Source organism: Ensifer adhaerens (genome assembly GCF_028993555.1).
In the GTDB taxonomy this organism is placed as follows: Bacteria; Pseudomonadota; Alphaproteobacteria; order Rhizobiales; family Rhizobiaceae; genus Ensifer; species Ensifer adhaerens_I.
Window position 1 is genome coordinate 955,804 of the sequence record NZ_CP118610.1, and the last position, 222,830, is coordinate 1,178,633.

The following is a 222,830-nucleotide window of genomic DNA, read 5'->3' on the forward strand; positions in this document are numbered from 1 at the left end:
GACCGCGGAAAACCAGGCTGACCCGCGGAGCCGTCAAAGTTTGCGCGCCCGTTTGGGCGCGCAAAGCTCTTGGCAAGGTCGCTTGCTCCTGTCGGCCGAAGCCAGGAGCAAGCTGTGACGATCAGTCGTTTGCGGTCACCTTGACGCCGAGCACCGACGGAATGGTGTTCGGTGCGCCCATGGCAGCGCCCATGATCATCGGGAATGGAACCGGCTTTTCCGGTGCCGCGCTGATCGTCAGGCTCTTCGGGCCATCGAGATAGGCGTTGACGGCGGCAGACACCTGGTTCTGCAGTTCCGGTACATTGAGCTGCGCCATCATGATCGGGACCAGGCCCTTCAGCGACTGAGCCATCTGCTCGCCCGAAACGCCCTGCTGCGAACCGGCATAGTCGAGCGCCTTCTTGGTGATCGAGGCGTCGTCGAAGCGGATTTCGGCGCTGTTGAAGGTCAGCTGCTGCATCAGGCCCATCATGGCGAGGCCCATGGCCTGGTTGGCCTCTTCCTTGTTCGGATTGGCCTCGGCGGCCTTCATCGCTTCCTGCATCGATTTGACGAAAGCGAGCGTGTAGCCGGAGATGTCGAGGGCGAAGTTCAGTCGGCCGACATTCTTGAAGTCGAGGGCATATTCTTCAAGTGCGACATTGCCGCTTTCGACCTCCCAGCTGCCTTTCATCGTCAAGGCGCCGTCGATCGTGGTGAGGCCGAGCTTTTCGATCGCCTCCTTGGTCTTGGCGTCCTCAACGGTCGACAGGTCGGCCTTGATGCCGGAAGCTGTCGCGTCGAAGTCGAAGCCGGCGTCGTTTTCCTGGCGTGCCAGGTTCGCTTCGGTGCTTTCGAGCGAGAAGACTTCCTTACCCTTGGCACTGAGCGTGATCGGGCCCGTGCTCGCGCTTTCATAGAGCAGGATGTCGTTGATCGTCTCGCCCTTGGCGTTGGCGGGGATTGTCAGCCCGGAAAGCAGGATGTCCTTGACCGAAATGCTTCCCTCGTCCTGGCTGACATTGACGTCAGGGAACGACACGGTTTCCGCGTAGTAGCCACCACCTTCGGTTTCCTCGACACCTTCGAAGGTCAGGTCACCAATCTTCAGGTTCGTCGGTTCGCCCGGTTGGCTGGCGATCTTCAGCTGCACGCCGGTCACCGTCACCTTGTCGCCGTCGACCTCGGCCTTGTCATAGGTGACGGATGTGCCGTTCGCGTTCGTTGCCGCATCGAGCTTCTTCATCAGGTCCGCGCCGTCGAGTGCGAAGGCCGGGCTGGTAAGCGTAAGGAGCGCGGCGCTCGCCATCATCAGGCGGATCTTGCGCGTGTGCATCATTGTCGAGTTCCTTCGTAAAATCTTTGATTGTGTAGCTGTTTCGAAGATAAGGCGTGGCTGATCTGGTTTGTCTCCGCAGAGGGCGTCAACTGGGAGCGAACGGCAGCGTCGGCAGTATTCTGGCGGCCAGTTCGTGTCTTGCAATCCCCCTCACAAATCGTCCAAATCAACTGCAGCCGAAGCTATTACGAAACAGGGCGAAATTATATTCGCTTGGCCAAACCGCACGCGTTCCTGGTCGGGAATGCTTTCCCGGATGTTACCAAGCGCTCGCCTCCGACGCATAGCCGGCCGACCGTTGCACGAACATTGCGCCGGAGCAAGCGTATCGCTTCAGGCGCCAACTGTTGCCTGGCAAGGGGTTCTCCACAATCGCATCCCCTGAAAACCTTGCTGTTCCGGGTTTGTTGCGCTAGCAAGGACCTATGGGACAAAGCCTTAATCCCCCGTCAGGCGGGGACGACAATATTCAGCCGGTTGACCTCAAGGCGGCGCTGGAAGAGCGTTATCTTGCCTATGCCTTGTCGACCATCATGCACCGCGCGCTTCCGGACGTCCGCGACGGGTTGAAGCCCGTGCATCGCCGTATCGTGCATGCGATGAGCGAAATGGGCCTCAGACCCAACTCGTCGTTCAAGAAATGCGCCCGCATCGTCGGCGACGTCATGGGTAAGTTCCACCCGCATGGCGACGCCTCGATCTATGACGCGCTGGTGCGCCTGTCCCAGGAATTTGCAATCCGCTACCCGCTTGTCGACGGTCAGGGCAACTTCGGCAACATCGATGGCGATAACGCCGCGGCGATGCGATACACCGAAGCGAAGATGACGGACGTCTGTTCGCTCCTTCTCGACGGGATCGACCAGGACGCGGTGGATTTCCGCCCCACCTACAACGAGGAGGACCAGGAGCCGACCGTGCTCCCCGGCGCCTTCCCGAACCTGCTCGCAAATGGCGCGACCGGCATCGCGGTCGGCATGGCTACCTCGATCCCGCCGCACAACGCGCATGAACTGTGCGACGCGGCGCTGCACCTCATCCGCCATCCGCAAGCGACCGTCGAAGATCTGCTTTACGATCCGGCCAATCCGCAGAAGGGCGGCATCGAGGGGCCAGACTTTCCGACCGGCGGCGTGATCGTGGAAAGCCGCGAAAGCATGGCCGAATCCTACCGCACCGGCCGCGGCGGGTTCCGTGTCCGCGCCCGCTGGGCCCAGGAGGATCTCGGCCGTGGCGGCTACCAGATCGTCGTCACCGAGATTCCCTATCAGGTCCAGAAGTCGCGCCTGATCGAAAAGATTGCCGAGCTTCTGGTCGCTCGCAAGCTGCCTCTGCTCGAAGACATTCGCGACGAATCCGCGGAAGACGTTCGCATCGTTCTCGTGCCGAAGAGCCGCTCGGTCGATGCCGGCATCCTGATGGAGTCGCTGTTCAAGCTGACCGAGCTTGAGAGCCGCATCTCGCTCAACATGAACGTGCTATCCATGGGGCGCGTGCCCAGGGTCATGGCGCTCAACGAGGTGCTCTCGGAATGGCTGGCGCATCGCCGCGAGGTGTTGCAGCGCCGATCCCGCCATCGCCTGGCGGCCATCGACCGCCGGCTCGAAATCCTTGGCGGCTACCTCGTCGCCTATCTGAACATCGACGAAGTCATTCGCATCATCCGCGAAGAAGACGAGCCTAAGCCGGTCATGATGGAGCGGTTCTCGCTCACGGACCTGCAGGCCGAGTCGATCCTCAACATGCGCCTGCGCTCCTTGCGCCGGCTCGAAGAATTCGAGATCCGCACCGAATTCGATGCGCTCTCGAAGGAAAAGGCCGAGATCGAAGCGCTGCTCGCCTCCGAGGAGAAGCAGTGGCACACCGTCGCCTGGGAGATCGGCGAGGTCAAAAAGAAGTTTGCCAAGGCAACCGAAATCGGCAAGCGCCGCAGCACCTTCGCGGATGCACCGGAGGCTGACGTCGAAGCGATCCAGCAGGCGATGATCGAGAAGGAACCGATCACCGTCGTCATCTCGGAAAAGGGCTGGATCCGGGCGCTGAAAGGCCACATCTCCGACACGTCGTCGCTCCAGTTCAAGGAGGGGGATGCGCTCAAGGTGGCGTTCCCGGCACAGACGACCGACAAGATCCTGGTGTTCACGACCGGCGGAAAGGTCTACACGCTCGGCGGCGACAAGCTGCCTGGCGGTCGTGGCCATGGCGAGCCGCTGCGCATCATCGTCGACATGGAGAACGACCAGGACGTCCTGACCGCCTTCGTCCACGATCCGGCGCGCAAGCTGATCGTCTCGTCCGCTGCCGGCAACGGTTTCGTGGTCACGGAAAGCGATATCGTTGCCAATACCCGCAAGGGCAAGCAGGTGATGAACGTCTCCATGCCGGACGAAACCAAGCTGGTCGTGCCGGTCAAGGGAGACCACGTTGCCGTCGTTGGCGAGAACCGCAAGATGCTCGTCTTCCCGCTCGTCCAGATCCCCGAGATGGCCAGAGGCAAGGGCGTCCGGTTGCAGCGCTACAAGGATGGCGGCATCTCCGACATTCGCTGCTTCACGATCGCAGAAGGGCTCATCTGGGAAGACAGCGCTGGCCGCGTCTTCACCAAGACGAAGGATGAGCTGATCGAATGGCAAGCAGACCGCGCGTCGGCCGGTCGCGTCGTTCCGAAGGGCTTCCCGCGCAGCGGAAAGTTCAGCGGCTGACCCCAAAATACCCGCCGTGCGGCCAATGAGCCGCATGGCCGGTGTCCCGATCCGGGACAGCGAATTTGCGCATTAAGGTATTGGAAATACAGTCGAACCCGAGCAGCAAGCGGCGCTTGTATGTGTCGACGTATCGTGGATCACTGCCCATCCAACAGGATGGATATGATGCCGAATACCAATGCCCTTGACGATGTTCTCCAGGCGCTCGCCAGCCCGGTCCGCCGGCGGATCTTCGAGATCCTCTTTGCAGGTGAGGCGCGTGTCGCCGATATCGCCTCGGCCGTAGCGGTGCGAGGCGAAGAGTTGGAGAAGCACATAGCACTCCTCGAGGCAGCGGGCCTCATCACGCGCCTGCGGCGTCGCGAAGGCGAATCCCTGAGCGGAAATCCGGCGCCTTTGAACGAGGCGGCCACTTGGATCAACACCAATCGCGAGCTTTGGGCGATGCGGGTGGAGATGCCGGAAACCCGGCTGGCTGCAGCCGCGCCTGGAGCTGTGCCCGAGCGGACGCCGATTCGCGACCGCCGCAGCGAAGCCGAACAGAAGTTGCGCCGTCCCCGGCCAACCGGTCCGCGCCGCGAAAACTAATGTGTTACTCGGCGCAGGCCACGGCGGATCTCAGCGCTCTGTTGCGCATCTGCCAGAGTGAATGACCGATGAGCGCGAGGATCAGGATCGCGCCACCCATCAGGGTCTGCGTCGTCGGTGTTTCGGCAAAGACCAGCCAGACCCAGATCGGCGCCAGGATCGTTTCCAGCAAGTAGAACATGCCCACTTCCGGTGCGGAGAGATAGCGCGGTCCCGTCGCCAGGCAGAAGAAGGCGAGCGGGATCATCACCAGACCGTTGAAGAAGATATAGCCGGGTTCCGCAATTGTGAATCCCGCAGGGGGCAGCATCAACAACGCGACCGCTGCCGGGAAGATCGCCGTGACCAGCGGCACCAGCGCCATGTCGCGCTTGCTTGCGCGGCTGATCGTGATCGCGCTGGCAAGCAGGAAGGCGGACGACGCCGCCATCGCATCGCCGAAGAGGTGGCCGCTTTCCAACCCGTCCTGAACGATCAACCCGACGCCGAACACCATGACCAGCATCGTCACGAGTGTGGCGTTCGATGGTCTTTCCTTCAGGAAGATCCAGGACAAAATGGCAGCGAACATCGAGGTGAAGGCGAGGATGAAGACCACATTCGCCGTCGACGTATTGAAGACGGCGAGCAGGAACGTGCAGGAATTGATCCCGTAGAACAGGCCGACGACGAGCCCGGTCTTGCCCGGCATCAGCGAGATCTTCCGGCCGAACACGCGGTTGATCACGAACCAGGCACCGAGCGCGACCACGAAGGTCGACAGGCTGCGCACAGCCAGCAACGACCAGACATCGCCACCGGCGGAGCGGATGAGCGGGACGTCGAAGGAAAGGGCAAGGCCACCGAGGCCGGTGATGGCAAGGCCGCGCCGGTGCATCGCGGCATCAGAAGATGAACTCAATTTCTAACCCGTTTTCTCAGGAGCGGCTTCCAAGGTGGTGTCTCCGCCTTCATAGCGTTCCCAGCCACGGGCCATAAGGTGTTCTTGCGGTAAAAACTTTGTCTTGTACCCCATCTTCCGCGATCCCTTGACCCAGTAGCCAAGATAGACGTGGGGAAGGCCGCGCTCGCGAGCGCGACGAATGTGGTCGAGAATCATGAACGTGCCGAGCGAGCGATCTTCACGCGCTGGGTCGAAGAAGGAGTAGACCATCGAAAGGCCGTCGCCCATGCGATCGGTGAGGGCTGCGGCAATCAGCGGCCCGCGGGCTTTCTGGCTGATGCCGTCGCCTTCAGCCCTTAGGCGGTACTCAATGATCTTCGTGTGCACGTGCGTATCTTCGACCATCATTGCATAGTCGAGCACCGACATGTCCGACATGCCGCCCTTCTGATGCCGGCGGTCGAGATAGCGGCGGAACAGATTGTACTGTTCGCTGGAAGGCTCAGCCGGATACTCCGCCGAGATCACATCCTGATTGGTGGCAAGGACCCGGCGCATGGAGCGGGTGGGCTTGAACTCGTTGGCGAGAATGCGCACCGAAATGCAGGCCCGACAGGTCTCGCAGGCGGGGCGGTAAGCGATGTTCTGCGAGCGGCGAAAGCCGCCTTGCGTCAGGAGATCGTTGAGTTCCGGCGCACGCTCACCCACCATGTGGGTGAAGACTTTTCGCTCCATCTCGTTCGGCAGATATGGGCAGGCTGCCGGCGCAGTCAGGTAGAATTGCGGAGACGGTGCGGTCTGTGTGTTCATCGAGTGCGGAGGTCACTCTTCGCCTGGTTGTTCATGACAATAGCATGGCGGAAGAATGGAAAACGTCAACTCACTCGTTTGCAGCTTCCGCCTCCGCCGGCCAGTTATTTTAGCGTTGCCAACAATAGACTGCGCTCCCGGTCAGTACATGTCGCGGCGGACCGTGACCGTGCCGATCAGGAGGTCGTGCAGCAGGCGGCTTCGGTCGGTAAAGAGACCGATAAGCAGGATCAGCGGCGTGAGCAGCGCGTTGGCGATCCAGAAGATGACGAGGTGGACGATGGCGGTCAGGAAATCCATCGGACGTCCGTCGGTGCGGGCGATCGCAAGGCCCATCATCCGCATGCCTGGCGAGGCCTGCTCGCGACCGCCGACGGTCAGCCCGAAATAGAGCATCGCCACGATCGCAAAGAGCGCCGGGTAGAGCAAGAAGCCGAGGCCGAGCGTGAGGATGCCGAGGAAAAAGACGACGACCGCCGCCGGGATCCACAGAAGCGCGATGATGGCGTAGTCGAGCAGGAAAGCGAATATGCGTCGGGACAGCACGCCCTGATAGGCGCGCCAATCATTGCTCGGCAGCCTCAGTTCTTCGTTGTGCATGGTCATCCGTTTAAGCCTCGCTTGGTTGCACCAAGGATATGGGATGGTGATGCCTGCAAAACAAGGATCGACGGGCTCACCACTGCGCAGTCAGCCTTGTCAGCCGCGCAAAGGGCGCCTTGGAACCTTGATTGGCAGCATAACCTTGGGCCTAGCGGCCCTTGGCAAGGATGCGAGCCACTTCGACGGCGAAATAGCTGAGAATGCCGTCGCAGCCGGCGCGCTTGAAGGCGAGCAACGTTTCCAGCATCACCTTCTCACCGTCGATCCAGCCGTTGGCGGCGGCCGCTTTGACTTGCGAGTATTCGCCGGAAACCTGATAGGCGAAGACCGGCAGGCCGAAGGCCTCCTTCATGCGCCAGCAGATGTCGAGATAGGGCAGACCCGGCTTTACCATTAGCATGTCGGCGCCTTCCTCGACGTCGAGGGCCGCATCGCGGATCGCTTCGGTGCCGTTGGCCGGGTCGATGTAATAGGTCTTCTTGTCGCCCTTGAGCAGCCCGCCGGTTCCGATCGCCTCGCGATAGGGACCGTAGAAGCCTGACGCGAATTTCGTCGCATAGGACATGATGCCGACATTCTGGTGCCCGGCCGCGTCAAGCGCCTGGCGAATGGCGCCGATGCGGCCGTCCATCATGTCGGAGGGAGCGATGATGTCGGAGCCGGCGTCCGCCTGGGCAACCGCTGCTCTTGCGATCATCTCGACGGTTTCGTCGTTGACGATCTCGCCATTGCGTAGGATGCCGTCATGGCCATGGCTGGTGAAAGGATCGAGCGCGACGTCGGTGATGATGCCGATTTCGGGTACGGCCTTCTTGAAGGCGCGCGTTGCTTCGTTGATCAGGTTGTCGGCGGCCAGGCTGTTGGAACCGGTCTCGTCGCGCAGCGACATCTCGATGTTGGGGAAGGTGGCGATCGCCGGGATGCCGAGGTCGGCCGCTTCCTTGACCGCTTCGACAGCCTTGTCGATGCTCATGCGGTTGACGCCCGGCATGGCGTCGATCGGCTGAACGATGTTACTGCCGGGAACGATGAAGATCGGCCAGATCAGATCGTCGACAGTCAGGCGGTTTTCCTGCACCAGGCGCCGTGTCCAGTCGGCCTTGCGGTTGCGGCGCATGCGGCGGTGGCCGGTGATCCTGTCCACAAGATTTGTCCTGTCGTTCATCGTGCCCACGCCTTTCCGGTCAAAATCGTCGTTGGCCAAGCGCTTTACCATGGGGCGGCTGCCATTGGGAACCGCGGGACGGGCGAACGGGCTGCGGCATTTCTTCTCTTTAAAGGCGTCGGCAGGGGAGGGGGCGTGATCCCGCTGGCGGATGAAGAAGACCCGCCCTATCTTGCCGGCCATGCTTCATGATTCTGCCCATGTGCCGAAACCGTCGCTGACCGAAATTCTCTTCGGCGTCTTCCTGCGTCTGGTCTCTGCCTCGTGCATCTGGTTCGCGCTCAACTACTGGGCCATGCTGATCGGCTTTTCCCATGGCGGCGCCGGTCGTTTTGATCTGTTGTCGCCGGAGTGGCGAGCGGCCGCGACGGCGCTCGCCGTCGTCTATCCCGTTGCGGCGCTCGGCCTCTGGCTACTCGTCTCCTGGGGGCCTGTAGTCTGGGTGGTCGCAGCAGCGATTGAGATCGCCATGTATGAGTTCTACCCGGCCAGTTTCGGCGCCCGTCCGCTGCTGGTCGTGCTGCATGTGGCGGTTGCCGTGACCTTCGTTCTTTTCCGGGCGGCACTCCTCTATCAGCGCTGGCGGCAGGCCAAGCAGGTAAGAGTTGATTCACCCTGAGACAGGCTCGCCAAATGGCAAGCTCTTGTTAAGGCTGCGGTTTAAGTAGAATTTTAGACGTATTCGATAGGGTCTCACTCAAGGCGGGAAGACAAACAGACACCGCCAAACAAAACAGTGAGGCAGTCAAATGAACACCAAGATGAAGCCGCAGGCGGCTCAGCCGAGAGACCCACAGGAAGAAACCATCCGCGGTCTCTACATGGAATCCCTCCACCTCGTCGAGCGTCTGCACCGCCGTCTGCTCGACGTCATCAAGGACGAGTTCGACCGCGAAGGTCGCAGCGACGTCAACGCCGTTCAGGCCCTGTTGCTCTTCAACATCGGCAACTCGGAACTGACGGCCGGTGAACTTCGCTCCCGCGGCTACTACCTCGGCTCGAATGTCTCCTACAACGTCAAGAAGCTCGTCGACCTTGGCCTGATCAACCACCAGCGCTCGCGTGTCGACCGCCGTTCGGTCCGCATCAGCCTGACCGAGGACGGCCAGGAAATCGCCGAAACCGTCGCCAAGCTCTACGAGCGCCACATCGGCTCGATCCAGAAGGTCGGCGGCATCGGTTCGGACGAGTTCACCCAGATGAACAAGCTCCTCCAGCGCCTCGATCGCTTCTGGAACGACTCGATCATGTACCGTCTCTGATCCAGACAAAACCTCCAGTTCAAGGGTCGGGCGCAATCCCTGCGTGTCCGACCTTTGCCGTTTGTCGGCCAATCGTTCTGTTGCTCAAAGGCCGCACCGGTTCGGCGCGCCATTCCAGCCTTCGGACGGTGTTCCAAACGGAAAATATTATAAAATCAAAATGTTATCGCCCGCGGCTCGCCCGCCAACTCGTCCGTTGCAGCGAAAAGCAAAAGGCGTGCCATGTCGCCCTTCAGTCGCTCCGAGACACGAATTGGCCATATTGCTGTGACAGCGACGACGACATGCGGTAGGTGCGGCCACGTGTTTTCTGACGTGTGGATTCGTTTCGCGTTTCGCCTGCCGGATGAGGGTCCTCACTCGCGGTATCGTGAAATCATGTGAGGGCAGGGTGGCTCGTTGGTTGACCTTTGTTAACCACGATCGTGTTAGGGCTCCGGCAACGTGCGTGTCAGCGCATAGGGCGCGTGCCAACGCATTGGGATGGTAGGAATATGTCGAAAAAGAATGGAATTGATGCATTCTCGCGCCGCGCCTTTCTGCGCTCGGCAGCAACCTTCGGCGCTGTGGCAGTCGCCGGCGCGGCAAGCGCTCAGGATGCCCTGAACGAGATCATCAATTCGCCACGCCGCGGCTCCTGGGACGATCAGTATGACGCCAAGGCATCGCGTACCGCGACGACGGTCGTTTCGAACACTCCGGTCTTCGGCCCGGAAACGATCGCCCACGTGCAGCAGGCGATCTTCGACTACCAGAACATCGTTTCGCAAGGCGGCTGGCCGATGGTGCAGACCAGCGTCAAGCTCGAACTCGGTGTGACCGATCCTTCGGTACAGCAGCTCCGCCAGCGTCTGATGGTTTCCGGTGACCTGCCGCAGTCGGCTGGTGTTTCCTCGTCCTTCGACAGCTACGTCGAAGGCGCGGTCAAGCGCTTCCAGGCCCGTCATGGCCTGCCGCCGGACGGCGTGATCGGCGAGTACACGTTGAAGGCAATCAATGTCGACGCCAACACCCGCCTCGGCCAGCTCCAGACCAACCTCGTTCGCCTGCAGTCGATGTCGGGCGAACTCGGCCGCCGTTACGTGATGGTCAACATCCCGGCCGCCTATATTGAAGCTGTCGAGAACGGTCGCGTGGCGCTGCGCCATACGGCAATCGTCGGCAAGATCGATCGCCAGTCGCCGATCCTCAACTCGAAGATCTACGAGGTCATCCTCAACCCCTATTGGACCGCGCCGCGCTCGATCATCCAGAAGGATATCATGCCGCTGATGCGCAAGGATCCGACCTATCTGGCGCGCAACTCCATCCGCCTGTTCGACGGCAGCGGCGGCGAAGTTTCGCCGGAAACGGTCGACTGGAACGCCGAGAAGGCACCGAACCTGATGTTCCGCCAGGACCCGGGCAAGATCAACGCGATGTCGTCGACGAAGATCAACTTCCACAACGAGCATCAGGTGTACATGCACGACACGCCGCAGCAGGGCCTGTTCAACAAGCTGATGCGCTTTGAATCGTCCGGTTGCGTTCGCGTGCAGAACGTGCGCGACCTCTCGACCTGGCTGCTCAAGGATACGCCCGGCTGGTCGCGCCAGCAGATCGAGGCGACGATCAAGACCGGCGTCAACACGCCGATCACGCTCGCCGAGGAAGTTCCCGTCTTCTTCACCTACATCACGGCCTGGTCCGCCAAGGATGGTGTGGTGCAGTTCCGCGACGACATTTACCAGCGTGACGGCGCGACCGAGCTCGCGCTCCAGTCGCCCTATGGCGTGGAACAGTCGGCCGGTTCGGTCGACCAGGACGCATTGCCGCAATAAGCGAAATTGCGACACGAGATCGATTGGCCGCGCTTCCCCCCGGAAGCGCGGCTTTTTCGTGGGCTGAACCCCGCGCTATTTCGGCGCGGCAGATGGGGGAAATGACGCAAACCGCACAGCAGATATTGCTCTCGCCGTGCGAGGAAGCTAAAGAACTGCCACCCTTGAGAGGAGCCTCGCGCCGATGCCTGCACAGACCAATGACGCCTTCTTCACCCGCTCTCTGGCCGACAGCGATCCGGACATCTTCGGTGCGATCGAGAAGGAGCTGGGTCGTCAGCGCCACGAGATCGAGCTGATCGCCTCCGAGAACATCGTTTCCCGCGCCGTGCTCGAAGCCCAGGGCTCGATCATGACCAACAAATATGCCGAGGGCTATCCGGGCAAGCGCTACTACGGCGGCTGCCAGTTCGTCGACATCGCCGAGGAATTGGCGATCGAGCGCGCCAAGAAGCTTTTCGGCGTCAACTTCGCCAACGTTCAGCCGAACTCCGGTTCGCAGATGAACCAGGCCGTGTTCCTGGCGCTGCTGCAGCCGGGCGACACCTTCATGGGCCTCGACCTCAACTCGGGCGGTCACCTGACGCACGGCTCGCCGGTCAACATGTCCGGGAAATGGTTCAACGTCGTTTCCTACGGCGTGCGTGAAGACGACCACTTGCTCGACATGGACAACGTTGCCGAACAGGCGCGCAAGCACAAGCCGAAGCTGATCATTGCCGGCGGCACCGCTTACTCGCGCATCTGGGACTGGAAGCGCTTCCGCGAGATCGCCGACGAAGTCGGCGCCTGGCTGATGGTGGACATGGCCCACATCGCTGGTCTGGTCGCCGGCGGCCAGCATCCGTCGCCGTTCCCGCATTGCCACGTTGCCACCACGACCACGCACAAGTCGCTGCGCGGCCCCCGCGGCGGCATGGTGCTGACCAACGACGAAGATATCGCCAAGAAGATCAACTCGGCCGTCTTCCCGGGCCTCCAGGGCGGCCCGCTGATGCACGTCATCGCCGCCAAGGCTGTTGCTCTGGGTGAAGCGCTCGATCCGTCGTTCAAGGACTATGCGGCCCAGATCGTCAAGAACGCTCGCACGCTCGCCGAAACGCTGAAGGCCAACGGCCTCGACATCGTCTCCGGTGGCACCGACAACCACCTGATGCTCGTCGACCTGCGCAAGAAGAACGCGACCGGCAAGCGCGCGGAAGCCGCCCTTGGCCGTGCCTTCATCACCTGCAACAAGAACGGCATTCCGTTCGATCCTGAAAAGCCCTTCGTCACCTCCGGCGTCCGCCTCGGCACGCCGGCCGGCACGACCCGCGGCTTCAAGGAAGCCGAGTTCAAGGAAATCGGCGAGCTGATCGTCGAAGTCCTCGATGGCCTGAAGGTCGCCAACTCGGACGAGGGCAATGCTGCCGTCGAAGCCGGCGTTCGCGACAAGGTCGTCAAGCTGACCGATCGCTTCCCGATGTACGGCTACATGTGATCGATCGCTCATGCGCTGCCCCTATTGCGGTTCTGAAGACAGTCAGGTGAAGGATTCCCGTCCGGCAGAGGACGGGAATGCCATTCGCCGCCGCCGGATTTGTCCGGATTGCGGAGGTCGTTTCACGACCTTCGAACGGGTGCAGTTGCGTGAACTGATGATCATCAAGAAGACCGGTCGGAAGGTGCCTTTCGACCGGGACAAGCTCTTGCGTTCTTTCGAGATCGCGCTCCGCAAGCGCCCGGTCGATCGCGACCGCATCGAGCGGGCGGTCTCCGGTATCGTGCGGCGCCTCGAAAGCTCCGGCGAGACCGAGATACCCTCGGAAGAAATCGGTCTTCAGGTGCTGGAAGCGCTGAAGAGCCTCGATGACGTTGCGTTCGTGCGCTACGCCTCGGTCTACCGCGACTTCTCGCATGCCGAGGATTTCGAGAAGGTCATCACCGAGATCAGCGCCAAGATTGCGCGCGATCCGGGCGAATAGGCGAAAGCTGGATAGAGCCATGGCAGGACCCACCCGTGAAGACGAGAGGTTCATGGCCGCGGCGCTGAGGCTGGCCCGCCAACATCTCGGACAGACATCCACCAATCCCTCGGTCGCTTGCCTGATCGTCAAGGACGGCGTCATTGTCGGCGGTGCGGTGACGGCGCGAAGCGGCCGTCCGCATGCCGAAACCCAGGCGCTTACTGAGGCCGGCGAGGGGGCGAGGGGAGCGACCGCCTATGTGACGCTGGAACCTTGCTCGCATCACGGCAAGACGCCGCCTTGCGCCGACGCCCTTGTCGCATCCGGCGTCGCCCGCGTGGTGATTTCGATCCTCGATCCGGACGAGCGCGTCGCCGGTCGCGGCGTCGTGCGCCTGCGCGATGCCGGCATCACCGTCGATATCGGCGTTCTACATGACGAAGGGCAGCACGCGCTCGAAGGCTATCTCATGCGGCAGGTAAGCCGCCGGCCCTATGTGACTCTCAAGCTTGCGGTTTCCGCTGACGGCATGATCGGCCGCAAGGGGGCAGGGCAGGTCCGTATCACCGGCCCGATTTCTCGCGGGCAGGTACAGATGCTACGGGCTGAGACCGACGCGATCCTGGTCGGGATCGGCACGGCGACGGCTGACGACCCGGAACTTACCGTGCGGCTGCCGGGGCTCGAAAATCGCTCGCCGCTGCGCATCGTCCTCGACCGCCGGCTCGACCTACCGCTCGCATCGAAGCTGGTGCAGACAGCGCGCAATGTGCCGGTGATCGTCGTCTCCAGTGACGGATCCGGCGATGGGGACGCGGATGTTGATGGTGGCCGAGCAGCACGCAGGGCGGCCCTGGAGGCCACCGGCGTCGAGGTGCTCGAAGCCGGTTCGATTGCGGACCTTCTGGCGGCCCTCGCCTCGCGTGGTATCTCCTCGCTGATGGTCGAAGGTGGAGCGGTCGCAGCGCGCGCCTTTCTCGATGCGGACGTCGTCGACCGTATCCAGCTTTACACCGGGCCGGGGACGATTGGCGAAAACGGAATTGCATCCCCATTTGACCGTAGGTCCGTGCCGAAGGGCTTCCGGCGTACCGCCGAGGCGCGCTATGGCGAGGATCTGTTCGAGGAATACGAAAGAGAGAACTGATGTTCACAGGCATTGTTACCGATATCGGCACCGTCGATGCCGTTACCCCGCTAAAGGAAGGCATCAAGCTGCGTGTCGCCACGAGCTATGATCCCAAGACCATCGACATGGGTGCCTCCATTGCCCATTCCGGCGTGTGCCTGACGGTGACCGCTTTGCCTGAGGCCGGCAGCAACGAGCGTTGGTTCGAGGTCGAGGCCTGGGAAGAAGCGCTGCGGCTGACGACGATTGCGGGCTGGACGAAGGGCACGCGGATCAACCTCGAACGGTCGCTGAAGATCGGCGACGAACTCGGCGGCCACCTGGTCTCTGGCCATGTTGACGACAAGGCCGAAATCCTATCGGTGGAACCGGAGGGCGAGGCGGTGCGCTTTCGCCTGCGGGCACCCGAGCATCTGGCAAGGTTCGTGGCTCCGAAGGGCTCCGTCGCGCTCGACGGTACGTCGTTGACGGTCAACAAGGTCGATGGCGCCGAATTCGACGTGCTGCTTATCCGTCACTCGCTCGAGGTCACGACCTGGGGCGAACGCAAGGCGGGTGATTTTGTGAACTTCGAGGTCGACACCATGGCTCGCTACGCGGCGCGTCTGGCCGAATTCCCGGCGCCCAAGCCAGCGTGAGCGGACGTTCGAGGTTCGTTGCCGAAAATATCTGAAAGGCAAACCGCCCCCGATTGGGGGCGGTGGCGTTTTGAAAGCGGCAGTTGGCGGTTCAGCGGAGATAGAAGGTCAGGCTGCCATCAGCCGCCTGTTCCGCGCCGGCGATGTTGCTCATTTCGACGTTCTGGGCCTTCAGCTTGGCGGCCAACGGCTTGTTGGCGTTGACCGCGGCGTGCAGCGACGAGAGCTGTTGCGGCGTGGCTTCTTCGATCCACATGCGCGTCTGGCTCGATTCCTTGAGCGTATTGACGTCAACGACGGTGAACTGGTCGCCCTTGAATTCGCGAACCGTGTGGTCGATCTCGGCCGGCCAGTTCATTGCGGCGCCTGCCGCGTAGGAGACGCCCCCGAAAGAAAGGGCGGAGAAAGCAGCGATGACAGAAAGCTTGGCTATGCGGTTCATGGTCATGCTCCTTGGTTGCTTGCGACAATCGTGACGGCCGGTCTCCACCCGAACGCAGGACCCTTGTAGATCTCGGGGGCAGGTCTCCACCTCGTGCCGCAGCGGCCAGCAGAGGTCGATTGCGGATTGCATCACCCGCATTGAGACGTGCTGGACTGTTTCGACTGATTGGGGCGGCGTTTCCTCGGCTTGGGGCGGGGGCGCGTCGTGCCAACGCGTAGGAAACTGGGCCGGAATCTGGCCGTTTCCGTGGCACCAAGAACCCGAAAACAATTAAAAATTGTTCATGTTACGGCGTGCGCACGCATCTTGTTCGTGGTGGACGGAGCCGTTGCCTTCTGGTGGCGTTCAAACATGATCACGTGATTGCCGTGATAGGTCGTTCGCCAGAATTCCTGGAAGCCGTGCTTTTCCGCGACACGAATGGAGGCGTGATTTCCGATGTCGATGATGCAGGTTTTGCGCAGTGTCGGGAACTGCTGGTCGGCCCATTTGAGCGCCGCGCTGACGGCCTCGGTTGCCAGGCCCCGGCCATGAGATCTGGGCGACAGCGCCCATCCGGTTTCCATCGTCCCCTCGAGTGACGGCGTGATGGCGCGGTGTACGTCGTGAAACCCGGCCTCGCCAAGAAAGGCGCCTGTTTCCCGATCCTGGATGGCAAAGAAGCCAAAGCCGAAATAGTGCCACATGCCGACCTGGCGCAGGAAACGGGTCCAGGATTGTTCGCGCGTAAACGGCACACCGCCGACATAGCGGATAACCTCGGCATCGCCGAACAGCGCGGCGTAGGAGGGGAAATCGTCGCGGCGATAGGGGCGCAGGACGAGGCGGTCTGTCTCGATGATAGGCACGCTATGCATGTTCGATCCTATGATGTGGTGAACTCAGGCGCCGGGCTCGCCGTCCCAGTAATCGACGGCGCTTTCCGGCCGGCCGACGAAGCTCAATCGACTCTGGCCATCGGCACCGCGCGTCCTGGCGAGAAACTTGCCGGAGTCCGGGTATTCGCAGATATCGGTTGCCGCCTTGGTCGAGATCGACAGGTACTTGAGCGGCACCGTGCCGGTGTTGATCAGGTGATGCGCCGTTTCCGGCCCGCCTGCAGGCGCGCCCAGAATGTCACCCGGGCCCACCGAATGACGCTCGCTGCCGAAGCGGTACGTGCCTTCGCCTTCGAGGATGATGAAAAGCTCTTCCTCGACGTGATGATTGTGGAACGGACAGCCGGATTTGCCCGGGGGCACTTCACCGTAGCCGATACCGAGGTCCTTGAGGCCCAGCAACGCGCCGAAGGAGGCGTCGCTCGATTCGAAACCTTCGCCTTTCGTCCAATGATCGAGGGTGAGGGTCCTCGGATTGACGATCGGTTTTCGCATTTCGGTCATGTCTTTCTCCCTGATGCCGCGCATTCTGCAAGAAGCATCCCACTCCGTTCCTATCCGTGTCGCGCGAACGAGGGAACGTCAACCGACAAGCGTCGAAATTGATAAACGTCACGTTGATTAAGTCCCGATTTTGCAATCCTATGACGGTAATTGCGGCGGCTTGCATCCGGATCACATCGGCCCGTGCGCTTGTCACGGGGTCGCTTTGAGCGCTTCGCGGACGTCATGGAGGCTATTGGCGATGCCGACGCATATGGCCCGCACGTCCTCCGTCGCAGGCAGCAGGTCTGGAACCATCACCGTCATCATGCCGGCCGATGCTGCCGACCGCGCGCCGTTGTGGCTGTCCTCCAGGGCGAGGCAGAATTCCGGTGCCACGGCGAGCCGCTTTGCTGCCGTCAGGAACGGATCCGGATGCGGCTTCCCGCGGGCATAGTCGCCATAGGCAACGACGGTTGGGAAGCGCTCGGTCAAGGCGAGTGTCCCGAGATTGCGCTGGACGTCTTCGTGTCGCGACGATGTCGCGATCGCAAAGCGCAGACCCATTTCTTCCAAGTGGTCGATGAGTTCGATCACCCCCTCCTTCAGGCGAAGCTCTGTGGCCACCATCGTTTCGAAGTGCGCCGACGCACGGTCCCAGAATTTGTCGGCATCGAATGCCTCGCCGAAATGCTGCTTCAGCATGGACCGCGTCGCGTCGCCCGGAAGGCCGATCATGTCGAGACAAAGCGCGGCGGACATCTCGTAGCCAAAATCTGGTGCGGTCCGCACCATGGCGTCGCGCGCAAGCGCCTCGGTGTCGAAGAGCAGCCCATCCATATCGAAGACGACCGCTTGAGGGGCGCGGGGGAGGCGGATCGTTGACCGGGTTTCAAGCATGCGGGTGCCTCGTCTCGTTCCTGTCTGGTACCCGAACTTGCTGGTCTGCGCTGCAAACCGCAAGCGATCATGCCATTGTGTTCGAAGGCTGAACGTCGAGGATGGTCTTTCAGGCCTGCATTCTGGCGCTTTCCGGCGTGGCAAAAGGCCGTCCGTGGCGGAATTTGCTTGCCATTCGGCGCCGGGCATGGTTTGACCGCCGCCTCAGCCGGTCGCACCCGGCGACGAACTCTCAAAGACAGGTGATCCATGGCAGAGACCACGGCAGCCCACATCCTGATTGTGGAAGCGCGTTTCTATGACGATATGGCCGATGCATTGCTCGACGGCGCCAAGCATGCGCTGGACGCAGCCGGGGCCACCTATGATATCGTGACGGTTCCGGGTGCGCTCGAAATTCCGCCGGCCATCGCCATGGCGCTCGATGGTGCCGATGAGGGCGGTACGGAATATGACGGCTTCGTCGCGCTCGGCATGGTCATTCGCGGCGAGACCTACCATTTCGACATCGTCGCGAACGAATCTTCGCGGGCCATCATGGATCTCGCCGTGAGCGAAAGCCTCGCTATTGGCAACGGCATCCTGACGGTTGAGAATGACGATCAGGCTTGGGCACGGGCCCGCCGGTTGGAAGGTGACAAGGGTGGATTTGCCGCACGTGCGGCGCTCACCATGATTGAATTGAAGAAGAAACTGGGCACGGAAAAGTGACGAAGACACCCTCGGATCAGCCTCTGAAGCAGGTCAACCAGCGCGGCGCCGCGCGCCTTGCCGCCGTGCAGGCGCTTTATCAGATGGACATTGGCGGCACCGGCGTGCTCGAAGTGGTTGCCGAGTACGAGGCGCACCGCCTCGGGCAAGACGTCGATGGCGACACCTATCTGAAGGCTGACGCCTCCTGGTTCCGCTCGATCGTCGCCGGCGTCGTGCGCGACCAGCGCAAGCTCGATCCGTTGATCGGGTCCGCGCTTCAGGACGATTGGGCACTGTCGCGGCTCGATTCCACCGTTCGCGCCATCCTGCGTGCCGGCACATTCGAGATGCTGGAGCGCAAGGACGTGCCGGTTCCGGTCATCGTTACCGAGTATGTCGAGATCGCCAAGGCCTTCTTCGAGGACGACGAGCCGAAGCTGGTCAATGCCGTTCTCGATCGTATAGCCAAGCAGGTTCGTAGCGAGTCCAGGAAGTAGAGTTTATGGTTGCGGTTGCTGCGGATGACATGGGGGCCACCCTTCGCGAAGCGCGCCGCAACGTTTTCCATCTGACTGCCGCACAGGCCATTCTCGGCGTCGTCGGGCCGATCTGCTTCTCCATCGGCGGTGTTGCCGGATACCAGTTGCTGGCGGACGACAAGTCGCTGGCGACAGCACCGCTTACCGCCTTCAACGTTGGCATGGCACTCGGTGTCGTGCTGGTCGCGATGCTCTCGCGCGTGATTGGCCGCCGTTTTGCGTTCATGACCGGGACCGGGATTGCTGCCGCAGGGGCGGCACTCGCCGCGGTCGCTCTCTTCCGGGAAAGCTTCTGGCTCTTCGCCTTTGCGCTGGCGATGCTCGGCTCGTCGAACGGCTTCACCCAAAAGCTGCGTTTCGCCGCCGCCGATGCGTCGCCGTCGTTCTACAAGCCCAAGGCGATCTCGCTGATCCTTGGCGGCGGCATCGTTTCGGCCGTGCTCGGCCCCCAGATTGTCATTTTCGCCGGCGACCTGTTTGCGCCCGTTGCCTTTGCCGGCGCTTTCGTCGTGCTGCTGCCGATCTGCCTGCTCGCAGCGTTCTTCTTCGCGCCTCTTCGGTTGCCCGAACCCGGTGCGATGGTGAAAGATCACCACGATCAGGCCGCGCGTCCTCTCGGCGCGATCGTACGCAGCCAGCGCTTCGCCACCGGCATGATCTGCGGCATCTCCAGCTATGCGCTGATGACCTTCATGATGACCGGTGCTCCTGTCGAGATGGTGGTGGGCTGCGGGTTTTCGACCGAGCTCGCGACGCTTGGCATCCAGTGGCACGTGCTGGCGATGTTCGCCCCGAGCTTCTTTACCGGCTGGCTGATCAGCCGCTTCGGTGCGGAGCGTATCGTCGGATGCGGCCTGCTGTTGCTGATGGCCTGTGCGACTGTGGCGCATATGGGCATCGAGCTCTGGAACTTCTGGGGCGCCCTGGTGCTGCTTGGCCTTGGTTGGAACTTCGGCTTCATCGGCTCGACGGCGATCGTCGCCAGCAGCTACCGTCCGCAGGAAGCCGACAAGGTCCAGGCCTTCCACGACATCATTCTGTTCACCACCGTGGCGCTGTCGTCCTTTGCTTCCGGCAAGGTCCTTTCGGCCTATGGCTGGGACACGCTGAACGCGGTCGTCTGGCCGGTCACCATCGTCTGCCTCGTGCTTCTGCTGTTGTTGAAGCGCGCGCCGCGGAAAGCCGCCGCCTAACTCTTTTTTCCGGACATTCAAAGTTGCCGGAGCGCCTTCCTACTGGCGTTTTCCGGGGCTTGACGATCTCCCGTTGCAACCGCACTCTGGCCGCGCCGTGAGGGGTGCTGCTTGAGGAGGTGGTGCGTGATTCGCGGTTTTGAGGGGCCCGTGGCCGGGAGTGAGTCTGCGGGTTGTAACGGAGGGTAATGCGAAATGACCATTTTATTGGGCGTTATCGCATGCGGGTTGCTCGCGGTGGCTTATGCCATATGGGCAACACAGTCGGTGCTGGCCGCCGACCAGGGGAACGCCCGCATGCAAGAAATCGCAGGCTACATTCGTGAAGGGGCGCAGGCCTATCTCACGCGACAGTACAGAACCATTGCCATCGTCGGTGTTGTCGTTTTCATCGCCGCTTGGGTTCTTCTTTCTCCCGCCGCCGCTTTCGGCTTTCTGGTTGGTGCGATCCTTTCGGGCGCTGCGGGCTTCATCGGCATGCATGTTTCGGTTCGGGCAAACGTCCGCACTGCCCAGGCGGCTTCCGTCAGCCTTGCCTCCGGCCTCGACATCGCATTCAAGTCCGGTGCGATTACCGGCCTTCTCGTAGCGGGCCTGGCGCTTCTCGGCGTCTCCGTCTACTACGTCGTCCTCACGGCCGGTCTCGGGCATGAGCCCGCCTCGCGCGAAGTCATCGACGCGCTGGTCGCGCTCGGTTTCGGCGCTTCTCTGATCTCCATCTTCGCCCGTCTCGGCGGTGGCATCTTCACCAAGGGTGCCGATGTTGGCGGCGACCTCGTCGGCAAGGTGGAAGCCGGCATCCCCGAGGATGATCCGCGCAATCCGGCGACGATTGCCGACAACGTTGGGGACAATGTCGGCGATTGCGCCGGCATGGCCGCCGACCTCTTCGAAACCTATGCGGTCTCGGTCGTCGCAACCATGGTGCTCGCGGCGATCTTCTTTGCCGGCACGCCGGTGCTCGCGACCGTGATGGTCTATCCGCTGGCGATTTGCGCAGCCTGCATCATCACCTCGATCGTCGGCACCTTCTTTGTGAAGCTTGGGTCCAACAACTCGATCATGGGTGCGCTCTACAAGGGGCTCATCGTCACCGGCCTGTTGTCGATCCTTGGTCTCGGGGCGGCCACGTCGTTTACGATCGGATGGGGCACGATCGGCACTGTCGCAGGCAAGGACATCACCGGCTGGAGCCTGTTCCTCTGCGGCATCCTTGGCCTGGTCGTCACGGCTCTGATCGTGGTGATCACGGAGTACTATACCGGCACCAACAAGCGGCCGGTGAACTCGATCGCCCAGGCCTCGGTCACTGGCCACGGAACGAACGTCATCCAGGGTCTCGCCGTCTCGCTGGAGTCGACGGCTCTGCCGGCGATCGTCATCGTCGGCGGCATCATTTCCACCTACCAGCTTGCCGGCCTCTTCGGCACGGGCATTGCCGTCACCGCCATGCTCGGCCTTGCCGGCATGATCGTGGCGCTCGATGCGTTCGGACCGGTAACCGACAACGCCGGCGGCATCGCCGAAATGTCGCATCTGCCGCCGGAAGTGCGCAAGTCGACGGACGCGCTCGACGCCGTCGGCAACACCACCAAGGCCGTCACCAAGGGCTACGCGATCGGTTCGGCCGGTCTCGGCGCGCTGGTGCTCTTCGCGGCCTATTCGAACGACCTCAGCTACTTCGCCGCCAATGGCGACAAGTATCCGTACTTCGCCGATGTCGGGCAGATCTCCTTCGATCTCTCCAACCCCTACGTCGTGGCTGGATTGATATTCGGCGGCCTCATCCCCTACCTCTTCGGCGGTATCGCGATGACGGCGGTCGGCCGTGCGGCCGGATCCATCGTCGAGGAGGTTCGTCGCCAATTCCGCGAAAAACCCGGCATCATGCAGGGCACGGAGCGGCCGGACTATGGCCGCGCCGTAGACCTGCTGACGAAGGCGGCGATCCGCGAGATGGTCGTTCCCTCGTTGCTGCCGGTGCTCGCACCTGTCGTCGTCTACTTTGGCGTGCTGCTTCTGTCGGGCTCGAAGGCCTCGGCCTTCGCAGCACTCGGCGCATCACTTCTCGGTGTCATCGTCAACGGCCTCTTCGTGGCGATCTCGATGACGTCGGGTGGCGGCGCCTGGGACAATGCCAAGAAGAGCTTCGAGGATGGCTTCGTCGACAAGAACGGCGAACGTCATCTCAAGGGCTCGGATGCGCACAAGGCGTCCGTCACAGGCGACACCGTTGGCGATCCCTACAAGGATACGGCCGGCCCCGCGGTGAACCCGGCGATCAAGATCACCAACATCGTGGCGCTGCTGCTTCTGGCCATCCTCGCCTGATCGCATCGCCGAAACGAAAAAGGCCCGCGGAAAGCGACTTCCGCGGGCCTTTTGCATCGTGATGGGTGAACTACTTGCTACCGAAGTCCTTGAACAGGCTCTTTGCGGCAGCCTGACCGGCGCCCGGTCCGCTGAGCAACTGGCCGAGGAAGCTCGTTTCCTTGCCGCCGGTCGGCGTCGTGCGCGACAGCATGTCGAAGACCTTGCCATCCTTCAGCGTATAATGGGCGAGCTGGCTGACGGTACCTTCCTTGTCGAAGTAAACGGCCAGGATCGACTGATCGACCAGCTGCGGCTTCATGAAGGCGACGGGACGCTTGCGGGTCTGCGAAATGTAGTAGAACACTTCGTTGTCGAAGGTTGCGGTCGTCGACGGCGTGCCGAGCGACAGGAGCACCTGCTCACGGCTGGAGCCGACGGGAACGAGGTTTAGCGTTTCCTGGTCAACCACATAACCCTGATGAAGGACTTCACCGACATTGGCGGACTGGCAGGCTGAAAGGGTGAGACCGGCGATGGTAGCTACGACCGCCACGCGGCCGAGGGTTTTAAAGTTTTTTCTCAAATACCGCTTCGTCAACGACAGCTCCCCTTGGAGAAACGATGGCAGATCCGCCATTGCAATTCGTGCCTGCTTCGGTAAACCAGCTTCGGCTGTCATGCAACAACGGGATGGGCGCTTGCGCGCATTTCGAGAAAGCCAAGCCCGAGCTTTGTGATGATTTTTGGACTGTTCAAAAGAAAAAGCGGCAACACCGCGATTGTCGAGCGGCAGTATGCACTGCTGACGTCGGCCGCGCGCCAACCTTATCTCTACACCGACCTCGATGTGCCGGACACGGTCATGGGGCGGTTCGAGATGCTGTCGGCTATGCTGATCCTCTACTTCCGCCGTACACGTGCCTCGGCGAGGCCCGGCCAGGAGATCGCTCAGGAGATCATCGATGCTTTCTTCGAGGACGTCGATCACTCGATCCGCGAACTCGGCGTGGGCGATGCCGGCGTTCCGAAGAAGATGAAGAAGCTCGCCGGCATGTATTATGGTCGCCTCGAATCCTATGCGGCAGCGCTGGAGGCGAAGGATACTGCTACGTTGGCGGCGGCACTCAAGCGCAATTTCCATCCCGATGGCGGCGATGCAGCACCTTCGATGGAGGCGCTTGCGGACTATTTGCTGACTGTCGAGGCGCAACTCGCCGACATCGGCGAAGAGGTTGTCGAGACCGGTCAGTTGCAGATTCCATCCGCTGGCGCTTAATAGAGCGGTTATTAAGAGATATCAGCGTCGCGAGCCGGAACCCGGGCGGCAGCTGCATTCGCGACTGGGCGGCACCAATCGCCCTGGCGAGGAAGGATCCGATCATGAAAGACGATAGCCAGCCGGCCTTCTCCTATCCGGTGAAGGTAGGGCATATCTCGGCGAACGCTGTCAGCGTGCAGCTTTCCGCAAACGAGCGGGAAAGGGCGGCACTGGCGAAGCTCTGGGGGGTCAGCGAGGTGCTGTCGCTGAGCGCAGAATTGCAGATCGCACGCTGGAAGAAGGATGGCATCAAGATCAAAGGCGATGTCACTGCCCGCATCGTGCAAAGCTGCGTCGTGACGCTCGAACCCGTCGAGGCTGACATCCATGAGCCGGTCGAAGCGATCCTGGTGCCCGAAGGATCGCGTCTCGCGCGTCAGGCGAGCAACGACGGCGGCGAGATGATTCTCGACCCGGATGGTCCCGACATCCCCGACACCTTCACGGGAGACACGGTCGATGCCGGCGTGGTCGTCAGCGAGCAAGTGGCGCTTGCGATCGACCCCTATCCGCGCAAGCCGGGTGCGTCTTTCGGTGCGCGGATCGAGAGCACCTCGGCGGACGACAAGAAGCCGAACCCGTTTGCAGTTCTGAAGGACTGGAAAAAGGACTGAGGCCGCGAAAGCCTCTTCTACAATTCGGTTGTCACGCAACGGAAAAGCAGTATTTTGGCCCCAAACCGGCCAAAAGAGCCGTGAAGCGATCTGCCGCGTGCTTGGCTCAAGCGTCAGAAGCAATATGTTTCGTCATTGCGTCCCAGGTGAGTGCGCCACGACGGCACGTGTTGTGTGGCAGAAATGAAGGATAAGACACGCGTGGTCAGAATTTCACTTGACGTGATGGGTGGCGACTATGGTCCCGAAGTCGTCATCCCGGGTGCCGCAAGAGCGCTCGAACGTCATCCGGACATCAAGTTCGTGTTGTTCGGCATCGAAGCGCAATGCGCGGAACTCCTGGAAAAATATCCGAAGCTCAAGGCCGGCAGCACCTTTTACGATTGCGAAATCGCCGTGGCGATGGACGAAAAGCCGAGCCAGGCGCTTCGCCGCGGCCGCGGCAAGTCGAGCATGTGGAAGGCGATCGACGCGATCAATGCCGGCGAGGCCGATGTCGTCGTTTCGGCCGGCAATACCGGCGCGCTCATGGCCATGTCGGTCTTCTGTCTGCGCACGATGCAGGGCATTCAGCGCCCGGCGATCGCTGCCATCTGGCCGACGCTGAAGGGCGAGAGCATCGTGCTCGACGTCGGGGCGACGATCGGTGCCGACGCGCAGCAACTCATGGACTTCGCGCTGATGGGCGGCGCCATGGCGCGGGCGCTCTTCGAGATCGAACGACCGATGGTTGGGCTCCTCAACGTCGGCGTCGAGGAAATCAAGGGACAGGAAGAGGTCAAGGAAGCTGGCCGCCTGATCCGTGAAGCCAATATCGATGGTTTTGACTATTACGGTTTTGTCGAAGGCGACGATATCGGCCGTGGGACGGTCGACGTCGTGGTGACCGAAGGCTTTTCCGGCAACATCGCGCTGAAGGCCGCCGAAGGCACCGCGCGCCAGATTGCCGAATATCTGCGCGCCGCAATGTCGCGCACCCTGCTTGCCAAGATCGGCTATATCCTGGCCAAGGGTGCGTTCGATCGCCTGCGCGAGAAGATGGATCCGAGGAAGGTCAATGGCGGGGTATTCCTTGGCCTCAATGGCGTCGTGATCAAGAGCCATGGTGGGGCGGACGCCGAGGGTTTCGCAGCCGCGATCGATGTCGGCTACGACATGGTGAAGAATGGCCTGAAGTCGAAGATCGAACTCGATCTGGCGAAGTACCATGGTGCAGAACCGCCCCAGGCCCTTTCCGCCGGCATGAATGATGAGGTTTGAATAGATGATCCGTTCCGTCGTTCGCGGCTTCGGTGCAGCATTGCCGAAGCGCGTTGTTACCAATCAGGAGCTGGAATCCAAGGTCGATACGTCCGATGAGTGGATTGTGCAGCGCACCGGCATCCGGCAGCGCTACATTGCCGGCGAGGGTGAAACGACCGCGTCGCTCGGCGAAGGTGCCGCGCGCGCCGCGCTCGCCAATGCCGGGCTTACACCAGATGACATCGACCTCATCATCCTGGCGACCTCGACCCCGGACAACACGTTTCCGGCAACCGCAGTCAATATCCAGGATCGCCTTGGCATGCGCCACGGTGCAGCCTTCGACATGCAGGCCGTCTGTTCCGGCTTCGTCTATGCGGTGACAACGGCCGATGCCTATATCCGCGGCGGGCTTGCCAAGCGCGTGCTGGTGATCGGCGCGGAGACGTTTTCGCGCATCCTCGACTGGAGCGACCGGACGACCTGCGTGCTCTTCGGCGACGGAGCCGGCGCCATCATCCTGGAAGCCCAGGAAGGCGAGGGTACGAATGCCGACCGTGGCGTCCTGATGGCGAAGCTTCGCTCCGATGGCGCACATCGCGACAAGCTCTATGTCGATGGCGGCCCTTCGACCACGGGAACGGTGGGCCATCTCAAGATGGAAGGCCGCGAAGTCTTCAAGCACGCGGTAGGCATGATCACCGACGTGATCGAGGCAGCCTTCGAGGCGACCGGAACGACTGCGGAAGACCTGGACTGGCTGGTGCCACACCAGGCCAACCGCCGCATCATCGATGGCTCTGCCAAGAAGCTTGGCATCCCTCTCGATAAGGTTGTGGTGACGGTCGATCTGCATGGCAACACGTCTGCGGCCTCCATTCCGCTGGCGTTGAACGCGGCGGCAAGTGACGGACGGATCAAGAAGGGGGATCTCGTCCTGCTCGAGGCCATGGGCGGTGGCTTCACTTGGGGCTCCGTGCTCCTCCGCTGGTAAAGAAATTGCTTAAGCAACAGGTGCTTGACCGCAAAAGGTAAGGGCAATAGTCTTCGGTCGCTGATCGGCGTACCAGACGTTGGTGGGGGAAGATGAGCGGAAAAACAGTAACACGGGCGGACTTGGCTGAGTCGGTTTTTCGCAAGGTAGGTCTGTCACGGACAGAGTCTGCCGAGTTGGTGGAAACCGTCATTGACGAAATATGCAACGCAATCGTGCGTGGCGAGAGTGTGAAGCTGTCTTCTTTCGCGACTTTCCAGGTCCGCGACAAGAACGAGCGCATCGGGCGAAACCCGAAGACCGGCGAGGAAGTGCCGATCTCGCCACGACGTGTGATGACCTTCAAGGCGTCGAATGTGCTCAAGCAGCGCGTGCTGAAGGCCCATCTCAGCCGCAGGGCCAAGCAGAAGCCGGTATCTCCCGTCGCGTGAAGTCATGGCGTCGGCCACAAATGTGGTTGAAAACCCATCCATAAGCCGTTGAAATGGACCCGATTCGTGCCATCATCGGTATGATATCGGTTCATTGCGGCCCGCGAACGTGAGTCGCGTGACATGGATTGGGAACCACATGGAAAAGAGCCCGGACGCTTTTCGCACCATCAGCGAGGTCGCAGACGATCTCGATCTGCCGCAGCATGTTCTGCGCTTCTGGGAAACCCGTTTCCAGCAGATCAAGCCGATGAAGCGCGGCGGCGGCCGCCGGTACTACCGGCCTGAGGATGTCGATCTCCTGAAGGGCATCCGGCACCTGCTCTATGATCACGGCTACACCATCAAGGGCGTGCAGAAGCTCCTGAAGACCAATGGCAACAAGTTCGTTGCCGCCATCGCCAGCGGCGATTTGGCAACCGTCGAGGCGCTCGCCGCATCGAGCAACGAGGAGCCGGCGCCGCCCAAGGCCGGTGTTTCGGAAGAAGATCAGATCGTCGGTCGCGCCAAGGCACCGGCGAGTCGCCGCTTCTTCTCGTTCGGCGGCGGCAACGACGACGTGCCGGAAATCTCGCTCGGCAAATCGTCTTCCGTCGGCAAGGAGGATCGGGCCCTGCTTCAGGAGGCGCTCTACGATCTCCTGGAATGCAAGCGCCTGCTCGATCAGGTTCGCTGATAGCGTCGGCTACCGCCGGCAGGAGCGTGTCCCCGTGCGGCGAGGCGCTCCGCTTTCTTGATCATGGCAAGATCGGACGGGGCACGCGGGCGCGCAGCTTGCGTGGTTGTGCCGCAATCAGCCGATACTACCGGCTGGGACATCAACGAAGATTCGTCCGATCGTCAATTTGCGAGGTTGGCGGGCCACCTGCTTATACGTGCTCCGGCCACGGCGGAGGGGCAAGCCGCTCTTGCGTTGCCGTCAGCGGGAGAGAGACTTCTCACTGGAGTGTCCCTCCACGTTTGGCCACCCACACTGAAAGTGTCGCGGTCTGCTGCGCCGTGCGTGCGTATGACCAGACAAAGGACGCTCTGGCACTCTGATTCCAGAGCATCTTTCTGTCCGCAGTGATTCCATTTGGGGATAGGGCGATTTAGTACGAAAGGCGGAAACCGCCGGGGCTCGATGCGGAAACATCAGGCTGCGGGTAGGGGCCGGTCCACTGTGCGTAGGTTGTGTTGGTCGAACCGGACGTCGCGCATCCCGACAAGGTCAGGACGACGATTGCGGCCACGGCCATCAGAGATTTAAGAGGCATGGTCTACTCCTAAAGAGGGAGGCTCCAGGCCTCAAGGGCCAGTACCAAACTGTCCCCCAAATCGGTGGTGATGGCAAGCTCACGCTACGTCAGGTGCGGCGTTTCCAGCGATGTGATTTCAGGTTTGGTGAAGGTTCCATTGCGATGGACGGCAGCCGATGTCCGGGCGCTATTCCGACAGGATAGACCGATCTTCTCCTCGGGCTGCAGTGGAACGGAGGCTTTTCCACGCCGGAGATTTCTTTTTCACCTCGAGTTCGAAATTCCCGCTTGCGCTCTAAGCGCTGGTTATATAGGGGTTTCCTCGGTTCGGAGCGTAGCGCAGCCCGGTAGCGCACTTGACTGGGGGTCAAGGGGTCGTGGGTTCGAATCCCGCCGCTCCGACCATTCTTCTCAATCCTCAATCCCCCAGAGAGCGATTGATCTACCTTTCATTTCCCTCTTTGCAGCGCTACTCCGCCGGCTGAAGGATCGCTGAAACGCGGCGTTTAGCGGCCGCCTTCTGATAGAGCATCTCTGTTTGATCGAGCATCACGTCGAGCGTGAAGCGGTCTTTCAGTCTTTGCGCGATGGTGGACAGTTTCTTGAATGTCTCCGGTGCTGCGGCCTTGACCATTGTCTTGGCGAGCAGGGACGTATCGTCGCTGTTCGGCAGGATGAAACCGTTCTGACCATCGTCGATGACCGTGCGGGCACCGCCGATATCGGTGGCGATAATGGGCTTGCCTGCGGCCGCGCCTTCCAGCATCACGTAGGACATGGCTTCGTAGCGGCTCGGCATGATCAGGAGATCGAATGCCGGTGCGGCCTGCGGTCCGATGAACGCCGCGGTCAGGTGCATGCGATTCTGCAATCCACTCTCAGCCATTGCCTTGCGCAGGCTTCCTTCGAGTTCGCCGGCGCCGACCATCACCAGATGGCTGTTTTTCACGGATGCGGCGATGCTCTTGAAGGCCGCGATCAGACGCTCCGGCGCCTTCTGCGCGGAGAAGCGGCCGATGAAGCCGAAGACGAAGGCATCCGGCGCGATCCCGAAACTGGCCCGAATCGTTTGCGCCATCTCGCATGAGGGCGGGGCAGCGCCGTTAACGATTACAGACATCCGCTTTTCCGGCATGTTCAGCGACAGCGCGTGACGGTATTCATCCTCTGAAACACAGATCAGGTGATCGGTGAGGAAACGCGCGAGACCCCATTCGATCGTGCCGTAAATCAGGCGGCCGGCGCGGCCGAGCGTCGGGTCGAGGGTTCGAAAGGCGTGCGGGGTATAGAGACGCGGAACATGGGGGCCGGGTAGGCGCAGGCGCGTCAGCGCGCCGGCCTTCGAACTGTGGCCGTGGATGATGTCGAAGTTGCCGCGGCGAATGAGGCGGCGCAATTCGAGAAAGCAGCCGATATCAGAAGGCCCCGGCGCGCGCTTCATGCCGACTGCGTGGACGGCCGGCAGGCCGATCGCCTTCAATTCCCGCACGAAACCTTCCTCGGCGCGCACCGGCGAATAGACCGCCTCCACATGATGCCCGCGCTCGTGCATGCCGCGGCAGAGATCGAGGAAGTGTCGGCCCGAGCCGCCGCCACTCGGCTCCAACACTTGCAGCAGCCGCAGGGGAAGGGCCGGGCGCCGGCCCGGAACGACGTGTTCCATGATCAGGAGCTCCAGCCGGTGCGTGCTTGCCGGCGATGGCGATATTCGAGGGCGGCACATCCCCAGATGATGCCGAGAAGCAGGTAGAAATGGCGCCAGTGGTCGGTATCAATGACATTGCCGACGCCGACATGGCCGAGAACGGCGACCCAGGCGATCATCAGGTAGGTTTGCCAGGGGCGGTTGAGCAGCAGGAAGCGGAAGCCGAGCGAGAGCGTCCAGATGATCAGGGTGACATAGCTGATGAAGCCAAGCCAGCCGTATGAGGTCAGCGATTTCAGCCAGACATTGTGCTCGTCTTCCGGGAAGATCGTGCTGAAGACCATCGGCCCGATTCCGAGCGGCTTCTCCATCGACATCAAGAAGCCCAGCCGATGGCGATCGAAGCGACCGAGATGACCGCCATCGTAGTCCTGCACGAGTTGCGACCGGCTGGAAAAGAGGGTTGCGACCTGCTCGGATTGAAGGGCGACCAGAAGTGCGCCGACGACCAGGAACCCGCCGACGAGCGCCAGGACCAGGATCCTGAGGCGGAAGAAGCCGCTGCGCTCCTTGAGCAGCATGACGAAGACGAAAGCGACGACGCAGAAAAGGTTGAGCGCCCAGGCGGCGCGCGAAAACGACAGGAAGACACCGAGCGCGAGAACCAGCAATGCGGCTATCTTCGGCAGAGCCTTCTGGATTGGCTGCGTCAGGATACCATGGATCAGATACATGGCCGGCACCGAGAGAAATGGCCCGAAAACGTTGGGGTCCTGAAAGGCGCCCTTGGCGCGACCGTAGAGCGTGAAGTTCTCCGCACCTGGAACCGCACCGAAATAGCCGAGGATGCCGAGCAGTGCGGTGATGACGGCCGCGGTGACCCAGGCATTGAAGATCAGTCGCAGGCGTTCGTGGCGGTCCTCGATGATCGCGGCGTAGAAGGCCGATGACAGCGCAAGAAATCCGGAGACCGCCATGTACATCGGTCCCTTGGTGAGATCGACCATGACGGTCAAGGACAGAATGCCGCCCACCATGAAGAGTGTCAGAAGGGCAAGCAGGGGAGCGACGCTCCGCGAAATCTTGAGACCGAAGAGCGCCCACAGGCCGATGAGCGCGACCAGGAACAATTCATAGGGCGCAGGCTCGAAAATGACGAAGCCGGAAAGAAACACGGCGAAGGCCACCAGCCCGGAACCGAGCAGCGAGAGCGCCGCAAGCTGTGGGCGAGCGATCGGGAATCGGCCTGTTTCGACGGTGCTCAATAGGCATTCTCGGTGTTGAGAAGCCGGAATGGCGTCAGGAACAGGATCTTGAGATCGAAGAGCAGCGACCAGTTTTCGATGTAGTAGAGATCGAAGGCCGTGCGCAGGCGGATCTTCTCGTCATTGTCGATCTCGCCGCGCCAGCCGTTGATCTGCGCCCAGCCGGTGACGCCGGGCTTGACGCGATGGCGAGCGAAGTAACCTTCGACGACGTCGGAATAGGTGCGGTTCTGTGTCTGCGCGAGAACGGCATGAGGGCGCGGCCCTACCAGCGACAGTTCGCCCTTCAGCACGTTGAAGATCTGAGGCAGCTCGTCGATCGAGGACTTGCGGATGAAGCGGCCAACCGCCGTGACGCGCGGGTCACCCTTGGTCACGGCGTTACGCGCCGAGGGGTCGCTCATATGGGTATACATCGAGCGGAACTTGTAGACCTCGATCGTCTCGTTGTTGAAGCCGTGCCGCTTCTGCTTGAAGATGATCGGGCCGGGAGAGGTGGCTTTGACAGCGATTGCCGCGCCAAGCATGATCGGCCACAGGAGCACCAGGGCGACCAGGCTGAAGAAGATGTCGAAGCCGCGCTTGGCAACGGAGTCCCAATCGGCAATCGGCTTGTCGAAGATGTCGAGCATGGGGACATCGCCGACATGGGAGTAGCTGCGCGGGCGGAAACGCAGATTGTTGGCGTGGGCGGCGAGCCGGATGTCGACCGGCAGGATCCAGAGCTTCTTCAGAAGCTGCAGAATGCGCTTCTCCGCCGTCAGCGGCAGCGAGATGATCAGCATGTCGATGCGCGCCAGGCGCGCGAACTCCACGAGCTCGTTGACCGTTCCAAGTTTCGGATAGCCGGCGATGACATTTGGCGAGCGCCGCTCGTCGCGGTCGTCGAAAATGCCGCAGATCCGGATGTCGTTGTCGGGCTGATCCTCAAGCGTGCGGATCAGGTCCTTGGCCGGTTGGCCGCCACCGACGACCACGGCGCGGCGCTCCATCGTGCCATTGCGGGCCCAGTGGCGAATGGAATAGGCGATGAAGGCCCGTTCGGCGAGGAGAAAGAGCGCGCCACCGACGAACCAGCCGCCGAACCAGACGCGGGAATATTGGTGGCCGGATTTCAGGAAGAAGAGGGCGATGGCGATCCCACCGAAGGCGACCGCCCAGGCCGCGAGAATGCGCGGCATCACGCGCAGCCAGGCACGCAGCGCCGGGATCTGGTAGGTATCGGCGATCTGCATCGCGGCAACCGCCAAGGCAGAGCCTCCCATCAGGATCGCCAGGTAGAGCGGCAATTGCTCGAAGCCCGGCTGAACGTAGAGGGCGTTGATCGCGTAGCCGATTGCGAAGAGCGTGCTGAACTCGAAGAGCCGCATCAGCCCCATGATCATGGCCGGCGAATAGGTGTCGGCCCGGAACTGCTCGGCGATTTGACGCGCCAGCGGATTGAGTTCAGCAGACGGTTCGCCGCTCGGCATCTCGCCCGGCGCACGGGCACGGATTTCCGAAATCTTCTTGCGAAGCGCTTCGGGATCGAATGATTCCGGGCGGTCAAACTTGTTCATGGCTGTCTTCCGGCGCTGAAGTCCCTCAGTCCGGATAGCAGAAAGCCACTAAGAAACGCTTACGTTGTGGGCGACACGCTATCCGTCGGTGGCTGGTAACGGCACAATTCCCGATAGAGCTCTAACATGTCGGACGACATTACCGAAGCGGCGAACCGCGACTTGAAGGTGTTCGGCTCAGGCATGACCCGCGCCGCCCAGTTCTTCTCGCTGATCGAGCGAGCCATGATTACGGCCAGTGACTGAACGTCGGCCGGTTCAGCGAGTGCGGCGCTGTCGGCCCCCAGTATTTCCGGGATGCCGCCGACACGGCTGGCAATGACCGGCTTTCGCGCCGCGAGCGCTTCGAGAACGATGTAGGGCATGGACTCGGCACGCGAGGGAACGACGACGTTGCGCGCAAGCGTAAACGCTTCGCGGGTCTTCATCGCCGGTTGCATCTTGATGCGGCGGCTCAGGCCCTGCTGCAGCATCAGTTCGCTGTATTCCTGTTGTTGCGGGCCGTCGCCGATCATCAACGCCGAAAGGGGGCGACCGACGAGGCGCTCGGTCCGTGCGAACGCCTCCACAAACAAATCGGGACCCTTCAGGTCCCGCATCATGCCGATATAGAGGAAGTCGACAGCATCCGGCCGGGGGGCGATCACCTCGAACTCCCCGTCGTCTATCCCGTTGTAGATCAGTTCGTGCCGCACGCGCGGCGCACCAACCTTGGTGAAATAGGTCTGGCGCTCGAAGTCGCAGACGAAAACGAGCGCATCCGCGAGCCGCTCCTGAACCCGTTCCATCGGGAACACAAGTCGCCCGATCAGGGAGCGGCGGCGATAGTGGAGGCTTCCTCCGTGCGGTGAATAGAGGCGGGCTACGCGATACCTGTTGACCCGCAAGGCTGAACCGATGAGGCGGGCAATGGCGCCACCCTTGGCGCCGTGCCCATGCAACACATCCGGTCGCAAACTTCTGATTTCCTTGTAGCCACGCCACAGCGCGGCAAAATCCGACGGCCCGACTGAGCGGTGAATCGGCATGCGAACGAGGCCGAGCGCCAGATAGGGCCGAATCTCGTCGAACAGTGAATCCTCGTGGCTGCCCCCGGTGGTACTGTCGCAGAGAATGCCGACCTCGTGGCCGGCGCGGGCATGCGCCTCGGCGAGATCGCGCACATGGCGGAAAATTCCGCCGACGGGCGATCTGAAACAATGGATGATGCGCAGGGGACGCTGTTGCTGCATCGAGATCAGAACAGCCGCTCGCGGACGTAGATCGTATCGCCGGCGAGAACCGCGTCGGTGATCGGAACCCGGCCGGTGATAATGCGGCCGTTGATCTTGCGGGTAATGTCGGCGTTGGATTGGTTGGCGCGCGGCGAGAAACCGCCGGCGACAGCAATTGCATTCTGCACCGTCATCCCGGGCACATAGGCATATTGTCCGGCCTGGCCGACCTCACCCATGATGAAGACCGAGCGGTAGCGATCGACCTCGATCGTCACGTCGGGGTCGCGCAGGTAGCCCTGGCGCAACTTGGCGGCGATCATGCCTTCGAGCTCCGGCAGGGTCTTGCCGCGCGAGGCCACCGTACCGATCAGCGGAAACGCGACGTAGCCGGCCTGGTCGACCGTATAGGTGCCACTGAGGCCGGCCTGTTCGAAGACGTTGATGCGCAGGCGATCGCCGCTATCGAGGCGATAGGGCTGGATGGTGGCTTCGCTGAAAGCCTTCGGCGCCGGCTGGTAGCTTGTGCAACCGCTGAGCAACATCGACAGCGCTGCCGCCGTGATCGCGAGACCCGTCTTGATAGCTGCGGTTGACATGCGGTTCATAGGCTCCGGAAACGACCCACCTTTTCAGACGTTATCGATCCGTTAGGGTTAATAGCCGGTAAACTCGCGGTAGAATTTTTGCTGCGTATCGCTGCAACGGGGAGGGGTTTATCGCCCGGAAGTTGATTGCATTAACCCTTGCGTTACCATGTTCCTTTACCCTCCGGCAAAATTTGAAGGTTCGGAGCCAGTAGCATGTCGGGAAGCGGCAGCGGTCAACAGGATGTGGATATCGACCTCGGCGGCCTGTTTCGCGCTGTCTGGGATCGGCGCGTCAAGGTGCTGCTCGCAACGGCCTGTGTGACTGCACTCGCCTTCGGTGCGGCGAAGATGATTGCGCCGGACTATCAGAGCGAAACCCGCGTGCTGATCGAATCGCGCGAACCGGAATTCAGCGGCCCCAATCAATCTTCACAGGCCGGCGCCGATCGCGTCTTCGACGAATCCGGGATTCTGAGCCAGGTGCAGGTGCTGCGTTCGGCCGACCTCATCAAGCAGGTCGCGCGCAACATGAAGCTCTATGAGCTTAGGGAATTTGATCCATCGGCGGCGCCCTCGGCGCTTTCGGATATTCTCGTCATGCTCGGCCTCAAGAAGAATCCCTTGGAAATGCCGCCTGAGGAGAGGGTGCTCAAGGAATTCAACGACAAGCTCCAAGTCTACCAGGTCGAGAAGTCCCGCGTGATCGCGATAGCCTTCACCGCGAAGGACCGCCAGCTTGCGGCCGCCGTGCCGAACGAAATGGCGAAGGTCTTCCTTGAGTTGCAAAGCGGTGCCAAGCTCGACACCAATTCCGAGGCGACCCGTTGGCTGGAGCCGGAGATCGCCAATCTGCGCGAGAAGGTGCGTGATGCGGAAGCGAAGGTTGCCGCCTACCGCTCTTCGTCCGATCTGTTGCCGACGGGCGAGACGACGAATTTTGCGACGCGGCAGCTGACGGATATCTCGACCGAACTGACCCGGGTACGCGGCGAGCGCGCCAATGCGGAAGCCCGCGCTGCCGGCGTGCGCGCGGCTCTGGCAAGCGGTCGGGCACCGGACACGATCACCGATGTCGTCGGATCTCAGATGATCCAGCGTCTCAAGGAGACCGAGGCGAACCTGCAGGCGCAGGTTGCCGACCTCTCGACGACGTTGCTTGACGGCCACCCACGCCTGAAGGCGTTGAAATCGCAACTCGAAGGCATCCGTGGGCAGATCCGCACAGAGACGCGCAAGATTCTGACGAGCCTGGAAAACGAGGCGAAGGTCGGCGAACTGCGCGAGCAGCAGCTCGTCCAGCAGCTGAACGCGCTGAAGGCCCAGTCCGCACAGGCCGGCGAGGAAGAGGTGGGGCTGCGCGCGCTCGAGCGCGAAGCCACAGCACAGCGGCAGCTGCTCGAGACCTATCTCGCACGTTACCGCGAGGCGACGTCGCGCACGGTGGAAAATGCGACGCCGGCCGATGCACGCGTGATTTCAAACGCGGTGGTTCCGACCAGCGCAAGCTTCCCGAAGGTTCTGCCGATCACCATCGTTGCCGCTCTCGCGACGTTCCTGCTGAGCTGCGTCGCGATCATGCTCGGCGAACTGTTCAGCGGCCGGGCGCTGCGTCCGGTTTCGGCAACCGGTGAGCGGCTGGCGCCCGCTCGCCCGCGGCCGGCCTTGGCTGCAAGCGCCACCGATATTCCGGTCGTGGCAGCGGATACGCCGCCCGAATTGGCGTCTGTCACCGACGATGCTGCTGATGATGATGCAGTCGACCTGCTGCCGGCGGCGCAAATACCGGCTGCAGATACGTACACCGCGGAGGTCGCTGCCGAACCGGATTTCTCGATCGAAGCGGTGGCTGAACATTTGCGCGAAACCGGCGTGCGCGTCGCGATCTCGGTATCTCCGGGCGGAGACGAGGGATCGACGGCAACCGTGATGCTGGCGCGCCTGCTGGCTGAAGACAATATCAAGGTGGTGCTGATCGACCTGACCGGTTCGGCCTGCCCGACGCGGCTGATGGCGCGCTCGGCTCAGCTTCCCGGCATTACCAATCTGCTGGCGGGGGAGGTGCCTTTCACCGATACGATCCACGCTGACCGCTTCTCCGACGCCCACATCATTCCCCAGGGCGATGCCGACCCACGGCAGGCGATGAAGGGCATCGAACGGCTGAAGATGATCATCGACGCCCTGACGAACGCTTACGAGCTCGTTCTGGTCGAGTGCGGTCCGGCAGACGAAATGGCGGTCGAGAAAATTGCCGGCCGCGACGGCGCAGAGATCATCCTGTCGGCACCGTCGGTCAGTGATGAGCGGATCGTCGAGGTTTTGACCGGATTCGGTGCGGCCGGCTATCGCGACATCGTTCTCATGACCGGGCAGGCAGAAACAGATCCGGAGTATCCCGACCGGGATGCCGCCTAGGCGACGACGGCGCGCCGGCGGCGAGAAGTGAATGAGGGCTGCTGTTGTTCAGCCCTTCAATCTGCGGCGTTTTGTGAATCGGCTTTGCCTTGTCCGAACCGCCTTGCGCGCTGCAAGCGGGCGTAGATGGCCTTGTTCGACTTCGCCGCTGCCTTTGCGCGCACGACAAGATGATGGCGCAGGGTAGCAAGGCGCCCAGGAAGGGTCACCGCTAAGGTAATGTCGCGCAACGGCGTCTCGATCGTGCACCACGATCGCTTGTAGGGTTGGTCGCCGACGCCAAAATCGAACAGGCGCAGGCCTTGCGCCGAGAGACGCTCGATCATCCGATAGAACAACAATTCACCCGGACTTGCTTCGCCGGCCAGCGCCTCGTCGATCGAGCCGAACTGGCAGATGGCATGGTCGCCTTTGAGCGAAAGCCCCGCGACGGCAACGACCAGCCCGTCATGTTCTCCTTTAAGGCGGATGGCGTTGAGTTGCATGAGCTGTGATTTGCCGTTCTGATGGGAGGCAAGCGCATGGAAGAATGTACGTGTCTCAGCGTCCTGAAAGACGTCGGGAAGGCCGAGAGTTGCAAAGCGTTTCGCCTTCTGCCGGAAGAAGGTATCAAGCAACGACTGCGCCTCGTCGGGGGTGCGGGCGATCACATAGTCGTAGCCGCCCATCTCGGCCAGTCGCCGTTCGGAAATCCGCATCTTTTTGCGGCGGCGCTTGGCGTTGACCTGAGCCAGTGTGAGCTGAATGCTGCCGAGGAGGGGCAGCTGAAATGACGCATTGGGATTCGCGACGCCTGGAAGTGCGGCGAAGGGGCTGACGCCGCCACGCCATTCGCCCGGGATCCGGTCGAGCATGACGGCATCGGCGAAGCCGCGGAGCGCCGTCCGAATGTCCCGGGCCAAGGCTTGGGCCAGTGCCGGCGTCATGGCTGCGGAGGCGCCATCGACAAAGAGCCCGGTATTGAGGTTGCTGTGTTCCGTTCCGATCAGACGCGCTGTTCGAAACAGGCGCCCGTGCCTGAGTTCCAGCGGAAGGATGAGGAAAAGCTCGCCATCGAACGCAACGCGCAGCAGCAGGAGATCGCTGTTGTGGGTTTCCGCCCAGGCGCGGCACCAGTCATAGGCGTGATGCAGCGAATTGCCCGCGAGGCTGTCGAGTGCGCGCCATTCGGCTTCCAGCGGCTGCATGGCGCGATGGATCGAGATATCGAAACGGCGTGTGGCATCGGTCGGACTGACACGCAAGGACGCATGCGCGCGGCGGGTGCCGGAGCTGTCCACGGTAAGATCCGAGTTCGTCATCGAAGGTGCCATCCGGTCCCTGTTGCAGACCGATTGAACCTCAAGCCCGCTACGATCCGTTTAAATCGAGAATACTTATCAGCCCAAAGACGAAGAACCGGCGAACGCAGTTAGCAAAGCGTGAAGTGATGCGGGCCGCTGCAGCGGCGGCTTTCAATCAAGGAAGCCCGTTGCAAGAGCCTTCGCCCATTCCAGCCGATTGCGGCTGGCCGCGAGCCGGGACATCGCTGTCCAATCATAAGGCACGCTGCGGAAAGTCACGCTCCACCCTGCGGCCGACTGTTCGATGATGGCGTAGCGCGCGTCCGGCGATCCGGCTTCGACCTTGTGCGGCACCGGCTGGTCGTCGTCATAGCCGGGGCAGCCGACGCTGCCGGGATTGACGACAAGGCGGCCGTCCGAGAGGCGGACGGCGCGCTGGATATGCGTGTGCCCGCACAGGATCACCGGATAGTTGATGCCGGCGGCTTCCGTCTCGATCGCCGAACGCGCCGCCATATGGACAGTGCCGTCAGCCGTCAAAGCCTCCAGCCAGTAGGTCTCGTCGTTCGTCGGCGTCGCATGGCACAGGAAAAACGTGTTTTCATGAACGTGCGCGACGGGCAGGGTGGCCAGCCATTCCCGATGCCGCGGCTGCAATTCATCGTACGCCGCGCGATCCGACTGCCCCAATTCGCGGGGATCGATGGTGAGGAGATAGCGATCGTGATTGCCTCGGATCGAGAGGATCTCCCGCTCGATCAGGATGTCGGCGGTCCGCGCTGCGTTGAGCGGGCCGCTCAAGTGATCACCGAGATTGACGATGTCGGTGATGCCGAGCGCATCGATGTCGGCGAGCACGGCCTCAAGCGCGAGATCGTTGCCATGGATATCAGCGATAACCGCAAGCTTCATCGGCGTCTCCTCGGATGGCTGCCGAACCGGGGATCAACGATCGCGCGCCGGCTTTTCCATCCATTTGATAATCAGCATCGCCGGCAATATCCAGAGCAGGCCGGTGAAGAAGAAGTAGGCGAGATGCACGTACCACGGTGCAGCACCGAGCAGCAGAGATGCAAAGGTGACGGCCGCCAGCGCATAGACGACGACGAGGATGATGATCAGGATCGTGCCGATCAGCTTTCTGAGGCGTACGGGCATTTCACTTCTTTCAGACGGCTGACATGGGCGCGAACGGCCGCGACCGCATGCCGCAAAGGTTTCGGCCTTGTTTTGCATGCCGCTCTGGTGCAAATCAACGGCTTTCCTGAAGGTGCGACCGTTGATCCGTCCGGTCGCGCCGCTGAACCCTGCGATATCAGAGGGACAATTATGGCCGGCGTCGAATTGGCGACAGAACAGATGCTCCGAAACGAGATCAGCAAGACCGACCGTAACCGTCGGCAAATTCGCGGCTGGCTCGCCGTCGTACTCTTTACGCTCTTCGCCCTGGTGCTAGTCGGCGGCGCCACGCGGCTGACCGAATCGGGCCTGTCGATCACCGAGTGGAAGCCGATCCATGGCGTCATCCCGCCGCTTTCGGCCGCGGAGTGGGAAGAAGAGTTCCAGCTCTACCAGCGCATCCCGCAGTATCAGCAGATGAACAGCGGCATGACGGTTGACGAATTCAAGACGATCTTCTGGTGGGAATGGGCGCATCGGCTGCTGGCGCGCACCATCGGGATCATTTTCGCCTTGCCGCTCGCGTTCTTCTGGCTGGCCGGCCGGGTCGAGCGCAAGCTCCGGATGCCACTTCTCGGCATCCTCGCCCTGGGCGGCTTTCAGGGGTTCATCGGCTGGTGGATGGTTTCTTCCGGCCTCGTCGAGCGGACAGAGGTCAGCCAGTACAGGTTGGCGACGCATCTCGTCATCGCCTGTCTGATCTTCGCCTCTTGTATGTGGATCTTCCGCGGGCTTAGTCCACACTCAAACGACGCCGCGCCCACGGATCGTTCGCGCAAGATGGCAATGATCATCGCGATCTTCAGCCTGTTCCAGATCTATCTCGGTGCGCTTGTCGCCGGCCTCGACGCCGGCTTCAGCTACAACACCTGGCCGCTGATGGATGGTGCGGTCATTCCGCAGGACCTGTTCCTGCAGCAGCCCTGGTGGATCAACCTGTTCGAGAACCCGAAGACGGTGCAGTTCGTTCACCGGATCGGCGCCTATGTGCTGTTCGCCTTCGCGCTGATGCACATGATCGCTTCGCTGCGGGCCGCGCCCGAAACAACCCATGCCCGCCGCTCGGTTCTCCTCTTCGTGCTGATCAGCGCCCAGGCAGTCATCGGTATTACCACGCTGGTGCTGCAGGTGCCGATCGGCTGGGGCGTGGCGCATCAAGGCGGCGCGCTTGTGGTGCTCGGCTTCGCCATCGCCCACTGGCGTGGCTTCTACGGCGAATATCCGCGGCCGACGGCGATCGAGCTTCGCGGCTGACATTCGGCATTCACGACGAACAAAAAAGACCCCGGCGAGCCGCTCGCCGGGGTCTTTTGTTTTGGCGGCTGCGGTCAATCAGGCCGACAGCATCAGGTCCATGTTCTGGACGGCCGCGCCCGATGCGCCCTTGCCGAGATTGTCGAGCAGGGCGACGAGGTTGACGTGATTGCCGCCGTTCGTGCCGAAGACGAAGAGCTTCATCGTGTCCTTGCCGGCAAGCTCGGTCGCGTCGATGCGGGCAGCCTTCTCGCTCGTTGCAAGCGGTACGACCTCGACGATCGACTGGCCGGCATAGTGCTCGACGAGAGCCGCGTGGATCGTCTCCAGCGTGGCGCCTGCGGCAAGGTCTTCAAGATAGAGCGGGACCTGGACGATCATGCCCTGGGCGAACTTGCCGACCGACGGAGCGAAAACCGGGGCGCGGTCGAGCAGGCCGTGCATCTTCATCTCGGGCACGTGCTTGTGCTTGAGCGTCAGGCCGTAGAGGAAGTGCGGCGCGCTGATGTGCTCCGGATTGGTCTCATCTTCCATCTGCGCGATCATCTGCTTGCCGCCGCCGGTGTAGCCGGAAACCGCGTTGACCGTCACCGGATATCCGTCCGGCAGGATGCCGGCCTGGCGCAGCGGCCGGATCACGCCGATCGCGCCGGTCGGATAGCAGCCGGGATTGGCAACGCAACGGGCGCTGCGGATTTTCTCCGGCTGTGCATTGTCCATTTCGGCGAAGCCATAGGCCCAGTCGGGGGCAATGCGGTGCGCCGTCGAGGTGTCGATGATGCGGACCTTGTTGTTGCCGGAGACCATGGCTACCGCTTCGCGCGACGCATCGTCCGGTAGGCACAGGATGGCGATGTCGGCGTCGTTCAAGAGATCTTCGCGCATGGCGGCGTTGCGTCGCTCCGCTTCCGGGATGGAAAGCAGTTCGAGATCGCTACGGCCGGCCATGCGCGTGCGGATCTGCAGGCCCGTGGTGCCGTGTTCGCCATCGATGAAGATCTTCGGTTTCATGATTTTCCCATTCTGTTAGGTCAGAGCTTGCGGCAGGATGCGGATGGAAAACCGCGGACACTTTTCCTCATCCCGCCAGTGCCTTACCGATCGTTTCGGAATCAGTCTGGCATAGAATTGAATCATTTTCTCAACAGGCGGGCGGACCGCCGCCAAGCCCGTCAGTTCCTATACAAGCAGCCGCCCTTGGTCGCAACGGCGATACGGTTCTTCAGCGTAGCGGCGCGCGCTCCGCGAGCTTTTCCGCATGCAGGCCCAGCATGTACATGGCGACAGTCGCGCCGGCGATGGCGGTGATATCGGCATGATCGTAGGCGGGCGCCACTTCGACGACGTCGCTGCCGACCACGGACAGCGCGCCGAGCTTGCGCAGGACCGAGAGGATCTTGGCACTGGAAGGTCCGCCGGCAACCGGCGTGCCGGTACCCGGGGCATAGGCCGGGTCGAGGCAGTCGATATCGAAGGTGACATATGCCTTGCGCTCGCCGACCTGCTGGATGATCGTTTCGGCGATTTCGGCCGCGCTCATCTCCTCGACGTCGTAGCCGTAGAGGATGCGAATGCCGCAATCCTCCGGCGCGTGGGTGCGGATGCCGATCTGGATCGAGGCGTCGGTATCGATCAGTCCTTCGCGTGCGGCACGACCGACGAAAGAGCCATGGTCGATGCGTCCGCGCTCGTCCGACCAGGTATCCTGGTGCGCGTCGAACTGCACGAGGGCGAGGGGACCGTGGATGGCCGCATGCGCCTTGAGGATCGGGTAGGTGACGAAGTGGTCGCCGCCGAGCGTCTGCAGATAGGCACCGCTCCTGATGATCTTGGCGGCTTCTCGCTCTATCGTTGCCGGCGTCTTTGCATGGTTGCCGTAGTCGAGCAGGCAGTCGCCGTAGTCGATCGTTGCCATTGCGGCAAAGAGGTCGCGCTCGAAGGGGTATTGCGGGTCGTTGTCGAAGATGGCCGAGGCGCGACGGATCGCCTGTGGCCCGAAGCGCGCACCGGGTCGATTGGAAGTGGCTGCGTCAAAGGGAATGCCCCAAACGACAGCGTCAGCGCCTTTCAGTTGCTTCGAATACTTACGTCGCATGAAAGAGAGGATGCCAGCATGTGTCGGGTCCGATGCCGCTGATGTCAATGAACGCGCCGTCAGCGCATGGTCGATCGTCCTGTTGGCCATAGCCCGCCTCTGCTCCAGCGCGGGACAAGGCGCACCCTATGCGCGCATCCCGCTCCAACGTGTGGTGGCGAGACGTTGGACAATCGTTGCCGGCAAGGCAAGGCCCTGCCGGCCGATTGTTGCGTGATTACGACGCCTTGGCCTCGTAGGTCGGGGCGAAGTCGCCGAGCGCCTTCGCTTCGGTGATGCGCGCGGCGATATCCTCCTCGATGATCGTCTCGAGCTGGGCGAAACTGTCGATGACGTAATAGATCGGTTGCACGATATCGATGCGATAGGGCGTGCGCAGCACCGTCATCAGGTCGAACGGGCGGAACTCGATGCCGGATGTTTCCATCGCATTTCGCGTCTCGTTCGGCGAAGAAACGATGCCGGCACCGTAGCAGCGGCGGCCCTTCGACGTGTTGATCAGACCGAATTCGACGGTGAACCAGAAGATCCGGAACATGTGCCAGGAATAGCCCTTGCCGAGCGAGACAGCCTTCTCGCCGAAACGACGGACGAAATTGGCATAGCTCTGATTGGTGAGCAGCGGGCAGTGGCCGAAGACTTCGTGAAAAATATCAGGCTCTTCGATGTAGTCGATATGTTCGCGTCGCCGGATGAAAGTCGCCAGCGGAAACTTGCCCTGGGACAGGAGCTCGTAGAAGCGGGATGGCGGAATGAGCGCCGGGACGCCTTCGACGCCGAAGCCGGTGGTTTCGGCAAGACGCTGGTTGACGTCCTTCAACTGGGGCACATGATGCGGCCCCAAGTCGAGCGTCTTTGCGCCTTCCAGATATTCGTCGCAGGCCTTGTCGGCGAGAAGCGTCATCTGCCGCTGATAGAGTTCGCCCCAGATCGCATCCTCTTCCGGGGTATAAAGATAGGTGCCGTCAGGCTCCGGTAGCCTGGCGGTGTATGTGCTTTCCTTGGTCATGACGTCTCCTCATGTCGTCAGAACAACTCTTCCTGTTGCAATTGTATCGCGGATGGAGCGAGTATTTGTTCCACAGTTGCCAGCTGGAGGCCTGAAGGCGGGAGGAAATTTCGCGATGTCGTCCGATATGAAAGAAAGTCTTCAACCAATTCGAAAGCTGCTGCGACTGATTCAGGCCGATAGCGGTCAGTCGCTCTCCGACCTCGCCGAAAAAGCCGGGATGTCACAAAGTTCCGCATGGCGGCGGCTGCAGGAACTGGAGACGGACGGTGTCATTCGCAAGCGTGTCGCCCTGCTCGATCCGGCAAAACTCGACCTGAAACTCTGCATCATCGCGCACGTGACGCTAGAGGACCATCATGACGAGGCCATTGCAGCCTTCTCGGCGGTGGTGCGCGATCGCCCGGAGATCATGGAATGCTACGCGCTGTCAGGCACGTTCGATTACATGCTGAAGATCCGTGCCAATGACGTCGAAAGCTACGATGCCTTCATGACCCGCTACCTGATGCGCAACCCGCATGTGCGCACCGTCGTGTCCAGCTTCGTCTTGCGTGAGCTCAAGTCGACGACGGAACTGCCGATCTAGGGAAACTGAGGAATGGCGACTGCAAGGCCCTATGAGCGCTCGAACCCGTATTGCCGCTCGATCTTGCCGACACGGACCTGATAGTCCTCGTACCAGCGCTCGCGGCCGAGCCGCTGGGCGGTCAGATGCCGGACGTCGCTCTTCCACGCCGCGATGCTTTCTTCGTCCGCCCAGTAGGAATTGGTGATGCCGAAGCCATCGGCACCGCGGATGCTTTCCAGCCCGAGAAAACCGGGTTGCTCACGGGCAAGCCTCTCCATTTCGGTGCCCATAGTGTCGTAGCCGTGATCGCCGGGTGTGCGCCGCGAGGAGAAGGTCACGATGTAGTAGGGTGGCTCTGGGGTCTTGGCGACGGGGGAGCTTGTCATGCGATGCCTCGGAAGGTCTCAGTTGCGACGCTGTCGATTCGTGCGGGCACAATAACAAAAAAAGGCGGAGCATAGCCCCGCCTTTCCCAGTGTCGCAGTTGGAAGCGATTAACGCTTCGAGAACTGGAACGAACGACGTGCCTTCGCACGGCCGTACTTCTTACGCTCGACCACGCGGCTGTCGCGGGTGAGGAAGCCACCGCGCTTCAGAACGGAGCGCAGGCCCGGTTCGAAGTAGGTGAGTGCCTTGGAGATGCCGTGACGAACGGCACCGGCCTGGCCGGAGAGACCGCCACCAGCAACGGTCGCGTCGATGTCGAACTGGCCATCACGGGCAGCAGCGACGATCGGCTGCTGCAGGATCATCTGCAGAACCGGACGGGCGAAGTAGTCCGAGTAGGGCTTGCCGTTGATGGTGATCTTGCCGGAACCCGGCTTGACCCATACGCGGGCGACAGCGTCCTTACGCTTGCCGGTCGCGTAGGAGCGACCCTGGGCGTCGACCTTCTTGACGTGAACCGGAGCAGCCGGTTCCGCGGTCGTGGCGATGTCCTTGAGAGCGGAAAGGTCAGCCATTATCAGGCGCTCCTTGTGTTCTTGCTGTTCAGCTTGGCGACGTCGAGGACGGCCGGCTGCTGTGCTTCATGCGGGTGGTTGGCGCCTGCGTAAACGCGCAGGTTCTTCATCTGGCGACGGCCGAGCGGACCGCGCGGAACCATGCGCTCGACGGCCTTCTCGATGACGCGCTCCGGGAAGCGGCCTTCGATGATCTGGCGCGCGGTGCGCTCCTTGATGCCGCCGGGATAGCCGGTGTGCCAGTAGTACTTCTTGTCGGTGTACTTCTTGCCCGTCAGAACTGCCTTCTCGGCGTTGATGACGATGACGTTGTCGCCGTCGTCAACATGCGGGGTGAAGGTAGCTTTGTGCTTGCCGCGCAGGCGGTTTGCGATGAGGGAAGCGAGGCGACCAACAACGAGGCCTTCGGCGTCGATGATGATCCACTTCTTCTCCACCTCTGCAGGCTTCTGAACGAAGGTTGCCATATCAAAACTCTTTCTTTGGACCCGAGCGGCGAACCGCTGGGCGTTTCTTGTTGCTTGGTTTTGCCCGGTTTCCCGGGCAAAAGAAGAAAGCGGCCCATGAGGACCGCGATCTGCGGCAGCTTATATGCAAGTCAGAAACAAGCGTCAAGAATGCGAAATTTGCTTGATGCAAATAAATGCAAGCAAAAACAATAAGTTACATGCATGGTAATTTGATACCACAAATTAACGCGGCGGAATCGAATAGGTCGCCGTGGCATGTGCGACGAGATCGTCATCGCCGACCTTGACGATCGACGCGTCGAGAACGGCGAGGCGCTTGCCGAGTTTCAGGATCCGGCAGGTGCATTCGAGCGGTTCAGGCTCGGGCTTGCGCAGGAAGTTGATGTTAAGGTTGGTGGTGACTGCAAGGGCAATCGGCCCGATATGGGCGATCAGCGCGATGTAGGCCGAAACGTCCGCAAGCGCGAAGAGGGTAGGGCCCGAGACGGTGCCGCCAGGGCGGATGTGCCGCTCGTTCGGATCGAGGCGCATGGTGGCAAAGCCGGGGCCGACGGCCGTCACATGAAAGACCTTGCCGTCGGTGTGGACCTGCGGAAAATCCGTGTCGAGAAACCGGTTCATTTCGTCGACAGTCATGATCGGCTCGATTGTCATGTATTGCTTCCTTCAACATGTCTGTCCGCCACCTGAAACCGACCGCAGGGGCGGACGCAAGGCGGAAAAAGGTCTTAGACGGAATGCGCTGCCCGGTTCTGCGCTCAGCTTGCACCGTGCGCGCGTCCGGCGTACCACCAAGCCCGAGTTCAAGTTTCAGGAGAAAGAGATGGCCGAAGTCGTATCGTTCAAGAAGGAAGAGCCGAACGGCCTGCTGCTGCGTGAACGCTCCGGGCCGGTGCTGCGGCTGACGCTTAACAATCCACCGGCCAACGTGCTTTCGATCGCCATGATGGAGGCGCTGCACGCCGAATTCGATGCGGCGGCTGCATCCAGGGAGGTCCGGGTCGTCGTGCTTGCGGCCTCTGGCAAGCTGTTTTCCGCGGGCCATGATCTCAAGGAAATGACCGCCCATCGCGAGGACGACGACCGGGGAACGGCTTTCTTCGAAAGAACGATCCGCCTTTGCGCCGACCTGATGCTGAAGATCAATCGGCTGCCGCAGGCCGTCATTGCCGAGATCGACGGACTGGCGACCGCGGCCGGCTGCCAACTCGTTGCGAGTTGCGACCTGGCGATCTGCACCGACAGCTCCACCTTCTGCACGCCCGGCGTCAATATCGGCCTTTTCTGCTCCACGCCGATGGTGGCGCTCACGCGCGCGGCACACCGCAAGCAGGCCATGGAGATGCTTTTGACCGGCGAGACCATCGACGCCTCGACCGCCAAGGATTTCGGCCTGGTCAACCGCATCGTGCCGCAGCAGTACCTGCGCCAGGTGGTCGACAAATATGCCGCTGTGATCGCATCGAAGTCGCCGCAGGCGCTGAAGATTGGCAAGGAAGCCTTCTACCGCCAGGCCGAGATGGATCTGCCGCAGGCCTATGATTATGCCGTCGGCGTGATGGTCGAGAACATGCTGGCCCGCGATGCCGAGGACGGCATCGGCGCGTTCCTCGGCAAGCGCATGCCGGAGTGGAAGGAAGACTGATCTGCGGCGTTGTCAGGCGAGCTTCAGCAAAAGCGCGCCAAGCGCGATGACGCAGGCAGCAGCGATGCGCCAGACGCTGACCGGTTCCTTGAGGAACACGACCGAGATCACTACTGCAAACAGGATCGAAGTCTCGCGAAGCGCAGCAACCGTCGCAACCGGTGCCTTGGTCATCGCCCAGAGCGCCAGGCCATAGGCGCCGATCGAGCCGGCGCCGCCGATGAGGCCCCGCCACCAGTTCTTGTAGACGTGGCGGGCGACCGGCTTGATACCACGCCGGGCAAAAGCCCAGGCAAACAGCAGTACCGGCGGCAACAGCGCCATCCACAGCGTATAGGAAATTGCGTTGCCCGAGACGCGAGCGCCGATGCCGTCGACAAAGGTGTAGCTGGCAATGACGCAGGCGTTGAGGAGCGCCAGAACGATCGCGTGTTTGCCGCCCTTTCGCGACTCGAAGGCAAGCGTCAGCACGCCTGCAGAGATTGTCAGGATGCCGATCATCGTCCCGAAGGTGAGTTCTTCGCCGATCAGCGCCCCACTGGTCATCGCGACGATCAACGGTGCCGCGCCGCGCATCAGCGGATAGACAAGGCCGATGTCGCCGGCGCGGTAGGAGGCGGCCACCAGTTGGAAATAGGCAAACTGGAACAGCGCGGAGACAAGTATGTACGGCCAGGCGTCCGGCTTGGGCAGGGGCACGAGCGGCAGGAACGGGATCGCCACCACCGCGGCACCAAGCGCGATCATCGCCGCGTCGAGGGACTTTTCCGAGCCGGCTTTGACGAGCGCATTCCAGGTCGCGTGCAACAACGCCCCGAACAGGACGAGCGCAATGACTTCTAGCGGCAAGATTAAACCTCAGGAATGATGTGGCGGGCTTTATGACGCTTGTCGCGCCGGCCGACTACAAAAGCAACCGTAAAGTCTTAGCAAATAGCCCATGGTCCGCGGTGGCAAGAACTGAAAGCGCAGTTGACTTGCGGGTCGCCCGCATCATTATACCGCCGTTTAATGCGCGCGGACCTGAAAGCTGACATGAATCACGACGCCTATCCGGACTTCTATCTCGCCGACATCCTGCGCGAGACCAAGACGATTGCGGTCGTCGGTGCCTCTCCGAATGCCGAGCGCCCAAGCCATCGGGTCATGGCGTTTCTGTTGCGCAAGGGCTATCGGGTGATTCCGATCAATCCCGGCCATGTCGGCAAGGCCATTCAGGGCCAGACCGTGGTTGGCAGGCTTGCCGACGTCAAGGAGCCGGTCGATATGGTCGACGTCTTCCGCGCGGCCGATGCCTTGCCGGCGCTCGTCGACGAGATCCTGGCGCTGGAGACGCTGCCGAAGGTGATCTGGGGCCAATTATCCGTGCGCCACGATGGCGCAGCGGCGAAGGCGGAAGCGGCCGGGATCAAAGTGGTCATGGATCGTTGTCCGGCAATCGAGTATCCGCGCCTGATCGGTTGATCCCGACGCGCTGCCCGGCTGCGGCCTGCGCAACCATCAGTTTTGCAAAATTCCTCTTTGACCGCACACGTAGGCTCTGGAATAGTGCCGCAACCTTCGCGCTGGGCCGTGGAGGTTCGATAGCGGATCACACGCAAATTCAAGATGATAGAGCGTCCTCGGTGCGCCGTCAGGCGGCCGCGCTCTGGTCATGGGAGGGACGAAATGACGAAAGACAACCCTGGTTTCAACACGCTGGCAATTCACGCGGGGGCGCAGCCCGATCCGACAACGGGCGCGCGGGCGACGCCGATCTACCAGACGACGAGCTTCGTCTTCAACGATACCGACCATGCAGCCGCGCTCTTCGGCCTCCAGCAGTTCGGCAATATCTACACCCGCATCATGAACCCGACGCAGGCGGTACTGGAGGAACGCATCGCTGCGCTCGAAGGCGGCACCGCGGCGCTCGCCGTTGCATCCGGCCATGCAGCCCAGCTTCTCGTCTTCCACACGATCATGAGCCCGGGCGACAATTTCATCGCAGCCAACCGGCTCTATGGCGGCTCGGTCAACCAGTTCGGCCACGCCTTCAAGTCCTTCGATTGGCAGGTACGCTGGGCCGATCCTGCTGATCCGGCTTCGTTCGAGGCGAAGATCGACCGGCGCACCAAGGCGATCTTCATCGAGAGCCTTGCCAACCCGGGCGGCACCTTCGTGGACATTGCCGCTATCGCCGAAGTGGCCCGCAAGCACGAACTGCCGCTGATCGTCGACAACACCATGGCGACGCCCTATCTGCTGCGACCCTTGGAGCATGGCGCCGATATCGTCGTGCATTCGCTGACGAAGTTCATCGGCGGCCATGGCAATTCGATGGGCGGGGTCATTGTCGACGGTGGCACCTTCGACTGGTCTAAGTCGGGCAAGTATCCGATGCTTTCGGAGCCGCGCCCGGAATATGCCGGTGTCGTGCTGCACCAGACCTTCGGCAACATCGCTTTCGCCATTGCTGCGCGTGTCCTGGGACTGCGCGATTTCGGTCCGGCAATCTCGCCTTTCAACGCCTTCATGCTCGTTACCGGTTCCGAGACCTTGCCGCTTCGCATGCAGCGCCATTGCGACAACGCGCTTGCGGTCGCCACGTGGCTGAAGACGAACGAAAAGGTGTCGTGGGTGAACTATGCCGGGCTCGAGGACGACCCAAACCACGCGCTGCAGCAGCGCTATTCGCCGAAGGGTGCCGGTGCCGTCTTCACATTCGGCCTCAAGGGCGGCTACGAGGCGGGCAAGCGCTTCGTCGAAGGGCTGGAAATGTTCTCGCATCTGGCGAACATTGGCGACACGCGCTCGCTCGTCATTCACCCGGCTTCGACTACCCATCGGCAATTGACGCCCGAGCAGCAGGTGGCGGCAGGCGCTGGGCCTGACGTTGTGCGCCTGTCTGTCGGTATCGAGGATGTCTCCGACATCATCGCCGATCTCGCACAGTCGCTGGCAAAGCTCTAAAACACAAAGGGGAGATGCAGGTCTCCCCACAAAGGTGCCCCATGACGAATATGCAGAAGTTCGATCTGTCCTCCGTCAAGCCGGAAACCGGCACGCCCGCTGCCGACCGGCTGATCTCGGGCGCACCGCAGTTCCGGACCTGGAACCTGGAGGAGGCCGATGGCGGCCTCTATGCCGGGGTCTGGGAGGCGACGCCCGGCAAATGGCGGATCGTCTACGAGGAGTGGGAATACTTCCACATCATCTCCGGATATTCGATCGTCACGCAGGATGGTGGCGAGGCGGCGCATCTGCGCGCCGGCGACAGCATGATCCTGCGTCCGGGCTTCGAGGGAACCTGGGAGGTCGTCGAGACCACCCGCAAGGATTACGTCATCCGCCTTTGATCGCTGAAGCACCGGAGACCTCACGGTCTTCGGTGCAGCTACCAGGCGAGGTCGAGGCGCTCCAGACCGTGGAAATGGAATGCGTCCTTCACCTCGGGCTCGTTTTTCAGCCGCATGTCCGGCAGCCGCCGAAACAGGATCGGCAGCGATAGATTGAGCTCCAGCCGGGCGAGCGGCGCCCCGATGCAGAAATGCAGGCCTGCCCCGAAGGAGACATGCGCGCCCTCGTCGCGCGTCGGCCGGAATGCATTCGGGTCCGAGAACTTCATCGGGTCGACATTCGCCGCCCCGAGCAACAGGCCGATCTTGTCGCCCTTGCGAAGGGTGATACCGTCTTCGAGTTCGACATCCGAGAGTGCGTAACGCTGGAAAATATGCAGCGGTGCCGCAAAGCGCAGGCACTCCTCGATCGTCAGTGCCGTCGCCGCCTCGGTGACAAACAGGTCCGCGGCGGAAAGTCCGGATTGCAGGATGGTCCTCACGGCATTGCCGATCTGATGCACCGTCGCTTCGTGGCCAGCATTGAGGAGCAGGGCTGCGGTCGACGCCAGTTCGGCCTCCGACAGCCGTTCGCCATCCTTTTCCGACGTGATCATGTGCGTCAGAAGATCATCGGCGGGGTTGCGGCGCTTCTCCGCAATGATCGCCCTCAGATAGGCGGAAAAGTCGGCGGAGGCCTGGTTGGCGTCGAGTTCGGTCTCGTAGCTCGGGTTGAAGACATACATCCGGACGATGCGATGCGACCAGTCGAGAAGGTCGGGCGCCGCTTCGACAGGTATGCCGAGCATGCGGGCGATGATCGTCACGGGGATAGTTTCAGCGTACGCCCCGAGCAACTCGACTTCGCCGTCGCCTTCGAAGCCATCGATCAGGGCATGCGACAGCTGCTCGATGTCGGGTCTCAACTGTTCGATCTGTCGTGAGACGAACGCCCGGTTGACGAGGGTGCGCAGCCGCGTGTGTGCCGGGGGCTCGAGCTCCAGCAGGGAATGTTCCTCCAGCGCGTCGAAATCGCTCAGATGTCGCTTCGGCGCCGGCAGACCGACCTCTTCGCGCGTCGCCACATGCAGGATCTGCCGACCGAAACGCCGGTCGCGGAGCAGCGCGTTCACCTGGTCATAGCCTGCGAAATACCATTGCTGTCGCTCTTCCCAGAAGAACGCCGGACATTGCGCGTGGATCTCGGCATAGGCGGCGAGCGGCTGACGGTAGAAAGCGGGATTGCGCGCATCGATGGATACGCGCCTTTGGGCGCCGTCAATGGTTATGGCAGGCATGCAACGGGCTCTTTGCAGAATTTGACCGACATCCATTTCTACGGGAACCGGCGTTCAGCCGGCAAGGGCAGATATCCTTTCGGGCGCAGGCCCGGCGTTGACAGTGCCGGCGATGGCGGTCAATCTCCTGACGCTGCGTAGGGCGCATCGGCATGAGGCTGAAAGGGCAACGCCCGCCTACGGAAGACCCACCGTAGTAGCGCCCATGCCAAACCTTGAAAACCTGAAGAAGCAGGCGAAGCAGTACCTCAAATGGCACCGCGAACGCTACCATCCGGTCGCAGCGGAAATCAGGGCTGCCTTGCCCCGCTATCGTGACCTTGATGACGACGCCATTCTCATGGCGGAGTTCAAGCTCGCCGACGCGCAGGAACTGATTGCGCGCCAGTCGGGATTCGACAGTTGGCAGGCGCTTAAATCAGGAGCCCTGACCATGCCCCCACACTCAAGACCCACCACATCGCAGCCGGTGCTGCAATCGATCGCCGCTCAGTTGTTCGTCGCCGATATCAAGGCCTCGTGCGATTTTTACGCGGAGAAGCTCGGCTTTGCCGTCGATTTCGTCTACGGCGATCCGCCCTTCTATGGGCAGGTGATCCGAGACAGTGCCCGGCTCGCCTTACGTCTCGTCTGCGAGCCGGTCTTCGTCGGCGACATCCGCCAGCGCGAGGACCTGCTGTCGGCTGCGATCACGCTCGAAACCGTCAATGACATCAAGCAATTGTTCCTCGACTATCAGGCTGTTGGCGTGCATTTTCATCAGTCGCTGCGGACGGAACCCTGGGGTGCCCGCACCTTCATCGTGCTCGACCCGGACGGAAATCTGATCCTGTTTGCAGGGCCGGCCGACTGATCGAGCGCGGCGAAAATGGATGCCGGCGATGCCCGTGCTGTTCCGACATCCATCTGATCGCAGCGATATCGCAGGTGCGAAACAACTTCTGCCTTCCACCCTTTTTCAGTGGCGCCCGGTGACCTATTTGCGCAATGATGCGGGCAGCAGGCAGGGAGCGGCATGGCAAAAAACCAGTCCAGTCTATCGGCGGGGATCGTGGCAGCGATCCGCAAGCGGCGTCCCACGGTCGTTCATCGCGAAGCTGCGGTGAACCGCGGCGACATCGTCATCGCCTCCTACAACATCCACAAATGTGTCGGTACGGACGGCCGTTTCGATCCCGGGCGGACCGCCAATGTGATCGGCGAACTGGGCGCCGATATCGTGGCACTTCAGGAAGCGGACCAGCGGTTCGGCGAGCGTGCCGGTCTTCTCGACCTCGAACATCTCCGCCGCGAAGCCCATCTCGTTTCGGTGCCGATCTCCGGCTTTTCGGCGAAGGGGCATGGGTGGCACGGCAATGTCCTGTTGCTACGCGAGGGCGCCGTCTCCGACGTCCGTCAACTGAAACTGCCGGGCGTCGAGCCGCGTGGCGCGCTCGTCGTCGATCTCGATCTGAAGGTCGGCCCCTTGCGCATCATCGCCGCCCATCTCGGTCTTCTCAGGCATTCCCGCGCCCAGCAGGCCGAGGCGATCCTGGAGGCGGCAGCAGGCGCGAACGGGCGGCCAACGCTGCTTATCGGCGATCTCAACGAGTGGCGCATGGGCCGGAGATCATCGCTGTCCTTCCTCAGTCCGGTTTTCGATCCGTCGCACGCCACGGTCGCGAGCTTCCCGTCGCGTTTTCCGCTGCTGCCGCTCGATCGCGTCCTTGGCAATCCCCATCACCTGGTAACGTCGGTCGCCGTGCACGACTCACCGCTTGCGCGGATCGCCTCGGACCATCTGCCGGTGAAAGCCTCGATCGCCTTGAAGGCTGCCCAGCAGGATCACCGAGACGGAAAACGGATCGAAGCCGGTCGTACGGGGTCGGTTTGACGGCGAGGCGCGCTTTCGATGTTATCCTCCGTTCTGATCACCGTCGCAGCGATCGTCGGTGTGGTCGTTGCGGCCATCCTCTACATCTACGGCCGCTTTGGACGGCGCCCGCACGGGCCGCCGTCAACGGCACTTGCCGTTGACGAGGCCGGTACGGACCTCGACCGGCACATTTCGCCGCTTCTGACCGCCCATCCGGGCGCGAATGGCGTGGCGCTCGTCTCCGACAATATCGAGGCACTGGTGGTGCGTGCGCATGCCGCGCGCCGCGCCGGCCGCAGCCTCGATCTGCAGTATTACTATTGGAAGGATGATCTGACCGGTCTCTTGCTGGCCCGTGAGATTCTCGCGGCGGCCGACAGAGGCGTGCATGTCCGGCTGCTGCTCGATGACATCAACGCCGGCATTCATGATCGCATGTGCATTGCGCTTGACGCCCACCCGAATATCGACGTGCGGCTCTTCAACCCCAGCCGGGCGCGGACCGATCGCTTTCGCCGCGGTTTCGAAATGGCGATCCGGGCCTTCAGCGCCACCCGCCGCATGCACAACAAGCTGTGGGTGGCGGACGGCCGCGTCGCGATTGCCGGCGGGCGTAACATCGGCGACGCCTACTTCGACGCCGCCGAGCTTTCCAACTTCCGCGACCTCGACGTCTGGATGGTGGGGCCGGTGCTCGACCAGGCGTCCGCAATGTTCGACCGTTACTGGAACAGCGCCTCGGTGCTGCCGATCGCGGCGCTGCGCACGCCGCGCAAGCAATACTTGCCAGCGCTCCGCGACGCCGTCGACGGGTTTGCTCGCACACCCGCGGGCCGGTTCTACATCGAGCGCGTCGACAAGGCTGCCCAGGAATCCGGCCTTTATCACGGTACGCGGCGGCTTCACTGGAGCTCGGAGATCCGCCTGGCATCCGACCCGCCGGAAAAGGCGCTGATGCAGCGGCGCCAGAACTGGTTGCTGCGTGAACTCTTTCCGTTGATCGAAGCGGCGACGCAGGATTTGCGGATCATTTCTCCCTATTTCATTCCCGGTGTTGCCGGCACGCGAGAGCTTGCGTCAATCGTTTCGCGCGGCGCGCGCGTCGCGGTGCTGACCAACTCTCTGGCCGCGACCGATGTCGCGGCCGTTCACGGCGGTTACATCAAGTACCGGCGCAAGCTCGTGCGCGCCGGTGTGGAACTCTTCGAGTTGAAAGAGCAGGGCGAGGTCACCGAAGGGCACCGCATGACGCTGTTCGGGCGCCGTAATGCGAGCCTGCACAGCAAGGCTTTCGTGGTCGATGGCTTGAACGGCTTCGTCGGCTCGATGAACTTCGACCCGCGCTCCGCATCGCTCAATACCGAAATGGGCGTCGTCTTTGCCGACGCGGCTCTTGCCGGCGAACTCACCAGCATGTTCGAGGAGGAAACCTCGCCTTCGATCAGCTATCGGCTCGGGATAGACGGTTCACGGCTTGTCTGGCGTGATCGCGCCAACGGCTCCGAGCGGCTGTTGCGGCGCGAGCCGGATGCGAGCCTTGCCCGGCGCATGATTGCCAACCTGATCCGTATTCTGCCGATCGAGTCCCAGCTCTAGGAGGGCGGCGGAACCGATACATGATTTGCCGTTCGTTTACCGATGTCGTCAAACCCTGTGTGAAATGCTTGGCTGCGGCGGCTTGCGCCGCGCATGTCGGCGAAAAAAGGCTCTATTGACAACCTTGTGTGGAGGAGCGCCGAACTTCGCAGCAAAGGGGGCTTCGATTAAGGTTATCGGAGCTTCGCGACTTGAAGTGAAGGGTGTTGACACTCTATGTAGGGACAGAAGGCAAATCCCGTGATTCCCGGTTCGCAAAGGTTTTGCGAGCCCGATTGATGAAGGTTCGATATGAGAAATCCCGTTGATACCGCCCTGGCACTGGTGCCGATGGTTGTTGAACAGACCAACCGCGGTGAACGTTCCTACGATATCTTTTCGCGCCTTCTGAAGGAGCGCATCATCTTCGTCACCGGTCCGGTCGAAGATCAGATGGCGACGCTCGTCTGCGCCCAGCTCCTTTTCCTCGAAGCCGAAAATCCGAAGAAGGAAATCGCGCTCTATATCAATTCTCCAGGTGGTGTCGTCACGTCAGGTATGGCGATCTATGACACCATGCAGTTCATCAAGCCGGCGGTCTCGACGCTCTGCGTTGGCCAGGCAGCCTCGATGGGCTCGCTGCTCCTGGCCGCTGGCCACAAGGACATGCGCTTCGCGACGCCGAATGCGCGCATCATGGTTCACCAGCCCTCGGGCGGTTTCCAGGGCCAGGCCTCCGATATCGAGCGCCATGCCCGCGACATCCTGAAGATGAAGCGTCGCCTCAACGAGGTCTACGTCAAGCATTGCGGCCGCACCTACGAGGAAGTCGAGCAGACCCTTGATCGTGACCATTTCATGAGCGCGGACGAAGCCCTGGAGTGGGGTATCGTCGACAAGGTACTAACCTCGCGCGAAGAGATCGAAGGCACCGAGCAGGCCTGATAACGCGCTTTTGTGTCGCGATAGATGTAATTGTGACACAATTGTAATGGCTCAAGGGCTTTATCGTCAGGGTAAAGCCGGTAATATGAACCGTTAATGCTATGTTGGATTCTGAGGGCATAGTGTTCGGATGAGTTGGGAGAGTCGTTGCAGCCGCATCGGGCATGGTCGCCCTGGTGCGGTAAGTACTCCCGGAAGCCCTGCATGAGGATAGGCTGCAGGGCGAATTGAGTGGTCCGCGATACTTTATCTGAAGTGTGCGGCGTGCTGGAAGGAAGTGGAAATGAGCAAGGTCAGCGGAAGCAACGGCGGTGACTCGAAGAATACGCTTTATTGTTCGTTCTGCGGCAAAAGCCAGCACGAAGTCCGTAAGCTGATTGCCGGACCGACCGTCTTCATCTGCGATGAATGCGTCGAACTGTGCATGGACATCATTCGCGAAGAGAACAAGACCTCGATGGTCAAGTCCCGCGACGGTGTGCCGACCCCTCAGGAAATCATCAAGGTCCTCGACGAATACGTCATCGGCCAGCAGCAGGCCAAGCGCATCCTCTCGGTGGCCGTGCATAACCACTACAAGCGCCTGGCGCATGCCGCCAAGGGCAGCGATGTGGAACTGGCGAAGTCGAACATCATGCTCGTCGGCCCGACCGGTTGCGGCAAGACCTATCTCGCCCAGACGCTCGCCCGCATCATCGATGTGCCGTTCACCATGGCTGACGCCACGACGCTGACCGAAGCTGGTTACGTCGGTGAAGATGTCGAAAACATCATCCTGAAGCTCCTCCAGGCCGCCGACTACAATGTCGAGCGTGCGCAGCGCGGCATCGTCTACATCGACGAAGTCGACAAGATTTCGCGCAAGTCCGACAACCCGTCGATCACCCGCGACGTTTCGGGCGAGGGCGTGCAGCAGGCTCTCTTGAAGATCATGGAAGGCACGGTTGCCTCCGTGCCGCCGCAGGGCGGCCGCAAGCATCCGCAGCAGGAATTCCTGCAGGTCGACACGACCAACATCCTCTTCATCTGCGGCGGTGCTTTCGCCGGCCTCGACAAGATCATCTCCGCCCGCGGCGAGAAGACCTCGATCGGTTTCGGTGCCACGGTCCGCGCGCCGGAAGACCGTCGTGTTGGCGAAGTGCTGCGCGAACTGGAGCCGGAAGATCTGGTCAAGTTCGGTCTGATCCCGGAGTTCATCGGTCGTCTGCCGGTACTGGCGACGCTGGAAGATCTCGACGAGGATGCGCTGATCCAGATCCTTTCCGAGCCGAAGAACGCACTCGTCAAGCAGTACCAGCGCCTGTTCGAAATGGAAGACGTGGAACTCACCTTCCACGAAGACGCGCTGCGCGAGATTGCCCGCCGGGCAATCGTGCGCAAGACCGGCGCTCGCGGCCTGCGTTCGATCATGGAAAAGATCCTGCTCGACACGATGTTCGAGCTGCCGACGCTCGAAGGCGTACGCGAAGTGGTCATCTCCGACGAGGTGGTCAAGGGCTCGGCACGGCCGCTCTACATCTACTCCGAGCGGTCCGACGAAAAGACCAACGTTTCAGCCTGATAACGCCGAATTATCGTTTGAGAAGCCCGCCTTGTGCGGGCTTTTTCATGTTCGCGCACTTAGCTGTTGAGACAAAGCCGCGGCAGCGCAGATTTCACAATTCGATTGTTGCTAAAGTGTCTCAAACAACGCAATGATGTGACGATTCAATGAAGGACCTTTATCGTTGCGCGTCCTTGAGCCTCGTTCGCCGTCGCAAGGCCCGCAACAGAAATGATGCGTAGTCAGAAGGACCCGGCCACGGTTGGTGGGTGTCGCGTCCAGCCTTGAAATGGACGCGGAGGCACTCCACTTTCATGTGGAAAATATGACAACCGGGAGTGCCTGCGGGGCTCCCGGGAACGGGCCCGAAATCGGGACGGAAAGGAAATGACATGACGAACAAAACGTCACCGGCGACTGAAAGCGCGACCTACCCGGTCCTGCCGCTCCGCGACATCGTAGTCTTCCCGCACATGATCGTGCCGCTCTTCGTCGGCCGTGAAAAGTCGATCCGTGCGCTTGAGGAAGTCATGGGCACCGACAAGCAGATCATGCTTGCCACCCAGATCAACGCCACCGACGACGATCCGGAACCGTCGGCGATCTACGAAGTCGGCACCATCGCCAATGTCCTGCAACTGCTGAAGCTGCCCGACGGCACCGTCAAGGTGCTGGTCGAAGGCCGCGCACGCGCCAAGATTGACGGCTACACGCCGCGCGAGGAATTTTATGAGGCATCGGCGCATACGCTGAACGAGCCGGAAGAGGATCCGGTCGAAATCGAAGCGCTGAGCCGCTCGGTCGTTTCTGAGTTCGAAAGCTATGTGAAGCTCAACAAGAAGATCTCGCCTGAGGTCGTCGGCGTCGCGAGCCAGATCGAAGACTATTCGAAGCTCGCTGATACGGTCGCTTCGCACCTGTCGATCAAGATCGTCGAGAAGCAGGAGATGCTGGAGACCACCAGCGTGAAGATGCGTCTTGAAAAGGCGCTCGGCTTCATGGAAGGCGAGATTTCCGTCCTGCAGGTCGAAAAGCGCATCCGCTCGCGCGTCAAGCGCCAGATGGAGAAGACGCAGCGCGAGTACTACCTCAACGAACAGATGAAGGCGATCCAGAAGGAACTCGGCGACGGCGAGGATGGCCGCGACGAGATGGCTGAGATCGAGGAGCGCATCGCCAAGACGAAGCTTTCCAAGGAGGCGCGCGAAAAGGCTGACGCTGAACTGAAGAAGCTGCGCCAGATGAGCCCGATGTCTGCGGAAGCAACCGTGGTTCGCAACTATCTGGATTGGCTGCTCGGCCTGCCCTGGGGCAAGAAGTCGAAGATCAAGACCGACCTCAACCACGCCGAAGACGTGCTCAACACGGACCACTTCGGTCTCGACAAGGTCAAGGAACGCATCGTCGAGTATCTCGCCGTGCAGGCACGTTCGGCGAAGATCAAGGGCCCGATCCTGTGCCTCGTCGGCCCTCCGGGCGTCGGCAAGACCTCGCTCGCCAAGTCGATCGCCAAGGCGACCGGCCGCGAATACGTGCGCATGGCGCTTGGCGGTGTTCGTGACGAAGCCGAGATTCGTGGTCACCGCCGCACCTATATCGGCTCCATGCCCGGCAAGGTCGTGCAGTCGATGAAGAAGGCGAAGCGGTCCAACCCGCTTTTCCTGCTCGACGAAATCGACAAGATGGGCCAGGACTTCCGCGGCGATCCGTCGTCGGCTCTGCTCGAGGTGCTGGATCCGGAACAGAACTCGACGTTCATGGATCACTACCTCGAGGTCGAATACGACCTGTCCAACGTGATGTTCATCACCACGGCCAACACGCTGAACATTCCGGCGCCGTTGATGGACCGTATGGAAGTGATCCGCATCGCCGGCTACACCGAAGAGGAAAAGCTGGAGATTGCCAAGCGGCACCTGCTGCCGAAGGCGATCCGCGACCATGCGCTGCAGCCGAAGGAGTTCTCCGTGACTGACGGGGCCCTGATGGCGGTCATTCAGACCTACACGCGGGAAGCCGGTGTTCGTAACTTCGAGCGCGAATTGATGAAGCTTGCCCGCAAGGCGGTGACCGAGATCATCAAGGGCAAGACCAAGGCGGTCGAAGTCACGGCGGACAACATCAACGACTATCTCGGTGTTCCGCGCTTCCGTCACGGCGAAGCCGAACGCGACGATCAGATCGGCGTGGTCACGGGTCTTGCCTGGACCGAGGTCGGTGGCGAACTGCTGACGATCGAAGGCGTCATGATGCCCGGCAAGGGCCGCATGACGGTCACCGGCAACCTGCGTGACGTGATGAAGGAATCGATTTCGGCTGCGGCGTCCTATGTCCGCTCGCGCGCGATCGATTTCGGCATCGAGCCTCCGCTGTTCGACAAGCGTGACATCCACGTGCACGTGCCGGAAGGTGCGACGCCGAAGGATGGTCCGTCGGCCGGTGTGGCGATGGCAACCGCGATCGTGTCGATCATGACCGGCATTCCGATCTCCAAGGATGTCGCGATGACCGGCGAGATCACGCTGCGCGGCCGCGTGCTGCCGATCGGCGGTCTCAAGGAGAAGCTGCTGGCAGCGCTCCGGGGTGGCATCAAGAAGGTGCTGATCCCCGAGGAGAACGCCAAGGATCTCGCCGAGATCCCGGACAACGTGAAGAACGCGCTCGAAATCATCCCGGTTTCGCGGATGGGCGAGGTGCTCGAACACGCTCTGGTGCGTATGCCGGAGCCGATCGAATGGGATCCGGCAAGCGAGCCGGCGACCGTCGCAGCGGTTGATTCGCAGGACGAAGCGGGTTCCTCGATCGCCCACTAAAAAGTGCTGGTGAATGGGCGCAGCGGCCTGATGCGGCGCCCATTTTGCAGAAAAATTGGGAAGACCGGCCTCTGGCCGGTCTTTTTTGTTGTAAAAGCACGCTGCAAGCCTTGCATTCCAAGGGATTAGGCGCAATTGGGAAAGGCAAGACGCGGGCGATGCGTAAGCCGCCGCGGCTTAAAACACAGTCGTTTCGAACCAATCTGAAAGGGGTGGAAACATGAACAAAAATGAGCTCGTGTCTGCCGTTGCTGAGAAGGCCGGACTTTCCAAGACCGACGCATCTTCTGCAGTTGATGCAGTTTTCGAGACCATCCAGGGCGAGCTGAAGAGCGGCGGCGACATTCGCCTGGTCGGCTTCGGCAACTTCTCGGTTTCGCGCCGCGAAGCCTCGAAGGGCCGCAACCCGTCCACGGGTGCGGAAGTTGACATCCCGGCGCGCAACGTGCCGAAGTTCACGGCCGGCAAGGGCCTGAAGGACGCCGTCAACGGCTGATCAGATTTGCTTGGCGGCCGGACACGAGGCCGGCAGTCCAGGTATTCGAGGGTTCGGCGAAAGCCGGACCCTTTCGCATTTCAGGGGCCGCCCTTGCGACCTCCTGCCATTTGCTCTACGGCTTCCCCATTCTCAGGGCGGGGTGAAAGTCCCCACCGGCGGTAAGGGCGCTGCAACTCCATGCGGTGGCCCAAGCCCGCGAGCGCCTTTCGCCTGCAACGGGGAAGGGGTCAGCAGATCCGGTGCAAGCACGAAGGGCAGGAGCAGCCCGGCGTCGTGTCGTGCGCTCATGCGTCCTGATTTGTGTTTGTCCATTTCTCAGGATGCATGACATGAATCAGACTTCCCTCGGTTTCTCCTCCTCACGCGCCATGGCCGGTGCCGGCTTCATGGTGCTGGCAGGTATTGCCTTCGCCGGCCTCAATGTCGTCACCCAATGGCTGACGATGAAGCTCGGCTTTCCCGCTGCCGCAACGGCCTTCTGGCAGTATGCCTTCGCCTTTCTCTTTTCGCTGCCGTTCCTGCGCCGCGTCGGGCTTTCGGCGATGCGCACCGACTACCCCTGGCGTCACGTCGTGCGCGTGGCTTTCGCGGCCTTCGGCGTCGGGGCCTGGGTCTCCGGCCTTGCGCATGTGCCGATCTGGCAGGCGATTGCCCTGGTCATGACCTCGCCGTTTTTCATCATCCTCGGCGCTCGCCTGTTTCTCGGCGAACGCGTCGGCGCGGCGCGCTGGACCGCAACGGCGGTCGGTTTTGCCGGCGCTATGATCATTCTTGAGCCCTGGTCGGACAGCTTCACCTGGGCAGCGCTGTTGCCGATCCTCTCCGCTTTGCTCTGGGGCGCCTCTTCGCTCATCACCAAGAGCCTGACGAGCAGCGAGCGTCCCGAAACCATCACGATCTGGCTGCTTGTCCTTCTGACGCCGATCAATGGCGTCATTGCGCTCACGGCCGGTTTCGCGGTGCCGGAGGGTGTGGCACTCGGCCTTCTCTTGCTGGCGGGGATCATGACCGTTTTCGCGCAGTATCTGTTGACGCTCGCCTATACGGTTGCCGACGCCGCCTATGTGCAGCCCTTCGACGATTTGAAACTGCCGCTCAATGTCTTCGCCGGCTGGCTGGTCTTCGGCTACGCGCCGACCGGCCTTCTCTGGCTCGGTGCGGCCCTCATACTTGGGGCCTCGCTGTTCATCATGCGCAACGAGTTGCGGCGCGAGCGGAAGACGGTCACAACCTGAACGGTGCAAAACCCGGTGGCTGTCATTCGGCTGTCATCGCCATCGCGCAGAACCCCCCTGTTTTTCAGTGTTCGCACATGGGGGATTTCATGACCATTGTATCGCGCGTGACGGCGCTCACCGCCGTCCTTTTCGCTTCAGCCGCATTTCCGGCGGCCGCCGAGCCCGTCTTCAACCGCATTGCGTCGTTCGCAGTGGCCGACAATCTGCCGGAGGGCGACCAGCGCAAGGCTCCGACATCCGCAGAAATCATCACGGCCAGTGAAGACGGAAACCTGCTGATCTACTCAGACAGCCCGGGCAAGCGTGTCGGGCTCATCGACATCACCGACGCCAAGGCGCCGAAGGCTGCAGGCGTCGTTGCCTTTGAAGGCGAACCGACCTCGGTTACCGTTGCCGGCTCAAAGGCGCTGGTCGCGGTGAACACGCGCGAGAGCTTCGTCAAGCCTTCGGGTTTCCTCGCGGTGGTCGACCTTGCGGCGAAGAAGGTCGATGTCAGCTGTGAACTCGGTGGCCAACCGGATTCGGTTGCCGTCAACAAGGACCGCACGCTGGCGGCCATCGCCATTGAAAACGAGCGCGACGAGGACGTGAACGATGGCAAGATCCCGCAGATGCCGGCCGGCGATCTGGTGATCCTGTCGCTGAAGGACGGCGTTGCCGACTGCGGCTCGCTGAAGCGCGTGACGCTGACGGGTCTGGCCGAAGTTGCCGGTGAAGACCCGGAGCCGGAATTCGTCTCCTTCAACGGCAAGGACGAGATCGCACTGACGCTGCAGGAGAACAACCACATCGTCATCATCGACGGCAAGACAGCGACGGTGAAGACGCATTTCTCGGCCGGTTCGGTTGACCTCAAGGACATCGACACCAAGCGCAACGGCGCGATTGCCTTCAAGGACGAGCAGCCGGGCCGCAAGCGCGAGCCCGATGCCGTGAAGTGGCTCGACGATAATCGCATCGTCGTTGCCAACGAAGGTGACTACGAAGGCGGTTCGCGCGGCTTCACGATCTTCGACACGGCCGGCAAGGTGCTCTACGAATCGGGTGCGAGCTTCGAGCATGCCGTTGCCGCGATCGGCCACTATCCCGAGAAACGCTCGTCGGCCAAGGGTGTCGAGCCCGAGGGTCTGGAAGCGGCCAAGTTCGGCGACGACAACCTGTTCTTCCTGCTCGCCGAGCGCGCTTCCGTCGTCGGCGTCTACAAGGACACGGGCGCCGAGCCCGAACTGCTGCAGCTGCTGCCGTCGGGTATCTCGCCGGAAGGCGCTGTCGCGATCCCGTCGCGCAATCTGCTTGCGACCGCCAATGAAGTCGATCTCGGCGAGGATGGCGGTGCCCGTTCGCACGTTATGATTTACGAGCGTGTCGAGGGCAAAGCTGCCTATCCGCAGATCCGTTCCGCCGAGAAGGACGGCCTGCCGATCGGCTTCGGCGCACTCTCAGGTCTGGTCGCGGTTGCCGACAAGCCTGGCTTCCTGCGCGCGGTCAACGATTCGGTCTACTCGTCGCAGCCGACGATCTTCACGATCGACGCCACCCAGAAGCCAGCGCTGATCACCGAGGCTCTTGCCATCACCCGTGACGGCGCACCGGCCCAGAAGCTAGATATCGAAGGCATTGCCAATGACGGGGAAGGGGGCTTCTGGCTCGCGTCGGAAGGCAACTCCGACAAGCTCTACAGCCACGCGATCTTCCACGTGAACAAGAAGGGCGAGATCAAGAAGGAAATCGCCCTGCCTGAGGCGCTGCGTGCCGGTGAAACCCGTTTCGGCTTCGAAGGCATCACTGTCATTGGCGAAGGCGACGATCAGACGCTGTGGATGGCCGTTCAGCGCGAATGGAAGGACGACGAGAAGGGCTTCGTCAAACTCGTTTCCTACAATCCCAAGAGCGAAGAGTGGGGCGCCGTGCGCTACCCGCTGGAAAAGGCCGGCGACGGCTGGGTCGGCCTGTCGGAAATCTCCGTTCATGGTGACTACGCCTACATCATCGAGCGCGACAACCTGATCGGCCAGGCGGCCAAGCTCAAGAAGATCTACCGCGTTGCGCTGACGGAACTGAAGCCGGCAGCGCTCGGCGGCGAACTGCCTGTCGTCAGGAAGGAAGAGGTGCGCGACCTCATTCCCGACCTGAAGGCACTCAATGGCTACGTCGTCGACAAGGTCGAAGGCTTCACTATCGATGCCGCCGGCAACGGCTATGTCGTCACCGACAACGACGGTGTCGACGACTCCTCCGGCGAAACCCTGTTCTTCTCCATTGGCGCTATCAACGCGATGTAAGCGTTACCGCCCGGAGAAAACGGAAGAGGCCGGGACATGATGTCCCGGCCTCTTTCTGTTTCGGCATTGCGAACTGCAAGTGATCACTCCTAGCGGGCGATTGCCACTTGTGCGGCCTCTTCGGCCTCATCCTTACGCTTGCGGATCTCATCTGTCCGGTCGACCAGTTTGCCGACGATGTCGTAGAGCGCGTCGAGCTCTTCGTCATCGAGTGCCGAGAAAATCTCCTCGAGCAGTTGCTTGCGCGGATGCTCGGCGGCTTCGAGCACGATGCGGCCCGTTTCGGTAATCGAGACGATCTTGGCGCGTCGATCCTCTGGATCGGGCTTGCGCATCACCAGACGGTCTCGCTCCAGGCCATCGATGGCTTCGGTGACTGTGCGCGGGGCGAAGTTCAGCGCACAGGCGATATCCGTGGAGCGACAGGGACCGAGCTTGCTCAGGAAAAAGAGGAACTTGCTGCGTGCCAGCGACACGCCTTCTTCGGTCATCGATTCGTTCACCAGCCGGTGAACCCGGTGGTAGAGCTCGAACAGTCTATCGGAAACTTCAAATGTCTTCTTCATGATCGTCGCTGGAATTTCATGAGGTGCCATGTGAAATGGCAGTAACATTAGTGATAGTTACAATTGCCACCTTTGTCGACAGAAACCTCTGAGACTTCACGGTAAGCACTTGGCAGACAAAGAAACGGCCGCCGTTTCCGGCGGCCGTTTCTGTTGCTTTGTCAAGAATTTCGTACCCCGAACACAGGCGATGATTGCGCATACACTTGACGGTCGGTTGCGAAATCTCTGGCGCCCGCCCACGAAAAAACACGGGCGTGCGTCGCGGTCATGCCGCCCGGCGTGTCGAACCGATGGAAGGCGCGTAGCCGTAGGCCTGGGCCTCTTCCAGCGTGAAGCGGGCAATCAGTTCGCGCAGGCGGCCGGCTTCCTGGGCAAGCGTGGCGCTTGCCGCATTGGCTTCCTCGACCATGGCGGCGTTCTGCTGCGTCACCTGATCCATCTGGTTCACGGCGGTGTTGACCCCCGACAATCCGGCGGACTGCTCCTGCGCGGAAACGGCGATCGCATCCATGTGCTGGTTGATGGTGACGATGAAGCCCTCGATGGTGCGGAGAGCCTCGCCGGTTTCGCGCACGAGCCGAACACCGCTTTCGACCTCGACGGCGGAGTTGCGGATCAGATCCTTGATCTCCTTGGCCGCATTGGCTGAGCGCTGCGCCAGTTCGCGCACTTCCTGGGCGACGACGGCAAAGCCCTTGCCGGCGTCACCGGCGCGCGCTGCTTCGACACCGGCATTCAGCGCCAGCAGGTTCGTCTGGAAGGCGATCTCGTCGATCACGCCGATGATGTTCGAGATCTGGCTCGACGAATGCTCGATACGGCCCATGGCGTCGACGGCGCCCGAGACGATCGCGCCGGACTTGCGGGCGCTTTCGTTTGCCTGGCTGGCGACAGAGCGGGCCTCGTTGGTGCGCTTCGACGAATTGCCGACATTGGCGGTGATCTGGTCGAGGGCGGCAGCGGTCTCTTCCAGTGAGGCTGCCTGCTGCTCGGTGCGGCGCGACAGGTCGTCGGCACTCTGGCTGACTTCGCGGGCACCGCTGTCGATGCTGCCGGAGCTTGCCGAAACGGCCGCAAGCGTATCGGCAAGCTGGGCGACGGCCTGGTTCAGGTCGTGGCGCAGCTGCTCGAAGTCCGGTGCGAAAGGTTCGTTGAGCTGGAAGGCAAGATCACCGGAGGCGAGGCGGCGCAGGCCGCCGGCAAGGCCGGCCGTTGCTTCCTGGAGACGGCGCTGGGCGGCGGCTTCCGCTTCTTCGGTCAGACGCAGACGGTCGGCCTCAGCCTGGGCGCGCTGTGCCTGGGCATCCGCTTCGAGCTGCTGGTTGGTGATCGCCGCCTGACGGAAGACTTCGACGGCACGGGCCATCTCGCCGATCTCATCCCTGCGGGCGCCGTAGGGGATGTTGCTGTCGGTGTCGCCTCCGGCCAGGTTTGCCATCGACCGGGTGATCACCTGGATCGGGCGAGCAATGCCGCGAACGGCATAGAGAATGGCGCCAAGCACGATGATCGCTGCAACGGCGATGACGGCCATTTCGATCATGCGGATCTGGTCGTGCGTTGCCGAGCTCGCGGCAACCGCGGCGTCGGCGCCGGCGACGTTGAGCGCGCGCACGTCCTTGATCGCCGCGTCGACCTTCTGCTCGGTCTCCCGCATCTCGACCTTGAAGACGCTCTGCGCCTTCATGTTCTCGAGGTTGTTGGAGAGCTTGACCATGCCGTCGGCGATGGACAGGTACGCCTGGTAGGCAGCGCGCACTTTTTCCAGCGCGACCTTGTCGGCGTCTGTCACCATCAGCGCCGCATATTCGTCGGCGAGCTTGTTGAAGCCTTCGACGGTCTGGCCGATGACCTTTTCCGCGGCCTTCTTCTCAAAGGGCGTCAGCGAGATCAGGTGGCGCGCAAAGGCCATGCGCGTGTCGGAAAGCTGGGTTTCGAGCGCGCGCGAAAGCGAGACACGCGGCAGCCAGGTGGTGGCGATCTCGTTGTTGCGCTCGTTCATCATCTTGATGCCGCCGAGCGAGGAAACGGCAAGCGCCGCGACGATGACGGCGACCACGAGGAAAAGGGCAATGAGCGTATGTGAAATCTTGAGCCGTGACATAGGTTCCCCCCGGAAGGACGGCCGTCCATAAAAGCTGTACTTGATGAAGTCGTTCCGGCTCTTGATCGTCATGACGGAGCGGATGCCGAAGCAGGAATCATTCCGGTGCCTGGATGCGCTGGGAGCGCAGCCGGCGGAAACCTAGCGAACAAGATGTTACAAAAGCCCTAATCGATTAAAGTGAGTATAATCTGATATTTGCAGGTACTCTGGCGGTGCTGTTGACCATTCGTTTGCACCCATCCTTGCAGGGAAGTTCTGTATTAGTCTTGGCTTTACTTGGGTGATCTGAAATATGCTTATCTAGCGCCGGCCAATCTCGCACGTGGATGAAGGGTCGGCGCTGATTGACGGGCGACGGCTTGCCGGGCCATGGTCGGCCATGCCCTTCCGCTTCGTCCATACCGCAGATCTTCATCTCGATTCGCCCCTTCGTAGCCTCGCCCTCCGAAACGCCGACCTCGCCGAAATCGTGCGCGGCGCCTCCCGGCGCGCCTTCGTCAAGATCGTCGATCTCTGCGTTTCCGAACAGGTCGATGCACTGCTGATCGCGGGTGACCTCTATGACGGCAGCCAGACGTCGATGAACACGGCGCTGTTTCTTGGGCGCGAATTACGCCGGCTGGATGAGGCGGGGATCCGGACCTTCATCATTCGTGGCAACCACGACGCTCAGTCACAGGTGACCAAGGAGCTGACCCTTCCGCCCTCGGCGCACGTCTTCAAAGGCAAGGCAAGGGCCGTTCTTGCCAAGACCTTGGCAAGCGGTCGCGACGTCTATGTGCATGGGGTCAGTTTCGAGAATTCGCACGCGCCGGAAAGTCTGCTTCCCGCCTTCCAGCCACCTGCGCCTGGCGCGATCAACATCGGCATGCTGCACACGAGCCTTGCGGGGGCGGCCGGTCATGATCCCTACGCGCCCTGCAGCGCTGCCGACCTCGTGGCCCACGGTTTTGACTACTGGGCGCTCGGCCACATCCATCAACGCCAGATCCATGCGACGGGCCCCTTCGTCGTCATGCCCGGCATACCGCAGGGCCGGGATGTCAACGAAGCCGGCGTGAAGAGCGTGACGCTGGTGGCGATCGGTGACGATGGCCGGGCCGAGATTGACGAACTGCCGATCGGCATCGCCAGTTTCGAGCGCTTGTCAGTCGATATCACGGGCCTCTTCGAGTGGGGTGACGTGCTCGATGCGGTCAGGCACGCGCTGGCAAGGGTCTGCGTGGATACCGCAGCGGAAAATGTGATCCTGCGCGTAATGCTGACGGGGGCAACACCGCTGGCCTGGCGCCTTCGCCGCGACACGGATTTGCTGCGCGCCGAGATCGACAATATCGCATCCGGCATCGTCGGCTGCTGGATCGAGAAGCTCGAACTTGCCTGCCGCAATCCCCTCGTGGAAAAAGCGGGTGCAATGCTGGACCCGGTCGACGAGCTTGTGGCCCTCGTCGAGGCCGATGTTCTGCCGGCTCACGGGTTTCGCCAGGACATTCGGGCAGCCGTGGAAGATCTGCTGCAACAGCTGCCTCCTGAGTTGCGTCAGGCGCTGGCGCCCGACGAAGACGCGATCGAGCAACTTGCTTTCGAGGCCAGCGCGTCGGGGGGCACGGAGGTGCTTGCCCACCTTCATGGCGGCGGTTCCGGCGAGGGCATCCACTGATGCGGCTCAGCGCGCTCGACCTCGTCCGTTACGGCAAGTTTACCGATCGCCGCCTCGACTTCGGTGGGCGCATGGCCGGTGTGCCCGATCTGCACATCGTCTACGGGCCGAACGAGGCCGGCAAGTCGACGATGTTCTCGGGCTTCCTCGATCTGCTCTTCGGGATCGAGCACGCGAGCCCCTATGGGTTCCTGCATCCCTATCCGACGATGCGGGTCGGGGGTACCATCGAGGCGGCTGATCGGACGCACCGCGTGTTCCGGGTCAAACGCAAGGCGAATTCGCTGGTCGGCATCGATGATCAACCGTTGCCGGACAATCTCTTCTCGGGTGTGCTGGGCGCGATCGACCGCGACACGTATCAGACGATGTTTTCGCTCGACGACGAGAGCATCGAGAAGGGTGGCGAGGCGATCCTGAAGAGCGAGGGAGAGCTGGGATCTCTGTTGTTTTCCGCAAGCTCGGGCCTGCCGGACAGCACGGCGATCCTTGCGAGCTTGCGCGGCCAGGCTGACGCCTTCTACCGGCCGCAGGCGCGCAAGCATCAACTTGCAGAGCTGAAGGCGCAGCTTGACGCCTTGAGGACAGAGCGAAACGCCGTCGATATCAATGCCCGCGAGTATGCGGCGCTGCGCAAGACGCTGGCGCAAGCACGCGACCGTCATGAGGAGGCGATCACACGTCGCGCCGAGCTTCGGGTTACGCAGGCTCGCCTGAAGGCGGAGGTCGAGGCCCTGCCGTACTTTGGCCGGCTGCGTGCGCTGCGCACGGAACTGGCAGGCGCGCCGGTGCTACCGGTCCCGCCGGCCGAGTGGGCAGCCGAACTGCCGGCGCTGCGCCGCCAGGAGGCGGAGATCGAGCTCAGGCTTCGGCAGAACGAAAGCGAAATGCAGCGCCGCCGCGACGCGCTGGAAGAATTTCCGCCCGACAGGCAAGGGCTATGCCTGGCGGAACGGTTGACTGCGCTGCAGGAGACCGCGCTCGATGCGCGTTATGTCACGGCCGAACGCGATATGCCGTCACGATTGGAAGAGTTGGCGAGGACGTCGATGGAGATCGGCGGTTGCCTGCTGCGGCTCGGTGAAGCGGGCGACCGCAATCCCGCCGATCTGCTGTTGCCGACAGGGATTGGCGCGCGACTTCAGGATCTCGCGCGCCGGCATTCTGCCTTGGCCGAGCGGTGCGTTTCGGCCCGTCACGAATTGCAAACCGCCGCCGAGGAAAACCGGGCTGCTGAGCGCGAACTGACACGGATCGATGCAGAAGGTGGGCTGGCGGATGCGTCGGGTCTGTCCGGGCGGTTAGCGCTGCTGCGGCGTAGTGACTGCCTGCTGCGGAAACGGGCCGCCGCGCAGTCGCTCGACCGGCTGGAGGCGGAACTTGCCGACAAGCTGCTGCAACTGAGGCCCTTCGTTGGCAGTGCCGACGATCTGCTGGCGCTCACCGCTCCTCCGCCGGGAGCGCTTGAGGCCTGGCGCAAGGCGGCGGCCACCTTGGAAGAGCGGCAAGCGCGGGTATCCGATCGCATTGCCGGCGAGCAGGAACTGCTTGCGGGCGAGGAGGCGCGGCTGGCCGCGCTGTCTGCCGTTGGCGGCACTCTGGACGATGCTTCGGCTGCGGCACTGCGTCGCCGTCGTGACGACGCTTGGGAACAGCACAAAGGCCGGCTTCTTCAGGAAACGGCTGTCGCTTTCGAAGAGGCGATGGGCAGGGACGACGAGGTTACCACGCTGCGCCTCGCCGAAACGACGCGGCTTGCCGACATGCGCGGCCTGTCTCTTTCGCTGGCCGAGCGTCGCGCCCGTCTTGCGTCGCTGCGCGAGCAGCTGCAGCGATGCATCGAGGAGGTGGCGGCACAGGCGCAGTCTCTGGAAGATTTCGCCACGTCGTGCGGTTTACCAGCCGTTACGACCTTGTCGCGGCTGGAAGCCTGGCTCGCTGTCCGGGTTTCGGCACTCGAACTTCGCGCGCAATTGCGCTCTGTCCGTCTGGAATTCGACCGGGCGCACGCCGAGGAGGTGGAAGCTATTCGCGGGCTCAGCGACGACCTCGCCGGCATCGGCATAAGAGAAGGGCTTTCGGAGCGTCTCGAAGATCTCATGCAGATCGCGGAGGGGATCGTGTCGCAGGCACAGACCGCCGCCGCCGCCCGCAACGCGGCCCGTGAGGCGGCAAAGCGCAGCGCTATGCTCCTTGAAGGTCGACGCTCGACCCTGGATCTTGCGGAAGCCGAAATGGTCACCTGGCAGGAACAATGGAATACGCTTCTTGCCAAAAGCTGGCTTGCCGAACGCAGCGAACTGCTTCTGCCGGAGCAGATTGGCGCAATGCTTGCGGTCCTGCAGGACCTGGATAAGCTCGTGCAGCGCAAGGCCGATCTCGAGTATCGTGTCGCCGGGATGCGCAAGGATCAGGCGGCTTTTGAGCACGCCATCGCCGACCTCGCCGGCGGACCACCGGCCGACGATGCGCTCGCAACGTTTGCCGCGCTCAAGGCGCGAGCGGCCGAGGCGCAGCGGCTTGCCGACCGCCGGGCGACATTCCTGTCGGAGCTTGCCCGTCTGGACGACGAGCAACGCGCGATCTGTGCCGAGCAAGAGCTCCACATCGCGCGCAGGCGCCTCGTCCTCGAGTTTTTTGACTGTGAAACGGTAGACGATGCCATGCAGCAGTTCGAGGCGGCGCGCGAGCAGGAGCGCCTGCGCCTGCGAATCGCCGAACTGGAAGCGGATATCGCTTCCCGATTGGGCGTCGCCGCGTGCTCCGAGGCGGAAGCGTTACTCGCCGAGCTCGATGACGCTACGGTCCGGTTGGAACTGGCGCGGCTCGATGCAGCACTTGAAGACAGCGACCGCGACGTCAGCGAGTTGCACACGGACATGCGGGGCAAGGAGAAGGCGCTCGCCGATGTCGAGGGCGGAGATACGGTTGCAGAGCTTGATCAGAAGCGACGGACGTTGCTGCTCGACATCGAGAACAGGGCGCTTGCCTATCTCCGGCTCAGAGCCGGCGTCATCGCGGCCGAGACCGCGTTGCGGCTTTTTCGCGAGCGGCACCGCAGCGCGATGATGCGCCGCGCTTCCGAGACTTTCAGCCGGATCAGCGGCGGAGAATATTCCGGCCTTTCGGCGCAGTCCGACAAAGGGCAGGAGTTCCTGATCGCCAATGCCGCTGGCGGCGGATCGAAACTTGCCAAGGATCTCTCCAAGGGCACCCGATTCCAACTTTATCTGGCGCTGAGAATCGCCGGCTATCACGAGATCGCGGCAGCACGCGAATCGCTGCCGTTTATTGCGGACGACATCATGGAAACCTTCGACGACCGGCGCGCCGGCCGCGCCTTCGAACAGATGGCCGAAATGGCACGTGTGGGCCAGGTGATCTATCTGACGCACCACGAACATCTTTGCGAGATCGCCCGCAGTGCCTGCCCGACTGTCACTATCCACAGGTTATGATAGGGTCGCGGCCGACGCAGCGCCTGTTCGCCGTGACGCGTTTTCACTGAAGAGAAGCGCCGCAGACGAAAACCCGGAGGAACGTGAGATGGATATCATACCCGGTGGATCGAGACCTTCGATGCGCGCTCCGGCCGAGTATTTCACCGGCACCGTGCGGCAGAACCCTGTCATCGAGGCCGCAGACCCGGCGCGGGTCCGCGCCGTCAGCGTCACTTTCGAACCGGGCGCCCGCACCGCCTGGCACACGCACCCGCTCGGCCAGACATTGGTCGTGACCTCTGGCCGCGGACTCGCACAAAGCTGGGGTGGCCCGGTGCGCGAGATTCGCGTCGGCGACGTCGTCTGGTTCCCGCCGGGCGAAAAACATTGGCACGGTGCCGCGCCCGACACCGCAATGGTGCATCTTGCGATTCAGGAGGCGCTCGATGGCAAGGCTGTGGATTGGCTGGAGCATGTGACCGACGAGCAGTATCGCGGCGCATAGGTCAGGTCCGAAGAAATACTGTCGGCCCTATCGTCCGTGGCCTCGGTTGATTGCCGCGAGTCGCCACAGCTAGCTTCGACGGTGATCGTCGAAGCCCTGATTCCCGCTCGTTTAAAATACGACAGTCATCGCGAAGACGGATTCTGAAGCAGCAGGTGAGAACGGCATAGGTAAGCACGCGGCTACTGCGGTGATCTTATATGACATCGATCTTCGGGGGAAATGGTGGGCGATGAGAGACTCGAACTCCCGACATCCTCGGTGTAAACGAGGCGCTCTACCAACTGAGCTAATCGCCCTTCCGCGTTTGGACCGGATCAGTCCGCCGCGTCGGTGGCCGTGATCTAGGCGTAACCGAAAAAAACCGCAAGAGCATTTGTATCGTTTTTATGATTTTTTTTGTTGGTGGTCGCGCGACGCCCTGAATTGCCGGGGTTCGCGCTTGTGGAGAAAAAGAGCAGATCTGAGGCCAATGCAGACCAGCGGGGAGGGCGGGGCAGCAAGTTTGCGAATCTCGATGTGTACACGGGCGCTGACGAAAAGCGACGATCGCGCAAGATGACCTAAAGGGGCGACGGGCGTCGTTGCTCCTTTCCGATTTTGATCGTTTCGTTGCCCTGTGGATCATTTTTCATTCCGTCACGGATTTGTCTTCAAACACGCTTGACACCCCAATCCGAACCGCTTAGTTAGCCGCTCATCGAACGGCGCTGCTGCTCGATGCGGGGCGGAAACGCTCCAGCCAAGTCAAGATGATGCGGGTGTAGCTCAGTCGGTTAGAGTGCCGGCCTGTCACGCCGGAGGTCGCGGGTTCGAGCCCCGTCACTCGCGCCACTCTTGATCTGGATCTGCCTAGGCATTCTCAGGAAGCGCCGATGGTGATAATAATGATCGTTCGCGATCATCATGCGCGGGTGTAGCTCAGTCGGTTAGAGTGCCGGCCTGTCACGCCGGAGGTCGCGGGTTCGAGCCCCGTCACTCGCGCCATTTCTTCTTCTCTCCCTCCTGTCATTGTTGCGATCCATCGGGTCGCATTGTGCGCTGCGGCAATCTGTCTCGCGTCGGTTTGTTTTACGGTAAAGTCGGCGCTGGCCCGCAAATCCGCGCTTTGTCTGCACCACCGGTTTGATCCTGTGCCGTGAACCGGTTTAAATGGCCGTTGAAGGCTTGCGCGCAGGCGCGTGCTGCGCTAACCACTCCGGCGTTGCAACATATTTTTCGGCCTGCGAGATTTGTTGTTCTGGCGCTCTCCCATGCGCCCTCCCGCAGGCAGGGACGGATAACAATGACTGAACTTCTCGGTTCCTACGTTCCGATCGCGATTTTCATTGGAATCGCACTGGTGATCGGTGTGGCTCTTCTGATTGCCCCCTTTGCCGTCGCCTTCAAGGCTCCTGATTCGGAAAAACTGTCGGCCTACGAGTGCGGCTTCAATGCGTTTGACGACGCTCGCATGAAGTTCGACATCCGCTTCTATCTCGTGTCGATCCTCTTCATCATCTTCGATCTCGAAGTCGCCTTCCTCTTCCCTTGGGCGGTCTCGTTCCATGAGCTGGGCTGGTTCGGTTTCTGGTCGATGATGGTCTTCCTCGGCGTGCTGACGATCGGCTTTATCTATGAATGGAAGAAGGGAGCGCTGGAATGGAACTAGCAGCATCCGGCACCACGCTCGTTGCGCCCAAGGCCAAGGGGATCATCGATCCCTCGACCGGCAAGCCGATCGGCAGCAATGACGCATTCTTCGGCGAGATCAACAATGAGCTCGCCGACAAGGGCTTTCTGGTCACCTCGACCGATGAGCTCATCAACTGGGCCCGTACCGGCTCGCTGATGTGGATGACCTTCGGTCTCGCCTGCTGCGCGGTCGAGATGATGCAGATGTCGATGCCGCGTTACGACGCGGAGCGCTTCGGCTTTGCGCCGCGCGCCTCACCGCGCCAGTCCGACGTCATGATCGTCGCCGGCACGCTGACCAACAAGATGGCGCCAGCGCTCCGCAAGGTCTATGACCAGATGCCGGAGCCGCGTTACGTCATCTCGATGGGCTCCTGCGCCAATGGCGGCGGCTACTATCATTATTCCTATTCGGTTGTTCGCGGCTGCGACCGCGTCGTTCCCGTTGATATCTACGTGCCAGGCTGTCCTCCCACGGCAGAAGCGCTGCTTTACGGCGTGCTTCTGCTGCAGAAGAAGATCCGCCGGACCGGCACGATCGAGCGCTAAGGGCAGGGGGTCTTTGATATGAGTGAAGCCCTGAACGAGCTTGCGTCCTACCTGCGCGAAACGCGCGGTGCGCTGATTTCCGATGCATCGCTGAACTTCGGCGAGCTGACCCTGACGACGACGTCTGCCAACCTCATCGCGCTGCTGACTTTCCTGCGCGACGACGTGCAATGCGCCTTCGTCAACTTCGTTGACGTCTGCGGCGTTGATTGGCCGCAGCGTCCGGACCGTTTCGATGTCGTCTACCACCTGCTCTCGCCGCGCCAGAACCTGCGCGTTCGCGTCAAGGTCTCGACCGGCGAGAACGAGCCGGTGCCGTCGGCAACGCCGGTCTACCCCGGCGCCGACTGGTTCGAGCGCGAAGCCTACGACATGTACGGCATCCTGTTCACCGGCCACCCGGACCTGCGCCGCATCCTGACGGACTACGGTTTCGAAGGACATCCGCTGCGCAAGGACTTCCCGGTCACCGGTTTCGTCGAGGTGCGTTACGACGACGAAGCCAAGCGCGTCGTCTACGAACCCGTCGAACTCAAGCAGGAATTCCGCAACTTCGACTTCCTCTCTCCCTGGGAAGGCACGGATTACGTGCTGCCCGGCGACGAGAAGGCGAAAGCACGGTGAGACTTTAATGGCCCGCGGTAGCCGCCGAAACGGCTGCCGTCCGGCCTGGAGCAATCGGTATGACCGAACATAACGTCCGCAACTTCAACATCAACTTCGGTCCGCAGCATCCGGCGGCGCACGGCGTTCTTCGTCTGGTGCTCGAGCTTGATGGCGAAATCGTCGAACGCGTCGATCCGCATATCGGCCTGCTGCACCGCGGCACCGAAAAGCTGATCGAGACCAAGACTTATCTGCAGGCCGTGCCCTATTTCGACCGCCTCGATTACGTGGCGCCGATGAACCAGGAGCATGCCTATGCACTGGCGATCGAGAAGCTGACGGCGACCGAAGTTCCGATCCGCGGCCAGCTCATCCGTGTTCTCTACTCGGAAATCGGCCGCATCCTGTCGCATCTTCTGAACGTCACGACACAGGCCATGGACGTCGGCGCGCTGACGCCGCCGCTCTGGGGCTTCGAAGAGCGTGAGAAGCTGATGGTGTTCTATGAGCGTGCCTGCGGCGCGCGCATGCACTCGGCCTATTTCCGTCCGGGCGGCGTCCACCAGGACCTGCCGCACGAACTCGTCGAAGACATCGGCAAGTGGATCGATCCGTTCCTCAAGACCGTCGACGATATCGACGAGCTCCTGACCGGCAACCGCATCTTCAAGCAGCGCAACGTCGATATCGGCGTCGTCAAGCTGGACGACGCCTGGGCCTGGGGCTTCTCGGGCGTGATGGTTCGCGGTTCGGGTGCAGCCTGGGACCTGCGTCGCTCGCAACCCTACGAGTGCTATTCGGATCTCGAATTCGATATCCCGATCGGGAAGAACGGCGACTGCTTCGATCGCTACCTGATCCGCATGATCGAGATGCGCCAGTCGGCGCGTATCATGCGCCAGTGCGTCGATCGCCTGCTCGGCGACGCCAAGGTCGGTCCGGTTTCGTCGCTCGACGGCAAGATCGTCCCGCCGAAGCGCGGCGAGATGAAGCGTTCGATGGAAGCACTCATCCACCACTTCAAGCTCTACACCGAAGGCTATCACGTGCCGGCCGGCGAAGTTTACGCCGCCGTTGAAGCGCCGAAGGGCGAGTTCGGCGTCTACCTCGTCTCCGACGGCACCAACAAGCCCTATCGCTGCAAGATCCGCGCCCCGGGTTACGCACATCTCCAGGCGATGGATTTCCTCTGTCGGGGACACCAGCTTGCCGACGTTTCGGCCGTGCTGGGCTCCCTCGATATCGTATTCGGTGAGGTGGACCGCTGATGCGTCTCGCGCCCCTGGCCACGCTTGCTCTTCTCGCGATTGCATCGACCGCTTCCGCACAGGAATCCGTCGATAGCGGCGCGACGTCGGGCGGCATGCGCGGGGGCTCGATGGCCGACCTCGTGGCCAAAGGCTACGAGATCAAGGCCGCGGTCGCCAATGGCACGCGCTACATCGTATTTTTGCAGAAAGACCAGTCAGCCTATGCCTGCGAATTCGTCTCGGTGACGAAATCGCGGTGCGGTTCGATTAACTGATAAGGTGTCCACTAGAATGTCCGTTCGTCGACTAGCCGAAGACACCGTCCAGCCAGCGAGCTTTGCCTTCAGCAAGGAGAACGCCGCCTGGGCGAAGGAAACGATCAAGAAATACCCCAAGGGTCGTGAGCAGTCCGCCGTCATCCCGTTGTTGATGCGCGCTCAGGACCAGGACGGCTGGGTCACCAAGGCCGCCATTGAGTCGATCGCCGACATGCTGGGCATGGCCTATATCCGCGCGCTCGAAGTCGCGACCTTCTACACCCAGTTCCAGCTGAAGCCGGTCGGCACGCGTGCGCACGTTCAGGTTTGTGGCACGACGCCCTGCATGCTGCGCGGCGCCGAAGACCTGATCAAGGTCTGCAAGAGCAAGATCGCCCATGATCCCTTCACCCTCAATGAGAGCGGAACGCTCTCCTGGGAAGAAGTCGAATGTCAGGGCGCCTGCGTCAACGCGCCGATGGTCATGATCTTCAAGGATACCTTCGAAGACCTGACGCCCGAGCAACTCGAGCAGATTATCGACCGTTTCGAAGCAGGCAAGGGTGCCGAAGTCACCCCGGGTCCGCAGATCGATCGCATCTATTCCGCACCGGAAGGTGGCCCGACCACCCTGACGCTTGCGGAAGCGGCTCCGGCCAAGTCCGCGACCACCGTGAAGAAGGCGAACGCTGAACCGGCGGTTTCCGTGCCGCCGTCGAATGCCGGCCGCGCCAAGACGGCTGCGACCGAGACCAATCCAGCGCTGAAGACGCCGGCGACGGCAAAGGCAGAAGCTGCCGCCAACGCGAAGGTCGAAGGCGACACCGTCGACAAGTCGAAGCCCGCCAAGGCGGCCGCCGTTTCCGGCAAGCCGTCGCTTGAGGACAAGAACCGTCCGGCTGGCATCGAAAAGCCGGCTGCTGTCGACGACCTCAAGCTGATCTCGGGCGTCGGTCCGAAGATCGAGGGCACGCTGAACGAACTGGGTATCTACACCTACGCGCAAGTTGCCTCGTGGAAGAAGGCGGAGCGCGAATGGGTTGACGGATACCTGAATTTCAAAGGCCGCATCGAGCGCGACGACTGGGTCAAGCAGGCCAAGGCGCTCGCCAAGGGCGGTGAAGCCGAATACATCAAGGTCTTCGGCAAGAAGCCGCGGTAAAGAGGTGAATTATGCTCAGAGATGAAGACCGCATCTTTACCAACATCTACGGCCTCAAGGACAAGTCCCTGAAGGGCGCCATGGCGCGCGGCCACTGGGATGGTACCAAGCAGTTGCTCGAAAAGGGCCGCGACTGGATCGTCAACGAAGTGAAGGCCTCCGGCCTTCGCGGCCGTGGCGGCGCCGGCTTCCCGACTGGCCTCAAGTGGTCCTTCATGCCGAAGGAAAGCGATGGGCGTCCGCACTACCTCGTCGTCAACGCCGACGAGTCCGAGCCCGGCACCTGCAAGGACCGTGACATCATGCGCCACGATCCGCACACGCTGATCGAAGGCTGCGTCATCGCCAGCTTCGCCATGGGCGCGCATGTCGCCTATATCTACGTGCGCGGCGAGTTCATCCGCGAACGCGAGGCGCTGCAGGCGGCAATCGACGAATGCTACGCCTACGGTCTGCTCGGCAAGAACAACAAGCTCGGCTACGATATCGACATCTACGTGCACCATGGTGCCGGCGCCTATATCTGTGGCGAAGAAACCGCGCTGCTCGAGAGCCTTGAAGGCAAGAAGGGCCAGCCGCGCCTGAAGCCGCCGTTCCCGGCTAACATGGGTCTCTACGGCTGCCCGACGACCGTCAACAACGTCGAGTCGATCGCTGTGACGCCAACGATCCTGCGCCGCGGTGCTGGCTGGTACACGAGCTTCGGCCGTCCGAACAACCACGGCACCAAGCTTTATTCGGTGTCCGGCCACGTCAACCGCCCCTGCACGGTCGAAGACGCGATGTCGATCCCGTTCCACGAACTGATCGAGAAGCACTGTGGCGGCATTCGCGGCGGCTGGGACAACCTGCTCGCCGTCATCCCCGGTGGTTCGTCCGTTCCTTGCGTGCCCGGCGCGCAGATGAAGGACGCGATCATGGATTTCGACGGTCTGCGCGAGGTCGGTTCCAGCCTTGGAACCGCCGCCGTCATCGTCATGGACAGGTCGACCGACATCATCAAGGCGATCTGGCGTCTCTCGGCCTTCTACAAGCACGAAAGCTGCGGCCAGTGCACGCCGTGCCGTGAAGGCACCGGCTGGATGATGCGCGTGATGGAACGCATGGTTCAAGGCCGCGCCCAGAAGCGCGAAATCGACATGCTGTTCGACGTGACCAAGCAGGTTGAAGGCCACACGATCTGCGCGCTCGGCGACGCAGCCGCCTGGCCGATCCAGGGCCTGATCAAGCATTTCCGTCCGGAAATGGAAGCGCGGATCGACGAATACACGCGCAATGCCTCGTCGCATGGCGCGGTTCTGGAAGCGGCGGAGTAACAGGCGATGGCCGGTGCACGCGAGGAGGGACAGATGAAAGGGCAGGCCGAAGCAGGCATACCATTCGCACGTCCGCTCGGCGGAGACCCGGCCGATCCGTTCGGCACGGCCGAATGGATGAATGGCCTGCCGCAGGTGCCGCTGCACCCGCTGCTGGTTCACCCGGCCGCCGCCGTGGCGGCTGCGACGGCCATCGGTTTCGGTCTGACCAGCCACTTTGCAGGCGCCATGATCGGCGCAATGCAGGGTGCCGTCGAGGCGGCTAAGAAGCGGGCGGAACCCATAGCCCCTGACGCGACAACTGCCGTTGTTGCAACGGCGGTACAGGCGGAAGCAAAGCCGGTGCCTGTCGCCAAGCCGTCCGCGCCTGCCAAGCGGGCAGTAGCCAAGCCGGTGGTTGAAAAGATTGCCGCTGAAAAGGCGGTCAAGGTTCGCGCTGCGCGCGCCAAGGCGAAAGCCGCCGACGACCTCAAGCGGATCTCCGGTATCGGCCCGAAGCTCGAGCAGGTGCTGAACGCGAAGGGTGTCCGCGGTTTTGCCGACATCGCCGGCTGGAACGACGCGGACGTTGCCCGCTTCGACGACGAGCTTGGCTTCGGTGGGCGGATCAAACGGGACGATTGGGTCGGACAGGCCAAGGCGCTGAAAGGCGCGTGAGACGATAGGGGGCGGGGACCGGAGACGGCCATCGCCCGCAAGCAGCAAGGCTGTGTTGGAATTGTCGGTCGCCGATAGGTCGACGGACGGAAGACAGGATTGAGTACGAAGATGGCAAAGCTGAAAGTCGACGGAAAAGAGATCGAGGTACCGGATCATTTCACGCTGCTTCAGGCGTGCGAAGAGGCCGGAGCCGAGGTTCCGCGCTTCTGTTTCCATGAGCGGCTTTCGGTCGCCGGCAACTGCCGTATGTGTCTGATCGAAGTGAAGGGAGGGCCGCCCAAGCCCGCCGCGTCCTGCGCCATGGGCGTGCGCGACCTTCGTCCGGGCCCGAACGGCGAAGCGCCGGAAGTCTTCACGACCACGCCGATGGTCAAGAAGGCGCGCGAAGGCGTGATGGAATTCCTGCTGATCAACCACCCGCTCGACTGCCCGATCTGCGACCAGGGCGGCGAATGCGACCTTCAGGACCAGGCGATGGCCTTCGGCATCGATAGCTCGCGCTATCAGGAAAACAAGCGCGCCGTCGAAGACAAGTACATCGGCCCGCTGGTCAAGACCGTGATGAACCGCTGCATCCACTGCACGCGCTGCGTTCGCTTCACGACCGAAGTTGCGGGCATTGCCGAGCTTGGCCTGATCGGCCGCGGCGAAGACGCCGAGATCACCACCTATCTCGAGCAGGCGATGACCTCCGAGCTGCAGGGCAACGTCGTTGACCTCTGCCCGGTCGGCGCGCTGACCTCGAAGCCCTTCGCCTTCACGGCCCGTCCGTGGGAGTTGAACAAGACGGAATCCATCGACGTCATGGATGCGCTCGGTTCGGCGATCCGCGTCGACACCCGCGGCCGCGAAGTCATGCGCATCATGCCGCGCGTCAATGAGGACATCAACGAAGAGTGGATCTCCGACAAGAGCCGCTTCATCTGGGATGGCCTGAAGACGCAGCGCCTCGATCGTCCCTATGTCAAGAAGGATGGCCGACTGCAGCCAGCGACCTGGGGCGAAGCCTTCCAGGCGGTCAAGGCGGCCGTTGCCAAGACCTCCGGTGACAAGATTGGCGCGATCGCCGGCGACCTTGCCTCGGTCGAGGAAATGTACGCGCTGAAGCAGTTGATCGCATCGCTCGGCTCCGAGAGCGTCGACTGCCGCCAGGACGGCGCCGCACTTGATCCGTCGCTCGGTCGTGCCAGCTACCTGTTCAACCCCACCATTGCCGGCATCGAAAGCGCTGATGCGCTGCTGATCATCGGTTCCAATCCGCGCTTCGAGGCTTCCGTCCTCAATGCCCGTATCCGCAAGCGTTACCGCATGGGCAACTTCCCGATCGCCGTGATCGGCGAGCCCGGCGAACTGCGCTACGAGTACGAGTATCTCGGTGCCGGTACCGAAACGCTTGCCGAACTCGTTTCCGGCAAGGGCAAGTTTGCAGCGACCTTGAAGAAGGCGCAGCGTCCGATGATCCTCATCGGCCAGGGCGCGATTGCAGGGGAGGGCGGTGCTGCCGTTCTTTCTGCCGCCGCCAAGCTCGCGAGCACGGTCGGTGCGGTTACTGCCGAATGGAACGGTTTTGCCGTTCTGCACACGGCTGCTTCCCGCGTCGGTGGCCTCGACCTCGGCTTCGTGCCGGGCGCGAACGGCAAGTCGGCGGCCGAAATGGTTTCCAGCTCTGACGTTCTCTTCCTGCTCGGCGCCGACGAGATCGATCTTGCTGCACGCAAGTCCGGTTTCACCGTCTACATCGGCTCGCACGGCGACAACGGCGCACATGCCGCCGACGTCATCCTGCCGGGTGCGACCTACACCGAAAAGTCCGGCACCTGGGTCAACACCGAGGGTCGCATTCAGATCGGCAACCGCGCCGGCTTCGCACCGGGAGATGCGCGTGAGGACTGGGCGATCATTCGCGCTCTCTCCGACGTTCTCGGCAAGAAGCTGCCCTTTGATTCGCTTGGCGAATTGCGCTCAAAGCTCTATGCGGCTCACCCGCATTTCGCTGATGTCGACGCGATCGCGACCGGCAACGGCGACGAAATTGCCGCACTCGGCCAAAAAGCCGGTGAGATGGGCAAATCCGTGTTTGCGTCTCCGGTCAAAGACTTCTATTTGACGAACCCGATAGCGCGCGCATCCGCCGTCATGGCCGAATGCTCGGCTTTGGCACGCAACAATTTCAAAGCTGCGGCGGAATGAGCGCGAGGGAATAGAGTATCATGGACGCTTTCGTTTCGACCTATGTCTGGCCCGCGATCATCATGGTCGCCCAGTCGCTGCTGCTCCTGGTCGCGCTGCTGCTTTTCATCGCCTACATTCTGCTCGCAGACCGCAAGATCTGGGCTGCCGTCCAGCTGCGTCGCGGTCCGAATGTGGTGGGCCCGTGGGGACTTTTCCAGTCCTTCGCCGACCTTTTGAAGTTCGTCTTCAAGGAGCCGGTAATTCCGGCCGGCGCCAACAAGGCGATCTTCCTGCTCGCCCCGCTCGTCTCCGTGACGCTGGCGCTCGCCGCCTGGGCGGTGATCCCGCTCAGTGCCGGATGGGTGATTGCGAACATCAACGTCGGCATCCTCTTCGTGTTCGCCATATCTTCTCTTGAAGTTTATGGCATCATCATGGGCGGTTGGGCGTCGAACTCCAAGTATCCCTTCCTCGGCGCGCTTCGTTCCGCGGCACAGATGGTCTCCTACGAAGTCTCGATCGGCTTCGTCATCGTCACCGTTCTTCTCTGCGTCGGTTCGCTGAACCTGACGGACATCGTCAACGCGCAGTCGACCGGTATCGGTACGAACCTCGGCCTGCCTGCGTCGTTCCTCGACTGGCACTGGCTGGCGCTGTTCCCGATGTTCATCGTGTTCTTCATTTCGGCGCTTGCCGAAACGAACCGCCCGCCCTTCGATCTTCCGGAAGCGGAATCCGAACTCGTCGCCGGCTTCATGGTCGAATACGGCTCCACGCCGTACATGATGTTCATGCTCGGCGAATATGCCGCCATCTGCCTGATGTGCGCGCTGACGACGATCCTGTTCCTCGGCGGCTGGCTGCCCCCGGTCGACGTCTGGTTCCTGAACTGGGTACCCGGCATCATCTGGTTCGTGCTGAAGGCATCCTTCGTGTTCTTCATGTTCGCGATGGTGAAGGCGTTCGTTCCGCGCTACCGCTATGACCAACTGATGCGTCTCGGCTGGAAGGTCTTCCTGCCGATCTCTCTCGCAATGGTCGTGATCACTGCATTCGTTCTCAAGCTGACGGGAGCCGCATGACGATGGCTCACGTTTGGCAGCATACCGCCGGCCGCTCCCAGGCTGGCAACTCTGGAGGTAAATGATGGCCGGTCTTTCGCAAGCCGTCAGCTCGCTGTTCCTGAAGGAATTCGTCGGCGCGTTCTTTCTGTCGATGCGTTATTTCTTCAAGCCGAAGGCTACGTTGAACTACCCCTTCGAAAAGGGACCGGTCAGCCCGCGTTTCCGTGGCGAGCATGCACTGCGCCGCTATCCGAACGGCGAAGAGCGTTGCATCGCCTGCAAACTGTGCGAGGCGATCTGTCCTGCACAGGCCATCACCATCGAAGCCGGGCCGCGCCGCAACGACGGCACGCGCCGTACCGTTCGCTACGACATCGACATGGTGAAGTGCATCTATTGCGGCTTCTGCCAGGAAGCCTGTCCGGTTGATGCCATCGTCGAGGGTCCGAACTTCGAGTTCGCCACCGAGACGCGCGAAGAGCTGTACTACGACAAGGACAAGCTCCTCGCTAACGGCGACCGTTGGGAACGGGAAATCGCACGCAACATCGCAATGGACTCGCCCTATCGCTGAGGCCAAAGCGTAGTGCCGCCCCGGGGAGGGCGGTGCATGTGACATAGGTTTGGGCAACGGCCGGACGCCTGTCCGGCTTTGCCTGTGGAGTGGGGCCGGAAGCGCCTCACGCCGTGCAAGACGAAGAAGGCACCGATCATGGGTCTGCAGGTTCTTTTTTTCTATCTCTTTGCCTTCATCGCGGTGGCGTCGGCATTTATGGTCATTGCGGCCAGGAACCCGGTTTATTCGGTTCTGTTCCTGATCCTGACCTTCTTTAACTCGGCGGGCCTGTTCCTGCTGACCGGCGCCGAATTCCTCGCGATGATCTTGCTGGTCGTCTATGTCGGTGCGGTCGCGGTGCTCTTCCTGTTCGTCGTCATGATGCTCGACATCGACTTCGCGGAATTGCGGGCGGGTGTGCTCGAATACGCGCCGATCGGCGCGCTGATCGGCCTGATCCTCGCTGCCGAGCTCATCATCGTCGTCGGCGGCGCAACGTTCTCGCCGGAAATCGCCAAGTCGATCTCGATGCCGATCCCGGCCGTCGCTGACCGGACGAACACGGCAGCGCTGGGCGACGTGCTCTATACCCACTACGTCTACTTCTTCCAGATCGCTGGTCTGGTCCTGCTCGTCGCCATGATCGGCGCTATCGTGCTGACCCTGCGCCACCGCGAAAACATCAAGCGCCAGAACATCCCGCAGCAGGTTGCCCGCTCGCCCGAGACCGCCGTCGAAGTGGTCACGGTCAAGCCGGGCCAGGGCATCTAAGCCGGACGCGAGATCGAGGAACAAAAAATGGAAATCGGAATTTCCCACTATCTCACCGTCAGCGCCATCCTGTTCACGCTGGGCGTCTTCGGCATCTTCCTGAACCGGAAGAACGTCATCGTCATCCTGATGTCGGTCGAACTCATTCTTCTCGCGGTCAACATCAACATGGTCGCCTTCTCGGCGTTCCTGAATGACATCACTGGCCAGGTCTTTGCCCTGTTCATCCTGACCGTCGCGGCTGCGGAAGCGGCCATCGGACTTGCAATTCTCGTCGTCTTCTACCGCAACCGCGGCTCGATCGCTGTTGAAGACGTCAACATGATGAAGGGCTGATTGGGCTATGGATACCATCATCAAGGCTATCGTCTTCCTGCCTTTGATCGGCTTTCTGATCGCCGGCCTCTTCGGTAGTTCGATCGGCGCCAAGGCATCTGAATATGTCACCAGCGGTCTGATGATCATCGCCGCTGCACTCTCCTGGTATGTCTTCTTCGACGTGGCGCTCGGCCACCAGGAGATGATCAAGGTTTCGGTGCTGCGCTGGATCCAGTCCGGCAGCTTCGATGTCGAATGGGCGTTCCGCGTTGATACGCTGACATCGGTCATGTTCGTCGTCGTCAACACGGTGTCGACGCTCGTGCATGTCTATTCGATCGGGTACATGCACCACGATCCGCATCGTCCGCGCTTCTTTGCCTATCTGTCGCTCTTCACCTTCGCGATGCTCATGCTCATCACGTCGGACAACCTGGTGCAGATGTTCTTCGGCTGGGAAGGTGTGGGTCTTGCGTCGTACCTGCTCATCGGCTTCTGGTACAAGAAGCCGTCGGCGAACGCTGCGGCGATGAAGGCCTTCATCGTCAACCGCGTCGGTGACTTCGGCTTCTCGCTCGGCATCTTCCTCGTCTTCGTGCTGTTCGGCTCGGTCAACTTCGAGACGATCTTCGCCGCCGCCCAGACCTATTTGCCGGCCGAAGGCGCTGCAACAGGGGAGGCGGTTGTCACCCTGTTCGGTATGCACCTCGATAAGGCTGACGCGATCACCGCTGCCTGCCTGCTGCTCTTCATGGGCGCGATGGGCAAGTCGGCGCAGTTCCTGCTGCACACCTGGCTTCCGGACGCGATGGAAGGCCCGACCCCGGTTTCGGCTCTTATCCATGCCGCAACCATGGTCACCGCCGGCGTCTTCCTCGTCGCCCGCATGTCGCCGCTCTTCGAACTGTCGCCGGACGCACTGACCGTCGTCACGATCATCGGTGCGATCACGGCCTTCTTCGCGGCGACCGTCGGTCTCGTCCAGAACGACATCAAGCGCGTGATCGCCTACTCGACCTGCTCGCAGCTTGGCTACATGTTCGTGGCGCTCGGCGTCGGCGCCTATGGTGCCGCGATCTTCCACCTGTTCACGCACGCCTTCTTCAAGGCTCTCCTGTTCTTGGGTGCCGGCTCGGTCATCCATGCCGTCGATGGCGAGCAGGACATGCGCTACATGGGTGGCCTCAGGAAGCACATCCCAGTCACCTACTGGATGATGTTCATTGGCACGATCGCGCTGACCGGTGTCGGTATTCCCGGTACGCTCTTCGGTACGGCTGGTTTCTTCTCGAAGGATGCGATCATCGAGTCTACTTTTGCCGCACACAGCCCGGTTTCCGGCTTCGCCTTCGCGCTGCTCGTTATCGCCGCATTGTTCACGAGCTTCTATTCCTGGCGCCTGACCTTCATGACCTTCCACGGCAAGCCGCGCGCTTCGTCGGACGTCATGCATCACGTCCATGAGTCGCCGCAGGTCATGCTGGTGCCGCTCTACATCCTGGGTGCCGGTGCACTGCTCGCAGGTTTCCTGTTCCACGACCACTTCTTCGGCGAAGGCTATGCCGAGTTCTGGAAGGGTGCGCTGTTCACCTCGGCTGAAAACGAAATCCTCCACGAATACCACCACGTTCCGCTGTGGGTTAAGTGGAGCCCGTTTGCCGCGATGGCGCTCGGTCTGATCACCGCCTGGTACATGTATATCCGCCGACCGGAACTGCCGAAGTATCTGGCGGAGCAGCATCGTGGCCTCTACCAGTTCCTGCTCAACAAGTGGTACTTCGACGAACTCTACGACCTGCTGTTCGTGCGTTCGGCCAAGTGGCTCGGCACCTTCCTCTGGAAGGAAGGCGACGGCCGCGTGATCGATGGCTACGGCCCGAACGGCATTGCCGCTCGCGTGCTCAACGTCACTGACCGCGTTGTCCGCCTGCAGACTGGTTACCTCTATCACTACGCGTTCGCGATGCTGATCGGCATTGCCGCGCTCGTTACTTGGATGATGTTCAGGAGTTCCTTCTGATGACCGATTGGCCCGTACTTTCCGCGGTCACCTTCATGCCGCTCGTCGGCGTACTGCTTCTCTTGCTTGTCAGGGAAGACAGCGCCTACGGCCGCCGGAACATCCTGAACGTTTCGCTGCTGACGACGATCTTCACCTTCGCGGTGTCGGTCTACATCTGGTACCAGTTCGACGCCTCGAACCCCGGCTTCCAGATGCTCGAAAAGCACGATTGGCTTGGTACCGGCATTTCCTACCATCTCGGCGTCGACGGCATCTCGGTGCTCTTCGTTGTGCTCTCGGCCTTTCTCATGCCGTTCTGCGTACTTGCGAGCTGGCTGTCGATCGAGCAGCGTCTCAAGGCATACATGATCGCGTTCCTGGTCCTGGAAACGTTCATGATCGGCGTCTTCGTGTCGCTCGATATCGTGCTCTTCTACGTGTTCTTCGAGGCCGGCCTGATCCCGATGTTCCTCATCATCGGTGTCTGGGGCGGCAAGGATCGCGTCTACGCCAGCTACAAGTTCTTCCTCTATACGCTGCTCGGCTCGGTGCTGATGCTGCTCGCGATCATGGCGATGTACTGGCAGGCCGGTACGACCGACATCACGCAGTTGCTTGCCTATAACTTCCCGCGCCAGATGCAGACGTGGCTGTGGCTTGCCTTCTTCGCGTCCTTCGCGGTGAAGATGCCGATGTGGCCGGTTCACACCTGGCTTCCGGACGCGCACGTTCAGGCGCCGACGGCGGGCTCGGTCATCCTGGCTGGCATCCTCCTGAAGCTCGGCGGTTACGGCTTCCTGCGCTTCTCGCTGCCGATGTTCCCGTTGGCATCAGACTATTTCGCGCCGTTCGTCTTCACGCTGTCAGTCGTCGCCATCATCTACACCTCGCTGGTCGCGATGATGCAGACGGACATCAAGAAGCTGATCGCCTATTCGTCGGTAGCGCACATGGGCTACGTGACGATGGGTATCTTCGCCGCCAATGTTCAGGGCGTTCAGGGTGCGATCTTCCAGATGCTGTCGCACGGCATCGTCTCGGGCGCGCTCTTCCTCTGCGTCGGCGTCGTCTATGACCGTCTGCACACCCGCGAGATCGCGGCCTATGGTGGCCTCGTCAACAACATGCCGAAGTATGCTGTCGCCTTCATGGTGTTCACCATGGCCAACGTTGGCTTGCCGGGCACGTCTAGCTTCGTCGGTGAAGTGCTGACCCTCGTCGGTGCGTTCCGTGCCAACACCTGGGTTGCGCTCTTTGCAACCTCGGGCGTGATCCTCTCGGCCGCCTATGCGCTCTGGCTCTATCGCCGGGTGATCTTCGGTGCGTTGGAGAAGGAAAGCCTGAAGGCGCTGCTCGATCTGTCGCCGCGCGAAAAGGCCATCCTTTATCCGCTGGTGATCCTGACGATCTTCTTCGGCGTCTACCCGGCACCGATCTTCGATGCGACCGCAGCCTCCGTGGATCTGCTCGTCAACAACTACTCCGCAGCCCTGCAGGCAGCGCAAAACGTTGCGCTTTCGGTGCAATGACCACAGGACGTGATTGGACATGACTGCTGAAACCCTCCTTGCAAGCCTGCAACTCTCGATCCCCGAGTTGATCCTCGCGGTCGGCGCGATGGCATTGCTGATGATCGGCGTGTTTGCCGGCGAAAAATCGGCGTCGACGGTCACCGGCCTTGCGGTTGCCGTTCTGATCATCGCCGGTCTCTGGCTCGTTCTGAAGACCGGAGAAGGCTCGGCCTATGGCGGCGCCTTCCTGTCGGATCCCTTCGCCAAGTTCATGAAGGTGCTGGCACTGATCGGCTCGATTACGGCGTTGGTCATGACCGTCGGTCATGCGCGCTCGGCCCAGATCGATCGTTTCGAGTTCCCGGTACTTCTGGTACTGGCAACGCTCGGCATGCTGTTGATGATCTCGGCCAACGACCTGATGTCGCTGTACCTGTCGCTGGAACTGCAATCGCTGGCGCTCTATGTCGTCGCCGCCATCAACCGCGACAGCGTCCGTTCGACGGAAGCCGGCCTCAAGTACTTCGTGCTCGGTGCGCTTTCCTCGGGCATGCTGCTCTATGGCATGTCGCTGATCTACGGCTTCACCGGCCACACCGGCTTTACCCAGATCGCCGCTGCGCTGACGGCCGAAGGCCGTTCGCTCGGCCTGATCTTCGGTCTCGTCTTCGTGCTCGCCGGCCTCGCATTCAAGATCTCGGCTGTTCCGTTCCACATGTGGACGCCCGATGTTTACGAAGGCGCGCCGACGCCGGTCACCGCCTTCTTCGCAGCCGCGCCGAAGGTTGCGGCCATGGCGATCCTCGTGCGCATCGTCATCAACGCCTTTGAACCGGTCGTTGCCGACTGGCAGCAGATCATCGTCTTCATTTCGATTGCTTCGATGCTGCTCGGCTCGTTTGCGGCAATCGGCCAGAAGAACATCAAGCGCCTGATGGCCTATTCCTCGATCGGCCACATGGGCTACGCGCTGGTCGGCCTTGCCGCCGGCTCGATGGCGGGCGTTCGCGGCGTGCTGCTCTACATGCTCATCTACATGGTCATGACGCTCGGCACCTTCGCCTGCATCCTGGCGATGCGGCGCAAGGAAGGCGAGAACGTCGAAAACGTCGACGATCTCGCTGGTCTCTCGCAGACGAACCCCTTCATGGCGACCGTCCTGACCGTCCTGATGTTCTCGCTCGCCGGCATTCCGCCGATGGCAGGCTTCTTCGGGAAGTACTTCGTCTTCATGGCGGCGATCGAAGCGCAGCTCTATGCACTCGCCATCATCGGCGTCCTCGCATCCGTGGTCGGCGCTTACTACTACCTGCGCGTCATCAAGGTGATGTGGTTCGATGACGCCAAGGGCGAGTTTGCCCGTACGGCTGGCGAACTGAAACTGGTGTTCGGTCTCTCGGGTCTGTTCGTCCTCGGATACGTCCTGATCGGCGGTCCGCTTGGAAGCGCTGCCGAGGCCGCGGCGCGGACCTTCTTTTGATCGCCCTTGAAAGTGGCGGCCGGATATCGCCCGACGATTTCCGGCACGTCGCTCTCGATGCGGTCGGATCGACAAACAGCGAATGCCTGGCGCGCGCGCGCCAGGGCGACCCGGGCAATCTCTGGGTCACGGCTGTCAGGCAGACCGGCGGTCGTGGCCGCCGGGGCCGCGCCTGGTTTTCAGAACCTGGCAATCTCTACGCATCGCTTCTCCTGATTGACCCGGCGCCGATCGAGCATCTGCATTCCTTGCCGCTAGCGGTTGCCGTGGCCGTGCACCGGGCAATTCGCCAGGTGATGCCGCCGGGCGCAGCGCCGGTCGAGATCAAATGGCCAAACGATATTCTCATCGACGGGAAGAAGACCTGCGGCATCCTGCTCGAAGGCGAGGCCCTTCCGGATGGGCGACATGCGCTGGTCATCGGCTGTGGCATCAACATTGCCGTTCAGCCGGATGAAGCCCTCTATCCCGTTACCTCGTTGAGGAAGGAAGGCGCTTCGGTTTCTCCGGACGAACTTTTCGCGCGGCTGTTCATGACGATGGCGGAGACGTTGTCGCTGTGGGAGCGCGGCGCAGGTATTGCAAAAACCATCGAGCAGTGGCGGTCCGCCGCTCGCGGCATCGGTGAGACGATAACCGTGAACCTGCCGGATCGGTCGCTTTCGGGCCGCTTTGCCGGTATTGATGAGACCGGGCGGTTGATGCTCGATACCGGGTCAGGCACGATGCAGACGATCGCCGCCGGCGACGTATTTTTCGGATAATTCCTAGTATAAGGGCGCATTACAATATGGCGCAGGACGAAGAACTGGTGTTCTTGCCGCTTGGCGGCGTCGGCGAAATCGGCATGAATCTTGGCCTCTACGGCTACGGGCGGCCTGGAAGCCGCCAGTGGATCATGGTCGATTGCGGCGTCACCTTTCCGGGGCCGGACCTTCCGGGCGTGGATCTGGTTCTCGCAGACATCAGCTTCCTGGCGGAAGAGCGCCGCAATCTCAAGGGTATCATCATTACCCACGCCCACGAGGACCATTACGGCGGCCTGAACGATCTGTGGCCAGGCCTCAACGTTCCGGTCTATGCCTCGCCGTTCACGGCAGGCATGCTGGAAGCCAAACGCGATTTCGAGAGAAGCCGCAGTGAGATCCCGGTGACGATCTTCAAGCAGGGCGACCGCATCAATGTCGGCCCGTTCGAGATCGAGGCGGTCGGTGTCAACCATTCGATCCCCGAGCCGATGTCGGTGATCATCCGCACGCCGGTCGGCACCGTCGTTCACACTGGCGACTGGAAGATCGATCTTCATCCGTCGCTCGGGCCCCTGACCGACGAGACGCGGTTCCGCCAGATCGGCGACGAGGGTGTGCTGGCGCTCGTCTGCGATTCCACCAATGCGATGCGCGATGGCGTTTCACCGTCGGAACAGGAAGTTTCGGAAAGTCTGGCGAAGATCATCGCCAATGCCGAGGGCCGGGTTGCGATCACGACGTTCTCGTCGAATGTCGGGCGCATCCGCTCGATTGCCGAGGCCGCGGAAGAGGCGGGGCGGGATGTCCTGCTGCTTGGCAGCTCGATGCGCCGCGTTGTCGCCGTTGCCCAGGATCTCGGGCTGATGGAAGGCATCAAGCCGTTCCTCGCCGAAGACGAGTTTGGTTACGTGCCGCGCGACAAGGTCGTGGTCATCCTGACAGGCAGCCAAGGCGAGCCGCGGGCAGCACTTGCGAAGATAGCGCGCGACGAGATGCGCAACGTTGCTTTCTCCGCAGGCGACACGGTGGTGTTCTCCTCGCGCACGATCCCGGGCAACGAGAAGGCGATCAACGACATCAAGAACGGCCTGGTCGAGCAGGGCATCCACATCATCACGGACAGTGAGGCGCTCGTGCACGTATCGGGTCACCCCCGCCGCACCGAGCTGCAGCAGATGTATCAATGGCTGCGCCCGCAGATCCTCGTTCCGGTTCACGGCGAACCTGCGCATCTGACGGCCCATGCCGAACTTGGCCAGCAGTCGGGTATCGCCAGTGTTCCGCGCCTTCGGAACGGCGAAATGCTGCGCCTTGCACCAGGTCCGGCCGAAGTTATCGATGAAGCGCCGCATGGCCGGATCTACAAGGACGGCAACCTCATCGGTGATTTCGAAGAGATGGGCATCGGCGAACGCCGCAAGCTCTCCTTCGCAGGGCACGTCGCGGTCAACGTCGTACTCGACGGCCGCTACGACTTCCTCGGTGACCCGGATATCGTTGCGATCGGCCTGCCGGAGTTCGATGATGAGGGCGAAGACATGGAGGATACGCTCTATGACGCGATCCTCGGTGCGGTCGAGAGCATTCCGCGGGCAAAGCGCAAGGACCTGGCCATGCTGCAGGAGGCGGTTCGCCGCGCTGTTCGCAGCACAGCCAACCAGACCTGGGGCAAGAAGCCGATTGTGACGGTGTTTGTCACCAAAGTCTGATTGGCGGTTGTCCCGCGGCAATGTAAGCGGGGCCGGTACATGTCGTCATAGCGGGAGGATCGCAATGCTCGGAAGAGTGAACCACATCGCCATCGCCGTGCCGGATCTTGGCGTCGCCGCCGAGAGCTACCGTTCAACGCTCGGTGCGTCCGTCACCGAGCCGCAAGCGCTGCCCGAACACGGCGTAACCGTTGTGTTCGTCACGCTGGCCAACACCAAGGTCGAGCTATTGGAGCCACTCGGCGAGAGCTCGCCGATCACCGCTTTCCTGGCGAAGAACCCTTCGGGCGGGATGCACCACATCTGCTACGAGGTGGAGAACATCCTTGCCGCACGTGACGCGTTGCGTGCGGCAGGCGCTCGAGTCCTTGGGGATGGGGAGCCGAAAATCGGCGCGCATGGCAAGCCGGTGCTTTTCCTGCACCCCAAGGATTTTCAGGGTACGCTGATCGAACTCGAAGAGGTGTGACAGTTGACCGCGCGATGCGTGTTTGTCTGATCGCGCAGGCGGCGCTATAAGGCGGACAGAATGTCGCGGAAGTCGCGGCGCGACGACGTCCGTCGTTTCGTCGATCGCCTTCACCGGGAGCCGGAAATGCCACTGTTTTCAACTTTTGCCATCTACTTCATCATCTGGTGGATCACGCTGTTTGCCGTTCTTCCCCTGGGAGTGCGCACGCAAGCGGAAGAAAACAGCGTTGTCCCGGGAAGCGTCGAAAGCGCCCCGGCGAAGTTCAATGCGAAGCGGGTGGTGCTTTTGACCACGGCGATTGCGGCTGTCATCCAGCTCGCCTGGTACATCGTCTCCGTCAAACTTGGCTACGGGATCGATTCCATCCCGCGGTTCTACCCGAAATTCTATTGAGAATTTCTGCAAGGCGGATGGGCTGAGCCGCACCGCAAGTCGATCGAAGAATTTTTACCGGATTTCTGCGTCATCATGACGCTCGGAGCGATGCTGTGGAGGAAACCAGAGCAATCGCAGGATTGACCGCCGTCAAATTGACATAGTTCAATTTTTGCGACTGCTTCGCGCCTGCGATGGGTCGAGAAAAGCAAAAAAAAACAAGGCTAAAAGCCTTGTTTTTCAAGTTTCGCGTGATCTTTAATCCGTTGCCGGCGGCAGCGACTAAGCGCGCCTAAGATCTTATCCTCCCAAGACTTGACCGCGAAAGTCGGCAAGAATTTAGTCTTCATGCCTGTTTTGTGAGCCGAAATTAGCCCAAACATTAAGCTGTGTCATCCTGTTTTTTTGCATTTTTGCTACAGTTGGGTAAAATATTCCCGTTGACAATTCCTGTCGTAATATTGTTACTAGCGGGCTCTTTTGGTGCAGGTTTTGCCGGTCTTTCCCCCTCAAAATCAGTAGATCTGATCTTTCCGGCCATGGCCCGAGAGCAGGGTTTTCTTCCGCCTGCGAAGCAGCTATGAACGCAAGGCTCACAAAGGTTCACGTTGGCGTTGCCGGTGATGGATAATGGAGAGCCCGACCCCGAGAAGCAACGGTCGCCCTTGCCAGCCTACCGGCGAAGAAGGCACCTGAGCTCAACGTCATTTCGCCCGAATCCGCCGATAGTGCGACGTTCATCAAGTTCTGGAACCCGTCATGCGCCTGTCCCGTTTTTTCATGCCCATCCTGAAGGAAAACCCTAAGGAAGCGGAAATCGTTTCCCACCGCCTTATGCTCCGCACGGGCATGATCCGGCAGCAGTCCTCGGGCATCTACACCTGGCTGCCACTGGGCAAGCGCGTTCTCGACAAGGTCAACGCGATCATCCGCGAGGAGCAGAACCGCTCGGGCGCGATCGAGCTTTTGATGCCGACGCTGCAGTCCGCAGAGCTCTGGCAGGAAAGCGGCCGCTACGACGCCTACGGCAAGGAGATGCTGCGCATCAAGGATCGCCAGGACAGGCCGATGCTTTACGGCCCGACGAACGAAGAGATGATCACGGACGTCTTCCGGTCCTACGTGAAGTCCTACCGCGATCTGCCGCTCAATCTCTATCACATCCAGCTGAAATTCCGCGACGAGATCCGTCCGCGTTTCGGCACCATGCGCTCGCGCGAGTTCCTGATGAAGGATGCCTATTCCTTCGATCTCGATCGCGAAGGGGCGGAGCACGCCTATAACCGCATGTTCGCGGCCTATCTGCGCACATTCGCGCGCATGGGGCTTCGCGCCATTCCGATGCGTGCCGACACCGGCCCGATCGGCGGCAACCTCAGCCACGAATTCATCATCCTCGCTGACACCGGCGAATCCGAAGTCTTCTGCCACAAGGACTTCCTCGGCTTTGATATTCCGGGCGAAGAAACCAACTTCGAGGACGTCGCCGGCCTGAAGGCGATCTTCGACAAGTGGACCTCGCGCTACGCGGCGACATCGGAAATGCACGATGAGGCCGCCTTCAATGCGGTTGCCGAAGGCGACCGTCTGTCGGCGCGCGGCATCGAAGTCGGCCACATCTTCTATTTCGGCACCAAGTATTCCGAAGCCATGGGCGCCAAGGTTCTCGGCCCCGATGGCAAGGAGCATGCCGTGCACATGGGGTCCTACGGCATTGGTCCGACCCGCCTCGTGCCGGCGATCATCGAAGCCTCGCACGACGACAACGGCATCATCTGGCCGAAGTCGATCTCGCCGTTCGATGGCGTTATCATCAACATGAAAGCGGGTGATGCCGCTTGCGACGGCGCCTGCGAGACGCTCTACTCCGAACTCGGCAAGGCTGGATTCGACGCCCTGCTCGACGACACGGACGACCGCGCCGGTGCGAAGTTCGCGACTGCGGATCTGATCGGCGTGCCGGTCCAGATCATCGTCGGCCCGCGTTCGATCGCCAACGGCGAAGTCGAGGTCAAGGATCGCAAGACCGGTGAGCGCGCGACGATGACCGTCCAGGCTGCGATCAACAAGCTGATCGCAACGAAGTGATGAGGCGAGGGAAGGCAGGATGACCGCCGTGACTGAAACTCAGGTGCAGGCCGCAGCGCAGCCTGAAAAGTCCTCCAGCCGTCCCTTTTCCGCCTTCGAGCGCATGGTGGCCTGGCGCTACCTGCGCTCGAGGCGCAAGGAAGCCTTCATCTCGGTGATCGCGGGCTTTTCCTTCATCGGCATCATGCTCGGCGTCGCGACGCTGATCATCGTCATGGCCGTGATGAATGGGTTCCGCACCGAGCTTATCTCCCGCATTCTCGGCATCAACGGCCACATGATCGTCCAGCCGATCGACGGGCCGCTCAACAATTACGCTGAGCTCGCGACCAAATTCTCGGGCGTCAAGGGCGTCACCATGGCGATCCCGCTGGTCGAGGGCCAGGTGCTGGCCCAAGGCATCGGCGATAGTTCCACGGGTGCGCTGGTCCGCGGCATCCGCGCCGATGACTTGAGCAAGATGAAATCGGTCTCCGATCACATCCAGTCCGGCGACATGGTCGGCTTTGCCTCCGGCTCCGGGGTGGCGATCGGCTCGCGCATGGCCGAGCAGCTCGGCATCCGCGTCGGCGGAACGATCACACTGACCTCGCCCAATGGCGACGTGACGCCGCTCGGCATGAACCCGCGCGTGAAGGCCTACACCGTCTCGGCGATCTACGAGATCGGCATGTCGGAATACGACTCAACGATCATCTTCATGCCGCTTGAAGAGGCTCAGCTCTTCTTCAACGCCGAGGGACTGGCGCAGTCGATTGAGATCTTCGTCGAGCATCCGGATGTCGTCGATGAACTGCGACAGCCGATCGAGGACGCCGCGGGACGGCAGATCTTCATCACCGACTGGCGCGACCGCAACAAGACCTTCTTCTCGGCGCTCGAGGTCGAGCGCAACGTGATGTTCATGATCCTGACGCTGATCGTTCTGGTCGCGGCGCTGAACATCATTTCCGGCCTGATCATGCTGGTGAAGGACAAGGGCAGCGACATTGCGATCCTGAGAACGATGGGTGCGACGTCGGGCTCGGTGATGCGCATCTTCTTCATGACCGGTGCAGCCATCGGCGTGGCGGGCACCGTTGCCGGCGTGGCGCTCGGTGTTGTCGTCTGCCTCAACATCGAATCCATCCGACAGTTCTTCTCCTGGATTTCAGGAACGACTCTCTTCAGCCCGGAGCTCTACTTCCTGAGCCAGCTTCCGGCTGACATGAACGCCGACGAGACTGCGCTCGTCATCGTCATGGCACTCACCCTTTCCTTCCTCGCCACGATTTTTCCGGCCTGGCGTGCCTCGCGCCTCGATCCGGTGCAGGCCCTGCGTTACGAATGACAAGGACATCACCTAAATGAAAGCGCGCGTGGCACTGCAGCTCTCCGGCGTCGAGCGACACTACGGGGAAGGCGAGACGTTCCTCTCCATCCTCAAAGGCGCGGATTTCACGCTGAGGAGCGGCGAGACCGTGGCATTGGTCGCGCCTTCGGGAACTGGCAAATCGACGCTCCTGCATGTTGCGGGCCTCTTGGAGCGCCCGGATGGCGGCGAAGTCCTGGTCAACGGCGTCTCCTGCGGCGGGCTCAATGACGATCGGCGGACCGCGATCCGCCGCAACGAGATCGGCTTCGTCTACCAGTTTCACCATCTGCTTCCGGAGTTCACGGCGCTCGAGAACATCATGATGCCGCAACTGATCGGGGGACTGCCAAAGAAGGAAGCCGCGGAACGGGCGAAGGCGCTGCTCGACTACATGCGCATCGGCCACCGGGCAGACCACCGTCCGGCGGAACTTTCCGGCGGTGAGCAGCAGCGTGTCGCGATCGCGCGCGCGGTCGCCAATGCGCCTCTCGTTCTTCTCGCCGACGAGCCAACAGGCAATCTCGACCCGGAGACCGCTGGCTATGTCTTCGAGGCGCTGGAAGCGCTTGCCCGCCAGTCCGGGCTAGCCGCCTTGATCGCGACGCACAATCATGAATTGGCCGGGCTGATGGACCGCCGCGTGACGATCGAAGACGGCAAAGTCGTCGAGATGGCGTGATGGTCTGGCGGCGTGCGCGCCGTCCCCAAACGTCGCCCGCTCTCAGTCGCTTGCCGGGAGAAACCGCCGCTCCGTTCAAATCTCCACACACACTGCCAGGACGTCGCCTGCTTAGGTGCTTCTAGGTTCAGTCTGCTTCCCAGCGGTCGCGCCAGCGCCGTCATTGCGCGTCGTGATCACGAGTGATCCGTTTGGCAGCGCCGTGATCGAGGGCGCCTATCCGGCGAGATCGACCTGTCCCCAGATCTTGTTGTGGATGGCCGACTTCAGCGTCAACGTCCCGTCATCGCCGCGCAATGAAAGCGGGCGATACCACTTGCGACGGCGCTTGCGAGACGCTGTACTCGAAGCTCGGCAAGGCTGGTCGAGGGCCAGGTGCTGGCCCAAGGCATCGGCGATAGTTCCACTGGTGCGCTGGTCCGCGGCATCCGCGCCGATGACTTGAGTAAGATGAAATCGGTCTCCGATCACATCCAGTCCGGCGACATGGTCGGCTTTGCCTCCGGCTCCGGGGTGGCGATCGGCTCGCGCATGGCCGAGCAGCTCGGCATCCGCGTCGGCGGAACGATCACACTGACCTCGCCCAATGGCGACGTGACGCCGCTCGGCATGAACCCGCGCGTGAAGGCCTACACCGTCTCGGCGATCTACGAGATCGGCATGTCGGAATACGACTCAACGATCATCTTCATGCCGCTTGAAGAGGCTCAGCTCTTCTTCAACGCCGAGGGACTGGCGCAGTCGATTGAGATCTTCGTCGAGCATCCGGATGTCGTCGATGAACTGCGACAGCCGATCGAGGACGCCGCGGGACGGCAGATCTTCATCACCGACTGGCGCGACCGCAACAAGACCTTCTTCTCGGCGCTCGAGGTCGAGCGCAACGTGATGTTCATGATCCTGACGCTGATCGTTCTGGTCGCGGCGCTGAACATCATTTCCGGCCTGATCATGCTGGTGAAGGACAAGGGCAGCGACATTGCGATCCTGAGAACGATGGGTGCGACGTCGGGCTCGGTGATGCGCATCTTCTTCATGACCGGTGCAGCCATCGGCGTGGCGGGCACCGTTGCCGGCGTGGCGCTCGGTGTTGTCGTCTGCCTCAACATCGAATCCATCCGACAGTTCTTCTCCTGGATTTCAGGAACGACTCTCTTCAGCCCGGAGCTCTACTTCCTGAGCCAGCTTCCGGCCGACATGAACGCCGACGAGACTGCGCTCGTCATCGTCATGGCACTCACCCTTTCCTTCCTCGCCACGATTTTTCCGGCCTGGCGTGCCTCGCGCCTCGATCCGGTGCAGGCCCTGCGTTACGAATGACAAGGACATCACCTAAATGAAAGCGCGCGTGGCACTGCAGCTCTCCGGCGTCGAGCGACACTACGGGGAAGGCGAGACCTATCTATCGATCCTCAAGGGCGCGGATTTCACGCTGAGGAGCGGCGAGACCGTGGCATTGGTCGCGCCGTCGCGAGTCATGATCGGTCCTCATGCGTTTTCTTTTGAGGATGTCCTGATCTGCGAGAGCTGCAAAGAGCAGACAGGGAATGGCTTGCCGATTATTGAATGCCGCAAGCCTTCTGGCCGCGAGCGTCGTTCCAATCCTTGAGAAGCACGAGCTCGCCTTTGGCGACAACCGCCTTGTCGTTGGCCTTGCCTTTGCCCGTCAGCACGTTGAGGTCGCATTGGGACGTATTGTTGGGGTCGAGCGTATCATAGGATGAGTGGGTGTAGCCGGCGACCACGAACTCGAAATTGCGATAGGCAACCGTCACCTTCTGTTCCCAGCGGTCGCGCCCGATGGCGTCGTTGTGGCTGGTGATGACCAAGGAGCCATTCGGCAGTGCTTCGATCGACGGCGCCTGTCCGACAAGATCGAACTGCCCCCAAATCTTGTTCGGGATCGCCGATTTCAATTCAAGCGCGCCACTGTCGCCTGCGAGGTAAAGGTAGACGCCGTTGTCCTCGTCGCTGCCCTCGGCGGGCCGTATGATCAGCGCGAGATCAGTGTCCCCGTCCTTATCCCAATCACCGGTTGCCGCCGAGACAATGCGTCCCGGATCGATCGCTTCCGCCGCAGAAGCGACGGCGGGGAGGAGGAGCAGCAGGGGCAGAATAAGGCGTGCATGCATGTCGGAACGCTCCGCTTGGTTGTTCCTCTTGATATGCGGGCATGGTGCTTTCCTCAAGCGGCTTCTCACCGATTAACCTGCGTTCGCCTGGCATGTTAACCATCGTGAACAGAACGCCTGTGCTCGGCTTGACGAGTGAACAAAAATAGAACAAAGTAAAAACATAACGGAAAAGGAGCCATGTTATGACTGATTTTGTTCGTGACCTCGCCGCCTTCGCTTCGATGAGCCTGTTCATCGCAAGCATCTCTTTCATTGCGCTCGGTCTCTGAGGAGCGCCGATATCTCTTCTCACGCACCTCCCGAATTCTGCCCCCTGGATTGAATAAGGGGGACGACGTGTCAGCTGAAACTGGACATGTCGGGTGATAAGCGGGATATCCTGCCGATCAGACAGGAATCAGGGTGCGAACAATGGCAGATGACGGCAAAGCAGCATCGAGCGAGGCGCTTGGTACGGACCCGCAGTTTGTGCATCTGCGTGTCCACTCGGCCTTTTCCCTGCTCGAAGGCGCGCTGCCTCTGAAGAAAGTCATCGGCAAGGCGGTTGCCGATAATCAGCCGGCGATCGGGATCGCCGACACCAACAATCTCTTCGCGGCGCTCGAGTTTTCGCAGAAAGCAGCCGACGACGGATTGCAGCCGATTACCGGCTGCCAGCTTTCCATCGACATGGAAGACGAGGTGGATGGCGAGCGGCGCGGCCACGCGCAACAGCTCGCGAAACTGCCCGCGATCGTCCTGATAGCCGCGACCGATGACGGTTACACGCGGCTCGTGGATTTGGTGAGCCGTGCCTATCTCAGCGGCGAGGGCAGCCAGGCGACTCGGATCACGCGCTCCTGGCTTGCCGAAAACGGTACCGACGGATTGATCGCGTTGACCGGTGCGTCCGGCGGCCCGGTGGACCTGGCCCTGAAGGCGGGCTCGACGGCGCTGGCTGAGGCGCGCCTTGAAGCCTTGCACGATCTCTTCGGCGATCGTCTCTACATCGAGCTACAGCGACACGGCGGATATGATCGTCGCCACGAGAGCCGGATGATCGATCTTGCCTACAAGTTCGACATTCCGCTGGTTGCCACCAACGAAGCATTCTTTCCATCGCCGTCCGACTATGACGCACACGACGCCCTGATGGCAGTCGCACACAACGCCATGGTTTCGGACGACAGCCGCTTTCGCCTGACGCCGGATCATTATCTGAAGAGCCGCAAGGAAATGGCGGCGCTGTTTGCCGATCTGCCGGAGGCGCTGGAAAACACCGTCGAGATCGCACGGCGCTGCTCCTTCATGCTGAAGACCCGCGGGCCGATCCTGCCGCGCTTTACCGGCGCCACCGCAGATCCGGAGGAGGCGGAGCGCGCCGAGTCGAGCGAACTTCGCCGGCAGGCCGAGGAGGGGCTCGAAGAACGTCTCGCCAGGCTCGGAATGGCGCCTGGTTATAGCGAAGAGGAGTATCGCGAACGCCTTGCCTTCGAGCTCAGCGTTATCGAACGCATGAAGTTCCCCGGTTACTTCCTGATCGTTGCCGACTTCATCAAATGGGCGAAGCAGCACGATATTCCGGTCGGTCCGGGCCGTGGCTCGGGTGCAGGCTCGCTCGTCGCCTATGCGCTGACGATCACCGACGTCGATCCGATGCGCTTCTCGCTGCTGTTCGAGCGCTTCCTCAATCCCGAACGCGTCTCGATGCCCGACTTCGACATCGACTTCTGCCAGGACCGGCGCGAAGAAGTGATCCGCTACGTGCAGCGCAAGTATGGTCGCGAGCAGGTGGCGCAGATCATCACCTTTGGTTCGCTGCAGGCCCGTGCCGCACTGCGCGACGTTGGCCGCGTGCTCGAAATGCCCTATGGCCAGGTCGACAAGATCTGCAAGCTGGTGCCGAACAATCCGGCCAATCCGACGCCGCTGTCAAAGGCGATCGAAGAGGAGCCACGCCTTCAGGAGGAAGCCGAGAAGGAACCGGTTGTCGCCCGCCTTCTTGATATCGCCCAGAAGATCGAAGGCCTCTACCGTCACGCCTCGACCCACGCCGCAGGCATCGTGATCGGCGACCGTCCGCTGTCGCAGCTCGTGCCGATGTATCGAGACCCGCGCTCGGACATGCCGGTCACCCAGTTCAACATGAAGTGGGTGGAGCAGGCGGGTCTCGTCAAGTTCGACTTCCTCGGCCTGAAGACCTTGACCGTGCTGAAGGTCGCGGTCGATTTCGTGAAACAGCGCGGCATCGAGGTCGATCTCGCGAGCATCCCGCTGGACGACCCGAAGACCTATGAGATGCTGTCGCGTGGCGAAACCGTCGGCGTGTTCCAGGTGGAAAGTGCCGGCATGCGCAAGGCGCTGATCGGCATGCGGCCCGACTGCATCGAGGACATCATCGCACTGGTGGCGCTCTATCGCCCTGGTCCGATGGAGAACATTCCTGTCTACAACGCCCGCAAGCATGGCGAGGAAGAGGTCGAATCGATCCATCCGAAGATCGACCATCTGCTCAAGGAAACGCAGGGCGTTATCGTCTACCAGGAGCAGGTGATGCAGATCGCCCAGGTGCTCTCGGGCTACTCGCTCGGCGAAGCCGATCTTCTGCGCCGCGCCATGGGTAAGAAGATCAAGGAGGAGATGGACAAGCAGCGCGCCCGCTTCGTCGACGGTGCCGTCAAGAACGAGGTTTCGAAGCCGCAGGCCGACCTCATCTTCGACCTGCTGGCCAAGTTCGCCAACTACGGCTTCAACAAGTCGCACGCAGCGGCTTACGCCATCGTTTCCTACCAGACCGCCTATATGAAAGCGCATTACCCGGTGGAGTTCCTGGCGGCGTCGATGACGCTCGACATGTCCAACACGGAAAAGGTCAACGATTTCCGCCAGGACGCGAAGCGCCTGGGCATCGAGGTGATTGCACCGTCGGTGCAGTCGTCGTTCCGGCATTTCCAGACAGGTGAAAACCGCATCTACTACTCGCTCGCCGCAATCAAGGGTGTGGGCGAATCCGCGGTCGAGCACATTGTCGAAGTGCGCGGCGACCGGACCTTCGCAAGCCTGGAGGACTTCTGCCTCAGGATCGATCCCAAGCTTCTCAACCGTCGCGTCTTCGAAAGCCTGATCGCCGCCGGCGCGTTCGAATGCTTCGGCTATGACCGTGCGGAATTGGTCGGCGGGCTGGATCGCATCCTCGGCTTCGCCCAACGCGCGCAAGAGAACAAGACGAGCGGCCAGAGCGACATGTTCGGCGCCGGGGCGGCAACCGGGCCGGAACGCATCGCGCTCCCGACCTATACGCCCTGGCTCGCTTCGGAAAAGCTGCACCGCGAGTTCCAGGTGCTCGGCTTCTACCTCTCCGCCCATCCGCTCGACACCTACAACGCGCTCCTTGCGAAGATGCGGGTGCAGACATTCGGGGATTTCGCCGGTGCGGTTAAGAAGGGGGCGACTGCCGGCCGCTTGGCCGGCACCGTGACGTCGAAACAGGAGCGCAAGACGCGCACCGGCAACAAGATGGGCATCGTCGCCTTCTCGGACTCCTCAGGCCAATTCGAGGCCGTGCTCTTCTCCGAAATGCTGCATCAGTATCGTGACCTCCTGGAGCCGGGCAAATCGCTGGTCATGACGGTTGCCGCAGAGGAGCGGCCGGAGGGTATCGGTCTGCGCATCCAGACCCTGCGCTCGCTGGAGGAAGAATCGCTGCAACTGCAGAAGGCGCTACGTGTCTATGTGCGCGATTCCGGTCCGCTGAAATCGATTGCGTCGCACCTCAATACCAGGGGCGATGGTCTCGTCTCCTTCGTTGTCATCAAGGACAACGGTCAGCGCGAGATCGAGGTGGAACTGAGCGAGAAGTTCCGGATCTCGCCGGAGATCGCCGCGGCGCTGCGCTCGGCACCCGGCGTGATCGACGTCGAGTTGGTTTGACCCGGATTATTGTTCCGCTTCATTGAAGCTGGGGTAGTGGCCGTAGAAAGCGAGCGGAGTCGAACGCAGACCCGCTTCGCATATCCGGAACACGCGCGCGATCAGTCGCCGGGGCGCGATCGGGTGATGGTGATGAAATCGGTGCCCTGACCGGTCTCCAGCCCGCTTTCCGTGTCGGCGATCGAGAGCGAAGAGCCCTCGGCCAACAATCCTTCAACCCGCTTGCGAACGTCGTCGGATATCGTCATTCGCGCCAGCGTGCGCTGGATTCCGTTGTACGCGAAGGGATCGGCCTCCATGGAAATGCCGAGTCGCTTTTTCGTCGAGGCCGGCAGGTGGTTTTCAAGCGAAACGCCGAACCATTTGCCTTCGGCGCCTTCTTCTTCATTGTGCCGGAACTGGAGGAAATGCGTCCCGAGCGACTCTTCCGGTTTGTCGATGGTGAGGCCTCCTTCGAAAAGCGGTTTGAAACCTTGGCGGACGAGGATCTTGCCGTTCTGTGGTGGCGTTCGGCCGGCCTTGCGCAGGAGCTTGTCGGTCAGTTCCGGCGTCAGCTTGCCGTCGCTCTCGAGACCTTCGCTCGTCTGGAAGGCGCGGAGCGCCGTAATGGTTGCCGGGCCTGCATGGCCGTCGATCGCGCCTGGCACGTATCCGAGGAATTCCAGCGAGGCTTGAACCTCGCGCATGGTGTCGCGTGCGTCGCTGCGCGTGATCAGGATGCGGATCGGTTCCTCCATCGATCGGGAGGTGCTGGCACCACCAGTCGGCTCCCTCATCGCCACTTCCACCGGCGCACCGCCGGCCTGGCTGATCGCCGGACGTAGAGGCACGTCGGACAACGGCGGCTGGATATCTACCGGGGCCGGGCGGAAGAGGAGGGCACTCTTGATCTCCACGGGCGTTATCTGCCGGTCCGAGATGAGCACGTGCACGCCGCGCTCGGTCATCTTGTAGAGCGATGCGGCGAAGACGCTCGGCAGGCGCACGCATCCGTGCGACGCGGGGTAGTCAGGCACGTGGTTGGAGCCGTGGAGCGCAATGCCAGACCAGGTGAGCCGTTGCATGAACGGCATCGGCGCGTTCGAATAGATGTTCGATTTGTGATGGCGCCGCTTTTCGAGGATAGAAAAGATTCCTGATGGCGTCGTATGGCCGGCCTTACCGGTCGACACCGGTGACGTCGCAATCACGGCGTCACCGTCATAGACGACGAGCGATTGCTGGTCCTTCGAAACAATGATCTGCAGCGGCCCGCGACTGCCTGCAAAGCCGGTGGCCGGCGACAAAAGCAGAGCGACGACGCTGGCGGTGAGAGCGAAACGCGATACCATACACTCAACCCAACACGTGACTTGGCGGACGAGCCTAGCCTGCAATCTTTAAGGAATTCATCAGGACGGCGTGGGGGCCACATCAAGGTTGCGTGATCGCCGCGTGTCTATCTTCACGGGTCGCGCTTCCGGGTGCCGAAGGTATAGCCGGTCTCGACGCTCGCCTTGCCGAACTTGTCGCGCAGCTTGTTCATGGCGTCTTCGGCCGCTGCCCGGCGGGTTGCCGCCGGATCGACGAGATCGGGCGGATCGGCAAGGTCCGGAGCGGAGAGATCGCTGACACCGATACCGATCAGCCGATATTTCGTGCCATCGGCTTCTTTCTCAAGGAGCTGCAGTCCGGTGCGGAATATGCGGTCGGCGAGCCGTGTCGGGCTATCGAGCCGCCGGTTGCGGGTGCGAAGCTTGAAGTCGGCCGTCTTCAGCTTCAAGACGACGGTCTGGCCGGCGAGTTCGGACTTTCGCAGCCGATGCGCGACCTGTTCGCTGAGCCGCCTGAGATGCATCACGAGGTCATCATAGCGCGCGATGTCTTCGTTGAAGGTCGTCTCGGAGGAGACGCTCTTCGCTTCGCCGTCGATTTCGACCGCTCTCTCGTCAAGTCCGCGCGACAGGCGGTAAAGCCGTTGCCCCATGGTGCCGTAGCGGCGCATGAGGTCGGCTTCCTCCATGGTCTGCAATTGCCCGATCGTTCGCACGCCATCGCGTTCCAGGGTTGTGGCGAAGGCCTTGCCGACCCCCCAGATCAGGGTGACCGGTTTTTCCCTCAGGAACTCCAGCGCTTCGGCCTGGCCGATGACGGAAAAACCGCGCGGCTTCTGCAGGTCGGAAGCGACCTTGGCGAGGAACTTGCAATAGGAGAGGCCAACAGAAACGGTGATGCCGATCTCCTGCTCGACGCGGCGGGCGAAGCGGGCGAGCGTACGCGCCGGCGGATCGTGATGCAGCCGCTCGGTACCCTTGAGTTCGAGAAAGGCCTCGTCGATCGATAGCGGCTGCACCAGCGGCGTCAACTCTTGCATCAGCGTGCGGACCTCGCGGCCGACGCGAGTGTATTTTTCCATATTCGGTTTGATGACGACGGCTTGAGGGCACGCCTCCAGCGCCTTGAACATCGGCATTGCCGAGCGCACTCCGTGAATACGGGCGATGTAGCAGGCGGTGGACACCACGCCGCGCTTGCCACCGCCGATGATCACGGGCTTGTCGGCAAGCTCCGGATCGTCGCGCTTTTCGATCGAAGCGTAGAAGGCGTCGCAATCTATATGCGCCAAGGTGAGATCGTATAGCTCGCTGTGGCGCAGCAGGCGCGGACTGCCGCACGCCGTACAGCGCCGCGCGCTGGCAGCCTGCTCCTTGAGGCAGTCACGGCAGAAGCCTGGAGATTGAGCAGCGCTGTCGGGCATATCTGGAACAAAGATTGAACATCGCGACCTTACGCTCTAGGCTAGTGAGTCTCAAGGGAGGCTCTGTTGGAAATCACACTCCAGTTCTCACCTGCCACGGCGGTTAGTTGGGCGGATTTCGAGCAGCTTTTCGGGCCCAACGGCGCCTATGGCGGTTGTTGGTGCACCGCTTTGCGCCTGCCGCATTCCATCCGAACGGCAATGCCGGCAAGCGAACGCAGGGCCTTTATCAAGGCGCGTATCGATACCGCGCCGCCGCCCGGCATCCTCGGTTATTTCGAGGGAGCACCGGTCGCCTGGGTTCAGGTTGGTCCTCGCCAGGATGTTCCGCAGTTCAATTCGTCGCGCACGGTTGCGCGACCGCTGGAGGACGGTGAGGCCAGCGATCCGACGATCTGGGCGCTGAGCTGCCTGTTCATGCAGTCGAAACTGCGGGGCAGGGGCCTGAGCCATCAACTCGTGCGTGCGGCGATCGACCACGCAAGGGCCGGCGGCGCACGCTATCTCGATGCTTGTCCGATCGATCACGCCAAACAGTCAAAGTCCGTCGCCCTTTGGGTCGGCGCGACGACGGTCTTCGAGGCTGAGGGATTCGACGTCGTGGCGCGACGCAAGGATGGTAGACCGTTGATGCGATTGGATTTGCACTGATGGAAGCCGGCGCTGAACTAGCCCTCGAAATGCGCGCGGATGGTCGCCGCCGCTTCCGGCCAGTCGGCCACTGCGCGGATACTGGCGTCCGGCTTTGGCGCAAGCGCGCGAAACTCCGCGTTAGCCATCAGGTTGATCAGCAGGCAGGACGGCGCATGGTGCTGGACCGATTGCAGGTTGCGAAGAATATCATCGACGAAGACCAGGGGAACCGGGCGTCCGCCGTGCAGCTTTTGGACGATCGGTCCCTTCGGCTCCTCGGAGGCAAGCAGCGGGTAGGGAAGGTCAAGCCGGTCGAGCAGGGCCCGGCGGACCGCGGCGTGATGCGGCGGCATGGCCGTCAGGAAAACGATGTCCGCTTCGTTCGACAGCGCGGCCAAGGTTTCGACGACCCGCGCGGCCGGTGTCTGCCAGCGATCCTGCGTCCCATAGAAGGAATCAAGCAACGCCTTGACCTCCGCCTCCGCGATCGGTTGTTCATTTGCGCGATCGACGATGTTGCCGGTCAGGCGGAAGGATCGGGGCAGCAGCGCGTGGCCGCAGCTATCGAGAAAGGCTTTGAACGGATTGATGAATTCGAGCACGACCTCATCGATGTCGCTGACGATCAGCGGGCGCTCTTGAAGCTGGATGCGATTGTTTGTGGACGTGCCTGGCACGCTCAATCCTCAAAACCCGAATGGCCCGAAAGCGCCGCGTGGGCGCTGACGACATCTTCCGGCGCCGTGCCGGTCGCCTGGCAGAATGCCATCAGTGTCGGCTCGTGGTCCATGAGAAAGGCGATGAGGCCGCCCATGAAGCCGGGTTCGGTGATGGCATTGCGCAACGCTGTTGGATCGGTGCCCGTCAATGCCAGGAAACGGGACAGAAGCTCCGGCTCGTTGGCGAGCCAGGCAAGGATGTCGATGGCGATTTCGTCAGCGCTCTTCAATGCTTCGTCCTCGTATGGTTTTTACGCGTGGAGTTACCTATTTTTCAACCAAATAGGCCTATCTCTGAAGTTGAGGAAATGGGTCGAGTCGTCGGCTCTGCAAGTTAATTGTCCTGAGGAGACTTGCAAGGTGACGACGGACAGCAAGGGATCGACATGCCCAAACAGGTAATGATTGTTGAAGACAACGAGCTGAACATGAAGCTGTTCCGCGACCTGATTGAGGCTTCCGGCTACGCGACGATCCAGACGCGCAACGGCATGGAGGCGCTCGAGCTCGCGCGCAAGCACCGGCCCGATCTCATTCTCATGGACATTCAGCTGCCGGAAGTATCCGGTCTGGAAGTGACAAAGTGGCTGAAGGAAGACGATGAATTGCACGTCATTCCTGTCATTGCCGTCACCGCATTTGCAATGAAGGGCGACGAGGAACGGATCCGCCAGGGTGGATGCGAAGCCTATGTTTCCAAACCGATTTCCGTACCGAAGTTCATAGAAACGATCAAAACCTACCTGGGCGATGCCTGAGCGGCGGGAAAATTGATATGACTGCGCGCATTCTTGTCGTTGATGATGTTCCGGCCAATGTGAAGTTGCTCGAAGCCCGGCTGCTCGCCGAGTATTTCGATGTGCTGACGGCCAATGACGGCTATTCGGCGCTGGCGCTCTGCGAGAAGACGCCCATCGATCTCGTGCTTCTCGATATCATGATGCCCGGGCTCGACGGCTTCGAAGTCTGCGAACGGCTGAAGGCCAACCCACGAACGGCGCATATTCCGGTTGTCATGGTCACAGCGCTCGACCAGCCGTCGGATCGCGTGCGCGGCCTGAAGGCCGGAGCCGACGACTTCCTGACCAAGCCCGTCAACGATCTGCAATTGATGTCGCGCGTGAAGAGCCTGGTGCGGCTGAAGAATGTCAGCGACGAATTGCGCCTGCGCGCCCAGACAGCGCAGACCATCGGCCTCGAAGACGTCGGCCGTGCGGATCGTCCGGACGAACCGGGCAATGTTCTGCTCGTCGATGGCCGTGGCTCGTCACAGGAGCGGCTGCAACGCGCCCTCAAGCCGATCGCCGATGTCTCGGTGATTTCCGATCCGCAGGCAGCGCTCTTCGAAGCGGCCGAGAACAACTTCGACCTGGTCATCGTCAACGCGAACTTCGACGACTACGATCCTCTGCGGCTCTGCTCGCAGTTGCGCTCGCTGGAGCGGACGCGCTTCATTCCGATCCTTTTGATTGCGGAGCAGGGCAGCGATGAGATGGTGGTGCGTGCGCTCGATCTCGGCGTGACAGACTATCTGATGCGGCCGGTCGATCCCAATGAACTGATTGCCCGCTCGATGACCCAGATCCGGCGCAAGCACTGCAATGACAGGCTGCGCGCGAGTGTGCAGCAGACCATCGAGCTTGCCGTCACCGACGGCCTGACAGGCTTGCACAACCGCCGCTATTTCGACACCCACCTGAAGCTGCTGATGGACCGGGCTGCAGCGCGCGGCCGGCCGCTCTCCATCTGCATGACAGACATCGACCGTTTCAAGCAGGTCAACGATACCTACGGCCATGATGCCGGCGACGAAGTGCTGCGGGAGTTCGCCAGCCGCATTCGTAGCACCGTGCGCGGGGCCGATCTCGCCTGCCGTTTCGGCGGCGAGGAATTCGTCGTCGTTATGCCGGATACGTCGGCTGAAATGGCGGCCGGCGTCGCCGAGCGCTTGCGCATGATTATCGAAAGCCTGCCGTTCCCGGTTCCGCAGGCGGATGGTGTCTTGAAGGTAACGGCGTCGATGGGGATCGCGACGCTCAGGCCGGGTGCCGATACGGCCGAGGCTCTGCTGAAACGCGCGGATACGGCGCTCTACCAAGCCAAGCACGAGGGGCGCAACCGTGTGGTGGCGGCCGCCGCCTGAGTTTGCTGCCGTCCAATCCCGGCTCGCCGCTACCCAGCGAATTTCTTGGGTCTCCTCTTGCGGGTTGCATTTAAAGTTGTATTCTCGCCGCAGCCGATGCTACCGGGGAGTTTGGGTGGCCGCGGCGCCCACACGTGTGCCTGTCTTATTCCGATACAGAATTAACCATGCGCTTAGCGGCACCGCTTCGCGCATTAAGAATTCGTTGATTTTTTTCCATTTTCAGGTGATGCTGATGAACAAGTAGGCGTCGCCTGCTCACATTTTGCTTACCCCATGATGCTCAGGTCCGCCGCATCTCCTGGGTCGTGGGGTCGGTCGGTTGGCTTTTGACCTCTGCGGAATCCTCGTGCCGCAGTCAGAGGCCAGCCGACCCCCTTTTCCGAAGCGCCGTCCCATCCCGGGGCGGCGTTTTTGCTTTCTCGGGTCCGGGCGAGGCGCCGCGCGTCTTAAGCATCCTTTGATCTGTCACCAAGGTCGGTGGCCCCCACGGCCCCGTTTCTCGGGATGTCCAAAAGGAAAGGGCGCCTGACCTTGCGGTCGGCGCCCTAAATTCCCGAGAAACGGTCGATCTTACTTGATCTTGGTTTCCTTGAACTCGACGTGCTTCTTGACGACCGGGTCGTACTTGGTCTTGGTCATCTTTTCCGTCATCGTACGGCTGTTCTTGGTCGTGACGTAGAAGAAACCCGTGTCGGCTGTCGAAAGCAGCTTGATCTTGATGGTAGTGGCTTTTGCCATGGTCGTCCTGCCTTTGTAACAATGAAAGCCGTGGACAACCGGTTGCGGGCCACGGGCAAGGTTGGCGCGAAACTACAAATCGCGGCCGAAAAGTCAAGGCCGTTTTGGATTCAAAACGATCCTGACCACCGAAAGCGCGACATAGAGGCCGAAAAATCCGGCGATCGCCCAGGCAAAGCCGTTGTTGCCGGTGGCATCCATTGAAGCACCGATGGCCTGCGGCCCCGCAACCGTGCCGACGGCATAGGAGAACACGAAAGCGGCGTTGGCGGCGGCAAGGTCGGCGCCCTGTAGCCGCGAGCCAAGGTGGCTGAGACCGACCGTATAGAGCCCGGAGACGCAGCCGCCCCAGAACAACAATACTATCGCCATCAGGAACCAGCTTTCGACCAGAAGCGGCAGGAACAGTGCGCCAACAAGGCCGATAACAGTCATGGCCGAGAGCAGGGTGCGCCGGTCTCTGACGCGGTCGGACAACATGCCGACTGGGATCTGGAAGATGAAATTTCCGACCCCCATGACCGTCAGCAGGAGCGCCGCCTGCGATTCGCTGAAACCGGCCCTCGTTCCGAAGATGAGGAACAGCGAAAGACCGCCTGATTCGACCGCGCCGAAGATGAACACGGCGGCGGTTGCGGTCGGCACGAGGAAGACATAGCGCAGGAAGTGCCGCTCCGGCTTCTCGTCGATCACGGGGCTTTCGTCGCGTGCGAGGAAGATCGGTACAGAGGCAAGCAGGATGACGCCGGCGCCAACCATGAAAGGCAGGATGCCTTCACTGCCGAGGATTGAAAACAGCAGCGGCCCGGTCAGGAAGCCCAGCGACAGGAACGTGCCATAGATGCCGAGCACGAAGCCGCGCTTTGCCGGTGGCGACGTGGCGTTGATCCAGAACTCGGAGAGAATGAAGAGGACGGTGATCGCCCCATGGAAAACGATCCGCAGTGGGAACCAGAGCCAGAAGTTGGTGATGTAGTAAAAGCCGAACGAACTCGTTGCGGCGATCAGGACGGCCCACAGCATTGTCGGCGCGACGCCGTGTCGATGAGCGAACTTCGTCGTGAAAGGGGCGGCAACCATCGATGCCAGGCCAGCCATGGCGGAGTTCAAGCCGATCAGCGTCGAGGAAATCCCGCGCTTCTCCATGATGATCGACAGCAGCGGCAGACCGAGACCGATTGCGATGCCGACCGCGCTGATGGCGGCAACGGCCGCGATCAGCGACCGCCAGTGAATTTCCTCAACCGGTGCAACTGTACCGGGCGACGGCTGTGACATGCGACGAGGGTCCTTAGAGCAACGTGCGGACGAGGCGCCCACGGCGCGCGGCATAAAGTGGCACCGCTCGTTCGCAGGTAAGCGACGGATCGGTATCGAGACTGCTTCTGAGGTCCGCAAGTATGATGGCGGTGATATCAGGTATCCGTAGCGACGGAGTTACGTTCACATCGATCCACTGCAAATCCTGAAGCTCCCGGCTGTCCAGGAAACGTGTCGGATCGATTTCGGCTTCGTCCACAAACAAAGCGAAGAAACGCGTATCGAACCGCCGCGCGTGGCCCGGAGGGGTGATGGCCCGAGCCATATAGCGCAACTTTGCAAGTTCGGGAAGAAATGGAACCACTGCGGTGGGCGAGGGAGCCGGTTGCCCGATGGCGATGCCGGCTTCTTCGTAAAGTTCGCGCAGTGCGGCAAGGGCGAGTGCGCGGGCGCGTGCATCCGTCAGCTCGCGTGTGCCGGCCGCCTTCAGCGCATGCAGGACGGATGGGTGCAGATCGGAGCCGAAGCCGATGCGATGATCGCCGGCATCCCGCCGTCCGCCAGGGAAGACATAGAGATCCGGCATGAAGACATGGGCGCTGTGCCGTTTGCCCATCAGGACGCGCACGCGTCCCCCTTGGCGGTCGAGCAGCATGATGGAGGCCGCATCGCGTGGTCGGACGGGTGCGGAACGCTGGCGTTCGACCTCTCCGCCCGGGCTCCGCGCAGATGTCATGCTCTGTCGTCTCGCGGCGGCAGGACATCTTCCGGCGTGTCCTCGTGGCCGCCAAAACCGTGCATCTTGAGTGCCCATTGCAGCCCGATGACGGCACCCTTGACCGGCTGAAGCAGCGCCAGAGAACTGATCACGGTGATCGGTGCCCAGATCGCCAGATGCTGCCACGTCGTCAACGGCAGGATCAGATCGGTCATCATGTAGCCGGCAAGCACGACGTGGCCGACGATCGTCACGACGATATAGGGCGGGAAGTCATCGGCGCGGTGATGGTCCATGCGCTCGCCGCAGGCGGCGCAGGCATCGACGGACTTGACGTAGCTGCGAAACAGCTTGCCGCTACCACAGGCCGGGCAACGGCCAAGAAAGCCGCGCTTCATCGAAAGGCCAACGGAGCGCTCGTCGCTTTCGCTACCACCCAGCTGAAGTGTTTCGCCTGCCGCTGCTTTCATGCCTGTTCCTCTGCCTTACGGGATTTCTAGCGCCTGCCTCGCGGCGGCCGCGTTCCCGGCTTCTTCCGTGCTCCAGTGCGATCGCGCCGGCCGGACTTGTGGAAGGAGCGCGTTGCCGTCGGCATCTTGCGCCCCTCGCTTTGCATCTCGAACCTGAGCGCCCCTGCGAGCGGTACAGCTTCAACGAGCTTGACGCGCACGGGATCGCCGAGGCGATAGCCGAGCCCGGTCTTTTCGCCGGACAGCGCCTGATGCGCCTCGTCGTAGATGAAGTAGTCGCGTCCGAGCGTAGATATCGGAACGAAGCCATCTGCGCCATAGGCTGGCAGGGTGACAAAGAGTCCCGCCTTGGTGACGCCGGAGACACGGCCTTCGAATTCCTCGCCGACGCGACCATTCAGATGGTGCGCGATCAGTCGGTCGACGGTATCGCGTTCCGCTGCCATGGCGCGGCGCTCGAAGGTCGAGATTTCGGCGGCGATGTCGTCGAGCACACCTTCTTCCTGCGGCGTCAGCCCGCCTTCGCCCAGACCAAGCGAGGCGACCAGCGCGCGATGGACGATGAGGTCGGCGTAGCGCCGGATCGGCGAGGTAAAGTGCGCGTACTTCAAGAGGTTCAGGCCAAAGTGCCCGATATTCTCCGGGCTATAGATGGCCTGGCTCTGCGAGCGCAGCACCATCTCGTTGACCATCGTTTCGAAGGGCTTTCCTTCGGCCTTGGCGAGAACGCCGTTGAAATGGTTCGAGCGCATGTTGCCGCCCTTGACGAGCGAGATGTCGAGCGTCGCCAGGAACTCGCGCAGGCTTTCCTGCTTGGCGAGCGACGGCTGGTCGTGCACGCGATAGATCAGCACCTGGCGCTTCTGCTCAAGCGTCTCGGCGGCAGCCACGTTCGCCTGGATCATCATCTCTTCGATCAGCTTGTGGGCATCGAGGCGTTCGGGAACGAAGACACGGTCGACCGTCCCGTCGGGCTTCAGGATGATCTTGCGCTCGGGCATGTTGAGCTCGAGCGGCTGGCGCCGGTCGCGCCCACGCGTGAGGATGCGGTAGGCTTCCCAGAGTGGCTTCAGGATCGCGTCGAGGATCGGCCCGGTCTTGTCGTCCGGGTTGCCGTCGATCGCCGCCTGCGCCTGCTGGTAGGAGAGCTTCGCCGCGCTCTTCATCATGATGCGGTGGAAGGTGTGCCCGGCCTTGCGGCCTTCCTTGGAGAAGCGCATGCGCACGGCAAGCGCCGGTCGGTCAACGCCTTCCTTGAGGGAGCAGAGGTCGTTCGAAATCCGCTCGGGCAACATCGGTACCACCCGGTCGGGGAAATAGACCGAGTTGCCGCGCTTCAGCGCCTCGAGGTCCAGCGCGGATTTTGGCCGGACATAGTAGGAGACGTCGGCGATCGCGACCGTGACGATGACGCCACCCGGATTGTCCTCGGACGGATCCGGCTCCGCATGAACGGCGTCGTCGTGATCCTTCGCATCGGCCGGGTCGATGGTGATGAGCGGCAGTGCGCGCCAGTCCTCTCGGTGTGCCATGGTAGCGGGGCCGGCAGCGTTGGCCTCTTCGATCACCCGTTCCGGGAAAATGTGGGGGATGCCGTGTGCATGGATGGCGATCATCGAGATCGCCTTTTCGGAAGCGACCGAGCCGATGACGTTTTGCACCTGCGCGCGCGGCAGACCATAGCGGCCGAGACGCGAGAGCTGCACTTCGACGAGATCGCCGTCCTGGGCGTTGCCGGTGAATTCAGGGTCGACCAGCACTTCTTCGCCGCGCTTTTCGATCGGCATCAGGCGGCCACCGCCGCCAGGTGTGGCGCGGAAGACGCCGAGCACGGCGTCCTTGCGCTTGTCGAGAACCTTGATGATGCGCGCCGTATAGGCAGGACCGCCACGCTCCTTTGCGGGGAAGATCTTGGCAAGCACCCGGTCGCCGAGGCCACCGACGGGCACCTTGCCCTTGGCCTTGCCGACGGCCGACTGCTTGATCAGCACCGCCGGCGCGACGCCGTCATCGTCCAGCCATTCGGCGGGCCGGCCGATCAACTCGCCGTCAACGTCACGGATGGTAATGTCGAGCACTGTGACCGGGGGCAGGGCGCCGGGGCGCACGAGCGACTTGCGCTTCTTCTCGACGAGGCCGTCCTGTTCGAGCGACTTGAGCAGTGCCTTGAGCTCGACGCGGGTGTCACCCTTGAGACCGAAAGCTTTTGCAATCTCGCGCTTGGAGGCGCGGTCCGGGTTTTCGGCGATGAAACGCATCAGCACGTCACGCGGCGGAACCGCGCCGTGAATGATGGGCTCGCTTGCCGGAGCCGGTCCGGCCTTGGCCGCGCGAGCAGGCTTCTTGCCCAGGCTTCTTTTGCCGGACTGTTCGGTCGGGTCGCGCGGTATTCTGGTCAAAATCAGCCCTTCTTGGCCTTGGCGGCCGTCTTTGTCTTGCTCTTGGCAGGTGCCTTGGCCTTGGTGGTCTTTGCGGCTCCATCTTCGGACTTTGTCGCCGCCTTCGTGGTCTTGGCCTTGCTTGCCTTGCCCTTGGTCGTTCCGCCCTTGGCGGCACGCTCGGATATCAGCACAAGTGCCTCCTCGACCGTCACCGACTGCGGATCCTTGCCCTTCGGCAGGGTGGCGTTGACCTTGCCCCAGTTGACATAGGGACCGTAGCGGCCGTCACGAACCGTGATGGCGCCACCTTCCGGATGATCGCCAAGCTCCTTGAGCGACGCGGCGGCGGTGCGGCCACGGCCGGCGCCGGCCTTCGACTGCTTGTCGGCGAGAACCGAGACGGCGCGGTTGAGGCCGATCGAGAAGACGTCTTCGATCGATTCGAGATTGGCATACGTGCCATCGTGCAGCACGAATGGTCCGTATCGGCCAAGGCCGGTCGAGATCATCTTGCCGGTCTCCGGATGCGCGCCGATATCGCGCGGCAGCGAAAGCAGCGCGACGGCCTTCTCGTGGTCGATGGTCGATGGCGTCCAGCCTTTCGGCAGGCTCGAGCGCTTCGCTTCCTTGCCGTCACCGCGCTGGACATAGGGACCGAAGCGCCCGCTGCGTAGCGTGATCTCCTCGCCGGTATGCGGGTCCTTGCCAAGCGCCTGCGGCTCATTCGAAACCGCCGCTTCCTGGTCGCCGTTGCTTTCGGAGGAGAGCTGGCGGGTGAAGTTGCACTCCGGATAGTTCGAGCAGCCGACGAAGGCGCCGTACTTGCCGAGCTTCAGCGACAGCTTGCCGGTGCCGCAGACCTGGCAGGTGCGCGGGTCGCCGCCGTCTTCGCGCTTGGGGAAGACCAGCGGCGCCAGTTCCTCGTTCAGTGCGTCGAGCACGTTGGTGACGCGCAATTCCTTGGTTTCTTCGATCTGCGCGAAGAAATCCTTCCAAAAGTCGCGAAGCACGTCCTTCCAGTTGACCTCGCCGGCCGAGACCTGGTCGAGCTTTTCTTCGAGAGAAGCGGTGAAATCGTAGCCGACATACCGGGTGAAGAAGCTTTCCAGGAACGCTGTAACCAGCCGCCCCTTGGCCTGGGGTATGAGCTTGCGCTTGTCGTTGGTGATGTAGTCGCGGTCGAGCAGCGTCGTGACCGTCGCTGCATAGGTCGACGGCCGGCCGATGCCGAGCTCTTCCATCTTCTTGATCAGACTTGCTTCCGAGTAACGCGGCGGCGGCTCGGTGAAGTGCTGCGAGGCGTTGATCTTCTGCTTGGCGAGGTTTTCGCGCGCATTGATCTCCGGCAGGCGGCCATCCTCGTCACCGTCGTCCGTCTGTTCGCCGTCTTCCTTGGCATCCGTATAGGCGGCGATGAAGCCGTCAAAGCGGATGACGGAGCCGGTGGCACGCAGGCCAGCCTTCTGGCCACCGTTGTCGGCGGTGATTTCCGCGGTCGTGCGTTCGATCTCGGCCGACGCCATCTGGCTGGCGATGCCGCGCTTCCAGACGAGGTCGTAGAGCCTGAGCATGTCGCCATCGAGGAAGCGGCGCACCTGGTCCGGCGTGCGGTTGAAATCAGTCGGTCGGATGGCTTCGTGCGCTTCCTGGGCGTTCTTCGCCTTGGTCGAATAGAAGCGCGGCTTTTCCGGCAGGTAACGGTCGCCGAATTGGCTGGCGATCGCCTTGCGCGAGGCTTCGATCGCTTCCGGTGCCATCTGCACGCCGTCGGTACGCATATAGGTGATCAGACCGACGGTCTCGCCGCCGATGTCGACGCCTTCATAAAGCTTCTGTGCGACCTGCATGGTACGCGAAGCGGAGAAACCGAGCTTGGAGGAGGCGGCCTGCTGTAGCGTCGACGTGGTAAAGGGCGGCGACGGATTGCGCTTGACGGGCTTGGCTTCGATGCTGTCGACGACATAGGCGGCGCCGTCGAGCAGGGTCTTCAGCCGGTTGGCCTCTTCGCCGTTGCCGACAGCCCTCGGTGCGAGGCGCTTGCCATCGGCCGAGACGAGGCGAGCCTCGAACTCGTCGCCGCGCGGGGTCTTCAAGAGCGCGGAAATGTTCCAGTATTCTTCGGAGACGAAGCGCTCGATCTCGGATTCGCGGTCGCAGACAAGGCGCAGCGTAACGGACTGCACGCGGCCAGCCGAGCGGGCCCCAGGCAGCTTGCGCCAGAGCACCGGCGACAGGTTGAAGCCGACGAGGTAGTCGAGAGCGCGTCGCGCCAGATAGGCGTCGACCAGCGAGATATCGATGTCGCGCGGATGGGCGATCGCCTCGAGAACAGCCTTCTTGGTGATGGCGTTGAAAGCCACGCGCTTGACCGGCTTGTCGCCCAGCACCTTCTTCTTCTTCAGAAGATCGAGCACGTGCCAGGAAATGGCTTCGCCTTCGCGATCCGGGTCGGTTGCGAGAATGAGGCCGTCAGAGGATTTGACCGCGTCGGCAATGTCCTTCATACGCTTGGCCGAAGCGCCGTCGACCTCCCAGGACATTTCGAAGTCTTCATCCGGACGGACCGAACCGTCCTTCGCCGGAAGATCGCGCACATGGCCGAACGAAGCCAGTACCTTGTAGCCAGGGCCGAGGTACTTGTTGATCGTCTTTGCCTTGGAAGGCGACTCCACCACTACAACATTCATCGTCATTTTCTGAGACAACCGGTTCTGGTTCGGGCGTCAGCGCTGTCAGCGCCGTGTGTCGCCTTGTATCGATGCCCCGAAATGGACAGGGATTCGTGCGGGGTCAAGAGGGTTCACCCAAAATAACGACGAGAGCAGGCGATGCAATTCGCGCAAGATCGCATCGCATCTGCAATCTGCAATGGGTGCTTGATCGCTTCCTCACGGCCGCGGGGGCGCCATCGCCAGTGCTCATTCGTTTGTCGCAAGAGACACGAGCCCTCCGGCGTGGCGATCGAGCCGCCCGGCGAGATCGAGCTCCAGGAGAAGAAGGTAGACCTGTGCTGGCGAAAGCCCGGTATGCCTGACAATGTCGTCGGTTTCGACAGGCGTCAGACCAAGCGCATTGATGATGGCCGCACGGTCGCTGTCTTTGGTTGCAGCAGGCGGGCTCGGTTGCGCATGCCCCTCCGGTTCCCTGGCGCTCGGCAAGCGCAGCTCGAATTGGCTGAGCGGCGCCAATGCTTCGAGGACATCGTCCGGTGACGTCGTGACGATCGCGCCCTGCTTCAAAAGGTCGTTCGTACCGTGGCATCGGGGATCGAGCGGCGATCCCGGAACGGCAAAGACAAGGCGCCCGAAATCTGCGGCATACCGCGCGGTGATCAACGAGCCGGAACGATTGGCCGCCTCGACGACGGTCACGCCGAGGCTGACGCCGGCAATCAGCCGGTTGCGACGGGGGAAATCGCGTGCGCGCGGCTCCCAGCCGAAGGGCATCTCGCTGATTGCCAGGCCGCGGCCAGTGGTGATCGCATCCAGCAGGCCGATGTTTTCGGGCGGGTAGGGTCGATCCAGGCCACCCGCGAGTGCGGCGATCGTACCGGTTTCTAGGCTCGCCCGATGGGCGGCCGTATCGATGCCGCGGGCAAGACCCGAGGTGACGACATAGCCGGCGCGACCGGCATCGCGCGCAATCATCGCCGCGAACTTGGCACCGCTGGCCGAAGCGTTGCGTGAGCCGACAATGGCAAGCGACGGGCGGGTTGCAGCTTTGGGATCACCCTTCATGGCGAGAAGTGGGGGAGCGCCGTCGATCTGTCTCAGTGCTGAAGGATAGCCCGGCTCGCCGATACCGACAAAGACGGCGCCATGGCGTCGCGCCGCCTCCAACTCGCGTTCGGCCTCATCTACCGTCGCCACACGATAGGCTTGCTTGGTCCCTCCGCGCCGGGATAGTTCGGGAAGCGCGTCGAGTGCGTTTTCCGCGGTGCCGAAGTGGTTGATCAGATCCCTGAAGGCGATGGGGCCGACATTGTCGCTGCGGATCAGCCGCAGCCAGGAGATTTTCTGTCGTTCGGTCAGCGCCACTCCGGTTCGTTCTGCGCTGCCCTCAGACATTATCCCTTATCCCCGATCTTGCTTTCCGTGCCGGCAAGCAGCCGCTGAATGTTGGCGCGGTGCTTCACCCAGGTAATGACGGTCATCGCCGCAAAAAGCAGAGCGACTTTCCCGTTGCCTACTGCGTAAAGTAGAACCGGAATGATAGCCGTTGCAACCAGGGCGGACAATGAGGAGTAGCGGCTGATTTTCGCCATGCCGAGCCAGATGGCGGCAAAGGCAAGGACCATGGGAGGGGCGAGGCCGAGCAGGACGCCGATATAGGTGGCGACACCCTTGCCGCCCTTGAAGCCGAGCCAGACCGGATAGAGATGGCCGATGAAAGCGGCGAAGCCGGCGGCGATGCCTGCCTCGACACCCCAATGGGAGGCGATGGCTGCCGCTGCCGTGCCCTTCAGGGCATCGAGCAGCAGGGTGGCGGCCGCGAGTTTCTTGTTGCCGGTTCTCAGCACGTTGGTCGCGCCGATATTGCCCGAGCCGATCTTTCGCACGTCGCCCAGCCCCGCCATGCGGGTCAGCAGCAGTCCGAATGGAATCGAGCCGAGCAGATAGCCGAAGCCCAGGCTCAACAACGTCAGGGGCAGCCCAAGCTGCCAGGAAAATAGATCCACCGGTTCCCCTCCCGCGTGACCGCTTTGGGCTTATGCGGAATGCACAAGCTTGCCAGCAACATAGGTTTGCACAACCCGGCCGGTAAAGCGTGCATTTTCGAACGGCGTGTTCTTGGAGCGCGAAACGATCGCTTCCTTGTAGAGCACCCACGGCTCGTCGAGGTCGAGGACAGCGATATCGGCCTTGGCGCCCGGCTTGAGCGTGCCGGCATCGAGGCCGAAGACCGCCGCCGGGCGGGTCGACATGGCATCGATCAGGCGCATCAGTGGAACTTGGCCGCTGTGGTACAGGCGAAGAGCCGCCGCTGCCAGCGTTTCAAGGCCGATTGCTCCATCGGCGGCGTCGGCAAACGGCAGGCGCTTGGTGTCGACGTCCTGCGGATCATGCGAGGAGACGATGATGTCGATCGTGCCGTTGGCCAACGCCTCGGCCATGGCCATCCGATCGTCCTCGCTGCGAAGCGGTGGCGAAAGCTTGAAGAACGTGCGGTACTCGCCGATGTCGTTTTCGTTGAGCGCCAGATTGTTGATCGAGATGCCGCAGGTGACGTTCGCGCCACGTTCGCGCGCGGCGCGGATTGCCTCTGCCGATTCGGGAACCGAAATCTGTGCGGCGTGATAGGCCGCCTTCGTCAGGCCGGCGATGCGCAGGTCGCGCTCGAGCGGGATGATTTCCGATTCGCGCGGGATCCCGGCAAGGCCGAGCCAGCTTGCGAGCAGGCCCTCGTGCATGACGCCGTTGGCGCCGAGATACTTGTCGCGGGTCTCAAGCGAAATCACGGCGCCGAACTCGCGCGCATAGGTCATCGCCCGGCGCAGAACCAGCGTGTCGTGGATCGACCGCCGGCCATTGGTAAAGCACACGGCGCCGGCTTCGCGCAGCAGGCCGAATTCGGTCATCTCTTCCCCAGCCAGCCCCTTGGTCAGGGCGGCGGCGGGGTGGACATTGACCACAGCCTTGTCGCGCGCTGTCTTCTTGACGAATTCGACCAGCGCGATGTCGTCGATCACGGGGTCGGTGTCGGGCATGGCGATGAAGGTGGTGACACCACCGGCCGCTGCCGCGCGTGACGCGGACTCGAAGGTCTCGCGGTGTTCGCTGCCCGGTTCGCCGACGAAGACGCGAGCATCGACGAGGCCGGGAACGGCGGTCAAGCCGGCGCAGTCCTTAACGAAGGCGCCATCGGGTGCGCCCTGGTTCTGCGCGTCAGCCCCTGCGGCCTGGATGCGGCCGTCGTTTCCGACGATGACGGTGCCAACCTCGTCAAGGTTGCGCGAGGGGTCGACGATGCGCAGGTTTTTCAGAACGAGTGGTCTGGTCATAGGCGCGGCCCCTGGTTCTGTGAGAGAAGCAGCGTTTCCATCACCGCCATGCGCACGGCAACGCCCATCTCGACCTGCTGTTCGATCACGCTCTGCGGACCATCGGCGATTTCCGAGGCGATCTCGACACCGCGGTTCATCGGCCCGGGATGCATCACGAGCGCATCTTCCTTGGCTGCCTTCAGCTTCTCGGCGTCAAGCCCGTAATAGTGGAAGTATTCGCGCACGGAAGGCACGAAGGAGCCGGCCATGCGTTCGCGCTGCAGGCGCAGCATCATGACGACATCCGCATCCTTCAGGCCCTCAGCCATGGAGTGGAAGACCTCGACGCCCATGTCGGCGATCCCGGAAGGCAAAAGCGTCGCCGGCGCGACGACACGGACGCGCGCGCCCATCTGGTTCAGGAGCAAGATGTTGGAGCGCGCCACGCGCGAGTGCAGCACGTCGCCGCAGATCGCCACGATGATGCGCGAGAGCTTGCCCTTGGCGCGACGGATCGTCAGCGCGTCGAGCAGCGCCTGTGTCGGATGCTCGTGCTGGCCGTCGCCGGCATTGACGACCGAGCAGGAGACCTTCTGCGCCAGAAGTGCTGCGGCACCAGCGGAGGAGTGGCGCACCACCAGCACGTCCGGGTGCATGGCGTTGAGCGTCATCGCCGTGTCGATCAGCGTTTCGCCCTTCTTCACCGAGGAATTGCCAACCGACATGTTCATGACGTCGGCGCCGAGGCGTTTGCCGGCCAGCTCGAAGGAAGACTGCGTGCGGGTCGAAGCCTCGAAGAAGAGGTTGATCTGCGTCAGCCCCCGAAGCGTGGAGGTCTTCTTTTCTCTTTGACGGGAGATTTGGACGGCTTCATCGGCGCGATCGAGCAGATAGGTGATATCCTGCTCCGTGAGCCCCTTGATGCCGAGCAGGTGGCGATGCGGGAAAGTGATCATGGGCCGCCCTTGCGCTCTGGAAATGTGGTCGCTCTATAAGACCTGGCCCCCGGCACGGCAAGGCTTGGGCGGCACCGTCCGCAGAAAACTTGCAACGGCGATCCTATCTTTTTCGCGCCCCGTTCCGTGGTGGTGAAACTTGCGCTAGAACCGGCCCATGAATCAGATGAACCGGACTGAACAGAAACTCGCCGAGCTGAACCAGCCCAAGCCCTGGTCCGGTGTCAACGCCTATCGCTCCGATCCGCTCGTGGTGGACATCACATCGAGCATGAGCAAGACGCTGCGCGACGAATTCGACGTGCTCGGCCGTTACGTCACCTCGCCCGAAGCGCAGGAACTGGCGCGCATGGCGAATGAAGGTCCGCCGAAGCTGAAGACTCATGGTCCGCGCGGTGAGCGTCTCGACGTTGTCGAGTTCCACCCGGCCTGGCACGCGCTGATGCGCCGCTCGATGTCATCGGGCCTGCATGCGTCGGCATGGGAAAACCTGGCTGACGAGCGCAACCAGTCGCACAAGACACGCGCCATCCGCTTCTACCTGACGGCGCAGCTCGAATGCGGACACCTTTGCCCGCTGACGATGACCAGCGCATCGCTGGCCGCGATCACCGCGTCGCCGGCAGTGCAAAAGGAATGGGCGCCGAAGATCCTGTCGCGCAAGTACGATTCGACGAACCGTCCCTGGATGCAGAAGTCGGCGGTCACCGTCGGTATGGGCATGACGGAGAAACAGGGCGGCACCGACGTGCGCGCCAACACCTCGACCGCGGAACGAGTGGGCGAGGGCATTTATCGGCTGAATGGCCACAAGTGGTTCATGTCGGCGCCGATGAGCGACGCCTTCGTGATGCTGGCGCAGACCCGCGACGGCCTTGGCTGTTTCCTCGTGCCGCGTCTTCTGGAAGACGGCAGCGCCAATGGCCTGCGCTTCCAGCGGTTGAAAGACAAGATCGGCAACCGCTCCAATGCATCTTCGGAGGTCGAGTTCTCCGACACGTTCGGCTTCGTCCTTGGCGCGCCGGACGCCGGGATCAGGACGATCCTCGACATGGTGACGCTGACGCGCCTCGACTGTGCGCTCGCGTCTGCAGGCATGATGCGGGCCTCGCTCGCCGAAGCCGTGCACCACACCCGCGGCCGCAAGGTCTTCGGCAAACCGCTGGTGAGCCAGCCGATGATGACGCGGGTGCTGGCCGACATGGCGCTTGATGTGGCCGCGGCGAGTGCGCTGTCGTTCCGCTTGGCCGAGGCCTTCGACAAGGCGCGCAACAGTTCGGAAGACGCGGCGTACGCGCGGATCATGACACCCGTTGCGAAATATTGGGCCTGCAAGATCGCTCCGGCGCTGATCTATGAGGCGATGGAGTGCCTTGGCGGCAACGGCTATGTGGAGGAGCGGGCACTGGCTCGCCACTACCGCGAGGCGCCGGTCAACGCCATCTGGGAAGGGTCCGGCAACGTCATGGCGCTGGACGTGCTTCGCGTGCTCGCCAAGGGCAAGGACTTCTTCGAGCAGCTCTTCGTGGTCCTGGCGCGCGATCTCGGGCCGTCCGGCCGCAAGACGATCGACGTGCTGCGCGCGGCCATGTCGCTTTGCGAACGCGACGAGGGGGCTGCACGCATGCTGGTCGAGCAACTGGCGCTCGCAGGGGCTGCCGCCGAGCTCTATCGTCTCGGTGCCGGCCGCATCGCCGATGCCTTCCTAGAATCGCGTCTGGCTGCCGGATGGCGCTCGACCTACGGCATGCTCGATTCGCGCTTCGATTCCGCCTACATCCTCGATCTTCTCTATCCCCCTGCGGCGTAAGCCGTCAGGTCCTGCGGCCTCGGCCGTCAGGTCTCCGCGCACATGTTTTCAGCCCCCTGCGACATACGTCGTCAGGTCCCTGCGACATAAGTCGTCAGGTGGAGGACGAGCGGGATCGTGAAGAACGAGACGACCGTCTGGACCGTCGCGACCGCCGAATAGAGCTCGGCGTCGCCGTCCATCTGTTTGGCCAGCAGATAACCGTTCATCGCCGTCGGTACGGCCGCGCCCAGCGCGATGACCAGCAGGGCGTCGCCGCGAATGCCGAGCAGATAGCTCGCACTCACCATGAAGACCGGCATGACGATCAGCTTGAGGAAGACCGCGAGCAGCGCCGTCGCGCTCGGTTTCAATGCGTCGGAAGCGTGCAAACCTGCGCCGACCATCACCAGCCCGAGGCTGAGCGAGGCGCTTGCCAGCATGTCGATCGTGGCCATCACCGGGCCGTAGACCTTCAGTCCGATCAAGTTGACGAGAATGCCGAGCACCGAGGCGACGATCAGCGGATTGGTGACGATCTTTGCGAAGAAGCGCCTGAAGTCACGGTTGCCCCCGCCGAACCAGACCAGCACGCCGATATTGTAGAGGTTGATTGGGATGATAACGAGCGTCATCACCAGCGCGGTCAGCGTCAGGCCGATCGGGCCATAGAGTTTCTGCGCGATCGCCAGCGCCATGAAGCCGTTCCAGCGGGTCGCCGTCTGGAAGACCGAGGTGAACGAGGCGCCGGACACCTGCCGGTCCCGGAGGACTGGCCAGAGGAGCAGAACAAGGGCCGACATCAGGCTGATGCTGCCGATCGTCGCGATCGCCGTCGCGTCGGCCTTTAATCCGGCAAAATCTGCCTGGGCGAGTGTGGAAAACAGGAGGGCAGGGAACAGGATGAAGTAGCCAAACTGCTCGAGCCCGAGCCAAAGGCTCCGGTCGACGAATGTCGAGTGCTTGAGCCAGGCGCCAAGCAGAACCAGCAGGAAGATGGGGAGGATGCTTTCGAAGACGACGGTCATGGGGGAGGGCCTGCCTAGGAGAGGGATATCGCTACCCGAAATTTGCAAAGACCGGAATGGGCTTGCCGACTGGTGCAGAAAGATCAGGGCACGGCCGCATTCAGGGACGCGAAAATCTCAGCCCTGTGAAAATTAACCTTAACAAATGGTTTACGTTGCGCGCCTTGCCCGTAGGGGCGAAATTGACCAGGAATTTCAACAGATCCGGAATGGAGCGGTTCGGTGAGAACTGGTCTTTTGATCATCATGATGATGTTTTTTGCCGGACTGGCGCTGGATATTGCGGTCCCGACGATGGTCCTGCTCGCCTTGTTGCTGGCAGACCGCGCCATATATCCGCTAGTCCATCGCCGCATTTCGGAAAGGGGAGCCGCATGAAGTGGTTTCTGATCCTTTGGGCCTGCCCGGTCATGTTTCTCACCTCGTGGTATGGTCTGTCCTACTACGACATGAGCTTCGGCTTCTTCATGCTGACGCGGCAGACCCATGATCTCGTGTTCCAGGTCTACGGCAATGTCCTTGGCATTCCGCCAGAGACGATCCCGCCGCTCGTCGCCCGAGCGATCATCTTCGACAGTTTTGTGGTCTTTGCCATTATCGGCTTTCGCAAGCGCCGTCAGATCGCGGCCTGGTATCGCCGTCGTTTCGGTGCCGGCGTAACTCAGTCCGAAAGGGCGTCCCTCGCGAGCGACGCCAGCCTGTCGAGCGCCCCCTGAAGAATGAAGGAGGCGGCGGCCGAATCGATGCGCTCGGCCCGCTTCCGTCGCGACACGTCCATCTCGATCAACACGCGCTCGGCCGCAACGGTCGAAAGCCTCTCATCCCAGAAGATGAAAGGCAGCGGCGTCTTTTGCTCCATGTTGCGCACGAAGGCGCGGGTCGCCTGACAACGCGGTCCCTCGCTGCCGTCCATGTTGACGGGCAGGCCGATGACGAAGGCTGCGACCTTTTCTTTTTCCGCCGCTGCCAGCAGCGCTTCGGCGTCCACCCCGAACTTGACCCGGCGGATGACCTCGCGGGGTGTCGCGAACCGGCGGCCGAGATCGGAGACCGAAAGACCGATCGTCTTGGTGCCGAGGTCGAGCCCGGCGATCGCCTGGTTCTTCTGAAGCTGGGATGCCAGCTCTTCGATGGTGAGAATTGCCATGTCAGTGTCGATTCGATCTTTGCGCAGAGAGATGTCTGATCCATATGCTGTTCCGACACGCAAATCATCAGGGAGATCGTCATGAAGATCAAATGGCTCGGTCATGCCGCCTTTCACATCGAAACGGCAAAGTCCAGAATCCTCATCGACCCCTTCTTCACCGGCAACCCCGCCTTTAAGGACGAGGAGCGCAGAGATGCGACCGCCGGGCTCACCCACATCCTGCTGACCCATGGTCATGGCGACCATGTCGGCGATACGATCGCGATCGCCAAGGAGACGGGTGCGACCGTCGTCGCCAATGCCGATCTCGCTGCCTGGCTTGCGCGGCATGGGGTGAAAGCATTGGAGATGGGCAATACGGGCGGCACCATCAATCTTGGGGCGTTTTCAACGACCTTCGTCAACGCGCTCCATTCCTCGGCGCAACTCACCGAGGACGGCGTTTCCCATTCGCTCGGCAATGCCAATGGCCTGGTGCTGCATTTCGAGGACGAGCCGACGCTCTACCACATGGGTGATACGGACATCTTTTCCGACATGGCGCTGATCAACGAATTGCACGAGCCGGCGATCGGCATCGTGCCGATCGGCGATCGTTTCACCATGGGCGGCGCGGTGGCGGCACTTGCCTGCCAGCGCTTTTTCAAGTTCTCGACCGCGATCCCCTGCCATTATGGCTCGTTCCCGATCATTGACCAGACGCCCGAGACCTTCGTTGCCGGCATGGAAAGTGCATCGACCAATGTTGCGACGCCGCACGTCGGCGGCGTCGTCGAGGTCTGATGTCGCGCCGGACCTTTTGACGAGAGGCCCGGTGCTCCGGCAATTCCCCCGTTGCGTGGCTCGCCGTGCGCCATTATAGCGGGGGAAGTTCCAGTTACCGGAGACGATCATGTCCGTAGACCTTGCCACCGTGAAGCGCGTCGCGCGCCTTGCCCGTATCGCCGTCAGCGAAGAGGAAGCCGAGCGGATGATGGGCGAGCTCAATGGCATCCTTGGTTTTGTCGAGCAGCTCTCCGAAGTTAATGTCGATGGCGTCGAGCCGATGACCTCGGTCACGCCGATGGAGATGAAGAAGCGGACGGATAGCGTGTCGGACGGGAACAAGGCAGACGATATCGTTGCCAATGCGCCGAATTCCGATCGCAATTTCTTCCTCGTTCCGAAGGTGGTCGAATAACCCGCCCGCCTGCCGCCCCGACGTTCCCGATTGCGAAAGCCCGATTTCATCATGACCGACCTGACCAGCCTCACGATTGCCGAAGCCCGCGCGAAACTCGCCGCCAAGGAAATCACCGCCGTCGAATTGACGGACGCCTATATCGGCGCGATCGATGCCGCCAATGACGCGATCAATGCCTACATCGCGGTGACGCCGGACAAGGCGCGCGAGATGGCCAAGGCCTCGGATGCGCGCATCGCCGCCGGCAAGGCTGGTGCGCTCGAAGGCATCCCGCTCGGCATCAAGGACCTCTTCGGCACCGAGGGCGTGCACACGCAGGCCTGCAGCCACATCCTCGACGGTTTTGCACCGCGCTACGAATCGACCGTGACCCAGAACCTCTGGAACGACGGCGCCGTCATGCTCGGAAAGCTGAACATGGACGAATTCGCCATGGGTTCGTCGAACGAGACCTCCTACTACGGCGCCGTGAAGAACCCCTGGCGCGCCAAGGGCTCTAATCTGGACCTCGTTCCGGGTGGTTCGTCCGGCGGTTCTGCCGCGGCCGTCGCCGCGCATCTGTGCGCCGGCGCCACGGCTACCGACACCGGCGGCTCCATCCGTCAGCCTGCCGCCTTCACCGGTACCGTCGGCATCAAGCCGACCTATGGTCGCTGCTCGCGCTGGGGCGTCGTCGCCTTCGCCTCGTCGCTCGACCAGGCCGGCCCGATTGCCCGCGACGTGCGCGATGCCGCAATCCTCCTGAAGTCGATGGCAAGCGTTGACACCAAGGATACGACCTCGGTCGATCTGCCGGTTCCGGACTACGAAGCCTCGATCGGCAAGTCGCTCAAGGGCATGAAGATCGGCATTCCCCGGGAATACCGCGTCGACGGCATGCCCGAGGAGATCGAGGCGCTCTGGCAGCAGGGCATCGCCTGGCTGAAGGACGCCGGCGCCGAGATCGTCGACATCACCCTGCCGCACACGAAATACGCCTTGCCGGCCTACTACATCGTCGCGCCGGCCGAGGCTTCCTCGAACCTTGCCCGTTACGATGGCGTGCGCTATGGCCTGCGCGTCGACGGCAAGGACATCGTAGACATGTACGAAAAGACGCGTGCCGCCGGCTTCGGCCAGGAGGTTAAGCGCCGCATCATGATCGGCACCTACGTGCTTTCGGCTGGCTACTACGACGCCTACTATCTGCAGGCGCAGAAGGTCCGTACGCTGATCAAGCGCGACTTCGAACTGGCCTTCCATGCCGGCGTCGATGCGATCCTCACGCCGGCCACGCCGTCGTCCGCCTTCGGTATCGCCGACGAGGACCTGGCATCCGATCCGGTCAAGATGTACCTGAACGACATCTTCACGGTCACCGTGAACATGGCCGGTCTCCCGGGCATCGCCGTTCCGGGCGGCCTCGACCACAAGGGTCTGCCGCTCGGCCTGCAACTGATCGGCAAGCCGTTCGAGGAAGAGACGCTGTTCAAGACGGCGCACGTCATCGAGCAGGCGGCCGGTCGCTTCACGCCCACCAAGTGGTGGTAAGATTTTGATGGCGGTGCCGGTCACGCACCGCCACAGTTTCTGAAGGCGATCAGCCACTCTCGTCGCGGAAGGAGCCCGCGTCATGCCCTTCATCCGCCATGCCCGCGCCGGCGATGTCGACCGGCTGACGGCGATCGGTCTCGCCGCTTGGCAATCCGCGATTGCCGGTCTTGCCGACGGCGAGCGAATGCGGCGTGTGGCAGAAGCCTCGTTTTATCGTTTTCTGTCCGATCACTGGTTGTGCGTTGTGCTCATCGAAGCCGAAGGCGGTATCCGCGGTTGGGTGGCGCGCGAGGACTTCGATAACGCGATCTCCGACCTGTGGATCGAGCCGGCGGCTCAGGGCAGGGGCTTCGGCGCGTTGCTGCTCGGTGAAATCGAACAGCGCATCGTTGCGGACGGGTTTGATATTGCCACCACCAAGACGCATGCGCGCAACGACCAGGCTGTGACCTTCTTCCGCAACCGAGGCTACGGGGTGAGCTGGCTTTCCACCGCCTATGCGCCGCAACTCGACGGTGATGTCGAGTTCATCGGCCTGAGCAAAGTCCTCATCGCGCAAGACTAGAACCGCCGACGCAACGCGCATCCGTGCATGGCTGCCATCCGGAAAGGGCTCTGGCCCATTCACGCCTCATTCATTAGGGCCATGAAATATGGGTCGACGTAGTGTGAGGGGGACGCTTGTTGCAAATGCTGGAGAAGACGGTCGTACGGCCGTTGGTTCTGAAACCCTTCCATCATTCGTGTTGGATTACCGCCCTCGGGGTGATCGTCTTCATCGCCTGTGTGCTTGGTATCCTGAGCCGCCCGGTTGGCATGCTGGCTTCCATCTGGCCGGCGAATGCGATCCTTCTCGGTCTTCTGATCAGAAATCCGTCGCTTGCCAGCCCGGCCGGCTGGTTGACCGCGGCATTTGCCTATGTGCTCGCCGATCTGGCGACCGGAGCGAACCTCAACCAGGCTCTCGCCCTGAACGCTGCCAACATGGCCGGCGTGGTCATCGGTTTCTTGCTCTTCAGACGCTTTTCCGCCGAGCATCGCCATTTGCGCCGAGCCCGCTCGGTACTTTACATGTTCGCAGCCTCCTCGCTGGCGGCGACAGGCGCCTCGCTCGTGGGCGCATTCGCCGTTCGCCTGTCGTTCGGTACAGCCGTGCCGGAGGCCTTCGTGGCGTGGCTTACGACGGAGCTGGTCAACTATGTGGTTCTGCTTCCAGTCTTCCTGACGGCACCACATCCTGACGACAATGGGCAGTCCCTATTTACGGCGACGACGGCGGTTCCCAGTAGTGCTTGGCCGTTCCTTTCCCTGGTCGTTTCGTGCGGCGCCGCGCTCGCCATCGGTGGACCCGGCGCATTCGCCTTTCCGGTGCCGGCGCTCCTTTGGTGTGCCCTGAGTTACGGTCTCTTCCCGGTGACCGTATTGACCGCAATCGTCTGTGTCTTGACGCAGATTGCCGTTGCATCCGGTGCGCTGCGCCTTGGCGTCAGTGGCGTAGCCGAGGCGACGTTGACGTCGACGCGGCTCGGAACCACGCTTCTCGCGCTCTGTCCCCTGACGGTTGCCAGCGTCGATGCCGCCCGTCGGGCGCTGATCGGGCGTCTCTCCCACGCCGTTGACTACGATTATCTCACCCAATGCCTGGCGCGTGCAGCCTTCATGGCGCGAGCAGCGGCATTGGTCGCAGCGCCAGCGGTCAGGAAAGGCGGGACGGTCGTGATGATGCTCGATATCGACCGTTTCAAGGTGATCAACGACACCTACGGCCATGCCGCCGGAGATCGCGTACTGATCGCCGTCGCTCGTGCCGTGCGAGCGGTGCTTCGGTCCGACGATCTCGTCGGTCGGCTCGGTGGCGAGGAGTTCGCTGTCGTGCTGGGGCGACAAACTCGGACTGACGCGCTCAAGGTGGCCGAGCGACTGCTCGAGGCCGTGCGCACACTCGAGATCGATCTGGACGACGGACTCAAGCTCGCTGTCACGATCAGCATCGGCACTGCTGAAGTTTCCGCTCACAACGTCGGCCTTGACGGATTGCTGCTCGCTGCGGACCGCGCCCTCTACCAGGCAAAGGACGCCGGGCGCGATTGCGTGCGGTGCGCTGTTTCCGGTGTTTGACGCGAGGTGAGGCTTCTCGGCGCTTCACCCCGCGTGAAGCGCCGACGATGCCGGGCACCATTCGATGCCCGGTATCGCCGTTTCAGCCGCTCAGCGGTTGTTGAGTTCGGAGCGCACCAGCTGCAAACCGCGTTCCGTGATGCGATAGGGCTTGCCGCCGGAAGACGAGATTGCCTTCTTGCGCTTCAGTTTGCGGAAAAGCTCCAGGTCGAATCCGGGGTAGACCCAGCCGTCACGGGTGAAGCAGCGGATCTCGGCGATCGCTTTGCTTTCGCGGATGATTTCGATGCGGCCGCCCTGGGCCAAATGATGAAGAATGCGCTGTTCAGCGCGCGAGATGTCCATGTCTGAATGTTCCGGAAAAGCGTTCCGAAGAACGCAGGAAAACGTTCCGCAAATCACAGGGAAAGCGGGGTGACGTTTCCGGCCCGTGCGCGCAATCAAGGGGACTGCGCGGACGGGCTTTACCGGGACTCAGGCGAAGAAGTGAACATCAAAACTCCAGAAAGACCCTGCTTTCCTAGAAGACGCTCGCGAGGACGTCAAGGTGTCCGTGCAACGCCAGGGTGCCGATCACGACCGCTGCCACCTGAAAAACGATGATGAGCGCCAGCCGGGTTCGGAAAGGTTCCTTGCGCGTCTTGTGGCGAAATATGTGCCGGGCCGCCATCGCCCCTGGACTTCCTCCCAGAAAAGCGACCGTCAGCAGCGTCTGTTCGCTGATACGCCAACGGCCCGCGCGCGCCGCCCGCTTGTCGAACCATAACAGCCCAAAGCTCAAGATGTTGATGTAGGCTGCGTACAGTACGAGTGCGGTGGCGGTCGGCATCCGCAAATCTTGGCGTAAGGGTGCTAAGCGATGGTTAAGCGGCGCGTCGTATTCGCGCTTGCCCGGAGATGAGGCCAGATGACGCCGAACAACTTGCACCGGCGGACCAATTGTTCTACCGAGAAACCAAGAATTCAGGCTTCAAAGAAGAGCATGATATGAGCATTGTCGACGTCCGCACCCCCGATCCGAAACGCTTCATCCCCGGCGCCACCGGCGACTGGGAGGTCATCATCGGCATGGAAGTCCATGCCCAGGTGCTGTCCAATTCGAAGCTGTTCTCGGGTGCCTCGACCGAGTTCGGCAATGCGCCGAACGCGAACGTGTCGCTCGTCGACGCTGCCATGCCCGGAATGCTGCCGGTCATCAACGAGGAATGCGTGAAGCAGGCGGTGCGCACCGGCCTCGGTCTCAAGGCCGTGATCAACAATCGCTCGATCTTCGACCGCAAGAACTATTTCTATCCGGACCTGCCGCAGGGCTACCAGATCTCGCAGTTCAAGGATCCAATCGTCGGTGAGGGCAAGATCATCATTTCGATCGGCCCGGACCGCCAGGGTCAGTTCGAGGATGTCGAGATCGGCATCGAGCGCCTGCATCTCGAGCAGGACGCCGGCAAGTCGATGCACGACCAGCATCCGTCCATGTCCTATGTCGATCTCAACCGCTCGGGCGTGGCACTGATGGAGATCGTCTCCAAGCCGGACATGCGTTCTTCGGATGAGGCCAAGGCCTATATGACGAAGCTGCGTTCGATCGTGCGCTATCTCGGTACCTGCGACGGCAACATGGACGAAGGCTCCATGCGCGCCGACGTCAACGTCTCGGTCCGTCGTCCGGGCGAAGGCTTTGGCACGCGCTGCGAGATCAAGAACGTCAACTCGATCCGTTTCATCGGCCAGGCGATCGAATACGAGGCGCGCCGCCAGATCGGCATCCTCGAAGATGGTGGCTCCATCGATCAGGAAACCCGCCTGTTCGACCCGAACAAGGGCGAGACCCGCTCGATGCGCTCCAAGGAAGACGCGCACGATTACCGCTATTTCCCGGATCCGGACTTGCTGCCGTTGGAATTCGACGATGCCTTCGTCGAGGCGCTGAAGGTCGACCTGCCGGAATTGCCCGACGACAAGAAGGACCGGTTCGTTCGCGACCTCGGCCTTTCGGTCTACGATGCCTCGGTGCTTGTCTCCGAGAAGTCGATCGCCGACTATTTCGAAGCGGTTGCCGAAGGGCGCGACGGCAAGATTGCCGCCAACTGGGTCATCAACGACTTGCTCGGCGCCTTGAACAAAGCCGGCAAAGCCATTGAAGAGACTCCCGTTTCGCCAGCCCAACTCGGCGGCATCATCGATCTCATCAAGGCCGAGACCATCTCCGGCAAGATCGCCAAGGATCTCTTCGAGATCATCTGGAACGAAGGTGGCGACCCGGCCGAGATCGTCGAAGCCCGCGGCATGAAGCAGGTGACGGACACTGGCGCCATCGAAAAGGCCGTCGACGAGATCATCGCCGCCAACCCGGACCAGGTTGCCAAGGTACAGGCCAAGCCTTCGCTTGCCGGCTGGTTCGTAGGGCAGGTGATGAAGGCGACCGGCGGCAAGGCCAACCCGCAGGCCGTGCAGGCCCTGGTCAAGGCCAAGCTCGGCATCGAGGAATAAACGATGTTCTTCGTACGGACGGCCAGTGAGCGTGATCTTGAAAAGGTTCGCGCCCTGCTGGTCGAAACGTGGCATGCGACGTACGACACCTTCTATGGGGTCGAGAAGGTCAACGAACTGACGGAGCGCTGGCATTCGCTGCCGGCGCTGAAAGCGCGGGTCGCGCGCAAGAACGCCGAGTTCCTTGTCGCAGACGATGGTCGCCAGATCGGCGGCATGGGTTTTGCTGCCATGTCCGACACGCAGGCCAAGACCGCCGTGCTGCATCAGCTCTACGTGTTGCCGAAGTTCCAGCGGCAGGGTATCGGCCGCGATATCTTCGCCGAGCTCGAGACCTGTTTCCCGGATGCCGAGCGCATGCGCGTCGAAGTGGAGCCGCAAAACCTGCACGCGCTTGCTTTCTATCGGGCACATGGCTTCGCCGAGGCTGGTGAGACGGCCAATTGCGGTGACGAGCAGTCCGGACTGCCGGCGATCATCCTTGAGAAGCAGCTTCTCGGTTAGTCGCTTTCCTCAGCCGACACCCAGTCCTGGCGCCTGTGGAAAACCCGGAAGGCGCCGGACTGTCATCAAGTTGTTGCCTCCCGATGTTTGGTCCGCTGCCGATGAACGATGTGAGCAGGGGAACCATGGACGCGACAACCGAACTCTTGATCCGTAAGGCTGAGCGCGAGGACCTGCCCGCTATTGTTGCGATTTTCGCCGGTGATCCGCTCGGCGGGCATGGCGACACGACCGATCCGGCCGCCTTCGGCGACTATGTCGCCGCTTTCGAGAAGATCACTGCGTCGTCGCTGCAAACGCTTTACGTGGCAGTTCTCGGCGAGGAAGTTGTCGGCACTTTTCAGACGGCGCTGCATACATCGCTTTCGGGTCGCGGTAGCTCGAGCCTGATCGTCGAAGCGGTTCAGACCCGCGAGGATATGCGCGGCCGTGGGATCGGCGAACGCATGATGCGCCACGCGATCGCCGAGGCGCGGGAACGAGGGGCAAAGAAGGTCCGGCTGACATCCAATGCGATGCGTAGCGACGCGCACCGCTTCTATGAGCGGCTTGGCTTCATGCGCAGTCATTTCGGCTTTGTCATGCCGTTGAAATGACGGCCTTTGCCTCGGAATCACTGGACAAGCCATGAGCGGCGGGGCATAAGCGGGAACATAGTTTTGGTATCTGGCCGCCTTCCCAACGGCCGGTCAAGGACGGCATCCATGAAGCTCCTGCTGCAGATTTTCACCTGGTGGAACGAACAGACGATCGGAACGCGCTTTCACACCTGGCGCCACGGTCAACGAGTCGGTCAAGACGAACTTGGCAATGTCTACTACCAGGGCGGCAAGGATTCCGAAGGCCGCACCCGCCGCTGGGTGATCTATAACGGCTACGCCGAAGCCTCCGCCATTCCGGCCGGCTGGCACGGCTGGATGCATCACCGGACCGACGTGTCGCCGGCCGACGAGAAGTACACGCCGCGCGAATGGCAGAAGCCACATCGTGCGAACCCGACCGGCACGGCCAACGCCTACCGTCCGCAGGGATCGATCGCAGCCACCGGCAAGCGCCCGCGCGTAACCGGCGACTACGACGCCTGGACGCCGGGTTCCTGAGAAAACTCTCTTCAGCGACGACGACGGGCCGCGGAATAGGTTCCTCGATCACGGCGCGGCCACAATTGATGGTTAGCGCCTGAAATCCATCGACGACGAACAGGGCACGCGGGAGACAGGCGACAATGGCAGGTTCTGATCTGCGCAAAGCAATCGGCCAAGGAGCACGGCGGTTGGGCTTGTCCCTGCTTGCCGCTTTGCCGCTGATTGCCTCGACGGAAGCCGTTGACGCGGCGCGCCTCTCCAATGCTGTTGCAGTCTTCTCCGGCATCGACAAGATCACCGGACGGATCACCACCTTCGACGTCTATATCGGCGAGACGGTCCAGTTCGGCGCACTCCAGGTGACGCCACGCGTCTGCTACAGCCGCGATGATACCGAAGCGCAAAAGATCACGACCTTCGTCGAGGTCGAGGAAATCACGCTCGACCGCAAGATCCGCCGCATCTTTACGGGCTGGATGTTTGCCGACAGCCCGGGCCTGAACGCTGTGGAACATCCGGTCTATGACGTCTGGCTGCAGTCCTGCAAAGCGACGTCCGATCTGCCGCCGCCGGATACCGCGGCGAAGCAGTAGTTCGCCAGGCTGCCGAACATGAGGGCGGCAGCCTAAGTTAATCCAACATACCGATCATCACCCTGGCGCTATGCGCTCGGCGGTTCCTTGCGGCCAAACAGGCCCTTGAAGAAACGCATGACGGCAGCGCCTGCAATCACGATCAGTACGCCGCCTTTTTTCAGAAAGGCCAGAGCAACAGCAAGCAAGCCGGCCTTGGCGGCGACCTTGGCGCCGGCGCCTGCGGCAATAAGGCCGGCCATTCCGTAGGCCGCGACTGTGTCGCCTTCCTTAAAGTCTGCGTAGGCCTGCCCGGCATCGAACTGCACCATGCCGGTCACACCCGGCAGTCCAGACTTGATCTCGTCGAGCTGGTCGATCCCCGAAATGAAGTTCATCTGCAACACGCCTTCTCTACTGAGAATGCGAACCGAGTAGTTCAGAGTGTGGGGCCCATTCGGATCCTTGCCGAAAATCAGGTCACGCGCCCAGTGCATCGTGTGCGTCCCCAGATCGTAATGAGGAGGGGACGCCCAGCCGACCAAAGTAATGGGATCGTAGCCCTGCTTTTCGCGCTCGATGTTGTTTTCGGCAGAAGCTTCCTTCAACTGTGCCAGCAGTTCGGTAAAATCGGTTGTCAGCGCATCCGCGTCCGAGACGTAGCCATCCTTCAGATAGTCGATGGCCGATCCCCAGGCCTTGTCGGAGTCCGGCGCGTATTTGGCCGGAAATACCATGCCGAGATAGCCCTCGGCAGAGCCGGGAGGGTTGCCCCATAGGTCGACGAGAACCTTCTTGGTGTCGGCAGGGTCCAGGAAATAGAAACCCGCGGGGATATCAAGCTGCGCATGGGCAGCAGACAAAGAGACCTTGCCCTGCTTGAAATCGAGTGACCCGACGATTGTCGAATACTCAGGAGGCAGGTTCGGTTCGCTGCCGAACATCTCGCGATATGTCTTTGCTTCCGCAACCGTGCAGGAAGCCATGAAAACCGACAATGCCAATATAAACTTGTTCATCCACGTGCCCTCGAAAACGTTCGGACTGTGGATGAACACAGGAGCGAAGTACATCTCCAGGTGGAGATATCCAACGAAGAGTATCTAGAAGGAAAGGTCTGGCGAGTTCATCGCGTTGCCGAGCATGATCTCGTACTCGGCCTTCGGAACGTCGACCGCTCCGAAGGATTTCAGATGCTCGGTCGTGAACTGGGTGTCCAGCAACTCGAAGCCTCGGGTGCGCAGGCGCTCGACCAGATGCACAAGGCAGATCTTTGAGGCGTCGGTGCGACGTGAGAACATGCTTTCGCCGAAGAATGCCGAGCCGAGCGAGACACCGTAGAGGCCGCCGACCAACATATCGTCTTCCCAGGCTTCGACGCTGTGGGCGTAGCCCATGGTGTGCAGCGTTGCGTAGAGGGTACGGATCTTGTTGTTGATCCAGGTCGTCGGGCGGTCAGGGGCCGGGGCGGCACAGCCTTCCATCACCGCCTCGAAGGCGGTGTTGAAGCGGATGTCGAAAGGTTTTCGGCGGATCGTCTTGGCGAGGCTACGGGAGACGTGAAAGTCCTCGAGCGGGATAACGCCGCGAATTTCGGGCTCGACCCAGAAAAGCTCCGGATCATCGGCCGAATCGGCCATCGGGAACAGGCCGATCGAATAGGCGCGCAGCAGCATGTCCGGAGTAATGTCGGGCTGCTTGCTGCGCGTCCCTTTCAATGTACGGTCCTTACTCGGACGTGGCGGCCAGATGCTTTTCCAGCCAATGGATATCGTAGTCGCCGTTGGCAATATCCTGATTATTGATCAGGTCCTGGAACAACGGAAGCGTGGTCTTGATGCCGTCGATGACAAATTCATCGAGCACGCGGCGCAGACGCATCATGCACTCGACGCGGGTGCGCCCGTGCACGATCAGCTTGCCGATCAGGCTGTCGTAATAGGGCGGGATGCGGTAGCCCTGATAGGCGCCCGAATCGACGCGTACGCCAAGACCGCCCGGAGCGTGGAAATGCGTGATCGTGCCCGGGGAGGGGACGAAGGTGCGCGGATCCTCGGCGTTGATACGGCACTCGATGGCGTGTCCGGAGAACACGATATCTTCCTGCTTGACCGAAAGACCGCCGCCGGAAGCGACGCGGATCTGCTCGTGCACGAGATCGATACCGGTGATCGCCTCGGTGATCGGATGCTCGACCTGAAGACGGGTGTTCATTTCGATGAAATAGAACTCGCCGTTTTCGTAGAGGAACTCGATCGTGCCGGCGCCGCGATACTTCAGCTTCTTCATCGCTTCGGCGCAGATCTGGCCGATCTTCATGCGCTGATCGACATTGAGGGCCGGGGAGTTTGCTTCTTCCCAAACCTTCTGGTGACGACGCTGCAGCGAGCAATCGCGTTCGCCGAGGTGCACCGCATTGCCGGCGCCATCGCCGACGATCTGGACTTCGATGTGGCGCGGCTTGCCGAGGTACTTTTCCATGTAGACGGCGTCGTTGCCGAAGGCCGCAAGGGCCTCGGAACGCGCAGTCGCGACAGCTTCCTCGAGGTCGGCTTCGCTGCGGGCGACTTTCATGCCGCGGCCACCGCCGCCGGCGGTCGCCTTGATCAGCACGGGGAAGCCGATCTTGCGGGCGACTTCAAGCGCGTTCTCCGGCTTTACCTCGCCGTCGGAGCCCGGAACGACCGGGATACCAAGTTCCTGCGCCGTCTTCTTGGCGGTGATCTTGTCACCCATGATGCGGATGTGTTCCGCAGTCGGGCCGATGAAGGTGATGTCGTGCGCTTCGAGGATTTCGGCGAACTTGGCGTTTTCCGACAGGAAGCCGTAGCCGGGATGCACGGCGTCGGCACCGGTGATTTCGCAGGCGGCGACGATCTGGTGAATGTTCAGATAGCTATCGCGCGAAGGTGGCGGGCCGATGCAGACGCTCTCGTCGGCGAGGCGCACATGCATGGCGTCGGCGTCGGCCGTAGAATGAACGGCAACCGTGGCAATGCCGAGCTCCTTGCAGGCGCGCAGCACGCGAAGGGCGATTTCGCCGCGATTGGCAATGAGAATTTTCGAGATCATCGCCGCGCCGCCTTATTCGATTACGATCAGCGGTTCGCCATATTCGACGGGGGCTGCGTCCTGGACGAAGATTTCGGTGACCTTGCCCGAGCGCGGAGCCGGGATCTGGTTCATCGTCTTCATCGCCTCGATGATCAGGATCGTCTGGCCTTCCTTGACGGTGGCGCCGACTTCAACGAAGGGGCGGGCGCCCGGGGCCGGAGACAGATACGCCGTGCCGACCATCGGTGCGGTGACGGCGTTCTTCGATGCGCGGGCGCTCTCAGCGGCCGGGGCGGCGACAGCGTTCGCCGGGGCGGCTGCAGCGACAGGGAGCTGATAGGCCGGCATCTGCGGCATGGCCATCGGCATTGCCACCGGCGTACCGTTGCGCGAGACGCGAATGCGCAGGTCGTCCTGCTCGACTTCGATCTCGGTCAGATCGGTGTCCTTGAGAATGTTGGCGAGATCGCGGATCAGCGCCTGGTCGATACCTGGTTTCTTGTCAGCCATGAATATGAGCCTCTTGTGTTCTTTTTATTTCGACGGATTTGTCAGGTTCTTTAGCGCATGCAGCGCAAGAATGTAACTCTGCGCGCCGAAGCCGCAGATGACGCCTTTGACAGCCGGTGCGATCATCGACTTGTGACGGAATTCCTCGCGCGCATGAATGTTCGAGAGGTGGAGCTCGACGACCGGAATGCCGATGGCGCGGATGGCGTCGTGAAGGGCGATCGACGTGTGGCCGTATGCTGCCGGATTGATCGCTACCCCGGCGGCGATGCTTCCGGCTTCATGCAGCCAGTCGACCAGCGTGCCCTCGTGGTTCGATTGGCGAAAATCGACCTCGAGGCCGAGCGCCTTGCCCTCCGCCTTGCACATGGCCTCGATATCGGCGAGCGTGTGGCCGCCATAAATACCCGGTTCGCGCTTGCCCAGCGCATTCAGGTTGGGGCCGTTCAGCACGAAAATGGTCGATGGCATAAGGGATTCCGGTCCGGTGATGGAGGGTTACCTATAGACTGATGGTCCCGCGAGGAAAAGCCCTTTGGGCCCCCGCGGGATTTGTCCACAGTCATGGGAAGGTTTGTCAGCAGGCGGTCTTGCCGCATTCGCGCATATTGGACACCTTGCCCTCGATCTCTTCGGCACCAACGGCACCGAAGACCGCCTCATTACCAATGACGTAGGAGGGCGTGCCGGTGATGCCGAGATCGTTGGCAAGGCTATAGGCCTCGCGTACGGCCGCGTCGTGCGGCTCCTTTTCCATCTTGGCGCGCAGATCCTTCTCGGAGACGCCGAGCTTGGCAGCGACTGCAAGGGCTGTTTCTTCCGTCGCACGATCTTCGCCGCCGAGCAGGGCACGGTGGAAGTCGCCGTACTTCTCCGGCGCGACGAGACGGAACGCGGCGCTCACCTTGTGTGCCGCCAGGGAGTCCGGGCCGAGGATCGGCAGTTCCTTCAGCACGAAGCGGACGTTCTTGTCCTTGGCGAGGATGTCATCCATGTCGGAGAGGGCGCGTTTGCAGTAGCCGCAGTTGTAGTCGTAGAACTCGACGATGGTGACATCGCCCTTGGGATTGCCCAGCACCATGTCGTAGTCGGAGTTGAAGATCGCCTTCTTGTTTTCGGTGATCGCGCTTTCCGCCGCTTCCTGTTGCTTGGCGCGCTGCTTCGTCGTCAGCGCCTCCTGGACTTCAAGCATGATCTCCGGATTGGCGATCAGGTACTCCTTGATGAACGCGCCGATCTCTTCCTTCTGCTTTGCATCGAGCGCAAACGCACTTTGCGGCAGGCTGACCCCGGCTACGAGCGCTGCGAGCGTCCCGGCGGCAATCATCTTGGTGCTGAAATTCATTTTTACCTCGTTGTCCTTGCGTTTCCTGTGTGTCTTTCATCCCCCGTCGTTACGTCAACCGGCAGTTCTGAAAGTCAAGCAGGAATCCTCGTATCCGCTACATGCTGGCAGCATAGGGTGGGTGCTGCGGAAACGAAACGTCAAAATCGGCGGAAATACGGCACTCGCGGACTTGTGAAGGTCAATTTCATCGGGCAAAGGGGCTGGAGAACAGCCGCTTATCGAGGATTTTCCGTTGGTAGACTTGTCAAAACGCAGCGCCGTCGAGCCTTTTCACGCGATGGATGTGCTGGCGGAGGCGACCCGCCGCCGTGATGCCGGCCACCCGGTGATCTCGATGGCCGTCGGGCAGCCCGCCCATCCCGCGCCGCAGGCGGCATTGGATGCCGCCCGCAAGGCTCTGCAACATGGGCGCCTTGGCTATACCGACGCGCTTGGCACGCTGTCGTTGCGAACCGCGATCGCCCGCCACTATCAGAAGCGCCACGGCATCACGCTCGATCCGCAGCGGGTGGCTGTCACCACGGGATCGTCCGCCGGCTTCAATCTCGCCTTCCTTGCGCTCTTCGATCCGGGCGACTGTGTCGCCATCGCACGGCCAGGCTATCCGGCCTACCGCAACATCCTCGCAGCTCTCGGTCTGACGGTGGTCGAGGTCGAGGCCAATGCCGAGACTGGTTTCACGCTGACGCCGGAAAGCCTGAAGCGCGCCGCCGCAAAGGTCGGCCGGCCGCTGAAGGGCGTGCTGCTGGCCAGCCCGGCGAACCCGACCGGCACGGTGACCGGCAAGGCCGGGCTCAAGGCGCTCGCCGACTATTGCCGCGCAGAAAAGATCGCCTTCATCTCCGACGAGATCTATCACGGCCTGACCTTTGCCGGCGAAGAGGCAAGCGCGCTGGAGGTTACCGACGAAGTGGTCGTCATCAATTCCTTCTCCAAGTATTACTGCATGACCGGATGGCGCATCGGGTGGATGGTCTTGCCCGCCGACAAGGTGCGCGGTTTCGAACGTATCGCCCAGAGCCTTTACATATCGCCGCCGGAGCTGTCGCAGATCGCCGCCGAGGCGGCACTCGACGCGCATGAGGAACTCGACCGCTACAAGGCCGCCTATGCGGCCAATCGGGAGATGCTCTTGAAGCGGTTGCCGGAGATCGGCTTCTCGATCGCCTCGCCGATGGATGGCGCCTTCTACGCCTATGCCGATGTCAGCCGCTTCACCAATGACAGCATGGCTTTTGCCCGGCGGATGCTCGCCGAGATCAATGTCGCGGCAACGCCGGGATTCGATTTCGATCCCCTGGAAGGGCATCGCACGATGCGCTTTTCCTATGCCGGCGCAGAGGCCGACATGGTCGAGGCGATAGACAGGATCGCGCGCTGGCTTGCCTGATTGCCCGACTGGACGGGCAGGGGGCGAAGACGCCCCATTCGTAAAAGAAAAGGCCCGGAGCGATCCGGGCCTTTCTGTTTATGATCTTTCGCGTTCAACGCTTCGAGCCTTCAGGGTCCCGGTTCGACTTCGAGCCGGGACCAAAGGGCGACTTCTTAGAAGAAGCCGCGGCGCTGCCACCAGCCGCCCTTCTTGGGCTTGGTCGGGTCTTCTTCTTCGCCTTCGGCCTTCGGAGAGCTCGAGGTGACGACGGGCTCTGAGGCGATCTTCGAAAGGTCGCGGTTCGCGCGCGCCGGCTTGGTTTCCGCGAGGTCAGCCGCAGCCTCTTCCACTGCCTCGGCGGCGACGTCGACGCCTGCTGGCTGGTCTTCGATAGCCGCCTGAGCGGCGTCATCGACGGTTGCGACCGGTTCTTCGGCCTTTACAGCCTTCTTGCGGGTCCGCTTCGGCTTGGCCGGCTTGGCTTCGACGACCTCGGCCTCCGCGACGACTTCCACGGTTTCCTCGACGGCGACGGCTACTTCGATCTCCGCGGCAACAACCGGTGTTTCCACGGCTTCGGGTTCGTCGGCGTCATCGCCTTCGGCATCAGCCTCGAGCTGGCCTTCGCCTTCACCTTCGCCCTCCGGGCGGTTGCGGCGGCCGCCGCGCTTCCCGCGGCGGCGGCGCTTGCGCTTCTGCTCGCCGTCAGCGGTCGTGGCTTCGGCATCGACGCCTTCGTCGTCCGCATCACCTTCGTCGGCATCGTCATCCACATCGCCTGCCGCTTCGGACGACTGGCTAGCGGCACCTTCTGCCTGCTGGCCACCCTTGCCGCGACGGCGGCGCCGGCGCTTGCGCTTGCGTCCACCCTGGTCGTCGGAGGACTGGGCAGCCTTCGGCTGCTCCTGACGCTGCTCACTGACGACTTCTTCGGCTTCTTCTTCGTCGAGATCCTCTTCGATCACGACGTCATCTTCTTCCGGCTCCGGCTCGAAGTGCAGGAGTTGCTCGATCTTGACCGGGTTTTCGACCGGTTCGCCGCGATCGATCGCAAAATGCTGCGCACCGACATGGGCGTCCGCCTCGATGATGATCGAGACGCCGAAGCGGGCTTCGTAATCCATGATCGTGCCACGCTTCTGGTTGAGCAGGTAGAGCGCGATATCGGGGATCGTGCGCACGGTGATGTCGTGCGTGGTGTTCTTGAGCAGATATTCTTCGATGCCGCGCAGTACATGCAGGGCAACGGAGGACTGCGAGCGAACATGACCCGTGCCGTTGCAGTGCGGGCAGGTCTGCATCGTCGATTCGAGCACCGAGGCGCGAATGCGCTGGCGCGACATTTCGAGCAGGCCGAAATGCGAGATGCGTCCGACCTGGATGCGGGCGCGATCGTTCTTGAGGCAGTCCTTCAGCTTCTTCTCGACGGCGCGGTTGTTGCGCTTTTCTTCCATGTCGATGAAGTCGATGACGACGAGGCCGGCAAGGTCTCGCAGGCGCAGCTGGCGGGCCACTTCTTCGGCGGCTTCCAGGTTCGTCTGCAGCGCGGTGTCTTCGATCGAGTGCTCTCGCGTCGAGCGACCGGAGTTGACGTCGATCGAAACCAGCGCCTCGGTCTGGTTGATGATGATGTAGCCACCGGACTTCAACGTCACCTGCGGCTGCAGCATGCGGTCGAGCTGCGCTTCGATGCCGGAGCGCGAGAAGATCGGGTGGACGTCGCGGTAGGGCTGAACCACCTTGGCGTGGCTCGGCATCAGCATCTTCATGAAGCCCTTGGCTTCCTTGTAGCCTTCCTCGCCGGAAACGATGATCTCGCCGATATCCTTGTTGTAGAGATCGCGGATCGAGCGCTTGATCAGGCTGCCTTCCTCATAGACGAGGCAGGGGGCCGTGGAGTTGAGCGTCAGTGTGCGGACGTTCTCCCACAGGCGCATCAGGTATTCGAAGTCGCGCTTGATCTCGACCTTGGTGCGGTTGGCACCGGCGGTGCGCAGGATGACGCCCATGCCCTGCGGTACTTCGAGGCCGCGCGCGATTTCCTTCAGGCGCTTGCGGTCCTGCAGGTTGGTGATCTTGCGGGAGATGCCGCCGCCGCGTGCGGTATTCGGCATCAGGACAGAGTAGCGGCCGGCCAGCGACAGGTAGGTCGTCAGCGCTGCGCCCTTGTTGCCGCGCTCTTCCTTGGCGACCTGAACCAGCAGGATCTGGCGACGCTTGATGACTTCCTGGATGCGATACTGCTTGCGCGGCTTGCGGACTTGGCGATCCGGAACCTCTTCCATGGCGTCTTCGGCGCCCACGGATTCGATGATTTCCTTTTCGCCATCGTGGCTGTCGTCATCATCATCGTCGTCGTCGTGGCGACGGCGGCTGTCGACGTCCTCTGAGATCGCGTCGGTATCGACCATCGCGGCCATTTCGCCGCCGTTGCTTTCATCGCCATCGACGGAAGCGGCGGCTGCTTCTTCTGCAGCCTTTGCCTTGGTCTTGCGCGTGCGCTTCGGCTTCGCCTTGGGCTTTTCGGCCGGCACTTCCTCTTCGACCACCGGTTCAGCGGCGACGGCTTCCGCCGGCTGCGCCTCGACTTCGGTCTCCGTCACAACCTCGAGGTCGACGGGAACGGAAAGTTCGCTTGCCGGCGCCGGCGCGGTCTCGACATGTTCGATGTCGTCGTCGCGCCGTGCTTCTTCGGCTTCGGCCTTCAGCAGCGCCTGACGGTCTGCAAGGGGGATCTGGTAGTAGTCGGGATGAATTTCGGCAAAGGCCAGAAATCCGTGGCGGTTACCGCCGTAGTCGACGAAGGCGGCCTGCAGCGAAGGCTCCACTCTGGTGACCTTCGCCAGATAGATATTGCCGCGGATTTGCTTCTTATGTTCCGACTCGAAGTCGAACTCTTCTATGCGGTTCCCGCGTACGACAACGACGCGCGTCTCCTCGGAGTGAGACGCATCGATAAGCATTTTCTCTGCCATCTAAGCTGTGCTCCTCGGCGCACCAGCGGGACGGGAGACAGACCTGCTTCCTTGGGAAGACTGCCAAACACGTCGGAAGGTGCGCCGGATATGAAAGTTCCTGTTTGGCGCAGGCGATGGTGCAGCAGCCAGACGACAGCCGGAACATGTCTGTCCCGGGGCCGCTCTACTTCTGACCGATACTGCTGAGTCAACATCAATGACCAAACAAGAATGCCAATGTCCAAGGTCTCATGAAGACCCGATGAATGCGCCCGCTTGCGGGCGTTGGTGAAAAATCACCATCAAGAACTCCGGCCACCGCCGGAAATTTGCGATCCAGTGTACGAGGAGGAAATGCAGCGACGGCGGATGAACACCTTGCGACCGCGGAAGTGCGATGCGTTTAACCGGTTGATCCGGTTCGACCACTCCCTGGCGCCAAGCTTTGGAGAAGCTCCGGCTGCCCGGTCGACTGTTCTATCCCGTCAACACTTTCTCCTTGTGACGCTTTTATGTTTTCTATGTCACATTGGCAAGGGAAAAGCCCGTGCCGCCACAATAATGATCGATTCGCTTGTCCACGTGGAGTAGGCCGGCAAATGATGAATCGGTAGCGCCGGTGCGGGGCAGGAGATGACGTTTGTCAAGCTTTGGTTAACCATAAAGGTTCATTGATCAAGGTATGCGTTTGGTGGCCGTGTTGGCTGCCGTCTGGTTTTTGAGAAAGTGGTGGGGAGCCCAAGGTGAAGCCTTTGGCGATTTGTATGCGCGGTTCGCTGTTGTCGTTGATGTCGCGGGCGGGGTGGCGGTTGCTCGGTGCATCGTTGCTTGTCGGTGGTCTCCTCTTGAGCGTGCCGGCTGCCCGTGCGGCCGAGCCGGGCCCCTTGCTCGCCTTTGGCGCGCGGATCGCAGGCGACGACGCCCGCACCCGTGTCGTCGTCGAGTTCGATCGCAAACCGGACTTTTCCCTGCATTACGTCACCGACCCCGTTCGCGTTGTCGTCGATCTGCCGGAAACGGCCTTCGGCCTGAAGGCGGAGAGCCTCGAGCCGCGCGGCCTGTTCGACGCCATCCGCTACGGTGGCATGGGTGCTGGCAATTCCCGTATCGTTCTTTCTGCGAAGGGACCCGTTGCGGTGACCCATGCGGAAGTCATCGCGGAGGAGGGGGGTAAGGGCTATCGCCTGGTTCTCGATGCCGAACGGGTCGACCAGGCACGCTTCGACGCGCTTCTCGGCGAACAGCAATGGACCGGTTCGGTCGCCGCGGCAAAAACCGACAGACCTGTCGCCGTTGCGCCCACCAAGGACGGCGGCCCCTTCATCATCGCGATCGACGCCGGTCACGGCGGTATCGACACCGGTGCGCTTGCCGGTGAGACGAAGACGGAAGAGAAGCATGTCACACTCGCCTTTGCCCAGGATCTCGTCGAGGCGCTGAACAAGGGCGCCGGGATCGAGGCTTTTCTCACCCGCGACAAGGATGTTTTTCTGTCGCTGCCGCAGCGCGTGCAGATTGCCCGGAACAAGGGCGCCAATCTTTTCATCTCGCTCCACGCCGATGCACTCCGCCAGAAGGACATCCGCGGCGCGACGGTCTACACGATCTCCGACAAGGCGTCCGACCATCTGGCCGCAAGCCTTGCCGCGCGCGAGAACCTATCGGACGAAATCGCCGGCGTGCCGCTTCAGAGCGAGCCCGCGGAGGTCGCCGATATCCTGATCGATTTGACCCGTCGCGAGACGCAGGCCTTCTCGGTTAACATGGCGCGCGCAGTCGTTTCCTCTTTCGAGGGCCAGATCAATCTCATCAACAACCCGCACCGCTTCGCCGGGTTCCGTGTGTTGCAGGCACCCGACGTGCCGTCGATCCTCTTGGAACTGGGCTTCCTGTCGAACAAGGAGGATGAGAAGTTGCTGCTGGATCCGGAATGGCGCAAGAAGGTTTCGGAGCGCCTTGCCGTCGCGGTTCAACGTTATCGCGAGCAGGCGGTTGCCAGCGGCGGCTGACCTTTGAAGCAGGCCCCGGAACGAAGTGATTTGTGTCGCCTTGGTAACAGCGTTATGCTTTTCAATTGGATGCGCACGCGATAATCGCAAATAGCCCTATTTTACGCACAATCCGGGACCTATCCGGAATTGCGCCCGGATTTGTTGAGAAACGAGTTGAAGCCCGGGGTTCCTCGCCATATGAGGAGCCGAGCGAGCGGGTCGCTGCGATGCCAGACGATTTCTGACGGAAGAGTTTGGTCGGACCGACGCAATGTAAGCCGGCGGGACAGAGCACGGATTGTCGCTCGGCGGTCCGGCAATTGAACGATAATTAAGGTACCGGTATCTGACTGATGATCAGGCTGATTGGATATTTCTTCGGAATTGGTGCGTTTCTGCTGCTTGGCGTGGCCGGGGCTGCGGCACTTTATCTGGGCGTCGTCACCAAGGACCTACCTGACTACGAGGTGCTGGCGAAATACTCGCCGCCTGTAACGACGCGCTTTCACGCCGGCAACGGCGCCCTGATGGCGGAATATGCGCGCGAGCGGCGTCTCTATCTGCCGATCCAGGCGATCCCGGATCGCGTCAAGGCAGCCTTCATCTCGGCCGAAGACAAGAATTTCTACCAGCATCCGGGTGTCGATATCACCGGTCTCGCCCGCGCTATCGCGGTGAACCTGCAGAACTTCGGCTCCGGCCGTCGCCCGGTTGGCGCGTCGACGATCACGCAGCAGGTGGCCAAGAACTTCCTGCTGAGCTCGGACCAGACGATCGACCGCAAGGTCAAGGAAGCGATCCTCTCCTTCCGCATCGAGCAGGCCTACAGCAAGGACCGCATTCTCGAGCTCTATCTCAACGAAATCTTCTTCGGCCTGAACTCCTACGGCATTGCCGGTGCGGCGCTGACCTATTTCGACAAGTCGGTCACCGAACTTACCATTGCCGAGACCGCCTATCTCGCGGCGCTCCCGAAGGGGCCGGCCAACTATCATCCGTTCCGCAAGACCGAAGCCGCCATCGAACGCCGCAACTGGGTTATCGACCGTATGGTCGAGAACGGCTACGTCACCAAGGCCGACGGCGAAGAAGCCAAGAAGCAGCCGCTCGGTGTCAATCCGCGTCGCGGCGGTGCGCACCTCTTCGCCTCCGATTTCTTCGCGGAGGAAGTCCGTCGGCAGATCATTCAGAAATACGGCGACAACGCGCTCTATGAAGGTGGCCTGTCGGTCCGCACCTCGCTTGATCCGCGTCTGCAGACCGCGGCGCGCAAGGCGCTGCAGTCAGGTCTGCTGAGCTACGACGAACGCCGCGGCTTCCATGGACCGGTCAAGTCGATCGAGATCGGCGGCGATTGGGGTGAGCCGCTGGGTGCAGTTGTTGCCTTCAGCGATGTGCCGGAATGGAAGCTTGCCGTCGTTCTCTCAGTCGATGCACAGGGCGCCGAGATCGGCATTCAGCCGGAGAAGGAAGCCTCTGGCAAGATCGTCGCCGAGCGTGTCACCGGACACATCTCGGCCAAGAACATGCAGTGGGCCTATCGTTCGGCGACTGGCGACCGCAAATCGGCGAAGTCCCCCGAAGGCGTTTTCGGCGCGGGCGATGTGGTCTACGTCGAGCCGCTCGCCGAAAAGGGCGAGTATCGCCTGCGCCAGCCGCCGAAGGTGCAGGGTGGTCTCGTCGCCATGGACCCGCAGACCGGCCGTGTTCTGGCGATGGTCGGCGGCTTCTCCTATGGCCAGTCGGAATTCAACCGCGCGACGCAGGCGATGCGTCAACCGGGTTCGTCCTTCAAGCCCTTCGTCTACGCCGCGGCACTCGACAATGGCTACACGCCGGCATCGGTCATTCTCGATGCCCCGATCGAAATCGTTGCGGGCGGCCAGGTCTGGCGTCCTGAAAACTATGGCGGCGGCTCGGCCGGTCCGTCGACGCTGCGTCTGGGCATCGAGAAGTCGCGCAATCTGATGACCGTTCGCCTTGCCAACGACATGGGCATGAACCTCGTTGCCGAATATGCCGAGCGCTTCGGCATTTACGACAAGATGCCGCCTCTGCTTGCGATGTCGCTGGGCTCCGGCGAAACGACGGTTCTGCGCATGGTTTCGGCCTATTCGGTGCTCGCCAACGGCGGCAAGCAGATCAAGCCGTCGCTGATCGACCGCATTCAGGACCGCTACGGCAAGACGATTTTCCGGCATGAGGACCGTACCTGCGACAACTGCAATGCCGGTGATTGGCAGAGCCAGGAAGAACCTGTCCTGACCGACAATCGCGAGCAGGTGCTCGACCCCATGACCTCCTACCAGATCACGTCGATGATGGAGGGTGTGGTGCTCCGCGGTACGGCTGCCGGCAAGATCAAGCTCGATCGTCCGGTTGCTGGCAAGACCGGTACCACCAATGACGAAAAGGACGCCTGGTTCGTCGGCTACACGCCGGACCTCGTTGCCGGCCTCTATCTCGGCTTCGACAACCCGGCTCCGCTTGGTCGCGGCGCGACCGGCGGCAGTCTCGCCGTGCCGATCTTCAACGACTTCATGACCGAAGCGGTCAAGGGCACCCGCCCGAGCAAGTTCGTCGTACCCGAGGGCATGAGCATGGTTGCCGTCAACCGCAAGACCGGCATGGCCGCCCAGGAGGGTGAACCGGACACGATCATCGAGGCCTTCAAGCCCGGCACCGGCCCGGCCGATACCTTCTCGGTCATCGGCGGCCTCGACCAGTACGTGCCGCCCGAGGAAATCCTGAAGAACTCGCCGCAGGCAAACCAGGCGGTGACCTCAGGATCGAACGGTCTCTTCTAAGCCTTTCCCCTCTCGCGATGCCCGCCGCCTTTACATCAGCGGCGGGCATCGCTATTTGACGCTCACCTTCATATCGGGTTCACAAGAAGCAGGATCATGCGCAGCGAAATCGAGAACATTGTCGACGAAATCAAGCAGGCCATAAGCCTGCTGAGGAGGCATCTTTGACTGGGATCAGGCGGTAAGACGACTGGACTGGTTGAACAACAAGGCGGAAGATCCGACCTTGTGGAATGACGCCTCGGAAGCACAGAAGCTGATGCGCGAGCGCCAGCAGCTTGACGACGGCATCAATGGCCTGCGTCGTTTCGAGCAGCAGCTCAACGACAACATCGAGCTCATCGAGCTTGGTGAGGAAGAGGGCGACGCCGCGATCATTGCCGACGCCGAACAGGCGCTGCGCGATCTGAGAAACGAAGCCGCCAAGAAGCAGGTCGAAGCCATGCTCTCGGGCGAGGCCGACCAGAACGACACCTATCTCGAAGTGCACTCCGGCGCCGGCGGTACCGAAAGCCAGGACTGGGCCAACATGCTTCTGCGCATGTATACCCGCTGGTCGGAGCGCCAGGGATACAAGGTCGAGCTTCTGGAAATCCAGGATGGTGAAGAGGCAGGCATCAAGTCTGCCACCTTGCTCGTCAAGGGTCACAATGCCTATGGCTGGCTGAAGACCGAATCGGGCGTGCACCGGCTCGTCCGCATTTCGCCCTATGACAGCAACGCGCGCCGTCACACCTCGTTCTCATCGATCTGGGTCTACCCGGTCGTTGACGATTCGATCCAGATCGACATCAACGAGAGTGATTGCCGCATCGACACCTACCGCTCTTCGGGCGCCGGCGGCCAGCACGTCAACACCACCGACTCGGCCGTGCGCATCACGCATATCCCGTCGGGCATCGTCGTGCAGTGCCAGCAGGAACGCTCGCAGCACAAGAATCGGGCGAAGGCCTGGGACATGCTGCGCGCGCGCCTCTACGAAGCGGAACTCAAGAAGCGGGAAGAGGCGGCAAACGCCGAAGCCGCGTCGAAGACGGATATCGGCTGGGGACACCAGATCCGTTCCTACGTTCTGCAGCCCTATCAGCTCGTCAAGGATATGCGTACCGGCGTCGAAAGCACGGCACCGGGCGACGTTCTCGACGGTGAGCTCAACGAGTTCATGGAAGCGGCGCTTGCACACCGTGTCAGCGGCGGTGCGGATGCTGTCGTCGACGATCTGAACTAAGCGTCGCTGCGAGAGTTCGTGAATTGGAGAGGGCCGGGTGTTCGCATCCGGCCTTTTCATTTGCTCAGTTCGAGGCGCGCTCGACCTTGATGTCGCCGAGATCATCGATGAGCACGGTCCAGGCCTCCGGTTCGCGCGCGGTCGGATCTGTCTTCAGATAGACGGTCGCGAACATGCCCGGCTGGGCTGTGACGCCGGTCGAGGTCTCCGGGCGAATATCGGTGACATAGGCCTTGAGCGCCGAGAATTCCTCGAGTTCTGCAGAAGAAATCACCACAGGCCCGGCGGACGTCGCTTCGATCTGCTGGAGATGGACCTGTGCGGTGCCATCGGTCTGGCGAAGCGCGATCAGCTTGTAGTAACCGCGGCGGGCGTCGCCTTGCTTCTCGGCGGCCGCATTGGGGTCGAGCGATGAAAGCGGTGCTCCGCTTTCCTCCCAGTAGCCAGTGCTCGTCACAAAGGTTGCCTGTGGCGGCACGACGTTGGCATCCTCGGCCTTTGCGCCGGCGCAGCTCACGAACAGGAGAAGGAGCGCGAGGAGGGCGGATCTTTGCATTTGGATTGTCGTCCTTTCGATCCGCAGCTCCGCTGCCGACGGTGGCAAATTCAGCCGCGGAGGATCATAACACACATCGCGGAAAACGTGCGCTCAGTTCGAGAATTGCTCGGCCAGGATGCGGTCCGACCAGGAATGATCGGGATCCGAGAGGATGCGCGCCGTCATGTTCTCCGATTCGGCGATCCGCACTCTGACCACCGATTTTACTTCCTGATGGTCTGCCACCGCGTTGACCGGCCGCTTGTCGGCTTCGAGGATTTCGATTTCGACGGTCACATGGTTCGGCAAAAGCGCGCCGCGCCAGCGGCGGGGACGGAAGGCGCTGACCGGCGTCATGGCCAGAAGCGGCGCTTCGAGTGGCAGGATCGGGCCGTGGGCGGAGAGGTTATAGGCGGTGGAACCGGCGGGGGTCGCCACCAGCAGGCCATCGCAGGTCAGTTCCTCGAGCCTTGTCTTTCCGTCGATCAGCACGCGCAGCTTGGCGGCCTGGTAGGATTGGCGAAAGAGATAGACTTCGTTGATCGCGAGCGCCGTGAAGCTCTCGCCATAGACATCGGTCGTCTGCATCTCCAGCGGATGGAATGCGTTCTCGACTGCCTGGCAGATACGGTCCGTCAGGTTCTCGGTGCTGTAGCGGTTCATCAGGAAGCCGACGGAGCCACGGTTCATGCCGTAAACCAGCTTGCCGCTGTTCATGGTCTGGTGCAGCGTCTGCAGCATGAAGCCATCGCCACCGAGCGCCACGATCACGTCGGCCTTCGCCGGATCGTTGTCGCCATAGATCGCCTTGAGATCGGCCGCAGCTTTTTGCGCCTCCTCCGCAGGAGAGGCGAGGAAGGCGAAGGAATTGAACGTTCGGGCCATGAAACTGTAGTCCGTTCGATGCGTTGCATGCCGCTTACGGCGATCTCTATCCACCGTTTCTGGCACGGCCCAGAGCCGAACGCATCTGAAAAATTGGGAGAATTTGCAATTTTGCTTTACACCGGATGAGATTATGGTAACTCCCACCGAAGCAAGTGCCCTTATAGCTCAGTTGGTAGAGCGGCTGATTTGTAATCAGTAGGTCCCGGGTTCGAGTCCTGGTGGGGGCACCACTTTTCAATCACTTACATGTCAAAAAGTCGGAAACGCGTCCGACATTTCAGACTTCCGATACCCGAAATGTCGTAAATGTCGGACGCTTGAAATCACGGAATTTTAGCGGTTCCGAGTTCGATCATGTCCATGACGATCCGATTTAGCTCTTTTGTTGCCCGAAACCATTCGCCGTGGCTTCTTTGCCGGTGAAACCTGTTGTGCAGCCGGCGCTCGTCAGCAAGGGTGCCTGGCACTACGGCGATGCGGGCGATCGGCGCGGAAACGCCGGTTTCGAGGCTGGTCAGTCGCCGGAGCGGATTGACGGAAAAGCCGATCTTCACGGCGTCCCCAGCCCAGAGGAAGTAAACGTACCCCGCCTTGTGGAGCGAAGGCCCGTCCTCGGATGCTTGCCGTTTCCAGCGTCGCGTCTCCTGCGTACGGATGATCTCGTCAATTCGCTTGGGCAGCGTCTCAAGGGTTGGATCGGTTGGCGGGGTGGTTGGTTTACTTCGTCGCCCGACCTCGGTGCGGATCTCGTCGACCTTGCGGTTGACTTCCTCGGCCGCGGCTATCGCCTGCTCCATAGACAGCCAGTTGCCCGCGTCGTCCTTCAGGTCGCGCCCCTTGAAGCCGAGCGTCCTTGCTGACGGGCTCGGTTCCCATCGAGGGCGCCCGTCCCGCCAAATTAGATGCCTCGCTCCTGCGCTCATTGCAGAGTGTCCTTCTGGCGGTGAATGGCGGTTTCAATTGTCCACATGGCGGAGTGCTGGCCGTCGATCACTTCCAGCTTTTCCAGCATGAGATAGATTGTCGTGTTGAAGGTTTCGCGCAACTTGCCGAAATCCTCGTGTTCCGAGTGCTCGGTGGCGAATAGCACGAGCTTCATCAGGGCGCGAAGGTCAAGGATGGTATCTTCGAGTTGAGATAAGGGGCGTTCGAAAGCAGTCATTGTTGGGTTCCCTAGATCGAGGTGAACCCGGACAGCAGCTTGCACACTGGTGGCCGGGCAGTAATGGGTGTGCAAGACCGCGTCTAGGGACACGGCAGGGCAAAGCCCTCCCATCACGCCCGACCATAGAAAAACGCGCCTGTGAAGGCACGGCGCGTCGGACGCCCTAGACATGAACCGGCTTGCACCCCGGGCTCCGCCGTTTTCGCGAAGCACATATAGGGTGTGCGCCAATGCCGTTCATGTCAAGGCTGTCAGTTCGCCTCTTCCTCTATCTCAAACCAAGCAATCATCTTCGCCATGGCGCTGTCGGCCAGCTCGGGGTTCATGGCGAGGTAGTGTTTCAGGATGTCGTTGGCCGTCTTGAAGCTGTGGCCGGTGATCGAGCAGATCTCCGGGATGGTGCAGCCGGCCATTGCCAGCCAGGTCACGGCCGTGTCGCGGAAGTCCTGATCGCGGAGCGTCTTCAGGCTCGGCAGCTTCTTGGCCGCGGCTCGGCGAATGTCCTCATAGCGCCGGCGGTAGCGGTCGGACTTGAAGGGCTTCCAGTTCTCCTCGTTGAGCACGACATAGGGGGAGATGATTTCTGCCGTCTTTCGCCTCTGCTCGGCCGCCTGGAGGCGTTTGCGTAGCTCCGGGGCCTCTGGCATCGAGACGATGACTTTCGTCTTTCCCTGGCGAATTGTGATACGGCCACGATCGCGGCCGGCGAGCTGGAAGAGGAGACGATCGTTCTGGCGCTGGCCCGACCAGACGGCGAAGGTGAACATGTCGCCCATGTCGAATGAGCCCATGCTGTCGGCGACGCCGACCAGGACCTTCATTTCCTCCCGGGTGGCGAAGCGGACGCGCGGATCCGGCGTCTTCATCTTCAGCTTGTGCGCCGGGTTGATCTTCATTTCCTCGGGCAGGCGGCCGCGGTCGATCGCCCACTGCAGAGCGATGCCGAGAACGCGCATGGCCCCGACGGCCGTCGTCAGCCCCGCCTTGACGCGGATGGCGTCATAGAGGCCGAGGCAGATGGGCTTCGTCAGTGCGGCCGCCTCGGACGCCCAGACGTCGGGCAGGTGGTTTTCGAACACGCGCGCCTTCTGCTTGTAGTCGCGGATAGTGTTGGCGCTGAGGTCCGTCATCGATGGGTTGATCTTCGGCTCAAGCCAATCCTCGAACAGCTTTGAAACGGGATAGCCGGGCTTCAAGGCGGGCGCGACGGGAACCGGCGGCGGCTCATGCCGGCCGGACGCGCGCATGCGGGCCTTACGCTTGTGCGACGCGATCTGTTTCGTGAGCTGGTTCGACCAGTCGAGCGCTTCGCCGGCGGTCATCCACCGGCCGTCGATCTTCAGATCCTCGCCCTTGTAGTCGAGCTTGCGCAGCGTCGGCGACGGCTCGAAGCGCGGGCGGCCATCGCGCCAGGCGATGTGCTTGATCTTGGGATTGTCGGTCGATCGGCGGGTACTCATGGCGCGTGCTCCATACGCGTATTGAACAAAAAAGCCCGGCGGCTACGCGAAACAAAGGCCGCCGGGCTCAGATCCCAGACCGCTTGATGATGAGGGGGAGGCGCGGTCAGGGCAGGGAAGGGTGAGGCGTCAGACGCGCCGGTGGGTGCGGCTGGCTTTGTCGAGGCGGATCGCCAGGAAGACGAAGCCGAACCCGAGCGCCTGGCCGGCGATGACGGCGAGCGGGCTTAAGAGGAACTGCATCTCCGTCATTGGTGGAACGCCGGAGCCGGGACGCGGACGAACAGCAGCTCGTGGATGCTGGGCGCCTGGTCGGGCGAAAGCGGGGCAATCGCCTCGGTGATGAAGCTGCCGGCGGCCTGGCGCGTGAGCGAGCGATAACGCCCGAGCTCGACGATCCCGTCGCGGCTGCTTCCCTGTTCGCGGAGCTCGGCCGTGAGGCGCGCCATGAGTTCGTCGGTCTCCTGGCGCTTCGCCTCGAGCTGCAGGATCAGATCCTTGATCTTGTTCATTGCTGGCTTCCTTTCAGGCGCTCGGCGGCGAGCAAGCCCGCCTGTGTGAGCTGGATGCGGTTGCTGACCTTCACGAGCTCGTGGCGCTGGAGGCCGGCGATGGTGCGAATGTGGATGCGCTTGTTGCCAATGCGCCAGCCACCGGCTTCCGGGCTCTGGTGCTTGAAGAAGTTGATAGCGCCGAGCGCGTTCTGCTCGGCCTGCGTCAGCGTCTTGCGCGGCTGGAGCACGGCCGGGTTTTCGGTGATCGGCGTGCTCATGCCGCCATCTCCGCGTCTTCAGCTGCAGTGCAGTTCTCGTCTGCCTGTTCCTGCAGCTGGTCGGCCGCATCGACAGACGCCTGGGCGCAAGGCTGCCGGCAACGGATCTCCTCCTGGTCGGTGGCCACGAATTCGGATCCGCATTCATAGCGGGCGGAGACCTGGTCGCCGTCGCTGAAGAGGTACGCGTCGGCATCGCTGTCGGGGAAGAAGGCTGGATTGCGCAGAAACTCGGCGCGGTAGGTGCTGCAGCAGGGGCAGTCATTCTCTGCCTCAAGGCGCTCGATACGGAATTCGAGGAGCGTCTTCATGCTGCGTTCCTCGCAACATACTTTTCTGTGAGCGCGCGGCGATCATCATGCACGCGGGCGGACGCGATACTTTTGCCCTGTGCCTGCGCGATCGCAGCCGTCTTGTTGTCGCCATAGGTTTCGATCCAGCGCATGACGGCCGAGCGCCAGTAGCGGCCGGACGGTAGCGGCGAGGGGAACCCCTCGGAGGCAATCAGCCTCGGCTTGTGCCGGGAGAAGGTCTCCGGCGTCCAGCCGATGAGGGCGGCAACCTGGTGCCCCTTCAGCAGCTGGTCATTCGTTGCGGTTTGCATGGTCGCGTCTCCATCAGTGGCAAATCACTGCGCTGATGAAGATGTCACCAAAAAAGTGAACTGACAATCATTTGTTCATGAATTTAGTGATTTCGATGAAAGTGAAATGATGAAGCTCGCAAAATGATGCGGCAAAGCTGGGGATAAGTTCAGGGGGCGATATCTTGGGCCCCGTCCAGAAATTGGGGACCTCTAATCGGTTCAACGCGGAGACGTGGTCCGGAGGTGGTTCACACGTAAATCACCAACCGAAAGTGAACAGGGATTTGGAGCGCTCCTCAGTTCAATGCGCGCAACGCGATTGGAGCGCTCCTCAGTTCAGTGTGCGGTTGTGGATTGGAGCGCTCCTGAATTCAGTGAGGCCGCGCAAAAAGGAGCGCTCCTCAGTTCAGTGCATCATGTCGCAAATAGGATCAGGCGGCGCGACGTTCGCGGAACGACGCGATGACGACGCCGCGTACAACGATGCGATCGTTGTCGATCAGGAGGGGCTTCATCAGGGATGCGTCCATGGTCGAGGCGACCAGGAAGGGATCTTCAAAGATCCGGAAGACGGTATCGGCCCGGCCGGTACGGTCATAGACCTGGGCGCAGACGACGTCGCCAGGCTCGGGCTTTGCGTTGAGGTCCACCATCATCACGTCGCCGGGCATGTAGCCGACGTTTTCAAGGCAACGGGAGCGGAGGATCCACGGGTCTACTCCGTTCCTGCCAGCCTTGAGTGCCGCCACGGCGCCATCGAGTGTCTGAAGCGGCTCCGCGTCGTAACGGGAGCTTTCCTGCTCTGCCAGACCGCGGGCCTTGCCTGAGATCGAAAGCTCATAGGCTTTGATGCCAGTCGCTTCCTCGATCCGGGAGACGGTGGCGTCTTCCAGCATAGCCTTGTTGTCAGGGTCGTTGCGGAACTTGGCGAAAGTCGAAGGGTTGACCTTCGTGCGACGCGCAAGCTCCGCCACTCTCCATCCCTTGGCTTCTAGGACGAAGTTGAACCACTGCAGTTGCTGTCTACGACCGTTTTCCACAACACAAAACTAAGGTGAGGCCGTTCACTAAAAAATTGCGGTACGTTCACTTGACGAAATCACGCAAATCACTCTTTTCATGAATTGCGTGACAAGGAAAGTGGTCATGATTCTTACTTGGAAAGTTATCGACAGCTGGCGCGAAGAGCGGGGGATGCAGATCTCTGAGCTTGCCCGCCGTGCTGGCATACCGGAACGGACAATCTATTCCGGCCTGCGCAAGAATTCCCGTCTGCAGGCGGCCACAAAAACCGTGATGCGGGGTGTCTTCCCCGAGAAATTCGACGAACACGGCGAGGTGCGGGCCGATGAATAGCTGCTGCCCTACCTGTGGCGCTGCTCTCGCCCCGGACCACTTCAGCTTTGACGCGGAAAGTGGCTTGCTCGTTTACGGCGGGCAGTTCCTTACGCTTCCACGTCGTGAGGCGCATATTCTCGAGTTCTTGTTGGACCGCCGCGGCCGGACTATTTCGAAGTCAACGCTTTTTCGCGAACTGTACCGGCAAGACGACGAGCCGGAAACGGAGAATGTGGTCGAAAGCCACGTCTCCAAGCTGCGCAAGAAGCTGTTGCCGCTCGGCCTCGACATCACCTCCGAACGCTTCAAGGGCTATCGGCTCTTGGTCGGGAGGGCATCATGAGCGCCTGCCCATGCCCGACCTGCGGCCAGGTGCTGCCGCCACAGACATTCGCTATCGACTGGGAGGCCGGCATCGTTATCGCCGCCGGCCGCTTCGCCCAGCTGACCAGGAGCGAACTCGCGATCTTCGAAACCCTCTACCAGGCCAAGGGCCAGGTGAAGTCGAAGGAGCATCTGCTCAACGCGATCGCATCTCACGTCGACGATGCTCCGGAAATCAAGATCGTCGACGTCTTCGTCTGCAAGATCCGAAAGAAAATCGCCGGCCTAGGCGTCTCGATCGAAACGATTTGGGGCGGCGGATACCGCTTGCTGCCCCGCAAACAGGAGCAAGCCGCATGAGTGATGCAATCTCGGCCGAGCTCGGCCAACGTCCGTCTCTTCAATGGGTGCCGGTCGACCTTATCCGCGTCGACCATAATTATCAGCGCGAGCTGCGCCCGACGCGCGTCGCACAGATCCTCCGCGAATTTAACTGGGCGCACTTCCAGCCGATCATGCTCGCCGAGCAGGCGGACGGCACCTTTACCGTCTTTGACGGGCAGCACCGTGTCGCTGCCGCCAGGGCGCATCCGGAGGTGAAAGAGGTTCCCGCGGCTGTCGTGAAGCTGGAGCAAAGCTGCGATGAGGCGGGGGCCTTCCTCGGCGTCAACGTCAACCGGACGGCGGTTTCGACCGTCGAGAAATACCATGCCGGCATCGAGGCCGGCGATGCGGACATGATGGCCGTCTGCGCCGTACTCGAAGAGGCGGGTTGTGCCGTCGTCGACGCTATTGGTTTGAAGCCTGCCGCCAACAAAACGGCGGCAGTAACGGCCGTCAGCCGCGCGATCAAGAACTATGGCGACAAGGCGGTATCCGAGGCTTGCAAAACCCTCGTCGATGCCTGGCCGCAGGATACCGGGGCGCTGAATGGCGTGATGATCCAGGGGCTTGCCCGGCTCTTCAAGAACAATAAGCGCTTCATCAGTCGTGAGCGGATGACGGCAAAGCTCCGGGTCAAGGATCGGAAGATCCTGACATCGGACGCCGAGACCATCCGCAAGATCGGCGGCGGTGACGCGACCACCAACGTCGCGAAGGCGCTGGTCGAGATCTACAACAAGGGCCTGCAGCGCGATCAGATCGCGCTGGGCGTGAAGCCATAACGATCTGTGCGCCGGCAGCTCTGGCGGCGCCACTCCCCCACTACATGCCGATTTGTACCGCGTTCGGCCCTGTTTTCAGGCTGATCATGAATTGTATTGCCGACATCGACGATGCCATCCAAGCCGCCGGCCTCACAGAAGACGAGGTGTTGCGCGCAGCCGGAGCTGGTGCGCGATACCTCTACAACATCCGATATGGATACCGGCCGCTAACGCCGAAGTTCGTCAATCGCATCAAGCAGGCGATCGCCGAGGTCAAGCGCCAGCGCCGGATGGAGGCGCGTGAGAAGGCGACCAACGGCAAGCGGCCGTGGGAAAGCCGATCGGCGGCGCAATACCGCATGGCGATCGCCTTCGTGGCCCATGCCGCCGATGTGAAACCCGCCTTCATCCTGGAAGCGGACCCGGCCAGGCGCGCGACGGCGGATCCGCTGTGGCTGCGCGCCGCCCGGCTGCGTCGCATCGCGCTCTACATCGCCAACCAATACCTGCATGTCGAGCAGGCCGACCTGGCGCGCGCCGCCAGCATGAGCAAGGCCAACGTTTCCTACGCCATGAAGGACGTTGAGGACGATCGGCAGAGCGATGCCGAGATCGAGGCCATCATCCGAGCAGTCGAGGGGGCTTTTGAAGCATGAGCATGCTCGCCGATCAGGCACCCGCCCCCAGCAACTGGTTTCAGCTCCATAGCCGGCCGCCTCAGCGCAAGTGCAATCGCGAATTTCACCGGGCGTTTCGCGCCGTTTGTGCGCTGGCGCCGAGCTTTCTGCCTGAGGCCGAGGGCATCACGTATGCGACGGCCGTGTCGCAGCGCCCGCAACGCCGGGCAACGGAAGACGGCCTTTGGATGCTTTCGTCACGTCTTCGTGGCCTAGCGATCCTCGCCAGCGTTGAGCTGCTGGGCCTTACCCAGGCCGAGGCGAGCCGCGCGGCGCGCATGTCGAGGGCCGCGGTTTCCATCGCCATACGACGCGTCCAGCAGGATCTGCAGCGGCCCCGGATCGAGCGTCTTTATGACGCTGTCGAGCAGAGCCTTTGCCCATGACCCGCGAGAACGATACCCCCCTGGTCAAAGAACAACTGAAGCGCCGGATCGAAAGCCTTTGCGCCAAGCTGCTGCCCGACGGCCGCCGGCAGGGGCGCCTCTGGGTGGCCCACAATCCTGTGACGGCCGATTACAAGCAGAGTGCCGAATTCAAGGTGGCTCTCAATCGAGACACCGGCGCCTGGAAGGATTGGCGGACCGGCGAGAAGGGCGACGTTATCGGCCTGATCCAGTACCTGCACAATTGCGATTTCCGCGAGGCGCTGGACTGGGCTCGCGATTTCCTCGGCATGCGCAACATGTCGTCGGACCAGCGCCGGCGCCTCCAGGTTGAGGCGCGCCAGGCGCAAGAGGATGCCGAGGCGCGTGCGGCCGAAGATCTGCTGAAGCGCATGCGGCAGGCCGAAAAGCTGTGGGAGCGTGGTTTCCAGGACGGCGCAGGCAGTGCGGCCGAAGCCTATGCCCGCCGATATTTCGCCGCCCGCAACGTGCCGCTCGACGAGATCCCGAACCGCGATCGGCAGACGTTCCGGTTTTCGCCGGCCGAGGAATACTGGAAGCGGGCGCAGTTCCGCTACGAGAACGGCCGGAGCGTAAAGGTGCAGAAGGGGCCGGAATATCCGGTGATCCTTTCCGCCATGCGGTTGGCAACCGGGCAGATCGCGGCCGTCCACATGACGTTCCTCGATCCGCTCGGACCCCGCAAGCTGCCGGTTCTGAAAGAAGAGGACGAGAACGCGAAGCTGATGCGCGGCCCCTCAGCCGGCGCCGTCGTGCGCATTTCCCATGGCCCGGAAGGCGAGCCGCCGGAGACCGCGCAGAAAGCCTATCCGCTGATCATGGGCGAAGGCATCGAGACGACGGCCAGCGCTGCGATCGCCGCGCCCGAGGCGCGCGCCTGGGCGGCTGGCAGCCTCGCCAACATGCTTTCGGCGCCGATCTGGCTGCCGTGCGTGTCGTCGATCGTGCTGCTGCGCGACCACTTCAAGCACCACACGACCGAAAAGCAATTCCTGCAGGTGTGCGAAGCGATGGAGCGTTCGGGCAAGCCCTGGACGGCGATCGACAGCCACGTGGGGAACGATTTCAACGACTTGATACAGGAGGAATAGGGCGATGGATGACCTTCCGGAAACCTTCAACCTGCCACCGGAGCTACGCGCGAAGGTCGCAGTGATTACCGACAAATATCGTCTGTCTCTGGCGATGCAGATGGCAGGCGAACTCTCCGATGCCGGCGTCGACATGCCTACCGCGTTTCAGATCACGGTTGGCGAGCTGGTCACTGCCGCCGCCCGCATGGGCATGCTCGGCGCCCTTGGGATCGAGAAGCGGGAGCCCCGCCAGGATCTTTGGATGAAGCGTGCCGCCGAAAGCTTCGATGATGCGCGCAGATGGTTCACGGACTGGCAGGCCAGCGAGGAGCCCGACCTTGGCTGAGATCGGCGACAATTCCAGTGCATTCGGCATTGCCCGGGACCAGCTACGCGCTTTCGTCGAGCGTATCGAGCGCCTGGACGAGGAAGCGAAGTGCCTCAACGACGATCGCAAGGACGTCTATGGCGAGGCCAAGTCGATGGGGTTCGACGTCAAGATCCTGAAAAAAGTTATCGCGATCCGCCGCAAGGACCATGACCAGCGCATGGAAGAGGAGGCGCTTCTCGACACGTATCTGCAGGCCCTCGGCATGGTGCCGGCGGCGGAAGAGGAGTGAGTGAACATGGCAAGGAGAAGGAAAGGCAATGCGCAGAAGTCAGCAAGCGGCAAGCCGCAGATTGTCGACGCGGCGGTTTCGCCGGCAGCAGTGGCACCGGAAGCAGAAGCGGCACTGGATCTCGGTGATAGTGCGGCCGCTGCAGCAGCAGGGCTGCAACACCAGGCTGGAACGCATGATCCGGCGCTCGACAGTGCCGCTGGGAATTCTGGGGGCGTAGCCGATGGGCAAGATACAGAAAATGGTCTGGCCCCAGGGCAAGAACTTGAAACCGCAGCCGAAGGGCAGGGCGCCGGTGCAGCCGATACCGGGACCGAAGCCCCGGAAGACGCCGGCGGAGAAGCGGAAGGATCAGGAGTATCGACTGGCACTCTCGAAGGGGCACTATCCTCGGGGCGAATTGCTGGAACCGCTGGCGTTGAGCCCGTGCCAGTTGGCGATGCCATCGGTGGAATACCTTCAACTGATGGAGGTGCGACAGGAACTGGTGGAAACATTCTTCCTGACGCCGGAGCAGATGGGAGCAAAACCAACATCGTCGAGCACGGTAGCGATGGTCGCAGCACCGAGAATGACGGCGGCGCAGCTGGCGGCGCTGGCAAACTTGATGGTGGCGCCGGCGCCGAGCCGGGAACCGATCGAGGTGACGGAAGCGGAGTACCAGGCACTGGTGAAAACGGCGTCGGCAAGCCAGATCTCGGCCCAGACGCCGGAAATGCTGATGAGCAGTCAGCGCACCTATCGGGGGGCGGTGTTCGTGGTGAAGCCGGAGCCAGCGCCGTTGGAGGGGGAGATCCTGCCTCCGGAGCCGGTGAGCGTGTCGATCTCGAACGATATGGTTTTTCTGAGCAATCCGCCGCTCGATCCGAGGCTGGAGGAAATGTGGGAGAGGCATCGCGAGAGGATCCAGAACGCGAGCGACGCGATGATGGTGGCAGCGATTACCGGTGGCTGGAAGGTGTAGGCTCGGAACGCGTCTCCCCGATCGACGACGCTGTCTCGGCTGCCGAGACGGCCGCCTGGAACGTCGTCGTCTTCCTCGGCAATAACCATCTGTCCGAGCTCGGAAACTTCCGTATCCACGTTCTTACCGGATACGCCGGATCCGCCGGCACCAATGCCATGGCCGAGCTGGTGCGCAAGATCGGCAAGGAACGGGCGACGCCGGAGGTTTGCGCGCAGCAGCTGAAGATCCTCGGCATGCTCGATCATCCGGAGCTGTCGGAGGCCGAGACGCTGATCGTCCAGACCTTCATCAACATCGTCGCCGGGGTGGACGCCTTCGACAAGACCGTGGCTGAGCGGCGGGCTGCTGCCGATCGGCAGCCCGAGGAGCGCAAGCCGATCCCCATCGAGGATACGACCATGGAGACCGTCGACGACGCCATGGCGACTTGGGGAGGGCGTGGCTGATGGGCAAGCTCAGAGAGGCGGCCGGCCGAATGGTCGACCAGATGGAAGCTCATAGTGGCGGCGATCGCCGTCGTGAGGCTGCGAAGGCGCGGCTTCAGCACCATGCCGCAGAGGCCGAGGTTGCGCGTGAGGAACTGCGCCGATCAACGCAGCCCTTTCTTACCGGTGACCTGGTCGAGCTGAAGTCCGGCGGCTTTCAGATGATGGTCGAGGGCGTCGATCAGCGCTGCGGCGAGGATTATTGGACCGTCCACCTCGTCTGGAACACGTTCATCGACCGCGCTGAAATCTCCCGCGACAGCTTGCCGTCGAGCTGCCTGCAACTGGTGCCGATCGTCGATGGTCGGTTCCGTCCGACGCGCAGCAGTCGTGACCTGGACACCGATATCCCGTTCTGACCATCCCGGCCGGCAATGGTGCCGGCCGCAACACGAGGAGAAGAGCATGAAAAACTACTACGGCACAAAGCTTGTCACCGCCCTGGCGATGACGCGGCTTGCGTACAATGACTATCGTGGCTGGCAGCTGCCGACGGATGAGAATGGCGCCGATGAAGGCTACCTGGTCGAGTACCAGGACGGCGGCGCCGGCAATCATCCGAACCACGCTGGCTATATCTCCTGGTCTCCCAAGGCGCAATTCGACGCGGCGTATCAGCCGACTGGAGCCATGTCGTTCGGCCACGCCCTCGCTGCGCTGAAGGCCGGCGAGCGCGTTGCCCGTGCAGGTTGGAACGGCAAGGGCATGTGGCTCGCGCTCAGTGGGCCGAACGGACCGCGAGAAATCGCCTACGAAAACTTCTGGTCAAGGCACGCCAGCGAGTATGCCCGCCTGAATGGCGGATCTGCGGCCGTGTTGCCTTGCATCATCATGAAGACTGCAACCGGCGAGATCCTGATGGGCTGGCTCGCCAGCCAGACCGACATGCTCGCCGACGACTGGACGATCGTCGAGGACTGAACCCGGCCCGGCATTTGGTGCCGGCCACAACGAGGAGAAGAGCATGAAAGATGAAGACGCCATCGAGCGGGAAATCCAGAGCAAGGGGCTCAATGCGCCGCGGCTGACGCCGACGCGCATCGATGCCGTGATCGCATCCGAGCAGTATCACGTCTTCCCGGGCACCACGCTGACCGTCTGCGCTCTGACGCTGCGGAATGGGTTCAACGTGACCGGCGAGAGCGCGGCCGCCAGCCCGGAAAACTTCGACGAGGAAATCGGCCGAAAGATCGCCCGCGAAAATGCTCGCAACAAGATCTGGGCGCTGGAAGGCTACCTGTTGAAGCAGTGGCTGCACGAAGGCGCCGGAGACTACGTGGCCGCGAGCGAAATCGGCTTCTGACCCATGCCCGCGGCGCCAGACGAGGGGCGCCGCGGTTTCCATTCCAGATGCGGGCTGACAATGACCAGGAAAACAAAAGAACAGCGCGGCGTTGCGGCCGTGCGGGCCAAGGTGCTCGATGGGCTCGAAGATCTGGAAGAGGCAAGGGACCTTTCCGATCCGGATCCGAACAATAACCGCGACGGCATCAAGGCGGGCCAGTGGGAAGGTTTTCCCCACGGCAAGATGCCGCCGGGCTGCCCGATCACTGTGCTCGGCATGAAGGGCGAAACGGTCTATGTGATCTCGGCGACCGGCTTCCTCTATGAGGTTTCCAAGTGGGATCACCCGACGCTGGTCAAGCTCTTCTCTCCCTATGTCAACTATCTGAAGTGGGCCTGGCCGGCCTTCACCAAGGCCAAGACTGAAGAAGATGGCACTGTGATCCCGCCGAAGGTCGATCGCGTTGCGCGCGACAAGGCTGTAGAGGCCATTATCGCCGAGGCCGGCCGGCGCGGCACCTTCGACCCCTCGGAGAACGTGCGCGGCCGCGGCGGCTGGAAGAGCGGCGACAATTTCGTCTGGCACTCCGGCAAATACCTGTTCTCGACCGACATCAAGCAGGGCATCGCCGTTAAGCCCGATGTCATGCGGATGAAGCCGGGCGAGCACGAGGGCTATTTCTACGCCCAGGACAGCGACACGATGCGGCCGTGGAAGACGACGATCGAGACGCGGGACAGTCCGGCGCACGAAATCCTGCAGCATCTCAAGACGTGGAACTGGGAACGCGGCTATATCGACCCGATCTTCACGCTGGGCTGGATCTGTGACGCCTTTCTTTCCGGCGCGCTCGACCAGCGGCCGATCATCTTCGTGACTGGCGGCCCTGGTACCGGTAAATCGGCGCTGCAGCGCTATATCCGATCGCTCTATGAGAACACGATTTTCGCGACCTCGAACACGACGGCCGCCGGCATCTATCAGACCATGGGCCACGATAGCCGGCCGATCGCCGTCGACGAATTCGAGCGCACGGCCAATTCGCACAAGCAGACCGCCATCATCGAGATCGCGCGCCAGGCCTATTCCGGCGACAAGGGCTATCGCGGCGGCTCGGACGGCTCGTCCAGCCAGTTCGAGCTGAACAACGCCTTCATGTTCACCGCGATCCTGAAGCCGCATATGGAGCAGCAGGACAAGACGCGCATGGCGATCATGCAGCTGAACCCGCTAAGGGCCCATGGCGAGCGGCCGATCGTGAAGGACTTTTGGGGCCGGCAACTGCTTCGCCAGGTGATGGACGGTTACCACGATTTCGTGACGCGGATCCTGCCGAAGTGGCGCGAGATCCTTTCCGACGATCGTCTGCGCTTCGACAGCCGCGCGATCGACACCTACGGCACCTTGCTCGCCGGCGCCGAGTTGCTGGTGGGTGAAGTCGGCATGATTGACGGCGGGTTTCCAGCAACGAGCGACGGCAGCGGAAAAATCGATATCCACTATCTCAAGGACATCCTCGAAGTCGCCACCTCGGCCGAGCGCGCCAACCAGCTGCCGAAATGGCAGGACGTCATCGAGCGGATCCTTGGCTGCAAGCTCGACGCTTATAAGAGTGGTGAGCGCCTTACCGTGGGCGCGGTCATCGAGCAGCTTGAGGACACTGGGCGTAGTGAGTTCGATATCATCGATGCCCGCGCCCGCCTGGCGCTGCTCGGCCTCGGCATACGGGATATCCCGAAGAACGATGAAAACAATCCCTGCGGCGGCTATGCGCTGGCGATCCCGATGAGCGACGTCAATCTGAACAAGCTCTTTGCCGATAGCGAGTTTGCGAATGGCGGCTGGACTGACGCGCTGCACCTCGGCCCGCAGGAGATCATTCCCCGCGGCCTGGCGAAGGCCATGAAGACGGTAAAGATTAACCGCGCCTCGAAGACGTGCGTGCTCGTCGACCTGCAGGCATATGACGCGTGGGTGGACCGGGAATGATCGAGAACCTGATCGAGCGCGGCGCGCTGTTCGTCATAAACCACAGCGCCGGCAAAGACAGCCAGGCCATGACGATCAGGCTGCGCAAGCTGGTGCCGGCCGAGCAGATGCTCGTCATCCATGCGGATCTCGGCGAGGTCGAATGGCGTGGCAACATCGAGCACATCAAGTCGACGATCGGCGATCTGCCGCTGATCGTTTGCCGCAATGAAAACCGGACGTTCCTCGACATGGTCGAGCAGCGCGGCATGTGGCCAAGCCCGAGCCAGCGCCAATGCACCAGCGACCAAAAGCGCAATCCCATCGAGCGTGAAATCCGCCGCTATCTGAAGGCCAAGCCCCAGTTCGGCGGCCTGGTCGTCAATTGCATGGGGATCCGCGCGGCAGAGAGCCCGGCCCGCAGCAAGCAGACACCGTTCCGCAAGGTGGATGGGAACAGCCTCGGCGGCCGCGAGTGGTATAACTGGCTACCCATCTTCGAGCTTTCAACCGAGGAGGTCTTTGCGGCGATCGCGGCGGCCGGCGAGGTGCCGCACTGGGCCTATGCCGGCGGCATGTCGCGCCTCTCCTGCGTGTTCTGCATTATGGCGAGCCGTGCTGATCTGCGCACCGCCGCGGCGCTCAATCCCGATCTGTATCGTCGTTATGTCGAGCTGGAGAAGCGGATCGGCCACACGATGTCGATGGAGCGCCGGCCGCTGGAAGAGGTGACGGGCATCCCAGTCTGAACCCTGACCCCGCCAGCGCAACACAGCGGCCCGCCAGAGCGATTTGGCGGGCCTTTCCTTGTCTTCCCTTGCCCGCGCCCCGCTGCTAGCGTGCCGGTCGCATGATTGACCTCATTTGGATAGCCGTCTTCACCGCCTTTAGCGCCGCCTGGTTCGTCGCCAGCGGCTATCTGTCCTATGCCTGGTCGAACGGCGATGAGCGCACCAGGACGCGCTTCCATGGGCTGATGCTGACCCTCTACTTCGTCGCGGCCTATCTGCTCTTCAACAATTGGTGACCCACGCCCTGTCGCATTTGCGGCAGCGTTTCCGCCCCATACCTCCTTCTCATTTAACTCTCTTCCCCCGCCCCGGAGGGGAGAAAAGCGGAGCCCGCGCCAGCGTTGGAGCCAGCGAGCGGCTATCGGCGACCGCTGGTCGCGTCCGCCTCGCTGGCTCGCCACGATATGTCAGCGCAAGTGAGGCGCGAGCACTTAACGCAGTCGGGGCCGTGTACAGGATGCGGGGTGGCGGTGCATTCCGCTGCGACGGGTGCGGGTGGTTACCACCGGTTACCCAACGGTTACCAGAGCGGTAACCGCGATATCTCAACGAAAACAGAGGCTTGTTGTGTCGGTTACCGGGTTGGCGATGAATAGAGGCTTTTTCACGCGCGCGCGTGTGCGATACGCGTAAAGGGGAAACCGGTAACCGGGTAACCGAGATATATAAATCTCTGATTTCTTTAGAGATATGCGGTTGGCGCAACGGTTACCGGCAACGGAATTCGGCTTTGGCCGGTAACCGGAATAAACAAATAGGGAAATAGCCGTGAGCGGTGAAAACGAGCAAAATCAGGGGCTTCGAGAGGCACACCCACCGGCCGATTTTTCCGGCGCTGGCGCCGATCGGCCCGGCCTCGACGTTGATCCGGACCGATCGGCGAAGGTCGGGGCGACGAAAGCCCTGGCGGAAGCCGCCATGACCGGCCTCGCCCAGCAGCTGGCGGCCGCCGAGCCCGAGGCCGACCAGCCATCGCTGATGTTCGACCAGGACGAGACCGCCTGTCTCTTCCGTGGCCCTGTGGCGCATGTCGCGAACATACGTGATGCCGCCAAGCGGGGTAGGGGACGGCCTCCCGGCAGCCAGAACAAGCGCTCCACCGATCTCGCGAACTACCTGCTATCCATGGGTTATCGCGATCCAGCCCTCAACCTTGCCGACCTGGCCAACGCTGATCCTCTGGCTCTGGCGCTGGAGCTGACGGGCGTGCCGCTGGCCGATGGCGTCGAGCCTCGCGAGATGATGGCCGCAGCGATCCACGCGGGCGCGCTCAAGCGGGCGGACATGTACGAGGCGATCGTGAAGGCGCAGGCCATGATCGCCGATGCCAACGCCGAGCTGATGCCCTACTTCCATGCGAAGAAGCCGCAGGCTATTCAGGTCGACAAGACGCTTCGCGGGTTCATGGTCTTTGGCGAGATGCCGGAGGCCGAGCAGCGCCGGGAGACGCTGGATCTCCGGCCGATCGGCAGCAGCGAAAAAGGCCAATGAATTCAATGGCCCGTCATCCGACATTTAGCCGTCCGACATTTCGACCGCTAAGCCGTTGAATTTCCTAGACCGCGAATGATGCTAAATCAGTGACGGCCTTTCTGGCTCGGCCCTTTTCCCGGCGGAAAAGCGGCTGGCCTATCTCCTCGTACGCGGGCGGGCGCGCGTCGCGCGAGGCGGGGCGGCGGCCAGCGACCTTGAAACTTTGGCGGCGAGCCCCCTCCATGGGGGTCGCGGCTCACACACACGACCCTTTTGCCCATTGCCTGACTGAACCACTGGCGGCCGAACCTAACCTTCTGAGGACCGGAGGGGCGCGGGCGCGGGGCCCCGCCCAATCGCAAGGGTATCGGGTTATGGGTTTTGACGTTCAGTTTCGGAAGCCGGCGGGGCCGGTGGCGGGCGCCTACACGCGATCGCGCGGCCCGATCGATATCATCATGGGCCCGGCCGGGTCGGGCAAAACCGTCGCCAGCTGCGAAAAGGGGCCAAGGCTAGCCGCCGAATACATGCCGGTCTGCAAGGATGGCTGGGTGCGGTTCAAGATCGCCTGCGTCCGCGATACCTATCGCGACTTCGCCCGAACGGCGCTCGCTTCCTGGTATGAGATGTTTCCGATCGGGAACCCGTTTCAGGTGAGCCACGAGGGCGGCCAGGATCGCCCAGTTAAGCACCGCATGCAGTGGGAAGCATTGCGCGGGCGAGACTTGATCAAGGTCGATTTCATGTTTGAAACCGGCGCGATCGGCGACCACAACGTCGAGCAATTCATCAAGGGTTACGAGCTTTCTGCCGGCTGGGGCAACGAAGTCGATCTGCTGGATCCGCGTGTGCCTGGTCTGATGTTTCAGCGAACCGGCCGCTATCCGCCGGTGAAGGATATCGCCGACAGCGAGCTGCAGCGGGTGTCGCGCGAAGGGCGAGAGGCCATGCGCAAGATGGGCCTCACGGTCTCTGAGGGAGAGATCGTCCTGCCGCGCGTTTTCTTTGGCGACATGAACCCTCCGGACATCGATCATCCGATCCTCGTCGAGTGCGGTTATGGCGAGCATGCGGAGAAGAAAAACCCGGCCTACAACCTGTTTCACCAACCTGGTGGGCTTGATCCCGCGGCCGAAAATCCGGTCGGCAAGCCGCGTTCCTCCTATGAGCTTGAGGCTGCAACTCAGCCCGAACACATCGTCCGGCGAATGGTCCACGGGCTGCCTGGTTATGCGCAGGACGGCAAGCCGGTTTATCCGGAGTTCAACCAGCGGGTCCATGTGTCGCAGCAGAACATCGAGCCGACGCAGGGCCTCGGCCTCACGGTCGGCATCGACGCCGGCGGCTCACCGGCCGCGACGATCGGGCAGCCGCAGCCGAACGGACAGGATCGTCTGCTCGCCGAGCTCGTCACCGAACCGGGCACCGGCCCTTCGCGGTTCGGCTCGATGCTGATCGAGCTGCTGCTGCAGCGCTTCCCGGGCCTGCCAATCCTCGGCGTATGGGCGGACCCGGCGGCCTTCATGGGCGGCGATACAGCCACCGGCGAATTCAACTGGGTGATGACGGTGCAGGGTATCGTCCGCATGCCGATCATGCCGGCGCCCTCGAACGAACCCGGGATCCGCCAGGAGGCGGTGCGCTGGGGGCTCACGGGCATGATCGACGGCCTGGTGCCGCGCTACCTGATCGATCCTCGCTGCAAGAAAATGGTTGGCGGCTTTGCGGCGCACTACAAGCTCACGAAGCTCGCCAGCGCCGGCGGTACTGACAAGCTTGCCGTCGTCAAGAACGAGTATTCGCACCCTCACGACGCCGAGCAGTATCGCGTGCTCGGCTATCGCGGCCTGGCGAACGTAATTTCGAGCGCAGCCCGATCGGCCCTGCCTGGCAATGTCATGAGCCTGCAGGAACAGCGCCAGCGCCGTGAGGCCGAGGCGCGGCCGCGGCCGGGTGATTTCAGCGTATGGGACGTCTGACGGTTCGATCGCCGGCGGATTATTCGGACTGCCTCACGTGCGCGGGCGGGCGCTCGCTCGCGCGTAAGGCGGCGATCTGGATGCGCAACAACGGAGACAGCGTTGCGATCTTCCACGTCGAAGAGCTTTTGGCCGTCGTCTACCTGGTGCCCGACCAGGCGGGGCGCCGGGAATTCTGCCTGGTCATCCGTCCTGCCGCCCGGGTGCATATCGGAAAGCTCTGCAAGCTGGCGCACTCAACGCTCAAGGCGATGGCCGATCATGGCGTCGTGGTGTTCTGCCGCGTGATGCCGGGCAACCGGACGGGAACGCGAATGGCGCACCTCACGGGCTTCACGCCCGCGGGCGATGAGTGGCTTTTCGAAGGGGTGAGCGATGCAGGCGGTGAAGGGACTGTTCGGCGGCGGCGGGGACAATGGGGCTGCTGCTGCCAAGAAAGAGGCGGAGAAGAGCCGGCAGCTGCAGGCGGTAGCGAATGATCGCCAGCTTTCGGAGCTGAACCGGAACGACAAGGCCGTGGCCGCGACCCGCAAGGCGCCCCGCGGCCGTCGCCTGTTCGAGGATGGCTCCGAGGCGCTGGCTGGGACGCTTGCCTAATGCGGGGCGATTATCGCGTCGACGTCCAGAAGCACCGGACGCGGGTCAACAATACCTGGGGGGCGCGGTCCGGTTGGACCCGCATCTACCAGGACGCCTACGATTACGCGATCCCCATGCGTCGCCCTTCGGGCGGCGCCAATGGCCGCCCCAGCCAGCCCGATCGCCTCTTCGACATGACAGCGCCGACCTCGGCCATGTACTTCGCTGGCAACCTGCAGCGTGATCTCTTCCCTGCCGGGCAGCCGGCCTTCGAACTCGAAACCGGACCGCTTGCGGCAATGGTGCTTGCGCCAGATGACAAGAAGCGCTTCGATCGGGAGCTTTCGCGAACGTCGAGCCTTATCCACCCGTTCTTCCTGGCAGGCGACTGGGACACCGCGATCCACGAAATGTGCGTGGATTTGGCGGTCGGGACCGGTGCGTTGCTGCCGGTCAAGGGCAAGTCTGCGAACAACCCCATTCAGTTCGCCTGCCTGCCGTTCGACGAGCTGGCGATCTCGGCCGACGGCTTCGGTGCGGTCGACCTGGTCGACTGGAAAACCCAGATGACCGCTGACCAGATCGTCAGCCAATGGCCTGAAAACAGCAGGTTGCCAGAGGGGTTCAAGGAAAAAGCGGTCACCAAGCCTTCCGACACGTACACGGTCAATCAGACCTGGTGGAAGGATCCAGTGGCCGGCTGGCACTTCGGCGTGATGCTCGACACGTCCACCGAGTTGCTGTGGCACGAGCGCTACCGTACGCAGCCGATCGCCGTCGCGCGCTACTACCGCGTGCCAGGTGAAGCCTACGGCCGCGGCGTCGTGCTGACGGCTCTGCCATCGATCAAGACCGTGAACAAGGCCCAGGAACTGGCGCTCAAAAGTGCTGCAATTTCCATGCTTGGCATTTGGGGCTATCGCGCCGGCGGCACCTTCAATCCGAACACGGTTCGGCTTGGCCCCGGGGAGTTCTGGGCGATGCAGTCGACGGGCGGCATGCTCGGCCCGGACGTTTCGCGCCTCGACAGCGCCAGCGGCAATCTCAACGTCGCCCAGATGTTGATCGGCGAGCAGCAAAACCAGATCAAGGCGGCGATGTTCGATACCCGTCTGCCGGATTACCAGGGCACGCCTCGCTCTGCTTCGGAGATGGCCGCGCGCCTTCAGCAGCGGGCGAACATCCACATTGGTGCGTTCGGCCGCCTGGTCAACGAGATCATGCCGGTGGTCGTTCCGCGCGTCGCCGAGATCCTGTTCGAGTTCAACATGCTGCCGATGGTGCAGCAGGTCGACGATCTCCTGGTCTCGGTCAAGGTCAAGTCGCCGATGCAGGCGGCATTGAACGCTGACCGCATCGCAGCCATCGCCAACTATCACGATTTTGTCGTTGCGTTCGCTGGGCCGGAGCGCGCCCAGTTGCACCTCAAGCAGACGGAAGTCCTCGATCGCGTGGCCGAGGGGCTGCAGATCGACAAGGATCTGATCCCAGACGAGGACGAGCGCAAGGTGATCGAGGAGCAGATCGCGGAACAGCAGCGGCAGCAGCTGGCGATGATGATGGCAGCGGAGGCCGCCAAGCAGGCACCTGGCGCGATAAAGGATGTTGCCGTCGCCGAGATGCGGAGGGCCGCGTAAGTGTCCGGTCCGTTCATTCCGCCCCGCGCCGGCCAGCCCTTTGACCTGCTCGAGCAAGGCGCCGCCGGCAACGGCTGGGAAGGCGTCGAGGAGCTGTTCAAGCCGTTCCTGCAGACCGGCAATCTCCAGCCAGCCGACGAAGTCGCCAAGTTCATGGCCGCTCTCCGGCGCACGCCGCAAGGCCTCGCGATGTTCGAATGGATGATGGACATTTCCCTTCGACAGCCGCTGCGTGTCGTCGGCAATACCATCGAGCAAACGGCCCTGAACGCCTCGGTGCGGCAGGGCATCAACGGTTATGCCGAGGCGGTTCTGAACGCCATCGCCCACGGCGAAAAGCTCATGAAGCAAACCAAACCCCAGAATGGAGCTGGAGAATGAAGACTTTTCTTGATCGCCTGACTTTCAATGCGGCTGACGCCGGGGCCGGCGCAGCAGCCGTTCCTGCAGCAGCTGCACCCGTTCCGGCCGCCGGCACTCCTCCCGCTGGCACAGAAACCCCGCCGGCTCCATCGGCGGCGGCAGCTCCACCGGCGGGCGCCGGCGATCCGCCCGCCGGTGGAGCTTTCTATCGTCCGGACGGCCTGGCCCAGCACATGCTTGGCAAGGACCAAAACGAGACCATGGACAACATGCACAAGGCCTTGGAGGGCTATCGCACGCGGGATGCCAGCAACGGCGTGCCGGAAAGCTCCGAGGCTTACGGGCAGTTCACCGGTGAGATCCCGGAGGCAATCAAGCCGCACCTCGACACGCTGACAGCGGATCCGCTTTTCGGTCGCGTTGCCACCAAGGCGCTCGAACTGAAGGTGCCGGTCGCTACCTATCAGGCGTTGACGCAAGAATTTCTGTCTGTGTCCAACGAGATGGGGATGATGGAGCCCGTCGTTGACGCGGCTGCCGAGCGGGCGGCTCTGACGCCGGACGCAGCCAAGCATCTCCCGGACGCCGAGCAGCAGCGGGCGCGCGAGCAGCGAATGAACGATAATTACGCCTTCGTCGACGGTTTGGTCACCAGGGGGCTGACAACCAAGGACGACGCCGAGTTCGCCAAGGCGATGCTCGGTGATACCGCCAAGGGACACCGGTTCTTCGAAAGCATGCGCAAGCTTGCGGCTGGCGGCGAGGGCGGTGGTCCTGCTCTCGGTCATCAGCCCAGCCCCGCAGATCCGAAGGGCGATATCCAGCGCCGGCAGGCGTTGCCCGAAAACACCTGGGGCGATCCCAAGTTCAACCAGCAGAGTTACGATCAGCTTCAGGCAGACCTTCGCCGAACATATGGCGATTAGTCCACACTGAACGGCTTCCGGCCGGTGGCAGCATTCGAAGCGCTACCGGACGGGAGCGACCTGGAACAACCGCTGGCTATCCTTCACCGGACCCGGCGGCTCCGGCTAATCGGCCCTCACGGTGATTTCGTCCATCACTCATAGAGGGTCTACACATGCCTGTTTCCACATGGTTCCGCGAAGAGATCAAGGGTCTCGTTCGTGCCCGCTACCAGGCCAAGGGCGGTTATCTCGACGACACGATGCTCAAGGGCGAAAGCTCTGCCGGCACGGTCAAGTACCCGGTTGGCGGCGGCCGGGTCGAAATGTACGAGCTGACCGGCGCGATCAACAAGGTGTCGCCCAGCAATGTCAGCCTCGACATGGTGACGCTCGTCACCAAGGACTACGAGGCCTCCGTCTACTTCCGCATGCAGGATGAGAAGCGCATGGGGCCTAGCCTCAAGGCGAAACTCGCCGACGATCTCACCAAGGCACAGCGTCGGAAAAAGGATCGGATCAAGCTCGACGCCCTCGATCTCTTTGCTACGGGCGGCGCCGCGCTGACCGATGCGCCGAACGCGGTGCAGACGATCGGCGACGGCACCCAGCGCGTTGACCTGCTCAATGCGATTGAGGCAATCGACCAGATCTCCGGCGCTGGATCCGATGATGAGGTCTTTTGGCCGATCCCGAATGTCTGGATGTCGCAGCTCCTGATGTACAAGGAATTCTCCAATTCCGATTACATGGGGCCGGCCGACCTGCCGTTCGCGAAGGCGAGCAAGGTCATCCGGAAGACGTTCCGCGGTGTCCACATGTTCAGCATTCCGGACGAGTACTTCACCTATGGTACCGGCGCCTTCGTGCCCGGCACCCCCGGCTTCACCGGGTCCGGCTACCTCGACACCTTCATGTACACGAAGGAAGCCATCGGCTCGGAGACCTGGTGGGACCAGGAGAACATGACCATGGAGCCACTGCCTGATTACGAAGGCACGCCCTACGTCTGCAAGGTGCAGCTCTCCAGCGCCTCGATCGGCATTCTGCCGGAAGGCGTCAAGCGCGTCCGCAACCTCGCCATCAAGTCGGCGATCCGCGTCTAGCGGTGCTCCGCCGCTTCGGCGGCGGTCGCCTCGTCTGCAGCAACGCTTCAAAGCCACAGAGGTTATCACCATGGCTCACGTTCCTACCCAGCTCCGGCGCTCGAATTCGATCACGCTTTCGGGCAACCGGAAAATTCATACCTTCGACTATGCGACCGACCACACCAAGGCGGAAATGTTGGCGGCCGGCTACTTCAATGCCAGCCGCGCGGCACTGGCCGTGTCGTCGATCATAAACGCGGTCGCCGACGTCGACGGCACGTCCGAGTACGTCCGGATCAAGGTCGCAACCGTTCCGTCGAGCGGCAACGTCACTGTGACCGATGTCACCGGCGACACCACGCCGGATTGATCCGGCCCGCTTCGCACTCAACGCGGGACCGCGGCCGGTAATCTGGCCGCGGTTCTTCTTTTTTGGGCGGCAGCGATGACGGAAGACGAGGCGACGATCATCAATGAGGCGCTGACGGACATTGGCGCCGGGCCGATGTTCTCGATTGACGATGACAGCGACCTTGCGATGCAGATCCAGTATGTCTGGCAATCGGTGGTCAACCGATGTTTCGGTCTGCATCCTTGGAGCTGGTCACGGAAAACGTTCCGCAATGATCGTCTCGCGGCTACGCCCGAGAACGGTTTCGCCTATGGCTTCGCGCTGCCTGGTGGGCGGATCGGCAATCCGCTGAAATATTCGAGCGATGCCCGTTGCCGGTCTCCCATCCGCGATTTTTCGCTCGAAGCCGGGCAGTTCTTCTGCGATTTCCCCGACACCTGGTCGCAATGCCGGGTCTATGTTAATCCGGTCGCGTGGCCGCCGGAATGGCGCGACGGCTTCAAGCTGGCGCTGGGCGGTTTTCTTTATGTGCCTGTCTGGCAGGACAAGCCGTCGCGCGACGAGGTGCTGACGGAAGCTTTCGGCACCCCATCGCAGGGCGGCGCCGGCGGCGTTTTCGGTCGGCTGATCGCGCAGGACGCGGCCAGCCAGCCAATCGGTGAACCCCAGACGCATGACGAGCCCCTGTCGAACGCTCGATACAACGGCGGCGGTGATCACTGGGCGGGGAGGTACGCCTGATGGCCCGCGTCTCCGGTTCCCTGAAAAGCAGCGTCAACGCCGGCCAGCTGTCGAAAAGCCTTCTCGGCAAGGTCAACCTGAAGCAATACTACTCAGGCGCCAAGCGCATGCTCGGTTTCGAGCCGATCGCGCAGTCTGGCTTCAAGCTGCTTCCCGGCTCGCGCTATGTTGGCGCAGGCGTCTCCGCCAACTGCAATAAGTGTGTCCTGGCGATCTCGAACAGCCTCTCCTACACGCTCGTGGTAACGGCGGGGCGGATCGATATCTGGCGCAATGACCGTGTCCTGGTCGCGACGGTGACCGGTGGCGCCGTGGCTGGCATCACGTCCGGAATGGTTCCGGATCTCCGGTTCTACGGCGAGGCGAACACGGTCGGCATCTGGCATCCGGATCTATGGCAGGCCGTGCGTCTGGTGCGCAATCCGGCCAATGATGCGATCTGGAATGCATCGACCTGGCCCTACGGCGACCTGCCCGAGGTCGACCTTGGCGGGGTGTATCCGACGGTTGCCGACAAGTGGACTATCTTCATCCGCTATACTGCTGCGACGATCAATCTCGTCATGTCGTTGTCGATCGACGGCAACAATACGAGCGCGGTGCAGCTGAAGGATGGCAGTGGCACTAACATCAACCCCAATGCCGCCACCAATCCGGATTGGGACCTCTTCGCGGGCGCGCTGCAGACGGCGGCCCGAGCGTTGCCGGGCATGAATGCGGGCCTGACCATCGTCAACGACCATGCCGCCTCGTACAGTCTCTATCGCGTGCTGGTCGTGACCTTCGATGGCACCCTGAAGGGTGACGAATACCAATTCGACGCCCGGGTGACCAACACCTCGGACGCCTCGGCCCTGACGAGCCATACGCAGGTTGGCAAGACGGACGGTGAACCGCTGATCTCGGCGAGCCGTGGCGGTTTCTCGGGCATGTCGCTGTTTCAGGATCGGGCTTGCTACTTCGGTCCGAAAGCGCGCTCGGCCGCCGTAGCCATGTCGCGGATCGCGGAATATTTCGACCTGAACATCGAGGCGCAGCAGGACAACGCGGCCCGTCTCGATGCGCTCCGGACGGATACGAGCGAGCAGATCCTCTATCTGATGGATGCAACTTACCTGCTCGCCTTCACCGACAAGGGCGTCTACTTCGCCTCGAACCGGACGATCGAGCGCAACAAGCCTTTGAACTGGGTCAATGCGATCGAGGTGGGCATCAAGCGGAACTGCCCGCCGGTAAAGCTGGAAGGCAAGGTCTATTTCGTCTCGGCTGAGGGCGGGCAGCTTTATTCGATCGACTATGACGCCGTCACCGAAAAATTCGCGCCGGAGCCGGAAAACGATCTCAACGGCTCGGATCCCGAAGACCTGGTGCGCGACATCAAGACGATTGCTGTCCAGCACAAGACGGGCAAGATGACGAGCAACCGGCTCTGGGTGCTGCGCGACGACGGGCGCCTGGTGCTCTGCGTCATCAACAAGAAACAGGAAATCATGGCGGCCTGCGAATGGCCGATCGCCGACGGCGGCCAGGTGTGCAGTCTGGCCGTCGATGGGCAAGAACAGGTCTGGCTGACGATCGACCGCAACGGCACGATCGTCGAGGAAGTGCTGGAAGAGGAAGACGTCAATCTTTTCCAGATGGCCTTCAGCGTCGTTACGGACCTGACCGGACAGGCGAGCGGCCTTGCGACGCTGAACGGCAAGACGGTCTGGGCGCTGATCGACAATGACGTGCATGGCCCGTTCACGGTCAGCGCCGGCGCCGTGCAGACGGAGATCCCGTCGCGTCCGGCAAAGATCGGCATCTGGGCGCCGCCGATCTATGAAAGCATGCCTTATGTGCGCGTGCTGCCGAATGACGAGGTGGTGCGGCGCCCGGGCAAGGTCGGGTCGGCGCGGCTGTTCATTGAGAACACGGCCTCGATCGCGATCGGCGCCAATGGTCGGGCCCCGCGCGACGTGTCGTTGAGCCTAGCCGGCGACGATCTTTCCCAGCCGAAAAAGAACTATTCGGGGCACACGACCGTCACCGGTCTGATCGGCGCCTGCATGGATCCGACGTTGACGATCAGCCAGGTGCGGCCGGGGCAAATCAGGGTGCGCGATTACATTCCGGGGGTGAAACTGTGACAGAGATTGCGGCGGCCGTTGCAGGCCTTTTTTCATCGGCGGCCCCTGCAGCGACGGCGGCGACCGGTACGGCTGTTGCCGCGGCTGCGCCTGCCGCCGGCGCCGGTTTTCTGTCGTCGCTGCTGCAAGGCACGGCCACGGTTTTCTCGATGGTGAGTGCGCTCGGCGCCGGGAAAGCCGATGCGGAGCAGTTCGAGCTCGCCGCCGATGATGCCGCGCGCGAAAAGCCGCTCGAAACCTTGCAGGGCATCAACCGGCGCACCGGGATCAAGGCCGAGATGCAAAACCGCATCGCCGAGCAGGACGTCGCCTACGCCGCGTCCGGCGCCGATCTTTCGTTCGGAACGCCCCTGCAGGCGCGGCGCGACGCCTTCCGCGAAGGTGATATGGCGCTCGAAACCGACATGGGAACGGAACAGACACGCGTCGCGCGCCTCGCCGAGCGGGAAGCGAACTATCGAAAGCGCGCGAAGCGGGCGAAATCTGGCGCCGTCCTGGACGCGATCGGCATTGGCCTGAAGGGCGCAACATCTCTGGCTGACAGGTACTGACATGGCAAATGGTCGACTTGATCCCGTTTCCTACCGCCGGTTCGAAGCGGATCCGCTGCTTTCCGAAGGTCTGCTTTCCGTTGCTCGCGATAATGGCGACCTGGAACGCAAGGTGGCGATGGGCCTTGCCCGCGTTGCCGACGAGTTCGGCCGTCGCGCCGATCGCGAGGCGCAGCGCGCCGGCGAACTGGCCGGGGCGCGTGATGCGTTGGCGGGGGCGCCGACGGGCGCGAAGGTCATCCGCACGGATCCGCAAACCACTTCGTCGGTTCCTGCAGACGGCGTCAAGCCGGTGTCTGTAGCGCCGGGTGTCCGCGTCGAGGTGAACGGCCGGCTGCCGGCCGGTATGCGCAACAACAACCCGGGGAACATCAAGTTCACGGGAACCGGCGCCTTCCCGGGCGTCGTCGGGCCTTCGGTCAACCGCGACCAGGGCGACCCGCAGGCCGTCTTCGAAACGGCGGAAGCGGGCATGAACGCGATGTTCACGCTGGCGAAGCGGAAGTATGACGGCGGCAAACGCAGCACAAATCAGCTGATCGCCGGCAACATGGGCTGGACGCCGGGCAACTTCGAAGCGGCTGCCAACGTCGCGCGCACCATGGGGATCGGTGCAAACGACGACATCAATCTGAGCGACCCGGCGAGTGCCGCTCGTTTCATGCGGGCGCTGATGCTGCAGGAGCATGGGAACGCGAGCCGGCTTTATACCGACGCTATGATCACGGCCGCGATCTCCGGCAGCGGCGCATCGGCCGGATCAAGCAAAAAGGCCTATGCCTCGATGCCGTCGCCGGCCTCGGTTGGCCCTGTCTCGGTTACGCCGGTGCGGGAAGAGGTCACGGTCGAGCCGGGCAAGCCTGGTACGTTCCGCCCTTCCGGCCGCGACACCGTTTTCGGTCGCGCCTATGACGTTTCGGGCACGCGGACCTATCTCGAAATGACCGACGCGGCCATGGTTGAAAACCAGCGGGCCATTTACGAGCAGTACAAGGACGATCCGGCAACGCTGCGCCAGGCGCTGGAAGAGGGGCTGACGGCGGATCTGCGCGACAACGTGTTCGAGGAAATCGAGCCGGAATACACGGTCTCCTATCGCAAGCGTGCCGCGAACCTTCTGGAGAAGGCCGATAGCGCGTTGCGCGAACGCGAGCTGATGCAGAACCGGGTCGGTTTCCTTGACCGCGTCCAGCAGCTGGAAAACCAGAAGAGCCAGCAGATCGCGGGTATCGACTTCGCCAATCCCTCGGCTGGCGCCGAGCTCGCGGACCTGCAGGCCTCGATCGATGCGCATTGGGATAGCGCCGTGGCGCGCGGCATCGTCGATCTCGACGATGCGGAGAAGTTCAAGCGCCAAAGCCGCTCGGATGCGTCCGTCAGTTTCTACGTCAAGCAGGCGGCGACAATGCCGGCCGATGACATCAAGACGATGCGCGCCCGGATGACGGAAGATTACGCCGCGGGAAAGCTCGCCGGCGTTACAGCCGACGACTGGGACAAGATCGACAAGGGGCTTGCCGGCGCCGAGAGCGCACGGAAGACGCAAGACGATAAGGCCAATGCCGATTTTTCGAAGCGCGGCGAGGATCTGGCGAAGCGTGTAGCCCGTGGCCTGCCGGTCACCGCCGAGGAGTTGGCGCGCTTCCAGCTCGATGCCGGCACGGCGCCGAAGGGCAAAGAGATTGCCTCCTCGACCCTTGCCCGTATGCGCGTTTCCGAAGCGATCCGCTCGCAGCCGCTCGCGGCCGTGGAGAGGAACGTCAAATCGCTGCTCGGCGATGGCGCGACCAGCGACGATATCGACTTCGCGCGGCGCACGATCGCCGAGCATCGCAAGGATCTGCAGACGGATCCGCTGGGTGTCGCCGAGCGGTTCGGCGTGCTGCCGGTCTCGCCGGGGCTGCCGCTGGATGGAGACGTCGATCCCGACAGCGTTTCCGGCGCGTTTGCCGAGCGGATCAACGCGGCGCAGGCGGCCGCATCGCATTTCGGGGTGCAGCCGAAGTTTTTCCGCCCGGGCGAGGCGGCCGCGATCGAGGCGGCGGTCAAGGCGGATCCGGAGCGCGGGCTTGATATCGCGGCCGGCCTGGTCGGCGCCGCCGGCGCCAACACGGACAAGGTGTTTCGCGAGCTCGGCGACGTCGCCCCTGCAGTTGCGCTTTCCGGCGGGTTGATCGCCGCCGGCGGCGAGCGCCAGGCCGCGCTGGATCTAATCGCCGGTTTCGGCAAGTCGCCCGATGGCAAAGATTATGTCGACGTGCCGAACACGAAGCGCCTCCCGGCCGCGCAGGCGATGACGGGAAAGGCGCTCGTTTTCACGCCCGACCAGGTCAACAAGCTCGACCAGGCTGCGGCGGCGATCGCGCGCAAGCGGCTCTATGATGCCGGCATCGATCCAAAAAAAGAGGATGCCAAGCCGGTTTATGAGCGCGCCTATCAGGAGGCGGCCGGCGCATCCTTCTCGAACGGGATCCAGTTTGGCGGCATCACCGATTACGATCGGGGCGCGTGGTACAGCTCGGAAAAGGTGCTGCTGCCGCCTTCGATCCGCGCCGATCGTTTCCCGGATCTGATGCAGGCGCTGACGGACGCCGACGTTGGCAGCGTCAAAGCCAAGAACGGCCGCACCTGGACGGCACGTGACTTCCAGAAGGCGATGCCGGTCGCGGTAAAGGGCGGCTATGCCTTCGCGCTCGGCGACGTCGGCGGATCCGCGCCGATGTTCATCGCCGACGAAATGGGCAATCCCGTGGTGCTGGATCTCGAAGGTCTGCGCCCGGCGCTCGAACCGCGCGTGCCGGGGGCCTTTCGATGATCGATTTGATTGATCCGTCCGCCCTGGCGAAGGGCGCATCCGAAGGTCCACAGACATGGGGTGAGGCGTTTTCGCGCGCCGTCGGGACATCCGACGACGTCATGACGGTGATCGAGAACACCAACGCCGATAGCGATGCTCTCGAGCGGGCCTATGACTTGCGGATCGCCGCAATTCGAGACCTGACGGGAACCCAGCTGCCGAACCCGCTGCGCGTTGCTTCGGGTGTCGATCGCGAGATGATCGATATCTTCGCCATGCAGGCAGGCGGCGGCGGGACGGTGCTGCCATCGCAGATCAGTCCCGATTTCCGCCGGCGCCAAGAGGAGGAATTCAACGAGCGGGCTCGCGCGTTGTCCGATCGCTTTCCTCAGATCGAGGCGATTATCAGCAAGCCGGTCATCGAAGAGCGCAACCAGGTCGTGCGCGACGCCAAGACGGCCGCCGACTTAGCCAACCAGTCGCCTGAACTTGGCACAATCGGGCGGTTTGCGGCGGGTCTTGTCGGCGGCCTCAAGGGCGCTGCGCGCGATCCGCAGCAATGGGGCATGGCATTCCTCGGCGCCGGCGGTGGCACGGCGAAGACGGTCGCCGGCCGGATCGGCCAGACGATCTTGACAGAGGGCCTGATCAATGGCGGGCAGGAGCTCGTACTGCAGGGCTTGAGTCAGGAGCGCAAGCGCGAGGCCGGTATCGAGCACGGGATGGGCGACATGCTCGCCAATGTCGGTATTGCCGCGACCTTCGGCGCGCTCTTCGGCGGCACGGTCCAGGGCGGCGCCGAGCTCGCCCGCGTCTTCAAGCTCGGGGAGGGCGGCGAGGCGATCGCGGCCCGCGTCATCGAGGGACGGCCCGAGCCCGGCGACGTCGAGGTGATGGCGAAGGTGATGAATATCGAGCTCGGCCCGGAACGGCTCGATCTGATCAGCCGATCCTTCGAAGAGCGCGTCCTTGACGACGTCACCGTGCGGGCCGATGCCTCGCCGGCCGAGATCCGCGTCTTTGAAGCCGCCCAGCGCTATGCCGACGATCCGGACAACAATCCGCCGCCGGAACTCATCGAGCGGCTGCTGGCGGACGAGGAAGCGGCGCGCACGCGATTTTCGCCGGACGAATATGAGCGCATGTTTGCCGGCGACCAGAATGCGATCGACGATATCGCCGATACCTTCATGGCCGGCGCGGTCGACGACGCTGTGCGCCGCATCGATGCTGTTGCCGATCGGGTGGATGCGATAGCAGAGCGCGTCGACGATATCTCCGACCGGCCATCGGCTGCTTCCACTCCTACCGCGAGCTGGGTGATCCGGGAACGTGCGAATGGCCGCGTCATTTTGGAGACCTTCGATCGCAGGAAGGTCGACGCGCTCAATACTGAGAAATACGAGGCTATTCCGGTCCAGCAGCATCTGGCCGAAGTCAATCGATCGGCATCCGGATCGGCCGAGGCCGTTCGCCAAGAGGGCGGCTCGGCTCGTCCAGGGACGCGCGAAGTAGTAGCGGGGGATCAGCGTGCTCCTGCGAATGATCGTGCGTCTCTGGACCCCATCGAAGGGCAGACCATTCGGCCGCGCCAAACTCCGGAGCCGCTGGACAATGCGGCCGAGACCATTGCCGACGTCCAGGCCGGCGAGATCGTGGAGCCGGCACGCGACGCCAACGGCAATCCGGAAAACTATCTCGATTTCATCGCCATCGACACCGGGGGCGAGAAGCCAGAGATCATGTCCGTCTCAGAGGCTTTGGCTCTGGCGGACGAACCCGAATTTTTCGCTGACCTTATGGAAGCCTGCAAACTATGAGCCTTCGTGATTGCCTGAATTCTGCCGTCCAGCAGGGCGCCATCAACTCGCGCCAGGCCGAGGAACTGCACCGCTATTACCAGGCGCGCTTCAACCGCAAGCGCCCGGGCATGACGGAACGGGAGGCGGCCGCGGCCGCACGCGATGAAGTTGTCGGCGCCCTGCGGGCGGAAGCGAAAGAGCTGCGCCGGCAGGTGAAGCTTACTGAGGCGCGGCGCAAGGAAATCGCCGACTTCATCGAGAATTACCGTGATCGCTATGGCAACCCGAACCAGCTCGACGCGGTCATGTCGCTGATGATCCACAACGGCTTTAAAGGCACCCAGTCCATGGCCGGCAAGGCGAATGCGATCATCGCTATGGCGCATCGGGATCTTTCCGAGGTGATGTATCATTTCCGGCGCTCGAAGGGGCTCGGCCTACGGCTGAACAAGGCGGACCTGCCGGCGCTGATCAAGGCCATGCACGGCGAGCCTACCGACAACCAGACGGCGAAGGCACTGGCCGGCGCACTCTCCGGCGTGCTTGAAGATATGCGGTTGCGCTTCAACGAGGCGGGCGGCAACATCCCGAAGCGCGAGGACTGGGGCATCGTTCACAGCCACAATCGCCGGGCGATCCGCGAACTCGGCGTCACGGGCCGCCAGCTCACAAAGACCGGCTATCGGAAGATTTACGATACCAGCGTCGCGCGGCAAAATTGGAAAGATTTCATTCGGCCGCTGCTCGATCCGGACGCGATGACGAACCCGAACACGGGGGAGGTGATCGGCGCAGACGGGCTCGATGCTTCGCTCGACTATGTGTTCGAAACCATCACCTCGGACGGGTGGGCGCATCGCCGCCCGGAAAGCCGCAAGTTTGGCAAGGGCAAGACGGCGAGCCGTCACCAGGACAGCCGGTTCCTGATCTTCCGGGATGCTCAGAGCTGGCTGACCTATAACGAGCGGTTCGGTAAGCAGGACGCCATCGGCTCGATCTTCAACCACATCAACGGCATGGCGCGCGATATCGCCTCTATGGAGCGTTTTGGGCCAAATCCGGACGCGACGATCGAATGGCTGACGCAGGCGGTGCAAGTCGATATCGGGAAGCGCCAGGCGGGCGTCGTAGACGCGCAAGGAAAGCCGCCCGGCATGTCGGCGGTCAAGTTGGCCGAGTATCGCATCAACAGCCTCTGGCGGGCGCTGCGCGGTCGAGAAACGGTCATGGATGGTCCGGCACAATGGGCCGGCGACATCCGCAATGTCGCGACGTCGGCGGCGCTCGGCTCGACCGGGATCCTCGCGGCCGTCACGGATCCTTTTGTCGCGGCCGCCTCGCGCCGCCTGGCCGGCCTGCCGGTCATGAAGGGCATCGAAACGATGATCCGTCGCTTCGCCAACGACGGCGATCGGCGCGCGATGGCGCGGCGGGCGGTGATCTGGGAGGATTACCTGCACACGATGAACGAAAGCGCCCGCTTCGTCGACCAGATGTTTGGCCATGAGTGGAGCCGCTACCTGGTCGACCGATCGCTGACCTGGAACGCGCTTTCGCCGATGACCGATGCTCGCAAGCGGATCGAGGCCTCGGCCTGGCACGAGACGCTGGGCGGGTATGCGGAGAAGGATACGGACTGGCTCGACCTGCCGCAGCTGCTCAAGAACTCCTTGGAAGGCTTCGGCATTACCGCGGACGACTGGCACATCATGCGCGCCGGCGTCGACGACATGGGCTTCCTAGATCCGGGTGGCATCTTCGCGAAAACTGGCGATCGGGCGCTGGCTGAGAAGTATGCCGAGCTCATCGCGCAATGGTCGGAACGGTCCGTGCCCTCCGGCGACCCTCGGATCAAGAGCTTTCTGACCGGCAAGACGGAACGCGGCACCATCCTCGGCGAGGTGGCCGAGTTCGGTTCCCAGTTCATGAGCTTCGGCATGAGCTTCACGGCGCGGCAGCTGGAGGCGATTTATCTCTATTCAATGCTTGGTCGATCTCAGGGCGGCAAGATCGCCCGCGGCGCCTGGTACTTTGCCTCGATGGCGATCCCGCTGATGATGGGCGCCAGCGTCTATATGCAGATCAGCAACGTGCTGAACGGCAAGGATCCGGAGGACATGACCGATCCGGCATTCTGGGGCAAAGCCTTCGTCAAGGGCGGCGGCGGTGGTCTCTTTGCCGATTTCGTCGACAAGGGCGAAAACCGCTTCGGTCAGAGCCTGGCCGAGACGCTGGGCGGCATCGGCGGGGCCTTCATCGGCGATACGACGGATATCACGATCAGGACGATTAAGGCGATCATCCCGGGTGGAGAGGATCAGAAGCTCGGCCGAACGGCGACGAAATATGTCGGCCGCTACACCCCGATCCTGTCGTCGCATCCGGCGACCCGCACCTGGTACCGCCGCGCCTTCGTCGACCAGCTGCAGTGGCTGACGGATCCGGACGCGGACAAGAGTTTCAAGGCGCAGAAGGCGAAATCGAGTTTCTGGTGGGAGCCCGGCGAAATGAGCTTCCATCGTCTGCCGGCGCCGGAGGCTGCCTTGGGCGCGGAGTAGTCATCGCACCGTTTTGATCTACCTTTGCCCCTGAAGTGTGGGCGAAAGGGAGATTTAATGAAACGGCGATCGTTCCTTCAGGTTGGCATGCTGGCCGCGGCGGACACCAGTGCCGCTCACTTAACGGATGGTACGTCCTTTTATTCTGGCCTGATCGATGATCTAGGCAGGGCGACCATGACCAATCCGTATCCCATTCCTCGGGCTGCACGACAGACCGATGTTCTCGTCGGCAATGGCGGCAAGGTCTACGGGCCGTTCGACGGCCTTCAGATATTCGACAACGAGGACGTTGTCGTCTGGTCGCGCGCCAGCGCTGCCGATGCCTTCGAGAAGGTGTCGGTGACGGTCGCCAAGGTCAGCGGACTTTCCTTCGATTTCTTCACCATCGAGTTTGCTGCCAATGTGCCGGCGACGACGGAATTCGTTGTCTCGTCCGAGCGTATCGCCGAGCGCACTGCTGGGGTGAAAAAGGGCACCATGCTCGACATGACGGCCCTCGAAAAAGAGCTGTCCAAACAGGCCACCGTGCTGCAGGAGCTGCGTCGCGACGTCGATCGTGCCATGAAGGTGCAGTTCAATCACCCGCCAGCCGCAGTGCCTGGTCCTCAGGACAATCGCCTTTTGGGCTGGCACGGGGGCGTTCTCGCCAACATCGACCCGGCGGAGTTCATCAACGATGCCGGTTTCGCGACGGCCGAGCAGGGGTTCAAGGCGGATAGCGCCCTGCAGCCGGGGGCCTCCGGCACCCAGATCGGTTTCATTCGGGCTGAAGCCGGCGCAGTTGAGCGCACCGTCCAGGACAAGGCGCGCGAACGGAAATCACTGCTTGATTTCATCCCCTTCGCTCTTCATCCGGGCATTATCGCCGGTACGAACACGCAGGATCTGGCGAGCTACATCAACGCCGCACTTGCGACCGGCGGCGTCATCGATACTCTGAAGTTCACGTACCTGATCAAGAGCCGGATGCTGCCTGTCCCGGGCACCCGGCTTGTGGGTCATGGCACGTTCAAGGCGATCTTTAACTCCGACGCCGACAAGTTCAACGACAGCGCGGCTGGCGACGGGCTGAACATGATGATCAGGCTGTGCTCTGATCTGGAGGTGGCCAGCGGGATCACCTTCGACGGCAACTCGATCACAACAGCGGGCTTCTGGATTTACGGGGCTAGGAATACAGGCGCGATCACCGGTGTTGTCTTCGACGCGACTGTCAAGAACGTCTCGTTTACGGGGATTGACGTCAATAGAAACAATGGCGCCTGGGTCAACTCTAACATTTTCGTTCGCGGTCGAGTGGAAAACTGCGGGTGGGTCGGAGCCAACCTTGAGGGCGTGACGAACCTAAACCACAGCGGCCTCACCGCTTACCGCACCGGGTGGATCGGGATCTTTGTCGGTTACTCCAAAAATATCATCGGACATGGTTTCGGTTCGAACAAGAGTGTCCCCCCCTATCGAATTTACGATGGCCCCGGCGGTCATGCTGGGGTGGAGAAAGGGTTTCTCTTCGGTCACTTCGGGAACGATGGCGCCGTCTGGACGGGCTTTTTGCTGAACGACAACCGCAATGCTGCCGAGGATGGTTTCGGGATAGGCGAGGACGGCGCCCTTGTGGATGCAGAAAGCACCAACATCTACGCACAGGGCCAGATCTGGTACGCCGGGCTCTTTGGCTTTGACGTGTCGAGCGATATGGTGGCCGACATTCAGGTTTTTTTCCCGACGCGACAGGGTGTGCAGATCGGGCTGGACCTTGGCGGAACGCTCTCCAACATCGACATTAAGGCCCAAGTCTACAACAACCAGAACGATGAGGCGGCGAGGTTCTCGGCGACCGGCGCTGCTGTGCGGAATTGCTCGATTACTAACGGTTCCAACTCGGTAACGATCAACAGCGGAAGCGGCTTCTACGTCGTGCCAGGTCAGAAGGTCACGGGCACAGGAATTCCGGCCAACGCTTATGTTAAGACCGTAGTGGGCAACACCGTGACGATGGTCACGGCTCCGGGCGGCGTCACGCCAGCCAACGCGACGGCGACCAACGGATCCGTCTCGTTGACCTTCCGCGGGATCATCAACTTCCAGAGCGTCAAGCTCGACCTTCGGACGATCTCGTGCATCTACGGCGTTGGCATCGAGAGCGGCGTTGACGGCTACGCCACCTACAGCAACTGTGAGGTGACCGGGAACCTATCGGACGTCACCACTGAAAGCGTGCGGCCGCTCAACGGGAACTACCCCTCCGGGATGGCGGTTCGAGCCTCCAAGTACAAAACGGCCACGATCGGCAAGACGGTCTCAAGCTTCTCGGCCATCGGCAACGACACGTTCGAGCTCAATGGCGGCGGAACGTTGAGTGCGATCACCAATGGCTACGACAAGCAGGAGATCACGATCTTCGTGAACGTGTCGGACATTGTCCTGAATTATGACTGGCTCGATGCGGGCGGAAACGGCGTTAACCGCATCATCGGCGGTGGGAACGTCGACATCACCGTCAAATCAGGAAGCATGTTTAGGGCGCGCTATCGCCAAGGCGTCGGTTGGTACGCGTGGGGCGTGGTCCAGGCCCAGTAACACGAGCGCGACGGCCGATTAGCGGTTGCGCTTCGCTGTGCTTCACCCTATGCAAATTGCTCGTGTTTGTTGCAGGGAAGGGCGGCGACTTGTTGAGGGAATTTTACAAGAAGATCCTGAAAGACCATCATCAGCCGGTCGCGATCAAGACCGTGGCTGACTTCGAAAAGACGCCTGTCAGTTATGAACAGCGCATCACCAATGAGAACTGGACCTTCGACGTCAAGCCGCGCGATGAGAGCACCGGCAACGAGGTCGCGATCGACAATATGTTCGTCTATAAGTTCCTGATCCTTGAAAGGAAGCTGTCAGCTTACAAGGGGATGGATTACTGGGACTTCATCCGACACGTCGTCAACACCCGCGAGTATACCCGGATCCTGTCAGTAGGAAGCGGGCCGTGCGCGGTGGAGATGGAAATCGCGGAGAAGTTCACTAAGCCCTATGTGATCGATTGCCTCGATATCAACGAGAACCTGATCAAGGATGCAACCCGGCGCGCCCAGGAACGGGGGATGAACCTCAATCCGATCGTGGCGGACCTGAACGAGATCGAATTCAAAGAGAAATATGATCTCGTCATCATCTGCGCGGCCCTTCACCACTTCGTCGAGTTGGAAACGGTTCTTGAGCGGTTCCACGACGCGCTCGCGGATGATGGCATGTTCGTCACCTATGAGCCGGTCATGCGTAATGGCATGTTCCTCTGGCCGGCAACACGCTTCGTGCTAGGGCTGATATTCCTGGCATTGCCTGCGCGCTTCCGCGTCAACCATCAGGATTACCCTGGCGAGAAGCGCGTCGATCGCTACTACAATGAGTACGACCGCAGCGGGTGGACCTTCGAAAGCATCCGATCAGGGGAAATCCCGGGCCTGCTTCCGAACTACTTCAAGACTGTCCACTTCGGCCGTGGCATGACGTTCCTGCGTCGGGTCTCCGATACGCTCTATGGCCCGAACTACCGCATCAATGAGAAAAAGGGCGACATGCGCTTGGCAAACGCCCTTTGCTGGATTGATCGGTTCTTCCGCGCTACCCGCCTGCTGAAGCCTGAGGGCCTTTTCTACATCGGGAAGCGGCGGGCTTAAGCCTGTCGCTCCCTGAATGAATTGATCTCGCTGGCGAAGTCCCGCGAGAGCCTGCTCAAGACTCCAGTCCGAAATGCCGGGACTTCGGCCCAATAGGTCTCTTTTCCCGGGGGCTGAATGTGGTGATAAAACGCCTCGCTCGTCGTGCCATCTTCAAATAAGCGGCAGGTCATCCGAACCATATCTGGTACCGCGCCTCCATAACTGGGCTGAAGCACAAGCTTTTCGAATGTTTCTTCTGCGATTTTTTTTGGGCTGCGCTTCATATCCGTTCCTGCCTAACCATAGCGGTTTCCAATGCGTACAACGATATCACTCGGTCTAGCGCGTTGCCAACCCTTGATCCTGTAGGTTAACGTCCGCGCAACTAGGGGGCGATTTATGCAGAATAACCTGGCAAGCGGCTTCGATGCCAGCAACACAAAGAACTACAAAGGTGCAGTCGATGTGTATGACGATCTCACCGCAGTGGGGTGGGTAGCTCCGCTTGACAGTTCAACCCAAGCAGCGGTCGATCTGCAAATAAACTCGGTATTCGTGGGAACCTACCAGGCCAGCGTCGACCGCCTAGATGTTGCCGAATTTGAGGGCCGCTGGTTCAGCGTGCGCTTCGGCGATCTAGTTGAGCCTCACGATCTCGTAACAATCTGCTATCCTGGAACATCGATCGTTCTGGCTAACGGCACGTTCAGAGTGCCGGATGGAGCACCAAACAACATGTCTGAAGTCACGCGAGAAGAGATCGACGCTAAGATTGCCGCTTCCGAGGCGCGAACCGACACAAAGTTCGAGCGCATGATGACCGAGTTTGCTGCCTTGCGTGGCGACCTCGCGGCGATAACGATCGAGATGGGTCAAGTACGGCAATCGACTTCGGGTTTGCGATCCACGATCGTCACTACCGCCATCGCGACCGTGCTCAGTCTTGCTGGTTTGGTTGTTGCCGTAATAGCCCTGAACGGCCAGGCGTTCTCGACTGGCATGGATGTGCGGGCTGTCGTCACCGAAGTGCTGGAGCAAACGCGACAGCCACAGAGTTCCGGGGGACCAGCAAAATCCGAGACGCCTGGAGCGCAGCCTGAAACGCCTTGAGCGCCCGGGCACATTTGACGCTGTTTCATGGCCTTTAGCATCGGCTCCAGTTTCCGAAACTGGGGCTTTCTCATGCGCAAGACGCTTCCGACGATCATTCCCGCGCCCGCGATGCTGTTGCTCGATTTCATCGTCGGCATCGAGGCCCCGCGGGGCTATGACACGATCTACGGCAACAACCAGGACAAGTTGCCGAAGCCACTTACGACGATGACGCTCGGCGAAGTGATCGACGCGCAGAAGTCCTGGACGAAGCGCTTCAAGTCGAGCGCTGCCGGCGGGCCGCAGTTCATGCGGCAGACCCTGATCGACATCTGCACCGAGATCCCGTCGCTGCGTGGGGACATGCTGTTCGACAAGGTGCTGCAGCAGAAGCTCGGCTATCACCTGTTGCTCCGTCGCGGCTATGAGAAGTTCATCGCTGGCGAGCTGTCGATCGTCGCCTTCGGCAAGGCCCTTGCGCAGGAGTGGGCGAGCTTCCCCGTCCTGGCAGCGTGCAAGGGTCAGGAGCGCCTGGTCGAACGCGGTCAGAGCTACTACGCCGGGGATGGCCTCAACAAGTCGCTGGTCGCGCCGGAGCGCGTCGAGGCGATGCTGCGGAAGGTTCTGGCGGCCGCTCGTCAGCAGCCGATCCCTGATGAGGATCCGCCGGCATTTCCCTCGGCGCCGGCACCCGCTGCAAAGCGACCGCTCTGGGCCATTCTCGCCGACCTCCTGGCGAAGATTTTCGGGGGGCGCAAATGAAGAAGCTTGTCGAACACATCGTCCGTTTCCGCACATGGATCCTCAACCTGCTTCTGACGCTCGCGGTCCTCGCTCCTGATCTCCTGAACTCTCCGGAGATGCTGGCCCTGGTGCCGGCGGAATATCAGCGCTGGGTGCTGGCGGCCGCATTCCTGATCAATATCTGGATGCGGCCGCGCCCGGCGGTGATCTCCAGCGATCCGGAAGTGCGCTTCAAGGGCGACCGGCCATGAACTGGATCCCGCTCGGCCTCGGCGCCGTCGTCGGCGCCGCACTTATGGTGATCCCGGCCTGCAGGTACGGCCAGGGCATCGAGCGTGACCAGGCGGCCGCCGAGCAGGGCAGGGCCGCGCTAGAGCGCATCACCGAACTGGAGAAGAGCAATGCGAACTTCAAGAGCCTTTCGGATCGCGATCGTTGTCTCGTTTTCATGCGTGACAGCGGCCTGCCAGACAACGCCTGCGACTGACGGCGCCGGCTACCAGTTCGTGCGCTTCTCCTCTGCTGAAGCGGCCCGGGCGGCATCGCAAGATGCGACGGCCGGGCCGGCTATCTCATCCAACAACAGGCAGTGCCGGCAGGATCCCGGCTGCCGCAAATAGGGTCTCTGCCGAATGACGCTTGCCGATGTTCTGGAAGCCTTGGGCATTAAGTTGAGCGTCCTGGTCGCCGGCGCCGCCGGCGGCGTTCTGCGCGCTCTGTCGCGCCGGCCGCATAATTGGCGGGAGTATATTGTGTCCCCCATCTGCGGCGCCCTGGCGGCCGCTTATCTCAGCGGCGCGATCGCCCATTATCTACGGCTCATATCCTTTCCGTTGCCCGACGATCCGGCGGCCGCGATCGGCGCCGTCGGTTTCATCCTCGGGATCTCGGCCATGTGGATCTCCGACATCGTGCTGGAAGTCCTTGCCCGCCGCCTGAGGCAACCCCCAGCCTGATGCACCTGCCGTTCTTGACTCTGTGCCTCAATGAGAACAGATAAAGAACATGAAGCATCGCCGCGGCATAGAACTGGATCCCGACAAGCTCGGCGCCGAGCAACTTGGCAGCGCCGAGGAACTGGCCTGGCTGACCTTCGACAAGCTTTCCGAATGGTATCTCCTCGGTGCCCGATGCTCAAAATGCGAGCGGGCGGCCTGGCTCGATCGGTGGGAGCTGCAAAGGCGTTTCTCGGCCGGCGCTTACATCAACCAACTGTCATCCCGGCTCCGCTGCAGGGCGTGCGGAAACCGCTCTGGCAACAAGTTTCTGCTTGGGAAAATGGCCCGGTGAGGAGCGTCAACCGGTGTCTATCCGGTCACAATGTCGGACAAGGGTATTGGCCTAAGTGATTGAAAACAAAGCATCCGTGGATAATTTGTAATCAGTAGGTCGGGAGTTCGAGTCTCTCTGGGGGCACCAAGCTTTTCTCAGCTAATTTTATCCTAACTAGCTGATTTATCTTCATAAAAATTTTGAATAGTTTGGCTTTTTCGCCGCGATACAGCTTTTTTGTGCCACCTTCTGTGACACAGGCCGTCGATGTCGAGCATCATGCCTGGATGAAAGAAGCTCCGCCATCCTTCAGGTGAACAGCGCAGGTGTATGGGGTGAAGCGGCCGACCGCGGCGTGCGAGTGTTTGTTGTGAGTTGGCGGACTGCGTCTTAGATTGCGTCGTAGACGACTCGAAATGATGGGGAATCGATTGGCAACAGATGAAGAGCTGCTCGGCGAAATCGAAGACGTTATTCGAACGATGCCCGATCCGGATACCTTTCATCACCGTGAAGGTGGTGTTCTCGATTGGCTCGGGCGCGTTAAGGCGCTGTTTGAGACGATGAAGGGTGGCTCTTACGTAGAGATGAACCTAGCAATCTCGAAATTGGGGCTCGATCACTCGGTTTGGCAGGCTTCGCGGGAGATTATGCTTCTAATCAGATCCGCCCGTCATAAGTTAAGAATGCAAACAACCGGGCCATTAAGCCTCGTGGTCGACAGGGGGATGGTTTTCGAATACTTCGATGCACTTCGCCAGGTCATTGAGGAAGCTCGAAAAGACGTATTTTTTATCGATCCATATTTGGATGCGGATGTGGTGAAGCGCTACGCGCCCTTTGTTGGAAGCGGGGTAACCGTAAGAATGCTTGCACGCGAGCGCGTTAAAACACTCGTTCCCGCTGCTCAGGCTTTCACCGCGCAAAATGGTACGCCGATTGAGGTACGGTCTGGCTCGAGCTTTCATGATCGGTTCGTGATTGTCGATTCTGGCCGCATATTTCAGTCTGGCGCCTCGTTCAAGGATGGCGGGCACAAAACACCTACTACCCTGACGGAGATCGCCGACGCCGCGAACGAAATGCGCAGAATATACGAAGACATCTGGAGCAAGAGTGTTGTCGCTTTGTAATTCATAAGCACGCGGCCTGTGTGCAAAGGGGCGCACGGTATCGAATCTTGCAATTCTCCAGCTCCTGAAGAATCGTGCGCGACGTTGGCCGTCCAGCGCCTAGAGTTTCTTCGTCGCGGTCGAGGAGTGGCTATCGGCTCTAGTTTGAGTTGCGAGGCAACAAACTCAAAAAATGTGACACAATGGGTGACACTAAATGCGCCACAAGTCGCGCTAGAATGCCGAAAAGCATAGCATTTTCAACGGGAGCGATTTAAGCAGGTTGCTCTCTGGGGGCACCACTTCAATCCTCCTTCGTTGAAATCTCTCGCTTTTGAAGCCCTCCCATATTCGGATTTGAGAACGGGGAGTAAGGCACTGATCGGGGTCGTCAATTACGCCCGGCAAGGATCACCATAAAGACAGGTGTGCTGATCGGAGTGCAGATGAGAGAGAACAACGGCCCGTAAATCAGCGCGCTCATCAGAATCATGGATGTGCATTCGCCGATGCCGCCGGTCAGGCAATTGTGCGACCCCCCCTCGAAAATGCCGTAGACGGGTAGAAACAGCGCCGCGACCATGAGGCTGGCAGAAAAAGCCAGGACGGCGGATACGGTCAGCCTTGCAAGAGTTCTCATGCTGCTGGGATATAGAGAAACAGTCGTTCTTGCTACCGCCGATTGTTGTCCGAATCGGGCGTCCGTCTTGCGCGCATTCCCCATTTCCTTGGAAAGCTCATGGTCGTTAATCGGTCATTTGCTCCACGACGTCACGAAGCGTTCACCGAGATTGAACGCGGCAAAGAACGACGCCAACGATAAGTTGACACCGATGGCAGCGTCGTAGCGATCTGCCTGTGTCGAACGGGCCAGAGCGTGCGCCGTCAGATGTCGAACGACGGCCCCATCCGAACCGGAACTTCTCGGCATTTCTGCAGGGCGTTGAGAAGGTTTTCGGCGAGATAGTCGATCAGCGCCCGGGTTGCCGGCAGCATGCCCTGGCGGGATGGGAAGACGAGATGGACGACGACGTCGTTCGACGTCCATTCCGGAAGCACCGGCACCAGCACGCCGGCGCGGAACGCCCGCTCGCAGATATGGTCCGGCAATAGCGCCACGCCCATGCCCTCGATGGCGGCACGCTCGAGAATGATGAAGTCGCTGCAACCGATGATCGGCCGATGGGAGATTTCGGTCGTGTTCCCATCGACCGAGACGAGCCGCCAGACATCGGTCGGGTGCTGCTCGTTCATGGACAACGTCGGTTGCTGACTAAGGTTGTCGATCGTGATCTCGCCCGAGCGGGCAAGGAATGTCGGGCTTGCAGCAAGCCGTTCCCGCACCTCGCCGAATTTGCGAATGATGAGCTGATTGTCGGTATCGAGCTGGCCACGAGCGCGAAGCGCCACGTCGATGCGCTCCTCGATCAGATCGATGCGGCGGTTGGTGGCGGTGATCAGTAGCCGCACGCCGGGATAACGCCGGTGGAACGCCGGCAGGATATCGGCAAGCATCGGGGTGAAGCCGAGCGGGCAGGCGAGGCGGACGGTGCCCGAGGGTTCAGCGCGTACAGCCGCGATTTCGGCTTCGGCGGCCGCGACACCGTCGAGCAGCCCCTGGCAATGTTCATAGAAGACCCGGCCGATGTCGGTCACGCGCAGCTTGCGGGTTGAGCGCTCCAGCAACCGCACGCCGAGCTGTTCCTCGAGGCGGGCCACATGTTTGCTGAGTTTGGATTTTGGTATATTGAGATCGCGTGCGGCAGCGCTGAAGCCGTTGTTGCGCACGACGGCGGCAAAGAGCCCGAGATCGTTCAGATCCTGCATTGTCCTGTCTCCGAGGTCCGGATGATTTGCCCGATTGTTTCCGCCTGGAAACAGTATGTCAAATATCCGCTGGCTTATCGGTCGATTGTTTTCCCCTCATATGTGGATCACCGCAACGCAAACACAAAGGTGTTCCCATGAACGTTCTTCATATCGACTCTGGTATCCTCGGTGATCACTCGGTTTCCCGTCGCCTGACGGCGGCACTTGCAGCCCAGGTCAAGGCAGACCGCCCGGATGCCGCCGTGACCTATCGCGACCTCGCCGCCAGCTCGCTCCCGCATCTGACCGGCGCCCAGATCATGGCCCCCGCAGACCTCGCAGGCGTGGACGCTGACCTTGCGGCCGACGTCAAGCTTGGCCGCGACATGCTCGAAGAATTCCTGGCAGCCGACACGGTCATCATCGGTGCCCCGATGTACAACTTCGGCATTCCGAGTCAGCTGAAAGCATGGATCGACCGCGTCGCCGTCTCCGGCAAGACTTTCCGCTACACCGAAAATGGTCCGGAAGGCCTCGCCAAGGGCAAGAAGATCATCGTCGCCTCGACCCGTGGCGGTCACTACTCCGCCGGTCCGGCTGCCGTCATGGACCACCAGGAATCCTACCTGAAGACGGTCTTCGGCTTCCTCGGCGTCACGGATGTGGAATTTGTCCGTGCCGAAGGCCTCAACCTCAGCGCCGACTCCAAGCAGTTTGCGATCGCCGAAGCTGAAAAGACCATCGCGGAAGGCAGCGTCCTTCGCCTCGCGAGCTAACATATAGGTTCACCGGGTCACCGAGGTGACCCGGTGGAGGGGCCCAGGCCCTGCGTGCGGACGGTGCCGGTTGCAGATGCAGCCGGCATTGTCCGTTTTCGGATATGCAAATCTGCTTTATAATGCGTTTATGATGAGCGGGCGCACGATCCTTTGGGGCATGACCTCTGCGGTGGCTTTCCTGGTTGCCGCCGAAGCCGCGCTCGCCGCCCCGCCGGACCATGGCTGCACTTGCCGCAACCGCGACGGTTCGAAGTATGAACTCGGGCAGGTGGCCTGCTTGCGCGTCGATGGCGGTACCTATCTTGCGCGCTGCGAAATGAACCTCAATGTCACTACCTGGAAGAAGTTGCGCGACGGCTGCCCGACGGCGGCCGGCATGAGCACGCCGTTGAGCCTTAAGGGGCAATCGATCAGTTTCTGATCAGAAGCAGCGGTTTGCCGCCTTCGTTCCGGTCTTTCTCGAATCCGGAAGGTGTGGCCGTGAAAGCGAGCGAACTGCCGTCTTCGCCAAGCAGGGTTATGCCAAGGCCGTTTGCCGTCCAGCTCCGCAGTTTTAGTTTTCTGACGACGCTATCGCATGGTTCTCCCACGGACAGAGCGAGATTGCCGTCACCATCGGCAGCTTCCAGGAAGCTTACCTGGCAGATGACGATCCCATCCGGACGTTTCATCTGCCACGCGCCTTTCATGTTTTCCGGTGCCGGCAGATGCCAAACGCCGTCCACTGCAGGCACGAGCGCCAGGCGAGGCCCGTTTTCGCCGTTGGTCACGAGCGGCGATCCCTCGCTCTCTTCGAAGCGGGCGTGGACTTTTCGCAGGACGTCGATCAGCAGCAGGCCGCCGTTCCCGTCGAAATTCCATGCGGCGACGTCGGCAAGGGTTGGCAGGCTCTTGGCGCAGGACTCGGCGCCAGCAACTGCGTAGCCGCCGATCGCCTCATCGGCGGTAAGGGTGAGCTTGCATCCGTCGGCGCCATCGAGCGGTGCGACCAGATAGTCACCCGTCTGCGCCGCGACGATCCCGGGATCGATGTCGCCGGCCGCGAAAGCGATGTGTGGACCGAGGCATGCTACGCTCAAGGCGAGCAGCCGAAACATAGGAACGCGTAACGCAACTGCGACGATCATGGAGCCCTCCGATCCCAACGACGCGGAGATTTCCACAGGCTCAATTTCGCGTCAATGCATCGGCCAGCGACGTCGCTGTCGCGCCCCGCAGGGAGATGCGACCGCCCGATCGTCGCAGTGACGGGCGGCCGGCGTTGTCCGCAGTTGTCAGCGATTCAGGAACTGGCGCGCCGCGTACATGGCGATTGCCGCCGCGTTCGATACGTTCAGCGACTTGATCGCGCCGGGCATGTCGAGCCGGGCGAGATCCGTCACGATCGAACGGGTCTTCTGCCGCAGTCCCTTGCCCTCGGAGCCGAGAACGAGCGCGATCTTCTCACCGCTGAATGTACCTTCGAGCGGTTGCGGTCCTTCCGAATCGAGGCCGATCGTCTGGAAACCCAGCCGGTGGAGTTCCTCGATGGCGTCGCCAAGATTGGTGATCTGGATATAGGGGATCATTTCCAGCGCGCCCGAGGCGGATTTGGCAAGAACGCCCGATTCGGTCGGGCTGTGGCGCATGGTGGTAATCAGCGCGCCTGCGTCGAAGGCGACGGCGGAGCGCATGATGGCGCCGACATTGTGCGGATCAGTCACCTGGTCGAGCACGAGAATCAGCGGGCAGTCGCGAAGCGCTTCGAGCCGGCGATGCGGCAAGGGGCGCGTTTCGAGCATTACGCCCTGGTGGATCGCATCGGGGCCGAGAATCCTGTCGAGGTCCTGCGGCGTCACCGTTTCGACGGGGAAGGGAAGCGCCGAAAGGTCGTCAAGCTCCAGGCGCGCAGCAGCGTTTTGCGTCACGCTGAGGCGAACGATCTGGCGCGCCGGGTTGTCGAGGGCGGCGCGAACCGTATGCAGGCCGTAGAGCAGAACCTCCTCCGGCGAAAGCTGCGGCGGCTTCCAGTCGGTCGGCGCCTTGCGACGCTTCTCCTGCTTTGGCGTTGGGATTTCGCCACGTTCTCGCTTGGCGTCGCGGTGGGCGCGCCTGAGGTTGGCGTAGTGGGTGTCCTTGGCGCTCTTGTCGCCGGTGCGATCTTTGCTCATGGGCGTCTTATAGAGAGGTTGCGCGCGTGGCGAAATGGTTTTCCGCCGACGGTCAGAATTCGACACTGTGGAGAAATTCGGAAATTTTCCGCTGAGCCGTGTTGACAGGACGAAAGAGGGCAGTCATATACCCGGCCACAGATCGAGAGGCGGCAACGACAAGTCGCTGGTTGTCTTACGATCTCAAATGCTTGGTCGAAAGATCCCGACAGAATAATGGAGGGATGCCCGAGTGGTTAAAGGGGACGGACTGTAAATCCGTTGGCTCAGCCTACGTTGGTTCAAATCCAACTCCCTCCACCATTCTGCTTCTGGATCGAAGGCCCGCGGGTATAGCTCAATGGTAGAGCAGCAGCCTTCCAAGCTGAATACGCGGGTTCGATTCCCGCTACCCGCTCCAGCAGCGAAATCTCTCTTCATCCTATATTAATCCGACGCTTCAACGATTCGCAGTAAGTCACTGTTTGTCTTGTTTGCCTGGCGATCCGCGATTCGCGGATGCTTGCTCTTGTGCCGGCGCTTCGCCGTTCTTACATATCGGCAGGAAAAGGCCGTCGGCGACCGGTCCGGGCGTACGCAATTAAGTCTTGCGCAAATCCCCTGAAACCCTTAAACGGCTCCACAAACCGGCCCTGCCGGCTGATCATTATTCATACTTGACCACAGGAAACGTACCCATGGCAAAGAGCAAATTTGAGCGCAACAAGCCGCACGTTAACATTGGCACGATTGGCCACGTTGACCATGGCAAGACGTCGCTGACCGCAGCGATCACGAAGTACTTCGGCGAGTTCAAGGCGTACGACCAGATCGACGCCGCGCCGGAAGAAAAGGCCCGTGGTATCACCATTTCGACGGCGCACGTTGAGTATGAGACGCCGAACCGTCACTACGCTCACGTTGACTGCCCCGGCCACGCCGACTACGTCAAGAACATGATCACCGGTGCAGCGCAGATGGACGGCGCGATTCTGGTTTGCTCGGCTGCTGACGGCCCGATGCCGCAGACCCGCGAGCACATCCTGCTCGCTCGCCAGGTTGGCGTTCCGGCAATCGTCGTGTTCCTGAACAAGGTCGACCAGGTTGACGACGCCGAGCTTCTCGAGCTCGTCGAGCTTGAAGTTCGCGAACTTCTGTCGTCCTACGAATTCCCGGGCGACGACATTCCGATCATCAAGGGCTCGGCTCTTGCTGCTCTGGAAGATTCGGACAAGAAGATCGGCGAAGACGCGATCCGCGAGCTGATGGCTGCTGTTGACGCCTACATCCCGACGCCTGAGCGTCCGATCGACCAGCCGTTCCTGATGCCGATCGAAGACGTGTTCTCGATCTCGGGCCGTGGTACGGTTGTGACCGGTCGCGTTGAGCGCGGCATCGTCAAGGTCGGCGAAGAAGTCGAAATCGTCGGCATCCGCGACACGTCGAAGACGACGGTTACGGGCGTTGAAATGTTCCGCAAGCTGCTCGACCAGGGCCAGGCCGGCGACAACATCGGCGCGCTGATCCGTGGTGTTAACCGTGACGGCGTTGAGCGTGGCCAGATCCTGTGCAAGCCGGGTTCGGTCAAGCCGCACAAGAAGTTCATGGCCGAAGCCTACATCCTGACGAAGGAAGAAGGCGGCCGTCATACGCCGTTCTTCACGAACTACCGCCCGCAGTTCTACTTCCGCACGACGGACGTGACGGGCATCGTGACGCTGCCGGAAGGCACGGAAATGGTTATGCCTGGCGACAACGTCACCGTTGCCGTTGAGCTGATCGTTCCGATCGCGATGGAAGAAAAGCTGCGCTTCGCGATCCGCGAAGGCGGCCGTACCGTCGGCGCAGGCATCGTTGCCTCGATCGTCGAGTAATCCTGAGGATTACAACTCTTCAGAAGGCCCCGCTGGCAACAGCGGGGCCTTTTTTGTTGGCGTCCGTGCGGGGACTTTGGCGATGAAGTCTTGCTTGCCGATCGTGTAGATATGCCGGTCGCCCTAAGCCTCGCTGGCGAGCCGCCGCTTCGGTGTCTGGTAGCGGCGGGTGAACGTTCGATGCTCGCGGAGAGTATCACGGAAGCGGAGGCGCGCCGTGTGAGCGACGTTGTCGCCACCGCAAAGGTAGAGGCGAGTGCCGTCGGGGCGCGTATCGGTGCTCAACGTCCACAGGCAGCCTTCATGCGGATCGCCGTGAAAGGTGTAGCCGGTGCCGCGAAGGCGCGCGTTCAACTCCGGCGGTCATCACGGATCCGAGACGACCGCATCGATATCGATCTTCGGTTTCGACGCCAATCCGGACACGGCGGTGGTGCCGATGTGATGGACCTCGCGGGCGAAGGGCGGCAGCATCGTCACGATCTCTGAAGCCCGCTCCTCGAACAACTGCGGCCAGCAGGGATCATGTTCGATCAGCGTGATGCGCGACATGTGATTCGCTTCCCGGTAACTGCCGCCAGGATAGGAGGGGGGCGATTTCGCGGGCCGCGGAAATTACGGCAGGCTCGGCAATGACTTGCGCTCGTTCGTGACGCCGAATGCGGCAGGGCAGGGGGTTGCCGCAATTCGCTGAGGATTTTTTCGCTTCTTCGATGAAAGGTGCTTGTCATCCTCCGGCAAACTTAATATGAAGCCGCTGACTTGAGGCGGCGACGCGTTGTTAGACGAAGGCGCAGCTGATTAGGGGTATAGCTCAGTTGGTAGAGCGGCGGTCTCCAAAACCGCAGGTCGGGGGTTCGAGCCCCTCTGCCCCTGCCATTTCTCTCGTGTTCGTATAAGCGTCGAGAGGTCGGCAGACTAAAGGTTAAGGACCGATTATCGGTCGACGAAATTCACAAAAAAGACTGATTGGCTCTTGTGGTTTTTAGAATCGGTCTTTATGTAGGGTCCAAACAGACACGCGGTGCGTGGGGCTGAATCATCGGCTTTACGCGCCGTAATGGCGTGAGCATTACATGGCATCCAAAACGAATCCGGTAACGTTTCTCCAGCAGGTTCGCTCTGAGACGTCGAAAGTGACTTGGCCTTCGCGGCGCGAGACGATGATCTCGACGCTGATGGTTTTTGTCATGGTCTTTTTTGCCGCTGCCTTCTTCTTTGCTGCGGACCAGTTGATGGGTTGGGCGATCGGCCTCATCCTCAACGTTGGCGCTTGATTGGGTGGAGGGTAGTATGGCTGCGCGCTGGTATATTGTTCACGCCTATTCGAACTTCGAAAAGAAGGTCGCAGAATCGATCGAGGAAAAGGCCAAGCAGAAGGGTCTCGAGCATCTGTTCGAGAAGATTCTCGTGCCGACCGAGAAGGTTGTCGAAGTGCGTCGTGGCCGCAAGGTCGACGCCGAGCGCAAGTTCTTCCCGGGTTACGTTCTGGTTCGCGCCAATCTGACGGATGAGGCGTTCCATCTCATCAAGAATACGCCGAAGGTAACGGGTTTCCTCGGTACCGACAGCAAGCCGGTTCCGATTCCGGACCATGAGGCCGAGCGCATCCTTGGTCAGGTCCAGGATGGCGTAGAGCGTCCGAAGCCGTCGGTTTCGTTCGAGATCGGCGAGCAGGTCCGCGTTTCGGATGGTCCGTTCGCCTCGTTCAACGGCGTCGTTCAGGATGTCGACGAAGAGCGTTCGCGCCTCAAGGTCGAGGTTTCGATCTTCGGTCGCGCGACGCCGGTCGAGCTGGAATACGGTCAGGTCGAGAAGGTCTGAGAAGATCTCAAGAGATAGGGCGGGTTACGACCCGTTCTGGCGGAGAAATCCGCATGCGCGTGGAAGGGGAGCGACCTTAGCCGGGTCGGATCGTCCGTACCACGCAACCGCAGCCGCCGGTCTCCGTGATCGGCAACAAGCCGGGCAACCGGTGTAACAGATCCTGGCGCGATCCGTCGCAAGGGGATTTCAGAAAGGCAGAGAGAAATGGCTAAGAAAGTTGCAGGCCAGCTCAAGCTGCAGGTGAAGGCTGGGTCGGCCAATCCGTCCCCGCCGATCGGTCCTGCGCTTGGTCAGCGTGGCATTAACATCATGGAATTCTGCAAGGCGTTCAATGCCGCCACGCAGGAAATGGAAAAGGGTATGCCGATCCCGGTCGTCATCACCTATTACCAGGACAAGTCCTTCACTTTCGTCATGAAGCAGCCGCCGGTCAGCTACTTCCTGAAGAAGGAAGCGAAGATCCAGTCCGGTTCGAAGACCCCCGGCAAGGGCGGTTCGGCCGGCAAGCTCACCAAGGCTCAGATCAAGTCGATCGCCGAAGCCAAGATGAAGGATCTCAATGCTGCCGATATCGACGGCGCAATGGCCATGATCGAGGGCTCTGCCCGCGCTATGGGCCTGGAAGTGGTAGGCTAAGACCATGGCGAAGATTGCAAAGCGAGTACAGAAGTCCCGCGAAGGCGTCGATCCGACGAAGATCTACGGCCTCACCGAAGCCGTTTCGATGGTCAAGGAACGTGCGACCGCCAAGTTCGACGAAACCATCGAAGTTGCGATGAACCTCGGCGTTGACCCGCGCCACGCCGACCAGATGGTCCGCGGCGTTGTCAACCTGCCGAACGGCACGGGCCGCTCGGTTCGCGTCGCCGTTTTCGCACGTGGCGCCAAGGCTGATGAAGCCAAGGCTGCTGGTGCTGACGTTGTTGGCGCAGAAGAGCTGGTTGAAATCGTCCAGGGCGGCAAGATCGACTTCGATCGTTGCATCGCGACCCCGGACATGATGCCGCTCGTCGGCCGTCTCGGTAAGGTTCTCGGCCCGCGCGGCATGATGCCGAACCCGAAGGTCGGAACGGTCACCATGGACGTTGCCGGTGCCGTCAAGGCATCCAAGGGCGGCGCCGTTGAGTTCCGCGTCGAAAAGGCCGGTATCGTTCACGCCGGCATCGGCAAGGCATCCTTCGACGCCAAGGCGCTGGAAGAAAACATCCGCGCTTTCGCTGACGCCGTCGTCAAGGCAAAGCCGACCGGCGCCAAGGGCAACTACGTCAAGCGCGTCGCGATTTCGTCGACCATGGGCCCGGGTCTCAAGATCGACCCCGCCACGCTCAGCGTCGCCTAATAAATTTCGGGCTTCGGCCCGAGGCTGAATTCCCGGCCTTTCGGGGCCGGGAATCCGGGCGTTAAGTCCGGAACTCCTGTCCGAGATTGCGGGTGGTTTTACCTTAATCACTTCGGCCTGCATGAGACGGGTAAGATCTGAATTTCAAAATGGCGCCGGAGGCGTCGAAATTCGGTTCGAACCTCGCTTGCCTTGTGTCAGACCCGGCTCTTCCGGGAACGCCAAGGGACAGGATCCTTAAGCGTTACGTGGGATCGAGCTCGATCTCGGGTGACAAAGGCAAACCCGGCAGGGCTGCATTATTGCAACCCTGTCTACTGGAGACAGACAGTGGAAAGAGCGGAAAAACGCGAATTCGTCACGGAGCTGAACGAAGTCTTCAAGGCTTCCGGTTCGGTTGTCGTGGCCCACTATGCTGGTGTCACAGTTGCGCAGATGAACGACTTCCGTTCGAAGATGCGCGCTGCTGGCGGCACCGTCAAAGTCGCGAAAAACCGCCTGGCCAAGATCGCTCTTCAGGGCACCGAGTCGGAAGGGATGAGCAATCTCTTCAAGGGTCAGACGCTGATCGCATACAGCGAAGACCCGATCACGGCTCCTAAGGTTGTCATGGATTTCGCCAAGACCAACGACAAGCTCGTTGTTCTCGGTGGCGCCATGGGAACGACCACGCTCAACGCCGAAGCAGTCAAGTCGCTTGCGACCCTGCCTTCGCTCGACGAGCTGCGCGCAAAGCTGCTGGGCCTTCTCAATGCCCCGGCAACCCGCGTCGCAACGGTTGTTCAGGCACCGGCAAGCCAGCTTGCTCGCGTGTTCTCGGCCTATGCCAAGAAGGACGAAGCCGCCTAAGGCGGATTTTCGCTGTTGTATTTAAAACCAGTTCGAACCGAACAAAAGGAAAAGTAAAATGGCTGATCTCGCAAAGATCGTTGAAGACCTCTCCTCGCTGACCGTCCTGGAAGCTGCTGAGCTTTCCAAGCTGCTCGAAGAGAAGTGGGGCGTTTCGGCTGCTGCTCCGGTAGCTGTTGCTGTTGCTGGCGGCGCTGCCGGCGGTGCTGCTGCTGCTGCTGAAGAAGAAAAGACCGAATTCGACGTTATCCTCGTTGACGCTGGCGCCAACAAGATCAACGTCATCAAGGAAGTCCGCGCTATCACCGGCCTCGGCCTCAAGGAAGCCAAGGACCTCGTCGAAGGCGCTCCGAAGCCGGTCAAGGAAGCAGTTTCCAAGGCTGAAGCTGCTGACCTCAAGAAGAAGCTCGAAGAAGCTGGCGCCAAGGTTGACGTCAAGTAATTCGGCTACATGCAAGGGGAGGTGGCCTTTTCGGGCCGCCTCTCTTTGACCGTTTTTAGAACATATTACCCAAAAGCCTGTCGAAAAACGGCTTTTGGGTAATGGGTTCTTCAAGAGGATGGTCTCGAACGGAAGGCAGCACAGCAATCCGCGCTGAGCGTTTTCCGTTAGCTGGACGAGATTGAACTACTCATTGATTGACGGGGTCGACTGGCCATCGGTTCCCGTCCGTTGCAGGCCCGGATGCAAGATTGACAAGGAGCGACGATGGCTCAGACCCTTTCGTTTAACGGTCGCAGGCGCGTACGCAAGTTTTTTGGTAAAATTCCAGAAGTCGCAGAAATGCCGAACCTCATCGAGGTTCAGAAGGCATCCTACGACCAGTTTCTGATGGTTGAAGAGCCCAAGGGCGGTCGCCCTGACGAAGGGCTCCAAGCTGTGTTCAAGTCCGTTTTCCCGATCAAGGATTTCTCGGGCGCGTCGATGCTTGAATTCGTTTCCTACGAATTCGAGCCGCCGAAGTTCGACGTCGAGGAATGCCGTCAGCGCGATCTGACCTACGCAGCGCCGCTCAAGGTGACGCTGCGCCTCATCGTATTCGATATCGACGAGGATACCGGCGCGAAGTCGATCAAGGACATCAAGGAACAGAACGTCTACATGGGCGACATGCCGCTCATGACCGACAACGGTACCTTCATCGTCAATGGTACCGAGCGCGTTATCGTTTCGCAGATGCACCGCTCGCCGGGCGTGTTCTTCGACCACGACAAGGGCAAGAGCCACTCGTCGGGCAAGCTGCTCTTTGCAGCCCGCGTCATTCCTTACCGTGGTTCCTGGCTCGATATCGAATTTGACGCCAAGGACATCGTCCACGCTCGTATCGACCGTCGCCGCAAGATCCCCGTGTCTTCGCTGCTGATGGCGCTCGGCATGGACGGCGAGGAAATCCTCGACACGTTCTACACGAAGTCGCTCTACCAGCGCGACGGAGAAGGCTGGCGCGTGCCGTTCCAGCCGGATGCGCTGAAGGGCCAGAAGGCGATCACCGAGATGGTCGACGCCGATACGGGCGAAGTCGTCGTCGAAGCTGGCAAGAAGCTGACCCCGCGTCTGCTTCGTCAGTTGCAGGACAAGGGCCTGAAGGCGCTCAAGGCGACCAATGATGACCTCTACGGCAACTATCTTGCCGAAGACGTCGTCAACTTTGCAACCGGTGAAATCTACCTGGAAGCCGGCGACGAGATCGACGAGAAGACGCTTCCGCTCATTCTCTCGGCTGGTTTCGACGAGATTCCGGTTCTCGACATCGACCACATCAACGTCGGTGCCTACATCCGCAACACGCTTGCGGCTGATAAGAACGAGAACCGTCAGGACGCTCTGTTCGACATCTACCGCGTCATGCGTCCGGGCGAACCGCCGACCATGGATTCCGCGGAAGCGATGTTCAACACGCTGTTCTTCGATGCCGAGCGGTACGACCTTTCGGCCGTCGGTCGCGTGAAGATGAACATGCGCCTCGACCTCGAAGTCGCTGACACCGTTCGTATCCTGCGCAAGGAAGACATCCTGGCGGTCGTCAAGATGCTCGTTGAGCTGCGTGACGGCAAGGGTGAGATCGACGACATCGACAACCTCGGCAACCGCCGTGTTCGTTCGGTCGGCGAACTCATGGAGAACCAGTATCGTCTCGGCCTGCTCCGCATGGAGCGCGCGATCAAGGAACGTATGTCCTCGATCGAGATCGACACGGTCATGCCGCAGGATCTGATCAACGCGAAGCCGGCAGCTGCCGCCGTTCGCGAGTTCTTCGGCTCCTCGCAGCTGTCGCAGTTCATGGACCAGGTGAACCCGCTTTCGGAAATCACCCACAAGCGCCGTCTCTCGGCTCTTGGCCCGGGTGGTCTGACCCGCGAGCGCGCCGGCTTCGAAGTCCGCGACGTTCATCCGACCCACTACGGCCGTATTTGCCCGATCGAGACGCCGGAAGGCCCGAACATCGGTCTGATCAACTCGCTCGCAACCTTTGCCCGCGTCAACAAGTACGGCTTCATCGAAAGCCCGTACCGCAAGATCGTTGACGGCAAGGTGACGAACGACGTCGTCTATCTCTCGGCGATGGAAGAAGCAAAGTATCACGTCGCCCAGGCCAACTCCGTTCTCGAAGACGATGGTTCGTTCTCCGAAGAGTTCGTCGTTTGCCGCCACTCCGGCGAAGTTATGCTGGCACCGCGCGACAACATCAACCTGATGGACGTTTCGCCGAAGCAGCTCGTTTCGGTCGCGGCCGCGCTCATCCCGTTCCTTGAGAACGACGACGCCAACCGCGCACTGATGGGCTCGAACATGCAGCGTCAGGCCGTGCCTCTGCTGCGCGCCGAAGCTCCGTTCGTCGGTACCGGCATGGAGCCGGTCGTTGCCCGCGACTCCGGCGCTGCGATTGCAGCCCGCCGTGGCGGTGTCGTCGACCAGGTCGATGCGACCCGTATCGTTATCCGAGCCACCGAAGACCTCGATCCGTCGAAGTCGGGCGTCGATATCTACCGTCTGCAGAAGTTCCAGCGTTCGAACCAGAACACCTGCGTCAACCAGCGCCCGCTGGTCACCGTCGGTGACATCCTGAACAAGGGCGACATCATCGCGGACGGTCCGTCGACCGACCTCGGCGATCTGGCCCTCGGCCGCAACGCGCTCGTCGCGTTCATGCCGTGGAACGGCTACAACTACGAAGACTCGATCCTGCTCTCCGAGCGTATCGTGCGCGACGACGTGTTCACATCCATCCACATCGAAGAATTCGAAGTGATGGCGCGTGACACCAAGCTCGGCCCGGAAGAAATTACCCGCGACATTCCGAACGTTTCGGAAGAAGCGCTGCGTAATCTCGACGAAGCCGGCATCGTCTACATCGGTGCTGAGGTTCAGCCGGGTGACATCCTCGTCGGCAAGATCACGCCGAAGGGTGAAAGCCCGATGACGCCGGAAGAAAAGCTTCTGCGCGCCATCTTCGGTGAGAAGGCCTCCGACGTCCGCGACACCTCGATGCGCATGCCCCCGGGCACCTTCGGTACCGTCGTCGAAGTTCGCGTTTTCAACCGCCACGGCGTTGAGAAGGACGAACGCGCGATGGCGATCGAGCGCGAGGAAATCGAACGCCTCGCCAAGGACCGCGACGACGAACAGGCGATCCTCGACCGCAACGTCTACGCACGTCTCGTCGACATGCTGCGTGGCCACACGGCCGTTGCTGGCCCGAAGGGCTTCAAGAAGGGCACAGAGCTTTCGAACCTCGTCGTCAGCGAATATCCCCGCTCGCAGTGGTGGATGTTTGCCGTCGAGGACGAAAAGGCTCAGGGCGAGATCGAAGCTCTGCGCGCCCAGTACGACGAATCCAAGTCGCGCCTTGAACAGCGCTTCATGGACAAGGTCGAGAAGGTCCAGCGCGGCGACGAAATGCCTCCGGGCGTCATGAAGATGGTCAAGGTCTTCGTCGCTGTTAAGCGCAAGATCCAGCCGGGCGACAAGATGGCCGGCCGTCACGGCAACAAGGGTGTCGTGTCGCGTATCGTGCCGATCGAAGACATGCCGTTCCTGGAAGACGGCACGCATGTCGACGTCGTTCTGAACCCGCTCGGCGTGCCTTCGCGCATGAACGTCGGCCAGATCCTTGAAACCCATCTTGGCTGGGCTTGCGCCGGCATGGGCAAGAAGATCGGTGCGATGCTCGATGCCTACAAGGCAGGTGCCGATATCCAGCCGCTGCGCGACACCATCGACAGCGTCATCGGGTCAGGCCCGAAGGGTGAGCCGATCAAGCAGTACGACGACGAGTCGATCGTGCGCCTGGCCGAGCAGACCCGTCGCGGCGTTTCGATCGCAACGCCGGTCTTCGACGGTGCTGTCGAGGCCGACGTCAACGAGATGCTGGAGCAGGCAGGTCTGAAGGTGACCGGTCAGTCGACGCTCTATGATGGCCGTACCGGCGATCAGTTCGACCGTCAGGTGACCGTGGGCTACATCTACATGCTGAAGCTCAACCACCTTGTCGACGACAAGATCCACGCCCGCTCGATCGGCCCGTACTCACTCGTCACCCAGCAGCCGCTGGGCGGTAAGGCGCAGTTCGGCGGTCAGCGCTTCGGGGAAATGGAGGTCTGGGCGCTGGAAGCTTACGGCGCAGCCTACACCCTGCAGGAAATGCTGACGGTCAAGTCGGACGACGTGGCCGGCCGTACCAAGGTCTACGAAGCGATCGTCCGTGGCGACGACACCTTCGAAGCGGGCATTCCGGAGAGCTTCAACGTTCTCGTCAAGGAAATGCGCTCGCTGGGCCTTTCGGTCGAGCTCGAAAACTCGAAGGTCGACGAGGCCGGCGCAGCACAATTGCCGGACGCAGCCGAGTAATGAGACCCAAGGTGCGTGCCGCTTGAGCGGCGCGCACCGTTTCCGCCTGGAGACGCTGACGTCTTCGGCAGGAACAGAGCCGCAGCCGATGCGGTTTTAGCTGTTTATGGGGCAGGGGCCGGCGCCCGGGATTTGCCGGCACCCTCGCCAAGCTCAGGGCGTAAAGCCCGTAAAGGAGACAGGCATGAACCAAGAGGTCATGAATCTTTTCAATCCGCAGGTGCCTGCACAGACCTTCGATTCCATCCGGATTTCGATCGCCTCGCCGGAGAAGATTCTTTCCTGGTCTTACGGTGAGATCAAGAAGCCGGAGACGATCAACTACCGCACGTTCAAGCCGGAACGCGATGGTCTTTTCTGCGCCCGCATTTTCGGTCCGATCAAGGATTACGAATGCCTGTGCGGCAAGTACAAGCGCATGAAGTACAAGGGCATCATCTGCGAAAAGTGCGGCGTCGAAGTTACGCTGTCGCGTGTTCGCCGTGAGCGCATGGGCCATATCGAGCTCGCCGCTCCCGTTGCCCACATCTGGTTCCTGAAGTCGCTGCCTTCGCGCATCTCGACGCTGCTCGACATGACGCTGAAGGATGTCGAGCGCGTTCTGTACTTCGAAAACTACATCGTGACCGAGCCTGGTCTGACGTCGCTGAAGGAAAACCAGCTCCTCAGCGAAGAAGACTACATGCTCGCCGTCGATGAGTTCGGCGAAGATCAGTTCACCGCCATGATCGGCGCTGAAGCGATCTATGAAATGCTCGCTTCGATGAATCTGGAGAAGATCGCTGGCGATCTGCGCGCTGAGCTCGCGGAGACGACCTCGGATCTGAAGCAGAAGAAGCTGATGAAGCGCCTGAAGATCGTCGAGAACTTCATGGATTCCGGCAACCGTCCGGAATGGATGATCATGAAGGTCGTTCCGGTGATCCCGCCGGACCTGCGCCCGCTCGTTCCGCTCGACGGCGGCCGTTTCGCGACGTCGGATCTGAACGATCTCTATCGCCGCGTGATCAACCGTAACAACCGTCTGAAGCGCCTGATCGAACTGCGCGCTCCGGGCATCATCATCCGCAACGAAAAGCGCATGCTGCAGGAATCTGTCGATGCGCTGTTCGACAACGGCCGTCGTGGCCGCGTCATCACTGGCGCCAACAAGCGTCCGCTGAAATCGCTGTCCGACATGCTGAAGGGCAAGCAGGGCCGCTTCCGTCAGAACCTGCTCGGCAAGCGCGTCGACTATTCCGGCCGTTCGGTTATCGTGACCGGTCCGGAACTGAAGCTGCACCAGTGCGGTCTTCCGAAGAAGATGGCGCTCGAGCTGTTCAAGCCGTTCATCTATGCGCGCCTCGACGCCAAGGGCTTCTCTTCGACCGTCAAGCAGGCCAAGAAGCTGGTTGAAAAGGAAAAGCCGGAAGTCTGGGATATCCTCGACGAGGTCATCCGCGAGCATCCGGTTCTCTTGAACCGCGCGCCGACGCTGCACCGGCTGGGCATCCAGGCCTTCGAACCGACCCTGGTCGAAGGCAAGGCGATCCAGCTGCATCCGCTCGTCTGCACGGCCTTCAACGCCGACTTCGACGGCGACCAGATGGCCGTTCACGTGCCGCTGTCGCTCGAAGCCCAGCTCGAAGCACGCGTGCTGATGATGTCGACGAACAACATCCTGCACCCGGCAAACGGCGCGCCGATCATCGTTCCGTCGCAGGACATGGTTCTCGGTCTCTACTACCTGTCGATCCTGAACCAGAACGAGCCGGGCGAAGGCATGGCGTTCTCGGACATGGGCGAGCTGCATCACGCGCTCGAAACCAAGGCCGTGACCCTGCATGCGAAGATCCGTGGTCGCTTCAAGACCGTCGATGCCGAGGGCAACCCGGTTTCGAAGATCTATGAAACCACGCCTGGCCGTATGATCATCGGCGAGCTGCTGCCGCGTAACGTCAACGTGCCGTTCGACATCTGCAACCAGGAAATGACCAAGAAGAACATCTCCAAGATGATCGACGCGGTCTACCGTCACTGCGGCCAGAAGGACACGGTCATCTTCTGCGACCGCATCATGCAGCTCGGCTTTGCCCATGCCTGCCGCGCCGGCATTTCGTTCGGCAAGGACGACATGGTCATCCCGGACACCAAGGTGAAGATCGTTGGCGACACTGAAGCGCTCGTGAAGGAATACGAGCAGCAGTACAACGACGGTCTCATCACCCAGGGCGAAAAGTACAACAAGGTTGTCGACGCCTGGGGCAAGGCGACCGAAAAGGTCGCCGACGAGATGATGGCCCGCATTAAGGCGGTGGAATTCGACGAAAACGGCCGTCAGAAGCCGATGAACTCGATCTACATGATGTCGCACTCGGGCGCTCGTGGTTCTCCGAACCAGATGCGTCAGCTGGGCGGCATGCGCGGCCTGATGGCCAAGCCCTCGGGCGAAATCATCGAGACGCCGATCATCTCGAACTTCAAGGAAGGCCTGACCGTTAACGAGTACTTCAACTCGACGCACGGTGCCCGTAAGGGTCTGGCAGACACCGCCTTGAAGACCGCGAACTCCGGTTACCTGACCCGCCGTCTCGTCGACGTGGCGCAGGATTGCATCGTCAACTCCGTCGATTGCGGCACCGAAAACGGTCTCACCATGACGGCGATTGTCGACGCCGGTCAGGTCGTGGCCTCGCTTGGCGCTCGTATCCTTGGCCGTACGGCTCTGGACGACATCGATCACCCGGTCACGGGCGCTCGCATCGTCGATGCCGGCCGGATGATCCTGGAAGCCGACGTCATCGAGATCGAGAAGGCTGGTATCCAGTCGATCCGTATCCGCTCGGCGCTGACCTGCGAAATCCAGACGGGCGTTTGCGGCGTCTGCTACGGCCGCGACCTGGCTCGTGGTACGCCGGTCAACATGGGCGAAGCGGTTGGCGTTATCGCTGCACAGTCGATCGGTGAGCCGGGCACCCAGCTCACCATGCGTACCTTCCACTTGGGCGGTACGGCGACCGTGGTCGACCAGTCGTTCCTGGAAGCGTCGTACGAAGGTACGGTCCAGATCAAGAACCGCAACATGCTGCGCAACTCGGACGGCGTTCTCGTCGCGATGGGCCGCAACATGGCGGTCCAGATCCTGGACGAGCGTGGCGTCGAGCGTTCGTCGCAGCGTGTTGCCTATGGTTCGAAGATCCTCGTCGACGATGGCGACAAGGTGAAGCGCGGTCAGCGTCTTGCCGAGTGGGACCCCTACACCCGTCCGATGATGACGGAAGTAGAAGGTACCGTTCACTTCGAAGACGTCGTCGACGGCATCTCGGTGCTCGAAGCGACCGACGAGTCGACCGGCATCACCAAGCGTCAGGTTATCGACTGGCGTTCGACCCCGCGTGGTACGGACCTCAAGCCGGCGATCGTCATCAAGGACAAGAACGGCGCAGTTGCCAAGCTGTCGCGCGGCGGCGAAGCCCGCTTCTTGCTCTCGGTTGACGCGATCCTCTCGGTCGAACCCGGCCAGAAGGTCAGCCAGGGTGACGTTCTTGCCCGTTCGCCGCTCGAAAGCGCCAAGACCAAGGACATCACCGGTGGTCTGCCGCGCGTTGCCGAACTGTTCGAAGCCCGTCGTCCGAAGGATCACGCCATCATCGCTGAGATCGATGGTACGATCCGCTTCGGCCGCGACTACAAGAACAAGCGTCGCGTTCTGATCGAGCCGGCGGAAGACGGTGTCGAGCCGGTCGAGTACCTGATCCCGAAGGGCAAGCCCTTCCATCTTCAGGATGGCGACTACATCGAAAAGGGCGACTACATCCTCGACGGCAACCCGGCGCCGCACGACATCCTGGCGATCAAGGGCGTGGAAGCACTTGCTTCCTACCTGGTCAACGAAATCCAGGAAGTCTACCGACTGCAGGGCGTTGTCATCAACGACAAGCACATCGAAGTCATCGTTCGCCAGATGCTGCAGAAGGTGGAAATCACCGACGCCGGCGACTCGACTTACATCGTCGGTGACAATGTCGACCGGATCGAGCTCGAAGATGTCAACGACGGCCTGATCGAACAGGGCAAGAAGCCGGCATACGGCGATCCGGTCCTGCTCGGCATCACCAAGGCGTCGCTGCAGACACCGTCCTTCATCTCGGCGGCTTCGTTCCAGGAAACCACCAAGGTCCTGACCGAAGCGGCGATCGCCGGCAAGACGGACGGCCTGCAGGGCCTGAAGGAAAACGTCATTGTCGGTCGTCTCATCCCGGCCGGTACCGGTGGCACGATGACCCAGATCCGCCGCATCGCAACTGCGCGCGACGAGATGATCCTGGAAGAACGTCGTCGTGGCACGGGTGCAGAGGCAGCAACGCCAATGCTCGCCGATCTCGCCAACGAGAACGCTGCAGCCGAATAAGCGGGGAGGGCGGTTCCGCCCTCTGACCCACACAAAGAAGAAGCCGCCGAGAGCGATCTCGGCGGCTTCTTCTTTTGGGCAGTCGACCCGCGCGGCAACGGCGAGTGCGAAGGTCACCTGACTGCAAAGATTAGCTAAAGCGGATGATTGCCACTTCGCCTTCGAGGGCGCCCTGGTAGGCGGAGGCGTGGGGTTCGTCGCTCGGGACTTCGGTCAGTGTGCCGATCTGGTCCAGATCAGCCTCGAGAAAACCCTCTTCTGCAAGGGCGTTCAGTGCTTCGCGGACGGCGGTATCGTCGTCGGGCGCCTTCAGCATCACGTGAATGTCCACGCCGTCTTCGTCGCCGTCGGTCTCATAGGCCTTGCCGATGATGATGAACACCATCGGTTCGTCCGGGGCATTGTCGTTGTCTGGGGTGACGGCCATTTTGTTTCCTTTCGATTGGCTGGTGCGACCTTAGCGCCCTTTTTTGTCCGGCGCGATGGAAATGCATCGCGCCTCGGATGCTTCTGTAGTGACCGACTCGAAGATGGTGGAAAACCCCCACAAAGTGGTTGCCGATTCCTTAACCCTGTCTGACACTCCGTCCGTCCAAGGGCCGACGAGGCTGGCACGAGGTTCGAAACCATGTGCAAAAGCCTTGTTTTGCAGGCATGTCGGGCCTGCGCGCGATAGAATATTTCTTAATTGCCCTTGACTGTTGGCCTTGAAATCAGTACACCCCGCCGCATCGGAGCCCATGTGAGGCTGGCTGGTTCGGAACGTCGCGTTCTGGAGTTCGCCTCAAACAAGGTTCGAAACGCACGCCGACGACTACAATGCTGCACGCAAGACGCGCACGATAGTGCGTCCTCTGCTTTATTTGGGGCCATCTGCGGAAAGGCGGATCGGCCCCTGTTTTGCGCATTTCATGAGGCGTTCGAAACTGCCGGCGACGGCAACGATCCGCCCGCAAGGGTAATGTGATAAGATTTTGCAAGGGATGGGTATATGCCTACCGTAAACCAGCTGATCCGCAAGCCTCGTCAGGCACAGGTAAAGCGCAATAAGGTTCCTGCTCTGCAGGAAAACCCGCAGAAGCGTGGCGTTTGCACCCGCGTTTACACGACGACCCCGAAGAAGCCGAACTCGGCTCTCCGCAAGGTTGCCAAGATTCGTCTGACGAACGGCTTTGAAGTCATCGGCTACATTCCGGGTGAAGGTCACAACCTTCAGGAACACTCGGTTGTCATGATCCGCGGCGGCCGCGTTAAGGACCTTCCGGGCGTTCGTTACCACATCATCCGTGGTGTTCTCGATACGCAGGGCGTCAAGAACCGCAAGCAGCGCCGTTCGAAGTACGGTGCGAAGCGTCCGAAGTAATTCGGTTTTGAAAATCCTGGCGCTGCGCGAGGTCCTCCGCGTGGTAAAGCGCTGAAACAGTTTGAAGAGACGAGAAGTATGTCCAGACGTCATAGAGCAGAAAAGCGTGAGATCAACCCGGATCCGAAGTTCGGTGATCTGGTTGTCACGAAGTTCATGAACGCAATCATGCTGCACGGCAAGAAGTCCGTAGCGGAAAGCATTGTTTACGGCGCGTTCGATGCGGTTCAGGTCAAGCTGAAGCAGGAACCGATCACCGTGTTCCATTCCGCGCTCGACAACATCGCGCCGCACGTTGAAGTGCGTTCGCGCCGCGTCGGTGGTGCCACTTACCAGGTTCCGGTCGATGTTCGTCCGGAGCGTCGCCAGGCCCTCGCCATCCGTTGGCTGATTGCGGCCGCACGCAAGCGTAACGAAACGACCATGGTTGATCGCCTCTGCGGCGAACTCATGGACGCAGCGAACAACCGTGGTAGCGCCGTGAAGAAGCGCGAAGACACGCACAAGATGGCTGATGCCAACCGTGCGTTCTCGCATTATCGCTGGTAATTCTGGCGCGAACGTCTCAAGAGGCAGTCCACTATGGCACGCGAATATAAAATCGAAGACTACCGTAACTTCGGTATCATGGCGCACATCGACGCCGGCAAGACCACGACGACCGAGCGCATCCTTTACTACACCGGCAAGTCCCACAAGATCGGCGAAGTCCACGACGGCGCCGCGACGATGGACTGGATGGAGCAGGAGCAGGAACGCGGCATCACGATCACGTCTGCTGCGACGACCACTTTCTGGAAGGGTCGTGACGGCAAGGCTCGTCGCTTCAACATCATCGACACCCCCGGCCACGTTGACTTCACCATTGAAGTCGAGCGTTCGCTGCGCGTTCTCGACGGCGCAATCGCGCTGCTCGACGCAAACGCTGGTGTTGAGCCGCAGACGGAAACCGTCTGGCGCCAGGCTGAGAAGTACAACGTTCCGCGCATGATCTTCTGCAACAAGATGGACAAGACCGGCGCGGACTTCTACCGCTCGGTCGAGATGATCAAGACCCGTCTGGGTGCGATCGCCGTCGTCATGCAGCTGCCGATCGGCGCTGAAACCGAATTCAAGGGCGTTGTCGATCTGATCGAAATGAACGCCCTGGTTTGGCGCGACGAGTCTCTCGGCGCTCAGTGGGACGTTGTCGAAATCCCTGACGACATGAAGGCGAAGGCTGAAGAATATCGCGAAAAGCTGATCGAGACCGTTGTCGAGATCGACGAAGCTGCGATGGAAGCCTACCTGGAAGGCAACATGCCGTCGAACGACAAGATCCGCGAACTCGTTCGCCGCGGCACCATCGACGTGAAGTTCCACCCGATGTTCTGCGGTACCGCGTTCAAGAACAAGGGCGTGCAGCCGCTTCTCGACGCCGTTGTCGACTACCTGCCGTCGCCGCTCGACATTCCCGCGATCAAGGGTATCGACGCGAAGACCGAAGCTGAGATCGAGCGTCACGCTGATGATGCCGAGCCGCTCTCGATGCTCGCCTTCAAGATCATGAACGACCCCTTCGTTGGTTCGCTGACCTTCGCTCGTATTTATTCGGGCAAGCTCGAAAAGGGCTCGTCGGTCATGAACACGGTCAAGGAAAAGCGCGAGCGCGTCGGCCGCATGTTGCAGATGCACTCGAACTCGCGTGAAGACATCGAAGAAGCCTTCGCAGGCGACATCGTTGCGCTGGCCGGCCTCAAGGAAACCACCACGGGTGACACGCTCTGCGACCCGCTGAAGCCGGTCATCCTCGAGCGCATGGAATTCCCGGAGCCGGTTATCCAGATCGCGATCGAGCCGAAGTCCAAGGGCGACCAGGAAAAGATGGGCCTCGCGCTCAACCGCCTGGCAGCCGAAGACCCGTCCTTCCGCGTCAAGACCGACCAGGAATCCGGCCAGACGATCATCGCTGGCATGGGTGAACTTCACCTCGACATCATCGTCGACCGTATGCGTCGCGAGTTCAAGGTCGAAGCCAACGTCGGCGCGCCGCAGGTTGCTTACCGCGAAACGATCACCCGTCAGCACGAAGAAGACTACACGCACAAGAAGCAGTCCGGTGGTACCGGTCAGTTCGCGCGCGTCAAGCTCGTGTTCGAACCGAACCCGGATGGCGAAGATTTCGTCTTCGAATCCAAGATCGTCGGCGGTGCTGTTCCGAAGGAATACATCCCGGGCGTTCAGAAGGGTATCGAAAGCGTTCTGTCTTCGGGTCCGCTCGCTGGCTTCCCGATGCTGGGCGTCAAGGCGACGCTCATCGACGGTGCATTCCACGACGTCGACTCCTCGGTCCTCGCCTTCGAAATCGCTTCGCGTGCTTGCTTCCGTGAAGCGGCCAAGAAGGCTGGTGCACAGCTGCTCGAGCCGATGATGAAGGTCGAAGTCGTAACGCCGGAAGACTACGTCGGCGACGTTATCGGCGACCTGAACTCCCGCCGTGGTCAGATCCAGGGCCAGGAATCGCGTGGCGTTGCCGTTGTGATCAACGCAAACGTCCCGCTCGCGAACATGTTCAAGTACGTCGACAACCTGCGCTCCATGTCGCAGGGTCGTGCACAGTACACGATGACCTTCGATCACTACGCGCCGGTCCCGTCGAACGTCGCACAGGAAATCCAGGCGAAGTATTCCGGTCAGAAGTGACCGGAATACCCGACCTCTGAAAGCAGATAAGAAAGTTTTCCCCGCGAGGGGATAGAAAACGGAGAGCCGGAAATGGCAAAGAGCAAATTTGAGCGCAACAAGCCGCACGTTAACATTGGCACGATTGGCCACGTTGACCATGGCAAGACGTCGCTGACCGCAGCGATCACGAAGTACTTCGGCGAGTTCAAGGCGTACGACCAGATCGACGCCGCGCCGGAAGAAAAGGCCCGTGGTATCACCATTTCGACGGCGCACGTTGAGTATGAGACGCCGAACCGTCACTACGCTCACGTTGACTGCCCCGGCCACGCCGACTACGTCAAGAACATGATCACCGGTGCAGCGCAGATGGACGGCGCGATCCTGGTTTGCTCGGCTGCTGACGGCCCGATGCCGCAGACCCGCGAGCACATCCTGCTCGCTCGCCAGGTTGGCGTTCCGGCAATCGTCGTGTTCCTGAACAAGGTCGACCAGGTTGACGACGCCGAGCTTCTCGAGCTCGTCGAGCTTGAAGTTCGCGAACTTCTGTCGTCCTACGAATTCCCGGGCGACGACATTCCGATCATCAAGGGCTCGGCTCTTGCTGCTCTGGAAGATTCGGACAAGAAGATCGGCGAAGACGCTATCCGCGAGCTGATGGCTGCTGTTGACGCCTACATCCCGACGCCTGAGCGTCCGATTGACCAGCCGTTCCTGATGCCGATCGAAGATGTGTTCTCGATCTCGGGCCGTGGTACGGTTGTGACCGGTCGCGTTGAGCGTGGCATCGTCAAGGTTGGCGAAGAAGTCGAAATCGTCGGCATCCGCGACACGTCGAAGACGACGGTTACCGGCGTTGAGATGTTCCGCAAGCTGCTCGACCAGGGCCAGGCCGGCGACAACATCGGCGCGCTGATCCGTGGTGTTAACCGTGACGGCGTTGAGCGTGGCCAGATCCTGTGCAAGCCGGGTTCGGTCAAGCCGCACAAGAAGTTCATGGCCGAAGCCTACATCCTGACGAAGGAAGAAGGCGGCCGTCATACGCCGTTCTTCACGAACTACCGTCCGCAGTTCTACTTCCGCACGACGGACGTGACGGGCATCGTGACGCTGCCGGAAGGCACGGAAATGGTTATGCCTGGCGACAACGTCACCGTTGCCGTTGAGCTGATCGTTCCGATCGCGATGGAAGAAAAGCTGCGCTTCGCGATCCGCGAAGGCGGCCGTACCGTCGGCGCAGGCATCGTTGCCTCGATCGTCGAGTAATCGACGAGACTGAGGGCGGGAACAAGCGAGGCGCATGTGCTATGCGCCTCGAACATACCCGCCCCGAAAGATTTAGTTGGTCGCACGGCTTGCCGAAGACGACGAAATAGTGCAAATGGCGCCCACGCGTGATTTGCACGGTGCTTCGACGTTGTGCGCTCACAAAAAGACAGGCCGGCCACGGCCGCTCAAATAGGAAGGGGCAGGGGAAACTCTGTCCCTCCGATCTTTGAAAATTAGCGGACTGGCCGAACATTAAACGAAGTTCAATGCGTGTTTTTCCACGGAAACCGCAGACAACATGAACAAGGATAAGTCGTATGAACGGCCAGAACATCCGCATCCGCCTCAAGGCGTTTGATCACCGGATCCTCGACGCCTCGACGCGCGAAATCGTGTCGACGGCAAAGCGTACCGGTGCAAGCGTGCGCGGTCCCGTACCGCTGCCGACGCGCATTGAAAAGTTTACGGTCAACCGCTCGCCGCACGTCGACAAGAAGAGCCGTGAACAGTTCGAAATGCGCACCCACAAGCGCCTTCTCGATATCGTAGATCCGACCCCGCAGACCGTTGACGCGCTGATGAAGCTCGACCTGGCTGCCGGCGTCGACGTGGAAATCAAGCTTTAATAACAAGGAAGGTACGTGGACCCCGGTCCAACGGCTTCCGAAAACGGGCGACCTCAAGATCGGATGATCTCAAGGAAACCTTAAACCAGAGATGTGAGGGGGCTCGCCCCACCACTAACTCTCAAGAGGAATGAACCAATGCGTTCAGGTGTGATTGCACAGAAAGTGGGAATGACCCGCGTCTATAACGACGCCGGTGAGCATATCCCGGTTACAGTATTGAAGCTGGAGAACTGCCAGGTGGTAGCCCAGCGTACGGAAGAGAAGAATGGCTACGTGGCTGTCCAGCTGGGCGCCGGCCGTTCCAAGGTCAAGAACACGCCGAAGGCGATGCGCGGCCATTTTGCTGCTGCCAACGTCGAGCCGAAGGCGAAGCTCGTCGAGTTCCGCGTCTCTGCGGACAACCTGATCGACATCGGTGCAGAACTGACGGCCAACCATTTCGTTGCCGGTCAGCTCGTTGACGTTACCGGCACCACGATCGGTAAGGGCTTTGCTGGTGCGATCAAGCGCCACAACTTCGGCGGTCTGCGTGCAACGCACGGCGTTTCCGTATCGCACCGTTCGCATGGTTCGACCGGTTCCAACCAGGATCCGGGCCGCGTTTGGAAGGGCAAGCGCATGGCTGGTCACATGGGTCAGACCCGCGTCACCACCCAGAACCTCGAAGTCGTATCGACCGATGAAGACCGCGGTCTGATCCTGGTCAAGGGCGCTGTCCCCGGCTCCAAGGGTGCCTGGATCGTCGTTCGTGACGCCATCAAGTCGGGCACCCCGGAAGGCGCTCCGCGCCCGGCCGCTGTGCGCGCCGAAGCATCGAAGTAAGGGAGCCGAGTAATGGATCTCAACGTCAAAACCCTCGAGGGCAAGGACGCGGGAAAGGTTTCCCTTTCTGACGCCATTTTCGGCCTCGAACCCCGTGAAGACATCATCGCCCGCGTCGTTCGCTGGCAGCTTGCCAAGAAGCAGCAGGGCACGCACAAGGCCAAGGGCCGCGCGGAAGTTTCGCGCACCGGCGCCAAGATGTACAAGCAGAAGGGTACGGGCCGCGCCCGCCACCACTCCGCTCGCGCTCCGCAGTTCCGCGGCGGTGGCAAGGCTCACGGCCCGGTCGTCCGCAGCCACGCACACGACCTGCCGAAGAAGGTACGCGCCCTCGGCTTGCGTCATGCACTGTCGGCCAAGCTGAAGGCTGAAGAGATCATCGTCATCGACGATCTCGTTGCCAAGGAAGCCAAGACCAAGGCTCTCGCCGGCGTATTTGCGTCGCTCGGCCTCACCAACGCTCTCATCATCGGCGGCGCCGAGATCGAGAACAACTTCAAGCTCGCAGCCCAGAACATCCCGAACGTGGACGTTCTGCCGGTTCAGGGCATCAACGTTTACGACATTCTGCGCCGTGGCAAGCTCGTGCTTTCCAAGGCTGCCGTGGAAGCTCTGGAGGAGCGGTTCAAATGACGGATCTTCGCCACTACGACGTGATCGTGTCCCCCTCGATCACTGAAAAGTCGACGCTGGTTTCCGAACAGAACCAGGTCGTCTTCAACGTCGCCAAGGACGCTTCGAAGCCTGAAATCAAGGCTGCTGTCGAAGCTCTGTTCGGCGTCAAGGTTACGGCCGTGAACACGCTCGTCCGCAAGGGCAAGACGAAGCGTTTCCGCGGCTTTGCCGGAAAGCAGAAGGACGTGAAAAAGGCGATCATTACGCTCGCCGACGGTCAGTCCATCGACGTCTCCACCGGTCTCTAACGGATAGGCCCATTAGGGTAAAAACCCAAAAGGGAACAAGAAAATGGCATTGAAAAGTTTCAATCCGACGACCCCGAGCCAGCGCCAGCTGGTCATCGTTGACCGGGCTGGTCTCTACAAGGGCAAGCCGGTCAAGGCGCTGACCGAGGGCCTGTCCTCCAAGGGCGGTCGCAACAACCTCGGTCGCATCACCGTTCGCTTCCAGGGCGGCGGTCACAAGCGTACCTACCGTCTGGTCGACTTCAAGCGTCGCAAGTTCGACGTTGAAGGCACGGTCGAACGTCTGGAATACGACCCGAACCGCACCGCCTTCATCGCGCTCGTCAACTACGCCGACGGCGAAAAGGCCTACATCCTCGCTCCGCAGCGTCTCGCTGCCGGCGACAAGGTCATCGCTTCGGAGAAGGCCGTTGACGTTAAGCCCGGCAACACGATGCCGCTGCAGTACATCCCGGTTGGCTCCATCATCCACAACGTGGAAATGAAGCCGGGCAAGGGCGGCCAGATGGCTCGCTCGGCCGGTACCTACGCGCAGCTCGTCGGTCGTGACCAGGGCATGGCGATCCTTCGTCTGAACTCGGGCGAACAGCGTCTCGTGCACGGTTCCTGCCTCGCATCGATCGGCGCCGTATCGAACCCCGATCACGGCAACATCAATGACGGTAAGGCTGGTCGTTCGCGTTGGCGCGGCAAGCGTCCGCACGTTCGCGGCGTCGTCATGAACCCGGTTGACCACCCGCACGGCGGTGGTGAAGGCCGTAC

General features: G+C 61.6%; 213 protein-coding genes, 8 tRNA genes and 4 pseudogenes (1 of these 225 running past the window's edge). 151 read left to right on the top strand and 74 right to left on the bottom strand.

Features of this window, described 5'->3' with window-relative positions; all coding sequences use genetic code 11:
• Positions 1–121 precede the first annotated feature (121 nt).
• Positions 122–1,321, bottom strand: a complete 1,200-nt coding sequence (locus PWG15_RS04540; RefSeq protein WP_275023319.1) for an aq_1923 C-terminal domain — start codon at positions 1,319–1,321, stop codon at positions 122–124.
• A 425-nt stretch (positions 1,322–1,746) separates the two neighbouring features.
• On the opposite strand from PWG15_RS04540, the gene parC reads away from it, so the two are divergent.
• Positions 1,747–4,023, top strand: a complete 2,277-nt coding sequence (parC, locus tag PWG15_RS04545; RefSeq protein ID WP_275023320.1) for a DNA topoisomerase IV subunit A — start codon at positions 1,747–1,749, stop codon at positions 4,021–4,023.
• Positions 4,024–4,191: 168 nt separating this feature from the next.
• Positions 4,192–4,494 (top strand): annotated as a pseudogene (locus PWG15_RS04550) (helix-turn-helix domain-containing protein); the annotation flags it as partial.
• A gap of 124 nt (positions 4,495–4,618) precedes the next feature.
• Here the strand turns inward: PWG15_RS04550 and PWG15_RS04555 are convergent.
• The 4 genes from PWG15_RS04555 to hemB all read right to left on the bottom strand — a co-directional run bounded on the left by PWG15_RS04555 (position 4,619) and on the right by hemB (position 8,075).
• Positions 4,619–5,515, bottom strand: coding sequence for a DMT family transporter (locus PWG15_RS04555; protein ID WP_275023321.1), 897 nt, complete (start codon positions 5,513–5,515; stop codon positions 4,619–4,621).
• A 3-nt stretch (positions 5,516–5,518) separates the two neighbouring features.
• Positions 5,519–6,307: an arginyltransferase gene (locus tag PWG15_RS04560; protein ID WP_275023322.1), complete on the bottom strand. Its 789-nt coding sequence runs from the start codon at positions 6,305–6,307 to the stop codon at positions 5,519–5,521.
• Positions 6,308–6,448: 141 nt separating this feature from the next.
• The gene (locus PWG15_RS04565) at positions 6,449–6,913 is read right to left on the bottom strand and encodes an RDD family protein (RefSeq protein ID WP_275023323.1); all 465 of its coding nucleotides are present in this window, start codon (positions 6,911–6,913) and stop codon (positions 6,449–6,451) included.
• 145 nt (positions 6,914–7,058) lie between these two features.
• Complete coding sequence (gene hemB / locus PWG15_RS04570) at positions 7,059–8,075, bottom strand: porphobilinogen synthase (RefSeq protein WP_275023324.1); 1,017 nt, start codon at positions 8,073–8,075, stop codon at positions 7,059–7,061.
• 181 nt (positions 8,076–8,256) lie between these two features.
• Here hemB and PWG15_RS04575 point away from each other — a divergent pair, with 181 nt between their 5' ends.
• From PWG15_RS04575 to PWG15_RS04605, 7 genes are all read left to right on the top strand, one after another.
• Positions 8,257–8,694, top strand: a complete 438-nt coding sequence (locus PWG15_RS04575) for a DUF6163 family protein (RefSeq protein ID WP_275024355.1) — start codon at positions 8,257–8,259, stop codon at positions 8,692–8,694.
• 130 nt (positions 8,695–8,824) lie between these two features.
• Positions 8,825–9,337, top strand: coding sequence for a transcriptional regulator LdtR (gene ldtR / locus PWG15_RS04580; protein ID WP_057252587.1), 513 nt, complete (start codon positions 8,825–8,827; stop codon positions 9,335–9,337).
• A gap of 494 nt (positions 9,338–9,831) precedes the next feature.
• Positions 9,832–11,157, top strand: a complete 1,326-nt coding sequence (locus PWG15_RS04585) for a L,D-transpeptidase family protein (protein ID WP_275023325.1) — start codon at positions 9,832–9,834, stop codon at positions 11,155–11,157.
• Between the two features lie 184 nt (positions 11,158–11,341).
• Positions 11,342–12,637 carry a serine hydroxymethyltransferase gene (glyA, locus tag PWG15_RS04590; protein WP_275023326.1) on the top strand — a complete coding sequence of 432 codons (1,296 nt, stop codon included), beginning with the start codon at positions 11,342–11,344 and terminating at the stop codon, positions 12,635–12,637.
• A 10-nt stretch (positions 12,638–12,647) separates the two neighbouring features.
• Entirely contained in the window at positions 12,648–13,121 is a 474-nt protein-coding gene (gene nrdR / locus PWG15_RS04595; protein ID WP_034803756.1) for a transcriptional regulator NrdR, read from the top strand.
• A 19-nt stretch (positions 13,122–13,140) separates the two neighbouring features.
• Entirely contained in the window at positions 13,141–14,250 is a 1,110-nt protein-coding gene (gene ribD / locus PWG15_RS04600) for a bifunctional diaminohydroxyphosphoribosylaminopyrimidine deaminase/5-amino-6-(5-phosphoribosylamino)uracil reductase RibD (RefSeq protein ID WP_275023327.1), read from the top strand.
• Positions 14,250–14,870 (top strand): riboflavin synthase, encoded by a 621-nt coding sequence (locus PWG15_RS04605; protein WP_275023328.1) that lies wholly within the window; start codon positions 14,250–14,252, stop codon positions 14,868–14,870. Before ribD ends, PWG15_RS04605 begins: the two co-directional genes overlap by 1 nt.
• Positions 14,871–14,961: 91 nt before the next feature.
• Here PWG15_RS04605 and PWG15_RS04610 read toward each other — a convergent pair whose 3' ends face one another.
• The 4 genes from PWG15_RS04610 to PWG15_RS04625 form a co-directional block, all read right to left on the bottom strand.
• Entirely contained in the window at positions 14,962–15,312 is a 351-nt protein-coding gene (locus PWG15_RS04610) for a hypothetical protein (protein ID WP_275023329.1), read from the bottom strand.
• Positions 15,313–15,596: 284 nt separating this feature from the next.
• A complete protein-coding gene (locus PWG15_RS04615; RefSeq protein WP_275023330.1) occupies positions 15,597–16,172 on the bottom strand; it encodes a GNAT family N-acetyltransferase in 576 nt (191 codons plus the stop codon).
• A gap of 24 nt (positions 16,173–16,196) precedes the next feature.
• Positions 16,197–16,697 carry a cupin domain-containing protein gene (locus tag PWG15_RS04620; RefSeq protein WP_275023331.1) on the bottom strand — a complete coding sequence of 167 codons (501 nt, stop codon included), beginning with the start codon at positions 16,695–16,697 and terminating at the stop codon, positions 16,197–16,199.
• 192 nt (positions 16,698–16,889) lie between these two features.
• Positions 16,890–17,576 carry an HAD family hydrolase gene (locus PWG15_RS04625; protein ID WP_275023332.1) on the bottom strand — a complete coding sequence of 229 codons (687 nt, stop codon included), beginning with the start codon at positions 17,574–17,576 and terminating at the stop codon, positions 16,890–16,892.
• Between the two features lie 249 nt (positions 17,577–17,825).
• Here PWG15_RS04625 and ribH point away from each other — a divergent pair, with 249 nt between their 5' ends.
• The 4 genes from ribH (at position 17,826) to PWG15_RS04645 (ending at position 22,332) form a co-directional block, all read left to right on the top strand.
• On the top strand, positions 17,826–18,287 hold the full coding sequence (gene ribH / locus PWG15_RS04630) for a 6,7-dimethyl-8-ribityllumazine synthase (protein ID WP_275023333.1): 462 nt from the start codon (positions 17,826–17,828) through the stop codon (positions 18,285–18,287).
• Complete coding sequence (gene nusB, locus PWG15_RS04635) at positions 18,284–18,766, top strand: transcription antitermination factor NusB (RefSeq protein ID WP_058329384.1); 483 nt, start codon at positions 18,284–18,286, stop codon at positions 18,764–18,766. The genes ribH and nusB overlap by 4 nt, the downstream gene beginning before the upstream one ends.
• Before the next feature lie 5 nt (positions 18,767–18,771).
• Positions 18,772–20,001, top strand: a complete 1,230-nt coding sequence (locus tag PWG15_RS04640; RefSeq protein ID WP_275023334.1) for an MFS transporter — start codon at positions 18,772–18,774, stop codon at positions 19,999–20,001.
• A 195-nt stretch (positions 20,002–20,196) separates the two neighbouring features.
• The gene (locus tag PWG15_RS04645) at positions 20,197–22,332 is read left to right on the top strand and encodes a sodium-translocating pyrophosphatase (protein WP_275023335.1); all 2,136 of its coding nucleotides are present in this window, start codon (positions 20,197–20,199) and stop codon (positions 22,330–22,332) included.
• Between the two features lie 70 nt (positions 22,333–22,402).
• On the opposite strand, the gene PWG15_RS04650 is transcribed toward PWG15_RS04645, so the two are convergent.
• Positions 22,403–22,912 (bottom strand): outer membrane protein assembly factor BamE, encoded by a 510-nt coding sequence (locus tag PWG15_RS04650; RefSeq protein WP_275023336.1) that lies wholly within the window; start codon positions 22,910–22,912, stop codon positions 22,403–22,405.
• Between the two features lie 138 nt (positions 22,913–23,050).
• Between PWG15_RS04650 and PWG15_RS04655 the strand changes: the two genes are divergently transcribed.
• From PWG15_RS04655 to PWG15_RS04680, 6 genes are all read left to right on the top strand, one after another.
• A complete protein-coding gene (locus PWG15_RS04655) occupies positions 23,051–23,590 on the top strand; it encodes a ubiquinol-cytochrome C chaperone family protein (protein ID WP_275023337.1) in 540 nt (179 codons plus the stop codon).
• A gap of 104 nt (positions 23,591–23,694) precedes the next feature.
• A complete protein-coding gene (locus PWG15_RS04660; RefSeq protein ID WP_275023338.1) occupies positions 23,695–24,246 on the top strand; it encodes a YceD family protein in 552 nt (183 codons plus the stop codon).
• 201 nt (positions 24,247–24,447) lie between these two features.
• Positions 24,448–25,506: a phosphate acyltransferase PlsX gene (plsX, locus tag PWG15_RS04665; protein WP_275023339.1), complete on the top strand. Its 1,059-nt coding sequence runs from the start codon at positions 24,448–24,450 to the stop codon at positions 25,504–25,506.
• A 4-nt stretch (positions 25,507–25,510) separates the two neighbouring features.
• Positions 25,511–26,482 carry a beta-ketoacyl-ACP synthase III gene (locus PWG15_RS04670; protein WP_275023340.1) on the top strand — a complete coding sequence of 324 codons (972 nt, stop codon included), beginning with the start codon at positions 25,511–25,513 and terminating at the stop codon, positions 26,480–26,482.
• Between the two features lie 92 nt (positions 26,483–26,574).
• Positions 26,575–26,913, top strand: a complete 339-nt coding sequence (locus PWG15_RS04675) for an integration host factor subunit alpha (RefSeq protein WP_113536913.1) — start codon at positions 26,575–26,577, stop codon at positions 26,911–26,913.
• A gap of 139 nt (positions 26,914–27,052) precedes the next feature.
• The gene (locus PWG15_RS04680; RefSeq protein WP_275023341.1) at positions 27,053–27,589 is read left to right on the top strand and encodes a MerR family transcriptional regulator; all 537 of its coding nucleotides are present in this window, start codon (positions 27,053–27,055) and stop codon (positions 27,587–27,589) included.
• A 415-nt stretch (positions 27,590–28,004) separates the two neighbouring features.
• Here the strand turns inward: PWG15_RS04680 and PWG15_RS04685 are convergent, their stop codons facing one another.
• Complete coding sequence (locus PWG15_RS04685) at positions 28,005–28,169, bottom strand: hypothetical protein (protein ID WP_275023342.1); 165 nt, start codon at positions 28,167–28,169, stop codon at positions 28,005–28,007.
• Between the two features lie 310 nt (positions 28,170–28,479).
• Here PWG15_RS04685 and PWG15_RS04690 point away from each other — a divergent pair.
• Positions 28,480–28,556 (top strand) — tRNA-Pro (locus tag PWG15_RS04690).
• Positions 28,557–28,620: 64 nt separating this feature from the next.
• Here PWG15_RS04690 and PWG15_RS04695 read toward each other — a convergent pair.
• From PWG15_RS04695 to PWG15_RS04715, 5 genes are read right to left on the bottom strand one after another with little or no spacing between them, the layout of a single operon-like run.
• The gene (locus PWG15_RS04695) at positions 28,621–29,814 is read right to left on the bottom strand and encodes a glycosyltransferase (RefSeq protein WP_275023343.1); all 1,194 of its coding nucleotides are present in this window, start codon (positions 29,812–29,814) and stop codon (positions 28,621–28,623) included.
• Positions 29,815–29,816: 2 nt separating this feature from the next.
• Positions 29,817–31,061, bottom strand: coding sequence for an O-antigen ligase family protein (locus PWG15_RS04700; protein ID WP_275023344.1), 1,245 nt, complete (start codon positions 31,059–31,061; stop codon positions 29,817–29,819).
• Entirely contained in the window at positions 31,058–32,620 is a 1,563-nt protein-coding gene (locus PWG15_RS04705) for an undecaprenyl-phosphate glucose phosphotransferase (RefSeq protein WP_275023345.1), read from the bottom strand. Before PWG15_RS04705 ends, PWG15_RS04700 begins: the two co-directional genes overlap by 4 nt.
• A gap of 59 nt (positions 32,621–32,679) precedes the next feature.
• Positions 32,680–33,852 carry a glycosyltransferase family 4 protein gene (locus tag PWG15_RS04710; RefSeq protein WP_275023346.1) on the bottom strand — a complete coding sequence of 391 codons (1,173 nt, stop codon included), beginning with the start codon at positions 33,850–33,852 and terminating at the stop codon, positions 32,680–32,682.
• Positions 33,853–33,857: 5 nt separating this feature from the next.
• Complete coding sequence (locus PWG15_RS04715; protein ID WP_275023347.1) at positions 33,858–34,433, bottom strand: polysaccharide biosynthesis/export family protein; 576 nt, start codon at positions 34,431–34,433, stop codon at positions 33,858–33,860.
• A 204-nt stretch (positions 34,434–34,637) separates the two neighbouring features.
• On the opposite strand from PWG15_RS04715, the gene PWG15_RS04720 reads away from it, so the two are divergent.
• Positions 34,638–36,839, top strand: a complete 2,202-nt coding sequence (locus PWG15_RS04720) for a GumC family protein (protein WP_275023348.1) — start codon at positions 34,638–34,640, stop codon at positions 36,837–36,839.
• A gap of 56 nt (positions 36,840–36,895) precedes the next feature.
• On the opposite strand, the gene PWG15_RS04725 is transcribed toward PWG15_RS04720, so the two are convergent.
• The 3 genes from PWG15_RS04725 to PWG15_RS04735 form a co-directional block, all read right to left on the bottom strand.
• Positions 36,896–38,140, bottom strand: coding sequence for a GNAT family N-acetyltransferase (locus PWG15_RS04725; protein WP_425536737.1), 1,245 nt, complete (start codon positions 38,138–38,140; stop codon positions 36,896–36,898).
• A gap of 153 nt (positions 38,141–38,293) precedes the next feature.
• Positions 38,294–39,034 (bottom strand): metallophosphoesterase family protein, encoded by a 741-nt coding sequence (locus PWG15_RS04730; RefSeq protein ID WP_275023349.1) that lies wholly within the window; start codon positions 39,032–39,034, stop codon positions 38,294–38,296.
• A gap of 33 nt (positions 39,035–39,067) precedes the next feature.
• Positions 39,068–39,280 (bottom strand): DUF2842 domain-containing protein, encoded by a 213-nt coding sequence (locus tag PWG15_RS04735; RefSeq protein ID WP_043611500.1) that lies wholly within the window; start codon positions 39,278–39,280, stop codon positions 39,068–39,070.
• Positions 39,281–39,451: 171 nt separating this feature from the next.
• Here PWG15_RS04735 and PWG15_RS04740 point away from each other — a divergent pair, with 171 nt between their 5' ends.
• Positions 39,452–40,555: a COX15/CtaA family protein gene (locus PWG15_RS04740; RefSeq protein ID WP_275023350.1), complete on the top strand. Its 1,104-nt coding sequence runs from the start codon at positions 39,452–39,454 to the stop codon at positions 40,553–40,555.
• Positions 40,556–40,633: 78 nt separating this feature from the next.
• On the opposite strand, the gene argC is transcribed toward PWG15_RS04740, so the two are convergent.
• The 3 genes from argC to PWG15_RS04755 all read right to left on the bottom strand — a co-directional run bounded on the left by argC (position 40,634) and on the right by PWG15_RS04755 (position 43,659).
• Entirely contained in the window at positions 40,634–41,566 is a 933-nt protein-coding gene (gene argC, locus PWG15_RS04745; RefSeq protein WP_275023351.1) for an N-acetyl-gamma-glutamyl-phosphate reductase, read from the bottom strand.
• Positions 41,567–41,777: 211 nt separating this feature from the next.
• Positions 41,778–42,740, bottom strand: a complete 963-nt coding sequence (speB, locus tag PWG15_RS04750; protein WP_275023352.1) for an agmatinase — start codon at positions 42,738–42,740, stop codon at positions 41,778–41,780.
• A gap of 127 nt (positions 42,741–42,867) precedes the next feature.
• Entirely contained in the window at positions 42,868–43,659 is a 792-nt protein-coding gene (locus tag PWG15_RS04755; RefSeq protein WP_275023353.1) for a phenylalanine 4-monooxygenase, read from the bottom strand.
• 127 nt (positions 43,660–43,786) lie between these two features.
• Between PWG15_RS04755 and PWG15_RS04760 the strand changes: the two genes are divergently transcribed.
• A complete protein-coding gene (locus PWG15_RS04760) occupies positions 43,787–44,248 on the top strand; it encodes an Lrp/AsnC family transcriptional regulator (protein ID WP_275024357.1) in 462 nt (153 codons plus the stop codon).
• 29 nt (positions 44,249–44,277) lie between these two features.
• On the opposite strand, the gene PWG15_RS04765 is transcribed toward PWG15_RS04760, so the two are convergent.
• From PWG15_RS04765 to PWG15_RS04780, 4 genes are all read right to left on the bottom strand, one after another.
• Positions 44,278–44,616 carry an antibiotic biosynthesis monooxygenase family protein gene (locus tag PWG15_RS04765; RefSeq protein WP_275023354.1) on the bottom strand — a complete coding sequence of 113 codons (339 nt, stop codon included), beginning with the start codon at positions 44,614–44,616 and terminating at the stop codon, positions 44,278–44,280.
• 108 nt (positions 44,617–44,724) lie between these two features.
• Positions 44,725–45,192, bottom strand: a complete 468-nt coding sequence (gene rpsI / locus PWG15_RS04770) for a 30S ribosomal protein S9 (RefSeq protein WP_077961598.1) — start codon at positions 45,190–45,192, stop codon at positions 44,725–44,727.
• A 2-nt stretch (positions 45,193–45,194) separates the two neighbouring features.
• Positions 45,195–45,659, bottom strand: coding sequence for a 50S ribosomal protein L13 (rplM, locus tag PWG15_RS04775; RefSeq protein WP_057252379.1), 465 nt, complete (start codon positions 45,657–45,659; stop codon positions 45,195–45,197).
• Between the two features lie 225 nt (positions 45,660–45,884).
• Positions 45,885–46,316 (bottom strand): PaaI family thioesterase, encoded by a 432-nt coding sequence (locus PWG15_RS04780; protein ID WP_275023355.1) that lies wholly within the window; start codon positions 46,314–46,316, stop codon positions 45,885–45,887.
• A 169-nt stretch (positions 46,317–46,485) separates the two neighbouring features.
• Between PWG15_RS04780 and PWG15_RS04785 the strand changes: the two genes are divergently transcribed.
• Positions 46,486–47,307: an enoyl-CoA hydratase gene (locus PWG15_RS04785; protein ID WP_275023356.1), complete on the top strand. Its 822-nt coding sequence runs from the start codon at positions 46,486–46,488 to the stop codon at positions 47,305–47,307.
• 12 nt (positions 47,308–47,319) lie between these two features.
• On the opposite strand, the gene PWG15_RS04790 is transcribed toward PWG15_RS04785, so the two are convergent.
• Entirely contained in the window at positions 47,320–48,156 is an 837-nt protein-coding gene (locus PWG15_RS04790) for an EamA family transporter (RefSeq protein WP_275023357.1), read from the bottom strand.
• 186 nt (positions 48,157–48,342) lie between these two features.
• On the opposite strand from PWG15_RS04790, the gene PWG15_RS04795 reads away from it, so the two are divergent.
• The 3 genes from PWG15_RS04795 to PWG15_RS04805 all read left to right on the top strand — a co-directional run bounded on the left by PWG15_RS04795 (position 48,343) and on the right by PWG15_RS04805 (position 50,645).
• Positions 48,343–48,771, top strand: a complete 429-nt coding sequence (locus PWG15_RS04795; protein WP_275023358.1) for a CoA-binding protein — start codon at positions 48,343–48,345, stop codon at positions 48,769–48,771.
• 204 nt (positions 48,772–48,975) lie between these two features.
• Positions 48,976–50,259, top strand: a complete 1,284-nt coding sequence (locus tag PWG15_RS04800) for an O-acetylhomoserine aminocarboxypropyltransferase (protein WP_275023359.1) — start codon at positions 48,976–48,978, stop codon at positions 50,257–50,259.
• A 41-nt stretch (positions 50,260–50,300) separates the two neighbouring features.
• Positions 50,301–50,645: a cupin domain-containing protein gene (locus PWG15_RS04805; protein ID WP_275023360.1), complete on the top strand. Its 345-nt coding sequence runs from the start codon at positions 50,301–50,303 to the stop codon at positions 50,643–50,645.
• Positions 50,646–50,683: 38 nt separating this feature from the next.
• Here the strand turns inward: PWG15_RS04805 and PWG15_RS04810 are convergent, their stop codons facing one another.
• Positions 50,684–51,922 carry a cytochrome P450 gene (locus tag PWG15_RS04810; protein WP_275023361.1) on the bottom strand — a complete coding sequence of 413 codons (1,239 nt, stop codon included), beginning with the start codon at positions 51,920–51,922 and terminating at the stop codon, positions 50,684–50,686.
• 205 nt (positions 51,923–52,127) lie between these two features.
• Here PWG15_RS04810 and PWG15_RS04815 point away from each other — a divergent pair, with 205 nt between their 5' ends.
• The 9 genes from PWG15_RS04815 to PWG15_RS04855 all read left to right on the top strand — a co-directional run bounded on the left by PWG15_RS04815 (position 52,128) and on the right by PWG15_RS04855 (position 64,672).
• Positions 52,128–52,775: a VOC family protein gene (locus PWG15_RS04815; protein ID WP_275023362.1), complete on the top strand. Its 648-nt coding sequence runs from the start codon at positions 52,128–52,130 to the stop codon at positions 52,773–52,775.
• Positions 52,776–52,937: 162 nt separating this feature from the next.
• On the top strand, positions 52,938–53,795 hold the full coding sequence (locus PWG15_RS04820; RefSeq protein ID WP_275023363.1) for an endonuclease/exonuclease/phosphatase family protein: 858 nt from the start codon (positions 52,938–52,940) through the stop codon (positions 53,793–53,795).
• A gap of 18 nt (positions 53,796–53,813) precedes the next feature.
• Positions 53,814–55,373 (top strand): phospholipase D family protein, encoded by a 1,560-nt coding sequence (locus PWG15_RS04825; RefSeq protein ID WP_275023364.1) that lies wholly within the window; start codon positions 53,814–53,816, stop codon positions 55,371–55,373.
• A gap of 291 nt (positions 55,374–55,664) precedes the next feature.
• A complete protein-coding gene (locus PWG15_RS04830; RefSeq protein WP_057252356.1) occupies positions 55,665–56,297 on the top strand; it encodes an ATP-dependent Clp protease proteolytic subunit in 633 nt (210 codons plus the stop codon).
• 283 nt (positions 56,298–56,580) lie between these two features.
• Positions 56,581–57,858 (top strand): ATP-dependent Clp protease ATP-binding subunit ClpX, encoded by a 1,278-nt coding sequence (gene clpX / locus PWG15_RS04835; protein WP_275023365.1) that lies wholly within the window; start codon positions 56,581–56,583, stop codon positions 57,856–57,858.
• Between the two features lie 374 nt (positions 57,859–58,232).
• Positions 58,233–60,653: an endopeptidase La gene (gene lon, locus PWG15_RS04840; RefSeq protein ID WP_275023366.1), complete on the top strand. Its 2,421-nt coding sequence runs from the start codon at positions 58,233–58,235 to the stop codon at positions 60,651–60,653.
• Positions 60,654–60,873: 220 nt separating this feature from the next.
• Complete coding sequence (gene hupB, locus PWG15_RS04845) at positions 60,874–61,149, top strand: non-specific DNA-binding protein Hbs (RefSeq protein WP_057252351.1); 276 nt, start codon at positions 60,874–60,876, stop codon at positions 61,147–61,149.
• Between the two features lie 332 nt (positions 61,150–61,481).
• Positions 61,482–62,387, top strand: coding sequence for a DMT family transporter (locus PWG15_RS04850; RefSeq protein ID WP_275023367.1), 906 nt, complete (start codon positions 61,482–61,484; stop codon positions 62,385–62,387).
• A gap of 77 nt (positions 62,388–62,464) precedes the next feature.
• Positions 62,465–64,672, top strand: a complete 2,208-nt coding sequence (locus PWG15_RS04855) for an esterase-like activity of phytase family protein (protein WP_275023368.1) — start codon at positions 62,465–62,467, stop codon at positions 64,670–64,672.
• An 89-nt stretch (positions 64,673–64,761) separates the two neighbouring features.
• Here PWG15_RS04855 and PWG15_RS04860 read toward each other — a convergent pair whose 3' ends face one another.
• Both PWG15_RS04860 and PWG15_RS04865 read right to left on the bottom strand, forming a co-directional pair.
• Positions 64,762–65,238, bottom strand: coding sequence for a MarR family winged helix-turn-helix transcriptional regulator (locus PWG15_RS04860; protein WP_043611481.1), 477 nt, complete (start codon positions 65,236–65,238; stop codon positions 64,762–64,764).
• Between the two features lie 268 nt (positions 65,239–65,506).
• On the bottom strand, positions 65,507–67,345 hold the full coding sequence (locus PWG15_RS04865; RefSeq protein ID WP_275023369.1) for a methyl-accepting chemotaxis protein: 1,839 nt from the start codon (positions 67,343–67,345) through the stop codon (positions 65,507–65,509).
• 382 nt (positions 67,346–67,727) lie between these two features.
• Between PWG15_RS04865 and PWG15_RS04870 the strand changes: the two genes are divergently transcribed.
• The 3 genes from PWG15_RS04870 to PWG15_RS04880 all read left to right on the top strand — a co-directional run bounded on the left by PWG15_RS04870 (position 67,728) and on the right by PWG15_RS04880 (position 72,953).
• Positions 67,728–69,008 (top strand): metallophosphoesterase family protein, encoded by a 1,281-nt coding sequence (locus PWG15_RS04870; RefSeq protein ID WP_275024358.1) that lies wholly within the window; start codon positions 67,728–67,730, stop codon positions 69,006–69,008.
• Entirely contained in the window at positions 69,008–72,466 is a 3,459-nt protein-coding gene (locus tag PWG15_RS04875) for an ATP-binding protein (RefSeq protein WP_275023370.1), read from the top strand. Before PWG15_RS04870 ends, PWG15_RS04875 begins: the two co-directional genes overlap by 1 nt.
• A gap of 88 nt (positions 72,467–72,554) precedes the next feature.
• Positions 72,555–72,953 carry a (R)-mandelonitrile lyase gene (locus tag PWG15_RS04880; RefSeq protein WP_275023371.1) on the top strand — a complete coding sequence of 133 codons (399 nt, stop codon included), beginning with the start codon at positions 72,555–72,557 and terminating at the stop codon, positions 72,951–72,953.
• A gap of 223 nt (positions 72,954–73,176) precedes the next feature.
• Here the strand turns inward: PWG15_RS04880 and PWG15_RS04885 are convergent.
• Positions 73,177–73,252 (bottom strand) — tRNA-Val (locus PWG15_RS04885).
• 458 nt (positions 73,253–73,710) lie between these two features.
• Between PWG15_RS04885 and PWG15_RS04890 the strand changes: the two genes are divergently transcribed.
• The 27 genes and pseudogenes from PWG15_RS04890 to PWG15_RS05020 all read left to right on the top strand — a co-directional run.
• A tRNA-Asp gene (locus PWG15_RS04890) sits at positions 73,711–73,787 on the top strand.
• A gap of 76 nt (positions 73,788–73,863) precedes the next feature.
• Positions 73,864–73,940, top strand: a tRNA-Asp gene (locus PWG15_RS04895).
• A 298-nt stretch (positions 73,941–74,238) separates the two neighbouring features.
• Positions 74,239–74,604: an NADH-quinone oxidoreductase subunit A gene (locus PWG15_RS04900; protein ID WP_034803593.1), complete on the top strand. Its 366-nt coding sequence runs from the start codon at positions 74,239–74,241 to the stop codon at positions 74,602–74,604.
• Complete coding sequence (locus PWG15_RS04905) at positions 74,595–75,176, top strand: NuoB/complex I 20 kDa subunit family protein (RefSeq protein WP_275023372.1); 582 nt, start codon at positions 74,595–74,597, stop codon at positions 75,174–75,176. The genes PWG15_RS04900 and PWG15_RS04905 overlap by 10 nt, the downstream gene beginning before the upstream one ends.
• Positions 75,177–75,194: 18 nt before the next feature.
• Positions 75,195–75,800, top strand: coding sequence for an NADH-quinone oxidoreductase subunit C (locus PWG15_RS04910; RefSeq protein ID WP_275023373.1), 606 nt, complete (start codon positions 75,195–75,197; stop codon positions 75,798–75,800).
• A gap of 59 nt (positions 75,801–75,859) precedes the next feature.
• On the top strand, positions 75,860–77,050 hold the full coding sequence (locus PWG15_RS04915; RefSeq protein ID WP_060522193.1) for an NADH-quinone oxidoreductase subunit D: 1,191 nt from the start codon (positions 75,860–75,862) through the stop codon (positions 77,048–77,050).
• Positions 77,050–77,307, top strand: coding sequence for a hypothetical protein (locus PWG15_RS04920; RefSeq protein ID WP_275023374.1), 258 nt, complete (start codon positions 77,050–77,052; stop codon positions 77,305–77,307). Before PWG15_RS04915 ends, PWG15_RS04920 begins: the two co-directional genes overlap by 1 nt.
• Positions 77,308–77,323: 16 nt before the next feature.
• Positions 77,324–78,451: an NADH-quinone oxidoreductase subunit E gene (locus PWG15_RS04925; protein ID WP_275023375.1), complete on the top strand. Its 1,128-nt coding sequence runs from the start codon at positions 77,324–77,326 to the stop codon at positions 78,449–78,451.
• An 11-nt stretch (positions 78,452–78,462) separates the two neighbouring features.
• On the top strand, positions 78,463–79,767 hold the full coding sequence (gene nuoF / locus PWG15_RS04930) for an NADH-quinone oxidoreductase subunit NuoF (protein WP_275023376.1): 1,305 nt from the start codon (positions 78,463–78,465) through the stop codon (positions 79,765–79,767).
• A gap of 6 nt (positions 79,768–79,773) precedes the next feature.
• A complete protein-coding gene (locus tag PWG15_RS04935) occupies positions 79,774–80,424 on the top strand; it encodes a helix-hairpin-helix domain-containing protein (RefSeq protein WP_275023377.1) in 651 nt (216 codons plus the stop codon).
• 111 nt (positions 80,425–80,535) lie between these two features.
• Positions 80,536–82,617 carry an NADH-quinone oxidoreductase subunit NuoG gene (gene nuoG / locus PWG15_RS04940; protein WP_275023378.1) on the top strand — a complete coding sequence of 694 codons (2,082 nt, stop codon included), beginning with the start codon at positions 80,536–80,538 and terminating at the stop codon, positions 82,615–82,617.
• 20 nt (positions 82,618–82,637) lie between these two features.
• The gene (gene nuoH, locus PWG15_RS04945) at positions 82,638–83,681 is read left to right on the top strand and encodes an NADH-quinone oxidoreductase subunit NuoH (protein WP_275023379.1); all 1,044 of its coding nucleotides are present in this window, start codon (positions 82,638–82,640) and stop codon (positions 83,679–83,681) included.
• Between the two features lie 64 nt (positions 83,682–83,745).
• Positions 83,746–84,237 (top strand): NADH-quinone oxidoreductase subunit NuoI, encoded by a 492-nt coding sequence (nuoI, locus tag PWG15_RS04950; protein WP_025426590.1) that lies wholly within the window; start codon positions 83,746–83,748, stop codon positions 84,235–84,237.
• Positions 84,238–84,375: 138 nt separating this feature from the next.
• A complete protein-coding gene (locus PWG15_RS04955) occupies positions 84,376–84,990 on the top strand; it encodes an NADH-quinone oxidoreductase subunit J (RefSeq protein WP_113536951.1) in 615 nt (204 codons plus the stop codon).
• 27 nt (positions 84,991–85,017) lie between these two features.
• Complete coding sequence (gene nuoK, locus PWG15_RS04960) at positions 85,018–85,326, top strand: NADH-quinone oxidoreductase subunit NuoK (protein WP_034803568.1); 309 nt, start codon at positions 85,018–85,020, stop codon at positions 85,324–85,326.
• A gap of 7 nt (positions 85,327–85,333) precedes the next feature.
• Positions 85,334–87,328, top strand: coding sequence for an NADH-quinone oxidoreductase subunit L (gene nuoL, locus PWG15_RS04965; protein WP_275023380.1), 1,995 nt, complete (start codon positions 85,334–85,336; stop codon positions 87,326–87,328).
• Positions 87,328–88,839, top strand: a complete 1,512-nt coding sequence (locus PWG15_RS04970) for an NADH-quinone oxidoreductase subunit M (RefSeq protein WP_275023381.1) — start codon at positions 87,328–87,330, stop codon at positions 88,837–88,839. Before nuoL ends, PWG15_RS04970 begins: the two co-directional genes overlap by 1 nt.
• Positions 88,840–88,858: 19 nt before the next feature.
• Entirely contained in the window at positions 88,859–90,301 is a 1,443-nt protein-coding gene (gene nuoN / locus PWG15_RS04975; RefSeq protein ID WP_275023382.1) for an NADH-quinone oxidoreductase subunit NuoN, read from the top strand.
• Complete coding sequence (locus PWG15_RS04980) at positions 90,301–91,065, top strand: biotin--[acetyl-CoA-carboxylase] ligase (protein ID WP_275024359.1); 765 nt, start codon at positions 90,301–90,303, stop codon at positions 91,063–91,065. Before nuoN ends, PWG15_RS04980 begins: the two co-directional genes overlap by 1 nt.
• Positions 91,066–91,091: 26 nt before the next feature.
• Positions 91,092–92,759, top strand: coding sequence for a ribonuclease J (locus tag PWG15_RS04985; RefSeq protein WP_275023383.1), 1,668 nt, complete (start codon positions 91,092–91,094; stop codon positions 92,757–92,759).
• A gap of 64 nt (positions 92,760–92,823) precedes the next feature.
• A complete protein-coding gene (mce, locus tag PWG15_RS04990; protein WP_275023384.1) occupies positions 92,824–93,228 on the top strand; it encodes a methylmalonyl-CoA epimerase in 405 nt (134 codons plus the stop codon).
• Positions 93,229–93,354: 126 nt separating this feature from the next.
• Positions 93,355–93,624 carry a DUF1467 family protein gene (locus PWG15_RS04995; RefSeq protein ID WP_057252306.1) on the top strand — a complete coding sequence of 90 codons (270 nt, stop codon included), beginning with the start codon at positions 93,355–93,357 and terminating at the stop codon, positions 93,622–93,624.
• A 741-nt stretch (positions 93,625–94,365) separates the two neighbouring features.
• Positions 94,366–95,694, top strand: a complete 1,329-nt coding sequence (gene proS, locus PWG15_RS05000) for a proline--tRNA ligase (protein WP_275023385.1) — start codon at positions 94,366–94,368, stop codon at positions 95,692–95,694.
• 19 nt (positions 95,695–95,713) lie between these two features.
• Positions 95,714–97,024: a lipoprotein-releasing ABC transporter permease subunit gene (locus tag PWG15_RS05005; RefSeq protein ID WP_275023386.1), complete on the top strand. Its 1,311-nt coding sequence runs from the start codon at positions 95,714–95,716 to the stop codon at positions 97,022–97,024.
• Positions 97,025–97,040: 16 nt separating this feature from the next.
• Positions 97,041–97,727 (top strand): ABC transporter ATP-binding protein, encoded by a 687-nt coding sequence (locus PWG15_RS05010; RefSeq protein ID WP_275023387.1) that lies wholly within the window; start codon positions 97,041–97,043, stop codon positions 97,725–97,727.
• Positions 97,728–98,087: 360 nt separating this feature from the next.
• Positions 98,088–99,047: pseudogene (locus tag PWG15_RS05015) on the top strand (lipoprotein-releasing ABC transporter permease subunit); the annotation flags it as partial.
• Positions 99,048–99,063: 16 nt separating this feature from the next.
• Positions 99,064–99,198 (top strand): annotated as a pseudogene (locus PWG15_RS05020) (ABC transporter); the annotation flags it as partial.
• 88 nt (positions 99,199–99,286) lie between these two features.
• Here the strand turns inward: PWG15_RS05020 and PWG15_RS05025 are convergent.
• Positions 99,287–99,859, bottom strand: coding sequence for a hypothetical protein (locus PWG15_RS05025; protein WP_275023388.1), 573 nt, complete (start codon positions 99,857–99,859; stop codon positions 99,287–99,289).
• Positions 99,860–100,273: 414 nt separating this feature from the next.
• On the opposite strand from PWG15_RS05025, the gene dnaE reads away from it, so the two are divergent.
• Positions 100,274–103,771: a DNA polymerase III subunit alpha gene (gene dnaE, locus PWG15_RS05030; RefSeq protein WP_275023389.1), complete on the top strand. Its 3,498-nt coding sequence runs from the start codon at positions 100,274–100,276 to the stop codon at positions 103,769–103,771.
• 101 nt (positions 103,772–103,872) lie between these two features.
• On the opposite strand, the gene PWG15_RS05035 is transcribed toward dnaE, so the two are convergent.
• Together PWG15_RS05035 and PWG15_RS05040 are read right to left on the bottom strand one after the other, a co-directional pair.
• Complete coding sequence (locus tag PWG15_RS05035) at positions 103,873–105,102, bottom strand: L,D-transpeptidase family protein (protein WP_275023390.1); 1,230 nt, start codon at positions 105,100–105,102, stop codon at positions 103,873–103,875.
• Positions 105,103–105,215: 113 nt separating this feature from the next.
• Positions 105,216–106,508 (bottom strand): DNA polymerase IV, encoded by a 1,293-nt coding sequence (locus PWG15_RS05040; protein WP_275023391.1) that lies wholly within the window; start codon positions 106,506–106,508, stop codon positions 105,216–105,218.
• 66 nt (positions 106,509–106,574) lie between these two features.
• Between PWG15_RS05040 and PWG15_RS05045 the strand changes: the two genes are divergently transcribed.
• Positions 106,575–107,159, top strand: coding sequence for a GNAT family N-acetyltransferase (locus tag PWG15_RS05045; RefSeq protein WP_275023392.1), 585 nt, complete (start codon positions 106,575–106,577; stop codon positions 107,157–107,159).
• Between the two features lie 17 nt (positions 107,160–107,176).
• On the opposite strand, the gene PWG15_RS05050 is transcribed toward PWG15_RS05045, so the two are convergent.
• Together PWG15_RS05050 and PWG15_RS05055 are read right to left on the bottom strand one after the other, a co-directional pair.
• Positions 107,177–107,818: a hypothetical protein gene (locus tag PWG15_RS05050; protein WP_275023393.1), complete on the bottom strand. Its 642-nt coding sequence runs from the start codon at positions 107,816–107,818 to the stop codon at positions 107,177–107,179.
• A 2-nt stretch (positions 107,819–107,820) separates the two neighbouring features.
• Positions 107,821–108,090 carry a DUF3572 domain-containing protein gene (locus tag PWG15_RS05055; RefSeq protein WP_275023394.1) on the bottom strand — a complete coding sequence of 90 codons (270 nt, stop codon included), beginning with the start codon at positions 108,088–108,090 and terminating at the stop codon, positions 107,821–107,823.
• Positions 108,091–108,246: 156 nt separating this feature from the next.
• On the opposite strand from PWG15_RS05055, the gene PWG15_RS05060 reads away from it, so the two are divergent.
• Positions 108,247–108,618, top strand: a complete 372-nt coding sequence (locus PWG15_RS05060; protein ID WP_003537642.1) for a response regulator — start codon at positions 108,247–108,249, stop codon at positions 108,616–108,618.
• A 17-nt stretch (positions 108,619–108,635) separates the two neighbouring features.
• Complete coding sequence (locus tag PWG15_RS05065; protein ID WP_275023395.1) at positions 108,636–110,003, top strand: PleD family two-component system response regulator; 1,368 nt, start codon at positions 108,636–108,638, stop codon at positions 110,001–110,003.
• Between the two features lie 573 nt (positions 110,004–110,576).
• On the opposite strand, the gene rpmG is transcribed toward PWG15_RS05065, so the two are convergent.
• The 10 genes from rpmG to PWG15_RS05115 form a co-directional block, all read right to left on the bottom strand.
• Positions 110,577–110,744, bottom strand: coding sequence for a 50S ribosomal protein L33 (gene rpmG, locus PWG15_RS05070; protein ID WP_034795357.1), 168 nt, complete (start codon positions 110,742–110,744; stop codon positions 110,577–110,579).
• A gap of 93 nt (positions 110,745–110,837) precedes the next feature.
• Complete coding sequence (locus tag PWG15_RS05075) at positions 110,838–112,022, bottom strand: MFS transporter (protein ID WP_275023396.1); 1,185 nt, start codon at positions 112,020–112,022, stop codon at positions 110,838–110,840.
• 13 nt (positions 112,023–112,035) lie between these two features.
• Positions 112,036–112,740 (bottom strand): NUDIX hydrolase, encoded by a 705-nt coding sequence (locus PWG15_RS05080; RefSeq protein WP_275023397.1) that lies wholly within the window; start codon positions 112,738–112,740, stop codon positions 112,036–112,038.
• Positions 112,737–113,192, bottom strand: a complete 456-nt coding sequence (locus PWG15_RS05085) for a DUF983 domain-containing protein (RefSeq protein WP_275023398.1) — start codon at positions 113,190–113,192, stop codon at positions 112,737–112,739. The genes PWG15_RS05080 and PWG15_RS05085 overlap by 4 nt, the downstream gene beginning before the upstream one ends.
• Before the next feature lie 26 nt (positions 113,193–113,218).
• On the bottom strand, positions 113,219–115,591 hold the full coding sequence (gene rnr / locus PWG15_RS05090) for a ribonuclease R (RefSeq protein ID WP_275023399.1): 2,373 nt from the start codon (positions 115,589–115,591) through the stop codon (positions 113,219–113,221).
• Between the two features lie 2 nt (positions 115,592–115,593).
• Entirely contained in the window at positions 115,594–118,260 is a 2,667-nt protein-coding gene (topA, locus tag PWG15_RS05095) for a type I DNA topoisomerase (RefSeq protein WP_275023400.1), read from the bottom strand.
• A gap of 231 nt (positions 118,261–118,491) precedes the next feature.
• A complete protein-coding gene (dprA, locus tag PWG15_RS05100) occupies positions 118,492–119,640 on the bottom strand; it encodes a DNA-processing protein DprA (RefSeq protein WP_275023401.1) in 1,149 nt (382 codons plus the stop codon).
• A complete protein-coding gene (gene plsY, locus PWG15_RS05105) occupies positions 119,640–120,251 on the bottom strand; it encodes a glycerol-3-phosphate 1-O-acyltransferase PlsY (protein WP_275023402.1) in 612 nt (203 codons plus the stop codon). Before plsY ends, dprA begins: the two co-directional genes overlap by 1 nt.
• A 30-nt stretch (positions 120,252–120,281) precedes the next feature.
• On the bottom strand, positions 120,282–121,574 hold the full coding sequence (locus PWG15_RS05110; RefSeq protein ID WP_275023403.1) for a dihydroorotase: 1,293 nt from the start codon (positions 121,572–121,574) through the stop codon (positions 120,282–120,284).
• Positions 121,571–122,512, bottom strand: a complete 942-nt coding sequence (locus tag PWG15_RS05115) for an aspartate carbamoyltransferase catalytic subunit (protein WP_275023404.1) — start codon at positions 122,510–122,512, stop codon at positions 121,571–121,573. The genes PWG15_RS05110 and PWG15_RS05115 overlap by 4 nt, the downstream gene beginning before the upstream one ends.
• A 157-nt stretch (positions 122,513–122,669) precedes the next feature.
• Here PWG15_RS05115 and PWG15_RS05120 point away from each other — a divergent pair, with 157 nt between their 5' ends.
• Positions 122,670–124,322 carry an acyl-CoA dehydrogenase family protein gene (locus PWG15_RS05120; RefSeq protein WP_275023405.1) on the top strand — a complete coding sequence of 551 codons (1,653 nt, stop codon included), beginning with the start codon at positions 122,670–122,672 and terminating at the stop codon, positions 124,320–124,322.
• Between the two features lie 71 nt (positions 124,323–124,393).
• On the opposite strand, the gene PWG15_RS05125 is transcribed toward PWG15_RS05120, so the two are convergent.
• Positions 124,394–125,329 carry an AEC family transporter gene (locus tag PWG15_RS05125; RefSeq protein WP_275023406.1) on the bottom strand — a complete coding sequence of 312 codons (936 nt, stop codon included), beginning with the start codon at positions 125,327–125,329 and terminating at the stop codon, positions 124,394–124,396.
• Between the two features lie 374 nt (positions 125,330–125,703).
• Here PWG15_RS05125 and PWG15_RS05130 point away from each other — a divergent pair, with 374 nt between their 5' ends.
• On the top strand, positions 125,704–126,045 hold the full coding sequence (locus PWG15_RS05130) for a DUF6105 family protein (protein ID WP_275023407.1): 342 nt from the start codon (positions 125,704–125,706) through the stop codon (positions 126,043–126,045).
• On the opposite strand, the gene ruvX is transcribed toward PWG15_RS05130, so the two are convergent.
• Positions 125,991–126,476 carry a Holliday junction resolvase RuvX gene (gene ruvX, locus PWG15_RS05135; RefSeq protein WP_275023408.1) on the bottom strand — a complete coding sequence of 162 codons (486 nt, stop codon included), beginning with the start codon at positions 126,474–126,476 and terminating at the stop codon, positions 125,991–125,993. The genes PWG15_RS05130 and ruvX overlap by 55 nt on opposite strands.
• Positions 126,477–126,557: 81 nt before the next feature.
• Here ruvX and PWG15_RS05140 point away from each other — a divergent pair, with 81 nt between their 5' ends.
• The 5 genes from PWG15_RS05140 (at position 126,558) to PWG15_RS05160 (ending at position 131,313) form a co-directional block, all read left to right on the top strand.
• The gene (locus PWG15_RS05140) at positions 126,558–127,262 is read left to right on the top strand and encodes a metal-dependent hydrolase (protein ID WP_275023409.1); all 705 of its coding nucleotides are present in this window, start codon (positions 126,558–126,560) and stop codon (positions 127,260–127,262) included.
• A 109-nt stretch (positions 127,263–127,371) separates the two neighbouring features.
• Entirely contained in the window at positions 127,372–127,659 is a 288-nt protein-coding gene (gene gatC / locus PWG15_RS05145) for an Asp-tRNA(Asn)/Glu-tRNA(Gln) amidotransferase subunit GatC (RefSeq protein ID WP_275023410.1), read from the top strand.
• Positions 127,660–127,710: 51 nt separating this feature from the next.
• Positions 127,711–129,192 (top strand): Asp-tRNA(Asn)/Glu-tRNA(Gln) amidotransferase subunit GatA, encoded by a 1,482-nt coding sequence (gatA, locus tag PWG15_RS05150; RefSeq protein ID WP_275023411.1) that lies wholly within the window; start codon positions 127,711–127,713, stop codon positions 129,190–129,192.
• Positions 129,193–129,274: 82 nt separating this feature from the next.
• Positions 129,275–129,760: a GNAT family N-acetyltransferase gene (locus tag PWG15_RS05155; protein WP_275023412.1), complete on the top strand. Its 486-nt coding sequence runs from the start codon at positions 129,275–129,277 to the stop codon at positions 129,758–129,760.
• Between the two features lie 125 nt (positions 129,761–129,885).
• A complete protein-coding gene (locus PWG15_RS05160; RefSeq protein WP_275023413.1) occupies positions 129,886–131,313 on the top strand; it encodes a sensor domain-containing diguanylate cyclase in 1,428 nt (475 codons plus the stop codon).
• 90 nt (positions 131,314–131,403) lie between these two features.
• Here PWG15_RS05160 and PWG15_RS05165 read toward each other — a convergent pair whose 3' ends face one another.
• Complete coding sequence (locus PWG15_RS05165) at positions 131,404–131,658, bottom strand: YjhX family toxin (RefSeq protein WP_275023414.1); 255 nt, start codon at positions 131,656–131,658, stop codon at positions 131,404–131,406.
• A gap of 175 nt (positions 131,659–131,833) precedes the next feature.
• Positions 131,834–132,142: a DUF1294 domain-containing protein gene (locus PWG15_RS05170; RefSeq protein ID WP_275023415.1), complete on the bottom strand. Its 309-nt coding sequence runs from the start codon at positions 132,140–132,142 to the stop codon at positions 131,834–131,836.
• A 158-nt stretch (positions 132,143–132,300) separates the two neighbouring features.
• On the opposite strand from PWG15_RS05170, the gene gatB reads away from it, so the two are divergent.
• The 5 genes from gatB (at position 132,301) to PWG15_RS05195 (ending at position 135,985) form a co-directional block, all read left to right on the top strand.
• Positions 132,301–133,803 (top strand): Asp-tRNA(Asn)/Glu-tRNA(Gln) amidotransferase subunit GatB, encoded by a 1,503-nt coding sequence (gene gatB, locus PWG15_RS05175; RefSeq protein WP_275023416.1) that lies wholly within the window; start codon positions 132,301–132,303, stop codon positions 133,801–133,803.
• Positions 133,804–133,806: 3 nt separating this feature from the next.
• Entirely contained in the window at positions 133,807–134,307 is a 501-nt protein-coding gene (locus tag PWG15_RS05180) for a GNAT family N-acetyltransferase (RefSeq protein WP_275023417.1), read from the top strand.
• 125 nt (positions 134,308–134,432) lie between these two features.
• Entirely contained in the window at positions 134,433–134,903 is a 471-nt protein-coding gene (locus PWG15_RS05185; RefSeq protein ID WP_275023418.1) for a GNAT family N-acetyltransferase, read from the top strand.
• 108 nt (positions 134,904–135,011) lie between these two features.
• On the top strand, positions 135,012–135,407 hold the full coding sequence (locus tag PWG15_RS05190; RefSeq protein WP_104665671.1) for an NADH:ubiquinone oxidoreductase subunit NDUFA12: 396 nt from the start codon (positions 135,012–135,014) through the stop codon (positions 135,405–135,407).
• A 125-nt stretch (positions 135,408–135,532) separates the two neighbouring features.
• Entirely contained in the window at positions 135,533–135,985 is a 453-nt protein-coding gene (locus PWG15_RS05195) for a DUF2155 domain-containing protein (protein ID WP_275023419.1), read from the top strand.
• A 68-nt stretch (positions 135,986–136,053) separates the two neighbouring features.
• Here the strand turns inward: PWG15_RS05195 and PWG15_RS05200 are convergent, their stop codons facing one another.
• From PWG15_RS05200 to PWG15_RS05225, 6 genes are all read right to left on the bottom strand, one after another.
• A complete protein-coding gene (locus PWG15_RS05200; RefSeq protein WP_425536747.1) occupies positions 136,054–136,983 on the bottom strand; it encodes a DUF2167 domain-containing protein in 930 nt (309 codons plus the stop codon).
• 84 nt (positions 136,984–137,067) lie between these two features.
• Complete coding sequence (gene aat, locus PWG15_RS05205) at positions 137,068–137,682, bottom strand: leucyl/phenylalanyl-tRNA--protein transferase (RefSeq protein WP_275023420.1); 615 nt, start codon at positions 137,680–137,682, stop codon at positions 137,068–137,070.
• Positions 137,683–137,692: 10 nt separating this feature from the next.
• Positions 137,693–139,036 (bottom strand): acetyl-CoA carboxylase biotin carboxylase subunit, encoded by a 1,344-nt coding sequence (accC, locus tag PWG15_RS05210; protein WP_275023421.1) that lies wholly within the window; start codon positions 139,034–139,036, stop codon positions 137,693–137,695.
• A 12-nt stretch (positions 139,037–139,048) separates the two neighbouring features.
• Positions 139,049–139,528, bottom strand: coding sequence for an acetyl-CoA carboxylase biotin carboxyl carrier protein (gene accB, locus PWG15_RS05215; RefSeq protein WP_275023422.1), 480 nt, complete (start codon positions 139,526–139,528; stop codon positions 139,049–139,051).
• A 24-nt stretch (positions 139,529–139,552) separates the two neighbouring features.
• A complete protein-coding gene (gene aroQ / locus PWG15_RS05220) occupies positions 139,553–139,999 on the bottom strand; it encodes a type II 3-dehydroquinate dehydratase (RefSeq protein ID WP_275023423.1) in 447 nt (148 codons plus the stop codon).
• A gap of 106 nt (positions 140,000–140,105) precedes the next feature.
• Positions 140,106–140,873 (bottom strand): DsbA family protein, encoded by a 768-nt coding sequence (locus PWG15_RS05225; protein WP_275023424.1) that lies wholly within the window; start codon positions 140,871–140,873, stop codon positions 140,106–140,108.
• Positions 140,874–141,108: 235 nt separating this feature from the next.
• Between PWG15_RS05225 and PWG15_RS05230 the strand changes: the two genes are divergently transcribed.
• Positions 141,109–142,266 (top strand): pyridoxal phosphate-dependent aminotransferase, encoded by a 1,158-nt coding sequence (locus tag PWG15_RS05230; RefSeq protein ID WP_275023425.1) that lies wholly within the window; start codon positions 141,109–141,111, stop codon positions 142,264–142,266.
• 155 nt (positions 142,267–142,421) lie between these two features.
• Here the strand turns inward: PWG15_RS05230 and PWG15_RS05235 are convergent, their stop codons facing one another.
• Positions 142,422–145,223 (bottom strand): Rne/Rng family ribonuclease, encoded by a 2,802-nt coding sequence (locus tag PWG15_RS05235; RefSeq protein WP_275023426.1) that lies wholly within the window; start codon positions 145,221–145,223, stop codon positions 142,422–142,424.
• A 770-nt stretch (positions 145,224–145,993) separates the two neighbouring features.
• Here PWG15_RS05235 and PWG15_RS05240 point away from each other — a divergent pair.
• The 3 genes from PWG15_RS05240 to prfB all read left to right on the top strand — a co-directional run bounded on the left by PWG15_RS05240 (position 145,994) and on the right by prfB (position 151,231).
• Positions 145,994–147,214 carry an N-acetylmuramoyl-L-alanine amidase gene (locus PWG15_RS05240; protein WP_275024361.1) on the top strand — a complete coding sequence of 407 codons (1,221 nt, stop codon included), beginning with the start codon at positions 145,994–145,996 and terminating at the stop codon, positions 147,212–147,214.
• A gap of 335 nt (positions 147,215–147,549) precedes the next feature.
• Positions 147,550–150,003 carry a penicillin-binding protein 1A gene (locus PWG15_RS05245; RefSeq protein WP_275023427.1) on the top strand — a complete coding sequence of 818 codons (2,454 nt, stop codon included), beginning with the start codon at positions 147,550–147,552 and terminating at the stop codon, positions 150,001–150,003.
• A gap of 96 nt (positions 150,004–150,099) precedes the next feature.
• Positions 150,100–151,231 (top strand): peptide chain release factor 2 gene (prfB, locus tag PWG15_RS05250; protein ID WP_275023428.1). Its coding sequence is split into 2 segments (ribosomal slippage): positions 150,100–150,168 and positions 150,170–151,231, totalling 1,131 coding nucleotides; the frame shifts between segments, so codons are not numbered across the junction.
• Positions 151,232–151,295: 64 nt separating this feature from the next.
• Here prfB and PWG15_RS05255 read toward each other — a convergent pair.
• Together PWG15_RS05255 and PWG15_RS05260 are read right to left on the bottom strand one after the other, a co-directional pair.
• A complete protein-coding gene (locus PWG15_RS05255; protein ID WP_275023429.1) occupies positions 151,296–151,787 on the bottom strand; it encodes a hypothetical protein in 492 nt (163 codons plus the stop codon).
• A 93-nt stretch (positions 151,788–151,880) separates the two neighbouring features.
• A complete protein-coding gene (locus PWG15_RS05260) occupies positions 151,881–152,654 on the bottom strand; it encodes an NAD kinase (RefSeq protein WP_275023430.1) in 774 nt (257 codons plus the stop codon).
• A gap of 157 nt (positions 152,655–152,811) precedes the next feature.
• On the opposite strand from PWG15_RS05260, the gene PWG15_RS05265 reads away from it, so the two are divergent.
• A tRNA-Thr gene (locus PWG15_RS05265) sits at positions 152,812–152,887 on the top strand.
• A gap of 93 nt (positions 152,888–152,980) precedes the next feature.
• Here PWG15_RS05265 and PWG15_RS05270 read toward each other — a convergent pair.
• From PWG15_RS05270 to PWG15_RS05310, 9 genes are all read right to left on the bottom strand, one after another.
• Positions 152,981–153,454, bottom strand: a complete 474-nt coding sequence (locus tag PWG15_RS05270) for a GIY-YIG nuclease family protein (protein WP_275023431.1) — start codon at positions 153,452–153,454, stop codon at positions 152,981–152,983.
• 122 nt (positions 153,455–153,576) lie between these two features.
• Positions 153,577–153,819: a hypothetical protein gene (locus tag PWG15_RS05275; RefSeq protein ID WP_275023432.1), complete on the bottom strand. Its 243-nt coding sequence runs from the start codon at positions 153,817–153,819 to the stop codon at positions 153,577–153,579.
• A 254-nt stretch (positions 153,820–154,073) separates the two neighbouring features.
• The gene (locus PWG15_RS05280) at positions 154,074–155,282 is read right to left on the bottom strand and encodes a tyrosine-type recombinase/integrase (RefSeq protein ID WP_275023433.1); all 1,209 of its coding nucleotides are present in this window, start codon (positions 155,280–155,282) and stop codon (positions 154,074–154,076) included.
• 129 nt (positions 155,283–155,411) lie between these two features.
• Positions 155,412–155,534: a hypothetical protein gene (locus PWG15_RS05285; RefSeq protein WP_275023434.1), complete on the bottom strand. Its 123-nt coding sequence runs from the start codon at positions 155,532–155,534 to the stop codon at positions 155,412–155,414.
• Positions 155,531–155,794, bottom strand: coding sequence for a hypothetical protein (locus PWG15_RS05290; protein ID WP_275023435.1), 264 nt, complete (start codon positions 155,792–155,794; stop codon positions 155,531–155,533). The genes PWG15_RS05285 and PWG15_RS05290 overlap by 4 nt, the downstream gene beginning before the upstream one ends.
• Entirely contained in the window at positions 155,791–156,054 is a 264-nt protein-coding gene (locus PWG15_RS05295; RefSeq protein WP_275023436.1) for a hypothetical protein, read from the bottom strand. Before PWG15_RS05295 ends, PWG15_RS05290 begins: the two co-directional genes overlap by 4 nt.
• A complete protein-coding gene (locus PWG15_RS05300) occupies positions 156,051–156,365 on the bottom strand; it encodes a hypothetical protein (protein ID WP_275023437.1) in 315 nt (104 codons plus the stop codon). Before PWG15_RS05300 ends, PWG15_RS05295 begins: the two co-directional genes overlap by 4 nt.
• A complete protein-coding gene (locus PWG15_RS05305; protein WP_275023438.1) occupies positions 156,362–156,658 on the bottom strand; it encodes a hypothetical protein in 297 nt (98 codons plus the stop codon). The genes PWG15_RS05300 and PWG15_RS05305 overlap by 4 nt, the downstream gene beginning before the upstream one ends.
• 413 nt (positions 156,659–157,071) lie before the next feature.
• Positions 157,072–157,614 carry a LexA family transcriptional regulator gene (locus PWG15_RS05310; RefSeq protein ID WP_275023439.1) on the bottom strand — a complete coding sequence of 181 codons (543 nt, stop codon included), beginning with the start codon at positions 157,612–157,614 and terminating at the stop codon, positions 157,072–157,074.
• A gap of 172 nt (positions 157,615–157,786) precedes the next feature.
• On the opposite strand from PWG15_RS05310, the gene PWG15_RS05315 reads away from it, so the two are divergent.
• The 41 genes from PWG15_RS05315 to PWG15_RS05515 all read left to right on the top strand — a co-directional run bounded on the left by PWG15_RS05315 (position 157,787) and on the right by PWG15_RS05515 (position 194,574).
• Positions 157,787–157,996 (top strand): helix-turn-helix domain-containing protein, encoded by a 210-nt coding sequence (locus PWG15_RS05315; RefSeq protein ID WP_275023440.1) that lies wholly within the window; start codon positions 157,787–157,789, stop codon positions 157,994–157,996.
• Positions 157,997–158,060: 64 nt separating this feature from the next.
• Positions 158,061–158,321 carry a winged helix-turn-helix domain-containing protein gene (locus PWG15_RS05320; protein ID WP_275023441.1) on the top strand — a complete coding sequence of 87 codons (261 nt, stop codon included), beginning with the start codon at positions 158,061–158,063 and terminating at the stop codon, positions 158,319–158,321.
• Positions 158,318–158,662, top strand: coding sequence for a winged helix-turn-helix domain-containing protein (locus PWG15_RS05325; protein WP_275023442.1), 345 nt, complete (start codon positions 158,318–158,320; stop codon positions 158,660–158,662). The genes PWG15_RS05320 and PWG15_RS05325 overlap by 4 nt, the downstream gene beginning before the upstream one ends.
• Positions 158,659–159,468 (top strand): DUF6551 family protein, encoded by an 810-nt coding sequence (locus PWG15_RS05330; RefSeq protein ID WP_275023443.1) that lies wholly within the window; start codon positions 158,659–158,661, stop codon positions 159,466–159,468. The genes PWG15_RS05325 and PWG15_RS05330 overlap by 4 nt, the downstream gene beginning before the upstream one ends.
• An 86-nt stretch (positions 159,469–159,554) precedes the next feature.
• Positions 159,555–160,106, top strand: a complete 552-nt coding sequence (locus tag PWG15_RS05335) for a hypothetical protein (RefSeq protein ID WP_275023444.1) — start codon at positions 159,555–159,557, stop codon at positions 160,104–160,106.
• Positions 160,103–160,513, top strand: a complete 411-nt coding sequence (locus PWG15_RS05340; RefSeq protein WP_275023445.1) for a hypothetical protein — start codon at positions 160,103–160,105, stop codon at positions 160,511–160,513. The genes PWG15_RS05335 and PWG15_RS05340 overlap by 4 nt, the downstream gene beginning before the upstream one ends.
• The gene (locus PWG15_RS05345) at positions 160,510–161,625 is read left to right on the top strand and encodes a DUF7146 domain-containing protein (protein WP_275023446.1); all 1,116 of its coding nucleotides are present in this window, start codon (positions 160,510–160,512) and stop codon (positions 161,623–161,625) included. Before PWG15_RS05340 ends, PWG15_RS05345 begins: the two co-directional genes overlap by 4 nt.
• Before the next feature lie 4 nt (positions 161,626–161,629).
• Positions 161,630–161,953 (top strand): hypothetical protein, encoded by a 324-nt coding sequence (locus tag PWG15_RS05350; protein ID WP_275023447.1) that lies wholly within the window; start codon positions 161,630–161,632, stop codon positions 161,951–161,953.
• 1 nt (position 161,954) lies between these two features.
• Entirely contained in the window at positions 161,955–162,227 is a 273-nt protein-coding gene (locus tag PWG15_RS05355) for a DUF2312 domain-containing protein (protein WP_275024362.1), read from the top strand.
• A gap of 28 nt (positions 162,228–162,255) precedes the next feature.
• Positions 162,256–162,447 carry a hypothetical protein gene (locus PWG15_RS05360; RefSeq protein WP_275023448.1) on the top strand — a complete coding sequence of 64 codons (192 nt, stop codon included), beginning with the start codon at positions 162,256–162,258 and terminating at the stop codon, positions 162,445–162,447.
• Between the two features lie 21 nt (positions 162,448–162,468).
• The gene (locus PWG15_RS05365) at positions 162,469–163,191 is read left to right on the top strand and encodes a hypothetical protein (RefSeq protein ID WP_275023449.1); all 723 of its coding nucleotides are present in this window, start codon (positions 162,469–162,471) and stop codon (positions 163,189–163,191) included.
• On the top strand, positions 163,110–163,640 hold the full coding sequence (locus PWG15_RS05370) for a hypothetical protein (protein ID WP_275023450.1): 531 nt from the start codon (positions 163,110–163,112) through the stop codon (positions 163,638–163,640). The genes PWG15_RS05365 and PWG15_RS05370 overlap by 82 nt, the downstream gene beginning before the upstream one ends.
• A complete protein-coding gene (locus tag PWG15_RS05375) occupies positions 163,640–164,038 on the top strand; it encodes a hypothetical protein (protein ID WP_275023451.1) in 399 nt (132 codons plus the stop codon). The genes PWG15_RS05370 and PWG15_RS05375 overlap by 1 nt, the downstream gene beginning before the upstream one ends.
• A 46-nt stretch (positions 164,039–164,084) precedes the next feature.
• Positions 164,085–164,600, top strand: a complete 516-nt coding sequence (locus PWG15_RS05380) for a Thoeris anti-defense Tad2 family protein (RefSeq protein ID WP_275023452.1) — start codon at positions 164,085–164,087, stop codon at positions 164,598–164,600.
• 43 nt (positions 164,601–164,643) lie between these two features.
• Positions 164,644–164,982, top strand: coding sequence for a Gp49 family protein (locus PWG15_RS05385; protein ID WP_275023453.1), 339 nt, complete (start codon positions 164,644–164,646; stop codon positions 164,980–164,982).
• 60 nt (positions 164,983–165,042) lie between these two features.
• Positions 165,043–166,953 carry a DEAD/DEAH box helicase family protein gene (locus PWG15_RS05390; RefSeq protein WP_275023454.1) on the top strand — a complete coding sequence of 637 codons (1,911 nt, stop codon included), beginning with the start codon at positions 165,043–165,045 and terminating at the stop codon, positions 166,951–166,953.
• Positions 166,950–167,681 (top strand): phosphoadenosine phosphosulfate reductase domain-containing protein, encoded by a 732-nt coding sequence (locus PWG15_RS05395; RefSeq protein ID WP_275023455.1) that lies wholly within the window; start codon positions 166,950–166,952, stop codon positions 167,679–167,681. The genes PWG15_RS05390 and PWG15_RS05395 overlap by 4 nt, the downstream gene beginning before the upstream one ends.
• A 101-nt stretch (positions 167,682–167,782) precedes the next feature.
• Positions 167,783–167,959 (top strand): hypothetical protein, encoded by a 177-nt coding sequence (locus PWG15_RS05400; RefSeq protein WP_275023456.1) that lies wholly within the window; start codon positions 167,783–167,785, stop codon positions 167,957–167,959.
• Between the two features lie 532 nt (positions 167,960–168,491).
• Positions 168,492–169,214 (top strand): hypothetical protein, encoded by a 723-nt coding sequence (locus PWG15_RS05405; RefSeq protein ID WP_275023457.1) that lies wholly within the window; start codon positions 168,492–168,494, stop codon positions 169,212–169,214.
• A 356-nt stretch (positions 169,215–169,570) separates the two neighbouring features.
• Complete coding sequence (locus PWG15_RS05410; RefSeq protein ID WP_275023458.1) at positions 169,571–171,175, top strand: hypothetical protein; 1,605 nt, start codon at positions 169,571–169,573, stop codon at positions 171,173–171,175.
• On the top strand, positions 171,163–171,654 hold the full coding sequence (locus PWG15_RS05415; RefSeq protein ID WP_275023459.1) for a hypothetical protein: 492 nt from the start codon (positions 171,163–171,165) through the stop codon (positions 171,652–171,654). The genes PWG15_RS05410 and PWG15_RS05415 overlap by 13 nt, the downstream gene beginning before the upstream one ends.
• Before the next feature lie 117 nt (positions 171,655–171,771).
• Positions 171,772–173,391, top strand: coding sequence for a portal protein (locus tag PWG15_RS05420; RefSeq protein ID WP_275023460.1), 1,620 nt, complete (start codon positions 171,772–171,774; stop codon positions 173,389–173,391).
• Complete coding sequence (locus PWG15_RS05425; RefSeq protein ID WP_275023461.1) at positions 173,392–173,772, top strand: hypothetical protein; 381 nt, start codon at positions 173,392–173,394, stop codon at positions 173,770–173,772.
• Positions 173,769–174,680: a hypothetical protein gene (locus PWG15_RS05430; RefSeq protein ID WP_275023462.1), complete on the top strand. Its 912-nt coding sequence runs from the start codon at positions 173,769–173,771 to the stop codon at positions 174,678–174,680. Before PWG15_RS05425 ends, PWG15_RS05430 begins: the two co-directional genes overlap by 4 nt.
• 155 nt (positions 174,681–174,835) lie before the next feature.
• Entirely contained in the window at positions 174,836–175,765 is a 930-nt protein-coding gene (locus PWG15_RS05435) for a phage capsid protein (protein WP_275023463.1), read from the top strand.
• 70 nt (positions 175,766–175,835) lie between these two features.
• Positions 175,836–176,117 (top strand): hypothetical protein, encoded by a 282-nt coding sequence (locus PWG15_RS05440; RefSeq protein ID WP_275023464.1) that lies wholly within the window; start codon positions 175,836–175,838, stop codon positions 176,115–176,117.
• A 75-nt stretch (positions 176,118–176,192) separates the two neighbouring features.
• Entirely contained in the window at positions 176,193–176,840 is a 648-nt protein-coding gene (locus PWG15_RS05445) for a hypothetical protein (RefSeq protein ID WP_275023465.1), read from the top strand.
• The gene (locus PWG15_RS05450) at positions 176,840–178,969 is read left to right on the top strand and encodes a phage tail protein (protein WP_275023466.1); all 2,130 of its coding nucleotides are present in this window, start codon (positions 176,840–176,842) and stop codon (positions 178,967–178,969) included. Before PWG15_RS05445 ends, PWG15_RS05450 begins: the two co-directional genes overlap by 1 nt.
• Positions 178,966–179,520, top strand: a complete 555-nt coding sequence (locus tag PWG15_RS05455) for a hypothetical protein (protein WP_275023467.1) — start codon at positions 178,966–178,968, stop codon at positions 179,518–179,520. Before PWG15_RS05450 ends, PWG15_RS05455 begins: the two co-directional genes overlap by 4 nt.
• 1 nt (position 179,521) lies before the next feature.
• Positions 179,522–182,335: a hypothetical protein gene (locus PWG15_RS05460; protein ID WP_275023468.1), complete on the top strand. Its 2,814-nt coding sequence runs from the start codon at positions 179,522–179,524 to the stop codon at positions 182,333–182,335.
• Positions 182,332–184,137 (top strand): hypothetical protein, encoded by a 1,806-nt coding sequence (locus PWG15_RS05465; protein WP_275023469.1) that lies wholly within the window; start codon positions 182,332–182,334, stop codon positions 184,135–184,137. The genes PWG15_RS05460 and PWG15_RS05465 overlap by 4 nt, the downstream gene beginning before the upstream one ends.
• A complete protein-coding gene (locus tag PWG15_RS05470) occupies positions 184,134–186,677 on the top strand; it encodes a hypothetical protein (protein ID WP_275023470.1) in 2,544 nt (847 codons plus the stop codon). Before PWG15_RS05465 ends, PWG15_RS05470 begins: the two co-directional genes overlap by 4 nt.
• Before the next feature lie 57 nt (positions 186,678–186,734).
• Positions 186,735–189,260, top strand: coding sequence for a hypothetical protein (locus PWG15_RS05475; RefSeq protein ID WP_275023471.1), 2,526 nt, complete (start codon positions 186,735–186,737; stop codon positions 189,258–189,260).
• Between the two features lie 89 nt (positions 189,261–189,349).
• Entirely contained in the window at positions 189,350–190,351 is a 1,002-nt protein-coding gene (locus PWG15_RS05480) for a class I SAM-dependent methyltransferase (protein WP_275023472.1), read from the top strand.
• Between the two features lie 381 nt (positions 190,352–190,732).
• Positions 190,733–191,443 (top strand): hypothetical protein, encoded by a 711-nt coding sequence (locus tag PWG15_RS05485; protein ID WP_275023473.1) that lies wholly within the window; start codon positions 190,733–190,735, stop codon positions 191,441–191,443.
• Between the two features lie 72 nt (positions 191,444–191,515).
• Positions 191,516–192,187: a lysozyme family protein gene (locus tag PWG15_RS05490; protein ID WP_275023474.1), complete on the top strand. Its 672-nt coding sequence runs from the start codon at positions 191,516–191,518 to the stop codon at positions 192,185–192,187.
• Positions 192,184–192,420: a hypothetical protein gene (locus PWG15_RS05495; RefSeq protein ID WP_275023475.1), complete on the top strand. Its 237-nt coding sequence runs from the start codon at positions 192,184–192,186 to the stop codon at positions 192,418–192,420. The genes PWG15_RS05490 and PWG15_RS05495 overlap by 4 nt, the downstream gene beginning before the upstream one ends.
• Complete coding sequence (locus tag PWG15_RS05500) at positions 192,417–192,656, top strand: hypothetical protein (RefSeq protein ID WP_275023476.1); 240 nt, start codon at positions 192,417–192,419, stop codon at positions 192,654–192,656. Before PWG15_RS05495 ends, PWG15_RS05500 begins: the two co-directional genes overlap by 4 nt.
• Before the next feature lie 145 nt (positions 192,657–192,801).
• The gene (locus PWG15_RS05505) at positions 192,802–193,125 is read left to right on the top strand and encodes a hypothetical protein (RefSeq protein ID WP_275023477.1); all 324 of its coding nucleotides are present in this window, start codon (positions 192,802–192,804) and stop codon (positions 193,123–193,125) included.
• A gap of 49 nt (positions 193,126–193,174) precedes the next feature.
• Positions 193,175–193,459 (top strand): hypothetical protein, encoded by a 285-nt coding sequence (locus PWG15_RS05510; RefSeq protein ID WP_275023478.1) that lies wholly within the window; start codon positions 193,175–193,177, stop codon positions 193,457–193,459.
• Positions 193,460–193,872: 413 nt separating this feature from the next.
• Positions 193,873–194,574 (top strand): phospholipase D-like domain-containing protein, encoded by a 702-nt coding sequence (locus PWG15_RS05515; RefSeq protein WP_275023479.1) that lies wholly within the window; start codon positions 193,873–193,875, stop codon positions 194,572–194,574.
• Between the two features lie 370 nt (positions 194,575–194,944).
• On the opposite strand, the gene PWG15_RS05520 is transcribed toward PWG15_RS05515, so the two are convergent.
• Positions 194,945–195,277: a hypothetical protein gene (locus PWG15_RS05520; RefSeq protein ID WP_275023480.1), complete on the bottom strand. Its 333-nt coding sequence runs from the start codon at positions 195,275–195,277 to the stop codon at positions 194,945–194,947.
• 161 nt (positions 195,278–195,438) lie between these two features.
• Positions 195,439–196,380 carry a LysR family transcriptional regulator gene (locus PWG15_RS05525; RefSeq protein ID WP_275023481.1) on the bottom strand — a complete coding sequence of 314 codons (942 nt, stop codon included), beginning with the start codon at positions 196,378–196,380 and terminating at the stop codon, positions 195,439–195,441.
• A 137-nt stretch (positions 196,381–196,517) separates the two neighbouring features.
• Between PWG15_RS05525 and PWG15_RS05530 the strand changes: the two genes are divergently transcribed.
• Both PWG15_RS05530 and PWG15_RS05535 read left to right on the top strand, forming a co-directional pair.
• Positions 196,518–197,138, top strand: a complete 621-nt coding sequence (locus PWG15_RS05530; RefSeq protein WP_275023482.1) for an FMN-dependent NADH-azoreductase — start codon at positions 196,518–196,520, stop codon at positions 197,136–197,138.
• Between the two features lie 160 nt (positions 197,139–197,298).
• Positions 197,299–197,562: a hypothetical protein gene (locus tag PWG15_RS05535; RefSeq protein WP_425536748.1), complete on the top strand. Its 264-nt coding sequence runs from the start codon at positions 197,299–197,301 to the stop codon at positions 197,560–197,562.
• Here PWG15_RS05535 and PWG15_RS05540 read toward each other — a convergent pair.
• Both PWG15_RS05540 and PWG15_RS05545 read right to left on the bottom strand, forming a co-directional pair.
• A complete protein-coding gene (locus PWG15_RS05540) occupies positions 197,552–198,268 on the bottom strand; it encodes an AprI/Inh family metalloprotease inhibitor (RefSeq protein ID WP_275023484.1) in 717 nt (238 codons plus the stop codon). The two genes, PWG15_RS05535 and PWG15_RS05540, sit on opposite strands and share 11 nt — an antisense overlap.
• A gap of 147 nt (positions 198,269–198,415) precedes the next feature.
• Entirely contained in the window at positions 198,416–199,291 is an 876-nt protein-coding gene (locus PWG15_RS05545) for a TrmH family RNA methyltransferase (RefSeq protein WP_275023485.1), read from the bottom strand.
• Positions 199,292–199,509: 218 nt separating this feature from the next.
• Here PWG15_RS05545 and PWG15_RS05550 point away from each other — a divergent pair.
• From PWG15_RS05550 to tuf (PWG15_RS05560), 3 genes are all read left to right on the top strand, one after another.
• A tRNA-Tyr gene (locus PWG15_RS05550) sits at positions 199,510–199,594 on the top strand.
• A gap of 23 nt (positions 199,595–199,617) precedes the next feature.
• Positions 199,618–199,691, top strand: a tRNA-Gly gene (locus tag PWG15_RS05555).
• Between the two features lie 277 nt (positions 199,692–199,968).
• Positions 199,969–201,144 carry an elongation factor Tu gene (tuf, locus tag PWG15_RS05560; protein WP_034795467.1) on the top strand — a complete coding sequence of 392 codons (1,176 nt, stop codon included), beginning with the start codon at positions 199,969–199,971 and terminating at the stop codon, positions 201,142–201,144.
• A 123-nt stretch (positions 201,145–201,267) separates the two neighbouring features.
• On the opposite strand, the pseudogene PWG15_RS05565 reads toward tuf (PWG15_RS05560), so the two are convergent.
• Positions 201,268–201,696: pseudogene (locus tag PWG15_RS05565) on the bottom strand (GrpB family protein).
• Positions 201,697–201,947: 251 nt separating this feature from the next.
• Here PWG15_RS05565 and PWG15_RS05570 point away from each other — a divergent pair.
• The 9 genes from PWG15_RS05570 (at position 201,948) to rpoC (ending at position 214,398) form a co-directional block, all read left to right on the top strand.
• Positions 201,948–202,023: transfer RNA gene (locus PWG15_RS05570), tRNA-Trp, on the top strand.
• Between the two features lie 197 nt (positions 202,024–202,220).
• Positions 202,221–202,421, top strand: a complete 201-nt coding sequence (gene secE, locus PWG15_RS05575) for a preprotein translocase subunit SecE (RefSeq protein ID WP_034795473.1) — start codon at positions 202,221–202,223, stop codon at positions 202,419–202,421.
• A 16-nt stretch (positions 202,422–202,437) separates the two neighbouring features.
• A complete protein-coding gene (nusG, locus tag PWG15_RS05580) occupies positions 202,438–202,968 on the top strand; it encodes a transcription termination/antitermination protein NusG (protein ID WP_034795476.1) in 531 nt (176 codons plus the stop codon).
• A 207-nt stretch (positions 202,969–203,175) separates the two neighbouring features.
• Positions 203,176–203,607, top strand: a complete 432-nt coding sequence (gene rplK, locus PWG15_RS05585) for a 50S ribosomal protein L11 (RefSeq protein WP_275023486.1) — start codon at positions 203,176–203,178, stop codon at positions 203,605–203,607.
• A 4-nt stretch (positions 203,608–203,611) separates the two neighbouring features.
• Positions 203,612–204,310 carry a 50S ribosomal protein L1 gene (gene rplA, locus PWG15_RS05590; protein ID WP_043626296.1) on the top strand — a complete coding sequence of 233 codons (699 nt, stop codon included), beginning with the start codon at positions 203,612–203,614 and terminating at the stop codon, positions 204,308–204,310.
• Positions 204,311–204,640: 330 nt separating this feature from the next.
• Entirely contained in the window at positions 204,641–205,159 is a 519-nt protein-coding gene (gene rplJ / locus PWG15_RS05595; protein ID WP_104668466.1) for a 50S ribosomal protein L10, read from the top strand.
• A 58-nt stretch (positions 205,160–205,217) separates the two neighbouring features.
• Complete coding sequence (rplL, locus tag PWG15_RS05600; RefSeq protein WP_275023487.1) at positions 205,218–205,601, top strand: 50S ribosomal protein L7/L12; 384 nt, start codon at positions 205,218–205,220, stop codon at positions 205,599–205,601.
• A gap of 267 nt (positions 205,602–205,868) precedes the next feature.
• Entirely contained in the window at positions 205,869–210,008 is a 4,140-nt protein-coding gene (gene rpoB, locus PWG15_RS05605; protein WP_275023488.1) for a DNA-directed RNA polymerase subunit beta, read from the top strand.
• A 184-nt stretch (positions 210,009–210,192) separates the two neighbouring features.
• On the top strand, positions 210,193–214,398 hold the full coding sequence (gene rpoC, locus PWG15_RS05610; protein WP_275023489.1) for a DNA-directed RNA polymerase subunit beta': 4,206 nt from the start codon (positions 210,193–210,195) through the stop codon (positions 214,396–214,398).
• A 130-nt stretch (positions 214,399–214,528) separates the two neighbouring features.
• Here the strand turns inward: rpoC and PWG15_RS05615 are convergent, their stop codons facing one another.
• A complete protein-coding gene (locus PWG15_RS05615) occupies positions 214,529–214,825 on the bottom strand; it encodes a transcriptional regulator (protein WP_275023490.1) in 297 nt (98 codons plus the stop codon).
• A gap of 564 nt (positions 214,826–215,389) precedes the next feature.
• On the opposite strand from PWG15_RS05615, the gene rpsL reads away from it, so the two are divergent.
• The 9 genes from rpsL to rplB all read left to right on the top strand — a co-directional run.
• Positions 215,390–215,761 (top strand): 30S ribosomal protein S12, encoded by a 372-nt coding sequence (rpsL, locus tag PWG15_RS05620; protein ID WP_003507760.1) that lies wholly within the window; start codon positions 215,390–215,392, stop codon positions 215,759–215,761.
• Between the two features lie 78 nt (positions 215,762–215,839).
• Positions 215,840–216,310, top strand: a complete 471-nt coding sequence (rpsG, locus tag PWG15_RS05625) for a 30S ribosomal protein S7 (protein WP_113541264.1) — start codon at positions 215,840–215,842, stop codon at positions 216,308–216,310.
• 33 nt (positions 216,311–216,343) lie between these two features.
• Positions 216,344–218,443: an elongation factor G gene (fusA, locus tag PWG15_RS05630; protein WP_275023491.1), complete on the top strand. Its 2,100-nt coding sequence runs from the start codon at positions 216,344–216,346 to the stop codon at positions 218,441–218,443.
• Between the two features lie 72 nt (positions 218,444–218,515).
• Entirely contained in the window at positions 218,516–219,691 is a 1,176-nt protein-coding gene (gene tuf / locus PWG15_RS05635) for an elongation factor Tu (protein WP_034795467.1), read from the top strand.
• Positions 219,692–220,011: 320 nt separating this feature from the next.
• The gene (gene rpsJ, locus PWG15_RS05640) at positions 220,012–220,320 is read left to right on the top strand and encodes a 30S ribosomal protein S10 (RefSeq protein WP_003507767.1); all 309 of its coding nucleotides are present in this window, start codon (positions 220,012–220,014) and stop codon (positions 220,318–220,320) included.
• Between the two features lie 138 nt (positions 220,321–220,458).
• Entirely contained in the window at positions 220,459–221,145 is a 687-nt protein-coding gene (gene rplC, locus PWG15_RS05645; protein ID WP_057255569.1) for a 50S ribosomal protein L3, read from the top strand.
• Positions 221,146–221,157: 12 nt separating this feature from the next.
• On the top strand, positions 221,158–221,778 hold the full coding sequence (gene rplD, locus PWG15_RS05650; protein ID WP_034795521.1) for a 50S ribosomal protein L4: 621 nt from the start codon (positions 221,158–221,160) through the stop codon (positions 221,776–221,778).
• Positions 221,775–222,068 (top strand): 50S ribosomal protein L23, encoded by a 294-nt coding sequence (locus PWG15_RS05655; RefSeq protein WP_057255571.1) that lies wholly within the window; start codon positions 221,775–221,777, stop codon positions 222,066–222,068. The genes rplD and PWG15_RS05655 overlap by 4 nt, the downstream gene beginning before the upstream one ends.
• 43 nt (positions 222,069–222,111) lie before the next feature.
• Positions 222,112–222,830, top strand: partial view of a 50S ribosomal protein L2 gene (gene rplB, locus PWG15_RS05660; protein WP_057255572.1) — the 5' portion only. It continues 118 nt past the right edge of the window; only the first 719 of its 837 coding nucleotides appear in the window; its start codon is at positions 222,112–222,114; its stop codon lies off the right edge, out of view.

What these genes read in the sequence shown, in the direction of transcription:
- PWG15_RS05450 (WP_275023466.1), top strand. Translation starts at nt 176,840, where the DNA reads ATGGCCCGCGTCTCCGGTTCCCTGAAAAGCAGCGTCAACGCCGGCCAG.
- rpsI (WP_077961598.1), bottom strand. Translation starts at nt 45,192, where the DNA reads ATGGCTGACCTTTCCGCTCTCAAGGACATCGCCACGACCGCGGAACCG.
- PWG15_RS04715 (WP_275023347.1), bottom strand. Translation starts at nt 34,433, where the DNA reads ATGTCAACCGCAGCTATCAAGACGGGTCTCGCGATCACGGCGGCAGCG.
- ldtR (WP_057252587.1), top strand. Translation starts at nt 8,825, where the DNA reads ATGAACACCAAGATGAAGCCGCAGGCGGCTCAGCCGAGAGACCCACAG.
- PWG15_RS04720 (WP_275023348.1), top strand. Translation starts at nt 34,638, where the DNA reads ATGTCGGGAAGCGGCAGCGGTCAACAGGATGTGGATATCGACCTCGGC.
- rpsG (WP_113541264.1), top strand. Translation starts at nt 215,840, where the DNA reads ATGTCCAGACGTCATAGAGCAGAAAAGCGTGAGATCAACCCGGATCCG.
- PWG15_RS04915 (WP_060522193.1), top strand. Translation starts at nt 75,860, where the DNA reads ATGACCGAACATAACGTCCGCAACTTCAACATCAACTTCGGTCCGCAG.
- nuoI (WP_025426590.1), top strand. Translation starts at nt 83,746, where the DNA reads ATGGCCGGTCTTTCGCAAGCCGTCAGCTCGCTGTTCCTGAAGGAATTC.
- PWG15_RS05295 (WP_275023436.1), bottom strand. Translation starts at nt 156,054, where the DNA reads ATGAGCACGCCGATCACCGAAAACCCGGCCGTGCTCCAGCCGCGCAAG.
- nuoH (WP_275023379.1), top strand. Translation starts at nt 82,638, where the DNA reads ATGGACGCTTTCGTTTCGACCTATGTCTGGCCCGCGATCATCATGGTC.
- mce (WP_275023384.1), top strand. Translation starts at nt 92,824, where the DNA reads ATGCTCGGAAGAGTGAACCACATCGCCATCGCCGTGCCGGATCTTGGC.
- hupB (WP_057252351.1), top strand. Translation starts at nt 60,874, where the DNA reads ATGAACAAAAATGAGCTCGTGTCTGCCGTTGCTGAGAAGGCCGGACTT.
- PWG15_RS05500 (WP_275023476.1), top strand. Translation starts at nt 192,417, where the DNA reads ATGAACTGGATCCCGCTCGGCCTCGGCGCCGTCGTCGGCGCCGCACTT.
- PWG15_RS05460 (WP_275023468.1), top strand. Translation starts at nt 179,522, where the DNA reads ATGGCAAATGGTCGACTTGATCCCGTTTCCTACCGCCGGTTCGAAGCG.
- PWG15_RS04755 (WP_275023353.1), bottom strand. Translation starts at nt 43,659, where the DNA reads ATGACCAAGGAAAGCACATACACCGCCAGGCTACCGGAGCCTGACGGC.
- PWG15_RS05440 (WP_275023464.1), top strand. Translation starts at nt 175,836, where the DNA reads ATGGCTCACGTTCCTACCCAGCTCCGGCGCTCGAATTCGATCACGCTT.
- PWG15_RS05060 (WP_003537642.1), top strand. Translation starts at nt 108,247, where the DNA reads ATGCCCAAACAGGTAATGATTGTTGAAGACAACGAGCTGAACATGAAG.
- proS (WP_275023385.1), top strand. Translation starts at nt 94,366, where the DNA reads ATGCGCCTGTCCCGTTTTTTCATGCCCATCCTGAAGGAAAACCCTAAG.
- PWG15_RS05330 (WP_275023443.1), top strand. Translation starts at nt 158,659, where the DNA reads ATGAGTGATGCAATCTCGGCCGAGCTCGGCCAACGTCCGTCTCTTCAA.
- PWG15_RS05240 (WP_275024361.1), top strand. Translation starts at nt 145,994, where the DNA reads ATGTCGCGGGCGGGGTGGCGGTTGCTCGGTGCATCGTTGCTTGTCGGT.
- rplC (WP_057255569.1), top strand. Translation starts at nt 220,459, where the DNA reads ATGCGTTCAGGTGTGATTGCACAGAAAGTGGGAATGACCCGCGTCTAT.
- PWG15_RS04800 (WP_275023359.1), top strand. Translation starts at nt 48,976, where the DNA reads ATGACGAAAGACAACCCTGGTTTCAACACGCTGGCAATTCACGCGGGG.
- dnaE (WP_275023389.1), top strand. Translation starts at nt 100,274, where the DNA reads ATGGCAGATGACGGCAAAGCAGCATCGAGCGAGGCGCTTGGTACGGAC.
- secE (WP_034795473.1), top strand. Translation starts at nt 202,221, where the DNA reads ATGGCATCCAAAACGAATCCGGTAACGTTTCTCCAGCAGGTTCGCTCT.
- PWG15_RS04870 (WP_275024358.1), top strand. Translation starts at nt 67,728, where the DNA reads ATGCCCTTCCGCTTCGTCCATACCGCAGATCTTCATCTCGATTCGCCC.
- PWG15_RS05185 (WP_275023418.1), top strand. Translation starts at nt 134,433, where the DNA reads ATGGACGCGACAACCGAACTCTTGATCCGTAAGGCTGAGCGCGAGGAC.
- PWG15_RS04605 (WP_275023328.1), top strand. Translation starts at nt 14,250, where the DNA reads ATGTTCACAGGCATTGTTACCGATATCGGCACCGTCGATGCCGTTACC.
- PWG15_RS04710 (WP_275023346.1), bottom strand. Translation starts at nt 33,852, where the DNA reads ATGCAGCAACAGCGTCCCCTGCGCATCATCCATTGTTTCAGATCGCCC.
- PWG15_RS05245 (WP_275023427.1), top strand. Translation starts at nt 147,550, where the DNA reads ATGATCAGGCTGATTGGATATTTCTTCGGAATTGGTGCGTTTCTGCTG.
- PWG15_RS05410 (WP_275023458.1), top strand. Translation starts at nt 169,571, where the DNA reads ATGGGTTTTGACGTTCAGTTTCGGAAGCCGGCGGGGCCGGTGGCGGGC.
- PWG15_RS04905 (WP_275023372.1), top strand. Translation starts at nt 74,595, where the DNA reads ATGGAACTAGCAGCATCCGGCACCACGCTCGTTGCGCCCAAGGCCAAG.
- PWG15_RS04865 (WP_275023369.1), bottom strand. Translation starts at nt 67,345, where the DNA reads ATGTCACGGCTCAAGATTTCACATACGCTCATTGCCCTTTTCCTCGTG.
- PWG15_RS04815 (WP_275023362.1), top strand. Translation starts at nt 52,128, where the DNA reads ATGCCAAACCTTGAAAACCTGAAGAAGCAGGCGAAGCAGTACCTCAAA.
- PWG15_RS04795 (WP_275023358.1), top strand. Translation starts at nt 48,343, where the DNA reads ATGAATCACGACGCCTATCCGGACTTCTATCTCGCCGACATCCTGCGC.
- PWG15_RS04920 (WP_275023374.1), top strand. Translation starts at nt 77,050, where the DNA reads ATGCGTCTCGCGCCCCTGGCCACGCTTGCTCTTCTCGCGATTGCATCG.
- PWG15_RS05290 (WP_275023435.1), bottom strand. Translation starts at nt 155,794, where the DNA reads ATGAACAAGATCAAGGATCTGATCCTGCAGCTCGAGGCGAAGCGCCAG.
- PWG15_RS05255 (WP_275023429.1), bottom strand. Translation starts at nt 151,787, where the DNA reads ATGCAAAGATCCGCCCTCCTCGCGCTCCTTCTCCTGTTCGTGAGCTGC.
- PWG15_RS05180 (WP_275023417.1), top strand. Translation starts at nt 133,807, where the DNA reads ATGTTCTTCGTACGGACGGCCAGTGAGCGTGATCTTGAAAAGGTTCGC.
- PWG15_RS04565 (WP_275023323.1), bottom strand. Translation starts at nt 6,913, where the DNA reads ATGACCATGCACAACGAAGAACTGAGGCTGCCGAGCAATGATTGGCGC.
- PWG15_RS05190 (WP_104665671.1), top strand. Translation starts at nt 135,012, where the DNA reads ATGAAGCTCCTGCTGCAGATTTTCACCTGGTGGAACGAACAGACGATC.
- PWG15_RS04735 (WP_043611500.1), bottom strand. Translation starts at nt 39,280, where the DNA reads ATGCCCGTACGCCTCAGAAAGCTGATCGGCACGATCCTGATCATCATC.
- nrdR (WP_034803756.1), top strand. Translation starts at nt 12,648, where the DNA reads ATGCGCTGCCCCTATTGCGGTTCTGAAGACAGTCAGGTGAAGGATTCC.
- PWG15_RS04560 (WP_275023322.1), bottom strand. Translation starts at nt 6,307, where the DNA reads ATGAACACACAGACCGCACCGTCTCCGCAATTCTACCTGACTGCGCCG.
- PWG15_RS04995 (WP_057252306.1), top strand. Translation starts at nt 93,355, where the DNA reads ATGCCACTGTTTTCAACTTTTGCCATCTACTTCATCATCTGGTGGATC.
- PWG15_RS04855 (WP_275023368.1), top strand. Translation starts at nt 62,465, where the DNA reads ATGGGGGATTTCATGACCATTGTATCGCGCGTGACGGCGCTCACCGCC.
- PWG15_RS05340 (WP_275023445.1), top strand. Translation starts at nt 160,103, where the DNA reads ATGAGCATGCTCGCCGATCAGGCACCCGCCCCCAGCAACTGGTTTCAG.
- fusA (WP_275023491.1), top strand. Translation starts at nt 216,344, where the DNA reads ATGGCACGCGAATATAAAATCGAAGACTACCGTAACTTCGGTATCATG.
- ribH (WP_275023333.1), top strand. Translation starts at nt 17,826, where the DNA reads ATGGCAGAGACCACGGCAGCCCACATCCTGATTGTGGAAGCGCGTTTC.
- PWG15_RS04575 (WP_275024355.1), top strand. Translation starts at nt 8,257, where the DNA reads ATGCTTCATGATTCTGCCCATGTGCCGAAACCGTCGCTGACCGAAATT.
- PWG15_RS05365 (WP_275023449.1), top strand. Translation starts at nt 162,469, where the DNA reads ATGGTCTGGCCCCAGGGCAAGAACTTGAAACCGCAGCCGAAGGGCAGG.
- PWG15_RS04685 (WP_275023342.1), bottom strand. Translation starts at nt 28,169, where the DNA reads ATGCCTCTTAAATCTCTGATGGCCGTGGCCGCAATCGTCGTCCTGACC.
- PWG15_RS04955 (WP_113536951.1), top strand. Translation starts at nt 84,376, where the DNA reads ATGGGTCTGCAGGTTCTTTTTTTCTATCTCTTTGCCTTCATCGCGGTG.
- PWG15_RS05420 (WP_275023460.1), top strand. Translation starts at nt 171,772, where the DNA reads ATGCGGGGCGATTATCGCGTCGACGTCCAGAAGCACCGGACGCGGGTC.
- tuf (WP_034795467.1), top strand. Translation starts at nt 218,516, where the DNA reads ATGGCAAAGAGCAAATTTGAGCGCAACAAGCCGCACGTTAACATTGGC.
- aroQ (WP_275023423.1), bottom strand. Translation starts at nt 139,999, where the DNA reads ATGCCATCGACCATTTTCGTGCTGAACGGCCCCAACCTGAATGCGCTG.
- topA (WP_275023400.1), bottom strand. Translation starts at nt 118,260, where the DNA reads ATGAATGTTGTAGTGGTGGAGTCGCCTTCCAAGGCAAAGACGATCAAC.
- PWG15_RS04615 (WP_275023330.1), bottom strand. Translation starts at nt 16,172, where the DNA reads ATGCATAGCGTGCCTATCATCGAGACAGACCGCCTCGTCCTGCGCCCC.
- PWG15_RS05390 (WP_275023454.1), top strand. Translation starts at nt 165,043, where the DNA reads ATGACCAGGAAAACAAAAGAACAGCGCGGCGTTGCGGCCGTGCGGGCC.
- PWG15_RS05160 (WP_275023413.1), top strand. Translation starts at nt 129,886, where the DNA reads ATGCTGGAGAAGACGGTCGTACGGCCGTTGGTTCTGAAACCCTTCCAT.
- PWG15_RS05360 (WP_275023448.1), top strand. Translation starts at nt 162,256, where the DNA reads ATGCGCAGAAGTCAGCAAGCGGCAAGCCGCAGATTGTCGACGCGGCGG.
- ruvX (WP_275023408.1), bottom strand. Translation starts at nt 126,476, where the DNA reads ATGGCAATTCTCACCATCGAAGAGCTGGCATCCCAGCTTCAGAAGAAC.
- glyA (WP_275023326.1), top strand. Translation starts at nt 11,342, where the DNA reads ATGCCTGCACAGACCAATGACGCCTTCTTCACCCGCTCTCTGGCCGAC.
- PWG15_RS05445 (WP_275023465.1), top strand. Translation starts at nt 176,193, where the DNA reads ATGACGGAAGACGAGGCGACGATCATCAATGAGGCGCTGACGGACATT.
- PWG15_RS04850 (WP_275023367.1), top strand. Translation starts at nt 61,482, where the DNA reads ATGAATCAGACTTCCCTCGGTTTCTCCTCCTCACGCGCCATGGCCGGT.
- PWG15_RS05280 (WP_275023433.1), bottom strand. Translation starts at nt 155,282, where the DNA reads ATGAGTACCCGCCGATCGACCGACAATCCCAAGATCAAGCACATCGCC.
- PWG15_RS05140 (WP_275023409.1), top strand. Translation starts at nt 126,558, where the DNA reads ATGAAGATCAAATGGCTCGGTCATGCCGCCTTTCACATCGAAACGGCA.
- gatB (WP_275023416.1), top strand. Translation starts at nt 132,301, where the DNA reads ATGAGCATTGTCGACGTCCGCACCCCCGATCCGAAACGCTTCATCCCC.
- PWG15_RS04900 (WP_034803593.1), top strand. Translation starts at nt 74,239, where the DNA reads ATGACTGAACTTCTCGGTTCCTACGTTCCGATCGCGATTTTCATTGGA.
- PWG15_RS05120 (WP_275023405.1), top strand. Translation starts at nt 122,670, where the DNA reads ATGAATCAGATGAACCGGACTGAACAGAAACTCGCCGAGCTGAACCAG.
- PWG15_RS05110 (WP_275023403.1), bottom strand. Translation starts at nt 121,574, where the DNA reads ATGACCAGACCACTCGTTCTGAAAAACCTGCGCATCGTCGACCCCTCG.
- PWG15_RS04910 (WP_275023373.1), top strand. Translation starts at nt 75,195, where the DNA reads ATGAGTGAAGCCCTGAACGAGCTTGCGTCCTACCTGCGCGAAACGCGC.
- PWG15_RS04610 (WP_275023329.1), bottom strand. Translation starts at nt 15,312, where the DNA reads ATGAACCGCATAGCCAAGCTTTCTGTCATCGCTGCTTTCTCCGCCCTT.
- PWG15_RS04655 (WP_275023337.1), top strand. Translation starts at nt 23,051, where the DNA reads ATGATTTTTGGACTGTTCAAAAGAAAAAGCGGCAACACCGCGATTGTC.
- hemB (WP_275023324.1), bottom strand. Translation starts at nt 8,075, where the DNA reads ATGAACGACAGGACAAATCTTGTGGACAGGATCACCGGCCACCGCCGC.
- PWG15_RS04640 (WP_275023334.1), top strand. Translation starts at nt 18,772, where the DNA reads ATGGTTGCGGTTGCTGCGGATGACATGGGGGCCACCCTTCGCGAAGCG.
- PWG15_RS05085 (WP_275023398.1), bottom strand. Translation starts at nt 113,192, where the DNA reads ATGAAAGCAGCGGCAGGCGAAACACTTCAGCTGGGTGGTAGCGAAAGC.
- PWG15_RS05465 (WP_275023469.1), top strand. Translation starts at nt 182,332, where the DNA reads ATGATCGATTTGATTGATCCGTCCGCCCTGGCGAAGGGCGCATCCGAA.
- PWG15_RS05075 (WP_275023396.1), bottom strand. Translation starts at nt 112,022, where the DNA reads ATGTCACAGCCGTCGCCCGGTACAGTTGCACCGGTTGAGGAAATTCAC.
- PWG15_RS04875 (WP_275023370.1), top strand. Translation starts at nt 69,008, where the DNA reads ATGCGGCTCAGCGCGCTCGACCTCGTCCGTTACGGCAAGTTTACCGAT.
- PWG15_RS04785 (WP_275023356.1), top strand. Translation starts at nt 46,486, where the DNA reads ATGGCCGAAGTCGTATCGTTCAAGAAGGAAGAGCCGAACGGCCTGCTG.
- rpoC (WP_275023489.1), top strand. Translation starts at nt 210,193, where the DNA reads ATGAACCAAGAGGTCATGAATCTTTTCAATCCGCAGGTGCCTGCACAG.
- dprA (WP_275023401.1), bottom strand. Translation starts at nt 119,640, where the DNA reads ATGTCTGAGGGCAGCGCAGAACGAACCGGAGTGGCGCTGACCGAACGA.
- PWG15_RS05470 (WP_275023470.1), top strand. Translation starts at nt 184,134, where the DNA reads ATGAGCCTTCGTGATTGCCTGAATTCTGCCGTCCAGCAGGGCGCCATC.
- speB (WP_275023352.1), bottom strand. Translation starts at nt 42,740, where the DNA reads ATGGCCAACAGGACGATCGACCATGCGCTGACGGCGCGTTCATTGACA.
- PWG15_RS05400 (WP_275023456.1), top strand. Translation starts at nt 167,783, where the DNA reads ATGATTGACCTCATTTGGATAGCCGTCTTCACCGCCTTTAGCGCCGCC.
- PWG15_RS05540 (WP_275023484.1), bottom strand. Translation starts at nt 198,268, where the DNA reads ATGATCGTCGCAGTTGCGTTACGCGTTCCTATGTTTCGGCTGCTCGCC.
- PWG15_RS05260 (WP_275023430.1), bottom strand. Translation starts at nt 152,654, where the DNA reads ATGGCCCGAACGTTCAATTCCTTCGCCTTCCTCGCCTCTCCTGCGGAG.
- PWG15_RS05130 (WP_275023407.1), top strand. Translation starts at nt 125,704, where the DNA reads ATGAAGTGGTTTCTGATCCTTTGGGCCTGCCCGGTCATGTTTCTCACC.
- PWG15_RS05235 (WP_275023426.1), bottom strand. Translation starts at nt 145,223, where the DNA reads ATGGCAGAGAAAATGCTTATCGATGCGTCTCACTCCGAGGAGACGCGC.
- rplK (WP_275023486.1), top strand. Translation starts at nt 203,176, where the DNA reads ATGGCTAAGAAAGTTGCAGGCCAGCTCAAGCTGCAGGTGAAGGCTGGG.
- rplD (WP_034795521.1), top strand. Translation starts at nt 221,158, where the DNA reads ATGGATCTCAACGTCAAAACCCTCGAGGGCAAGGACGCGGGAAAGGTT.
- PWG15_RS05200 (WP_425536747.1), bottom strand. Translation starts at nt 136,983, where the DNA reads ATGAACAAGTTTATATTGGCATTGTCGGTTTTCATGGCTTCCTGCACG.
- PWG15_RS04925 (WP_275023375.1), top strand. Translation starts at nt 77,324, where the DNA reads ATGTCCGTTCGTCGACTAGCCGAAGACACCGTCCAGCCAGCGAGCTTT.
- PWG15_RS04670 (WP_275023340.1), top strand. Translation starts at nt 25,511, where the DNA reads ATGATCCGTTCCGTCGTTCGCGGCTTCGGTGCAGCATTGCCGAAGCGC.
- PWG15_RS05125 (WP_275023406.1), bottom strand. Translation starts at nt 125,329, where the DNA reads ATGACCGTCGTCTTCGAAAGCATCCTCCCCATCTTCCTGCTGGTTCTG.
- nuoN (WP_275023382.1), top strand. Translation starts at nt 88,859, where the DNA reads ATGACTGCTGAAACCCTCCTTGCAAGCCTGCAACTCTCGATCCCCGAG.
- argC (WP_275023351.1), bottom strand. Translation starts at nt 41,566, where the DNA reads ATGAAACCGAAGATCTTCATCGATGGCGAACACGGCACCACGGGCCTG.
- PWG15_RS04705 (WP_275023345.1), bottom strand. Translation starts at nt 32,620, where the DNA reads ATGAACAAGTTTGACCGCCCGGAATCATTCGATCCCGAAGCGCTTCGC.
- PWG15_RS05395 (WP_275023455.1), top strand. Translation starts at nt 166,950, where the DNA reads ATGATCGAGAACCTGATCGAGCGCGGCGCGCTGTTCGTCATAAACCAC.
- PWG15_RS05430 (WP_275023462.1), top strand. Translation starts at nt 173,769, where the DNA reads ATGAAGACTTTTCTTGATCGCCTGACTTTCAATGCGGCTGACGCCGGG.
- PWG15_RS05520 (WP_275023480.1), bottom strand. Translation starts at nt 195,277, where the DNA reads ATGGGGAATGCGCGCAAGACGGACGCCCGATTCGGACAACAATCGGCG.
- PWG15_RS05195 (WP_275023419.1), top strand. Translation starts at nt 135,533, where the DNA reads ATGGCAGGTTCTGATCTGCGCAAAGCAATCGGCCAAGGAGCACGGCGG.
- PWG15_RS04825 (WP_275023364.1), top strand. Translation starts at nt 53,814, where the DNA reads ATGTTATCCTCCGTTCTGATCACCGTCGCAGCGATCGTCGGTGTGGTC.
- PWG15_RS04695 (WP_275023343.1), bottom strand. Translation starts at nt 29,814, where the DNA reads ATGGAACACGTCGTTCCGGGCCGGCGCCCGGCCCTTCCCCTGCGGCTG.
- PWG15_RS04680 (WP_275023341.1), top strand. Translation starts at nt 27,053, where the DNA reads ATGGAAAAGAGCCCGGACGCTTTTCGCACCATCAGCGAGGTCGCAGAC.
- PWG15_RS05040 (WP_275023391.1), bottom strand. Translation starts at nt 106,508, where the DNA reads ATGCCCGACAGCGCTGCTCAATCTCCAGGCTTCTGCCGTGACTGCCTC.
- PWG15_RS04675 (WP_113536913.1), top strand. Translation starts at nt 26,575, where the DNA reads ATGAGCGGAAAAACAGTAACACGGGCGGACTTGGCTGAGTCGGTTTTT.
- PWG15_RS05545 (WP_275023485.1), bottom strand. Translation starts at nt 199,291, where the DNA reads ATGAGCAAAGATCGCACCGGCGACAAGAGCGCCAAGGACACCCACTAC.
- tuf (WP_034795467.1), top strand. Translation starts at nt 199,969, where the DNA reads ATGGCAAAGAGCAAATTTGAGCGCAACAAGCCGCACGTTAACATTGGC.
- nuoG (WP_275023378.1), top strand. Translation starts at nt 80,536, where the DNA reads ATGGCAAAGCTGAAAGTCGACGGAAAAGAGATCGAGGTACCGGATCAT.
- PWG15_RS05385 (WP_275023453.1), top strand. Translation starts at nt 164,644, where the DNA reads ATGAAAGATGAAGACGCCATCGAGCGGGAAATCCAGAGCAAGGGGCTC.
- rpoB (WP_275023488.1), top strand. Translation starts at nt 205,869, where the DNA reads ATGGCTCAGACCCTTTCGTTTAACGGTCGCAGGCGCGTACGCAAGTTT.
- rplA (WP_043626296.1), top strand. Translation starts at nt 203,612, where the DNA reads ATGGCGAAGATTGCAAAGCGAGTACAGAAGTCCCGCGAAGGCGTCGAT.
- accC (WP_275023421.1), bottom strand. Translation starts at nt 139,036, where the DNA reads ATGATCTCGAAAATTCTCATTGCCAATCGCGGCGAAATCGCCCTTCGC.
- PWG15_RS04830 (WP_057252356.1), top strand. Translation starts at nt 55,665, where the DNA reads ATGAGAAATCCCGTTGATACCGCCCTGGCACTGGTGCCGATGGTTGTT.
- PWG15_RS05415 (WP_275023459.1), top strand. Translation starts at nt 171,163, where the DNA reads ATGGGACGTCTGACGGTTCGATCGCCGGCGGATTATTCGGACTGCCTC.
- nuoL (WP_275023380.1), top strand. Translation starts at nt 85,334, where the DNA reads ATGGATACCATCATCAAGGCTATCGTCTTCCTGCCTTTGATCGGCTTT.
- PWG15_RS05655 (WP_057255571.1), top strand. Translation starts at nt 221,775, where the DNA reads ATGACGGATCTTCGCCACTACGACGTGATCGTGTCCCCCTCGATCACT.
- PWG15_RS04970 (WP_275023381.1), top strand. Translation starts at nt 87,328, where the DNA reads ATGACCGATTGGCCCGTACTTTCCGCGGTCACCTTCATGCCGCTCGTC.
- PWG15_RS05475 (WP_275023471.1), top strand. Translation starts at nt 186,735, where the DNA reads ATGAAACGGCGATCGTTCCTTCAGGTTGGCATGCTGGCCGCGGCGGAC.
- PWG15_RS04805 (WP_275023360.1), top strand. Translation starts at nt 50,301, where the DNA reads ATGACGAATATGCAGAAGTTCGATCTGTCCTCCGTCAAGCCGGAAACC.
- PWG15_RS04645 (WP_275023335.1), top strand. Translation starts at nt 20,197, where the DNA reads ATGACCATTTTATTGGGCGTTATCGCATGCGGGTTGCTCGCGGTGGCT.
- PWG15_RS05530 (WP_275023482.1), top strand. Translation starts at nt 196,518, where the DNA reads ATGAACGTTCTTCATATCGACTCTGGTATCCTCGGTGATCACTCGGTT.
- PWG15_RS05525 (WP_275023481.1), bottom strand. Translation starts at nt 196,380, where the DNA reads ATGCAGGATCTGAACGATCTCGGGCTCTTTGCCGCCGTCGTGCGCAAC.
- PWG15_RS05270 (WP_275023431.1), bottom strand. Translation starts at nt 153,454, where the DNA reads ATGGAGCAGGCGATAGCCGCGGCCGAGGAAGTCAACCGCAAGGTCGAC.
- PWG15_RS04985 (WP_275023383.1), top strand. Translation starts at nt 91,092, where the DNA reads ATGGCGCAGGACGAAGAACTGGTGTTCTTGCCGCTTGGCGGCGTCGGC.
- ribD (WP_275023327.1), top strand. Translation starts at nt 13,141, where the DNA reads ATGGCAGGACCCACCCGTGAAGACGAGAGGTTCATGGCCGCGGCGCTG.
- PWG15_RS04620 (WP_275023331.1), bottom strand. Translation starts at nt 16,697, where the DNA reads ATGACCGAAATGCGAAAACCGATCGTCAATCCGAGGACCCTCACCCTC.
- rpsJ (WP_003507767.1), top strand. Translation starts at nt 220,012, where the DNA reads ATGAACGGCCAGAACATCCGCATCCGCCTCAAGGCGTTTGATCACCGG.
- PWG15_RS04540 (WP_275023319.1), bottom strand. Translation starts at nt 1,321, where the DNA reads ATGATGCACACGCGCAAGATCCGCCTGATGATGGCGAGCGCCGCGCTC.
- PWG15_RS05025 (WP_275023388.1), bottom strand. Translation starts at nt 99,859, where the DNA reads ATGCATGCACGCCTTATTCTGCCCCTGCTGCTCCTCCTCCCCGCCGTC.
- PWG15_RS04730 (WP_275023349.1), bottom strand. Translation starts at nt 39,034, where the DNA reads ATGAAGCTTGCGGTTATCGCTGATATCCATGGCAACGATCTCGCGCTT.
- rplM (WP_057252379.1), bottom strand. Translation starts at nt 45,659, where the DNA reads ATGGCAACCTTCGTTCAGAAGCCTGCAGAGGTGGAGAAGAAGTGGATC.
- PWG15_RS04585 (WP_275023325.1), top strand. Translation starts at nt 9,832, where the DNA reads ATGTCGAAAAAGAATGGAATTGATGCATTCTCGCGCCGCGCCTTTCTG.
- rpsL (WP_003507760.1), top strand. Translation starts at nt 215,390, where the DNA reads ATGCCTACCGTAAACCAGCTGATCCGCAAGCCTCGTCAGGCACAGGTA.
- PWG15_RS05495 (WP_275023475.1), top strand. Translation starts at nt 192,184, where the DNA reads ATGAAGAAGCTTGTCGAACACATCGTCCGTTTCCGCACATGGATCCTC.
- PWG15_RS05485 (WP_275023473.1), top strand. Translation starts at nt 190,733, where the DNA reads ATGCAGAATAACCTGGCAAGCGGCTTCGATGCCAGCAACACAAAGAAC.
- PWG15_RS05380 (WP_275023452.1), top strand. Translation starts at nt 164,085, where the DNA reads ATGAAAAACTACTACGGCACAAAGCTTGTCACCGCCCTGGCGATGACG.
- PWG15_RS05165 (WP_275023414.1), bottom strand. Translation starts at nt 131,658, where the DNA reads ATGGACATCTCGCGCGCTGAACAGCGCATTCTTCATCATTTGGCCCAG.
- PWG15_RS05285 (WP_275023434.1), bottom strand. Translation starts at nt 155,534, where the DNA reads ATGACGGAGATGCAGTTCCTCTTAAGCCCGCTCGCCGTCATCGCCGGC.
- accB (WP_275023422.1), bottom strand. Translation starts at nt 139,528, where the DNA reads ATGGCTGACAAGAAACCAGGTATCGACCAGGCGCTGATCCGCGATCTC.
- nuoF (WP_275023376.1), top strand. Translation starts at nt 78,463, where the DNA reads ATGCTCAGAGATGAAGACCGCATCTTTACCAACATCTACGGCCTCAAG.
- PWG15_RS05115 (WP_275023404.1), bottom strand. Translation starts at nt 122,512, where the DNA reads ATGATCACTTTCCCGCATCGCCACCTGCTCGGCATCAAGGGGCTCACG.
- PWG15_RS04820 (WP_275023363.1), top strand. Translation starts at nt 52,938, where the DNA reads ATGGCAAAAAACCAGTCCAGTCTATCGGCGGGGATCGTGGCAGCGATC.
- PWG15_RS05505 (WP_275023477.1), top strand. Translation starts at nt 192,802, where the DNA reads ATGACGCTTGCCGATGTTCTGGAAGCCTTGGGCATTAAGTTGAGCGTC.
- PWG15_RS04935 (WP_275023377.1), top strand. Translation starts at nt 79,774, where the DNA reads ATGGCCGGTGCACGCGAGGAGGGACAGATGAAAGGGCAGGCCGAAGCA.
- parC (WP_275023320.1), top strand. Translation starts at nt 1,747, where the DNA reads ATGGGACAAAGCCTTAATCCCCCGTCAGGCGGGGACGACAATATTCAG.
- PWG15_RS05170 (WP_275023415.1), bottom strand. Translation starts at nt 132,142, where the DNA reads ATGCCGACCGCCACCGCACTCGTACTGTACGCAGCCTACATCAACATC.
- PWG15_RS05335 (WP_275023444.1), top strand. Translation starts at nt 159,555, where the DNA reads ATGAATTGTATTGCCGACATCGACGATGCCATCCAAGCCGCCGGCCTC.
- PWG15_RS05010 (WP_275023387.1), top strand. Translation starts at nt 97,041, where the DNA reads ATGAAAGCGCGCGTGGCACTGCAGCTCTCCGGCGTCGAGCGACACTAC.
- rpmG (WP_034795357.1), bottom strand. Translation starts at nt 110,744, where the DNA reads ATGGCAAAAGCCACTACCATCAAGATCAAGCTGCTTTCGACAGCCGAC.
- PWG15_RS05080 (WP_275023397.1), bottom strand. Translation starts at nt 112,740, where the DNA reads ATGACATCTGCGCGGAGCCCGGGCGGAGAGGTCGAACGCCAGCGTTCC.
- gatC (WP_275023410.1), top strand. Translation starts at nt 127,372, where the DNA reads ATGTCCGTAGACCTTGCCACCGTGAAGCGCGTCGCGCGCCTTGCCCGT.
- PWG15_RS05225 (WP_275023424.1), bottom strand. Translation starts at nt 140,873, where the DNA reads ATGAATTTCAGCACCAAGATGATTGCCGCCGGGACGCTCGCAGCGCTC.
- PWG15_RS05345 (WP_275023446.1), top strand. Translation starts at nt 160,510, where the DNA reads ATGACCCGCGAGAACGATACCCCCCTGGTCAAAGAACAACTGAAGCGC.
- PWG15_RS04780 (WP_275023355.1), bottom strand. Translation starts at nt 46,316, where the DNA reads ATGACAATCGAGCCGATCATGACTGTCGACGAAATGAACCGGTTTCTC.
- PWG15_RS04660 (WP_275023338.1), top strand. Translation starts at nt 23,695, where the DNA reads ATGAAAGACGATAGCCAGCCGGCCTTCTCCTATCCGGTGAAGGTAGGG.
- PWG15_RS04760 (WP_275024357.1), top strand. Translation starts at nt 43,787, where the DNA reads ATGAAAGAAAGTCTTCAACCAATTCGAAAGCTGCTGCGACTGATTCAG.
- PWG15_RS04860 (WP_043611481.1), bottom strand. Translation starts at nt 65,238, where the DNA reads ATGAAGAAGACATTTGAAGTTTCCGATAGACTGTTCGAGCTCTACCAC.
- PWG15_RS05375 (WP_275023451.1), top strand. Translation starts at nt 163,640, where the DNA reads ATGGGCAAGCTCAGAGAGGCGGCCGGCCGAATGGTCGACCAGATGGAA.
- PWG15_RS04625 (WP_275023332.1), bottom strand. Translation starts at nt 17,576, where the DNA reads ATGCTTGAAACCCGGTCAACGATCCGCCTCCCCCGCGCCCCTCAAGCG.
- PWG15_RS04725 (WP_425536737.1), bottom strand. Translation starts at nt 38,140, where the DNA reads ATGACGAACTCGGATCTTACCGTGGACAGCTCCGGCACCCGCCGCGCG.
- PWG15_RS05300 (WP_275023437.1), bottom strand. Translation starts at nt 156,365, where the DNA reads ATGAAGACGCTCCTCGAATTCCGTATCGAGCGCCTTGAGGCAGAGAAT.
- PWG15_RS04810 (WP_275023361.1), bottom strand. Translation starts at nt 51,922, where the DNA reads ATGCCTGCCATAACCATTGACGGCGCCCAAAGGCGCGTATCCATCGAT.
- PWG15_RS05325 (WP_275023442.1), top strand. Translation starts at nt 158,318, where the DNA reads ATGAGCGCCTGCCCATGCCCGACCTGCGGCCAGGTGCTGCCGCCACAG.
- PWG15_RS05350 (WP_275023447.1), top strand. Translation starts at nt 161,630, where the DNA reads ATGGATGACCTTCCGGAAACCTTCAACCTGCCACCGGAGCTACGCGCG.
- PWG15_RS04880 (WP_275023371.1), top strand. Translation starts at nt 72,555, where the DNA reads ATGGATATCATACCCGGTGGATCGAGACCTTCGATGCGCGCTCCGGCC.
- PWG15_RS05535 (WP_425536748.1), top strand. Translation starts at nt 197,299, where the DNA reads ATGACCTCTGCGGTGGCTTTCCTGGTTGCCGCCGAAGCCGCGCTCGCC.
- PWG15_RS05435 (WP_275023463.1), top strand. Translation starts at nt 174,836, where the DNA reads ATGCCTGTTTCCACATGGTTCCGCGAAGAGATCAAGGGTCTCGTTCGT.
- rplL (WP_275023487.1), top strand. Translation starts at nt 205,218, where the DNA reads ATGGCTGATCTCGCAAAGATCGTTGAAGACCTCTCCTCGCTGACCGTC.
- nuoK (WP_034803568.1), top strand. Translation starts at nt 85,018, where the DNA reads ATGGAAATCGGAATTTCCCACTATCTCACCGTCAGCGCCATCCTGTTC.
- PWG15_RS05275 (WP_275023432.1), bottom strand. Translation starts at nt 153,819, where the DNA reads ATGACTGCTTTCGAACGCCCCTTATCTCAACTCGAAGATACCATCCTT.
- gatA (WP_275023411.1), top strand. Translation starts at nt 127,711, where the DNA reads ATGACCGACCTGACCAGCCTCACGATTGCCGAAGCCCGCGCGAAACTC.
- PWG15_RS05510 (WP_275023478.1), top strand. Translation starts at nt 193,175, where the DNA reads ATGAAGCATCGCCGCGGCATAGAACTGGATCCCGACAAGCTCGGCGCC.
- PWG15_RS04740 (WP_275023350.1), top strand. Translation starts at nt 39,452, where the DNA reads ATGGCCGGCGTCGAATTGGCGACAGAACAGATGCTCCGAAACGAGATC.
- PWG15_RS05615 (WP_275023490.1), bottom strand. Translation starts at nt 214,825, where the DNA reads ATGGCCGTCACCCCAGACAACGACAATGCCCCGGACGAACCGATGGTG.
- PWG15_RS05490 (WP_275023474.1), top strand. Translation starts at nt 191,516, where the DNA reads ATGCGCAAGACGCTTCCGACGATCATTCCCGCGCCCGCGATGCTGTTG.
- PWG15_RS04765 (WP_275023354.1), bottom strand. Translation starts at nt 44,616, where the DNA reads ATGACAAGCTCCCCCGTCGCCAAGACCCCAGAGCCACCCTACTACATC.
- PWG15_RS05035 (WP_275023390.1), bottom strand. Translation starts at nt 105,102, where the DNA reads ATGGTATCGCGTTTCGCTCTCACCGCCAGCGTCGTCGCTCTGCTTTTG.
- nusG (WP_034795476.1), top strand. Translation starts at nt 202,438, where the DNA reads ATGGCTGCGCGCTGGTATATTGTTCACGCCTATTCGAACTTCGAAAAG.
- PWG15_RS05005 (WP_275023386.1), top strand. Translation starts at nt 95,714, where the DNA reads ATGACCGCCGTGACTGAAACTCAGGTGCAGGCCGCAGCGCAGCCTGAA.
- PWG15_RS05315 (WP_275023440.1), top strand. Translation starts at nt 157,787, where the DNA reads ATGATTCTTACTTGGAAAGTTATCGACAGCTGGCGCGAAGAGCGGGGG.
- PWG15_RS05065 (WP_275023395.1), top strand. Translation starts at nt 108,636, where the DNA reads ATGACTGCGCGCATTCTTGTCGTTGATGATGTTCCGGCCAATGTGAAG.
- PWG15_RS05305 (WP_275023438.1), bottom strand. Translation starts at nt 156,658, where the DNA reads ATGCAAACCGCAACGAATGACCAGCTGCTGAAGGGGCACCAGGTTGCC.
- PWG15_RS05155 (WP_275023412.1), top strand. Translation starts at nt 129,275, where the DNA reads ATGCCCTTCATCCGCCATGCCCGCGCCGGCGATGTCGACCGGCTGACG.
- clpX (WP_275023365.1), top strand. Translation starts at nt 56,581, where the DNA reads ATGAGCAAGGTCAGCGGAAGCAACGGCGGTGACTCGAAGAATACGCTT.
- lon (WP_275023366.1), top strand. Translation starts at nt 58,233, where the DNA reads ATGACGAACAAAACGTCACCGGCGACTGAAAGCGCGACCTACCCGGTC.